Below are 230,686 nucleotides of genomic sequence, written 5' to 3'. Positions count from 1 at the left end.
TACGCGATGATTGAGGCGGCAGCCCAGAACGGCTGGATCGACGGCGAACGCATCATGTTGGAGAGCCTGATGGCCTTCAAACGTGCTGGTTGTGATGGCGTATTGACCTACTACGCCCCGGCCGCTGCACGGCTACTGAATAGCTGATGCCCCGAGCATAGTGAAACCGCCACAGGAATGTCTTTGCTACGAAGAAGCCCACGTGAAATCACGGCAAATTGCAGGCAGGAAGCCGCTGATAGCTGCTGCCAAAGTGATGACAGGCAGCAGCTTTCCGCGTATACCAACATCCAGAGCCAGAGAACTGGCCGCATATAAACAGTGACAGGCCGATATTATAGCCCCTTACGGCTCCGGCCCCAGAAAACAGGCAACCAAGATGAGCAGCTCTTATTCTTCCCGTTTAACCCGGCGCGGTTTTGCGCTTGGTGCTTTGGCCGGTGCAGGCGTAACAGCCGCATGTGGCAATGGCATTGGCAACAGCAATGCACCAAAAATTGATGCCCGCGTCGATGCCACACTGAGCCAGATGTACAGTCAGTATCCCGGCGCCGTTACTCTCGCTGAGAAGTCCACCGGGATGCTGGTGATTCCACTGGTGACAGAAGCCGGCTTCCTTGTCGGTGGCGCATTCGGGCGTGGCGCGTTGCGCATTGATGGCGCAACTGTCGACTATTATTCAACAGTCAAAGGCAACGCTGGCCTGCAAATCGGCGCACAGCAATACGCCCATGTGCTGTTTTTCATGACGCAAGACGCGCTCTCGAACTTCCGCCGCTCCTCTGGCTGGGCCGCAGGTGCCGATCTGGAATATGTGATCCGCGACGAAGGCGACTCGCTGGCCGCCGATACCAACACACTGAATAGTCCGATATTGGCCGCAGTCTTTGGTCAGGCTGGTTTGCGCCTCGGAGCCACGTTGGAGGGCACCAAATATACTCGTATCATTCCCTGATACGCGGTATTTCTACAGCGATGCGCCTCGGCATCTTGTCCGGGCGCATCATATTCTGTTTCCTCTTCCATCACATATCGCTGCTAGACGCATGGCCTTTCCTGATGGAAAGGCCATTTTCGCATCCTCTTAATCAAATGCTTTCAGGCGCTTAAACAAGCTCGAAGTATCCCAGCGCCCCCCGCCCATTTTCTGCACATCTTTGTAGAATTGGTCGACCAACGCGGTGACCGGCAGGCTGGCTCCGGTTTCATCCGCAGCATCAAGGCAAATGCCCAGATCCTTGCGCATCCAGTCAACCGCGAACCCATGCTCAAAGTGATCATCCAGCATTGTCTCATGCCGGTTAGCCATCTGCCAGCTGCCTGCGGCCCCTTGGCTGATCACCTCAACCACTGCGCGCCCGTCCAAACCGGCCTTATCTGCAAAATGCAGTGCTTCGCTCAGGCCCTGAACCAATCCGGCAATCGCAATCTGATTGCACATCTTGGTCATCTGGCCCGCACCGCTATCACCGATCCGGCGGCAAATACGTGCATATGCACCGATGATGGGTTCCGCCTTGTCATAGGCAGCCTGGTCACCTCCACACATCACAGACAGAACCCCATTCTCTGCACCTGCCTGACCACCTGAAATCGGTGCATCTACAAACGACAGTCCCTGCTCAGCAGCAGCGGCGCCCAATTCTCGGGTTACCCTGGCCGACACGGTGGTATGGTCCACAAAGATCGCGCCCACGTCCATGCCGCCGAACGCACCGCCGTCGCCAAGGCAGACCGAGCGCAAATCATCATCATTTCCAACGCAAGCCATAACAAACTCTGCGCCTGCTGCCGCCTCGCGCGGAGTGATGGCCGCACTGCCACCATGTTCTTTCGCCCAGGCCTCCGCCTTGGCCGCAGTTCGGTTATATACTGTGACCTCATGTCCAGCGGCCGCCAAATGGCCCGCCATCGGATAGCCCATCACTCCCAAACCCAAGAATGCAATCTTTGCCATCTGCTTTCCCCCAGATACGTCTTGTCCTATGTTGGCGCCACCCTAGCAGCCGCGCCGCCCGGCGCAATCTACAAGGGCAAGAAACAGCGCCATATCCGGGCCAATAACGTCAAAAACTGAGGAAACGCACCGCCGATGGGACTTCTCTTTCGCTGGCTTCTGCGCATCGCCGCCGCTTTGATTCTGCTTCTGGTTATGGGGCTTGGTCTGATCTATTTCCTCGCTGCGCAATCGCTGCCCGACTACAACAAGGAAATCACCTTACCCGGTCTCCTCGCTCCGGTTGAGATCGTGCGCGACAATGCCAATGTTCCGCATATTTTTGGCAGCTACGGCGCAAGTGATGAAGATGTTTATTTTGGCCTTGGATATGCCCATGCGCAGGACCGTCTGTGGCAGATGACCACGATGCGCCGCGCCGCCATGGGACGCCTGTCCGAGGTTTTTGGCAGCCGCACCGTACAGGTCGACACGCTGATCCGGCGGCTTGATATCTATCGTTTGGCACAACAGTCTGTCTCATCTCAAACACCGGATACCTTGACCGCTCTGCGCGCATATTCTGCTGGTGTGAATGCCCGTTTGCAAGAGATCAACGAAGACGCTCTGGGGCGCGGTGCTCCTGAAATGTTCTTGTTCAACGTGCCTATGGCCCCGTGGCAGCCCGCTGACAGCATCGCCGTGATGAAGTTGATGGGCTTGAAACTTTCGAGCCACATGAAGGAAGAAATCCTGCGGGCCCGTACATCACTTGCCCTGCCAGATCCCGACCGTTTGCAGGACATTTTACCCGACGCCCCCGGCAAAGCCATCACAGCCCTCCCAGAATATGCAACGCTTTTTCCGCAGTTACCACGCCATGCCAGCGCCAGCACAGACACCAGCCAGAACACGCTGTTCATGCCCGTGGCTGCGCGTGGTTTGGCAGGAGCATCCAACGCCTGGGCCGCGGCGCCCAGCCGTTCGGCAGCGGGCGGCACACTACTGGCGAATGATCCCCATCTGGAGCTGACCGCGCCGGGTGTTTGGTATCTGGCACGTCTGGAATTAGGCACAGGCGGCGTGATCGGTGCTACCATTCCGGGCATTCCTGCCGTTATCTCGGGCCGCTCTGACATGTTGGGGTGGGGTGTGACCTCCTCCTATATGGACGATCAGGACCTGTTTATAGAACAGCTGAACCCCACCAACCCTGAGGAATACAAGACAGCAGATGGCTACAAGCGGTTTACCAGCAGGCCGTCGATCATCAACATCAAGGATGAAACTCCGGTTACCCTAACCCTGCGCTGGACTGAGAACGGCCCGGTACTGCCACACACCATGTTTGATCTCGCCTCAGTGACGCCTGCAGGCCATGTTGTGAGTCTCGGCTGGACCGGCCTAAGCGCCGAGGACACATCGATTAGTGCTGCACTTGAAATGATGCGTGCCACAACCGTCGAAGATGCGATTGCGATCAGCGAAGACTATATCGCACCTTCCCAGAACCTTACCCTTGCCGACAAAGCCACCGTGGCGCTGAAAACTGTTGGTGCAATGCCAAAGCGTGACGCCCGGCACCAGAGTCAGGGCCGCATGCCAAGTCAGGGCTGGCGCCGCGAAAACCAATGGCAAGGTCGCGTGCCCTTTGCTGCCAACCCGGAATTCGTCTCCCCTATCGGTGGCATTCTGGGCAACACCAATAACAAGCTGCTAGACCGGCCGTTCCCCAACCACGTCTCATATTCCTGGGGAGATACCCAGCGGATCAATCGTTGGCGTAAACTGATGCAAGATCGCCAGGTACACACCCGAGACAGCTTTATCGAGGCGCAGCAGGACACCGTGTCCTACACGGCCCGCACATTGCTGCCATTGATTGGGGCGGACCTTTGGTTCACCGGTGAAGCCGCACCGGAAGGCACGCGCGAAAGGCAACGCCAGATCGCTCTCTCGCTGTTGTCCGGGTGGAATGGTGAGATGAACGAACATCTTCCGGAGCCGTTGATTTATGCGGCTTGGGTTAGAGCTTTGCAAAAACGCTTGATCGAAGACGATTTGGGGCCGCTCGCCACTGAGTTTCAGCAGGTCGATCCCTTGTTCCTTGAGCGTGTATTCCGCGATATCGAAGGCGCATCAGTTTGGTGCGACATCCGTCAAAGTGCGCCCTCCGAAACCTGCACAGAACTGGCGCGCCTAGCATTGGATGATGCCCTGATCTGGATCGAAGAGACTTATGGTACAGCCTTGGAATCCTTACGCTGGGGCGATGCACATCAGGCCACTCAGAACCATGAGGTGCTGGGCGACGTGCCATTGCTGCGCGTTTTTGTGAACATTCGCCAATCTACCAGTGGCGGTGATGATACACTGCAGCGCGGGCGCACGTCAGGAAGAGGTGAACACCCGTTCCGTAATGTCCATGCCGCCGGCTATCGCGGGGTTTATGATTTCGCAGATCCTGACAGTTCAGTCTTCATTATCGCCACTGGCCAATCGGGACATTTCCTGTCGCGTTACTACGACGACATGTCTCAGCTTTGGCGGCGCGGCGAATATATACCCATGTCGCTGGACGAGGACCTCGCCCGCGCTGCGGCTGTCGGCGTTACGCGACTGATCCCATCAGCGACCGCAGAATGACAACATTCATCGCCGCAAGATAAGCGGCTAACAACAAAAAAAAACCCGCGACCAGATTGGCAGCGGGGTCTTTCTTACTCAGTATCTAGCAAATATCACAATGCGCGGAAGCGGTTCTTCTGCGTTTCAGTCCAAAGAACAGTCAGCTCAAACCCGGTTTCAGTCTGGGCCTCGCTTTGCACAACATCCTGCTCAAACAGCCAAGCCCGTTGCTTGCCTTGCGCAAATGTCAGAGTGATTTCGTCCTCATGACGGATAAGTCGCAGCTGCCCCGTGATATCGGCAAGAAGACCTTCTAGCCCCTCACCGCTGATCGCAGAGATGGCATGTATGCCCTCTTCGCGTTCTGAGCGTTGGCGGCGCGCTTCGGCCTCTTCCTCATCCAGAAGATCAAGCTTGTTCCAAACCTCCAGCCTTGCCCGGCTGTCATCCACCCCCAATGAGGTCAGAATACTCTCGACGTCCGCAGCTTGATTTTGGGTTTCGTCGTGGCTGATGTCACGCACATGCACGACCACATCCGCAGCCAGAACCTCTTCCAGCGTGGCGCGGAAGGATGCGACCAATTCAGTCGGCAAGTCAGAGATGAAACCAACGGTGTCCGATAGAATAATCTCCGGACCGTCCGGTAATTGCACCCGCCGCATGGTCGGATCCAAGGTTGCAAACAGCATGTCCTTGGCCATAACCTCGGCACCGGTCAACCGATTGAATAATGTGGACTTTCCAGCGTTCGTATAGCCCACAAGTGCCACAATAGGATATGGAATCTTGGCCCGAGCAGCCCGATGCAACGTCCGGGTCTTCACCACCTTGTCCAACTGGCGGCGCAGCCGTACCAATTGCTCATCGATCGCACGCCGGTCAGCCTCGATCTGGGTTTCACCGGGACCGCCAACAAAACCGAGCCCGCCACGCTGACGTTCCAAGTGGGTCCAGGCTCGTACAAGGCGGGTACGCTGATAGCTCAACGCAGCCATTTCAACCTGCAACACGCCCTCACGGGTACGCGCTCGGTCCGAGAAGATCTCAAGGATCAGCCCGGTCCGGTCAAGTATCTTAACTTTCCAGGCCTTTTCCAGATTTCGCTGCTGAACCGGCGATACCGGGCCGTCGATCAGAACCAACTCCACCTCATTGTTGTGAAATTGGGTCTTCAACTCTTCGATTTTACCCGATCCAAACAACATTCCCGCATGCGCCTTAGGCAGGCGCACCACATCGGAACCGATTACGTCAATATCGGGCAAAGCACGCGCCAGTGATACGCCTTCAGCGAGGGCGGACACAGGATCGCGGCGGTCGCGGTCAGATTTGATATCGGGATGCACCACCCATGCGCGGGTGGGCGTCCGGTCATGCTCCATCAAGAGGCGTCTTCACCTTCATAGAGGCTGATCGGCTGAGCAGGCATAATTGTAGAAATAGCGTGTTTATAGACCAGCTGCGACTGCCCGTCCCGACGCAGCAGGACACAGAAATTGTCAAACCAAGTAATCACGCCCTGCAACTTAACACCGTTGATCAAAAAGATGGTGACCGGAACCTTGGTTTTACGAACGTGGTTCAGGAAGGCATCCTGAAGATTCTGTCTGTCCGAAGCCATTATTATTTTCTCGCCTTTGTTCTTGTCGCGCTGCGGACCAGCGCCCTGTTAATGAATACTATGAACGCAGATAATCGGAGTTTCCACCCGAAAATTACTCACACAGCGTTCAGGGTAACCATGATTGATCAACTGCGCCAGAGGTTTGGTGTCATCAAGGCAATGATCGCCAATGTTTCCAGCCGTCCCAAAACCATGGCAAAGCATAGGATCAGTTTTGCGGTGGCTGTCAGATGGATCAGCGCAATTGGCTCCGCGCCCGCAATTTCTGTCAGAGGGCCTGTTGTAGAGAGGGTCGCGATGGTCAGAATCAACGCCTGTTCAAAATCAGATCCGACCGCAGCCAGGCTGATGCTGATCACCGCCAAAGACAGCGCAAACAGCATAAAGAACACCCAAGCGACGAAGGCGCCATTGCGTTGCAGGCGCCTGTTACCCTTGCCTTCGTTGCTGACGGATGAGGGATGAACCAAGCGCTCCATCTCTCGCAAGCCATTGAGGTAAAGCGCATAAACACGCAGCAACTTGACACCACCGGCGGTCGTCGCCACCCCGCCGCCAATCACCGCCAACCCCAACAGGATCATACCGGGGGTGTCTAGTCCGGACCACTGCCGCGCGGTCTCCCAGTCGGCACTTTCAAATCCGGTCGTCGACAAAAACGACAACACAGTAAAGGTCGCGCCCCACCACGATTGCAGCCCCTGCATCAGGTCACTGGTGGTCGCGACTTCAAAGCTGGCGATCCAATGACGCACGAACAGCAGCAAAGGGATGCCAAAAACGATCAACAGGCCAATACGAAACTCCGGGTCACGGTCCAGTCGGCTATGCCCACTGGTCACCGTATCAGTGGAAAAGGTCAGTCGTGACAGGGCAAAAAACATGAAAAGGAACATCACCATTTCCCCCGCAATACCACTGCTGCCATTCTCAATGCCCCCAACCGCCGAGATCCCGGAGGTTGCCAAAACAGACATGGCATGCCCAAGGGCGACCAAAGCGGACTCACCTGTGACGATCAGTAGGATCCACAACACCAGCGTCAGCCCGGCATAAAGCGGCGCAAGCGTCTGGGTTACCACCACCAGTTTGCGACGCGGATCAGCGCGCTGCATATGAAGCGGTGTCTCGGTGCCGCGCCCCGGCTCGCCCCGCGCTGTGACTTCAAAACCGCCCAGTGACAGTGGTGCCAAAATGGCCGAGGCTGCAACCCACATTAGCAGCCCTCCCAACCAGCCCACAATGGCACGCCAAAGATGCACACTGGGTGGCAGGCGGCTCGGATCAGAGAAAACATCCGCACCCGTTGTGGTAATGGCGCCGACCATGTCGAAATAGGCATTGAGATAGCTGGTATTGCCCAAAGTGTCGTGCATCGGCATTGCGAGAAACACTGGCAGGACCGCAAAGCTCGCCAGAAGCGAGGTTAGCTGGCCCGGCATGCTGTAGCGCGGCACCCGGTTGCCCATCGACAACCCCACCAGCACAACGACCATCAGGCCGACCACACCAGAATAGAAGAAACTGCGCGAGGTTTGGTGATCATCGAGCATCAGCGCATGTATCGCGGGCACCCACATCGCCAGCGCCGCCACCGTAAGTATCAGCAGAAACAACGGCAAACGCAGAATGCCACGCGCCTTTTCCTGCCTCTGGCGGCGTTGGCGCGGCATCTTAGAAGAAGTCAATCGAGACCTGCATCAGGCGCTCGACTTCGGGGACATCTGCCGCCATGGCAAACAGTGCAATGACGTCGCCTTCCTCAATGCGCATGCCGCCTGTCGGGCGCATGACAACGCCGCTCTTGCTGACGGCCCCAACCAGCACGCCTTCGGGAAAATCAATGTCTCTGATCATGTGCCCTGCCATGGGAGATGTGGACATGACTTCGGCCTCGATTACTTCGGCCTCGGCATCTCCGATGGAATAAACCTGTCGTACCCGGCCATAGCGGATGTGGCGCAAGATCGAGCTAACGGTGGTAGCGCGCGGATTGATATAGGCGTCGATCCCAAGTGGCGCCATCAACGGCACCAACGTCGGATCATTGATCAATGCAATTGCGAGCGGACATCCTTCGGCTTTTGCCCGCACCGCAGCCAGCATATTGACTTTGTCGTCGTCGGTAACCGCAAGCATTGCATCAGCACGATCAATACCGGCTTCAATCATCAGGCTGCGATCAAGGCCATCGCCATTCAAAACAATCGTCCGCTCTAAGGTCTCAGCAGCGCGTTCGGCGCATTGCCGGTTGCGTTCAATCATCTTAGCACGGGTTCGCCCGGTTCGGGTCTCCAATGCCTTGGCGACTTCCAGACCAACATTTCCGCCGCCAACGATAACAACGCGATCTTGCCTTTTCTGTTGCTTACCAAAGACTTCTATGGTTCGGCTCACGTCGTCAACATGGGCAAATACATACGCGCTGTCGCCTACGAACAGCTGATCACCCGGCTCCGGAGCAAACAGGCTGCCATCGCGGCGAATGCCAACGACAATCGCCCGTAAGGTGGAAAACAGATCAGTCAGTTGGCGCAGCGGCGTGTTAACGACCGGGCAGTCCTCGTCAATATGCACCCCGAGGAGCTGCGCTCCGCCGTCCATAAACATCTCAGTATCAAAAGCAGCTGGCGCTGAAAGGCGTTGCATCGCCGCCGCTGCGACCTCGCGCTCAGGGCTGATCACAACATCAATCGGCAGGTGATCACGACGGTAGAGATCGGAATAGATCGCTTCAAGATAGCTCTTGGAACGCAGTCGCGCGATCTTGCGCTGGATCGAGAACACCGAATGCGCCACCTGACAGGTGACCATATTCACCTCGTCCGAATGGGTGGCGGCAATGATCATATCGGCGTCGCGTGCACCGGCTCTTGTCAGCACATCGGGATATGAAGCAAAACCCGCAATCCCTTGAACATCAAGCGTATCCGTCGCTCGCCGCACCAGATCGGGGTTGTTATCGACCACTGTTACGTCATTGTGCTCACCCGACAAGTGGCGGGCAATTTGCCAGCCGACCTGACCTGCGCCACAGATAATAACCTTCATGTGTATGTCCCTCAGGGCGCTGATGCGCGAAATCGCGCGTTTTGAATGACAGAAGCCGTTGGAACGGTCAATTCAATTGTCTCAACACGAATTCTCCGCCACTATCGAAGGATGTCCACAAAAAATCATATGCTTGCTGCGCTGCTACTGACATCCGGACTTGCTGCATGTGGCCCGGTTCCAGTCTATTACCGTGCCGGTGCCGATGTGGCCCAGCGGGACGCTGACCTGCTAACCTGTGAGGTTAATGCCTTACGTGACGCACCTGTGGCCAATCAAATCCGCCAGAACCCACCAATCTACCGTCCGGGTCGCGAAATTTGCCGCAATGGACGCTGTTATCACCAGTCTGGCTATTGGGAGGACGGCAACATCTACACGGTGGATGTAAATGCAGATCTGCGTAAACGAGTGGAACAAACCTGCATGGCCCAAAAAGGCTATCAAAGCGTCGCGGTCAACCGATGCCCGCAGTCTGTCGCAAATACAGTCGGCGCGCCGCGTGCTACAGCGCTGCCGGTGCTTGATGAAAACAGCTGTGCAATCACACGACGTGGTCAGTCACCACAGATCGTGGCAACCACACCCTGATTGCCCAAGCTGCATCAACGATCTCGCTCAAGCATCTGATTTCAAATAATATACTTATTTCATATGGCTCATTCAGGCCATATCATCTTCGGTCTCTTTCTCTACATGTGCAATCCGTGCGCCTGCTTTGTTTGAGGTCACAACCCCCAGCGATTTCAGTTTACGGTGCAAAGCCGAGCGCTCCATGCCGACAAAAGACGCAGTGCGGCTGATATTGCCACCAAATCGGTTGATTTGGGTCAACAGATATTCGCGCTCAAACGCCTCGCGTGCCTCGCGCAGCGGCAACGTCGCCAACGCGCCAGACAGCACGACACGGCTCTGATCCTCAATCGGTTCTTCTTCGCGCGGCAGATCTTTGGGCTCTATCGGGCCCGTGCTTTCACCAAGGATTAGAACACGTTCCACCATGTTCTTCAGCTGGCGCACATTCCCCGGCCATAGCATCGTTTGCATCAAAGCCACGGCATCCTCACTCAGCTTACGCATGGGCAGGCCCTGGCTCTCGTTGAAATGAGCAATGAAATAATCTGCGAGCAGCGGAATATCTTCGCGACGATCTGCCAGCGACGGCACCGGGATCGGTACCACGTTCAAGCGGTGATATAGCTCCTGACGAAACCGGTCTGCCTCAATCTCGCGCTCCAAGTCTCTGTTCGTCGCGGATATTACCCGCAGATCGACACGCACCATGTCAGCGCCACCAACCCGTTGGAACTGCTGGTCAACCAGAACTCGCAGGATTTTGGACTGGGTGCCCAGCGGCATATCTGCAACTTCATCAAAGAAGACAACGCCACCGTGTGCCTGTTCCAGCAATCCAGGTTCGACTCCGCGCTCGGCACTTTCTCGACCAAACAGCACCTCTTCCATCCGGTCCGGCTCGATACTGGCGCAGTTCACGGTGACAAAGGGGGCCGCGGCCCGGTTCGACTCCGTGTGGATATAGCGCGCTGCGATTTCTTTGCCGCTGCCTGCCGGCCCCGTCAGCATCACCCGTCCGTTGGATTTGGTTACTTTGTCCAGCTGTCCAACCAATGCGCGATACGCAGCTGACGCACCGATCATCTCGCTTACGCCGGAGTCTTTTCGCTTCAGATCCGTGTTCTCACGGCGCAGTTTCGAAGTCTCCATCGCACGTCGAATAACGACCAGCAACTGATCGATATTAAAAGGCTTTTCGATAAAGTCATAGGCGCCCTGTTTGATCGCAGCGACGGCAATTTCAATATTGCCATGACCAGAAATGATCACCACAGGGATCTCCGGGTTGTCCCGTTTCACCACCTTAAGGATATCGATTCCATCCATCTGGCTGTCTTTCAACCAGATATCGAGGATTAGAAGCGCGGGGGCTTCCTGATTGAGCGCTGCCATACATTCCTCGGAGCTGCCGGCTTTGCGCGTGGCATAGCCTTCGTCTTCAAGGATATCGGAAACCAGCTCACGGATGTCGCGTTCGTCGTCAACAATCAGAATGTCACTCATGTCAGACCTGCTTTCACTGTACTCTTTTGGGGTTCCGCCGCTTCATTTGCGGCAGGCAGGCGGATAACGGCCATAGCCCCATAATGGGACTGACCGTCAAACACAGGTGCATCTTCCAGCACCAGTGTTCCGCCATGTTCTTCGATGATTTTCTTGACGATTGGCAGGCCAAGACCAGTGCCTTCGTCGCGGGTGGTTACATAGGGTTCAAACAGACGAGCCCGGTCTTCTGGCAGACCGATTCCGTTGTCGGCAATGGTAACCTCATAGCCGGATTTTATTGCCCTGACATCAATACGGATTTCCGGATCCAGGCCCGGCACTCCACCTTTTTGCTTCAGGGTTTCAACCGCTTCTCCTGCGTTCTTGATCAGATTTGTGAGCGCCTGACCGATCATGGTGGCGTCCAGATCCGCTAACATCGGTTCTTTCGGCAGGTCGGCAACAATGCGCAGATCAGGCTGCCCCGCCTTCTGCAAGGTCACCGCTTCGCGCATCAGTGTGACAAGATCTTCTTCACGCCGCTCGGGTTCTGGCATGCGGGCGAACTTTGAGAACTCATCCACAATGCGGCGCAAGTCATTGGTTTGGCGAATAATCACATCCGTCATGGATTGCAGCAGATCGCTGTTTTCTTCGCCCAGTTTGGGAGCGAACTTACGCTTGATACGCTCCGCGCTCAGCTGAATTGGCGTCAGCGGGTTCTTGATCTCATGAGCGATTCGACGGGCGACATCCCCCCAGGCTGCCATCCGCTGCGCACTCACCAGATCAGTCACATCATCAAAAGCAACCACATAGCCTTCGAGCCGTCCCTCATCGGTACGACGCGGCGACATCCGCACCAGAAGGTTTTCCAATTGCCCCTGGCGGGTCACTTTGATTTCGCCCTGAACAACATCAGCGCCTGTTTCCGTCAGTTCCTGAAACAAGGGTCCAAATTCCGGCACCGCGACGGCCAAGGCTAGCAAATGGCGGTCGCCGCTCCACCCCAACAGGCTTTCAGCCGAGCGGTTCACAAAGGTGACACGGCCAGACGGGTCCAGCCCTACGACGCCAGATGTCACTGACATCAGAACAGAATCAAACAATCGACGGCGGCGTTCAATTTGATGAGTGTTTTCCAGCAAGGTATCGCGCTGCTCACGAAGCTCGAGCGTCATCTGATTGAAGTAGCGGCCCAATTGGGAAATCTCGTCATCGCCGTCTTCTTCTGGCACCTGCACATTCAAATTGCCCGCCCCGACACGGCGCGCAGCGATCGTCAGTCGACCAACCGGACGCGACAACCGCTCGGCAAACCACATCCCCAGCCACATCGCAGCAAGGATAAGGATCACCGCAAACCCAAGATAAAGAAGAACAAAGTCAAACAGCACGCGCCCGCGTTCGCTCTCCAACTGTTGGTAAAGATGCGCGGTCTCTTGCGTGTCATCCAACAAACTCAGTAACTCTCCATCCACATCGCGACTGACATAGAGGAAGCGATCAACAAATGCATCAAGCCGCACCAACGCACGCAGTTCGCTATTGTCCCAGTCCTGAACAAGGGTCACACCATCAAACGTCGCCGTGTTGATGTCGGCACTTTTGGGCTCTTCGAAATCAAACTCATACGACCGTTCGCCGCGGGCACGGATGCTCCCAGATCCATCAACGACATAGGCTTCCTGCAACCCGCGTTGGATCTGCAACTGGCCTTGTGTCAGGACTTGGCGCAGCTGTCCGTCACTGATGAAGAAATTGCGGCTGCGGCTGTTGTCGATATAGCGTGCAAGAGCAATTGCATCCTCAGAGAGATCACGCTGTTGCTGGCTCTGATAGGCCTCTGCTGCGGCCAGCGAACTGCCAACAACCTGGCGCACCCGGTCAGAGAACCAGCCCTCAAGCCCGACGTTCACGGTTAGCCCTGCGAACAAAGCCACAATCACCGTCGGGGTCAGCGCCAGAAAAGCGAACGCCCCGATCAGGCGCAGGTGCAACCGCGACCCTGCAGATTTGGCCCTCCGTGCCGCAATCAGCCGCCCAACCTGCGTCAGCACCAAGGCAGCAACTGCCAGCACGTAGATCAGATCAGCGAGTAGAATCAGCCGCAGAGACAGCGATGCGACCCCTTGCGAAAACGGGCCGATAATCAAAAATGTCGATAGTGCCAGCACAGGGCCAAGCACAACCAGCCCAAGCGCGCCGACATTGCGTGCTCTGCGGGTTCTGCGCCATCGGTCAAGAGCCGCAAAAGGCCCATATGCCGAGCGAAGATGTGACCTCTGCGCCACGTACTGCCCTCATTCTGATGTGCGACCATTCTGGTCGACCGCCATATATCGTGTTCATCACCAGCCGGAACGCTGATCTGTCACGGTTCTGTGGCGATATTACATCAGTTTGCGACGGCGTGTCACCTCTATATCAAGGTCTGTAATCTTCTTACGCAGGGTATTGCGGTTAATTCCTAGTAAATCAGCACATTTGGCCTGATTTCCACCAGTCATCGCGAGCGAAATTTCGATCAACGGCGTCTCGACCTCACGCATCAGGCGGGCATACAACCCGGGTGGCGGCAACATATCGCCATGCAGATCGAAGTATCGCTGCAAATGTCGCGCAACTGATTCCGAAAGCTTTTCGGAACTAAGCGCACCGCCGCCTGTGGCCACCGGTTCTCCGCCAGATTGCGCGCCCAGCGCGGCCCTGACTTCGTCAACCGTGATGTCTTCACTTCGGGCGGTCAACGCCAGACGCCGGACAACATTTTCCAGCTGTCGCACGTTGCCGGGCCAATTGAACTGCCGGAGCGGTTCTCGTGCGGCTTCCCCCAATTGGCGGTGTGGTGCACCTTCATTTTCGGCACGCATCAGGAAATGGGCGCAAAGGAGCGGGATGTCATCAACCCGCGCCCGCAACGCCGGTACCGGCAATTCCGTGCCACTGATCCGGTAGTAAAGATCCTGCCGCAGTTTCCCCGCCTCCATCGCAGCAGCAAGGTCTTGCTGGCTGGTAGCAATAAACCGGGGTAGCCGATCACCCGGCGCATCCATCATCCTCACAAGGCGGGCCTGAGCGTCCTCCGAGATATCCCCCAGTTCATCCAGCAACAATGTACCTCCACGCGCTTGGGACAGCAGCTGAGATGGCCCATCCAGAGAGGCAAGCTCTGCGGCTTCAGCGCGTACAAACGGCAATGTGCGGCGGTCTGACAGATCATGTATGGAGCGCGCTATCAGTGATTTCCCAGTGCCACTCTCGCCGGTGATCAGCAATGGAATATCCGTGTTCATCACCCGTGCGATCAACCGGTAAAGCGTCTGCATCACCTCTGTACGGCCCACCAGAGGCAGATCTTCGTGGCTTTCACCCTGCCTATCGTCAAGCCCACTTGCCCCGGCAGCCAGTGCACTGCTGCGCGCATGGCCCAGCGCCGTGCGTTTTTCTGCCAATGCCTTGGCCGTGCGTTTCATCAATTCAGGCAGATCAAAGGGTTTGGGTAGATAATCGTAGGCTTCAGCCTCTGCCGCCTTGATCGCAGTCATGATTGTGTTCTGCGCCGAGATCACAATCACTGGCAAGCCAGGCCGGTCATCCGCGATCTTCGGAAGCATTTCCAGCCCATTCCCGTCTGGCATCATCACATCGGAGATGACAACGTCGCCCTTGCCCTCGCCCACCCAGCGCATCAGCGTGGTGAGAGACGACGTCGCATGGACCTTGCACCCTGCGCGTGTCAGGGCCTGGGTCAAGACCGTGCGAATTGTACGATCGTCATCTGCGACCAAAACAGTACCGTCCATGATGTGCTACTCCTGCAATGAGGCGTTTGGAATTGGTGAGGGTCGCGGCGCAGAAGGCACACGCGATAGTGACAGGCGGAAAACGGTCTGGCCGGGCTCGGACGTGACCGAGATCCAGCCCTGATGATCGGCAATGATTTTGCTGACCAAAGCCAGTCCCAGCCCGGTGCCGTTCTCACGGCCCGATACAAAGGGGTCAAAGATATCGTCGCGGATCGCCTCAGGCAGGCCCGGGCCGTTATCAGAAATTTCTATCTGCAACGGCAACAGCTTGCCTGAGCCATCGCTGCGTCGCAGGCGGAAAGAATGCTCATAGAATGTGCGGATGCGAATGGTGCCGCCACCGGGATCAGCCGCTTCTGCCGCGTTCTTCAGCAGGTTCAGGACCACTTGCAACAGTTGGTCCCCATCGCCCCATGCCATCGGCAGCGAAGGGTCATAGTCTTCGAGAATGGTCATATGCGCGCCAAACCCCAACAGGGCCGACCTGCGCGCACGATCAAGAACGTCGTGTATGTTGACCTCCTGAAAGGCCGGGGTGGAGAGGTTACCGAATTGCTCGACCTGCTCCAGCAGTTTAACGATACGTCGGCTTTCACTAACGATCAGATCGGTTAGTTCCAGGTCATCGCCTGACAGCCCCATAGACACCAGCTGCGCCGCACCGGTAATCCCCGCCAATGGGTTCTTGATCTCATGGGCCAGCATCTCGGCCATACCGATGGCGGATTGTGCGGCAGATTTGGCCGAGTGGTTCTGCGTCAGCCGACCGGCCAGCTCACGCGGGGAAAGCAGGATGAGCATCTTGCCGTCAAACCCCTGTACCCGCGCCACCTGCACATTGCATTGCAGCGGCGCCCGCCCTGGTGCGCCTACATCAATATCATTCACGAACAGTGGCGTCCCGTTATCGCGCGCGCGCTCAACGGCCTCGTCAATCAGTGGTGCGATGATCACATGTTTCCAGATCGCCTTTCCCAAGAGCGCCTTGCGTGACGTATTTAGAAACCCCTCTCCAGCGGAGTTCACATCCGCGATCTTCGCCTCATGGTCGATGATAAAGGCCGGCACCGGTAACGATGCCCAGAGCGCACTATCGGTGCCGCTCCAGTCTTTTGGTGTTTCTGGCTCGGCGACATCCCGCGTCATGCTGCCTGCCCGCCCAGTTTTTCGGATGTGTCCAGAGCGCCTGATTTCCGATCCTCTGGTCCGGTGCTATCTGTCAGCGCATCTGGCAACAGGCACAGAACCGCCTTGGGAGCCTTGGCGGTCAGCACCTCACGGCGCAGGGCCGCCGGTGTGCCTGCTTCATCCATATACCAGCCCAGATGCTTTCGGGCGACCCGCAGCCCAAGATCCACGCCATAAAACGCTATCATCGCCTCGTAGTGGGCACTCACCATCTGAAGCAGATCATCGCCTTTGGGAATATTAGGCGCATTGCTGCCCCAGATGTCATGCGCCACCTCAGCCAGCAGCCAGGGTTTACCCTGTGCGCCACGGCCGATCATCACGCCGTCCGCTCGGGACTGGGCGAGCGCAGTTCTTGCCGTTGCCGTATCGGTGATATCCCCATTGGCAAGCAACGGAACGGTCAATGCGGATTTCACCGACGCTATGGCCTGCCAATCGGCACTGCCCTTGTAGAACTGGCAGCGGGTACGCCCATGGATCGTCACCATCTGAACCCCGGCCTCCTGGGCGCGATAGGCGACACTGGCCGCATTGAGACTGCCGTCATCCCAGCCAAGCCTCGTTTTCAACGTGACCGGAACCGAAACCGCAGCCACCACCGCTTCTATCAGAGACAACGCATGATCCGGCGTTTTCAACAAGGCGGAACCGGAATACCCATTGGTCACCTTCTTGGCCGGGCACCCCATATTGATATCAATCAGCTTGGCACCGCGGTCTGCAACCTGTCGTGCAGCCTCTGCCATCCAATAGGCATCCCGTCCGGCGATCTGAACGGCAGTGTTTTCCACATCAGCGCTCAACTCGGCGCGCTCCCGTACGCCGGGCTTGGCCTGCACCATTTCCTGACTGGCGACCATCTCGCTCACCATGAGCCCGACGCCAAAGCTACGCACCAGATCGCGGAATGGCCGATCGGTGATTCCGGCCATCGGCGCCAGCGCGATAGGTGGGGTCAGAGATGTAGATCCGAGAGTGAAGGACAACTGCCTAATCCTTGTGCATATGTAGCGTTTCTAGCCGAAGCAGCCTCTATGCGACAATCAAACCCCGGTAGACAAGGATGCATTCTTTGGCACTTGCCTAATTTTTAGGCATTTTAACTAGGGTGGCGACATGCCATTGCCTCGCCTTGCATCACCTCCTAAACAATTAGCACCCAATAAAGAGCCGCTCATGCCATCCGATCAGCAGCCACCGGCGCGCGCGCCCACCCCGACAGACCAGCCAGCACCCGCGCACCACGCGCATCATCAGACTGCCGCCTTGATTGTTGCTGCGGGCAGAGGCACCCGTGCGGGCGGCGGGCTGCCAAAACAATGGCGTCCTTTGGCGGGTCGCCGTGTCATCGACTGGACGCTCGATGCATTTCAGAACGCAGGGATTCATCGAATAGCGTTGGTTCTCTCGCCTGATGATACCGAAATCTGGCAGGAATTTACGACACGCGATGATCTGCTGCTGACCCATGGCGGGACCACGCGCGCGCAATCCGTGGCCAATGGGTTGGAGCTACTGGCCAATTGCGAGGTTAACCATGTCCTGATCCATGATGCCGCACGCCCCTGCGTCTCTTCGCGTGTGATACAGGATGTCGTGGCCGCGCTGGACACCCATTTGGCGGCTGCTCCCGCACTGGCCGTGACTGATGCGCTATGGCGTGGCAGCGATACCTTTGTCACGGGAACTGAGGATCGCACCGGTCTCTTCGCCGCTCAGACACCGCAGGGCTTTCACCTCGCGGAGATCCGTGCTGCACATCTACACCTAGCAAAAACGGGCGGTGACGCCGCCGATGATGTCGAGGTTGCGCGCGGTGCAGGGATTGACGTTGCCATCATTCCGGGCGACCCAGACAATATCAAAATCACCCGCCCGGAAGATTTCGACCGGGCAGCGCGCAATTTAGGGGGCGACATGGATGTAAGGCTTGGCAATGGCTACGATGTTCACCGGTTTGGACCGGGGAATGAGGTCGTGCTTTGTGGTGTGCCAGTGGCCCATGATCGCGGCCTTCAAGGGCACTCAGACGCCGACGTCGGCCTACACGCCATAACAGACGCGCTCTATGGCGCGCTGGCAGAAGGCGACATTGGCCGCCATTTCCCCCCATCTGACGATCAATGGAAGGGCGCTGCCAGCGACATCTTCCTGCGCCATGCGGCTGAGCTGGCGCGTTCCGAAGGCTATCAAATCTCAAATGTTGACTGCACACTGGTGTGCGAGTTTCCAAAGATTACCCCACACGCTGCCGCCATGCGCGCCGCCGTAGCTGATATCCTGTCGATTGATATTTCGCGTGTCTCCATAAAGGCGACCACATCTGAACGCCTCGGCTTTACTGGCCGCAGCGAAGGCATTGCAGCTATAGCTACAGCTTGTGTGGTGAAACCATGAAACAGCCACGCCTCGCCCTTCTTATCGGTACAGTCGGCGGTGTCGGTTATCTGCGTCCGGCGCCCGGCACCTGGGGCTCACTTGTAGCCCTTCCGCTGGCATTTGCATTGCATCAGCTTGGCGGCTTTCTTTTGTTGGCGCTTGCCACCGTTGTCTGCATGGTCGTGGGCGTCTGGGCTGCCGAGGCAATGACCCGCAACCGCGAGGACATGGATCCATCCGAGTTTGTATTGGATGAGGTCGCAGGCCAGTTCATAGCTCTCTGGGCTATTTCTTATCCAGCTTGGGCGCATGACATAGCCATTACTGCCCTCTGGCCCGGTTGGATCGCGGCCTTTGTGCTGTTTCGACTGTTCGACATCTGGAAACCCGGCCCCGTAGGCTGGGCCGACCGCCAGAAAGGCGCGACCGGTGTGATGATGGACGACATAATAGCGGGCATCCTTGCCGCAATCGGCGTTGCAGCCCTTGCCGGGTTCTCGCACGGTGTATTGGGTATGTGATCATGGATGTGGCAGAACTCATAGACGCGGCGCGTGCCCGAGGCGTGACCATTGCCACCGCAGAAAGCTGCACCGCCGGAATGATCGCGGCCGCTCTTACCGATATTCCGGGATCCTCAGCAGTTTTAGATCGGGGCTATGTTACCTACTCAAACCGCGCCAAACAGGAGATGCTCGGCGTACAAGAGGCCACTCTCGTCGCTGAAGGGGCTGTCAGCGAACACGTCGCAGTCGAGATGGCGGAGGGCGCACAAAGGCGCGCTCAAGTGGATATTGCCATCGCGGTCACAGGCATTGCTGGTCCCGGCGGATCCGAGCACAAACCCGAAGGCCGCGTTTGCTTTGCCGTCGCGCAGAAGTCCCGGCCCATCCAGGTCGAAACGATCGAATTCGGCCCATTGGGCAGAGACGGCATACGTTGTGCCACGCGCGACCATGCGTTGACACTGATCCGCAAGGCTATCGGCTCGGCCAAGGTCTGATCCACCCCTCTGACGCAAATGGCGAGCCATCTGCCGCTATTTCACATACCGTCCGAGAATTGAGCAGCGCGCCGCAATATGCGCCTACTTTTTCAGCACTTTAACAAAAGCCCACTTTTCTTGCGATAATATCAAACCTGCCGCTTTTTTAAACGACACACTTCCGCTTTGTGAGGCTGGAAACACAAAACCAGCCTGAGACGCGGAAGGAACGGCGGATGAACGCAGCCGATACAGCTTGGATCATTGTGGCTACGGCCCTGGTCCTTTTTATGACTTTGCCGGGGCTCGCCCTGTTCTATGGCGGGCTTGTCCGTGCCCGAAATGTGCTCAGCGTCTTTATGCAATGCTACGCAATTGCCTGTTTGATGAGCGTTCTATGGTTGGCTTTCGGCTATTCCATTGCATTTGGTGGGGGCACCAGCGGTTTCTGGGGCGGGCTGGATAAGATGTTCCTCTCTGGTGTGACAGCTGACAGCCTGTCAGGCACCCTCCCCGAGGTTCTCTTCTTTGCCTTCCAGATGACCTTTGCCATTATCACGCCTGCACTGATTGTGGGCGCCTATGTCGAACGCGTGGGATTTGGCTTTGTTCTCACGTTCTCCGGCCTCTGGATGCTGCTGTGCTACGCGCCAGTGGTGCACTGGATCTGGGGTGGCGGCATGATGGCCGACGGCGGTATTTTTGGCGAGATCGGCGTTCGGGATTTTGCAGGTGGCATCGTCGTGCATGAAACAGCGGGTATCGCAGCATTGATAATCGCGGTTTGCCTTGGCCCTCGTAAAAACCGCACCACTCCCCCTCATAACCCCGGCTACGTCTTTATCGGTGCAGCCATGCTCTGGGTTGGTTGGTTCGGCTTTAACGGTGGCTCGCAGTTGGCCGCTGACGGTGGCGCTGCTATGGCGCTGACAGTCACCCATATTTCTGCGGCGACTGCCTCACTTACATGGGCGCTGTGGGAGAAGATCAAATACGGCAAAGCTTCCATGGTTGGCTTGGTGACAGGGACCATTGCAGGTCTCGCCTCGATTACACCCGCTTCGGGCTTTGTTGGTCCAGTCGAAGCGATGGTGATTGGCGCTGTGGCAGGTATCCTATGCCAGGAAGCCGTCAACCTTGTGCGCAACATGCTAAAGATCGACGATACGCTTGATGTCTTTGCCGTTCACGGTGTTGGCGGCATCTTTGGCACCATCATGATCGCCATCTTCGGTGCTGGCAGCTGGTTCGCACAACTCGGTGGACTGGCCGTCGTGGGCATCTTTACCATCGTGGTCACTTTTGCGCTGGTGAAGCTGGTTGCAGCCATCACGCCTCTGCGTGTTGATCTTGAGACCGAAACCAACGGTCTTGATATCTCTGTGCATGGCGAACGCGCCTATGACATGAGCAGTTAACGGCACAGCGCCATTCATGCAGAAAATTACAGACGGGCTCCCTGGCGGGGCTCGTTTTGTTTTTAAAAACCGATTAAAGCAGGGATTTGGCTAGTCGTACAGCTCTGCCGCACGCCGCTCAAAGGCACGAACAATGCGCTGCATCGCCTCGTTGAACACAATTCCAATGATGCCCTGCAAGACTGCATTCTTGAACTCAAAATCCACAAAGAACGACACATCACACCCGCCATCAGCACGATCGGCAAAAGCCCAATTGGACTTCATATAGCGAAATGGCCCATCCAGATATTCGGTATCGATCTTCTTATCGTCAGGAAACAGCGTGACCCGGCTACCAAAGCGTTCGCGAAACACTTTGAAGGAAATCACCAGATCGGCCTCGACCAGATCAGCGGCACCCTGCGGCACCCGGCTGCGGATCCGCGCCGCCGCACACCACGGCAGAAACTTCGGATACTCCGCCACATCTGCCACCAGATCATACATCTGCTGTGCGGTATAAGGCATTGGCCGGGTTTCTGAATGGGTAGGCATAGGTCGCGTATTTCCTGCTATGATCGTCGGGCGTCATGTCATATGAACGCGCGGGAATTTCAAGGGGGCACCCATGACACAGCGGCCATATGTCATCGATGTGATGATCTCAGCCAAGGCCATCGCGGCCCGGATCGAAGCGCTTTGCGCCGAGATCCAGAACGAATTCGAAGGCACCGACAAACTGGTGGTGGTGGGACTGTTGCGCGGCAGCTTTGTCTTTATCGCCGATCTCGTACGTGAACTCGACTTGCCGATTGAGGTCGATTTTCTGGAGGCGTCCTCCTATGGGGATGCAATGGAAAGCAGCCGGGAAGTTCGCATTCTCAAAGACTTGCGTGGCGCAATTGAGGGGCGTGACGTGTTGGTTGTTGAGGATATCGTCGACACCGGCCATACGCTAAACCACGTGACGAACCTGTTGCGGAGCCGTCAGCCTGCGCGTCTGAAATCCATCGCGCTGCTCGACAAGCCGTCACGGCGCGAGGTGGATTTCCGTTCTGACTGGATCGGTTTTGAGATCCCAGACGAATTTGTTGTGGGGTATGGAATCGATTATGCTCAGCGCAACCGCAACCTGCCGTTTATTGGAAATGTCCGCTTTACCGGAGAGGACTAAAACTCGGTATGCTGGCTTCGGCCTGCGAGTATTCAGCCTGATCTATCATCTTCGGGCGCGATCAACCGCGCCCGGCTTAGGTTCGTGAAATGGCCAGCGAACAACAGTATCAATTAAGACCCATAGCTATTTGTATAAATAGATTTATTTTCCCACGATGGCGTCGATCACTTGCGTGAACACCGACACTCCGACCGGGATCGCTGCATCCGGAAAATCATAGTCGGGATTGTGCAGCTGAGGTTGGTCAACGCCCGATCCCAGCCAGAACATTGCCGATCTAGCCGTCTTGCCAAATTGGCCAAAATCCTCGGACCAGCGTTGTGGTAGCTCCCTCATCTGAATCGGAAGCCCGGCAGATGCACAGGCAGTTTTCAGGATCACCGATGCCTCCGCGTCATTGGAGCACGCCTCAAAGACATCATCAAAGCTGATCTCACAGCCCAAGCCACTGTCGTCACATGTCTGCTGGACCAGATCCATGGCCTCCGAAATCAATGTCTCCATGCCGGTGTCATTGACTGTTCGGAGGGTCGCCCAGACCTCTCCCTCGCCCGGGGCAATACCAAAGGTTGCCTCTCCCAAACGCGCATGCGTCAAGGTGACAAGCGCATAGTCCGGCCCCAGATCCTCACCACCGCCAAGAGCTACAAGCCCCGGAAGCAATTTCGCCATGGCAGTGGCTGGTGACACGCCGTCCTGAGGCGCTGCGGCGTGCGACGTCTTGCCGGCCAGCCGGATGCGCATCCCTCGGGACGCACAGTTCGCCGCACCGGAACACAGCGCTACATCGCCCACTGGCAGTCCAGGCAGATTATGCAGTGAGAACGCGTAGTCAGGCGCGATGTTCTGAAACGCAGGATCAGATATCACCGCACGCGCGCCCTTGCCGGTTTCCTCTGCCGGCTGGAACATCAGCACAACGCGCCCTCGTGCGGGCCGCTTGTTCGACAGATCCTCAGCAAGGGCAGCGACCATGACCATGTGTCCATCATGACCACACAGATGCCCCCGCCCTGGATGTTTTGAGCGGTAGGGCAGATTGGAGAGTTCCGCGATCGGTAGACCATCCAGCTCACAACGGATCATAACAGTAGGTCCGTTTGCTGCACCGTCATAGACGGCAGCAAGCCCATGACCACCCAAACCGGTCAGAATCTCATCCGGTTTATACCGGCGCAGATAGTCCGCTACAGCTGCTGCCGTTTTTTCTTCATCACCCGAAACCTCGGGGATTTGGTGCAGGCTCTGGCGCAGCATCTGCAGCCGCGACAGACGCTCGGGCGTCATGCCAGACCAAGTTTGGTGTTCCGCGCTGCGCGCAATTGGGCAAAATCATCACCGGCATGGTAGGAAGAGCGCGTGAGCGGTGTCGCAGACACCATAAGAAAACCCTTCCCATAGGCGGCTTTCTCGTAGGTCTTAAACTCTTCCGGTGTAACGAACCGGTCCACCGCATGGTGCTTGGGCGTGGGCTGCAGATACTGGCCAATGGTCAGGAAATCGATATCCGCAGCGCGCATATCATCCATAACCTGCTTCACCTCCTGCGCATTCTCTCCAAGCCCAACCATGATGCCGGATTTGGTGAACATAGAAGGATCCAGCTCCTTCACCCGCTGCAACAAGCGCAGAGAATGAAAATAACGGGCGCCTGCGCGCACTTCCGGATATAGGCCCGGCACAGTCTCCAGATTGTGGTTAAACACATCAGGCCGCGCCTCGACCACCTTTTCCAATACCGATGGATCGCATTTCAGGAAATCCGGTGTGAGAATTTCAATGGTGGTTTTTGGCGAGCGATGCCGCACAGCCCGTATCGTCTGAGCAAAATGATCTGCGCCGCCGTCTGCGATGTCATCGCGATCCACGGACGTAATAACAACGTGGTTCAATCCCAGTTTCTGCACCGCATCTGCGACCCGGCCAGGTTCGAACACATCAAGCGCCTCTGGCGGCTTGCCTGTGGCAATGTTGCAGAAGGAACAGGCGCGTGTGCAAACCTCACCCATGATCATCATGGTGGCGTGGCCCTGGCTCCAGCACTCGCCTACGTTCGGGCAGCCAGCTTCTTCGCAGACTGTGACGAGTTTGTTTTCACGCATGATCTTATGCGTTTCTGCGTAGCCCTTGCCCCCTGGCGCTTTAACCCGGATCCAGCTTGGCTTCTTCGGCTGAGCATTGTCAGGACGATGCGCCTTTTCCGGGTGGCGTTGCTCGGGGATTTTCAGATCTCGCACGTCGATGTTCCCTTGCGGCAATGGTCTTTTGGTCTTCGTAACATAGTTGCAATCGCTTGGCACGACCAGTTCCGCGCCACATGCAATCACCTTCGCACCTTATGCTTGCGCTTCAATAGGCTGATAAAATTAAAAATTTCATGCAAGATGCAGAAATTGCAACCCAGTCACCCGATTTCTACCTAAGCTGGGAATACATGCCGCACACATGTCCGAGTCGCGCGAAATGCGACGCATGATCAATGTAGTACTGAGCGACTGTGCGGTCATTCCTGCCTGAATTTTCATCACCCTTCGGGCTGCGGCAAAGCTGCTGCGAATAGCCCATTGCGAGAGTTTTAGAACTATTATAGTCCACCGCCTGACGACAAATTGATCAACTAGGAACCGACGATGAAAGCTGGCGTAAAACTGCCCGACGTGACCTTCCGCACCCGAGTTCGTGACGACTCTCTAGACGGGCCAAACCCGTTCCGCTGGGAAGACAAAACCACTGCAGATTACTTTGCGGACAAACGTGTTGTCCTGTTCTCGCTACCCGGCGCCTTTACGCCAACATGCTCCACCTATCAGCTTCCCGGCTTCGAAAACGGCTTTGCCGATTTCAAAGCTGAAGGCATCGACGCCATCTACTGCATGTCGGTGAATGATAGCTTTGTCATGAACAAATGGGCCGAAGCGCAGAAGCTTGAAAACGTAAGCGTCATCCCTGATGGTTCCGGTGAGTTCACCCGCAAGATGGGTATGCTGGTCGCCAAGGATAACCTGGGTTTTGGTAACCGTTCCTGGCGTTATGCTGCCATTGTGACCAATGGTGTGGTCGAGGCATGGTTCGAAGAGCCAGGTCTTTGTGACAACCATGGCGAAGATCCCTATGGGGTCTCCTCCCCTGAGACCGTGCTGAAGCACCTGAAGACCGCCAAGGTCGAGGTCGCTGCCTAATCCACCGGATTGGCTACGCAGCATAGTCTACAACAGAGAATAGAACCCGGCGCCTGAATGCGCCGGGTTTTTTCATTGCCAGATCAGGTAATTCACCCGATCAGCTCATCCTGTTTTTGCTGAGTGTCGTAGTGAAGTTTCAGCTGTTGCAATGCGATGCGCAAAACAACCTTGCCCGACCGTGCAGACCAGCCCAACTGTCGTTCTGCAACCTCCAACCCCTCAAGATGGCAACAGCAACGCATTACAATATCGCTCAGCCCTGCCCCGAGTGCATTGAGCGCCGCAGCGGCGCGGCGCTTTGCAGCAGCGGCTGCCTGCCCGGGCCTGCGACGGCGGCTTGAATTTCGAGCATTATCGCCTTCTGAGAACTGAGCCTTCGATTGCCTCAGATGATCACCAACCTGTGCCAGCTCAAAATCCTCTCGCAGGCGCTCACCCGCGCGCACCAGATCCGTCGTCAGAAACGGGGTTCCATCGCGATTGTTGAGCCGCGCCAACATGTTTAGCGGCGTCTCACCCAGCCCATAGCGGGCGCGCCGTGGCCGTCTCTGGCTGCGATTAGATTTGCGTGTGGCGAGGCTTGCGTTTTCCAAGCGCGTTCGGGCCTGATTCTCACGGCTGGCAACAAAATGGCTGAGTGCACTGCGCCCCTCCGGCGTGATGTGATAGCGGCTCAACCGCCCCGGGGTCAAACAGGCGATCCAGTCCCTCAGTGCCATTGCCTCCGCCAAGGTACGGTCCACCACGATTTTTTTGTCGCCGACCGCGGCCTCACGTACAACAACGGCCTTCTCCATCCCGTCAGCAACCGCCAGCACGGCTCCTTGTGGGTTGAGACAGGTCAGAATTTCAACCGCCTCGCTCTCAAACGCTTCGGCGCAGGCTGGCACCGTTCCAAGTGCCAAGGCACGCGCAGACATCGGCCGTGGCCCCGGCACATCTTCGGCATAGTGGTTCGCAGCTAGGGACGCCAAAGCACCATCGATCAACGGATCATCACGGCGGGTTTCGACCCGTCGGACCTGTCGTAGCACCGTGGACGGATGGCACCCCGCCTGTTTTGCAAGATTGCGGATCGATCGGCCCGCTTCGGTATGTTCAAGATATCGGCACGCCTCCTCAGGCACCCATTCCGGCAATTCGAATACAGCCATAGTTTGCATTATATCACCCCACATGTGATCGGTGAAACTATCCTCCTGGTGGCCGCCTACGTGTTATCCACAAAAACTTCTCACCGTACTGGCCTGTTTTTTCTGAATAGTCTCAATCAGAACATCATTGGTTTCAAATTTTCATCAATCAATATCGAATAGACCGTTCGCCGAACCGCCCGCCCCCGCAACACCCGTATTGGTTGTGTTACACAGCGCTATCACAAGAGCTGGAAAGGACATCACGATGCAGGATATCTTTGGTCATCTCGCCGGGCTACGCCGCCCTCGGTTATTGGTGCGGACCGCACGGATCGGCGCACGAGACTACAGCCGCCGCCGCGACCTGAAACGCATCTTGGGCTATGGTAGCCTCCCCAAACCTGCAGCTGCGGTAATGCGCCTTCTGGATCTGGAATACGACCACAATCGCCAACGCGAAACCGGCGATGCAGGCTACTCCCTGACCCGCCATGTGGATGTATTGATTGCCCTGATGGGCGAGGCAGACGGGCTACGCCGCCCCAAACTGCAAGTGGCCTAAGACCGGCAAGAAACCGGTTCAAAGCAAAACGGCGGCCCCAAAGGACCGCCGCATGCCAGCCGAAACGAGCCGACTTTCATAGTTCTCGGATCATTGCGTTTACATGAACGCGTCAGGCATTGAGGCCTTCTTGTCAGCAACGTAGGCTTCCAACTTGCTCAGAATTTCTGGATCAAGCGGCGGTGCCTCATAGGCATTAATCAAGGTTTCCACACGGCTGCTGGCAAGCGCGATCGTATCACGGGCGCCCTCTTCTTCCCATGTTTCAAAGGGTTTGTAGTCCAGCAGCTCTGACTTCCAGAAGGCCGTTTTGAAATTCGCCTGAGTATGCTCACACCCGAGATAGTGGCCGCCCGGACCCACTTCACGAATTGCTCCTAGGGCCATTGTATCATCATCAACTGCCACACCTTTGGCCAGACCGTGCAATACGCCCAGCTGGTCTGCATCCATCACGAATTTCTCGAAATCGGCAACCAGACCACCTTCAAGCCAACCACAGGAGTGCAGCTGGAAGTTCACGCCGGCAAGCAAACCCATGTTAAGCGAATTCGCGGTCTCGTAGGCAGCCTGAGCGTCCGGCAGCTTTGAGCCGCAGAACGACCCCGCAGACCGGAACGGCAAGCCCAGACGACGGGCCAGCTGTCCTGCGCCATAGGTGATATGCGACGCTTCGGGTGTGCCAAAGGTCGGCGCGCCGGAATTCATGTCGATCGAGGTCACCATGGCACCAAAGATCACTGGCGCACCGGGTCGTACCAACTGGCTATAGGCGACACCGGCCAGAACTTCTGCCAGAACCTGAACCAGCGTGCCGGCAACCGATACAGGTGCCATTGCGCCACCCACGATAAAGGGCGAAATGATGCAGGCCTGATTATGTGCCGCGTAGACCTCCAATGCGCCCATCATCACGTCGTCAAATGTCATTGGCGAGTTGATGTTGATCAGCGAGGTCATGACAGTGTTGTCGCGCACGAAGTCCTTACCGAACAGGATCTCGCACATTTCAATAGAATCCTGCGCACGGCTTGGCTCAGTCACCGACCCCATGAAAGGTTTATCACTGAGAGTCATATGTGCCATCAGCATGTCGAGGTGGCGTTTGTTCACTGGCACATCGGTCGGCTCGCAAACGGTCCCACCGGAATGGTGCAGCCATTTGGACATATAGCCCAGTTTTACGAACTTCTGGAAATCATCAAGCGTGGCGTAGCGGCGTCCGCCTTTCGCGTCTCGCACGAAGGGAGGCCCATAAACCGGTGCCAAGACCAGGTTTTTACCACCAACAACCACCGATTTTTCTGGATTGCGGGCATGTTGGGTAAATTCAGAGGGTGCCGTTTTGCACAACTCCCGCGCCAGGCCCCGTGGGATGCGTACACGCTCACCGTCGATGCTGGCACCTGCCTCACGCCAGCGGTCTAGCGCAGCCGGATTGTTCACAAAATTAACACCGACCTCTTCAAGGATGATCTCGGCATTGGTTTCGATCAATTGCAGAGCTTCTTCGCTCAGCACCTCAAAATTCGGGATGTTCCGCTCGATGTATTTCGCGGTGTCGATCTTTACGCCGGTACGTTCTGCACGACGGGCGGCACCGCCGCCTCCACGGGCGCGACGGCGCGGTGCTGCTGGAGCTGCTTCTGTCATGGTTTTTCCTCACCACAGGCATTTCGTTGCATGTGTGATTATATCGCTCAGGTGAACGGCCGCCGCAGGATTGCGGCCATTGAAGTTGAAAAGCGACATTCCCGGTCGGTTTCTCGGAAAATAGGAGCGAATTTCGGGCAACTCAGCTCTCATCGGCCAACTCAGGCAATGATAACGCAAACGCGGCCAGAAGCGCGAAAATCCCTTGCGAATTCCGCGCCGCTGGCCTATGGCGCGTACATGACAGAGACATCCCACGACAGCCTTCTCATCATCGACTTTGGCAGCCAGGTGACGCAGCTGATCGCGCGCCGCCTTCGCGAGCTGAATGTCTATTGCGAAATTCACCCCTACCAGAATGTCACCATGGATTTTGTGCGCGATATGGCGCCCAAGGCGGTGATCTTCTCCGGGGGCCCGGACAGTGTAACCCGCGACGGATCGCCCCGTGCGCCTCAAGAGATCTTTGATCTTGGCGTCCCGATCTTGGGCATCTGCTATGGTCAACAGGTTATGATGCACCAGTTGGGTGGCAAAGTTCAGACCGGACACGGCACAGCCGAATTTGGTCGCGCCTATGTGACACCATCGGTGGCCTCCCTGCCCTTGCTCGACGGCTGGTTTACCGATGACAGCGATCGTGAACAGGTCTGGATGAGCCACGGCGATCATGTCAGCGAAATCGCCCCCGGGTTTGAAGTCTACGGCACATCGCCCAACGCGCCCTTTGCCATCACCGCCGATGTTTCGCGCAATTTCTACGCTGTGCAATTTCACCCGGAAGTCCACCACACGCCCAATGGTGCGAAACTCTATGAGAACTTTGTGCGTCTTGCCGGGTTCAGCGGTGACTGGACGATGGGCGCGTATCGTGAGCAGGCCGTACAGGCGATCCGCGATCAGGTCGGCGACAAGCAGGTGATCTGTGGATTGTCTGGTGGCGTGGATAGCTCGGTCGCGGCCATCCTGCTGCACGAGGCAATTGGCGACCAGCTGACCTGCGTGTTTGTTGACCATGGACTGTTACGTAAGAACGAGGCTGAAGAGGTCGTCACGATGTTCCGTGACAACTACAATATCCAGCTGATCCACGCTGATGAAAGCGATCTGTTCCTAGGCGAGCTGGAAGGCCAGTCCGACCCAGAAACCAAGCGCAAGATCATTGGCAAGCTGTTCATCGACGTGTTCCAGAAACATGCGGATACCATCGACGGTGCTGAGTTCCTGGCACAGGGTACTCTCTACCCTGATGTCATTGAATCTGTTAGCTTTTCCGGCGGCCCGTCGGTTACAATCAAGAGCCACCACAATGTCGGTGGCCTGCCCGAGAAGATGGGTCTTAAGCTGGTTGAACCGCTGCGCGAACTATTCAAGGATGAGGTCCGTGCATTGGGCCGAGAGCTAGGCCTGCCGCAAAGCTTTATCGGCCGTCATCCGTTCCCCGGGCCTGGTCTTGCGATCCGCTGCCCCGGCGAGATTACCCGCGAAAAGCTAGAGATCCTGCGTGAAGCCGATGCGATCTATATCGACCAGATCCGCAAGCATGGTCTGTATGACGAGATCTGGCAGGCTTTCGTGGCAATCCTCCCAGTCCGCACCGTTGGCGTAATGGGCGATGGGCGTACCTATGATTTTGCATGCGCCCTACGCGCGGTCACCTCGGTCGATGGTATGACTGCAGATTACTACCCGTTCACCCATGATTTCCTCGGTGAGACAGCAACCCGCATCATCAACGAGGTCAAGGGCATCAACCGCTGTACATACGACATCACGTCGAAGCCGCCCGGTACCATCGAGTGGGAGTAAGTAAGATACCAAACCCCGGCCTTCAGGTCGGGGTTTTTTAGTTACGGTAACATTCGAATTTTGTGACATTTCCATTCGAGATTTAACGAATTTAATAGCAGTTGCTGCAAAGGGCCCGGTAGGTAAAATACCGGAGCCAAATAATTGATAATCTGCCACCGGCTCAAACTGATCTTCATCAAGACAAAGAACGCAGACGGAACATCCTTCGAGATAGCATTGTCCAGCTTTTGCGATGACAATAGTGCAGCACCCCGATTACCCCAAATGACGAGCTAACGCGGCGCGATCTAGCCTATCGGGGCCCCCAAAACCACGATCACCAGAATTGGCCAGATGGATACACAAGCGATAGTCGGCTCTTCAACTCAACCACATGACCGCTGGTCGGATCCGCGCCGCCGTTCCTGTAGACACCAGGCAAAGCTATACCAAAGTTACTATATGGCGCGATCCTTATGACGCCATCATTTCTCGCTACTATTGGGAAAAGATAGATCAGCATAGCGTGCCCATTGACCAGTTTATCCAGCGATATCGCACTACAACAAGCGAAAACCGCCATATCGCACCGATGGACGGACCCAATGCTTCGAATGTATTTCTACGATATGAGCATCTGGTGGAGGAAGCAGAGCCTTTGGTATCGAAGACCTCTGGGCACGCTTCAGCAGCCTGAAAACCAAGAGCGGGATCCGCCCTCCAAACGCTACTGACCCAAAAACGATCTTCGCGAATTACCCGCACACTGTTGATATGGTCGTGAGAGAAGCCGCCGATGAAATTGCACGTTTCGGCTATCCCCGCCCCTGTCCAAAACCTGCCAATTCGGATCAAGCAATCTCCCTGGTTCGGGCGCATAGAGCTGTAAAAAATACAGCAATCCTTCGGCAAGCACGCGACCTGATTTCATCTTTACGCTCTCTGAGGGGCGAAACGGAACAGCTTGGCTTGCCCGGTTTCTTGGCGAAAACCTAAACATTCCTTCTGTTCACTGTTCACGAGCCATTGGGCGTTGATGACTATGGTACGCGCCTGCCGAGCATAGGCCACATGAGGTAGTTCAATACCTACGGCATGAATGGCTCTGTTTGTGCGTTCTGGGAAGGTAAATTGGGCGAAATGCCAGCACCTTACGCGAAAAGCAATCTACGTTAGGCAAATGCGATCTGATCGAAGCCGTGGTTGACCATGGCCTTGCACCAAGGACGTGCGTCATCGTCCTGCGGCGCAATCTCGCGAAGCAATGGTCAGCTATGTCAATCGCAATGATTTCTTTAACATAACAATTCCTTGGTAATGGTACCTGCATCAGAAGTACCCCTCGAAAATTGTCGACCCAACCCCGCAGATACCGCTGCGAGAGATCGGCATCGCCCTTTGGTATTCGTTGGAGATGGAGACAAGATACGGCTACTATAAACTCGGTTTCGGTGATCAAATTCGTTTTGTCGAAACCACACTATTAGAGGCATCTACACCCAAGAGTGGCGAAGCTCTGCTACAGGAGCTGAGACATTCAAGATCGGTCCAGCTACCTCCAAAAACAAACGCAAGCCCACAGAATGTAGCAACCGCAGATGCTCTCATCGGTGAAATAGAAACGTTGATCTCTCGGGTGAACTTTGATGAAGACCAAATCGCCAAAGATTTTCTGCGGCAGGGCAAACGTTTGGACCCCCCATCAATTCAGCTTGCTGTAGCCTCGCCGCGAACCCTCGCAGAAGTATAATTACAACGCCACGCTAGGTCCGGACCTCGAACGAAGAATGGCTCGCCATTCGGACCAACGTCTCGCGCATGCCCATCCCTTGACCTACTGCCAAAATTGCCCCCTTGTGCATCAAAGGATGGGATACGGCGACTATGACACAGGGCGAAACACAAATTGGGACTGCCGCTCTGTGGATGATCGGTGCAATTGTATCGTTTTCCTCGATGGCGATTGCCGGTCGAGAGGCAGGGACGACCCTCGATACTTTCGAGATCATGACCTATCGCAGTGCGGTCGGGCTGATCATAGTGAGTGCGGTTCTGACCGTCACTGGCAATTGGCGGCAAGTTCGGCGTGACCGATTGGGCTTGCACCTAGTCCGCAATGCCGCCCATTTCACTGGACAGAACCTCTGGTTCTTTGCCGTAACAATGGTTCCGTTGGCACAGGTTTTTGCGCTGGAATTCACCTCGCCACTCTGGGTGCTGATGCTCTCGCCTCTTTTGCTGGGGGAGCGTCTGACAAAACCGCGGACCCTAGCTGCGGTGCTGGGTTTCATCGGGATCCTGATTGTCGCGCGCCCGAGCCCCGAGACATTAAACGCCGGCGTGCTCGCGGCGGCGGCTTCGGCGATCTTCTTTGCGCTGACCATCATGTTCACAAAACGGCTGACGCGCCACGAGCCTATTGCCTCCATCCTGCTGTGGCTCACATTGCTACAACTGGGGATGGGGCTCGCTATATCTGGATGGGATGGGGCCGTTGCAATACCAAGTGCCGCAACGACACTTTGGCTGCTGATCATCGGATGTGCAGGGTTGGCTGCGCATTTTTGCATGACCAAAGCGCTATCGATTGCTCCTGCAACGGTAGTAGTGCCCATCGATTTTGCGAGGCTCCCCGCCATTGCCGTAGCCGGAATGTTGATTTATGGTGAGTTGCTTAACGTATGGATCTTGCTTGGCGCAGTGGTGATATTCTGCGCGAACTACATCAATATCCTTGATGCTGCGGGACGCCTGCGTGCACATTGAGAACACAGCAAATCTGCATAGTCTTCTTGCCCTTACTTGCCTTTGCGTCAACGTTGACCGAAAAATACCGCCTTGCTAGCGTTTCTCAATGTTTAAAACCAGGCGCTAAGCACCTGGACAGGGAGGAACAATGAAACGCTATCTTGCAACGTCAGCGGTCTTGGCGCTGGCTTCCGGCTCGGCAATGGCCAGCGGTCTTGACCGCACAGGCCAGCCTATCGGCATTATCTTTGAAGAAGGCACCTATGCCGAGTTTTCAATCGCAACAACCTCGGCTGACGTGTCTGGCAATGATCGAACGGCTCTGAATCCGTTTGGCTCTGCAACCGGTGACGTCGGTGACCGGTTCAATATGTTTAGCGCAGGCTACAAGCGCGATATCAACGATCAGCTGTCTTTTGCCGTGATTTTTGATCAGCCATGGGGCGTAGATATTGCTTACCCCGTCGGCAATTCGCTTCTGCTAGGTGGAACGACCGCCGAGGCAAACTCCAACGCGATTACAGCGTTGCTGCGCTATAAGTTCAATGATCGCTTTAGCATTCACGGCGGCTTGCGCTATCAGGAAATCGACGGCGAAATCAATCTAGCCGGCGGGGCCTACGCCGCCATTCCCGGCGGCACCTACAATGTGCGTGTAAACAAAGACGGCGCATTTGGTTGGGTTGCTGGTATTGCTTATGAGATCCCCGACATCGCTCTGCGTGCCGCACTGACATACAGCTCAGAGATCACCCATAACTTCGATACCAATGAAAACCTCAGCCCCGGTGTTACCACCTCCGCTGAGACAAAGACCCCTCAGTCGGTGAACTTTGACTTCCAGACCGGTATCGCGACCGACACTCTGCTGTTTGCCAATGTCCGCTGGGCAGAGCACAGTGTGACTGATCTCATCCCGACGACCTTAGGTCGTGACCTGATTGATCTGGATGATTCCGTCACCTACACCATTGGTGTTGGCCGTAAGTTCAATGAGAACTGGTCTGGCTCTCTTGCATTCATCTACGAAGACGTCGACGGCGACGATCGCGTTTCCCCTCTTGCACCGACGCAAGGCATGGAAGCAATCCGCCTTGGTGTCCAGTATCAGCAAGACAAGATGAAGATTTCTGCCGGCATCCGTTACACAAAACTGGGTGACGCAGTGGCCTCCCCCGGCGGTGTCCCGGTTGCAAACTTCCGGGACAACGACGCCGTCAGCTTTGGCCTGAAAGTCGGCTACAGCTTCTGATCCTGATACTTAGCCTGCGTGCGCCCACAGGCGGTGCTGACACACAGACAGGCATCGGACCAGTTACCCCCCGCATCTACGGTGCGGGGGGTTCCTTATTTGGCCACACAGGTGCTGCCGATTGACCCGCAGGCTCCAGACGATTAGCAAGGCAGAGAACCAACAGGGACCGGATTTCACATGCTTTATTCGTCTGCCGATGAGTGGCGCAATACTGCGCACAAGCGGGTTTTGTTCTTTGGCATGTCAGGTCTGGGCAAGACCTATATCAGCAATATTCTGCGCGGCGCAGGCAGCTGGTTCCACTACTCAATCGACTACCGCATCGGCACCCGCTATATGGGTGAATACATCACCGACAATGCCAAGGCAGAGGCGATGAAGGTTCCGTTTCTACGCGATCTGTTGTTGTCGGATTCAATCTATATTGGCTCAAACATCAGCTTTGAGAACCTCACCCCTGTAGCCTCCTATTTGGGTAAACCTGGTGCTCCGTCCAAGAGTGGGCTGGAAATGGCTGAATACACCCGCCGTCAGGACCAATTCCGAACCGCCGAATTGAACGCGCTGCGCGATACCAATTATTTTATTGATCGCGCTCAACGGCTTTATGACTATCCAAATTTCATCTGTGACACTGGCGGCAGCATTTGCGAATGGGTTGATGCCAATGACCCGAATGACCCGCTGCTAAAGCAATTGTCTGACGAGACACTGATGGTCTGGATAAAGGGTGACGAGGCCCACACACAGGAGCTGATCCGCCGTTTTGACCGCGCCCCGAAGCCAATGGCCTATGAACCCGCGTTTCTGGCCCGTGTCTGGCAAGAGTATCTAAAGGAAAACAATCTATCAGAGACGGATGTGGATCCCGACAGTTTCATCCGCTGGACCTACGCCGAAGCACTGGCCCATCGCCAGCCGCGCTATGCAGCCATGGCGGAGCACTGGGGGGTTACAGTGACGGCGGATCAGATTTCAGGCATCCGCAGCGAGGCTGATTTCACAGACGTGATTGCCGATGCCCTTGAGGCCCGCGGCTAGGGCTTCTACATCACAAGGCCAAGACCCCGATCAAACAGGCCGGGGCGCAAAACATCAAAGGACAAGACATGCCGATCAAGATCCCTTCTGACCTGCCCGCCTACGACGTTCTTACGAACGAAGGCGTGATGGTCATGTCGCCGGATCAGGCGGCCCGTCAAGATATCCGGCCGCTGCGCATCGGCTTGTTGAATCTGATGCCCAAGAAGATCCAGACCGAGAACCAGTTTGCCCGCCTGATCGGCGCAACCCCTCTGCAGATTGATCTGTCGCTGCTCCGTATGACGGAACACCAGACCCGCAATACGGCCGCCGAACATATGGCCGAATTTTATCGCCCGTTCCAAGAGATCAAGGACCAGTACTTTGACGGGCTGATCATCACCGGCGCGCCAATTGAACATCTTGAGTTCGAGGACGTCACCTATTGGGATGAACTGTGCGAAGTTTTTGACTGGACCCAGACCAACGTTCACTCCACCTTCGGTGTCTGCTGGGGTGGCATGGCGATGATCAACTACTTCCATGGGGTGAAAAAGCACCTGTTGGATCAGAAGATCTTTGGCTGCTACCGGCATCAGAATCTTGATGAGGCCTCGCGGTACCTGCGTGGATTTTCAGACGATTGCATCATCCCGGTGTCGCGCTGGACGGAAATTCGCCAATCCGAAGTCGATGCCCGTCCCGGCCTGCGCAGCCTGCTTGGCAGCCAAGACGCCGGCCCCTGCCTGATTGAAGATCCCGGCCACCGCGCGCTCTATATCTTCAATCATTTTGAGTATGACAGCGACACGCTGAAACAGGAATATGATCGTGACGTGGCTAGCGGGACCGAAATCAACGTGCCAATGAATTACTACCCGGATGATGATCCCAGCCGCAAGCCACAGAACAGATGGCGCAGCCATGCGCATCTTCTTTATGGAAATTGGATCAATGACATCTATCAATCCACGCCTTTTGATATGACAGAGATTGGTCGCTAAGACTGTGATAGGTGCCGGACTTGTTCTAGCACTTTGGGCCGGGCTGACATTGTGGCGCGCACATGCCCGCGAAACGGCAGCCATGCAGGCCTATCCGCCGCTTGGTCAGTTTCTCAGTGTTGATGGGCGGCAGATTCATATTCTGGACTTGGGGCAACCTACATCTCTGCCGCCGGGCGAACCGGCGCCGGATCTGGTGCTGATCCACGGTGCCAGTGGTCACATCCGTGACATGACGTTCCGGCTCGCCCCTGCGCTGAGAGATCACTATCGGGTGATCATCGTAGACCGCCCCGGGCTTGGCTACAGTGAGAGTATCCCCCATGCAGAGTCTTTGCTCAGCCAGCAGGCCGCGTTGATCCGGGGCGCGGTAGCGCAGCTGGGTGCCGCACGGCCGATCGTTCTGGGCCAAAGCTACGGTGGTGGTGTCGCTCTCGCCTGGGCACTCGATGCACCAGACAGCCTGTCTGCTTTGGTCCTGGTTGGTGCTGTTTCACATCCCTGGCCGACACCGCTCAGTACGTTCTACAAGGTCACATCCTCGCCACTTGGATGGCATCTGGTGATACCTCTGATAACTGCATATGTTCCGGAACTCACAATTCGCGGCGCGCTGACAGAGGTTTTTGCCCCGCAGGATGTTCCAGATGGCTATTTCGAACATTTCGGCCCTGGACTGACCCTGCGCCGCGCCGCATTGCGTGCCAATGCGCGCCAGCGCGCGGATCTGCTGACCGAAATCAAATCCATGGCACCCTGCTATGCTGCAATCACTCTGCCAATTGAGGCTGTGCACGGTAGCGCTGACACCACTGTCGGGCTGGATCTGCACGCGCGCCAACTCGCCCGTGATGTGCCATCAGTGAACTTAACTGTCTTAGACGGTATCGGCCACATGCCACATCAAGTTGCCACAGATGCGGTTGTCGCAGCCGTGGATCGCGCTGCCACGCGGGCTACAACGCCCATCAATTTGCGTTAAAACGATTCACATTTCGCCACGAAGCCCCATATAAGGGACAGAAGACAGAAGGAATTTTCTTATGCCCCTGCCCTTTGACGGCGCGATCAGCGCGTTTTACGAAACCGAAGCCCCAGATGGAATCCGTACCGCGATTAAGGGCTCGGACAAGGATGACGTGCTGGATCCGGGCTTCCCATACAAAACGAGGATGAGCCGCAAGCAGTATGAAAAAGATATGGCACGGCTGCAAATTGAGCTTGTCAAGATGCAATCATGGGCCCGCGAAAACGGGGCACGGATTGCCATCCTGTTTGAGGGGCGTGATGCCGCGGGCAAAGGCGGCACGATCAAGCGGTTTCGCGAGAACCTAAACCCCCGCGCCGCGCGGATTGTTGCGTTGTCCAAACCAAGCGAACGGGAGCAGACCCAGTGGTATTTCCAACGCTATATCAATCATCTGCCTGCAGCCGGCGAAATCGTCTTCTTTGATCGCAGCTGGTACAATCGTGGCGTGGTGGAGCCCGTCTTTGGCTTTTGCACCGACACGCAACGCGAACGGTTCTTTGATCAGGTCAATAGTTTTGAGGAAGCGCTGGTCGAGGACGGCATCCAGCTGTTCAAAATCTGGCTCAATGTCGGGCGCGCAGAACAGCTGCGCCGGTTTCTATCCCGTGAGACAGATCCTCTCAAGCACTGGAAGCTTAGCCCGATCGACGTAAAAGGGCTGAGCCTCTGGCAGGAATACTCCACCGCAATTGCAGATACGTTCAAACGCAGCAATTCGGATCACGCCCCTTGGAGCATCGTCCGCTCGGACGATAAGCGACGGGCCCGGTTGGCGGCTATCCGGCGGGTTCTGCACGCCGTGGATTACTCCAACAAGGACACCAAAGCGCTCGGTGATCTTGATCATAGTATTTGTGGTGGACCGGATATCTGGGATGCCTAAACGCGGATATCACCACGGCAACCTGCGGCAAGCGCTGGTTGAGGCCGCATTGCACCTGATCGAGGCAAAAGGCCCAACCGGATTTACCTTGTCGGAAGCGGCCAAACAGGCGGGCGTAACCCCTGCAGCTGTCTACCGCCACTTCAACGGTCGTGAAGATCTGATCGCTGAGGCAGGCAGGCAGGGCTATGTCATGTTCGCCGACCTGATGCAGCATGCCTATGACAAATATCAACCCTCTGCGCTAGCGGCGTTCGAGGCAACAGGGCGGGCCTATCTGGCCTTTGCGCGCAAACATCCCGGCCACTACATCGCCATGTTTGAAAGCGGTATTTCCGTGAACCGCACACCGGAGCTGGCAGACGCTGCCAACCGCGCCCGCGCCATCCTTGAACGCGCTGCCGCAGATCTGAGCCAGCACATCCCGGTTGAAAAACGCCCGCCTGCGTCAATGTTCTCGGCCCATATTTTGGCCATGAGCCACGGCGTCGTAGAGCTATATGCCCGGAACTCCCCCGGCGCAGTCTCACCCTTTCCGCCTGAGGATCTGTTGGAAAGTGGCATTGGTATCTATCTGCGCGGGCTTGGTCTGATCGAACCCGATAGCTAGGCCTGCTATGCATTTTGCAGTGGTCTGGTCACTAACCTGATCAGCGGTTTGGGCCGCGAGTCAGAAACGGATCCATCGCAGGGCAAAATCGCAAAAAGTCGCAGATTTCCCTACGGCCTTTTCCAACCCATGTGATCCAGTGATCAACGATTAGCTACTCGACATCTTAATTTATTTGTTGATATCTGGATACTGAATGCAGAATGGCATGCCTGCTAGCATTCTGTTCATATCTTACACTCTGCACTACCGTACTTTTGGTAGCACTTTTGTTGTGTATAGGCTGATATTTGACTATCACGCCTGCTTTCGTTCCGATCTACAGTACGAACTGCTGGTGTTGTATCGTGCGCAGTTCTCATAATTTGAGTACAGTTAGTAATTCCTGAGAACCCATCATCCATCGTAGTACAATTTGTATGCCCTGTTGGAACCTGGCGCATATGACTTTGATTGTACAATTCCTGCTCAAAGCGCGGCGGGATTTTGTTCATCCAAGTAGCGTACAAATGCCTTCCTCTTCAATAAACTCAGTCGTAGCACAACTTACTAAAAGCAAGCCTGCCCCCCATCAACGCAGCCTTTCTCAGCATTTACTTGCACTCCTTGTTACCCAAGCCAATCGATGCCACTCACCCAAAGCAGCACTTAACCTAGCCCAACACTTAATACCTGCTGTTTTTCAGAAAAACGTACACACAGCGCTCTCACAACGTTTTCCGGTGTAAGCTGCTACTTGGGCGCTATGGGTGCTTGCAACTGTTTGGGTTGCAGGTCTTGCTGTGACGCTTGTTGTGTTGGCGGATTTGGAATAGGCATGTTGGCCACATTGCGCCGTTTTGGTCCTCACGCGCTCAATGTCACGCGCTTCATAGGCAATCCTGTTCGCCAATAGCCGCGCATCTCTATACGCATAGCTGCTTGTTCTTTGTTCGTTATGTCTCGTATCGTATCCAACGCATGTTGCAGATCAGCCAAAGCACTCACTGCACCACCCACATAAGTGCAAAATCGCCTAACCATAGCATCGACACACACTGCATCTGCTGCAATTCTACTGCGCATAAAAAAGGGCTGCGAAATACGCAGCCCTTTTACAATATGATAGATTATGGTGTTCGCTGTTAACGCTTGGAGAACTGGAACGAACGACGCGCTTTGCGGCGACCGAATTTCTTACGTTCAACAACACGGCTATCACGTGTAAGGAAGCCAGCAGCTTTCAACGCGCCACGCAGGGACGGGTTGTATAGCTGAAGTGCCTTAGAGATACCGTGCTTTACCGCACCGGCCTGACCCGAGAGGCCACCGCCCTTGACGGTTGCGTAGACGTCAAATTCGCCTTCGACACCGGCAACCTGGAACGGCTGGCGCAGGATCATCTGCAGCACGGGGCGTGCAAAATATGTGTTCAGCTCTTTACCGTTTACGGAGACCTTGCCGGAACCCGGCTTGATCCAAACGCGGGCAACCGCGTCTTTCCGTTTGCCGGTTGCATAGGCACGACCCAGTTCGTCACGAACGGGTTCGCGCGAAATGGTTTCTTCGGCTACGGTTTCTACGCCTGCAACGGCGCCGAGCTCTTCGAGAGTGTTGATCTGATCAGCCATCGGTCTCAGCTCCGCGTGTTTTTCTTGTTCATGGATTTAACATCCAGAACCTCGGGTGACTGGGCTTCATGCGGGTGCTCGGCACTTGCATAGATGCGCAGGTTGGTCATCTGCTGACGCGACAGACGGTTGCCGGGAAGCATCCGCTTGACGGCCTGGAAGACAACGCGCTCGGGGTGGGCACCATCCAGGATTTCCTGTTTGGTCCGCGATTTGATGCCACCGGGGTGACCGGTGTGCCAGTAGAAGTGCTCTTCGCGCTTCTTACCGGTCATTTGGATCTTGTCAGCGTTGATCACGATGACATTGTCGCCCATATCCATATGAGGCGTGAACGACGCTTTGTGCTTACCACGCAGGCGCATGGCAATGATCGAGGCAAGACGGCCCAGAACAACGCCCTCGGCGTCGATCAGGATCCACTTCTTCTCGATGTCTGCCGGTGTAGCAGAAAAGGTTTTCATGGCAGGTCAATCCTGTTTGACGTGAAGGACACACCCAGAACGGTGCGCCCGAATTCGATGGACGGGGTTTACGGCAGCTAATTGCGCAGGTCAACACCCGGAAATCAGATTAAATGCTGCAATTTCATACACTTAAAAAATAGGTATTATAATACCCCAAAAATCCACACTCAGAGATGGTGCATGCCGCCATGGAAACACATCCCAGCCAGAGATCCGCAACCACACACATTACTTCAGCAGTGTAGTTCAACCTACGGACACTAGAGCCACGTCATAGTAAAACAGATAGATACGCAGGACTACAACGCCGCGCATTCTGGGCTTCAAGGAATTGCCGTTCTGTAGCCACGCCATCCTGGACAAAGAGAAAGTGAAAAAAACGGGATGGCAGACCGGCACCAACAACATGCGTGAAGCCGTTGGTGCCAAATGCACGATTGAGAGCGCTGAATTCAAAGCAAAATTCATCACACCTGCAAAAGTCAGTGTTCCAGTACTGAAGCCAACGCTTATGTAACGTGAAAGACAGGAGAGTTGAACGTCAGCGCAATCTTGGTCCCGGAGATAGACGGAACAGTTACCAGTGGCGCGTTATCTGCAGGCCTCCTTGCCGCCGCAGTCACCGTCGGCATCGCCGCGGGTTGCGATACATGGTCATTCGGCCCCAATCATGTCTCATGCGTTTCGACCCAGTTCGACTAACGCCGAAACTGAGAGTGGTGCATGCGATGCGCCACTCTCTCATCCTAAATTGCGGCCCGCAGTCAGACGCTGATTTGTTCTGGTGGGTTGTCCAACAGGGCACGCAAACGCAGCATTGCCTCCTCAAAACGCTTAGGCGAGACATGTCCATTCACAGCGATGCGTACGGCATTAGGCGCGCGGCCATCGCGCAAGGCGAATTCATCAGCCGAGCGGATCTGGACACCATGCGCCTCTGCAGCGCGGGTAAAGGCAGCCGCCCGCCAGCCCGATGGCATTTTCAGCCACAGGAACGGCACGCTGCTGGACCAGACCAGCTCAAAACCGCCCAGAGTATTGACCGCGATGCGCACATAGTTATCCATTTCACGGCGCACATTGGCGACCAAAGTTTTGGTGCGCGGATCAGTCAGCAAAATATGCGTCAGTTCCGCCAAGGGCTGCGAAAGACCAAAATAGCTGTATTCCGCAATCCGGCGCAAATCAGGGCCACGACCCTTGGGTGCGAGTGCAAAACCAACCCGCAATGCTGGTGTCAGCGTCTTGGAAATGGACGAGACATGCCAGGATAGATCCGGCGCCAGGGCACGATAGCTAGGCGCACGCGCTTCCCCCATTCGATAACAGTCATCCTCGATAATCTGCACGTCGTGTCGGCGCAGGATCTCCAGGTTCTGTTTGCGCCGTTCCAAAGGTGTGTAGAGCCCAGTGGGGTTATGCACCTCCGGGCTGGTGCATAATACCGTTGCCCCGGTTTTGCGGATCGCTAGCTCCAGCGAGTCTGGCAGGATGCCATGTTCATCCATGGCCACGCCGACGACCCGCGCCCGTACCAACTCCGCTGCCCGGCGAAACCCGGCATAGGACAGATCCTCGACCAATACGGTAGGCTGCGCGCCAGCTAGAATTGCCTGCATCACCGTTAAGATGCCATTTTGCCCGCCATGAGTCAGTACGAGATCACTTTCGTGCACAGGCCCAAGCGGATCCTGCGAAAGCCAGCTCACAACCGCTTCACGCAGGGGCCGATAGGCATCACGGGTTGGGTAGTTCAGAAACTGTAGTGGATCCCCCTGCGAGACTTTAACCAATGCCTCGCGGATGGCAGCCACCTGCCCGACGTCAACCAGACGCGGACTAAATAAGCTGACATGGCCGGGGTCCTCTGCCTCTTGCAAATGCAACTGACGTGCCCAAACGTCATCTGGCACAACCGTCTGGCGCTCGGCAACAAACGTTCCGCGTCCCACCTCGGCCTGTAGCAGGCCATCATCGGTCAGCAAAGAATAGGCCCGCGCGACCGTGCCCGGAGTGATTTTCAGCTGATATGCCAGCTCACGCACAGGCGGCAGCTTTGTACCAATACAAAGTGTGCCATTTTCCACCGCGCTCCGGATTGTGTCAGCAACGCGCTGATACTTTGGGCCAGAACGACCAGAAAGATCTGTTGGCAGCTCTTCTGACCAAATTGTACCCATTACAATCCTTTCTTAGACATAGTGACGTACTAATTGTACCCATTGATTGTGATATTAACACAGGATTGTATCAATACAATAGGAAAATGCCATGACACAGAACGCGACAACACCATCTCCGAGCATGCTCTATCTCTCCAGCCGCCCCGCTCTGCCGGTGCTGGCGGAGGTCGCAGTCTCCTTTGCGGTTCTGGTCACGAAATGGACAGTGCGCCAACGCACGCGACAAGCACTGCGCCAGCTGCCGCCTGATCTGCTCAAGGACGTTGGGCTGACCCCAGACGAAGCACAGCATCAAGGGACTCTTCCGTTCTGGCGCCCATGATCCCCGGGTACCAGAACCACCTTGTGGCCGGGGCATGCCCCGGCCTTTTTTAAATCGCAACACCGCTATTTCAAATTCAACCTCATGATCGCCACGGCACGCACAATAGCTGGCGCATCGGCGGCGCTTGTGATCCCAATTCAAGGGGTCATATCTGGGGCGATATGGTACGTGATTTGGCAGACCCCGGACGAACAAAGCAACGGAGCACAGCATGGCGCATATCAACACCGTCATCCGGTCGATCAATCTTGACGGTGTGTTGATATTTTCAAGCGACCTGATGGTACGTTTGGTTTTGATGAATTTCGTCGCGACCCAGAAGATGGACGCGGCTGGTATAGTATCGGCCACTATGGCGGCCAGGTGTTCCCCATCGAAGACGCTGCGGTGGAACAGGCCAAAGAACATATTCACTGGCTTCGGGACAAGCTGAGCTGAAATCTCAGACCCCCTCCTTGATGCATGCGCCGTGAGGCACGCCCAAATTCCCTCTTGGCCAGACGCCTATGCTTTGCTACCCGCTACGGATCAAATCCAAAGGCGGCTCTTTCATGCAGCACAACCCCATCATTGTTGTTGATCGCGCCTCCGGCGAAACCTTTGAAGAGGCGATCTTAGGCGAGGCCTGGATCCGCTGGGCCTATCAGAATACAAGTGCAAAGCCGGTGGAAAAATTCCTGTTCCGATCAAACCTGATCAGCCGCGTCATGGGTGCTTGGTTCGATTCGCGGTTTTCCAAAGGCAAGATCAAAGACGTGATCAACGAACTGGCAATCGATATGAGCGAAGCTGTCGCAAGCACCGATAGCTTTACCTGCTTCAACGATTTCTTCGTGCGTCATTTGCGGCCCGAGGCACGGCCATTCAGCAACGATCCTCGCGAGATCGTCAGCCCCGCTGATGGCCGGGTTTTGGTTTTTCCAGAACTGGCCGAGGATGTGTTTGTGCCTGTGAAAGGCCACCCGATGTCTATTCGCACCATGCTACCCGGGATTGCAGACCGGTTCATCGGTGGCGCTTTGGCGATCGTGCGGCTCTGTCCCGCCGATTATCACAGGTATCATTTCCCCGCGGGCGGTCGTATCGCGGGCGCGCAGGACCTTGCGGGCGCGCTGCATTCGGTAAACCCCATCGCGCTCGGGGCTGGACCAGATGTATTCGGTGAGAACAAACGCAGCTGGACCCTGATTGAGACCGACACCATCGGCAGCTACTGCTTTGTCGAAGTTGGCGCATTTGGGGTCGGCAGCATCGTGAACACACACACGACAGGTGCAGTTCAAAAGATGGATGAAAAGGGCTATTTCAAATTCGGCGGGTCGACGGTGGTGGTTGTGTTCGAACCAGGGCGCGTGGATTTCAGCGAGGATCTGGTCGCCAACAGTGCCGCTGGGCGCGAAACACTGGTCAAGGTTGGCCAGCCGCTCGCCACTGCAGTCTGAGCTAGGTACCCTGCCCCTACCGCTCAGGCGGAATTGCATAGGTCATGGTGGAACGCGCCACGGGACGCGGATCGCCTTCGGAGAACAAGAGCACATCACCCACCGCCAACTGACGGCCGAGTTTCAGCAGCTTACCCTCGGCAATCAACGGCGACCCACCTATTGGTTTGCGCATAAAATCAAAGGACGCATTTGTGGTTACCGCCAGCGCCTTGCGTCCCAGTCGCGACAGTACCAACGCATAAACGGTAACATCGGCAAGGCCAAACATAGACGGCCCCGAAATCGTCCCGCCGGGCCTCAGATGTCTGTCATCCACCAAGAGCCGCATGGTGATGCCATCCTCGTCCAGCCGGTCAATCACAAAATCATTGGCCACCTCTGCAAAAACCTCCTGCAGATACGCGCTCAGCCCTTCGGCATCAAAAGCCAATCCCATTCCTGTTCCTTCCCATGGCACAGCCTGATCTCTGCGACGCAAAACCGGCTCCCCCCTTTGCGCAACATGCTCTAACGTTGGCCTTAATCCGAGGAGGGACACAAGATGACAATTTTAGAACGTCACGACAGGAACGGTATCGCCACATTATATCTGAATGCACCGGAGCGGTTGAACGCGCTGTCAGATGCAATGCTGGCCGCGCTTCAGGCGCAGATTGATGCGCTGCGCGAGGACACCGAAACACGTGTTGTGACTCTGGCGGGCCGTGGCAAAGCGTTTTGCGCAGGCCACGATTTGCGCGAAATGACAGCCGGACGACAGGCAGAGGATGGCGGGAAGGCCTATTTCGCCGATCTCTTTGCCCGCTGCACCAACGTGATGCTGGGTCTGCAACAGATTCCGCAGCCGGTGATTGCACAGGTGCATGGCATTGCCACGGCGGCTGGCTGCCAGCTGGTGGCCTCCTGCGACATGGCGGTTGCTGCAGAGGACACAAAATTTGGCGTCAATGGCGTCAATATCGGATTGTTCTGCTCAACCCCCATGGTGGCTTTAACCCGCAATATACCGCGCAAACACGCCTTTGAGATGCTGACAACCGGCCAGTTCATCGACACTGCGCGCGCCAAGGAGTTGGGTTTGATCAACCGCAGCGCTGCTCCAAAGGAACTGGAACGCGCAACTCGCGATCTGGCTGAAACCGTCGCCGAAAAGCTGGGCGCCGCCGTCAAAATTGGAAAACGTGCATTTTACGAGCAGTTACAGCTGCCCACGGCAGAGGCATATGCCCATACAGGTGCGGTCATGGTCGAAAACCTGATGATGCGCGACACGGTAGAAGGCATTGATGCGTTTCTAGAAAAACGCGATCCGGACTGGAAAACTGCTGGCCCATCTCCAAAAAATCTAAAAGACACCTAAAATTTTAGCCTTTGTTTACGATTGGCGATTTATTGTTTCCATGTCAGGTCTTTCAAACAAGGCAAGATCATGGCAAAGGTTGGGCAGGGTTGGTGATACATGGTCACAAACCCAGGCACAATTAGGGTCGCTGATGCGGACCGTCCCTCCACCGGGTCTCTCCCCCGGCCAGACAGTTCCCCAGCGACCCCAATACCCTTCCCCATAGCTAAATCAGCCAGAGAACGGGTAGCCAGCGTTTCAACAGGCACAAAACCTCTGGTTTTTCACCGTCTTTTGCACAAGCTACCCAAGGTAATATTGCGCCACGGGCCGACCTGCCCTATGTCGCGAGCATGACACAGACATTGCATATCGTGGGCGGCGGCATGGCCGGGTCCGAAGCGGCCTGGCAGGCCGCACACATGGGCGTTGACGTGGTGCTGCATGAAATGCGGCCCAAGGTGGAAACCTTCGCCCATCAAACCGGCAATCTGGGCGAAATGGTGTGTTCCAACTCCTTTCGCTCCGATGATGATGAACAGAACGCTGTCGGCCTGCTGCATTGGGAAATGCGCGCAGCCAACGGCCTGATCATGTCAACCGCCGAACGGCATCGCCTGCCGGCCGGTGGAGCGCTGGCTGTGGATCGCGAACCTTTTGCCGAAACCGTCACTGCACGCCTGAAGGCACTGCCAAATGTGACTGTATCCTATGACGAAGTGACAGCACTGCCTGAGGATGGTCATTGGATTTTTGCCACCGGACCGCTGACATCTGCCAGCCTTGGGCAGGCCATACAGGCCGAAACCGGAGCTGAGGCACTCGCCTTCTTTGATGCCATCGCGCCCATACTCTATGCCGATAGCATCGACATGTCACAGGCCTGGATGCAATCGCGCTATGACAAGGGGGAGACCGAGGCAGAGCGCACTGCATATCTCAATTGCCCCATGGATAAAGACCAGTATGAAGCGTTTATCGATGCGCTGCTGGCCGCTGACAAAACCGAGTTCCACGAAGGCGAAACTGCCGGGTATTTCGATGGCTGCCTTCCGATCGAGGTGATGGCGGAACGCGGTCGTGAAACCCTGCGCCATGGCCCGATGAAACCTGTGGGTCTGACAAACCCGCACCAGCCTGATGTCAAAGCACATGCCGTGGTTCAGCTGCGCCGTGACAATGCGCTGGGAACGCTGTTCAATATCGTCGGGTTCCAGACCAAGATGAAATATGGCGCGCAAACAGAGGTGCTGCGCATGATACCCGGACTTGAAAATGCCAGCTTTGCGCGTCTTGGCGGTATTCACCGCAATACATTCCTCAACTCACCCACGCTGCTCGACAGTCAGATGCGCCTGACATCCAAACCGCACCTGCGCTTTGCCGGTCAGATCACCGGTGTCGAAGGCTATGTTGAAAGCGCAGCCATGGGTCTGCTTGCGGGCCGTCTTGCCGCCGCCGAAATTCTGGGCAAGGAGCTACCGGTAGTGCCGCAGGATAGCGCTATGGGCGCACTGATCCATCACATCACTGGCGGAGCCGAGGCCAAGACGTTTCAGCCGATGAATGTAAACTTTGGTCTGTTCCGTCCGGTCGAGGGATTGAAAGGCGGGCGCCGCGGGCGCAAGGATCGCTACAAAGCCTATACCGACCGCGCCAAAGACGCCTGGCAAAACTGGCTCGGAAACTTTTCCTAGACGCTTTGCACACGTGGCGCCTAAGTTGTCTTTATGAGTAATAAGTTTCTCGACAAGGCCTATGACCTCGAAACACCGGAAGCGACCCTGAAACATTACAATCAATGGGCCGCTTCCTATGATGCTGAAATCGCCGAAAACGGCTACGCTACGCCGGGGCGCATAGCCGACGCTTTAGCGCAAGTTCAGTCCGATCTGCGGGAGCCGATTTTGGATTTCGGCTGCGGTACCGGACTTTCTGGCCTCGCCTTGCGTCGTCAGGGGTTTGAGATCATTGACGGTATGGAACCCTCAGATGAAATGCTGTCGCAAGCTCGCAGCAAAGAGGCCTATCGTAGCCTGATCCGGATTGATGTGACTGACAGTGCGCCGATCCCCAACGGCAGCTACCGCCTGATCACCGGCTGCGGCGTGTTGGGAACCGGCGCCGCACCTCCAAGCGTATTTGATCTGATCCTTCACGCCCTGCCGCGCGGTGGGTTGTTTGTATTTTCCTACAATGATCACACGCTGTCAGACCCTGACTACACCCAGAAGGTCAATGAATGGCTGGACTGTTCTGCGGCTCGGCTGTTATTTCGCGAACATGGCGATCACCTTCCCGGAATCGGCCTTAAGTCTACCGTCTACGTGATTGAGAAAATTTGACATTCATCACACGCTTTGCGCCTTCTCCGACCGGACCACTGCACCTTGGCCATGCCTATTCCGCGCTTCTTGCACAGGATATGGCTGCAACGCAGGACGGCGTGTTTCTGTTGCGGATCGAAGACATCGATATGGCCCGATCCCGCCTGGAATGGGAACAGCAGATCTATGACGATCTGTCTTGGCTAGGTCTCTCTTGGCCAAAGCCCGTGATGCGTCAATCACAGCGCCTGCCACGATACCGCGCGGCTCTGTCCCATCTCTCCGAGATGGGGCTGACCTACCCGTGCCGATGCAATCGACGCGATATCGAGGCCGCCGCTGGGGCACCCCAAGAAGGCGTTCCACAGTTTGGCCCTGACGGGCGCATCTACCCCGGCAGCTGCCGCTCCCGCAGCATGGCCGAGGCTGGCACAGATGATGTGATCAGGCTTGATATGGCCAAGGCCGTTGCAGCGGCCGAGTTGCGTCATTTCACAGAAACGGGATCTCGTCATGCAGGCGATTGGATGTTAGATCCCGTTCAACTGCTCTCTGCGGTCGGTGATATCATTCTGGTCCGGCGCGGCATGGGCAGCGCCTACCACCTGTCCGTTGTCGTGGACGATGCTGATCAGGGCATAACCCAGGCTCTGCGCGGCGAAGACCTGTTTGAAGCGACACAAATCCATGTGCTGCTACAAGCCCTACTTGGCCTGCCCACGCCGATATATCATCACCACCAATTAATCCGCGACGAGCAGGGCAAACGACTGGCCAAACGCGACGATGCACGCGCCATCGCCAAATATCGCGCGGATGGGATTAGCCCGCAGGATATCCGTGCCATGGTTGGCCTGCCCTAACCTGTACTGGCCTATTCTGGCAGAGCCGCTTTGATGGCGAATTTATCTCGGAATATCTCCGGCCTGCTGGCTCAGGTCTCACACACCATCCAGATCAGACCATCGGTTGCATCAGTTCGACTTCCTCGCCGTCCCGAATGCCAGTGTAGAAGCAGCTGCGCCGGTTTGTGTGGCAAGCAGGCCCGGTCTGACGCACCATCGCAAGCAGACAGTCACGATCACAGTCGACGCGCAGATCCACCAAAGCCTGAACATGGCCGGAGCTTTCGCCTTTGACCCAGAATGACTGCCGCGAGCGCGACCAATAGGTTACCTTGCCTGTCTCAAGTGTTTTCATCACCGCATCGGCATTCATCCAGGCCATCATCAGCAGTTCGCCGTTCTCATCATCCTGCGCGATACAGGGGATCAAGCCGGCCTCGTTATACTTTAGGCTAAGAGGATCAAACGACATGGCAAAAACCTTTTGCATCTTGGAATAGGCTCCCTATGTATTGAGAATAGCGCGTAAGGGAAAGCCCGAGGTACCCCATGTCTGGCGATACTGATCTAATAAAACTTTATTCCGCACGGATCCTGGCGCTGGCCGCCGATATCCCGCATCTGGACCGGCTAGACAGCCCCGATGTTAGCGTCAAAAAACGCTCACCGCTGTGTGGCTCAACCGTGACTGTGGACCTTCAGGTTCGCGACGGCGCGATCGTCGCCTTTGGGCAAGACGTCAAAGCCTGCGCGCTAGGTCAAGCCTCTGCAGCAGTGGTAGGAGAGGTGATTATCGGCCGCACTCTGTCAGAGGTCGAGGCCGCACGCCAACAACTGAAATCTATGTTGACGGAGGATGGTCCGGTGCCGGATGCGCCGTTTGACGGGTTTGAGGTCCTGATCCCTGCGCGGGAGTTTAAGAACCGCCATGCGTCTATACTTCTGGCACTTGATGCAACCCTTGAGGGGATACAGACCTATCAGGAACAGACCTGCGCCTGAGAGGACCCTTTGATGGGATACTCACATCTGGGTACCTGATCTGCTCTCAATCGGGAATGGGCGCGCGGACATATGACCCGCACTGCGCTCGCCTAATACGCACCGAAACGATGTCCCGGACAATTCTCCAATGAAAAAACCGCCGCACACCCGGCAAGGGTGGCGGCGGCAGTATGCTCTCTCATGCGGGACCCGAACGGGGCCTGTAGACCTAAGGCAGGTCCGTCAGACCGGCAGGCAAACCGGGCTGACTTGGGACAGGCGGCCCCGTTCGGCATAAAGAGTGCGTTCGGGAAAAATGAAACTTTAGAGCGGGAATGGCTGACGTCAGGATGGCGCTACAGTAGCCCGGGCAGATGCAACCCTGCCACTAACATCACAACCAAAGCAGCGGCGCCGAGCGCATCCTGCAGCAGTGTCGATTGGGCATTCTGAACAGTCGTCTTGATTTGGGTTATCACGGTACGGCCTCCTGTCTGTCTTGCTATCGCTCTCTGGCGCTGTTGTTGCCTATTTGTTCTCACACGTAGATCCGCATGTAAAGAACTTTATGAGAACATTTGAGAACAAATAGGAACAGGACAGGGAAACATATCCGCAAAATAGCGTGGGCATAGCCCCTGTTCAGGCGGAAATAAGCGCAAGAATTGGTATTAACCTACGGAAATCAAACGGATTGCCTGATCCTGCTTCATCAGCCAAAGCAGAACCCGTGCCGCCTGACCGCGCGGACTGGACAGATCCGGATCAGACGTCAGCAAGGCACGCGCGTCGCTTTGTGCGACTGCCATTAACCCCGCCTGACGTTCCAGATCCGCGATACGGAATCGTGGCAGACCCGACTGAGCGGTGCCAATAACGTCGCCAGCGCCACGCATCTCCAAGTCAGTTTCGGAGATCCGAAAGCCATCTTCGGTCTCGCGCAAGATTTCCAAGCGTTTCTGCCCGCCTTTGCTGAGAGGGGCTTGATATAGCAGCAAACAGGTCGATGCGGCATCGCCCCGCCCTACGCGCCCGCGCAGCTGGTGCAACTGCGCCAGACCAAAGATCTCTGCCCGCTCGATCACCATGATTGAAGCATTAGGCACGTTCACCCCAACCTCGATCACTGTGGTGGCAACCAGCACTTTGGTCTCTCCGGCCTGAAACGCAGCCATGGCCGCATCTTTTTCCGACGCCGGCATCTGGCCATGGACCAGCCCGACAACACTGTCCCCCAGCGCCGCCCGCAGATGTTTGAACCGTTCCTCCGCAGCGGTCAGATCCATCACCTCGGATTCTTCGACCAATGGGCAGACCCAGTAGCATTGCCGCCCTTCGTCAATCGCGCCGCGTAGATGGCTGACCACCTCCTGCATCCTTTCGGTGCTGATAACAGCGGTTTTCACCGGTTTACGCCCAGGTGGTTTTTCGTCCAGAATCGAAACTTCCATGTCGCCATATTGCGTCAGCGCCAGAGAGCGTGGGATCGGTGTGGCAGTCATCACCAGCACATCAGCGCCTTTGCCCTTTTCCGCCAGCTCCATGCGCTGTCTGACACCGAAACGGTGCTGCTCATCCACAATCGCCAAACGCAGGTCGTGAAACACCACATCAGCCTGAAATACCGCATGTGTTCCGACCAAAATCTGAATATCTCCACGCGCAAGGGCGGCACATTTCGCCACTCGTTCCCGCCCTTTATCACGGCCGGTCAGGATCTCCATCACCACGCCGGCGGTCTCGGCCAATGGGCGCAATGCTTCCATATGCTGACGCGCCAAAATCTCGGTCGGCGCCATCATGACACCCTGACCGCCCGCCTCAACAGCGACCAGTAAGGCCATGAAAGCAACAAGAGTTTTCCCTGCGCCGACATCGCCTTGCAGCAATCTGTTCATCCGCGAGTCCCGCCCCATATCGGCAGTGATCTCATCAATCGCCCGCGCCTGAGCCCCGGTTGGGCGATAGGGTAAAGCCGCAAGTACGCGCGACTGTAACGCGCCATCTGCAACACTGCTGCGACCCGGTAGATCACGGTCTCGCAAGCGCGCCAGTGCAAGAGTCAACTGGTGTGAAAACAGCTCATCATAGGCCAGTCGCGCCCGTGCAGAAGACTCCGCAGACAACGCCTCCAATCCATCCGGGTTATGCGCAGAAACCAGTGCCTCCTGCCATGTAGGCCAACCCTCTTTGCGAATTTGTGATGGATCAGCCCACTCCGCCAGCTCCGGCAACCGCGTCAGGGCATTTTGCGCGGCCTTAAACATGGTCTTTTGCGTCACACCATGGGTGAGATGATAAACAGGCTCAAAATCCGGGATCTCTGCGGCCTCAGACACTGGAACCATATGATCAGGGTGCACCATTTGGGCAACCCCATCAAAGAGTTCCAGTTTACCCGACACCACACGGCGTGCGCCTTCAGGCACCTGCGCCTCCAGATACCGGCTTCGACCGTGAAAGAACACCAGCTGGAACTCCTCCTCAGCGTCCGTCACTGTGATCCGATAAGCACCGCCCTTGTTCCGTGCAGGCCGGTGGGCATCAATGGTGACCTCGACCGTTGCAACAGAGGGAAAATCAAGCCCCTGAATACTATCACGCCGCCGCCTATCCACCATGGAATATGGAAGCGAAAACAATAAGTCACGTGGTGTTTCTATATTGATTTGCGCGAAATTCTGCGCCGTCTTCGGGCCAATACCCGAAAGCGTTTCCAACCCGGAAAATAGTGGGAACAGGATTTCTGGTCTGCTGCTCATACTGCTGCAATCAACTCCAACCAGCCATCCTCATCCAGTATCCGAACCCCCAGATCACGCGCCTTTTGCTCCTTTGATCCAGCGCCGGGTCCGGCCACCAGAATATCGGTTTTCTTTGATACTGAGCCAGCCACCTTTGCACCCAGGCTTTCGGCGCGGGCCTTGGCCTCGGCCCGGGTCATCTTCTCAAGTGTTCCGGTGAAAACCACGGTTAGCCCGGTGACCGGGCTGTCATTGGTCGGCGCCTCGGGCGGCAGTACTGTCAGTTTCTCCAGCAACCGGTCAAACGCCGCCCGCTCTTCGCTATTGCCAAAGGCGTCGCAGAGCGACAGCCCCAATACTGCGCCAATGCCATCGACACCGATCAAGTCCTCCCAGGCTGCGGCAGCCTCCTCAGGAACCTCACGCTCCGCTACTGCTGCAGTACGGGTTTCCGAGATACGCGCACGCCTGCTCTCACGGGCAGCCGCCTGTCGCTCACGGTCTTCAGCCTGATCAGCGGCACGATGGGCTGCTGCGGCAAGCTGTGCAAGATCCAGCGCTGCGGCCATCGTAGACCAATCGCCATAGTGAAGCGCCAGATCACGCGCACCAACCTCGCCCACATGGCGGATACCAAGGGCAAAGATCAATTTGGCCAGCGGGATCCGGCGTTTGTCCTCAATCGCCGCAAAGAGATTGTCCGCCGATTTCCCACCCCAGCCTTCGCGATTCTTTAGCTGCTGCAGACCAGACCCATAATTCTCTTGTAAATCAAAGATATCTACTGGTTCTTTGACCCATCCGTCAGCATGAAACTGCTCCACCTGCTTCGCGCCTAAACCATCGATATCAAAGGCTGCACGCGAGACGAAATGTTTTAACTTTTCAGAAGTTTGCGCAGGACAGATCATGCCACCGGTACAGCGGTGCACCGCGTCACCGTCTTCACGCACCGCGTCGCTTCCGCATTCGGGACAAACGGTTGGAAAGACAAAGGGCACAGCATCGTCAGGCCTTTTGGTAAGATCAACATCGGCAATCTTGGGGATCACATCACCCGCACGATAAATCTGTACCCAATCACCTACGCGGATGTCCTTTCCGCCGCGAATCTCTTCGCCCTTGGAATCACGGCCGGTGATGTAATCCTCATTGTGCAGTGTCGCGTTAGAGACAACAACGCCACCCACGGTGACAGACTGTAAACGCGCGACTGGACTGAGCGCACCGGTACGCCCCACCTGAATGTCTATTCCTTCCAGCCTGGTCCAGGCCAATTCGGCAGGGAATTTATGCGCAATAGCCCATCGCGGCGTAGTGGATCGGAACCCCAAACGCGCCTGCAATGCCAAAGTGTCGACCTTATAGACCACACCATCGATGTCATATCCCAGCGTTGCCCGCTGTTTTTCGATCTTGCGATAATGCGTGATCAGGTCGGTTATGCTCTCGCAATGTTTGATCAGCGGGTTGGTTTGGAATCCCATGACCCGCAAACGCTCCAACGCATAGAATTGTGTTGGGGCGAGAGGCTCTGACAGCTCACCCCAGCTATAGGCAAAGAATCGCAAAGGGCGCGCACGCGTGATTTCCGCATTCAACTGGCGTAGAGATCCGGCCGCAGCGTTGCGCGGATTGGCAAATGTCTTTCCGCCCTGCGCCGTGTGGCGTTCATTTAACGCGGAGAAGTCCTCGTGGCTCATGTAAACTTCACCGCGCACCTCAAGCACCGCCGGGGCGTCATCTATTTTTTGCGGTATATCGGCAATGGTCCGGGCATTTTCAGTGACATTTTCACCGACAGTTCCATCTCCCCGCGTGGCTGCATGAACCAAGGCACCGTTTTCATAACGAAGAGAAAGCGACAAACCATCGATTTTCGGCTCAGCCGTATAGGCAAGCGAATCTGCAGACTCGAGACCCAGATATTTACGCAAGCCTCGATCAAAATCCCGCACATCGTCATCATCAAAGGCATTGCCCAGCGACATCATACGTTGTGCATGCGTGATTTTACCAAAGCCCGATGAGACTGGAGCGCCGACCGTCTCAAGTTCGGTTGCGATCTCGCTCAGTTCCGGGAACTGCTCTGCCAGAGCCCGGTATCGATTCTTTTTCGCGTCATAGTCGGCATCGCTGATCTGTGGATCATCCGCCTGATGATAGGCAAGATCCGCCGCGCGTAGTTGCTCTTGCAGTTCGAGAAACTGACGACGTGCCTCGTCACTGGTCCTACTGTTAAGATCTGTATCGCCTGACTGTATCACGTTTCTCGCCTCGCTCTGTCTTAGCTAGGTGATAGGACGGTGGCGCCACTACGTCCAGCCACACCCGAAGCGCCCAACGTGAAAAATCCCGCCGTAGCGGGATCATTCGAGAGGAATATTGAATTGTTTGAGGAGCCTGATCAGGCTCCTACAGCCATTCGGTGTCCACCGGTCATCTGATCATCCTGCGGGTCACGCAGCACATAGCCTCGTCCCCAGACAGTTTCGATGTAGTTGTCGCCACCCGTCGCAGTACTGAGTTTTTTGCGAAGTTTGCAGATGAAGACGTCGATAATCTTCAACTCGGGCTCGTCCATACCGCCATAAAGATGGTTAAGGAACATTTCCTTAGTCAGCGTTGTGCCCTTACGTAGGCTCAGAAGCTCCAGCATCTGGTATTCTTTGCCAGTCAAATGCACGGCCTTGCCACCAACCTCGACAGTCTTCGCGTCTAGGTTAACAGAAATCTTGCCAGTGTTAATAATCGACTGTGAATGCCCTTTGGAGCGTCGAATGATGGCGTGAATACGGGCCACCAGTTCCTCGCGATGGAAGGGTTTGGTCAGATAATCGTCGGCACCAAAGCCGAAACCCTTAATCTTATTCTCGGTGTCATCTGCGCCGGACAAGATCAAAATGGGTGTTTCGATACGGGCCATGCGCAGCTGTCGCAGCACTTCGTGGCCATTCATATCAGGTAGGTTAAGATCCAGCAAAATCAGATCGTAGTCATATAGCTTTGCAAGATCGATCCCCTCTTCGCCGAGATCGGTCGAATAAACGTTGAGGTTAGCATGAGTCAGCATCAACTCAATGCTCTTCGCCGTTGTTGGATCATCCTCAACAAGAAGAATGCGCATATTATTTTCTCCGCCTGTACACTGTTTCCCTCAGGTCGTATTAACCTTGGTGGAAAAAAGTTAATGGCCCGTTACCATGATGGTTAATTAGCGCGATCATCTCAAGAGTGAAGGATATTTTTACGTCAGGATTTACGATAGTCTTTGAGACGGGTCGCTTTTAATGCGTCCTCGCCGAAGTCGGCAACAGCTGAAACCCAGCTTCGGAACTCTTCCTCGCTCAGGCCATACCGACGCAACGCCTCACTTTGAGGGATCAACCCATAGAGCACGCCGCGCACAACTGCGGCCTTGCGTGAAGCAACCCAGCGTCGTGTGGTCTTTGGCGGCAGATCCGCGCGCGTCATCACCGTACCATCCGGCAGGGTCACAGCGCGAGGGCCATCGACTTTCTTCAAGAACATCTTCTTTTCCTTCGTGTGGAGCATAGACATTGATCCACCACCACATTTCACGCAAACGCCTTAAGGAGGGATGAACCTGCCCCCTTGAGGATCGTTAGGATTTTCCTATATTCTGCGATGTCTTTCCTACATATCCGAGGAGTCGCCTGATGGCGCAGGATGCAAAAACCCAATTGAATTCGCTTGGCTTTGCCAAACCTCCGTCCGAGACGAGGGTGGTGGTGGCCATGTCGGGTGGCGTCGACAGCTCTGTTGTTGCTGCACATTTAGCTGACGAAGGCTATGATGTGGTGGGTGTAACCCTGCAGCTATATGATCATGGCGCGGCCTTGGCCAAAAAGGGCGCTTGCTGCGCGGGCATCGATATTCATGATGCACGCCGAGTCGCCGAAGAGCGCGGATTTCCGCACTATGTTCTGGATTATGAGAACATTTTTAAAGATGCGGTCATTGATGAGTTCGCCGACAGCTATCTGGCTGGCGCAACTCCGGTACCCTGCATTCGCTGCAATGAGCGGGTAAAATTCAAGGATTTGCTGGAAACGGCCCGCGATCTGGAGGCTGACTGCATGGCCACAGGACACTACATCCAGCGCAAATATGGTCAGAATGGCGCTGAGCTGCATTCTGCAGAAGATGCCAACCGCGATCAGAGCTATTTCCTGTTCTCAACAACACCCGAACAGCTGGACTACCTGCGCTTCCCGCTGGGTCACCTCCCCTCCAAGGACGCCACTCGCGAAATGGCGTCCCAATACGGTTTGGCCGTGGCGGATAAACCTGACAGTCAGGACATCTGTTTTGTGCCCAACGGCGATTATGCCAGCGTAATTGAAAAACTGCGTCCGGGCGCCGCGGAACCCGGAGAAATTGTCCATTCTGATGGGCGTGTTCTTGGCACGCATAACGGCGTGATACACTATACAATCGGCCAACGCCGTGGTCTGGGCATCGGCGGGTTGAGTGAACCGCTTTATGTGGTCAAGCTGGACGTGTATGCCAAACAAGTCGTTGTTGGCCCCAAGGAGCTGCTGGCGACCCGAACCATTCCCGTACGCGAGATCAACTGGCTGGGTGATGAGCCATTCACCAGCCGCGAAGAGTGGCATCTGAAAGTCAAAGTGCGTTCCACACGCCCCCCACGGGAGGCCATTGTGCGGCCAATTTCCGAGACTGAGGCAGAGGTTGAGCTTCTGACGCCAGAGGAAGGCATTTCTCCCGGTCAGGCCTGTGTGTTCTATGCCGGTGAGGGCAGCCGCATCTTTGGTGGTGGTTGGATCTGGCGCGGGTACTGATCGTTCGCACCAGCAGGCCGTAGTACAAGACGGTAATTTTGATATCTTACGCGCTAAGAGGTTTCAGGACAGATGTAAGCCTCAGGGAAGCCGGTCAAGCACCGCTCGGGCCGCCCTTAGGCCCGGGTTCTCGCCGCCCTCGCCCAGACGGTCCATTGTGAGAGCCATGGCGGTTGATTGCGCGGCTGGGTCTTCCTTGACCTTCTTCAGCGCCTTGGCAATGTTGTCTGGCGTGCACTCGGGACCAAGGCATTCCGGCACCACCCGCGTATCACTGACCAGATTGACCAGCGTCACGGTATCAATCAACGCCATACGACGCATGATATGCCAAGTCAGCCATTGGAACTTATAGGCAATCACCATCCGCGTACGGGCCGCTGCCAGTTCCAGTGAAACTGTGCCCGATGCCGCCAGCGCCAGCTCTGCAGTGGCAAAGGCCGCACGCTTGTGGGTTTTGGCAGTGTTCGCCTCCAGCGCGTTGGGATCAATCACCACGGCAGTATCGGACCATTCGGCCAGATGCGTACGGACCAGATCTGCCACAGGCGCCGCTGCTGGAACCACAATGCGATACTCCGGATAGCTGTCCTGAAACTGCTTAAGTGCGGCACCAAACACCGGCGCCAAGCGCGTGACCTCTGAACGCCGTGATCCCGGCAGCGCCAATACGCAAGGGGTATCATCCAGCTGATAGTAAGCGCGAAATGCGGCGATCTCCTCGGGCAGGGCTTGCGGTTCGCCGACCACCGGATGACCCACAAAATCGCAATCCATTCCGGCCGCCTGCATATAAGGTGGCTCAAACGGTAAAAGCGCCAGAACATGGTCGATAACCTTGGCCATTTTATCGGCACGCTTGGGTCGCCAAGCCCAGACCGACGGAGCCACATAGTGCACCGTTCGGATATCACTGGCGTCTTTTACCCGTGCAGCCACCCGTAATGAAAAATCCGGGCTGTCGATGGTGATCACCACATCCGGTTTTGTCTCGAGTACTGCATCGGCTGTCTCACGTATCCGACGTTTCAGGTGGCGATACTTTGGCAGCACCTCAGCCAACCCCATCACCGACAACTCTGACATGTCGAACCGGGAGGTCAGCCCCTGCTCGCGCATCAGGTCACCCCCGACACCGTCAAAGCTGACGTCGGGGCGCAACTGCCGCAGACCATCCATCAGAGCACCACCAAGCCGGTCCCCCGAAGGCTCCCCCGCGAGGATGAAGACCCGAAAGCTCATGCGCTGCGCAGCCAGAGAAACAGGCCGAGGCGGTTACAACTTGCGATCACGTCTTCCTGGTTCAGAACGATAACACCGCCTGCCTCCAATACGATCCCAGACAGCCCAGCCTGAGCTGCCAGCTCTACCGTTTGCACACCGATGGTTGGAAGATCAGCGCGCCGATCCTGTCCAGATTTAGGTGCCTTGAAGAGCAGACCGCCGGTCCCGTCGGGCCGGTTTTGCAAGGCCTGCAACATCCAATCCGTACCAAACAAATTCTCAACCGCAATCGCCTGCCCACGGCGCACGGCACAGGACTGGCCGACGTCGGCGTGACTCATTGCTGTAACGACCTCGGCACCGCGTATAGCATCAGGTTTGTCCAGCTCACCGGGCTGCACATTGGTTGGGATACCCTCGGCCATAAGCAGATCCGGCGCAACTTGATGAGCGGCACGCACTGTCATGCCTGCCTGCTCAAAAATCCCGATGATCGCGCGCAATGCACCATCGTCGCCGGCCGCCAAAGCCCCTTGCAGAACCGGCACCATTGGCAAGGTTTCTGCGTCGATCTCCGCCGGTTCAATGGACGGGCGGCGGACAGATCCGGCAAGGCAGATCTCGGTCACGCCGGTCGCGGCCAAACGCTCGATGAAGCTGCCGAGTTGTTCCAGCCGGAATGTCAGTTCAGGTTCGATATGATCGGGCTCAGAGCCGCGCATCGCACAAACCAAGGGCCGCTCGGACAGGCGCGCGGCCAATTCGGCAGGCAATGCACCCTGCCCCGCAATCAATGCCAGCATCGTATCAGCCTCCTGGTGTCAGGAAAGAGCGGTCGCTCTCACCAGTGATGAAATCAACGATTTCCTGCACATATTCACTGTCACTCTCTGCGCCAAGACGACGCGCACGCTCCTGAAAGGTGCCTTCGCCCTGCGCGAGCATCTGGAATGCCGCCCGGAGCGCGGTAATATCTGAACGCTGCACGCCGCGCCGTTTGAGACCAACCAAATTCAGCCCATCCAACTCACCGCGCGGTGCCTGCACCAGACCGTAAGGAATGACATCATTGGTGACCATGGTAACCGCGCCGATGATAGCCCCGTGACCAATACGCACCCATTGATGGATACCCGAGAGACCACCTATGATGACATCGTCTTCCAGCACGCAATGGCCTGCTACCGCCGCGGAGTTCACAACAATCACACGGTCGCCGATCTGCGCATCGTGAGCAATATGGCAACCTGCCATAAACAGACCGTCATCGCCGATACGGGTCACTCCGCCACCGCCCTCGGTTCCAGCGTTAACCGTCACATGTTCACGGATGCGATTGCGCTTGCCAATCACCGTTTTACAGCGCTCGCCCTTGAACTTCAGATCCTGTGGGATCTCTCCCAGAACCGCGAAGGAGAACACCGTTGTATCCTCTCCAATCTCGGTATCACCAGCGATCACAACATGGGATTTCAGCTCTACCCGGTCGCCAAGCACGGCGTCAGGGCCAATAAGGCAGAAAGGGCCAATGACGCAATCCACGCCAATTCGGGCTCCCTCTTCGACCACCGCGCTCGGATGGATCCGGGTCATTTGCGTCAATCCTTTTGTACGTCGATCATCGCCGAAAACTCGGCTTCGGCGGCGGTTTCGCCATCGACGGTCGCAACGCCCTTGAATTTGAAGATTTTGCCGCCCGGTTTGCCACGGGTGGTTTCCACATGCATTTTCAGCACATCACCGGGGATCACCTTGCGACGGAATTTACACTTATCGATATTCATGAAGTAGATCAGCAGCTCAGTGTCGATCATATCCATGCCAACACCCAGCATCACACCTGCGGTTTGCGCCATGGCCTCGACGATGGTGACGCCGGGCATGATAGGTGTGCCCGGAAAATGGCCCTGAAAATGGGGCTCGTTCATGGTCACATTTTTGATGCCACACGCCGACGAATATCCATCGATGTCGACCACCTTGTCCACCAACAAAAACGGGTAGCGATGTGGCAGGATGCGCTGGATCAGATGAATGTCGGCGCTTTTCAGCTCGGTTGTCATTGCGGTTTTCCCGTTTTCTGAATGTTATCTATGTCCTAGCAACTGGCCACAGGTTCGGCAAGCCAGAGGCCAGCTCATGGGTGGATTGCCACCTCTTCGAAATATGTTGTGATCTGGTGACCGACGCAGCGTTATACGATTACTCGCCGTCCGTATCAAACGGGGTGTCGCGATTGTCCCCCAGAACTTCATTGATGCGCGCAATGGCTAAATCGGTGATATCGGCGGCATCAGCACTGAGAAAGACACTCGAATGCTCCAGAATAGCCCCAGCACCCGCCTCCGTCATGATCTGTTGCAATATGGGCAGTGATGCGGTGAAGAAATCACGCCGCGCATTATCACCCATCTTGTTGATATCACGCAGCTTTTGATCTTGATTGCGGCGGGTCTCCTGCACCTTCTTATCGAAGGCATCCGCAAGCGTTCGAAATGCTTCAGGATCCATGCTGCCGCGGCGATTGGTCAGATCCAATTCTTCGGCGCGCAGCTCAGCTTCAATCCGGCGGTTCTCAGCGGTCAGAACGGCCCCCTCCGCATCCAGTTCCTGCGTGATCCGCATACCAAACGCGCTCTCGGCAAAGAGACGATCGGACTGAATAGTCAGCAATCCAGTTTGTGGCGCACCCAATTGCAAAGTCTCTCCAACGGAAAACCCTCTGGTTGGAACCTCGGTCTCTTGTGCCGCTACGGGCTGGCACATTAGTGCGACCACCACAAGGCTGCGCGCAAAAGGCGCTGGCCAACCAGCCAGCGCCCTTTTGTGCCGTGCGTCCACAGCGCGCGTCATTGCGATCAGAACCGCGCCTGAAGCGTCAGGTCAAAGCTCTGCTCCTGGTCGAAGTCTTCCTTCTTGAGAGCCTTGGAGAAATTGAACCGCAAGGGACCAAACCCGGTTGTCCACAACAGCGAGAAACCGATGACATGACGATAGGAGCCGCCGCGACCAACGATGTTACCACCAGCAGCACCGGTGTCCGCGTTGTTCAGGCCCCAAAGGTTACCGACGTCATAGAACAGGCCACCACGCAAGCCGATTTCCTCAGGCAAACCCAGCGGGAATTCTGCGTCAAAGCGCGCCGCTGCATAATAGTTGCCGCCAAGGAAGTCGTTATACGCACCTCCACCACCGTTCGGTGATTGGTCCCGTGGTCCAATACCACCGGGCTCAAAGCCACGCAGGATACTGGGCGATAGAACAAAACGGTCGATGGAGCGGCTAAAGCCATCTCCCTGCCAAGAGAACGCGCCAGCCTCAATCGTAGCTCGCAATGTTACTTCTTCATTAAATACCCGGCGCTGAGCCACAAACTTCGCCGTGCTTCGCAGGTACTCAGAATCCCCACCAAGGCCTGCGTAGTCGGCACCAACCTGAATCATGTAGCCCGAATTGGGGTCCAGACCGTTGATACGGCTATCCACTGTATAGGTGAATCCGATAGCACTGGCGTTGATCGCCCCTTGATTGATCTCACTGCTCACTACGGGGCCCGCCAGCGGAATACCTGCTGAATCGTTGCCGCGGGTGATCATCTCATCTTCATCCCAGGTATACCGGACCTGAAGATTGCTGTTTTCCGAGGTCTGGAAGGTCAAGGCTGGCGAGAAGAAAGCGCGTTTGGTATCATAGAGCGCAAAACTAGAGTCTGTCTCAGACAATCCTAGATCCAAATCAAAGCGCAGATCGCGCCCCAGAAGATATGGTTCAGTAAAGCCAAGGGTATATTCTTCAGCGTCCTGCGCGGTGGAAACATTGAACGACAGGCGTTGACCGCGACCAAGGAAGTTGTTTTCGGATAAGCCGAGACTGATACCGAAACCATCGTTTACAGAATAAGCACCACCAAGACTGATAGAGCCGGTTGGCTGTTCCTCGACGTCGACGTCGACAACGACTTCTCCCGTACTGCTGCCTTCCCGGACATCGACATCCGCATTTGCAAAGAACCCGAGTGCCCGGATACGCTCGGCGCTTTCACGGATCTCGCGAGGATTGAACGGATCACCTTCAACTGTTCGGAACTGTTGGCGGATGACACGGTCCAGTGTGGTTGTATTGCCTTCGATATCAATCCGTTCAACAAACACGCGCGGGCCACGGGTCAGAATAAACTCAACATCCAACGTCAGATCACGATCATTGCGACTAATCCGCGGCTCAGCCCGCAAGAAGTCGATCCCCTTACGGATGGCTAATGTCTCCAGGCGGCGGATCGCGTTTTCGACATTGGTCGGCGAATAGGTCACGCCGGGGCGAATTTTAAGAACCTTGCGGAATTCATCGGCGTCGGCCTCCGACATCTCGCTGGTGACCGAAATATCGCCAAATTCGAACTTCTGGCCTTCGGTAATATCAACCACCAAAAAAGCCGCATCGCGCTCTTCGGTCACTTCGGCATTAGTGCTGTTGATGCGCACATCAACATAGCCACGTGACAGATAGAAATCGCGCAGGACCTGTTTGTCGAATTCCAGACGATCTTCGATCAGAGTATCTGCGCGAATAAAGGTCCGTAGCAGACCTGCCTGTTTGGTCTCAAGTACCCGGCGCAGACGACGGTCTGAATAGACGCGGTTGCCAATAAAGGACACGCGCTCAACCTCGATGGTGTCGCCTTCGGAGATTTCGAACACCAAATCTACTCGGTTGTCGCTGCGTCGAATGATGCGCGGCGTCACAGTTGAGGCAAGCCGCCCCTGGGCGCCATAAGCCTCTGCAAGGTTGGAGGCATCGCGCTCCGCGACGGTCGGGTTAAAGACCCGACGCGGCGCCGATTCGATCAACGCCAGCATCGCTTCGTCCTTGATGCGGCGGTTGCCCTCAAAGCTGATTTTGTTGATGGTTGGGAACTCTGTGACCTTGATCACCAGAGTATTGCCCTTCGGGACGATTTCAACGCTTTCAAACACACCGCTGTCCAGAATGCGCTGGTAGGCGTCATTGAGCTGCCCACCGCTAACACGTTGGCCACGTTCAATGCCCGTATAGGCCACAATTGTTGAGGTCTGGATGCGTTGATTACCCTCGACCTGAACATTTGAGAAACTGTAGCTCTGCGCCGAAGCCGTTTCTGGCGTCAGGACAAATCCCAAGGCAACAGCCAATGCAGCAGCAGATACGTTTCTATACAAAATGTTGACGCCAAATTTGCGTCCTCCACAGGATGTACCTGTGTGCTTCCCCCGAACCATCAGTCAAAACCCGATCTTTTTAACAGCTAATCCGTGCGTATCGGGTTTATCAGCGCTTGTCAAAAACAACAAAAAGGCGCGCGGGTATGACCCGCGCGCCTGATAGCTTGCAACAGCTTGAAAACTCAGAGACTGCCGATCCAAGCGCCCGCTATCAGTGCTCCCAAAATCGTCGCCACCGACACGGCACGGTCCCAGTTCAGGCGCACAAGTAGGCCAAGTCCATTATTGGTAATGCGCAGGCTGCTCATAGCGTCCACTCTCCCGTTATCAAAAATGATCCCACATCCGCCACAGCCGCGCCGCGATCTGCGACGCCACTGCCCACCGGCGGCTTACCAAAGGATTAACAAGGGAATGTGGCGACAGTTGGGCGCACAGGTCGCGCCACCATCAAAAGGAACCGACCGAGACAATCCCGGTCGGAGAAATCGCCTGACTAAATTAGCAGAAGATGTCGTTGAAGAGCGCAAACATCATCAGGCTTAGGATCGCAGCAATACCAACAGTCATAAGGATCCGCATGACCGCATCATTGGGTGGCTTACCCGTGACTGCTTCGTAGGCGTAAAATACCAGATGACCACCATCCAGTGCCGGGATCGGGAACAAGTTCAACAGCCCGACTGCCGTCGAAAGCACCGCAATAAATTGGATAAAACTCGCCAACCCCTGGCTAGCCATCGCGCCTGAGGTTTCCGCAATGCCTATCGGGCCGGACAGATTGCAAGTGCTGATTGCTCCGGTGATCATATGCATCAAACCGGAGATCGACATCTCGACAACGCCCCAGACTTGCGCGGTCCCTGCGCCAAATGCCTCACCAACACCGACGGTTTCCGTCGCAGGATAAAACGCGAGCCCGCCTGCGATACCCATGCGCCAGCGTGTGGCAAAACCGCCGTCAGGGAGAGGCTCATCAACACGGCGCGGTGCCAGAGCCATTTCAAACTCTTCACCGGCACGCCACACGTTCAGCAACAGAACCTTACCCTCTGCGCTCTCTACCGCGCGTTTCAGTTGGTCGAAGGCAAAAATCGGCGTGCCATCCACACCCGTAATCACGTCACCCGGTTGCAGATCAATGTCGGAAGCAGCACTGCGTGGTGCAATACCACGCACATGGGGTGGCCATGGATAGGGGCCCATCACCTCTTCCGGCTGACCATTACGCAACACGGTATAGGTCAGCGGCTGCTGTTCCGGAACAGAATCGCGGAACGTTGCAAATGCAGTTCTATTCTCTAGCGACGGCACGTCTACGCCGTCGATTTGCAACAGCGAATCGCCTTCGCGCAGCTCTGTTTGCAAACCAGGCAGCGGTACCAGACGATCCACGGTGAGCGGATCACGCGTGGTGCCCTGCATCAAGAATACGCCGGTAAAAATCAACGCCGACATGATGAAATTGAACACCGGCCCTGCGGCAACAGTTGCTGAACGCGCCCAAAGCGGTGCCCCATGCATAGTGCGCCGTAGTGCCACCGGATCCGCGGCCACATCCGCCATCGCATCAACATCTTTACCTGAGGCCGCGTCAGCGTCACCGAGGAATTTCACGTAGCCACCGAAGGGCAACAATGCCACCTGCCAGCGAGTGCCATGTTTGTCGACGCGGCTGAAAAGAACCGGCCCGAACCCCAGCGAGAACACCTCGGCATGAATGCCAGACCAGCGTCCGACGATGTAGTGGCCATATTCATGCACCGCAACGATCACCGAAAGGGCGATCACAAAGCTGGCAATCACATAGAGATACCCGCCAAGCTGCGGAAAAAAGGAGACGAGATCCAAAGGCTTACCTTACGTATTCTAGAATTGTGTTGTCGACTTCTATACGGGCCAGATGGTCTGTGCGACGCACAGTATCAAGGGTCACCCCCTCATCTAGTCCACGATCCGTACTGTCAAAGTTATCAAGCACCTGGGATACAACGCTTGCCATATCCAGAAACCCAATGCGCCCGGCGATGAAGTGATCCAGCGCACGCTCCTTGGAGGCGTTAAAGACGGCACCCATCAGCCCACCCCGGGCCATCACATCATAGGCCAGTTGCAGCGCCGGATAACGGTTCAGGTCAGGCGCACGAAACGTCAGCTGTGCCAGCCGTGCCAGATCCAAACGGTCCACCGGCAGATCCCGCCGTTCCGGCCAGTGCAGCGCGTAACCAATGGCATGGCGCATATCCGGCGCTCCCAGATGTGCCATCAAGGCCCCGTCGCAAAAACCGACCAACGCATGAACGATGGACTCGGGGTGAACCACAACCTCAATCTGCTTCGGCTCAACACCAAAGAACTCTCTTGTTTCAATGACTTCCAAAGCCTTGTTGAACATAGATGCGCTGTCGATGGTGATCCGCTGCCCCATGTCCCAATTCGGGTGAGACGACGCCTGTGCCACCGTTGCCGTCTTCAGCTGTTCCATCGGCCAATCGCGAAAGGCCCCGCCCGAAGCGGTGATGACAACACGCTCTACGGCAGAGATATCTTCACCGACCAACCCCTGAAACACAGCTGAATGCTCACTATCTACGGGCAAGAGCCGCGCGTTATGGGACTTGGCTGTCTCCAACAACAGTGCTCCGGCGCAGACCAGCGACTCCTTATTGGCCAGCGCCAAGGTAGCGCCCTGTTTCAGAGCCTCCAGTCCGGGTGCCAGACCAGCGGCCCCTACGATGGCTGACATAACCCAATCAGCGGGGCGTGTCGCAGCCTCTGCCAAAGCTGCCTGCCCTGCGGCAGCCGCGACCCCCGATCCGGCAAGAGCGGCCTGTAGCGCTGGCAGGTGATCATCATAGGCGGTAACGGCAATATCGGCGCGTAGCTCAATGGCATCCTGCGCCAACTGAGCGATATTCGCACCGCCCGTCAAAGCAACCACATCATAGTCACCCGGAGCCCGCCGGATCAGGTCAATTGTATTCTGACCAATGGATCCGGTAGCCCCGAAAATCGAGAGCTTTCGCATTACGTCGCACCGCCAGGCAGACCCCAAAGACTAAGCACCATCAGCACCATCGCTGCAGCACCCAACATACCGTCAAATCGGTCAAACAAGCCGCCGTGCCCAGGGATAAGCCCGCTGGAATCCTTGACGCCCATCTTCCGCTTAAGCGCGCTTTCAGCAACATCGCCGGCCTGGCTTGCCATAGAGACCAGCACTGACAGCATGATCACACCAAATCCAAGCGAAGCCTGCGCGGCAAAAACAGCTCCAACAACCGCTGCCGCTGCCCAGCCAGCGGATGTTCCGGACCAGGTCTTTTTTGGACTGACACGTGGCCAGAATTTCGGCCCGCCAAAGATTTTACCCGCGAAATAGCCCGCGATATCCGTGGCAACCACCACCGAGATAAGCCAGATCATCCAATCCAGCCCCAATGCACTGCGCATCCAGATGAAAGCATAGGCCGCAAACAAGGCCCAAAGCGCGAAACCCAGATAGATGGCCCGGCGAGCGGATAGCGCTGCCGCACCAACAATCGCAGGTACAAACAGCAGACATACTGCCCAATTGCCCGCCATCAATGCCGCCGCCAGAACCGCACCCATTGACAGAACACCCAACGGCAGCGCCAGACCCTGACGATCTGGTGCAACCATACGCATCAATTCCCAGATCATACCGCCGCATGATGCGGCTATCAGCAGATCGAAAACCACGCCACCGCGCCAGACAGCCCAGCCCCCGAGAAGGACCATCACTATGGCAGAAATCAGTCGGGGCATCAGATCGGCCCACCGCCCTGCGCTGCTCATATCTTCACCGCTCCAAAACGCCGATCACGTTGGCCGTAGCTGCGGCACAGCCGGTCCATATCCTCTGCGGTAAAATCCGGCCAGAGCGTGTCGATGAACTCATATTCGGCATAGGCCGACTGCCACAGCAGAAAATTGGAAATCCGGGCTTCTCCGCTTGTGCGAATGACCAGATCAGGGTCAGGCAACACGTGGGTATCCAGATACCGCGGCAGAGTTTCCTCATCCACGTCAGCTGGATTAAGCCTGCCTGCGGCGACATCCTCAGCCAAACGCTTGGTGGCGCGTGCCACCTCGTCGCGGCTGCCGTAATTCAGAGCGATAGTCAGATGGGTACCATCATTGCACGCTGTCTCCCGCTCAAGCTGGTCCATCAGGGTGACCAGCTTGCTATCAAGCCGCACTCGGTCTCCAATAAAGCGCACCCGCACATTGCGTTGCGCCAGCGCTTTCATCTCCTTAGAGATATAGCGGCGGAACAGGCTCATAAGCCCTGCAACCTCAACCTGCGTACGCTTCCAGTTTTCAGTCGAGAAGGCGTATATGGTGAGGTACTTCACCCCTAAAGCAGGGCAGCACTCCACCACTTCGCGCACACGCTTGGCACCAGCATGATGGCCGAAAAGACGGGGGCGGCCCCGTGCCTGAGCCCAACGACCATTGCCATCCATGATGATAGCCACATGCTTTGGCCCTCGCTCAGGGGCGGAATCGCCTACATCCTGTGCCAGTGCGGTGTCTGTACTCTGTGACATATGCAGGTGTCAGACCTGCATAATTTCGGCTTGTTTCGTTTCCAGCGCTGAATCGACGACTTTGATCATCTTGTCGGTCAGTTCCTGAACTTCACCTTCCCACAACTTCTGATCGTCCTCGGACATCCCGTCAGCCTTGGCTTTTTTGATCTGATCCATCCCGTCGCGACGCACATTGCGCACTGAGACGCGAGCGTGTTCGGCGTATTGACCCGCCACTTTTGTCAAATCGCGGCGACGTTCTTCATTAAGCTCAGGGATCGGCAGCATGATAATGGTGCCGTTAAGTTGCGGATTAATGCCAAGACCAGATTCGCGGATGGCTTTTTCGACTTTACCAACCAGACCTTTGTCCCAGACATTGATGGTGACCATGCGCGGCTCGGGTACATTGACGGTGCCAACCTGATTGATGGGCGTCATTGAACCGTAGGCATCAACCATGACTGGCTCCAGCATCGTTGCCGAGGCACGACCGGTGCGCAGCGAGGCAAATTCGGTCTTGAGATTGGCCATGGCGCCATCCATCCGGCGCTGTAGATCATCGGTATCGAGAATAAATTCGTCAGACATTCTGCTCTCCCCTGACTTGAGGCGGTGTTTGCAACGCTCATAAGACATTGACGGGGCGTTGTATAGCGATCTTGCCGCAGATTTGCAGTGGTCATTGGGCAGATGCCGCAGCTAATCGGTCATCAACACGCCCAGATATTGATGGAATGCCTGCCCCAAAAACCACTCCTAAATCGTCATCTAAGAACGGAAAAACCGCGCGTCAGACATGAATCCGGACGCGCGGCTACACTATTCATAGGGATGTGAGACCGGCGATTAAGGCCACCTGTGCAAATTTATCCATGTACCTTGGTATAGGTGCCTTGACCCGCCAAAATACCTCGGAAACCGCCCGGCTCATCCAAGGGAAAGACCATCAGTGGCAGATTATTGTCCCGCGCCAGCGCAATCGCCGACGCATCCATCACCTTTAGACGCTTGGCCAAAACCTCATCATATGTGATGTCATCATAACGCACCGCGTCATCATGCTCTGCCGGATCCTTGTCATAGACGCCGTCGACGCCGTTCTTTCCCATAAAGATCGCTTCGCAGGCCATCTCATTGGCGCGCAGTGTGGCCGCCGTATCGGTGGTGAAATAGGGGTTTCCTGTGCCAGCCGCAAAAATGCAGACCCGTTTCTTTTCAAGGTGGCGCACTGCGCGGCGGCGGATATAGGGCTCTGCAACCTCATCCATGCGAATGGCAGAGATCACGCGCGTGAACACGCCGATCTCTTCGAGCGCCGACTGCATGGCCAGTGCGTTCATTACAGTCGCCAGCATCCCCATATAGTCCGCCGTGGTCCGTTCCATCCCCTGGGCAGACCCAGACAGGCCGCGGAAGATATTCCCGCCACCAATAACCATGCAGATCTCGACGCCCATATCACGCACGGTTTTCACCTCCTGCGCAATGCGCTGGACGGTCGGCGGGTGCAAACCAAACCCCTGGTCCCCCATCAGCGCTTCGCCTGAAATTTTCAGCATCACACGTTTATAGGTTGCCGCAGGCGTGGCCTCCGGCTGATCGTTGGTAAGGGGCATGTTGCGCTCCGGAATATGACGGGGTTACTTTGCGCGCAAAATGAAGCAAATCGGCGGCAGTATCAATGCGGCCTGACATGTTTTTCGGTAGTGTTTTGTGGCTATGCGCGACGTATCGAAGAACATCCTAAGAACAGGACACCGCTATGATGCCTCAAACCCCGTTGCCGGACATTCCGCCCCACCAGCCTGTTCTGATCGCCGGACCTACCGCGTCAGGCAAATCGGCGCTGGCATTGCGGATTGCCCAAGGCCAAGGCGGGGTGATCGTCAACGCGGATGCCAGCCAAGTCTATGATTGCTGGCGCGTGATCACCGCACGCCCCTCCGCGCAGGAAGAGGCGCTGGCCCCGCATTTGCTCTATGGGCATCAGCCCTACGATGCAGACTATTCCGTCGGCCATTGGCTGCGAGAGGTGCTGCCGCTGTTGGAGCAAGGCCCACGCCCCATCATCGTTGGCGGAACAGGCTTATACTTCACCGCTCTGACACAGGGATTGGCTGAGATCCCACCGACCCCAACAGAGGTCCGAAAGCAAGCAGATACCCTGTCGCTCGAAGAGATGCGTGCCGCATTGGACCATACCACCGCTGACCGGATCGACCTGCAGAACCGCGCCAGAGTGCAACGTGCCTATGAGGTGCTGACCACTACCGGCCGGGGGCTGGCAGACTGGCAGGCGGCCACGCCACCACCGCCGTTACCTATCGAAGATTGCACCCCGATCGTTTTTGACAGCGACAAAGATTGGCTCGAAGACCGCATTCGCCGCCGCTTTGACGCGATGATGGACGCAGGTGCGCTGGGAGAAATCGCAGCCATGCAAGAACGCTATGATCCCGCCCTTCCCTCTTGCCGGGCGATTGGCGTGCCAGAACTCATGGCGCACTACCAGGGGCAGATGGATGAGGATGAGGCCCGCGAACGCGCCTCAGTAGCGACCCGTCAGTTCGCCAAGCGCCAACGCACCTGGTTCCGCGCCCGGATGAAGGGATGGATTCCATATCGACCTGCTTAAGCACGATCTCAATGGTATCTCAGGTGGAGGAAAATCGACAAGACCACCGTGCTGATGCCGCCTGAAAATGTGTCTCTGTTGAATAAACTTAAAACACCTCAGCGTTTGTGCGATTTGCGCACCAATTAACCAAATATCAGGTAAATTACCTGCAATTCTATTAAATCATTAGGCATTTTTCGGCAAAAACTTGCCAGAATCGTTTTTTCATGGCCATTTGCGCCAACTGGAAATACGAGCAGCACATATCATACCATCCTATGCCTTTTGACCCCACCCATATCGGCGAGATCACTGTCGCACCGCTGTCACAGCTAACCCCCGATGGGTCCTGGCAAGTCGAGCTGGCACATGATCTGACCGAGAATCTCTTGATATGGATCACACGCGGTCAGGGACGGGTGTTTCTGAATGGTCAGCAACGTGGGTTTGGCCCCAACAGTGCAATCTTCGTTCCAGCCGGCACATTGTGGTCATTGGAATTGGGGCGACAGTGCATCGGGCAGGTGATGTCCGTTCCGGCCTCAACATCGATGGATTTCCCGGAAGTCGCCGATACTTTGCGCATTCCCGATGCGCAGGATCAAGCGGTTATCAACAGTATGTTTCAGGCCATGCAGGCGGAACAAAACGACCGACCGACGCTCTGGTACCGGGCAATGCAAGCCCATGGCACGTTGATCGCAATTCATATCCGTCGCCTTACGGCGGGCCGAAACAGTACAATCTCCAAGCCAACCGCAGCGCAGCGACTGGCACAAGGGTATTGCAGCCGGATCGTGGAGTGCTACGCGCAACATGCGAGCATGGCCGATCACGCTGCCGCGTTGAATGTAACTCCGACCCACCTGACACGTGTTTGCAAGTCAGAGACCGGAAAAACGGCAGGTGCTTTGCTGACGGAGCGTCTGCTCCATGCAGCGCGCAGCCTGCTGATCACTTCAGAATTACCCATGCGCGATATTGCTGCGAGCCTTGGTTTTGGCAGTGCAGCTTATTTCACTCGATTCATTACCCAGCACACCGGCGAAACGCCCAGCCGTCTGCGTAAGCAAGCCCGCGACAAGCTGAAACGAACCGGCTGATCTAAAGGCTGGGTTCGCCTCCCTGCCCTTGTACAAAATCGGGTTCGACCTATTGCCTCACGGCGACGTAATTCGACATATTGCAATCGCCCTGTATACTGAGCTTAGTTGCCCTTCCGCAGTGTAGAACATTGGCTGCGAGTCACCCCGAAACATGGTGGTCAGCAAAGACATAAGACTAGGCACATATGCCCAGTACTAAGCCTTTCGGATAGATACCTCGGCCCAAAAACGCAAAACCGACACCAAAAATGTCGCAAATTCCACATGAAGCGTCGATATCTTCCGTTGACCTCATCTCCGATCTGGGGCCGAATAGCCAGACGGGGAAACAATCGTTGAACACAGCACCACAAACGGCTTCGCCACATCTGATTGGCCGGCCGTCCCAAAACAAAAGACCTTGCGGTGCAACAGGGAGAGCCACATGACAAAAGACACCATCACCGGGACTGATATCCACCCGGCGGCAAAGATGTATGCGACAGAAACCCTTGCTGGGAAAATGGACCGACGCGAATTCATGGCCCGCGCCACCGCGCTCGGCGTCAGTGCCTCCGCCGCTTACGGGCTGATCGGTCTCGACAGCCCGGTCCAGGCCGCAGGTCACATGAAAGAAGGCGGTACCATTCGCTGCCAGATGGAAGTCCGCCCACTGAAAGATCCGCGCACCTATGACTGGTCGCAGATGGGCAACCTGACCCGTGGCACCATGGAGTATTTGGTCGAATACAACAACGATGGCTCCATGCGGGGCATGCTGCTTGACAGCTGGGAAATCAACGATGATGCCACCGTCTACACCCTCAATGTCCGCAAGGGCGTGAAGTGGAACAACGGCGATGACTTCACCGCCGAAGATGTCGCGCGCAATATCGCAGGCTGGTGTGACAAAGGCATGGAAGGCAACTCCATGGCCGGCCGTTTCGGCACACTTGTGGACGGGAACACCAACAAGGCCATTGAGGGCGCAGTCGAAGTCGTCGATAGCCACACCGTGCGCCTGAACCTGCCGACCTCCGATATTTCACTGATCCCCGGCATGGCGGACTACCCGGCGGCGATTGTCCACTCCAGCTTCCAAACCGATGACTTCACCGCCAATGTGGGCACCGGTCCCTATGTTCTGAGCGAACTTGAGGTTGGCGTTAAGGCCGCTTTGGATCGCAATCCCGATCACACCTGGTGGGGCGAAGAGGTCTTTGGCCGCCCTGCCCTGGATCGAATCGAATACACCGACTTTGGCACAGATTCTTCCTCCTGGCTGGCCGCGCTGGAATCGGATGAAGTCGACATGCTGTATGAATCCGTTGGTGAATTCATCGACGTGATGGACGGCCTTGGCTATGTGAAGTCCGAAGTGGTCACCATGTCCACCATCGTGGTTCGCCCCAACCAGCTGGCGGAAGTGGACGGCAAAAAGCCCTATGCCGACAAGCGCGTGCGCCAGGCCATCGCTATGGCGGTCGACAACAACGTCTGTCTGGAGCTCGGCTATGGCGGTCGCGGCCAGCCTGCGGAAAACCACCACGTCGGCCCGATCCATCCCGAATATGCCGAACTGCCAGCCCGCAAGGTCGATCCCGCAGCAGCAAAGGCGTTGATGGAAGAAGCCGGCATGATGGATTTCGAGCATGAAATCATCTCCATCGATGATGACTGGCGCAAGAACACCACCGACGCCGTGGCCGCACAGCTGCGCGATGCTGGTTTCAAGGTCAAACGCACCGTGCTGCCCGGCTCAACCTTCTGGAACGATTGGGTGAAATACCCGTTCAGCTCCACCAACTGGAACCATCGCCCACTCGGCGTACAAATTCACGCGCTGGCCTATCGCACCGGTGAGGCCTGGAACGAATTCGGCTGGTCCAACGAGGAATTCGACGGGCTGCTGGCCGAAGCACTGTCCATTGCCGATGCCGACAAACGGCGCGAGGTCATGAGCAAGATGGAAGCCATCATCCAGGATGAAGGTGTCACCATCCAGCCCTACTGGCGCTCGCTCTATCGCCACATGCGCGAAGGTGTCGGCGGTGCGGAAATGCACATCTCCTTTGAGCATCACCACTACAAATGGGGTTGGTCCGCCTGATCTGTCCGGGTCAAATCAGCCACCGGCCTGCCCCCTTCGGGGCAGGCTGTCAGCCCAAACGCACAGCTGGCCGATAGGGCCAAATCGGCCAAGCAGGCGCAGTATATCTGACTCTCCGCGGCCTTCGCTCTGCGTGACAGACCAACAGGACATTTCATGGGACTCTTCATTCTGCGCCGCACGGGCGTGATGATCCTGACGGCGCTCTGCCTCACCTTCATCGTGTTCACTCTGACCAATCTCTATCCGAACCTCGAAAAACTGGCGAAGACGGAAGGCAACTTCCGTATGTCGGACGAAGCCGTCGCCAGCTGGCTCGACAAAAACGGCTACTTGCAACCGATGCCGGTCAAATATGGCCAGTGGCTGGGTGTGTTGCCAGGCTGGACGGCCGACAGCGATGACGGTGTAACCGGGCGCTGCATTGCAGGCACCGCAACCCCGGAAGAGGCTGCCGCTGCCCCGACATTCTGTGGTGTCTTGCAGGGCGACTGGGGCTATTCCACGAGGTTTAAGGACGAGGTCTGGAATATTATCGAAACCCGCCTCGGCAACACTGCCGTTCTCATGATGTGGGTACTTATCCTGATGGTGCCATCCGCACTACTCATCGGGGTTCTTGCTGGCATGCGTGAAGGTTCGGTTACGGACCGGTCACTTTCCACCGCATCGATCCTGACCACTGCGACCCCTGAATATGTTTCAGGCGTGATCTTCATAGCGGTGTTCACCTCCTCGGCAGTTGGTCTCAAATGGTTCAAGGGCACTGCGACCTCGGCGATGAAAGAGCCGACCTTTGAAAACTTCTTTTTGCCGGTGGCAACCATTGCGCTTTATGGGATCGGCTATATCGCCCGCATGACCCGCGCATCCATGACCGAAGTGATGACGGCGCAATATATCCGCACAGCCCGGCTCAAGGGGGTGAGCTTTCCCAAAATCGTCATGCGCCATGCCTTACGAAACGCGCTGATTGCGCCCTTCACAGTAATCATGCTTCAATTCCCGTGGCTTCTTAACGGCGTGGTGATTGTTGAGACCCTGTTCAACTACAAGGGATTTGGCTGGGCGCTGGTCGAGGCCGCAGGCAACAATGACATCGAACTTCTACTCGGTGTTTCCGTCGTCTCGGTCGTCGTGGTCCTGCTCACGCAGCTGATCTCCGACATTGGCTATGTCTACCTTAACCCACGCATCCGGATTTCCTGAAGGAGGAACACTACATGGACCCTCTCAGCTGGACCGGGAGTCTCTCATTTCTAAACCCAGTGCTGATCCTTGGATTGGCCGCACTGGCACTGTCCATCGTTGGCTGGCTCGCACTCAGCATGGTGGCAACCGCCCAAACCTCAATGGTGAATGCCCACGGTATCGCAGGCCTAGCCGCCACCCCTGATATCCTGGCCGGACGGGCAGTGCGCTACAGTTTTCTAACCGTCACTGGCGTGGTACTGGTTTATATCGTCTTCGGGATCCTGTTTGGAGCCACAGGCGGTATCATCGGCGCAATGGTGCGGCTGCTTTTGCCGGTTTGGATTGCCCTTGTGGTGACCTTTGCCCTATCGATCACATTCAAGCGGCGTCTCGGACTATACGGTAAGCTGTTTGACAGCCCCATTGGCATGATCGGCTTTGGCTTGGTGATGTTCTGGGTCTTCACCGGCATCTTGGGTGCCATGGACCTGATTGCGCCGCATGATGCGCTGGCGCAGGTCTCCGGTCTCAAAAACAAGATTCCGGGCACGCCACTGCCGGGAGCAGAGGCCGACAGTGGTATAGCCGCATGGTATCTGCTTGGTGGTGACAACCTTGCGCGCGATGTCTTCAGCCGCCTAATCGATGGCGCATGGGTGGTGGTGCAGATCGCACCACTCGCGACATTGTTTGCCTTTATGGTTGGCATCACGCTGGGGTTGCCTGCAGGCTACTATGGCGGCATGTGGGATACGGTATTGTCCTTTATGGCGAACCTGATCCTGGCCTTTCCAGTGATCCTGTTGTTCTACCTGCTTGTAACACCCGAAATCATCGCAACTGGCCTGCCGCAATATATCGCTGTGGTTCTGTTTGCCTTTCCGTTGATCTTTGTCGGAGTGTTGATCCACTCAAGGTTCCGCACCCGGCCGCAGCACAATGCCAAATGGCTCGCTGTCGTGCTGATCCCCGGCTTGTTGGCCTATCTGTCTTTGATCAATGAATCCGGTTCTAAAATCGACTTCTGGCCGATTGATCTGTTTGACGTGCCCGGCGGCATTCTGGTGGTTTTTGTCTCCGTGGTCTTTGTGAACTCCCCTACCGTGTTCCGTATCGTTCGGGGCCTAACCATGGACATCAAGACACGCGATTACGTCGCTGCCGCCCAGACGCGTGGTGAGCGCCCATGGTACATCATGCTGTGGGAAATCCTGCCAAATGCACGTGGCCCGCTGATCGTCGATTTCTGCCTGCGCATCGGCTACACCACCATCCTTCTGGGAACTTTGGGATTTTTCGGGCTGGGCTTGCCGCCGGAAAGCCCAGACTGGGGCAGCACTATCAATGACGGTCGCAAGCTGTTGTCGATTTACCTGCACCCGCCTCTGCCGCCTGCGTTGGCGCTGCTGAGCCTCGTTCTCGGCCTCAACCTTCTGGCCGATGGCCTGCGTGAAGAAAGCCTGCGCGACTAATCAAAGCCTGCCGGGGGCGATGCCCCCGGCCCCCGAGATATTCTGGGCAAGCCGAGACCGATAAAGGCCTCAGCCAGCCCACCAGGGAGACCAAGATGAACAAACTGGCAGATTATGACGGCCCGATCCTGGAAATCGACAAGCTGTCGATCTCCTTCTTTACCCGCCTGCGGGAAATCCCGGCGGTAATGGATTTTTCTGTTGCCGTGCAACCCGGCGAAGCCGTGGGTCTGGTTGGTGAATCCGGATGCGGTAAATCCACTGTGGCGCTTGGCGTCATGCAGGACCTCGGCAAGAACGGACGCATCGTCGGCGGCAGTATCAAATTCAAGGGCCGCGATCTGGCCACACTGAGCCCGGATGAGCTGCGCGATATTCGCGGCAATGAGATTGCGATGATCTATCAGGAGCCGATGGCATCGCTGAACCCGGCTATGAAAATCGGCAAACAGCTGATGGAAGTGCCGATGATCCACGAAGGTGTCAGCAAGGATGAGGCCTACAATCGTGCGCTGGAGGTGGTAACCGATGTGCGCCTGCCGGACCCGGAGCGGATGCTCAACTCATTTCCACATCAGCTATCAGGTGGCCAGCAACAACGCATTGTGATCGCCATGGCGTTGATGTCAAAACCATCGCTCCTGATCCTTGATGAACCCACAACCGCACTGGACGTGACCGTCGAAGCCGCCGTGGTCGAATTGGTCAAGGATCTGGGCAAGAAATACGGCACATCGATGCTGTTCATCTCGCACAATCTGGGGCTAGTTCTGGAAACCTGCGACCGTCTTTGCGTGATGTATTCCGGCGAAGCCGTCGAACGTGGCTCCATTCACGATGTATTCGACGAGATGCAGCACCCCTATACTCAGGCGTTGTTCCGGTCGATTCCACTGCCCGGCGCGGATAAGAACGCGCGGCCGCTTGTGGCCATTCCCGGTAATTTCCCCCTGCCCCATGAACGGCCTCCCGGCTGTAACTTCGGGCCGCGCTGCGATTATTTCGAAGCCGGGCGATGTGATGCACAAGACATCATGATGGCGCCGGTGCATGGGAATGACCGACATCATACCCGGTGCCTGCGCCATGACGAAATCGATTGGAATGCCCCAATAACCATTGGTGAGCAAAAGGAAAAACCGGACGTCGGTGATATCGTCCTCAAAATCGACGATCTGCGCAAATACTATGAAGTCTCGGCAAACGCGCTGTTTGACAGCGGTGCGCACAAAGTGGTGAAGGCCAATGAAACGCTAAGCTTTGAGGCCCGCGAAAGTGAGACTCTGGCCATCGTCGGTGAGAGTGGCTGCGGCAAATCCACCTTTGCCAAAGTGCTGATGGGTCTGGAGACCGCGACAGATGGCACAATCCAACTTGATGGCCAGAACATTGAATCCACGCCAATAGAACAGCGCGACACCCGCACCGTGTCCGATGTTCAGATGGTGTTCCAAAATCCCTTTGATACGCTGAACCCCTCGATGACTGTGGGCCGCCAAATCATGCGAGCGCTTGAAATCTTTGGCATTGGCGACAGCACAGCAGCCCGCAAAGAACGTATGCTGGAGCTGCTGGATCTGGTCAAACTCCCCCGCGCCTTTGCCGACCGGATGCCGCGTCAGCTCTCAGGCGGACAGAAACAGCGCGTTGGCATCGCCCGCGCCTTTGCAGGCGGTGCGCGGATTGTGGTCGCGGATGAACCCGTCTCCGCGTTGGACGTATCGGTTCAGGCGGCTGTCACCGATCTGCTGATGGAAATCCAGCGCAAGGAGAAAACCACACTGCTGTTCATCTCCCACGATCTCAGCATTGTGCGCTATCTCTCGGACCGTGTCATGGTCATGTATCTGGGCCATGTGGTGGAACTGGGCACGACCGATCAGGTCTTTGCCCCGCCCTATCACCCCTATACCGAGGCCCTGCTCAGTGCCGTACCGATTGCGGACACCAAGGTGGAGAAACGACATATCGTGCTTGAAGGGGATATCCCGTCAGCCATGAACCCGCCACCTGGCTGCCCCTTCCAGACCCGTTGCCGCTGGAAGTCCAAGGTTGAAGGCGGACTTTGCGAGCGCGAGGTGCCACCGGTTCGCATGCTGGAGGGCGGTCATCAGGTGAAGTGCCACCTCGGCGACGCCGAACTGAATGAAATGGAACCGGTCATAAAAGTCGCCGCCGAATAATCGGCGGCACGGCAGGTTTTATTTCATATGATTTTCGCAACGCCTGCCTGCGAACGGCAGGCGTTGGGCATGAAGATCACATCGGATTTCAACCCAATAACAGCATGACAATGATCAGCAGATTCATAGATGCAAATTGCATCAGACGCGGCATATCATGGCGACGCAGCACAGCATAGACCGCCAGCACAAGCGACCCAACGGCCCCCGCCATCGAGGCTCCACCAATCAGCAGTCCCATCAAACCGGTATTGGGTCCCCAAGGTGCACTCGGCGTATAGATGCCTTTCAGGCCGACGCCGATCAAAATACCAAGGATCGCCCCCGCCAGCGTGAACTCGACCCCACGTACCGCAAGCGGTGAACGATCTGCCATTACGCTGTCAACGATCTGTGGCGATGGGCCGGACTGCGGCTGCCATTGCATCTGGGTAAGACGTTCGTCAAAGCGTTTAAAAGACACCGGATATTCCTCTTCTGAAGCTTCCAAATAGTTGCCAAGAAATTAAGGCAACTTTCTGGCGGCTTGGCGGAGTTAACGCGGCATTAAGGAAGATTATCAGCGTATTAACGCCGATTGCCCAGGCAACAAGCAATGACTTGCCGAAACCCGACCCAATTTAGGCAACTACCAAGTGTCTCAGATGTGGATGGCAAGAAGAACAGATGCTGAAACGAGCTGGACTCGTCTGGGCAAGCGTATGAAGATTGCGAGTTAGCCAAACACGGTATCAGGCGCTCAATCAGCTGCCCCAGATCTTCTTCACGTAGTTCTGGGTCTCGCGATAAGGCGGGACACCGCCATGCTTGCGTACGGCTTCAGGACCCGCGTTATAAGCGGCAAGCGCTAGGCGCCAGGAGCCGAATTTGCGGTATTGCCGGGCCAAATAGCGCGCGCCACCTTCGAGGTTCTGTTTTGGATCTGAGGGATCCACCCCCAACGACTTTGCGGTGGCTGGCATCAGCTGCGCCAGTCCAAGAGCGCCTTTGTGAGATTTCGCCGTCGCGTTCCAGCCGCTCTCCTGCTGCACCAGTCGCAGAAACAGATCCTCCGGCACGCCATGTTTCTGTGCTGCTGCACGAGCCACATTCAGATATTTGCCTCGGTACTTACCGCTATAGGGCAAACTACCGTACTTCGAAGGCGTATGGATGGTCGGAGGTTGCAGACGGACAGAATTTTTGTATTGGCCAGCCGCACGTTGATCCAGCACACGCGCTTGCGATGCAAACAGCTTTCGCTGGCTTTTTGTGCTGAACATATCTGCTGTCGCAACCTGGCCCGATGTTACACCGGCCAGCGCGACCCCCACCAACAGCTTACGCATTTAAAAGGCCTTGCCCTGTACTTTACAGCGCAAAACTATAGCCAAGTTAACCAAAAAGAAAAGCGCCTTTACAAATCCCTACGCAACCGTTGACTGCCCCCTCCTATCTACCGGCGCAAAATCCATAGGCTTAAGCAGACATATCCCCATCTAGCTGGTTTTCAGCCCAAGCCCGGAACGATACTGTGCCCCCCAACCCGCTGCGACAAGATTCGTGGTGGCCAGTCTTCATGCCCCTCGGGTCATGGCTACGGCAGGGATATTCAGGCCAAGCCTGCCCCAGCCCGAGCCACGCGATCCGACAGACCAGAACAAAGGACAGACCCATGGCAGGCTCAGTCAACAAAGTCATCTTGATCGGCAACCTTGGCCGCGACCCCGAAGTACGCAGCTTCCAGAACGGGGGCAAAGTCTGCAACCTGCGGATCGCGACCTCGGAAACCTGGAAAGACCGCAACACCGGCGAGCGACGTGAGAAAACCGAATGGCATTCGGTGGCAATCTTCTCCGAAGGTCTGGTCCGCGTGGCAGAACAGTATCTGCGCAAAGGATCCAAGGTCTATATTGAAGGCCAATTGCAGACCCGCAAATGGCAGGATCAAAGCGGTCAGGATCGCTACTCAACCGAGGTCGTTCTGCAGGGCATCGGCAGCACGCTGACCATGTTAGACGGTCGCAATGACGGCGGTCAGGGCGGCGGTGGCGGCGGGTTCGGCGGCGGCGGCGGTAATTATGGCGGCGGTGGCGGTGGTGGCTACGACAGCGGTCAAGGTGGTGGGGGCCAGGGCGGCGGCGGCTTTGGCGGCGGCAATCAGGGCGGCGCCTCCCACAATATCGACGACGATGAGATCCCATTCTAGTATCGGGTTAAAATCTCGCAAACAGGGCTCGCAAACTCCCCAAAGCGATATTTCGTACAAATGGACTGGCCTCTGCCAGTCCATTTTTTTTGCTGACAGATGATGCCTCACACTATCCGGCCGGAACATCAGTTTTGAAGCTGATAGATTTAGAAGCCAGATAAAAAAGCATGCCACCGGCAGAAACACTCGGTCTAGGCTGGCAGATGCAGTCAGTTCAAAGCCAACACCGCGATTAATTTCGCATCAACGTCGCCTGTGCTGACTAGAGTGCGCGTAACCGATTGTTGCGAGCGTTATGTTCAAGCTCAACAAGCCCCAATAGCTCCATTGTCGGTGCCACATAGTTAGCAAACCGCCCTCTGTATCCCTTACGCAACCCGTAGTAACCGCCTACAGGATTGCTCGCGGATCGTGCCCAATGTTCTAGCGTACCCTCCTTGACAGGTTTGCCCTCGTCGGCGTTCCCCAGCAGCATCCAGTCGCCATATGAGATGAGCATTGCATGAGCGTCCTCAAGGCAACGCAATTGATATGAAAGTTGGGTCTTTCCAACCTGCACAACGAGCGCTGTTGGGCTTTTTGTTTCATCTTTCCAGACTTGGAAATCCGATGAAAGTGGTGGCGTCTTGAGTATCCAAGGGTCGTCTGCGGTCCCGGATCCATAGGTAATATCGGTCATAGTTGTTCTGCCTCTTTCTTGAGTGCCTCTGCGAATTTGGTGAAACTTGGGGTGAGGTCTGGCATGGACTTGGTAATCGGCCCGGCCAAAGGACCTGAAAACTCTTCGCGCATATGAAACTTGCTGCCATTGCCTGCTGCAGAAATAGAAAAAGTTCTGGTGCCGACAAATAATCCCAATGGCATTCCGCCACGCCACACCATTACATGTGGCGCATCAAATTTTATCACCTTCAGCGCAAAAGCGCGATTGGGGGCGACCTCCGACCACAATTTAATCTGCGCATCACCGGAAATGGCACCGTCTAAACGCAGGATACCATAGCTCATCGGTGCACGAGGCATCTCTTCGGTCAGTGTTTGCCAAACGCGCGCAATCGATGACGCGATTACAATCTGGGTTTCGTAAAATTTCACAGCTTTCCCTCATATTGACACCACGCGGCTTAGCACCCCTAATATGACATCTTATGTCATATTAGGAATGACGGATGCGCGCCTCTCGCCTTTTGCAAATTCTTCTGCTGCTTCAAAATCGCGGACGTCAAACATCGGCACAACTGGCCGCCGAACTTGAGGTCACACCACGTACGATCCTACGCGACGTTGACGCGATGACCGAAGCAGGACTGCCAATCATCGTTTTTCAGGGCAACCAAGGCGGCATTGAATTGGGGTTCAACTATCGCACCCGTTTGACCGGGTTAGCGAAAGATGAGGCACGAGCACTGGCATTACTTCTCTCTGCATATAACCCTCTGATCGGAGTCTTAGGCCTTGAGAAAGCGGCGAAGCAAGCCCGTGCGAAACTGATCGAAAGCCTGCCAGATACCACACGGCAAAGCTGCCTAGAAACGATGGCAGGATTTACGTTTGAGTTTGATCCGCCTGCGCAAAACCAGCAGGTGGGTGCCATCGCCAAGGCGGTTGAAGCGCAAACAATTGTCCGCATCAGATTTGCAACCAAATCCGAACAAACACTTCATCCAGATGGGATCAAAACCACCGAGGAAACCTGGTGGGTGCACGACGCTTTGACACAGGCTTGGATACCCAACACCGCGTGGGGCCGCATAAACATATCCGGGCTTAGATTTGAGCGCAGCGCCGCCTAACCCGTCATGACCCGACATCGCCACCGACCACGGTTATCAGCTCATTGGTTACTTTGCTGCGCCGAAGGCGCTCATACCCAGCGATCAACAGGCTCATAGTGGTATCGCATATCTTCTTCAAAGCAGCCTCGCAAAGACGAGTATGCTCCGACGCTCCTGAACAACGGGCTGGTTCTGCGGGAAAGCAAACGTCAAACGGCACGGTTTCAACCGCCCGTTGATATGTTTTAGAACCCCTCGAGAACCAGCTTCCCTCTGGCTTTATTGGTCTCAATAATCTCATGCGCGCGCTTCAGTGAAGCGGCATTGATTTTGCCAACGGTCTCGGTTGCGGTGGACTTGATTTTACCCTCATCCAAAAGCTCTGCGACCTCGTTCAGGATGTCATGTTGGCGTTGAATATCTGGTGTCCCAAAGAGAGAACGCGTGAACATCAGCTCCCAATGAGTTGATATCGCCTTGGTTTTAAATGGCATGATGTTCAACTTCTCAGGGTCATCGATCAGGCCAAAATGCCCTTGCGGTGCAATAAACTCTGCAATCTGATCAATGTAGTGATGGGTATGCGTGGTCGAGAAGACCCATCCCGGCTGCCCGATGCCAAGAACCTCGATTTGTGGTGTAAGCGGCTTGGTATGATCAATTGCATGATGAGCGCCCAGATCTTTCACCCATGCTTGGGTTTCCGGGCGTGACGCGGTTGCTATCACAGTGAGGTCCGTCTTAGCGCGCAAAAGCTGGATTGCAATGGACCCAACTCCGCCTGCTCCTCCGATGATAACTACAGCGGGTGCTGCGCCCGGAACTGGTTCAATCACGCGCAGCCGATCAAACAGCATCTCATAAGCCGTAAGAGCGGTCAGCGGAAGCGCTGCAGCCGCCGCGGGGCTGACTGACGAAGGTTTCCGCCCGACAATACGCTCATCAACCAAATGGTACTCCGCGTTGGTTCCGGTGCGATTGATAGCGCCTGCATACCAGACAGCGTCACCGACCTTGAACAGAGACGCATCACCGCCCGTGCCGACAACTTCTCCGACGGCATCCCACCCCAATATCGCAAGTTCTGATCCTTCAGGTGGTCGGTTTTGACGTATTTTCACATCAACCGGGTTCACCGAAACCGCTTGCACGCGGACCAATAGATCGCGGCCCGTCGGTGTCGGTTTATCGATTTCAACGTCGATCAACGCGTCTGCACGCGCAAGAGATCCCGACTCTTTGTATCCAACAGCTTTCATGTTCTGTCTCTCCGGATGGTCTCAGCCAATCTTCGACATTTCATGCAAGACGAGTGTTTTCACCGCCCCGTCGGTTGCCTCCATATAATCTTTCAGATGCTGCGCACTCATATGAGTCTGCCAATGCGTGCGGCTTTCCCAGTTTTCATAGAAAACAAAAAAGCCGGGGTTCTCATTGTCCACATGCAGATCATACTGGATGCAACCAGATTCAAAACGGGTGATGGGAACGAGCTTTTCCAACTCCGCACGAACAAGCTCAGCTTTGCCGTCCGCGGCCGTAATTTGGGCAAGGATCGTGAGTGACATGTCGGTCGTCCTTTTGACAATTTGGTTGGTTCATGAGACATGCATTTGCAGTTGAAGATATGCAAGTACGCACAATTCCTGCTTATAGGTACCAAATGGATACTGTAGGGACGAACACCACACACCGGTTCGCGGAATATAATTGTAGCGAAGGCTGCCCGGTCGAAGCGGCACTGGAACAGATCGCGGGTAAGTGGAAAGGCCTGATCCTGTACCACCTGCTCGACGAGACATTGCGCTTCAATGAGCTGTCTCGGCGCGTCGGCAGTGTCACTCAGCGCAGCCTGACAAAACAGCTGCGCGAATTGGAGGCTGATGGGATCGTCCACCGCAAGGTTCACGCCGTCGTCCCGCCAAGGGTTGACTACAGCCTGACCGAAAAAGGCCAACAGCTAAGCGACGTCATCGAGGCGCTGCACACATGGGGCCAAAAGAACCGCCGCTCGACCACCGTCTAATCGACCAACGTCTAAAACCCTCGCGCAGTTAGCAGACCGGAATGTTTCTGAACAGACCACTGGAGTCCCATGAGGCCACTACGTGGAAAGTGACGTTGAACTGAATTGGCTGGCGACAATGATGAGGCGGCAATTTGGGTAGCGGAGAAGATATCACCGCTACCCAATGCGTCGCCGTCTCATCCACTTGTGGTCTGTCTCAGGTCCGAAGCCTCAAAGAGGCTGCAGGGATCAGTGCGAAGCGGGTGTTTCCAACAATACCGGCACATCACCGGATGTATCGATCCAGACATTGCCACCGACCAGAGCGGAGTTGGCAATATTGTCATTCTCAAAATGGATATCAAACTGATCAGGACCATGAGCGTAGGCAACGACAAGGCCAAAGTCGGGATCCAGGAACCCTCCGTGTGGACGAATGCCGGGATAGCTCACTCTCCAGGCCTCTCCGTCCAGACCAACGTAGCCAAGGGTCAGCTTTCCTGTGATCTCGCCCGGCAGCTCAAAGAACCATATCCAAGGACCACCAGAAACGATGGTCATGACCTCATCAATACCGATGCCGTTTTCGGAGTGGTTGATGTGGAGCGGACCAAATCGGTTCTGCACCCAGGCGCGGGATCCAGCGTCCATTTTCATCATGTCGTAAACCTTGGGATAAGGCGCGACATCAGGCTCGGAGGTCACCAGATTGCCGCCGTTTTCAACAGTTGGCTTACGGCCCGCCGCTTTGATCTCGGCGAGCAACTCCTCACGTGTCAGTGCAAAAGCAGAAATCAACTGGGCATCTTCGTCTTCTGTGGTCGCACGGCTATGTGATGCTTCCAGAATTGGCAGAGCTTGCTCAGGGAGAGCGACCGTGCTGACACGAACGCCAACGCTGCTCAGGATCTGGTTCACATCCTCGATCCCAACCGTCTCCTCACGGCCATCGGAGTACCCAAGTTTCAATAGCCCTGCGGTCTCCAAGCGCTCTGCGTTGCCTTGGGCGGGCAGCAATAGGGCTGCCGTCACAGCCACAGGTTTAGTGAGCGTATTCATAACTGTATTTCCATTTCCTAACGTTTAAATGTGACGTGCGGAGGTGTTCAGGCGTGACGTTAAACTGCACGCAATGGGAACACCGTGTCGCGGTGATGTGGCAGATCAAGATCAACCTCAGGACCGACGGACATGATGCCGTGCGGGTTGATATGCCTGTGGCTCTGGAAGTAATGCTGACGGACTGGCCCCATGTCGATCGTATCAGACACCCCCGGCACCTGATAAAGTTCGCGCAGATATGGGGCTAAATTTGGATAGTCAGCGATCCGTTTACGGTCGGTTTTGAAATGGGTCACATAGACCGGATCAAACCGGATCAGAGTCGTGAACAATCTCCAGTCGGCCTCAGTGATCTGATCTCCGACAAGATACCGTTGCTTGCCCAAAAGATGATCCAGGGCGTCAAGTTTGGCGAACAAACCCGCGACCGCTTCGTCATATGCCGCTTGTGAGGTGGCAAATCCCGCGCGGTAGACGCCGTTGTTGACAGGGCCGTAGAGGTCTTCGCTGATCCGGTCGATCTCACCCTGCAAAGCCTGCGGATAATAGTCTTCGCTGGGCTCGGCGACATCGTCGAAAGCGGTGTTCAGAAACCGCATAATATCAGCCGAGTCATTGCTCACGATCCGGTGGGTTTTCTTATCGAGCAGCACAGGTACGGTGATCGGCCCAGTGTAGTTTGAATCAGACCGGACATAGACCTGATAGAGAAAATCATCATTGTGAACCCCGGCACCAGGATCAAACGCTGACGTATCAATTCTCCAGCTTTTTTCGCCGACGAGCGGAACCATCTGTGTCAATGTGATGATGCCCTGCAACCCTTTCAGGCTACGCATGATCGTGGTGCGATGGCTCCAGGGACAAGCCATGGAGACATACAGGTGGTAGCGACCTGCTTCTGCGGGGAATTCTGCACCAGGGTCAGGGCTGATCTGCCCACGAAACCCGCTGCCCATACGCACAAATTTACCATCACCTGCGGTTGGTTTATCCGCGAGTACGCCATCGATTAACATCTTTGCCATGAATCGGCTCCTTGTTGCTGCGATTAACGTAAGTCGGTTCCAATTCGATAATAATGGCCATACTTTGAAACTGATTGATGAGAATAATTCACCCACGAAGAGGATCTGCAATGGAGGGTATGGGCGACATTCCCGTTGTCTTGGCAGTAGCGGAAACCCATGGGTTTGCAGCCGCCGCACATCGGTTAGGCGTTTCAAAATCGGCCGTCAGCAAACGGATCTCAGCAATAGAAAGCAAGCTGGGGGCGCAGCTCTTTCACAGGTCCACGCGAAACGTCAGCCTGACTGAGGCTGGGGAGCATTTCTACAGGCACGCCGTTCGGGCGTTTGAAGCCGCACAGGAGGCCGAGGACAGCGTTCTAGCACTTCAGGGGGCACCAAAGGGGCGTCTGAAGGTCAATATCCCGATGGCATTCGGACGGCTGCATGTTGCGCCACTTGTACCAAAGTTTCTTGAAACCTACCCCGGAATAGAGCTGGACATGGTTATGGATGATCGCTTGATCGATCTGATTGATGACGGGTTTGATCTGGCTATCAGGGGCGGCACGCTGGAGGATTCATCACTCGTTGCGCGCAAGATCGTTCCCTTGGTCAATGTCCTTGTAGCAGCACCAGAGTACATAGATCGCCATGGCGCACCGGGTGCCATCAACGATTTATCGAGCCACAATTGCCTGCAATACTCCTACACTAGAGATTTCCAGGAGTGGAAATTCCGTGTGAGCCAGAAAACGGTCAATATACGCGCAACTGGGAATTTCAGGGTCAACAACGGCGAAGCCCTGAGAGACGCAATCCTTGGAGGGTTGGGAATTGGGCGGCTTCCGTCCTTTATTGCCGGTCCCGATATTGCATCGGGACGCTTGATAAGGGTGTTACCCGACTATGATATGCCGTCTCAGACACTTTATGCGATCTATCCCAAACGCCTGCACCTGCCAACAAAAGTGAGGGCGTTCATCGATTTCATCGTTGAGCATATAGGAGGCGATCTCGCTCCCTGGGACAGAGATGCCGGTCTTGCACTGCCTGCATCATGAGCAGGGCAACATTTTCGCCTGTCTCGGAGCGATTGGGGACTGGCCAGCGAAGTGGAATAGCGGTGCAAATGATACAGAACCCACTCGCCTCATGGCCAGTTTTCTACACAACCTTCGCTGTCCTTTTTGATCAATGCGGTTCAGTGCACCTGTAGTCTCCAGCCCGGCATGTGGAACAATGTATGCACCCCAGACATCAATCTGGGCCTTTCACCACCTGCCTGCCGTTTTCCCCGTGCCAGGCGTCGACATCAAAGGATACGTGATCACCAAAGCTATCGACCCGGATCTCCTGCGGCAGGGTCACCGGGCAATAGCGGTTTTGGGCAGTTTGCAAATGTTGCACGTTGGCTTGCCTCGCCAGCCATTTCTCGGCGGAAAACAGGGTGCTTTGGCGTAACACCAAATTCCAGATGAAGTAGTGATGCGGGATAACGACTCGTGGCGCGATCCGGTGGATAACCTCTTCGACCATTGGATACCCAAGTACGTGCTCTGAATCGTCCACAGGTAGCATCACAATATCGATGTGGCCTAGCCGCTCCCAGATTTGTTTCGGGGGATTTTGACGATTGTCGCCCCAATGAAGAATACGCAGCCCGCCAGTTTCCACCAAGAGCATGCAATTGTCCCAACTGCGGGCGTTGTTCGGCGGCAGCACAGGGTTGCCGCCGAAATAAGCGTTGATTTTTTGGAACTGATACGGCGCGAACGTTTCATCAGTGGCGTGTTTGTCAGCGAGTCCAGTGATTTTAAGATCGCCGAATTCATAGGTGCCGATCAGCCTGTCCAGTAAGACGCTCGCATCTAACCGATGCAGCGCGTCATGGTCGAAATGGGCATGGGTCGATGCTCCAATATCAACGCTGGTTTCAGGAAAATCATGAAAGAACCAATCCGCCTTGCCCGTCGGCAGGTTTCGCCAGGGGTCAATCATGATGGTAATACCCGCAGGCGTCGTAATCCGAAAAGCCGACCCACCGAAATAGGCGATCTCCACGCCATCCCGCACAGGACCGCACTCTTGTTGCCACTTCAACATACGGTTGTGATTTCTCGCTGAACGCCAGGCAGAAAGTCCCCTGTCAATTGTCATAACACCTCGCCTGCCCTGTTACTCGGCCAGATGGCAAGCCACCCGACTGCCATTAATGTTGCGCATATCCGGGCGTACCTGAGCACACCGCGCAGTTGCAATCGGACAGCGCGGGTGAAAGGCACAACCAGAGGGCGGATTAATCGGGTCGGGAATTTCGCCTTGAGGTGGTTCCACTTCACGACCAAACGCATCCATTTTAGGTGCGGCCGCCAATAGCATCTGAGTATAGGGATGTTTGGGCGCCTCGAACAAATCGTCAGGGGCCGCCTCTTCGACCAGACGACCCAGATAAAGCACGCCAATTCTATCGGAGATATGACGCACCACCGTCAAGTCATGGCTGATGAACAGATAGGTGAGGCCAAGGTCGTCTTTCAGATCGCTCATCAGATTCAACACCTGCGCCTGCACCGAAACATCCAGCGCCGAGGTTGGTTCATCACAGACAATCAAGCGAGGCTGGGATGCCAGCGCGCGGGCGATACAAATCCTTTGACGCTGCCCGCCAGAGAATTCATGCGGGAATTTGTCTGCGTCCTCAGCCGAGAGGCCAACCTGCTCCAACAGACGCTCTGCGAGATTTTCGGAGTCACCGCCCTTGGCCGCTACAGGCTCCGCAATAATGTCGCGCACCCTCCAACGCGGATTCATCGATGCATAGGGATCCTGAAAAATCATCTGGATCGCATCGCGCGCCTTGGCAATCGCAGTAGAGTCCGTTTCCCGGTTCAGGTCCACGCCAGATACTTTGACAGCGCCACCCGAGTTTTCCAAAAGACCCACCACCATTTTACCGATGGTGGATTTACCGGATCCGCTTTCGCCCACCAGCGAATAGACCGTCTTTTCCTTGATGTCGAAACTGACATCCGAGACAGCCGTCAAATGCGATTTTGGCAACCTCTCCAGAACGCGGTTCAACCATGGTTTTGAAACGTCGAAAATCCGGGTCAGCTGATTGACGGAAACGATGGCGTTCATGCTGCGCCCTCCAGTTTGATTGCATGCCAGCAGGCGGAACGGCCGTTGTCGGCCTCGAGCGTCGGTGGCGGGCTGTTACGGCAACGGTCAGTCGCCCGGTCGCAGCGCGGTGAGAAGGCACACCCCTGCGGCAGGCTGTGCAGCCGGGGCATCGCGCCTGGGATCTGGCGCAAGCGGTGCTGACCGGCAGATGCCGAAGGTGTCGACGCCATCAATCCGTCTGTGTAGGGGTGGCACGGCCGGGTAACCACGTCACGCACGTCGCCTATCTCGGCCATGCGCCCGGCATACATAACAGCAACGCGGTCAGCGGCTTCGGCAATTACCCCCATGTCATGAGTGATCAGCATTACGGCTGTGCCGCGTTCACGGCACAGCCGTTTGAGCAGCGCGATAATCTGTGCCTGCACCGAGACATCAAGCGCGGTAGTAGGCTCGTCAGCGATGATCAGAGAGGGTTCTGCACATAGGGCAAGTGCAATCACCACCCGCTGACGCATACCGCCGGAGAATTCATGCGGATAGCTATCAATACGCTCCGAGGCCGCCGGGATGCCAACTTCTTCCAGCGCGGCAATTGCACGCTTGCGGGCTTCAGCTTTGGTCAGTTCCAGATGCTCCATCATGGTTTCCATGAGTTGATCACCGATCCGCAACAGCGGGTTAAGCGACGTCAGAGGATCCTGGAATATCATCCCGATCTCTTTGCCGCGCAACCGCCGCATGGCGTCGCGTGGCAGATTGTCGATACGCTGCCCGTTCAACCAGATCTCACCTCCGGTGATGCGTGCCGGCGGGCTCAGCAGGCCTATGACTGCATTGCCGGCCATGGATTTTCCTGCGCCGCTCTCGCCGACTACACCAAGGATCTCGCCAGCGGCAATGTCATAGCTGACCTTGTCAGTGGCACAGAGGCGCGCATGGCGGGTTGGGATTTCGACCACAAGGTCACGAATGGAAAGGACAGATTTGGTCATTAGCGCAACTTTGGATTAAGGGCATCGCGCAGCCAGTCACCCAGCATGTTCACGCTCAGCGCAAGTGTCAGTAGGGTCAGGGCGGGGAACAGAAGGATCCACCACTCACCGGAGAACAGGAAGCCTTGGCCGATCCGGATCAATGTGCCCAGCGAAGGCTGCGTAGGCGGCGCACCGACACCCAGAAAACTGAGCGTTGCTTCGGCGATAATGGCCAGCGCCAGGGAGATCGTCGCAATGACCAGAACCGGTGACAGGACGTTAGGGAGGAGATGGCGGACCATAATGACCCACTTGGACCGCCCGATCAGCCGCGCCGCCTGCACATACTCCCGGTTTTTCTCGACAAGTGTCGCACCGCGAACCACACGGGCAAACTGAACCCATTCGCCCAGACCAATGGCCAGGACAAGGACCCAGATCGCCATCTGGTCGCGGTATTCAACCGGGGTAACCCCTTTCACGATGCCAAAAATCAGCATCGCAACCAAGATTGAGGGGAACGTGAGCTGCACATCGGCAACCCGCATAATGATGGTCTCCGTCCAGCCGCCGACATAGCCGGCAAGCAAGCCGAGGATAATGCCCAGAACCATCGCAAAAGTAACTGATAGTACGCCGACCATCAGCGAAATGCGCATGCCGTATAGGATCGTGGAAAACACGTCCCGCCCCTGATCATCGGTTCCCAGAAAGAAGACGTCTCCCGTGAACTCATTCGGGTGCATCGGCTTTGAGAAACCGTTCATCAGGTTCAGGGTTGCCGGATCAAACGGATTGTGCGGTGCGATAAGCGGGGCGAAAACTACCGCCAGTGCCAAGACCAGCACAATCAGTGCAGAAATCACTGCTACGGGCGAGTTTCGGAAGTTCCAGGCAAGGTCAGAGTGCCAGATATTGTTGAGTTTTTGCATTAGTGTGCTCCTGCCTTACTGGTCCGCAGGCGCGGGTCGATAAGGAAGTAAAGAAGGTCAACAGTCAGGTTGATCCCGACAAAAAGAACCGAAATCAGCATCAGATACGCAGCCATAACGGGGATATCGACGAACTGGACCGCGTTGATGAACAGGAGCCCGACGCCCGGCCACTGAAAGACGGTCTCGGTAATAATGGCAAAGGCGATGATGCTGCCAAGTTGCAGCCCGATAATCGTGATGACAGGCACCATCGTATTGACAAGCGCATGGCGAAAGTAGACCGCCCGTTCGCGCAGGCCCCGTGCTCGGGCAAACCGGATGTAATCGGTGCGCAGAACTTCCAGCATTTCTGAGCGGACAAGCCGCATGATCAGGGTCATCTGGTAAAGGCCAAGTGTGATACTTGGTAGTACAAGTGACATCAGGCCGCTTTTGGTCAGAAAACCGGTGGACCATTGTCCAAGCATCACCGTCTCACCTCGTCCAAAGGACGGCAGCCACCCCAATTCAACCGAGAAGACATAAATCAACAGGATGCCGATCAGAAACGTTGGCAGGGAGACGCCGATCAGAGAGGCGGTCATGATGAAATTTGCCAGCCAGCCATCACGCCGGATGGCCGTGAAAACCCCCAGTCCGACACCAAGCACCATCGCGAGTGTGCCCGAGACCAGCGCCAGTTCAAGTGTCGCGGGAGCGCGCTCAATCAGGATATCAGAAACTGGCCGTCCCTGACGGTAGCTGAGCCCGAAATTTCCCTGAGCGGCGTTTTCGAGAAACCGCCAGTACTGCACTGGAAACGGCTGATCCAGTCCAAGATCGGCGCGCAGACGCACCACGTCTTCCGCGGTCCTCTCCTGCCCCAACATGCTCTCAATCGGGTCACCGACAAAGCGAAACATCGAGAAGGCGACAAGGCCGACAACAAATAACACCAATACAGACTGCATGATGCGGCGGATGATATAGGCTAACATTGCGAGTGATCTCCCTGACCGGAAACGGTGATGCAGCGGGAGGGATCCCCCCCGAGGTCGCAAGCACGGTATCCGGCACGGGTACTCCCATCAGTGGGAATACCCGTTGGTGGTTATTTGAAGGCAAAATACTTGAACTTCGGGCTGTCTTCGGGATCGACGTTGGTGTCGACACGCGCTTTCATGCCCCAGTTCAGCACCTGATGGTGGATCGGCAGGTAAAGAACATCCTCTTTGACCTGTTGCCAGATCGCACTGATGGTTTCATCCCGGGCTGCCAGATTGGTCTCGCTGGCCAGTTCCTCTATCCCCTTGTCGAGATGGGCATTCGAATAGCGAGTATTGTTCCAGGACCCATAAGCGTCGCCCTTGGTGTGTACCAAGAAATTGAAGATATATTCGGAATCGTAGGTCGGAACGCCCCAGCCCAGCATGTAGAAATCGGATTCCAGGTTGTTGATCAGCGGGAAGTGCTGCGCCTTCGGCTTTGCGTCGAGATTCACGTCAATACCAATTTGTGCAAACATGCCGACAGCTGCCTGGCAGATTGCCTCATCGTTGATATAGCGATCGTTCGGGCAATCCAGTTTGATCGAGAACCCGTCTTCAAACCCGGCTTCCTTCATCAAATCCTTGGCCAATTCAATATCTGTCGAAGGGACACGATCCAGTTCAGCAGTCCAACCATGGACGAAAGGTGGGATGATAACCCCCGCAGGCTCCGACTGGCCGCGCATGACGATTTTCTGAATGGCCTCACGATTGATCGCGACATTCATCGCCTGGCGTACACGTACATCCGCAAGCGGATTACGCCCCTCAACATTGTCGTTGGCCAGATCCGCGTCACCTTGGTTCATCCCAAAGAAAATCACCCGGTTCTGCGGAGCTTTACGTACGTCCAGGCTTTCGGTTCCATTCACACGCGACAGATCCTGCACGGGAACATCTTGAATGAAGTCGACTTCGCCAGACAACAGGGCCGCCACGCGGGTCGCAGGGTTTTGGATTGGCAAGGCTTCGATCCGGGACACCTCCATAGGGAACTGGCCGATACCCCAATACCCGTCGAACCGCTCCAAAACGGTTTTCACGTCCGGTTCGCGGCTGACCACTTTGTAAGGGCCTGTGCCATTGGCGTTCTTGGCCGCATAGGTGCTTTCGCCACCCTCATAGTCCTGCACATCAACGGCGCCGTTGGCCTCCGCCCAACCTTTGTCCATGATCAGAAGGTTGGTAAGGTTGTTCGGCATAATCGGGTTCGGACCCTTGGTCACGATCTCAACCGTGTAAGGGCCGGTGGCGCGAACTTCAGCAACCGAAGCAAGAACCTCGCGGTAGTTGCTTTTCTCGGTCATCGCCCTGTTCATCGAGAACACGACGTCTTCGCTGTCAAAATCTGAACCATCGTGAAATTTCACGCCTTCACGCAATGTAAAGGTCCAGACATTGGGATCGCTTTCCGAAGGTCCCCACTCAATCGCCAGCCCGGGAACCAGCCCGCCCTTCATGTCCCGATCTACCAGCGGCTCCATGATCTGGCGACCAAGTGTGATCGTCGGACCCTCGTTCTGGGCATGCGGATCCAGTGTCAGCGCATCACCTGCCCGTGCCCATTTCAGGGTTTCAGCCTCAGCCGAAAGCGCGGCTCCAACGCAAAACACGCTTGTAAGCAGCAGCGATTTGAGTTTCATAGTTTTCCTCCTTGTTGCTCCCGCGGAACAAGGCGCTACCGTTCGGCAAAATCATCAGATTTGCCGTTAAGCGCCTTCAGGGGTGCTAATTTTTGGGACGTCGCCTTGCGTTCCTCCGCGATACGCTAGGCAACTTCATTTGAACGCTACGACCTGCAGCGCAGAACGGCGTGTAGAAAGGTTACCTAACGATTCAAAATTGATTGAACGAATTTACAGCTAATTTCTGAATAATAGCGATCAAATGACACAACAAAGCGATAATATACGGGTCATAAATCTAAGGTAAATTTAGCGGCCATAGCTCGAATGAGACCAACATCGGGTGGAATTTTCCGACAGATGTCATTTCCCAGATCAAAATGGAACGTAGTAGACAGTTGTCTTGTGTTCGCGGGCCCTAAGACGAACAACACAACAGCTGGCTTACAATCACTCGCTGCTTTTGATGATGCGGTTGGCGAACGTGCCCCCCAGAACAAAGGTAGACCGGGGGCCACTCAGCATGATGCGGTAAATCACACAAAAGCCCGCTACGCACACTCCCCTCATCGCAGCCCAGCATGAGAGCGCCGCCCAGAACAGGAGATCTGGGCGGCAGCGATATTGCAAGACAGCGGTAAGGAAGAGCGCTCAGTCTGCGCCAGCAGCCCAGATGGCTCCACGAAGGATAATCTCGGTCACTTGAGGAGTTTTAAGGTCGTTCAGCTCATGACCGATTGAGCAATAGAACACCCGGCCCTTGTCCCAGCGCCGCTTCCAAACCACCGGAATGACTGTCCCTTCGATCCACCACAAATGATCGCCTGTGAAGGTCGTTGTTGCCAACACCTCATTCGATGGATCGACCAGCATATAGTACTGTTCTGACGTGAGCCTGAAGCTTTTGATGCCCCGGACAATCGGATCGTCGGGTTTGCAGATCGTCACCTCGTAATTGATGTAGTCCTCCACAGGCTGCAAATTGTCCGGCCAACCCGGGGGGTGCGCCACGAATTGGCCCCCAATCAGAAAGTGATAGGTCGGCCGGTCCCGGAAAGCATCGCCCATATGACCATGCCACCCCGCCAGCCCACACCCATTGCCAATCAGCTGCAAAAGCCCGTCTTCTTGCGCTTTGTTCATATTGCCGAACTCTTCGCGATGCCCCGACCGGGCGGAGGACCAGATCGGAGTAATCAGATCAAGATCGGCAAGTTCATCCGGTTGTTCCAACGGCTCAAGGCTGTCAAAAACGGCAACTTCAAAACCGTTGGCTTCGAGAAGACCCCGATACCAATCTGCAAAGTCCATTGGCGCATGGCCTTCCCATCCGCCGACAAAAAGCGCAGCTTTCATAGGGTTTCCTTTCGCATAAAGGCAAGCATGGAAGCCATATCGCGCGCGGCATAGCCAGCCGTCTCAGCTTGTATGAGTTTTTCGAGCGTGGCCTGCCCCTGTGGCATGGCTGTGCCAAGCGCTTGCGCCAACGCAGCTGTCACTTCCATGTCTTTACGCGCAAGTGCGATGGTGAATGTCACCGGATGCGCCGCCTCATCAAGATAGATCGGGCGGCGATATTTGAGCATCGGCGCACAGGCCGCGCTGGCTTCGATCACATCAAAAGCTGCTTGGCTGTCGATCCCTGCAGCTTCTGCAAGGGTCATTGCCTCCGCCAATGTCTGATTAATTCCGTGGATCAACGAATTTACAGCCAGTTTCATCACCGCACCGCGCCCCCTCTGCCCAAGGCAGAGCGTCTGTTTGCCCATGGCATCAAATAGAGGCATCACAGGACCGGCTTCATCAGACGTGCAGCCCGCCATAATCAGGAGCTGTGCCTCTCTCGCGGCCTGTGTCGCGCCGGAGACCGGCGCATCAATCAAGCGGGCGTTTTTCGGGGCATTTGCCGCCAGCCAATTGATATGATCCGGGCTCATTGTTCCCATTTCAATGAACATTCTTGCAGATCCTGCAAAGAGCCCTTCTGCCCCGCCATGAACCGCCTCTGACGCCGGATCATCAGCCAGCATAGTCATCACCACGTCCACAGAATCCGAAAGCGCACGCGGTGTTTGTACGACAGCGCAGCCGAGCTCATTTGCCAGCGCCACAGCCTTGTCGCCTGAGCGGTTCCAAATCGTCAGCGCATCAGCGGCCCCGGCGATGTTGCGCGCCATATGCGCCCCCATCCGACCTAACCCGACAAATCCAACTCGCATTATGCCACCCGGTCGGTACGAAGCCCCGAAATAGCCTGGATGAGATTATCCTCTGTCACTTCCTCAGAGGTAAAGGTGCGCATAATGCGCCCTGAATACATCGCCACTATGCGATCCGACACATGCAACACCTCTGGCATTTCAGAGCTGATCACGATGACCGCATAGCCCTGCGCCGCCAACTCCCGGATCAGGTTGTGGATCTCAGCTTTGGAGCCGACATCAATTCCACGGGTCGGCTCGTCAACGATCAGCACGTTGGGGTGCATCGAAAGCCACTTACCGATCACAATTTTCTGCTGGTTACCGCCCGATAGATTGCCGACGATCTGTTTCCAGCTCGGTGTACGGATGTCGAGCCGGTCGCGGTATTGATCAAAAATCGCAATTTCTGAACCTTCTGCCAGGAACGGACCTGCGGTGAGGTCTCCGATCTGCGGCAAGGTCATATTATCGCGGCAGTTCATTCCCAGAACAAGCCCCTGCCCCTTGCGATCCTCAGGCACAAGCGAGATGCCGCGTTCAATTGCATCATAGGGCGAGTTGATACTGACGCGCTGCCCGTCCAACAGGATCGTGCCAGCGGATGGGTCCCTCAGACCAAACAGCGTTTCGGCAATCTCGGTCCGGCCCGCGCCGACGAGGCCGTAAAAGCCGACCACCTCACCGCTGCGCACCTGAAAGCTGACATCAGTGTAGAGATCGCCACAGCTGAGCCCCCGCACTTCAAGCGCGACATCCCCAAGTTGATGGTGGCTTTCGTTGCGACTCAGATCAAGCTTGCGCCCGATCATCATCTGGGTCACGCCTTCCTCATCAGTATCGGTGGTATCGACGGTACCCTGATACTGGCCGTCCCGCAAAACACTGATCCGATCCGTGATTTTGAAAATCTCCTCCATCCGATGGGAGATATAGGCGATACCAACGCCCTGCGCCTGCAGGTCAGAGATCACTTCGAAGAGCACAACTTTTTCCGCATCTGTCAGCGACGCTGTTGGCTCATCAAAGATCACGGCTTTGGCTTCGACGGTCAGCGCCCGCGCAATCTCAACCATCTGCTGGTTGGCAATCGACAAGTCGCCGACGCGGGATTTGGCGCCAAATCCGACCTTCAGCTTTTCAAGGATCGCGTTGGTCTTAGCTTCCAGCTCAGCCCAATCCACCAGACCGAAACGTTTGCGCGGCAATTCCCCAAGATAGATATTCTCCGCCACGCTAAGCTCTTCAGCGAGGCTAAGCTCTTGATGAATAAAGACGATGCCCTTGGCTTTGGCATCCAAAGGGCCAGACATTACGGTCGGTTGTTCGTCAACAATAATCTGACCATTGTCTGGCTGATAGATACCTCCAAGCACCTTCATCAATGTGGACTTTCCTGCACCGTTTTCCCCCATCAGGGCATGGACTTCACCGGGCAGCACAGACAGTGAAACACCGTCAAGAGCCCGCACGCCCGGAAACGTTTTGACGATGTTTTCCAATCGCAGAACAGGGGTTTGTGCGGTCATGCCTTCAACTCCTCTTTGCCTTTGATATTCAGCTGCCGATCAACGAACAGCACCGCAATCAGTATCAGGCCAATCACAAGATTCACGGTGGAGGTGTCGGCACCGACATGCGCCAGACCTTTGCGCAGCAGCTGGATGGCCAACACCCCGCCAAAGGTTGAAATGATCGATCCCGCCCCGCCTGTTAGCTTTGTGCCACCCAGCACGACTGCGGTGATGACCCAAAGCTCGTACAGCTCGCCATCATTGGGATTGACCGAACCGCTTTCGGAATAGAACACAACCGCTGAAAGTGCCGCCAGGAAGCCGATAAGCATGAAGTTGACGAGCATGTGCGGGCCAACGCGTATACCTGCGTTTATTGCCGCTGTGCGATTGTCTCCGATGGCGTAGGCGTTGCGGCCATGCACCGTTTTGCTCATCAAGAACCAGATTGCAGCTGTCACAACGACCAAGAACCATGTCGCAGTGTGCAGCCCAAGGAACTGTGCTTCGGCAAAATCTACAAGCGTCCAGTTAAGATGGCTGGTGGGCTGCTCGCCATTGTACATAAAGACAAGGCCACGATATCCAAGCATCGATCCCAAAGTGACGATGAAGGCATCCACGCCCGTCTTCCAAACAATCAACCCATTGAGTGCGCCCAGAGCTGTCCCGGTCAACAAGGCCAGCCCCCAGCTGATAAAGATCGCACCATCACCCATTCCTGCGAATATCGGCCAGCTCATGCTGTCGAGTAGGATGACCGCGCTGATCGCATACGTAGCACCAACTGACAGGTCAATATTCCCGTTGATCATGATAATACTCATGCCCATGGCAATGATGCCAATCGGTGCGGACTGCTTGAACAGCAAAAGCATGTTGTCGACATCCAGGAACGCCTTGTCACTCACCGACAAGAATTCACCGGCGATTGAGAAGAAGATCAGCTCAAAAACGATAAAGCCCCAGATGGCACCGCGTTTAAGCAGCTTCGAAAGAGATCCAGCTCTCATTGTTACGTCTCCTTCACGCGATCGGGGACCAAAGCTTGCCGCGCTTGGCTGCGATATCGAGCCAGACAGCAAGGATGATGATGACCCAGGTCACGACGAACTGGACATAGAACTGCAGCCCGACAAGCAGCAGGCCATTCTGGATAAAACCAAGGATCAGCACGCCAATCACCGTTTTGAAGATCGTGCCCGACCCTCCAAGAAGCGATGCCCCCCCCAGAATGACGGCAGCAAGAACCTCAAGCTCAAGCCCCTGGCCAACAGTGTTCTGAGACCCGAGCGAACGGCTGGCCTGAATGAGACCAGCCGTTGCCACGCAAAAGGCGCTGATCACATAGCAACTGAAAACAACCCGCGCGCGGCGGATGCCGGAGAATATTGCGGCCGTCCCGTTGCCACCGACAGCATAGACTTTGCGTCCAAAAGGCGTCTTGGAAAGCACCGCACCCAGCGTGATTGCCAGAAGCGCAAAAAGCAGTATAGGCACAGGTATCCCAAGAGCATCACCCTGCCCGAAGACCGAAAACCATGTGCCCTCCTTGTCAGCGATATCCATGTTCTTGCCACCAGAGTAGGTTAGCGTCAGCCCATGGATGGCCGAGAGCATTCCCAGTGTCACGATCAGAGAGTTAAGCCTCAGATAACCAACAAGAAATCCGATGAAGGCGCCAAGAAAAACCGTCATCACAAACATTGCAGGGATCGCAAGCGCGGGTCCGATCTTATCGTGCAGATCAAGCACGACAATGGTTGAAAAGGACATCATGGACCCAACAGATAGATCGAGATTGCCGCTGATCACCACGAAGGTAACGCCAAGCGCCATGACCCCCAGAATGGCGGAAGACCGAACAACCCCCATGATATTGTCAGGATCAAGAAACCGCGTATTTGCCAGCGTGAACCCGATCATGAAAACCACAAAGGCAACCAATATACCCTGCCGGGCCAAAAAACCGCCGATATCTTTCTTGGTCAGCGCGACCATAGGACTTCCCCCTTCTACCGCCGAAACGGCCCTAAACCAGCGTCATGCCACCGTCGATCATAACGATTTGCCCTGTCATGTAATCGCTTTCGGCAGATGCCAGAAAAGTCGTGGTGCCAGTAATATCTTGCGGTACAGCAACGCGGCCCCGGAGGATCTCAGATGAAAAATCTTCCATCGCCTGCCCAGGCCGTTCAGCCGCGCCGATCTCCATCAGGTCCTGATCAACCTGCTCCCACATCTCGGTCGCAACGACACCAGGGGCAAACCCGGTAACAGTCACATCATGTTTGGCCAGATCACGCGCGCCCGACTGAGTAAGCGAGATAACCCCGAATTTTGATGCGCAATATGGCGCAACATTATCAAAGCCTTGGCGGCTTGCAATTGAAGCGGTGTTGATGATCTTGCCAAAAGTCCCTTGGCGAATGAACTGCTTTGCCGCTTCCTGCATCCCGATGAGACAGCCCAGACCGTTTACATCCATGATCAGGCGCCAGTTTTCCTCGGTCACATCAAGGAAATTCATCGGCTTGTTAATGCCCGCATTGTTGAATTTGACGTCCAGCTTGCCGAACTCTGCAACCGTATGATCAATCATCTCCCGAACCTGCGCGCGGTTGGTCACATCAACTGCGGCATAGGTGACTTTCCCCCCACCCTCAGTGGCGCGCGACACATTGTCTCTGGCGACTTCGGCGACCTTCTCGCTGTTAATATCAGCAAAACAAACATCCGCACCTTCATCAAGAAGCGCCTCGCCAATAGCGCGTCCAATCCCTTGAGCTGCACCAGTCACGATGCATGAACGACCGGAAACACGGGCCATAATGCTCTCCCAGATAGATATCCGAAATGTCGGGTAAAAAAAGGACGCGACCGAAGCCGCGTCCGTAATTGCAGGTGCCTTAGAAAACAGGTTTGGTGTAATCGCCCATATTGTCCTGGGTAATCTTCGGCGTGTCGAAATAGTTGAGGAACGGCAGGTCCTTACCTTCCAGCGTTTCGATCGCCGTTTTCAGTGCCGCTTTGGCGTCATCAACCGGTGATTGGTAGATCGAGCCCCAGTATTCGCCACGTTCCATAGCTTCGTAGCCAACAGCAAAGTTTGTAGCCCCGACAAAGATAATGCCATCACGTCCGGCGGCTTTTGCTGCGTTCAATGCGCCGACACCCATGTTGTCATCGCCTGAATATACGCCGTCGATATCGTCATATTTGACAAGAAACGCTTCCATGACCTTTTGCGACTTCTCGCGGTTCCAGTCGCCGGGTTGTGTTTCGACAAGCGTCACGTTTGGGCAGACTTCCGGCAGGCGATCATCAAAGCCTTTTTGACGCTCAATCGCCGTGGTGTAGCCCGGCTGGCCCGAAATCTGGACAACGCGCGCCTCGTTTTCGATACCCATGCTCTTGAACTTGTCACACATGATCTCGGCCGAGCGTGATCCCTGCGTGATGTTGTCCGGACCAGAGAAGGATGCAACAAAATCAAACCCTTGCTCGGCGATGTTGGAATTGGTGACGACCACAGGAATGCCCGCTTTATGCGCCTTGCGCACGGCAGGGATCACAGCCTCTCCATTGGTTGGCCAGATAATAATCGCATCAACTTCCTGCTGGATCAGGTCTTCCATCTGGGCGATCTGGCGTGCAACGTCGCCCCCGGCGTCAAGTACGACAGCCTCGACATTTTCGTTCGCCTCAGAGGCTGCGATGAAGGCTTTTTCGTATGTTGTCTGATAACTATCGACCCCCACGTTATTTTGCGTGATGCCAATGGTCATTGTTTCGGCGGCAGCGACGCTCGCGACGGACAGAGCGGCAGCAGCAGCGGCAGTTGCCGCCAGAGCTTTGCAATAGTTCATTAGGGTCTCCTCCCGGAACATTCTTGGTTTTGTTCACATCCTCGTCTCCACCCGAGGAAGTATCATTCGATAGCTCGAACGATTGCACACAGCGTGACGTTTCCAATGCACATAAGATGCAGCAATAATATCCATTATGGATAATTTTTTTATCAAAGTGAATATTTTTGCGATACGATCCAATTGTCATTTTGAGCATTTTGATTGGGAGAGACGTCATGCCGAAGTTCGATTCGTCCAAATTGGATAATCTTAGCGGCTTAAACACACAGAAAAATCCAAACAGGCGGCCAAAGCCAATGAATGCAATGAGAGGACATATCGAAAGCTATCTGGTTTCGCCAAAGGCGAAAACCAAGATGCTTCATACTCTGTCCTTTCTGGAAAATTTTGGCGTCGAGCTGGAGTCTTCGGTCGAGCTTTTTGTACCTAATCCCCTTTTCCGTATGACGTTACATCTGATCCGCGGGCATCTGGAAGCCAAGACAGTGACGCCGACCTCTTTGATCGGCGCCAGTCAGGTCCCATATGCGACTGCCAACAGGCGGCTCAAAGAGATGGTGTCATCCGGCCTGATCGAACAGCGCCCCCGCACCCAAAGCGGAAAGAGTTTCTCACTGCACCCCAGCGAAAGATTGCTTGAGCAATGGATGCAGTTCTCCGGGCGTGTCGAGCGTTTGGCAGAAGCCGAATTTGGCGGTCGCGAACGCGCCTCTGACACAAAAGACTACTACTACGGTGGCTCGTATCTGTCTGCGCAGTCAATTCCGCCGCTCAAGGTCCTGCCCGAACCGCTCAAGGTATCTGGAGGCATCCGCGTCTTGGTACACGGCGACCCGACCTTCATGGTCATGGACAATCTTAAGCGCCAGTTCGAACAGGTGATCGGAGCTGAAATTCATCAGCGTGCCTTTTCAATCGATCGCCTGCGTGAAGAAGCGATACGCAACGCCGAGCGCAAGATAAGCCGCTACGATATTATCGCGCTCGATTTACCCTGGGTCGGTGGCTATGCCGAAAGCGGCATGTTGATGCCCCTTGATGAGGCGATGGATGTCGCACGCATCGACCCGGCTGATTTTCATACAGCAGGTTGGCAAGCGGTGCACTGGGGCGGACGTCCATATGGCGTTCCCGGGCAGACGACACCGGAATTGCTGTTCTACCGTAAAGATCTCTTTGCTGAGGCCGGCCTGGAGCCCCCAGCGACAACCGATATGCTTCTTGAGGCCGCCAAAACGCTGCACGATCCCGCTCGCAACCGCTACGGCATCGCCTGGAATGCCGCGCGAGGAACCGCTCTTGGGCATACGGTTTTGATGGCCATGGCAGATTTTGGGGAACCGGTCCTTGACCTCCCTGCCATAGCAGGCGGGTTTAAGATGGATGATCTTGCCAACCGCGACTATCGCCCGACGATCGATACCGAGGCAGGTCTAAAAGCCGCCGAATACCTATTGGAGATGTTCAAATATTCTCCGCCCGACATCTTATCGATGTCTTGGTATGAACGTATTCGCCCCTATGCGGCAGGCAGTATCTCTATGGCCTACGGATACACGCTGCTCGCACCTTACTTCGAACTGGACGACAGCTCGCCAGCTTATGGGCAAACCGGCTATCTTCCACATCCTGCAGGCTCCAGCGCGGGGCCCATCGCCCCGGTGGGGGGATATGTGATGGGAATTCCGGCTAATCTGCCACCCGAGCGGGTCAAGGCCGCGGTTGAGGCACTTTTGGTGTTCACCTCACCCGAAGCGCAGAAGCTGTATGTGCAAAATGGCAGCCGGACCAATCCGCGCTATTCGGTCGGTGCCGACCCAGAAGTGCGCCGCACATCACCAATCTTCGAAGCCGTCGACGGCATGTCATGGCGTGATGAGCTTCAGTTCTGGCCGCGTCCGCCGGTGCCGGAGATCTGCGATATCATCCAGATTTGCGGTGAAGAATTTCACGACATGCTGCGCGGTATTACGTCCCCGCGTGAGGCTCTGAAAACCGCGCAAGCCCGAGCTGATGCGTTGATAAAACCAGACTGACGAAATCTGAGGAGGAGAGACCATGGATTCCAATCGCCTGAAAGGTAAAAATGTTCTGATCACTGGAGCCGCCCGCGGCATGGGTCAGGCCAATGCCGAAAGCTTTGCAGCACAAGGCGCAAATGTTTGCCTTGGCGATCTGGATAGAGGTGAGGCCCAGAAAGTCGCAGATGCCATCAACGCGGCAGGAAACGGACAGGCCATTGCAGTCAAGATGGATGTCACCAAGCGCGCAGATAACGCAGCCGCCGTCGCCGCAACGGTCGATGCGTTTGGATCCATCAACGTCGGCCTTTTCAACGCTGGCTTGAACAAGCCCCGGTTCTTCATGGATATCGATGAAGACAACTGGGACATGATCATGAACGTGAACACAAAGGCGATGTGGCTGGGCATGCAGGAAACCGCACGCCAGATGATCAACCAAGGACCGATGGAGGGGCATCCCTACAAGTTGATCAACGTCGGATCCATCGCATCACGCAAACCTCTGGTCGATGTCACCGTGTACTGCACCTCAAAATACGGCTGCCTTGCACTGACGCATTGCGGAGCGATCGGGCTTGCCGAGCATAATATTACAGTCAACGGCTATGCGCCCGGCGTCGTGGTGACCCCGCTTTGGGAGCAGCTCGACAAGGACCTGGTGGACATCGGTTTCAAGGAAAAAGAGGGCCAGGCCTACGATGATATCGTACGCGATGCTTTGCAGATCAAACGCATCAGCTACCCAAATGACATCGTTGGAACTGCATCGTTCCTCGCATCGGACGATAGCGACTACATGACCGGCCAGATGATCCACATCGATGGGGGTTGGTGCATCCAGTAACCCAACAAACAGCTGAATTCTATCACAAATGAGCACGCATCGCGGTGCTCAAAGGAGTATCCTATGTCTCGCGCACTGACGCCGAATGTTCTGACACCGCAAGACCTTGAACCAAATTGGCAATGGGAAGGTCGTCTTCCGGCATGGGGGCACACCTCAGTTGATTTCGAGCGCCGCATCGATCATGACAGGCTGCGCCGCTATCGCCTTAGCAGAACACGGCAGGCGCTCAAGAACAGTGATGCGGGCTCGCTTCTGCTCTTTGATGTCAACAACATCCGCTACACCACTGCCACCAAGATCGGCGAATGGGAACGCGACAAGATGTGCCGCTTTGCTCTGCTCACCGGGGATGACGCGCCCCATGTGTGGGATTTCGGCTCCGCAGCGGTGCACCACCGAAAATATTCCGACTGGCTGGTTCCTGAGAATTGCCACGCCGGCGTAGTCGGGATGCGCGGCACCATACCACCCAGTTTTGGTCTGATGAAGAAATACGCCGAAGACATCGCCGGTCTCATCGAAGACGCAGGGATGAAGGGCATGCCCGTTGGCGTGGACTATGCCGAAACCGCAATGTTCGAAGCCCTAAAGGAGGCAGGGCTGAACATTGTGGACGGCCAGCAAATCATGCTCAGCGCCCGTGAGATCAAGAACTGGGATGAAATCCAGCTGCTGACCCAGGCCGCCAGCATGGTCGACGGTGTCTATCACATGATCTACGAAGAGCTGAAGCCAGGCGTCCGTGAAAACGAGATTGTCGCCATGTCGAACAAGCTGCTCTACGAGTGGGGATCCGACGATGTGGAAGCCATCAATGCGATCTCGGGCGAGCGCTGCAATCCGCACCCGCACAATTTTACCGACCGGCAATTCCGACCCGGCGATCAGGCCTTCTTCGACATTCTGCAAAGCTATCAAGGATACCGCACCTGCTATTACCGGACCTTCAACATCGGCATGTCGACCCCGTCTCAACGCGATGCCTACGTCAAGGCGCGAGACTGGATCGACGCATCCATCGCGGCAATCAAACCCGGCGTAACAACCGATCAGGTCGCCAAGCTGTGGCCAAAGGCCGAAGATTTCGGCTTCCCTGACGAACTGTCGGCGTTTGGTCTCCAGTTCGGCCACGGTCTTGGCCTTGCGCTACACGAGCGCCCAATTATCAGCCGCGCCGTATCGCTCGACAATCCGATGGAGATCAAAACTGGCATGGTTTTCGCACTCGAAACCTATTGCCCTGCATCGGACGGCTATTCGGCCGCGCGCATCGAGGAGGAAGTCGTTGTGACCGATACAGGTTGCGAAGTCATCTCGCTGTTCCCAGCCCAAGAATTGCCGATCGCCAATCGCTATTGATCGGCCGTCGGCCCCCGCCCTGCGTGCGCTCCCGCGCAGGGTGGGCGTGATCCAAATGCCCAAGAGGACGTCATGGCCAAGACAAAAACCAACACCGAAGATTACCTGCGCATGTACCGCCAAATGGTGCGCATCCGCAGTTTTGAGGACAACGCCAACCAGCTTTATCTTTCTGCCAAGATGCCGGGACTGACGCATATGTACTCGGGCGAAGAAGCGGTCGCCGTGGGCATCTGCGAAGCGTTGACCAAGGATGACAAGATCACATCGACCCACCGTGGTCACGGGCATTGCGTCGCAAAGGGGGCCGAGTTCAAGGAAATGTTCTGCGAACTTCTGGGTAAGGAAGAGGGCTATTGTCGCGGCAAGGGCGGCTCTATGCACATAGCCGATCAATCAAATGGTAACCTTGGGGCAAATGCCATTGTTGGCGGCTCGATGGGCATCGCCACGGGTTCGGCCTTCACTGCCAAACTTCTGGGCCGCGATGATGTAACCGTCTGTTTCTTTGGGGATGGCGCCACCGCTCAGGGCCTGATGTATGAGGTTATGAACATGGCTTCGTTATGGAACCTGCCTGTCATCTATGCCTGCGAAAACAACGGCTATTCCGAATACACCAAGACCGAAGAAATCGCCGCCGGATCCATCACCGCCCGCGCCGAAGCTTTCGGGATCGAGGCACATCAGGTCGATGGTCAGGATGTCCTTGCGGTACATGCTCTGACGGAAAAATTAGTCGCACGCGCCCGCAAAGGCGAGGGCCCGTTCTTTATGGAACTCTTGACCTATCGCTACCACGGCCACCACGTCGGCGACATCAATCGCGAATACTACCGCTCAAAACAAGAAGAAGCTGATTGGAAAGAGAACCGCGATCCGATCATCAAATTTCGTGGATGGCTGATCGAGCAAGGCATAGCCACCGAGGACGAAATTGACACCATGAACGCCGAAATCAAGGCAGATGCCGCCAACGCAGTCGAATATGCGCTGGACGCCCCCTACCCCGACCAAAATGAAGTCGACATGCATGTCTACACCGATGTGCAACACGTTCTGGCCTGAGGAGAACATAATGCGAGAAATAACCCTGTCCCAGGCGGTGAACGAAGCGCTGGCCGAAGAAATGCGTCGTGATGAAACCGTGTTCATTATCGGCGAAGACGTCGCCGAGGCAGGGACACCTTTCAAAGTTCTGAGCGGGCTGGTTGAAGAATTCGGCACCGCGCGCGTGGTGGACACGCCGATCGCTGAGCCGGGGTTCATGGGCCTTGCGGTGGGGGCCGCAATGACGGGCACCCGCCCTGTGGTCGATCTGATGTTTGGCGATTTCATCTTTCTGGTCATGGACCAGCTCTGCAATCAGGCGGCCAAGACACATTATATGTCCGGTGGAAAAATGAGTGCGCCGCTGGTGCTGCGCACCAATCTGGGGGCAACGCGGCGATCGGCGGCGCAACACAGCCAGTCGCTTCATGCGCTGGTGGCCCATATTCCGGGTTTAAAGGTTGCAATGCCCTCTTCAGCCTATGAGGCCAAAGGCCTGATGAAGACAGCAATCCGCGACAACAACCCGGTAGTGATCTTCGAAGATAAGCTGATGTACAACGACAAGGCGCCAGTCCCCGAAGACGAGTTTCTGATCCCCTTCGGCACAGCCAATATCAAACGAGAAGGCACTGACATCACTCTGATCGGGACCTCATCTATGGTGCAGGTCTGTGAAAAGGCTGCCGAAATTCTTGCTGCAGAAGGCATCAGCGCCGAAGTCATCGATCCGCGCACCATCGTCCCACTCGACGAGGCGGCGTTGTTGAAGTCCGCCAGAAAAACCAGCCGCGTGATCGTGGTGGATGAAGGCCATCAAAGCTATGGCGTCACCGGCGAAATCGCCGGCCGGATCAACGAAAAAGCCTTCTACCATCTCGACGCTCCTGTCTTGCGCATGGGGGCGATGGACGTGCCTGTCCCGTTCAGCCCCGCGCTTGAGGATATCACCGTCCCGACAGCCGAAGGTGTGGCCGCGAATGCGCGAAAACTGATGTCAGGGGAGATGATCAATGCCGCTTGACGTCATTATGCCGGCACTTGGTATGGCCCAGGATACCGGCCTGATCGTCGTTTGGCATAAAAACCCCGGTGATGCGGTCAGCGAGGGCGACATACTGTTCGAGGTCGAGACCGACAAGGCAACGATGGAGGTCGAGGCACAAGGTACAGGCTTTCTGAGCGATGTTGCATTCCAAGCGGGCGAAGACGTACCGGTGGGTCAGACCATTGCGGTCATTTCGGACACGTCCCCGGCCAAACCTGCAACGGTCAGCGCGCCCCCGCCACCACAGCCGACAGCCCGGCAATCGGCGCCTCTCCCACCCCCAGCACCTCAGGCAAAAACTGACAAACCCGCAACCGAACTAAGACCCGTATCACAAACCAGCGGGCGCATTCTGGCCTCGCCCAAACTGCGCCGTCTGGCGCTTGAACAAGGTCTGGATCTGGGCCGGCTGGTCGAGTTGGGCCATCCGCAACCTTACCACGTCAAGGATCTGGAGACTCTGAAGGCGCTTCCAATCACTGGGGCACAGTCCGACGCCACAACAGCAAGCCGACTAACCGCTGAGCTTGCGACAGACGGGTTCGCCGAGTTTGCCAACTGGGCCGCACAAGCCGTTGATCAGACGGACAGCTCCGCATTGCTGGCCGGATTTGGCGCTGCCAGTTTTGGCAACAGCGCCGTGGTCACAGTCGCGGCATTCGGCATGGTCAAGACCTACACCGCCACGCGGCAGCTTGGTCTTGCCACCCTTACAGAGGATGCTGCGGATCTGTGTATCCGTGATCTGCGTTTTGCATCGATCACATCCGTTCACCTCGGGGCCGAGGATATTCCCACACTCACCCTGACACGCTCAGGCGATGGCCTGAGCATCACGCTAGAATACGGCACGGGGCAGCTAACAGCACCCGCCGCCATTGAGCTTCTTTCCAATTTCGCAGGCCGGATGGAGCAACCGCTTCGCCACTTGCTCTGACATCCGGAGACGACAGATGGACTATACCGATCTCTATATCAACGGCACATGGCGCAAAACATCCGAACGCTTCGACGTTATCAATCCCGCGACAGAAGAGGTTCTGACCTCGGTTGCTTCGGCCGACATAGCTGATGCCGATGCTGCACTTGATGCAGCCCAAGAAGCGATGATCGACTGGGCCGCGCGCACGCCGCGCCAACGCTCAGAAGTGCTGCGGAATGCGTGGGAGTTGATGACAGCCCAGCTCGAAGACTTCGCCCATCTCATCACGCTCGAAAACGGGAAGGCCCGTGCAGATGCCATGGGAGAGGCCGCATATGCTGCCGAGTTTTTCCGTTGGTTTGCAGAAGAGGCCGTGCGCGCTGACGGGATGATCACACATGCCCCGGCTTCTGGCGCGCGGATTGTTGTGCAGCATAAACCGGCCGGGTTGGCGGTACTTGTAACACCTTGGAATTACCCCGCTGCTATGGGCACACGAAAGATCGCACCTGCGCTTGCAGCAGGATGTGCCGTGATTATCAAACCCGCCTCGGAAACTCCGCTGACCATGCTGGCGCTGATGCCTCTACTGACAGAGGCCGGTGTGCCTCCGGGCCTTGTCAACGTGCTACCGTCGCGGCGCACCGGTGCTTTAGTTGATCACATGCTGCACGATCCTCGGGTGCGCGTTGTCTCGTTCACTGGGTCAACGGGCGTTGGGCGCAAGCTCCTCAAAGGGGCTGCCGATCAGGTTCTGAAACCCGCGATGGAACTGGGCGGCAATGCACCGGTGGTGGTTTTTGAAGACGCAGATATGGACGTCGCTATCGATGGTACGATGCTAGCCAAAATGCGCAATCTGGGTGAGGCCTGCACGGCAGCCAATCGCATCTATGTGCACGAAAGCATCGCCGAAGAGTTCACCCGAAACCTGAGCACGGCGATGTCGGCGCTCAAGATGGGCGACGGCACTGATGCTTCGGTTGATGTCGGTCCATTGGTCAACGCCGAGACACGCGACAAGGTCGCCGAGTTTGTCGCCGATGCCGTAACCAAAGGAGCGAAGATCGAATGTGGCGGAACACTGCCGACTGGCAAAGGTTTCTACTATCCGCCCACTGTGCTTTCAAACGTACCCGAGACCGCCGATTGCGTGCATGACGAAATTTTTGGCCCTGTAGCAGCCATCCAGACCTTCCGCGATCAGGAAGAGGTGATCGCGCGTGCCAATGACACTGAATACGGGCTTGTAGCTTATGTTTTCTCCAGCGATTTCAAACGAGCGTTACAAGTGTGCGAGCGCCTTGATTACGGCATGGTCGGGCTGAACCGTGGCCTTGTAAGCGACCCGGCTGCACCTTTTGGTGGTGTCAAACAATCAGGTCTTGGGCGTGAAGGCGGACATGAAGGCATGCTCGAATTCATGGAAACACAGTATATTTCTGCCAATTGGTAGGGGGCGACGATGACTGACGTAATAGCAGCACCCTCGGTTCGGGCACTGGCCCGTGAAAAGGGCATAGATTTGCAGGAACGCGCACGCGCATTGGGCCGAACCACCCTGTCGCGTGAAGATCTGGAGGGCAGTGCAACCACCACACCAGCACCGCCGACAGGCGCATCTTACTGGGATGTCGATCATGCCGCCTATGGCCCGGTGAGCGAGGAGCCAATGAGCCGTTTCGCACAGGTTGCCTCGGCCAATTTGTCAGCAGCCAATCTGCATATCCCGCAGGTGACGCACCATGACCGCGCCGATGTCTCGACCATCGAAGCCCTACGCGGCGCGTGGAAGCCCGAAGCACAGGCACGAGGCATAAAGCTCACGACCATAGCCTTTCACACAATGGCTCTGGCCCGCGCGTTACGTGCCTTTCCCCGGTTTAACGCCGCGCTCAGCCCTGATGGTAAATCCCTCATTCTCAAAGGCTATGTTCACATAGGGATTGCCATTGATACCCCCCACGGCCTCATGGTCCCCGTTGTGCGCGACGCCGACCGCAAAGGCCTGTGGCAAATCGCGACCGAGGTCGGCGATCTGGCAACGCGGGCGCAAAATCGCAAGATCAGCCCCGAAGAAATGGGCGGCGCGTCAATGACGATCACCAATCTCGGCGGCATCGGCGGCACGGCCTTCACACCAATCGTGAACCCGCCTGAGATAGCCATTCTCGGCATCACCCGCACAGAAACCGTAACGGTCTGGGAGGAGGACACCCCCCGCCCCGTCCCGATGGCGCCACTGGATTTGAGCTATGATCACCGTGCTATCAACGGTGCTGATGCCGCACGCTTCATGAACCATCTGACAGGTCTCCTGGCCGATCCACGCCAGATGATGATCTGACGGCGCGGTACAGCCCTTAATTAGGGCGTTCAACACTGAATTGCCGCCGAACAGACGCTGGCCAGCATCGTCGGACCTATCAACCGTATGTGCTGCCAGAAACCTCACCGGGCGCATTTCTCGCTGGGCGCATTTACGGTGCTGTATTTCCGTCTAGGCGGATAAATTTCGCGGGACCATTTAGCACCGACCGTTTCAGCCTGTCCGGTCAACGGGATGGGTAACCTGCGAGCGTATTGTCAAGAGATCTCGCCGCAACGCGTCAGCGCAACACATCGGCATCAGAAACGCGCCATTATACAGCAAGTGAACAGGCGGGCAGATCAGCAATGTCACTGCGAGCGACCATGCCTGGAAAATGCCCCAAGGTCAGCAGTCTACACATTTTAATCGAGAATCATTGCCTGTAATCGCCGCGAAGTCCAACGCCGAAATACAACCCAAGGCGTAACGCCCTCTCCGGCTTGCTCATTATTTGTTCAAAACTCTGTGCGTATATGCGGCTAAACGGAAAAATCTTGCTTCGCAATGGCTATATAAAAAAGGGATTTAAAATGCATCTTCTATTTAAAATGCCCCCCGCGGCCTTAGATACACACTCCTTTAACCCCAAACGACATATTTTTTTACGATCACATAACGTCACGGCGGAGCGCTGCGTATGATTACTCGACTGTTAAAATACTTCTCAATCAGGGCGAAAATCCTATTCCTCATCGGACTTCCCCTTCTGCTTATCATCGGAATGTCAGGCGTTGCGCTATATACGCTGAACAAAAAAGCAAGCTTTAACACCAATCTGACACGTGATGTCATGCAGACGACCGGCACGCTGGTCGCGAACCTGCAATTGGAACGGGGCATGGCGGCGGTCTACCTCGCTCACGTCGAAGCCCGTGTGTCGGCAGAGATGCAAGAGCAGCAGGAGAAAGTTCTTGAGGCGCGGACCCACATGATTGAGATCATCGAGACCGCAGACCTTTCCATCCTCCATGAAAACACCAAGATCTTCGTGGAACACGCCTATAAAGAATTGAAGGCGCTGGACGGCATCCGCGAACAAGTCGCCGCACATGCGATCACAACCGAAGAGGCGCTGGAATTCTATTCCTCGCTGAATCTGCACCTGCTCGAAACGGCACTGGCTTTTGAAGTTTTGGTTCATGACACCGAGCTGGCAGAACGTGCCATGGCGCTTACATACTTTCAGATGGCCAAGGATGCTTACGGTATTCAAAGTGCTATCGGCGCCGTGGGTTTTGACATCGGTTGGACTGATGACCTGTACGCTCGCATGAACGTGGCTAATATCCAGTCCAAAGAAAGAATGCGCGTTTTTCACGAGCTGTCTGACAGCAAAAGCGTGCATCAATATGACGTCGCTGTCGAAGGTGATACCTATTTGGCGTTCGACGAGGTCAGAGCTGCAATCCTTGAAAAACGTGCACCTGAGAACGTTACCATGGAAGCGTGGAACAAATTGGCGGCCAATGGCATCGAGATCGTTAAAGCCGTCGAAAAAGACATCGTCAAAAGTCTGATGGCAGATTTCGAAGCTTTCGATACCAAGAATAAAAATGCCTTCTACCAAACGCTCATTGGCCTATCGGTTGTGCTAGGTCTGATTTGCCTCGGCGCGATAGCCATTGCTCGTGATATTTCGGGCGGCGTTCGGATTGTTACCACCGCTCTGGAGCAGATCAGCTCGGGAGAGCTGGATGCCGATGTTGCTGGTCAGTCCCGCCGAGACGAAATCGGCAAGATCGCAAGAGAGGCGGAAACCCTGCGGGGCCATGCCCTTGAAAAGCGCGCAGCTGACGCACAGCTTGAACGGTCCATGGGTGAACAGAAACAGGTCTCCGATTCTATTGCCGAAGCTCTGAACCAGCTCAGCAACAAGGTTCTGGTCTATCGACTGGATGACAGTTTCCCGGAAGAGTTCAAAGCACTGCAAAAGGATTTCAATGCGCTGGCCGGATCGTTGCAGGATGCCATGGGCACCGTACGCAGCACCGCTCTTTCGGTCGGTGACGACAGCCAGACCATCGCTGCAAATATGGATGATCTGTCCAGACGCACGGAATCGCAAGCGGCAGCCCTGGAGCGTTCCACCCACGCGATGAATGAAATCACCACCAGTGTTGGTGAATCTGCCCGCAATGCCAAAGACGCCGAGAGCATTGCAGGCACCACCCAGGACAAGGTGAATGATTGCGAAAGCATCGTGCAGCAGACCGTCACCGCGATGGAAGAAATCCGCGCGTCTTCGGATGAGATCACCCAGATCACCAAAGTGATCGAGGACATCGCCTTCCAAACCAACCTGCTTGCGCTGAATGCCGGGGTTGAGGCCGCCCGTGCCGGGGAAGCTGGTCGCGGCTTTGCCGTGGTCGCCAGTGAGGTCCAGCGTCTGGCACAGCGTTGCTCTGATGCGGTATCTCAGATCGATGAGATCACTGCCCGCAGCTCGACCCAGGTCAATACTGGTTCCAGCCTTGTCAGCTCCGCCGGTACCGCGATGTCCGACGTCAGCTCACAGGTCAGCGAAATCTCCGAACTGATCGTTTCCATCGCCAAAGCGCTGGAATCGCAGTCGTCACAGCTGACCGAGGTAAACCATGCGGTTGGTGAGATGGAGCAGATGACCCAGACCAACGCCGCAATGACCGAAGAGACCACCGCCTCTGCGACGCAATTGTTCCAGCAGGCCCGTGAGCTCAACACGATGATCGGCGCGTTCCAACTGGATGGTCCCGCTGCGTCCAACAGCACGGGCGAAGCTGAGAGCGACGCAGACTTCGCCCCACGGATGGATGCTGACTCCTGGGATGACACATCAGGCTTTGATGATGACACCCAAGAGGACTCCTGGGTCGCCTGACCCCGGATCTCTCAACCAGCGCTCACCACACATGAAAACAGCCCCCGCCAATCGGCAGGGGCTGTTTTCAAATTCAGAGTTACCCGCACCAGATAAAGACGAGCCGTAAGCTGGACGCCTTAGCTTTGTGCTAATGCAACGCGCAGAACGCTCAGCACAGCATCCTGAGGCACGTCAGCAGTGACAAAAGCTTGGCCGATGCCGCGCGCCAAAATGAACCGCAGTTGGCCATCCACGACCTTCTTGTCCTGTCCCATCAACGCCAGTAGCGCCTCAGCATCCGGCAAATCACCCGGAATGTCAGCAAGGTCGGTTTTCATACCCATCGCTTTCAGGTGTGCCCGCACCCGGCTCGGGTCTTCCTGACTGCACAAGCCCAGCCGCGCGGACAGCTCAAACGCCAGCGCGCACCCAATCGCAACGCCTTCGCCATGTAGCAGACGATCACCGTAGCCAGTCGCGGCCTCAAGCGCATGACAGAAGGTATGACCAAGGTTCAGCAACGCCCGGTCACCCTGCTCGGTCTCATCCCGCTCTACGATATCAGCTTTCATCTGAACCGAACGCGTCACCGCCTCAACACGCGCGGCCATATCACCTTGCGCCAATGCCGGGCCGTTGTCTTCAAGCCAGGTAAAAAAGGCGGCATCCCCCAGCAACCCGTATTTCACAACCTCGCCATAACCAGACAGAAAATCACGTGACTGCAAGCTGCCCAGAACAGCAGTGTCCGCCAGCACCAGAGACGGTTGGTGAAAAGCTCCGATCAGGTTCTTACCCTGTGGCGCATTGATACCAGTCTTGCCCCCGACGGAACTGTCGACCTGCGCCAGCAGCGAGGTCGGGATCTGCACAAACCGCACGCCCCGGCGCAAGACGGCTGCCGCAAACCCCGCCAGATCACCGATCACACCACCACCAAAGGCGATGACCATGTCATTGCGTTCAATCTTCTGGTCCAGAAGCCACTCTACAGCGCGGCTGAATTGCGGCCAGGCCTTGGTGCCTTCGCCGGGAGGCAACGCCAGCGCCGACATCTTTATCCCCGCGGCGGCCAGACCTGAACGCAATGTCTCCAGATGATGAGATGCAACGGTCTCATCCGTCAGCACAGCGACTTTTGGACGGTGCAACAGCGGGTGCAGGCGCGCGCCGACATCTGCCAGCAAATCCGGCCCGATTACGACGTCATAGGCGCGCTCGCCCAGCGGCACATGCACCACGCGTTCCAAATCTGCACGCTCCATTACACCCACTCCAACACATCCGGACGGGCGCGCAGCGCCTCGACAACCCGGTTCACCATTTCGTCAATCGACGCCTCCCCATCCGACTTAACAGCCAGATCAGCCTCGGCGTAATAAGGCACCCGATCATTATAAAGCGCCGACAGCGTGGCATGGGGATCTCCGGTGCGCAGCAAGGGCCGTGTATCGCGGTGTTTCACCCGCGTCCACAACACCTCAAGATCCGCATCCAACCAGATCGCAATGCCGCGCTCAGAGATAATTCTGCGGTTTTCCTCAGCCAGGAACGCCCCGCCCCCGGTGGATAGCACGCCGCGTTCCTCATCCAGCAGCCGCCGGATCACTTTGCGTTCTTTTTCTCGAAAAAACGGCTCGCCATCACGGGCAAAGATTTCGGGAATTGTGCGGTTAGCCGCGGCCTCGATCTCGTGATCGCTGTCCAGAAACGGAGCCTTCAGACGTGCCGCCAAGGCACGTCCGACGGCTGTCTTGCCCGCGCCCATCATTCCCACCATCACGATGGTTTTTTTCAGCTGTCCTGGCACCCGTCGGTCACCCGCACCACTGAGTGTTTGCTCTTTTTCGCTCATTCTTCAGTGAATGACGTGATATTGCCGAAAAGGCCATATATAACTTGCACAAAAGCCAAAGAAGCAGTCAGCGGGACACCCATGGTGCGATTGATCAAATACTTACTTTATTTAATTGTGATGGCAGCGATCGGTTTGGTGGTCTATGCCTATGTCGGACCGTGGTTTGGAGCTGATTTCAACGCCCCAACCGCCGAGGTCCGCAAACCAGTGGTGCTAGATGCCAACTAGAAAGCGGCACAGTGAGTCGCCTGATGTCCTGTTGCCACTTAAATTGCACACCTCGGATGTCGGCAACGCATTTTGTGGACGCGTGACGCAGACATTCACACAGTCACTGAGCCTAACGCTCAGCATGACGCTTGGCCTGGGACTGGCTACCGGCACATTTTTGTCAGCCCCTGCTCAGGCCCAGCCAACAACATCGCCAGCATCGACCAAGGTGGTCGCTCCTGCCGCGCGGAGGACCGCCGCCAAAGATACAGCACGCGACTCAACTGTGGCTGGCGACACGGCTGCTAAACAAACAGACGGCAAGGATCCCCTTGCCGCCATCGACTGGCTTGCCACACCGGCACCAGATGCCGACCTGCCCGGCACGGTCTTATTGGAACCGCCCGTTGCAGGATCGGCTCGCCGCCCGGAAGTAACGGTGACACCCCTTGCCAGTCTGGTGGCTCCGATCGGGCTGGTCAAACCGGCCTCAACCGGCCTGCCTGTCGATCTATGGCGGGGCAGCAACACCGAGGAGCTCGCAGCTCTTCTTGCCGCAGTTCAGGTACGCAAATCACCTGCCATGCAGTCGCTTATGTTTACGCTGTTGCTGTCTGAAACCCGCCCGCCTACAGAATCCAGCGAAACGCTGCTATTGGCCCGTATCGACCGATTGATGGATTTGGGGGCACCGGATCCGGCACAAGCGCTGGCAGAGCAAGCCGGACCAACCCGCAGCAAGGGACGGTTCGAGCGCTGGTTTGATGCCACCCTGCTCACCGGCGATGAACAGATCGCCTGTCGCGCAGTTCAGGATAGACCCGATCTCGCGCCTGACTATGCGGCCCGGATCTTCTGTGCAGCCAGACTTGGCGACTGGCCGACTGCCGCGCTCTTACTGGAAACAGCCCATGCGCTGGATCTGGTGGACAATCGCCAGCTTGACTTGCTGGATCGCTTCCTCAACCCGGATGTGTTTGAGGATGCGCCGCCGCTGCGCGCACCTAAATCACCTGACCCGCTGACATACCGTCTGTATGAAACCATCGGCGAGCGTCGCCCAACGGCCAATCTGCCCCGTGCCTTTGCAGCAGCAGATCTGCGCGATGTTGCAGGCTGGAAAGCCCAGCTCGAGGCCGCAGAGCGACTGACCCGCATCGGTGCTCTGAACCCCAACCAGCTACTTGGGCTTTACTCCGAACGATCTCCAGCAGCGTCCGGAGGCATCTGGGATCGCGTCGCCGCCTTGCAACGTTTTGAAACCGCGCTGGAAACAAGAAGCCCTGAGGCCGTCAGCAAAACCCTGCCCACGGTCTGGCGCGCGATGAAGACCGCCCGGATCGAGACCGCGTTTGCCGATCTCTTTGCCGATCAATTGGCCCGCATTCCTCTGGATGGCACGGCTGCAGATCTGGCATGGCGCATCCGCCTGCTTGCCCCAACTTATGAAACCGCATCACATAGCCCTCCCCAAACGCGAGGCCGGGCTGCATTTCTGGCCGCTGTTGCACAGGGCGCACCTACCGCAGAACTGGCCCATAGCGGCGTTGAACAGGCCATTGCAGCCGCCTTTGTCGCTGACAGCAACGTGCCGCACAAATTGCAACGCCTGCTGGACAATGGCCAATTGGGAGAGTCGATCCTGCGCTCCATGCAGCTCTTTGCACGGGGCGCTGATGGCAACCTCGGCGATCTGACGGATGCACTCGCAACCTTCCGTGCGGTCGGGCTGGAGGATACTGCCCGCCGCGCTGCACTGCAGCTCTTGCTGCTTGATCGGCGATAGGGGGCGGACAATGGACCTGCACCCCAAATGACCGCCTCCCCTCCTCCCAACGCCCCTCGGGACGATCTGCAATGGATATCGACGTTTCTTGACGCGCAGGCTGCGGATCTTGGGGCGGCACGAAACACGCTTCTTGCATATGGGCGTGATCTGAAAGATCTGGTCAGTTGGCTCACCCATAAGAAGCTCAGCTTTGGGACGGCCTCCCGCGAGGATGTCGAGAATTATCTGATTTCCTGCGACGTCGAAGGCCTCGCACGCGCCACCCGCGCCCGCCGTCTCTCCGCGATCAAACAAATTTACCGATTTGCCTTCGACGAAGGCTGGCGTGCCGACAATCCGGCGATCCAAATCAAAGGACCGGGGCGTCAAAAAGCGCTGCCCAAAACGTTGGAAGTGATTGAAGTCGACCGCTTGCTGGATGCGGCGCGGCAATCCGGACGCAGCCAATCGGACCGGTTGCGCAACACCTGCATGATGGAATTGCTCTACGCCACGGGTATGCGGGTGAGCGAGCTGGTCGGCCTGCCTGTCGCAGCGGCAAGGGGTGATCCGCGTATGCTGCTTGTCATGGGCAAAGGCGGCAAGGAACGCATGGTGCCACTGTCTCCACCTGCCCGCGATGCACTGGCTGTCTGGTTATCGGTGCGCGACAAAGCAGATGAGATCGCGGTCGCCAAAGGAGCTGCTCCCTCCCGTTTCTTGTTTCCGTCGCGTGGCAAGTCCGGCCATTTGACCCGGCACCGATTCTATCTGCTGATCAAGGAATTCGCGGTGAGTGGCGGCATCCCACCCGAGGCCGTCTCACCGCATACTTTGCGCCACGCCTTTGCCACCCATTTGTTGGCCAATGGCGCGGACCTGCGTGCCATTCAGGCGCTGCTGGGCCACGCTGACATCGCCACGACCGAGATTTATACACATGTCTTGGACGCAAGGCTAAGCGAGCTGGTGTTGGAACATCACCCACTGGCCCGTAGCGCTCCAGACACTGAAGAGACCTCAAAACCGGACCCAAACGACGACCACGCCGGATAATTGCACCCCGGCCTGCGTCACCGCAGCACCTCCCCCCTTGCGACAGCGCGGTTGGCACCCCATAACCATGGTGATCTCAACACTTCTTTCGGGACTATGATGGATAGCACCACGACCTTTGCCGATTCCACCTTTTGGACCACCGCAGGCGCGATTGTCTTTCTGCTGGTGCTCTCAGGCTGTTTCTCCGGTTCAGAAACCGCACTGACGGCCGCCTCACGCGGCAAGCTGCGCAGCCAGGCCGACAAAGGCAACTCCCGCGCCAAACGCGCCCTGGCTATCACCGAGGACAGCGAGCGCCTGATCGGTTCCATCCTGCTCGGCAATAACCTCGTGAACATTCTGGCAACCTCGCTTGCGACTGCCTTGTTCACCCGCGCCCTGGGCGAAAGCGGCGTCGCGTTGGCAACGCTTGTGATGACGTTTCTGGTGCTAATCTTTGCCGAGGTTCTGCCCAAAACCTATGCCATCTCCAACGCTGAAAAAGCCGCCGCCGCCGTCGCCCCACCAATTGGCGTGCTGGTCACCGTATTGGCCCCCGTCGTGGGCGCGGTCCGCCTGCTGGTGCGTGGTGTCCTGCGCATCTTTGGCGTGCGGATCGACCCGGACAGCCACATCATGGCCGTCCGCGAAGAGATTGCAGGCGCCCTGCATCTTGGTCACTCCGAAGGTGTGGTCGAGAAAGAAGACCGTGACCGGATCCTTGGCGCACTTGATCTCTCCGACCGTTTTGTCGAAGAAATCATGCTGCATCGCTCCAATATTGAAATGGTCGACGCCAGTCTCGACCCACAGAAGATCCTTGAGCAATGTCTTACCTCGCCCCACACGCGCCTACCCGTATATAAGGACGAGCCCGAGAATATCGTGGGTGTACTGCACGCCAAGGACCTATTGCGTGAGATGTATGCCCAGATTGGCGGGCCGGATGGGGATGCATCCTCTCTGCGGAACTTCAACATCACCAGCGTGACAAAGCCACCGTATTTTGTTCCGGAAACCACCACTTTGGACGAGCAGATGCGTCAGTTCCTGCGCGCGCGCACCCATTTTGCGCTGGTTGTTGATGAATATGGCACCCTACAAGGCCTCATCACGCTGGAGGACATCCTTGAAGAAATCGTCGGAGAGATCACCGATGAATTCGATCCGGACGAAGAAACAGTGGTCAAGAAAACCAGCGACGGCAACTACCTGATTGATGGCGCAACCACCATTCGCGACCTGAATCGCGCAACCGAATGGTCCCTGCCGGATGAGGAGGCCAATACCATTGCCGGTCTGGTCATCCACGAGGCACAGACAATTCCCATCGTGGGACAGGTATTTTCCTTCCATAACTTCCGCTTTGAAGTCACTGCGCGCGAGGGCAACCGCGTCACCGAGCTGAAGATCCGGCCGCTTCACTAGGCAAGCGCACGGTACATCACAAACAAAGGCCAAGGCCGCAGCCACGTTGCTGCGGCCTTGCTCGTTTTGCGAACCATATATCGTCGAGGCCGCGCTATATTTCCTGCGACAGCCTCTCCTGCGACATTCCATGTCGCGTTTTTGCTGGACTACTAAACACATCTGTACAGAATAAGATCAAACAGCCAGGGAGAGGCGTAAGATGAAGACGACAACACGGGTAGCAGTGATCGGTGGCGGCGTTGTGGGCTGCTCAGTGCTTTATCATCTGACAAAGCTGGGCTGGTCCGACGTCATGCTGCTGGAACGCTCCGAGCTGACCTCAGGCTCCACCTGGCACGCAGCAGGCGGCTTTCACACGCTCAATGGCGACACCAATATGGCCGCCCTTCAGGGCTATACCATCCGTCTGTATAAAGAGCTGGAAGAAATCACCGGCATGTCCTGCGGCCTTCACCATGTCGGCGGCGTTACTTTGGCCGAGGACAAAGACCGCTTTGATATGTTGAAGGCGGAGCGCGCCAAACACCGGTTCATGGGACTCGAAACCGAAATCGTCTCTCCTGAAGAGATCCGGAACATCGCACCCGTGACCAATATCGATGGTATTGTCGGCGGACTCTATGACCCTCTTGATGGCCACCTTGATCCTTCTGGCACCACTCACGCCTATGCCAAAGCTGCGCGTATGGGCGGCGCCACGATCGAAACCCACTGCAAGGTGACCGAGACCAACCAGCGCCCCGATGGCACATGGGATGTGGTCACCGACAAAGGCACAATACATGCCGAACATATCGTTAATGCAGGTGGTCTCTGGGCACGCGAGGTTGGTGCCATGGCGGGTATCTACTTCCCGCTGCACCCAATGGAACACCAATATATCGTCACCGATGAAGTGCCCGAAATCGCCCAGATCATCGACGGCGGCGGTGAACACCCGCATGTGATGGATCCGGCCGGAGAAAGCTATCTCAGACAAGAGGGTCGCGGCCTGTGTATTGGCTTCTATGAACAACCTTGCAAACCCTGGGCCGTTGACGGCACGCCATGGAATTTTGGGCATGAGCTATTGCCGGATGATTTCGACAAGATCGAAGACAGCATCGCCTTTGCCTACAAACGCTTCCCCGCACTGGAACGCGCTGGCGTAAAATCGGTAATCCACGGCCCCTTCACCTTTGCCCCCGACGGCAACCCGCTGGTCGGTCCCGTACCTGGCATGCGCAACTATTGGTCCGCCTGTGCCGTTATGGCCGGCTTCAGCCAGGGCGGCGGTGTCGGCCTGATGCTGGCGCAATGGATGGTCGAGGGCGAATGCGAGCGTGACACCTTTGCAATGGACACCGCCCGATTTGGCGATTGGATCACCCCCGGCTACACAAGGCCCAAGGTGATTGAGAACTACCAGCGCCGCTTCTCGGTCTCATATCCCAACGAAGAACTTCCTGCCGCCCGCCCGTTCCGCACCACACCGATGTACGACGTCTTTGACGGGATGGGCGCGGTTTGGGGCCAACAGTATGGGCTGGAGGTGCCCAACTACTTCGCCACCGGCGATGAGCCGAGATATGAGACACCGTCCTTCCGCCGCTCCAACGCGTTTGAGGCCACCGCACGCGAAGTCAAAGCCGTGCGTGAAGCAGTCGGCATCAACGAAGTGCATAATTTCGGAAAGTACCGCATCACCGGAGCCGGCTCCCGTGCATGGCTTGACCGCATCATGGCGGGCCGCGTGCCGCAGCAGGGCCGCCTGTCACTGACTCCAATGTTGTCACCCAAAGGCCGTCTGATCGGTGATTTCACCATCTCCTGCCTTGGTGAAGAAGATTTCCAGCTCACCGCCTCCTATGGCTCACAAGCCTATCACATGCGTTGGTTCCTTCAGAACCAAAGCGATGGGGTGCGGATCCAGAATATCTCCGACACCACCAACGGCTTTCAGATCGCAGGCCCGAATGCACGGGAGGTTTTGCAGGCCTGCACACGGGTCGACATCTCAGACATGCGGTTTCTGGATGTCCGTCGCCTGACAGTGGGCATGGCCAGCTGCATCGTCCAGCGGGTCAGCTATACCGGTGATCTCGGCTATGAGATCTACTGTGACCTGCCTTCACAACGCGCGCTTTGGAATACCCTATGGGCCGCAGGACAGCCGCATGGGATGAAACCCTTTGGCATGCGGGCGATGATGTCGCTCCGGCTGGATAAGTTCTTTGGTTCTTGGCTGTCGGAATTTTCACCCGACTATACAGCCGCTGAAACCGGGTTGGACCGCTTTATCTCTTTCAAGAAAAACGTTGATTTCATTGGGCGTTCCGCGGCCGAAGCAGAACGCACTGCAGGTGCGGCCCGCACCCTCTGCGCCTTTGTTGTGGAGGCTGAAGACACGGATGTCACCGCCTATGAACCGATCTGGCACGATGGTTCAGTCGTTGGTTTCTGCACCTCCGGCGGCTACTCGCATCATGCACAGGTCTCTGTCGCCCTTGGCCTGATCCCAAGGACCTTGGCGCAGGATGGCCTGGAGGTTGAAATCGAAATCCTTGGAAAAATGCGCCCTGCGCGATTGATCACGACACCACTGTTTGACGCCGACGGCGCTCGGATGCGTGGCTAATCAAACAAGACGGGTCAGCACCTCTGACCCGTTTCTCCCACTGTTGCCAGCTCTGCGCACGCAGACGGTCGCTTCTCGTGCAACAGATGGGTCAAACTCCGGTCACATTGTTTCGCAGGCGAAACATCCCGTCAGTATAACTGACCTTTCTGCGTGTCTTTCGCTGGACCCGCCTCCTTTTCTGGCTAAAAATACCACAGCCGCAGGTGTTCGTAAGCCCGGCCTGGCGCCGGGGAGGCACCTATATGACTGCCATCGCCACTCTTATCCTTGCCGCAGGCGGTTCGACCCGGATGCGCGGGCGCGATAAGCTGCTAGAAGAGATAGACAATATCCCCCTGCTCGCTAGGATTTGCGGGACCGCATTATCCACAGGTCAGGATTGCTACGTCACTCTACCCAACCCGGAGCATCCACGTTCTGAGTTGCTTCGCACGCATTGTCCAAAGGTTACCCCCGTCTATGTCGCAAATGCCAAAGACGGTATGGGCATGTCCATTCGAGGCGGTGTCATGGGCTTATCGCGAGACTTCGATGCGGTGATGATCGTCCCGGCTGATATGCCCGAGCTGTCAGCCGCCGATCTGGCACAAGTCATTGCGGCGGCCAGCGACAAGCCCGACAAGATTATCCGCGCTACCGCCGCGGATGGCCGCTTTGGCCATCCGGTGGTTTTTCCAAATCGCTATTTCGCAGATCTGATCCAGCTGCGCTGGGATCAAGGCGCGCGCGCCATTCTGCAACGAGCTCAGAAACAGGGCGAGCACATCATACCAGTGCCACTGCCCAATGAGCATGCGCTTACCGATCTGGACACACCAGAAGCATGGGCCGCGTGGCGCGCCAGTCAGACGAGCACCGAGATAGATTGACCACCCCTATTGTCAGTGGATAAACCACTGCGCATCTGCCTTTGTGCTGCCCTCACGTTTTCGGGGCGTAAAATCCGTCACCGGCTGCTGGGCCGACAGGTCGGGGAACAGCGCCAGCACCTCGTTTCGCTGGGCGCGGTCCAATCCGCGCTCGGATTGATCTGCAGGCTGGAAACACTCGATCCACGCGCCACCAGCGGATACCACCTCATGATTGTCGCAAACAAAATGGATATACTCAATAAACGTCGTCTCAACCGCATCCACGCCGGACAATCCGGTCAGGTGTTTTGCAGCCACCAGAATTTCGCGATCTTCGAAGTAAAACGCTGTTTTGTCATTGCTGATCAGCACACGATGGTTGGGGCTTAGCAACAGATCACGCTCCGGCATGCCATTGCCGAGCGCGCCTTCGGCGATCAGCACAGGCTGCAAATGCGCAGCGGTCTGCAATGCGTTGCTATCCAATTGCCGGTGACCGATCCAGCGAATGGTCTGCAACCCATTGTCACGGGTTACCACGCGGTCTCCCACGTTCAGGTCTTCGACGGCGCAAGCGCCAAAGGGGGTTGCTAGTGTGGTCCCGGGCGTAAAACAGGGCAACTCAAATCTCCGTCGATATAGTCCAACCACCCCGGTCACAGAGGTCCTGCAACCGGCCGATGGCCTGTTCTTTTTTTGTTTATTGGTGCCACACCGCGAAGCGCAGCAATGAAGAGAGCGCCGACAATTATTCGGCAGCGTTGTCATCACCATAGTCACGGAGATATGCCTAAAAAAGAACAAAATCTTAATCACTCGAGAGCAACCACCAAGGCAAACGCCCAGTTCGCGCGTGGTTGAAAGGTGTTTTCCGGCGATTGTTTCCAGTTTCGGCGCGAGCCAGCGGCCAAACCTGCGCATTCCTGCAGAGGCTGTTCGCAGAATGGGAACAATCAACACATGCGCGATATCTCGCCAGCGCTGCACATCTCGCAAACGATCAAGCTGCTATAGCAGCGTGTTGTCCTATCACACGCAACAATGTGACGAATTTGAGGCAACTTGTTGTGGGATCATCCTGCGGCAGCGATTCGGCCGCCCCCTATCGCGTGATGTGCAACCGCGCGCTGACGTCAGGTCAATCCGGCCACCTGTGTACGAAAGTCTGCATATCCTGCTTTGAACCCGTTTCGAAGAGATGGATCAGGATAAACAGTTCCCGCAATCTCTGGGGCGCGAATGACGTCAACCGGATTTTCTCCGGTTACCGCCAGACGCGCCAAGCGTGCAGCACCAAGGGCCGCGCCGAACTCACCCCCGTGCGGCAGTTTCAACGGCAGATCCAGAATAGTGGCGAGCAGTTTGACCCAATAGTCTGACTTGCTGCCACCCCCAATCACCAGACAGCTGTTAAGTTCAGCACCGGTACTGCGCAACGCCTCAAGGCAATCGCGGAGCCCGTAACAGACGCCCTCCATCACTGCGATGGCCATGTCTTCAGCCGTGGTCAAGACGGACAACCCCTGAAACCCACCCCGCAACGCCGCAGAATTATGTGGCGTCCGCTCACCGGATAGGTAGGGCAGAAACTTAACCTCTCCCGGTGCGCTCAGCTTATCGCCCAGCCCCGCTGTCAGATCAGCAGGACTGCGGCCGGTGATGCGCCCCAGCCAATTCATGCAATCAGTGGCAGAGAGCATCACGCCCATCTGATACCACCGGTCAGGGATCGCATGGCAGAAGGTATGGACCGCAGTTTCCGGATTCGGGTGAAACCCATCGCGCGCCGTCAGCACCACCCCCGAGGTGCCAAGCGACACAAACCCCTGCCCCGGCGCCATGACCCCGGTGCCACAAGCAGCAGCCGCATTGTCGCCCGCACCACCAGCAACCGTAACCGCCCCGGAAAGCCCCCAGCGTGTGGCCAGATCGGCGCGTAATTCCCCGGCACGTGCGCTCCCCTCGACCAGATCAGGCATCTGATCGCGGCGCATATGCCCCGCCTCTAGTAACTTCTCTGACCATTCCCGCGCACCAACATCCAGCCAGGATGTGCCGGCGCTGTCTGACATATCGGCGACGTGACGACCGGTTAGGTGTAGGTTCATATAAGCTGCGGGCAGTAGAACCTTGGCCGTCTTTGCAATAATCTCTGGCTCATTGCGTTGCACCCACAGAAGTTTCGGTGCGGTGAACCCCGGAAAGACAATATTGCCGCTTACATCTCGCACGCCCGAGGCGGCATCCAGAGTGGTCGCCTCTGCCGCCGAACGCGTGTCATTCCACAGGATACAGGGACGCAGCACCTGATCCATCGCATCCAACAGCACCGCACCGTGCATGTGTCCGGCGACTGCAATGCCGCGTATCTGGTTATAGCCGACGGTATCCCGTAACGCCTCCATCGCACTATCCAACGCCGCAAGCCACTGTGCCGGATCCTGTTCTGACCAGCCTGGATGCGGATTCTGCACGGTATAACTGGCCTCTGCTGAGGCCACCGGCACGCCTGTGTCATCAGTCAACAAGGCACGCAGTCCCGATGTGCCAAGATCAATGCCCAGGTACATATCTTTCCCCTCCCAACCGCACGCGGCGGATGAATGGACAGGCCTCCCTATAGGCCTGCCCCAGTATATATGCCCGCGGTCAGATCAGACGAAGCGATTAACCAGTGCTTCCAACTGTTCCTGACGGCCGGACACGGGCTGCGGGTCCAGCGCCGCTGCCTCGGCCTGATCAGCGATGCTCTCCAGCGTTGCCCCTTCGGCCAAATAGGCTTTGGCAGTCTCCGCCTCCCAACCAGCATAGCGCGCACGACGCTTGGCTTCCAAGGCGTCGCTCTCCAGCATCTCTGCAGCAGCCCGCAGGCCACGGGCGCAGACATCCATAGCCCCAACATGGGCCGCAATCAGATCTTCGGCATCGAGCGATTGGCGACGCAGCTTGGCGTCAAAATTGGTCCCTCCGCCGGAAAGGCCACCGCCGCGCAGGATTTCATAATAAGCCAGCGCCACCTCCGGCACATTATTTGGGAATTGATCAGTGTCCCAACCCGACTGGTAATCATTGCGGTTCATGTCGATGGAGCCAAAAATCCCCAACGCGTTGGCCAAGGCGATTTCATGTTCAAAGCTGTGGCCGGCCAGGATCGCGTGGCCCTGTTCAATATTGACCTTCACCTCGTCCTCTAGCCCAAAGCGTTTGAGAAAGCCATAAACGGTGGCAACGTCGTAATCATACTGGTGCTTGGCCGGCTCCTGTGGCTTGGGCTCAATTAGGATCGCGCCTTTGAAGCCGATCTTATGCTTGTACTCTACCACCATCGACAGGAAGCGACCCATCTGTTCCAGCTCACGCGACAGATCCGTGTTGAGCAGGGTCTCATACCCCTCGCGACCGCCCCAGAGCACATAATTCTCGCCGTTCAGGCGGTGCGTAAGATCCAAGCAAGCCCGCACTGTCGAGGCGCAATACGCAAAGACATCCGGATCCGGGTTAGTGCTAGCACCGGACATATAGCGGCGATTGGAGAACATATTGGCTGTCCCCCATAGGAGCTTTGGCCCGCCGTTTTCCATTTTCTCCGCAAAGACATCGCCCATCTGGTTCAGGCGCTTGTGGCTCTCGGCAAGGCTTGCGCCTTCGGGGCGGATGTCGTGATCGTGGAAGCTGTAATACGGCACACCAAGAATGCGGAACATGTCAAAGGCCGCATCCGCCTTAGCGCGCGCCAGATCCATGGTATCGGCAGGGAACCAAGGGCGATCAAAAGTCTGGCCGCCAAAAGGGTCGTTCCCCTCCCAAACAAAATTATGCCAATAGCAGACGGCGAACCGCAGGTGATCCTCCATCCGTTTGCCCATCACAACCTCATCCGGGTTGTACTGGCGATAGGCCAGGCCTTCGCTATTCGGGTTGTAGGTGATTGGTGCGATGTCGTCGAAATAGCCAGCCATGGTCAGGCCCCCTCTTCTGGCCCGTCCGCAGGCTGCGGGGGCATATTATGCTTGAAATGTACGGCAGGAATAATCTGCCCTGCCGAAGCGTCGATGGGCAGCCCGTCGCTGAGTGCAACCAACGTGGTCAGCGCGCCGGAGATTTCCTGTGCGGGCTTTTGATCAATCACCGCATCGATGAGGCCCTGCTCAACCGCGGCGCGCGTCGCGGCACAGAGCTCATGGCTGATAACCACCGGGCGGTTTACCTCGGCACGGCTCTGCATATTGGAGGTCGCGAGCGCGGCAACCAGCCCAGGAATTCCGGCGCCCAGATTATAGATCCCGGTAATGTCAGGGTTGTCGATCAATACGCGGCGCAGTTCCTGCTCCAGAAAGACAGGATCATCGCCGGTTTCCAATGACGGCAACACCTGCAGGTTGCCCGAGACGACATCGCAAAATCCGGCATAACGATCCGCATGATCTCGGGCGCTTAAGCTCCCGGTGATTGTTAGTATTTGTCCCTGCAAATTCGCCAGACCACCGCGATGGGCAAGAACCATCAAATCCCCAGCCGTGCGCCCTGCTGTGTGATTGTCGATGCCCACATAGGCGTCGCGCGTGGTAGGCGCGCTGTCGGCGACCAATGTGACTATGGCGACACCCTGCGCCCGCAAGCGGATTAAGGCGCTCTCAACTGCCCGATCCTCGACCGCGACGAGGCAGACGCCATCGTATTTCCCTAAGGCACATTGATCGAGGGCGCGGACCAGCGCTGACGGATCAAAGGCTGGTAGATCGATAATAGTAATCTGTTGGCGAGCTTGGGTTCGGGCGGTCAGATCACGGGTCAACACATCCCGTAGCGCGGAAAAGAACCCCTCACCTGCAACGGGCAACAAGAAGGCGAATTTGTACTGACGTCGGCGTGACAGATTGGCGGCGGTTATATCGCGCTGATAGCCCAGTTCAGCGATGGCTGTCCTGACGCGATCCTTCGATTTTTGCGCGACGCCGCCACGACTGTTCAGCACCCTGTCTGCGGTGGCATAGCTGACGCCAGCGGCAGCGGCGACATCGTGTAAAGTAGGTTTTCTCATCCGTCAGCCTTATGCTGATTGGCGGTGTTCGCGTTCAATTGATAGACGTATATCATTTCCTGATAGACGTCTATCAAAATCTCGTAGAGATCGCGATTTCACACGTCCCAAGCATTGGATCTATAAGCTATTAGGCGGGAATGATCGCTGTGGTTTTATGACAGCGACCAGGAGCTTTGCAGCAGGTTAAACACAGCGGAAAGGACTGGGTTTTCCTTGCGGCGCTGCAAGGCGATAAAACAAAGACACGCTGGTACAGAAACCGAATTGCAGACGGCAAGGCCGTAGGTTTGTTTCTGATGTAGCGCAATGGATTCGCGGCACAGGCTCAGGCCGATACCAGACCGGACCATCTCCAGCATCGAAGCTTCCTGATCAACCAAGGCAACAACGCTCAAGCGACTACTCAGATCGTCGTAAACCTTGGATAGCAGCCGATAGTGAACCGAGGTTTCAGGCGTTCCAATCCAAGGGAGAGTCGCCAGCTGCGACCAGCTGAGATCTTCGATCTTCTTCTGCCATCCGGTTGGCCCAATGACGCGGTAATGGAAGTCAGCAAGGCGTATTGCGTGGATGGGATCCTCGCTCTCTGCCCCCATCTGTTGCAGATCGTCAGGACCGCATAGATAGAAACCGGCGTCGATCCGGCCGCGCTTGAGCCCTGTCAGAATGTCACCACTGACCCCATGCACCAGCTCGGTTTCGATACCGGGGTGTTCGGATCGCAACTGCGCCAGCATGCGCCCCAAGCGGATAAACTCCGGATCCACGATGGTACCGATGGTCAGTTTACCGCTTATTTGTCCAGAACGTTGGCGGGCACTGCGATGAAAATCAGCCACCGCGTCCAGCACCTGCTCAGCCTTGGACAACACCGCCGCCCCATCGTGACTGATTTGCAATCCGGTCGCCGTCCGGGTGAATAGCGTAATGCCTGTTTCCATGCTCAGCCGTTTGATCTGATGACTGATCGCGGGCTGTGTCAGATTCAGCACCTCAGCAGCACGTGAGACACTGCCCTCCCGTGCGACGGTTACGAAGGCCAAGATACTGTTAATGTTAGAATAGCGGTCCATATAAATTTTTTTAATAATACTATGTGGGATTTGTCATTAGTTTTCTTGCGCGTTGTCCGTCAGAGATCTTTGAAATCGCGTTCTGGGAGGCGACGTGACGTGAACACCCTGTTTTCTGCCGCAGGCCAACTGGGCGCCTGAAACCGAGTTGTTCTTCACTTCTCTCAGCACACGACCGACAATGAAACGGCTGATGGGTGGATGACAACAATGTCTGATGGTTCGAACGAGTTTGACTATATTGTGGTCGGCGGAGGCTCCGCCGGGTGTTTGATGGCCAATCGGCTCAGTACAGATCCCAGCAATCGCGTGCTTTTGCTGGAAGCTGGCAAACCTGACACCTACCCCTGGATCCACATTCCTGTTGGCTATCTTTATTGCATCGGGAACCCCCGCGCTGACTGGATGTATAAGACCCAGCCGGACAAGGGCCTGAACGGACGCAGCCTGCTTTATCCGCGCGGCAAAACGCTGGGCGGGTGTTCTTCCATCAACGGCATGATCTACATGCGCGGTCAGGCACGTGACTATGACAACTGGGCACAGTTGACCGGTGAAGACGCCTGGAACTGGGAAAACTCGCTGGCTGATTTCAAAGTTCATGAAAACCACTACAAACTGGATGATGGCGCAGATCCGGTCACCGGGGACAATAGCCGCTTTTCAGACATGCACGGGCACGGCGGTGAATGGCGGATCGAAAAGCAGCGGCTGCGCTGGGATGTTCTGGACAGCTTTGCCGACGCAGCGGTCGAGACCGGAGTTCAGAAAACCGATGATTTCAATAGCGGCGATAATGCAGGCGTTGGCTATTTCGACGTCAATCAGCGTTCCGGTTGGCGCTGGAACACATCAAAGGCGTTCCTGCGCCCTGCAAAGCAGCGCAGGAACCTGACCATCTGGACCGAAGCACAGGTCGAAAAGCTGACTTTCGAAAAAGACGGCAACGGTGCGCTGCGCTGTGTTGGTGCAAAACTCCACCGTGAGGGCCAGCCAGTTACAGTGCGTGCAAAACGCGAAGTGGTGCTGTCTGCAGGGGCCGTAAACTCGCCCCAGATTCTACAGCTGTCGGGTATCGGCCCAGCGAATCTGCTCAAAAAACACGGCATCGACGTGGTAATGGATCAGCCGTTTGTTGGTGAGAACCTGCAAGATCACCTGCAAATCCGCGCCGTGTTCAAGGTGAAAGGCACCAGCACGATGAATACGCTGGCCAATTCCATGATCGGTAAGGCCAAGATCGGGCTGGAATATCTATTCAAACGCTCCGGCCCGATGAGCATGTCGCCCAGCCAGCTTGGCGCGTTTACACGCTCTGATCCAAGCCGGACACATGCCAATCTCGAATACCATGTTCAGCCCCTGAGCCTTGAGGCATTTGGTGATGATCTGCATGACTTCCCGGCTATGACGGTCAGCGTTTGCAACCTGAACCCAACCAGCCGTGGCCATGTTCGTATTGCCTCATCTAACTTCCGCGATGCGCCGTTGATTTCTCCGAACTACCTGGACACCGATGACGATCGCAAAGTGGCGGCAGACAGCCTGCGTCAGGTTCGCGAAATCATGACCCAATCTGCGATGAAGCCCTATTCGCCCGAAGAGTACAAACCCGGCGTGCAATATCAGAGCGACGAAGATCTAGCCCGGCTTGCTGGTGATATCGCGAGCACTATTTTCCACCCGGTGGGCACTGTCAAAATGGGCCATGATGGCGACACCACCGCGGTTCTTGATCCCCATCTGCGGGTTAAGGGCGTCAAAGGCCTGCGTGTGGTCGATGCCTCGGTGATGCCGGAAATCACCAGTGGCAACACCAACTCACCTACAATTATGATTGCGGAAAAAGCCTCAAGCTGGATCCTAGCCGGTCAGTAACGCCGCAGATCACCAACTAAGAAGTCTTTCTGGAGGTTTCATGCGAAACTCTTTTTCCAAGCTGCCACTTACCGGCGTAAAAGTCGTTGATTTCGGGCAATTTATCGCGGGCCCCGCTGTCGCAATGCTGCTGGGTGACCTGGGCGCGACCGTGGTTCATATCGACCCAATTGAAGGGGCCATGTGGGATAACCCGGCCAATGCCACGCTCAATCGTAACAAGGTGATCGTGAACCTCGATCTGAAGTCCGAGGAAGGGCTGGAGAAGGCGCGTGCGCTTTGTGCGGAGGCTGACATCATCGTTGAGAACTTCCGTCCCGGGAAGTTCGCCAAGCTTGGGTTTGATTTTGCTGCCATGTGTGAGGAACGTCCCGAGCTGATCACGATCTCGATCCCGGGCTTTGCGTCAAACGATGAAGAGCGGCGCGAACTGCGGGCCTATGAAAGCATCGTTGCCGCAAGTTCCGGCGTCTTTACCGATATGGGTCTGAACCGTGTTTTGATGGGCCTTAATCCCTCCTTCTCCCCCCTGCCCCTCGCCTCTGCCTACGCTTCACAGATCGCGGCCTCTGCCACGGTATTGGCACTGCAATCCCGGCAGGTGACGGGCCTTGGCGATCAGATCGAGGTTCCGCTGGCGGCTGCTGTCATGGAAGGCCTGTGCTACAACTCGATCAAAGTTGATGGCATGCCGGAGCGGTATCTGACGCAGCGTGAAGTTGAGATTGAGCGTCGGCGCGTCGAAGGTCTGCCGATGAATGTCAGCTACGAAGACCTGCAAGAGCTGATGGATCCGTTCTTTCGCAGCTATATGTGCAAGGACGGGCGGATGTTCTATGTTGTCTGCCCGAGCCACAAAAACCACGCGCGTCGCTGTCTCGAAGTCCTCGGCATATACGATGAGTTGATCGAAGATGGTCTGACCTCCGAGGAAAACACCTATAAACCATGGTCAGAATGGGAGCATGAAACCTCCCTTGGTGTTTATCCGATGCCAAAGGACTGGGCCGACAAGATCTCTGCACGGATGAAAGAGGTCTTTATGACCCGCACCTCGCATGAGTGGAAAAAGATGTTTGGTCGCGGGCTGATCCCCGGTGCGCCACAACGTTGGTTGCAGGAATGGCTCCATGATGAATACGCGGAGACATCGGGCCTGATGATCGATGTCTGGGATCCGATCTATGGCGAGATGACCCAGCCCGGACCCGTGGTCTGGATGGAAGAGAGCGGCGAAGAGGCCTTGCAGCCGGATCCGCGCCGTTGGGTCGAGTTTGACGAAGCTTTAAAGATCCTCAAAAAGATCCGGACTGAGATTCCTGACCCCTCGGAACAGTCTGCTCAAGAGGGCTGGCTGTCTGGTGTGCGGGTGCTTGACCTGTGCAACGTAATCGCCGGGCCGCATTCCGCCAGCTATCTTGCGCGATTTGGAGCCGAGGTCATCAAACTGGAACCAGCTGAGCCGATGTACGACAGTTGGAATACCGTCATCTATGGCATGTCTCAGATGCGCGGAAAGCGCTCTATTCTGGCAGACATCACCTCGCGTCACGGCCGTCAGGTGTTTGAGGATTTGATCAAATCGGTTGACATCATTGTCTGGAATGCACCTGACAACCAGATCAAAAAGGTTGGTCTGGACGCGGATAGCCTGCGCAAACTCAATCCCGACGCGCTGTTCTGCAAGTTAGACTGTTTCAGTGGCGTGCGTCGCGGCACCAGAACCGACTACATCGGTTATGATGACCTCGTGCAGGCAACAACGGGTATTATGCTGCGCTTCGGCGGCGCAATGGATCGCCCCGAAGAGCATGCGCATGTTGGCACAATTGATGTCATGTGCGGATTTGGCGGCGCCTTGGGCGTAGCTGCAGCCCTCTATCAAAAGCACCGCTTTGGTCGCATTGGTCGGGGCAGAACATCGCTGGCTGCCAACAGCGGATTGCTGCAAGCGCCGTTTGCCTTTGATTACAGAGGGCGTGGCCTGTTTGAAGAGCCATCTGGACCTGAGGCTAGCGGATACGACTCTCTCACGCGTTTCTACAGCACAGCGTCGCGCCACATTCTGCTCAGCGCCTATGAATCTGATCTGCCACTATTCCGCAATGTTGAAGGTCTCGAGGCCCTGCCTGATCTTCCAGAAGAAGAGCGCGCGGCCTTTTTGGCATATACCTTTGTTTCTCAGCCTGCATCTGAGTGGATTTCGCGATTGCAAGCGGCCGACATCGGTGCGGTGATTTGTGAAAACCTAGACTCATTGAGGGCGGTGAATTTGCGCGATGCCGACGGCGAGCCGGGAACCGCCAATGGCAGTTATTCGTTCTCAAATTATCCAGATCACCCAAGCGGGCATGAGGTCATTCAGCTCGACCCCTACGCGGTACGTTCCACCCGAGGAAAGATCACCGCCGTTACACCCGCCGAGAAATTCGGCACCTCAACGCGTGCGGTTCTCAAGGACCTGGGCTACGCAGACAGTGCCATCGAGGCTATGATAAAGTCCGGGAACCTTCGTGAATCCTGGAGTGAAGAGTATCTCCCCAGCTAACCAGACTGGCCACCTAACCCAAAAATGGGATAGGTGGTTTTTTTAACTAGCTCACGGTTTGACAATCAAGATTAAACCACCACTACCAGACGCCGTAAGAAGAAGGGACACGTGATACTGCACCGCGTGGGAGGACCTTTGGCGTCCAGCATCTAGCAGCCATTCAGGAGGAAACATGGCCAATAAACCACCATTGATGGACCTAACCATCGAAACCGCCGATCACGGATTTTATGCTGGTTTCAGCAAAAACGTCGCGATTACATCTAAAATTCTGGTCGCCACGCTAATCGTCTGGGCCATCGCTGTTCCAGAAACAGCCGCAACTATTCTGGGCGATTTGAACAACACTCTGCTGGGCACATTCTCCAGCTGGTACATTTATGTTGCCGCCCTTTTCCTAATCCTGTGTGTGGCGCTGGCGCTGATCCCCAGCACGGGTCGTCTCAAACTCGGTCAGGAAGGTGACACGCCAGAGTTTTCAAACTTCTCTTGGTTCTCAATGATGTTCGGTGCTGGTATCGGCATCGGCATGCTCACCTTCGCGACTGCCGAGCCGATGTATCACTTTGCGACCAATCCAAATGTGATCATGGGCGAGGCGACGGGGTCTTCAGCGGACAATGTCACAAATGCTTACGTCTGGTCGTTCCTGCATTGGGGTTTCGCGGCCTGGGCGTGCTATGCGGTCGTCGGTCTGTCGCTGGCCTATTTCTCCTACCGCCGCAATCTGCCGCTGACCATCCGCTCGGCGCTGACACCACTGTTTGGAGAAAGCCTGTCTGGCCTACTTGGTCATATTGTTGATGTTGTTGCGGTTGTTGCGACCATCCTTGGCGTGGCACAGACGCTTGGGTTTGGTGTTCAGCAATTTGTATCCGGCCTGCACCGGATCGGCTTTGGGGACTGGCTCATTGTTGCAGAGTCAGGTGATCCCTCCACTGCTGGTGTCATCACAGCATTGTTGATCATCATGGGTGCCTCGACGCTGTCTGCGCTTTCCGGCGTTGGCAAGGGCATCAAATGGCTCTCCAACATCAACATGGGGCTAAGCTTCTTTTTGCTGGCGTTCTTCCTGCTTTTCGGCTCGACGTTCTTCGGCCTTGGCGCTTTGGTTGAGGGATTTGTATCCTACATCATTCAGCTTCCTAAACTGCTCTTTACTGTCTGGACTACGGATGGCGTCGACGGCAGCGAAGCGGCTCAGCTGGCAAGCTGGCAAGGTGGTTGGTCCGTCTTCTATTGGGCTTGGTGGATCGCATTCGCCCCCTTTGTTGGCGTCTTTCTGGCACGTATTTCCCGCGGCCGTTCTCTGCGGGAGTACATCCTTGGGGCCATTATCATTCCGTCTCTGATGTGCTTTTTCTGGTTCACCGTTGTTGGCGGGACCGCCATTGATCTCACGCTGAACGGTGGCGCAGGCGATGCAATCTCCGGTGCCGGGCAGCAAAACCAGCTGTTCGCGATGCTCGACTTTATCCTTGGCACATCCGCGGCCTGGATCATGGCGGTCATCGTTGTTGTTCTGTTGCTCACCTATCTGGTGACAACCGCTGACTCCGCGATCCTGATTGTGAACACCATCAACGCAGCCGGTGCGGAAAAGCCTTCTGGCCGTCCGCATATCATCTTCTGGGGCGCTGCCTTGTCTCTGGTTGTTGGTGGTCTGCTGATTGCAGGTGGTGTTGGCGCGATCCAATCCGCGATGGTGATTGGTGCCCTGCCGTTCTCGCTTGTGATGGTTTTGATGTGTGTTTCACTGGTCAAAGCAATCGTGAAAGACAGCGTACGCGAGAAAAACGGTATCCAAACCGTGCACACAGGCGACTAAGACACCACCGACTAAAATACAGTCGACGAAAACAAAGTGGTGGGGGGCCTCAGCTTCCCACCATTTCTTTTGCCCGGGTCAGACAAAAGAACACACAGCGCCGGTCCCAGATGTTTTATGAGTTTGGTCTGAGCAGCAGTAGACTTCGCCAATGCGCAAGATGATAGCGTTGGGTTGCTACAGATACCCCTCCAGCATTTTAGATTGTCCCCAAAGCCCTGAAGAAAGCCGTGTCGCAAAACCGCAATACAAACCCTTTATCAAAAAGGGAAAAGCGACACTTATGTTGGATGGTTATGGCGGAGAGACAGGGATTCGAACCCTGGAGACGGTCTCCCGCCTACACACTTTCCAGGCGTGCGCCTTCGACCACTCGGCCACCTCTCCGTTGGGCGGACTTTTGACGGATCGTGAGGGCAATTGCAAGAGCGAAAAGAGCAAAAAATTGCTCTTGCAGAAACTTATTTTGAGCCTGTCTTCAGGCGTTCAGATGCAGGTAGACGCGGCGATTCTGTTTGCCCTTTTTCTCAACCTTTCCAAGGCGGATACGGCCAATTTCTCCGGTGCTGCGAACATGGGTGCCGCCGCAGGGTTGCAGATCAATCTGCTCCTCATCAGAACCGATCCGGACCAGGCGAATACGGCCATTGCCACGTGGCGGGGCCACAGACATAGTTTTCACCAGTTCGGGGTTGGCATCCAATTCTTCCTCGGAAATCCAGCGCTCGCTGACCGGCAGATCGCGGGTGATCAAATCGTTCAACGCGTCTTCCAGCGCCTGTTTGTCCGCGGGTGCCTCAGGCATATTGAAATCAAGTCTGCCTTTCTCGGCTCCGATGGAGCCTCCTGAGACTGGCAGCGGGATCACCACCGAAAGAAGATGCAGCGCAGTATGGACACGCATATGGCCAAAGCGTCGATCCCAGTCGAGGGTCTGCGTCACCTCCTGGTCAACTGCAGGCCATGGCTGCTCGACATTCTGCTGGTCTAAGAGCGGCTGGCCCGAGAGCGGCTGATCAGCGGCTGGCAGCAGGACAATCCTGCCCTCTGGCCCCTTTACAGTGTTGGCAATGCGCAGGCAGTGCTGCCCTGCCCCGTCCTGCCAGCTAAGGCTGCCGGTATCACCCGGTTGCCCACCCCCAGTTGCGTAAAAGACGGACTGGTTCAAAACCAGCCCGCCTTCTTCGGTGTGTTCGGTGATCTGTGCAGGCGCCTCCAGTGCATAGGCGTCTCGTAAAAACAACTGATCAGTCATCGATCGCCATCTCCATCGGTACCGGCATTGTCCGTGTCGTCATCTCTGGAGAGATCGCGCAGATCCGGGGTGTCGGGCTGTCTCTTCTGCGCCACGTTCTGCGCCGCATAAGCTGCCCCTCCGGCGGCTTCATCCGTCTCGCTTGCTGCCTCCGCCTCAGAGCTGGCGCTTTTGGCTAATGCCTCAGGGTTGCGGATCCAGATGTCACGTTGCGCGAAGGGAATTTCGATGCCTTCCTCTTCAAACCGTCGGGCGATCTCGTAGTTCATGTCGGATTTGACCGACAGAACCCAATTCACATCGCGCAATATGGCGCGGATTTCAAAGTCCAGACTGTCAGCGCCAAACCCCTGAAACACCACAGATGGCGACGGGACCATCAGCACCATCGGATGGGCTTTTGCAACCTCCATCAAGATGGCCTCCACCTTGCGCGGATCGGTACCATAGGCGGCCCCCACGGGCACGATCACGCGACCCACGGTATTGCCACGGGTATAGTTGGTGACAGTGCCGGTGATCAGGTCTGAGTTGGGGACGATCACATCAGTCCGGTCAAAGGTCTCAATCCGGGTAGAGCGCACAGAGATGTTGCGCACGTATCCCATAAGGCCCCCCACCTCGATCCAGTCGCCCTTGGACACTGGGCGTTCAACCAAGAGGATGATACCGGAGACAAAGTTCGAAACTATAGTTTGCAGGCCAAAACCGATCCCCACTGAGAGTGCACCAGCGACGATGGCCAGTGATGACAGGTCAAGACCCGCCATCGAAATCGCCACAATCGCCGCGAGGAAGACCCCGATATAGCCCATCCCCGAGACGATGGCGTTCTGTCCACCGACGTCGATACTGGTCTTGGGCAGTAGCGCATTGCGCAAGCTGCCCTGAACCAATCGGGTAAGACCATAGCCAATCGCAAAAACTGTCGCAAAGGTGAGAAATGCTGTGGGAGAAATGCGGGTATCCCCGACCTGGAAACCTTCCAGAAAATTGGACCACAACTCAGTCAGGTCAGCGACCCGCGCGCCCCAGACCAACGCCAACAGTGGCAGCGACATAAGCGCCAGTGCGAAACCGATAAGCGCTGCAAAAAGCGAGTCGCGCGCGGCCGCACCTTTGCGGGTAACAAAGCCATAGATATCAGCAAAGAAACGCTGCAATACGAACAAGGCCGCCAGAACCGCCAGTGTTATCATTGAGGGGTAGACTACGGCCTCCGCCGCGTTGAGATAGCCAAGAGCGGCCAATACCGGGCCGGCAAAACCAAGCAGATAGATCACCCGCCGCACCACTGAGATGACGCGGTTGGTTCCGGCTGCTATCGCGCCTTCTTCGCCATTTTCGGCGGCCTGGGCGCGTCTTTGCTTGGCACCTATGCGATGCAGGCGCAGCAGAATAAGTGCCGCGCAAACAATCAGCGGGAACGCGTAGACAGCAGCACTGCTGTCCGGGATATTCTCAAACTGCAGAATGATGTCGATGGCATCCTGCAGCACCAGGATGACCGCCATCATATCTATCAGAAAGCGGGTTTCGGCTTGGTTCCCCTCCTGCACTGGCAGCAGATCGTTTTCGATCTGGCCGGCATATAGCCGCTCGCCCAACCAATGAAACCACAGCATGATAAATGCCCAGTCGAGCACCGAATCCATCAGGATGCTGCCGCGCACACCGAGTATGCCGGTAACCTCAACGGCAGCAATAAGAAATATCATCCCAAGCAGTGGCAGAAGCACCTGCAGAAGCGACACAACAAAGGTCCAGACCCCAGATCCCCGCGCGCCGTAGCGGCGTAAGAAATTACCCGCACGATGAGCCAATGGACGGCCACATAGGATCAGCAGCAGCCCAATAAGTATCAGGACAAGAACGCCCGCCCAGGCATCGCCCATGCGTTCGAGCGTTGTGTCATTGCGCAGTTGTGACAGGGTTTCATTGATAATCGCACTGCCAGCATGGGTCAGATCCCCTAGTGCATCGGGCCAGTGTTCAGGATTGAGCGGTGAGGCTCCACGTTCAAACAGCTCCTTGGTCAGCCGTTCACGCACGATATTGTCGACCTCATTGATGAGACCATCGGCACGGCTGTAGGCTTCTTCAGCGACAATGCGCGGCACCCGCAACAGATTAAGCTGCTGTGTCAGTGCTTGGCGCAATAGGGCAATGTCTTCTGGTTCCTCTTCCCCCTCGGTGGGAGACGGACCAAGAGCCTCAAGCTGCCCTTCTAGCGTGAGGATACGCTCGCCGTTCTCGCTACGCTTGGTCTGAAACGTCTGACGAAAGTCAGCAAGCTCATTGCGCAGCTGCTCCAATGCGATATTGGACGCACGGCTGGCATCAATGACGCTTTCGGCCCGGCCCGCAGTCCGCAGCCAATCCTCATAGTAAGTTTTGGCGCGCTCATCGAGCTGGGCCAGAGCGGGAAAAGCCAGGCTGATCAGAAGAACCAGCCCGGCCAGAAAGTTTAGTACACCACGCATAACAGCGATCATACGTCCTCAAATACGCCTGGGATAGAGGCAGGTGTATGAGACATCCAATCGGGCACCGGCAGGTCTTTTTCCCGCAGGAATTCCGGGTTGAACAGCTTCGACTGGTAGCGCGTGCCATAGTCACAAAGCACTGTGACAATGGTCTTGCCTGGCCCCATATCCTTGGCCATGCGAACCGCGCCTGCGATATTGATCGCCGACGAACCGCCCAACACCAGACCTTCGTCGTGCAAGAGATCAAACACATACGGCACCGCGTCGCGGTCCTGGATCTGATAGCAGAAGTCGGGTTTGAAACCTTCGAGGTTCTTGGTGATGCGCACCTGACCGATGCCTTCGGCTATCGAGCCGCCTTCGGTTGCGATTTCACCAGTGGTGTAGAAGGAATAGAGCCCAGCACCCATAGGATCGGCGAGGCCGATTTTCACGCCTTTGGGCTGGAGTACATCCGCAACACCGGCAACCGTACCGCCGGAGCCGGCCGCACAGATAAAGCCGTCAACCTTGCCCTCGGTCTGATCCCAGATTTCGGGTGCCGTGGTTTCGACATGGGACCGACGGTTGGCCACATTGTCAAACTGGTTGGCCCAGATCGCGCCATTGGGTTCGGTCTTGGCCAGTTCCTTAGCCAGACGTTCCGAATAGCGGACGAAGTTATTAGGGTTGCGATAGGGTGCTGCGGGCACCTGCACCAGCTGGGCACCAGCCAGACGCAACATGTCCTTTTTCTCTTCGGACTGGGTTTCGGGGATGACGATCACCGTCTTGAACCCCATTGAGGCCCCCACCAAGGCCAAGCCAATGCCGGTATTCCCGGCAGTGCCTTCGACGATGGTGCCCCCCGGCTTCAGATCACCCCGGGCAATAGCATCCTTGATGATGTAGAGCGCGGCACGGTCTTTTACCGACTGGCCGGGGTTCATGAACTCGGCCTTTCCCAGAATCTCACATCCGGTTTCATCGCTAACGCGGTTGAGGCGGATCAGAGGCGTGTGGCCGATCGCTTCGGCCAAGTCATGTGCAATGCGCATGGTATCCCTTTCGATCATACCTGTTGAGGTGTAGCCAAGGGATTGAACAACCACAAGCCGAGATAATCACGACCTGTCAGGTCGCAGTGATCAGGTCTTCCGTAACCGCTCACGATGCCGTGAAAGCCACAGCGATGCCGTAACAAGTGGCATATCCTGATAGGAGTGATCATCGATACCCCGCATCAGGTGATCATAGGAGATGATCTGGCTGCGAATATCTTCATCTTCGCTTTCCAGACCGCCGCCACCGGTGATGTCGTCAAAGTCGCAAATGCCTACATACACATGCAAAAACTCACCCGAAGCCCCGCTGGATGGGTAGACCTGCGCCACGGTTTCCAAGTGCGTAACCTTTAGCCCCGCCTCCTCCATCGCTTCGCGCCGGGCGGCCTGTTCTGCAGTTTCACCGGGGTCAACTAGCCCCGCTGGTGGCTCCCACATCCACGGGCGCTGATTGCCCGCGATATAGGTGGCGGCGCGAAATTGTTCGATAAGCAGCACGGCATCCCGGCGCGGATCATAGGGCAAGACAACAGCCGCGCGCCCCACCAATGCAACGCCCCTGTTCACCACCGGGCTCAGGCTGCCATCGTAGCGGCGGAACTGCAGGTCCATCTCTTCCATCGCGAAGAAGTTCAGGTAGGCACGTTTGTGATTATGGACCACGACATCGCGGTCAAGATCATGATCCGGATCTCCGGTCTGGCTCCGTGCTGCCAGCCACGCCGCGGCGCGAACCCGGATCGGGCGAAACCGCTCGGCAACCTCAGCCGCAGTCAGACGCCCGCGATAGGCCATAACCTCTTCTGCGGCGCGCAGTGACAATGCGCCCCACTGATGCACCCATTCGGTCAAGTCCCAGGGGTCGCCAGTTTCCCAGAGCCCGGGTTCCGGGAAATAGACATCCGCCGCGGCATGGCCGCCTGCATCTAGCTGCACCTCAACCCTCTGCAGGGCGTAGTCAAAACCACCTTCGTAGAAATTCAGCGCATCCATATCGTCCTGTGTCAGGCCACGCAGCAAAAGCCCCTGAGCGCTATGACCGCTACGTGCTTCAATTGCTGGAAAAGGCTGGTTCACCACCGTAAAGGCGCCGTGATCCGGAAGGTGCGCAGGTATTACGTCCAACGCTGCGCCTTGCGCTCCCAACACAAGTTCAAGCAACGGTACATGGCGTAGCGTGCCATAGACAAAAAGATCAACCAAGGTCGGTATCCTATTGGAAATATGTCGTTTCAGCGCCAGCGTTTGGCAGCGTTCTCGGTCATAAGGCCGGAGAAAATGCCGCCAATGATCAGCGCCAGAAATACATGTGGCACCGCCATCACGAAAAAGAAATCCAATCCAATCACAAAAATCGCTGAAAGCGCTTCAAACGGGTCATCGTAGCGGTTGCGCATGGCAAGGCGGAACATCTCCCATGCTCCCTGGAGAAAGAGCCCCCAAAGTACGAGAAGTGCTGCGCCCGTCAGGCCATTGTTGACGGCGTTGACTAAGCCGCGACCGACATGGCGGCCCACCCAGACCCAGCCGACGGCCGCGCCAAGCCCTGCATTTACATAAACAAAGTAGCCAAAGGCAGTGCCTTCGGGCATCAACGGCATGATTAGAAACGATACGGCCAGACCAACAAAGCTCATGCTGAGGGCGGCAATCAAACGGGCGGCTGTGGGCATAATCCGGACTTCCGATCAACGATGAGCAAGCGTGATTTGGGTCACGTCACAGGTTTCAGCTTTGAACGCGGCGGCGCAGGAGGTGAGATAAAAGTTCCACATCTTCCTGAACCGATCATCAAACCCCATAGCTGAAATCTCATCCCAGCGATTGTTGAATGTAGCATGCCAGCGTCGCAATGTCTGATCATAGCTATCACCGAATTCGAGCGATTTCATGACCTGTAGCCCGGCGTCTTCCACCTGGGCCTGCAATACCATTGGCGCAGGTAGCATTCCGCCCGGAAAGATATGTTTCTGGATAAAGTCGACGCCGCGTTTATAGACCGTCCAGCGCCTGTCAGCGACAGTAATAATCTGCAGCGTGGCCTGCCCACCGGGGCGCAGCCGGTCGTGGATCATCTTGAAATAGGCAGGCCAATATTTTTCACCCACCGCCTCAAACATCTCGATGGAGGCGATCCCATCAAAAGTTCCATCGCAGTCGCGGTAGTCCTGCATCCGCAGCTCAACCTGATCTGAAATGCCTGCTTTTTCAATACGTTTGCGAGCATACTTCAACTGCTCATCACTGATGGTAAGACCAGTGACCCGCAATCCCCGTTCACGCGCCGCATATTCCGCGAAGCCGCCCCAGCCGCAGCCGACTTCGAGCACGTGATCACCGGGCCTCACGCCCATCTGATCCACCATGGACGCGTATTTCGCGGTCTGCGCGGTTTCCAGGCTTTCCTGACCTGTGTCGAACAAAGCGCTGGAATAGGTCATCGTATCGTCCAGCCATAGCCCATAGAAGGCATTTCCAAGGTCATAGTGATAGGAAATGTTTGCCTTGGCCTGGGCACGATGATTACGCTGTAACCAGAAACGGAATTGTTCGTAGGCGCGGATCAGCCCGCGTCCCGGAAAGCCGTCATACACAGTTTCCGACCCCATATGCACCAGATCCATAAAGGCCTGCAGATCCGACGTGCTCCACCAGCCATCGAGATAGGCGTCGGAAAACCCCAGATCGCCCTCGCGGATCAATCGCGCAAAGCAATCAGGATTGTGTATGCGCAGATCCGCCACGGGACCCGGCACACCACTTTCAATGCGAAACACCCGCCCGTCGGGCAAATGGATATCAAGCTGCCCGACTTCAAGCGCCTGCAACTGGTCAAAAATCGCCGCGAAATACCTCGGCAGATCGGCCTGTCCTTTGGTCTGTGTGAGCGCCATTCACCCCTCCCCACGACGTTCCCGCCCAAAAGGCTAGGCCAAAGCAGACGTTTCTGGCAAGGGATCTGTCAGCCGTCCGCCAGTTCACGCTGACCATAGGCCTCCAGCGCGCGGGCGCGGCCGCCCTTCAGATCAAGGAAAGGCACAGCCCTGGCATTGCCTGCCAACAGCTCCCAGGATTCAGGAATAGCCGCGTAGAAATCTAACGCTGTCTGTGGTGGGTTTGGCTGACCCTCGGCAATCCATGCGGATTGATAACTGCCTTTGGCATCGAATTTATCCAGCTGCCCGTCGGGATTAAAAATCCGGAAGAAGGGCGACGCATCAGGGCCTGAGCCCGCGACCCATTGCCAGCCCATTGCGTTGGAGGCCGGATCCCAATCCACCAGACATTGTTCAAACCATTTCTGGCCTACACGCCAGTGTGTTAGCATGTGTTTGGTCAGAAAACTGGCGACAATCATCCGGGCGCGGTTGTGCATTTTTCCGGTCACATACATCTCGCGCATGGCAGCATCGACGAAGTTATAGCCAGTCTGGCCCCTCCGCCACGCGTCGACGGCCTCATCGTCGCGCTCCGACCAGTTGAAGCTTTCCCACTCTGGTCGCCAGTTTTGGGTCAAAATATGTGGAGTGTGGAACATCAGATGATAGGCAAATTCGCGCCAGACAACCTCCTTAAGGAAGGTTTCAGCGCCGGGTTTGCCCGCACGCTGTGCCTCAAGCCCATGATGCCACATACGGCGCGGGCTGATTTCACCCCAGGCGAGGTTTTCTGACAGGCCAGACGTGGCATCGATGGCAGGAAAATCACGTGCTACCTTGTAGTCAGCCACTCGGTTATGGAGAAATTCGTCCAGCCGAGCCTGCGCAGCTTCCTCTCCAACCCGGCAGTATTGCGCCACTATATCGGCGCCACGTCGCATGGCCGACGCCAACTGCCAGCTGTCCAGATCATCGGAGACAGGCCACTGCCGCGGCTTCGGGACCTTGGCCGGTGGGGCAATCTGGTCTTCGACATCTCGGTCGCGTACCGCTTTCCAGTACGGCGAATAGACCCGGTACATACCACCGGTCTTGGTCTCGACGGTCCAGGGTTCAAACAACAGGTTGCCGCCAAAGGATCTGGCCGTGATCCCCTGCTCTTTCAACGAGTTTTTTATGCCGATGTCGCGGACGATGGCGTCCGGGTCATAGGCGCGGGTCCAATGCACGGCTTGTGCGTTGCACTCGGTGATCAGGTTTGCCAGCACATCCTGTGCCGGACCACGCCGCAGGATAAGACGAGACCCCATCTGCTCTAGCCGCCTGGCCAGATGCGCAAGCCCCAGACCCAGCCGGAACCTTGGTGCCGCGCCCAGGCCCTCGTCCAGGGTATCGAATATAAAAACCGGGATCACCGGGTCACCAGTCGCAACGGCTGCCGCCAAGGCAGGGTTATCGACAAGACGCAAATCGCGCCGTAGCCACCAGATGATTGGAGCCTGCGACGGGGTGTGTTCAGTCATGGATGATCAAAACCCTTGTTTCACATGTATTTTCACAACACGTGATCTAGGGCCTCCATCAACTGTGTCATCTCCTTTTTCGATGTGTAGTGGGTAAAACTCAGCCGCAGCACCCCATCACTCGTCGATACACCCATCGCATTCAGCGCGCGTAGAGCGTAGAAATCACCGCCACCGGCCATGACACCATGTTCTGCCAACTCAGCGGCAACGCCTTCACCTGGGCGGTTCAGCGCCACGGCCACTGTTGGTGCGCGATTGCCGGCATCCGAGGGCCCGATCAACCGCAGATCATTGCGATCCTTCACCATATCCAGAAGCGGTTGCAACAGCTCGACCTCATGAGCGCGCATCAAATCATGGACGAAGGCACCCTGCGCGGCTCCTTCCGTCAGCGGGCCACCATGATGGTGCGCCAGTGCGGCGATGTAGTCAGCCATACCTGCACAGGCCGCAACCTGCGCGTGATCCGGCCCTGCCGGAGTGAAGCGTTTATAGAGGCTATCACCGTTGAAGAAATGCCCCTGATTGGGCAAGAGTTCTCCCAACGCGCGACGCATTACCATCAGACCCTGATGCGGGCCGTAGGTCTTATAGGCTGAGAACAGATAGATATCGGGGCCCAACTCACCCACATTGGGCAGCCCGTGCGGGGCGTAGGATACGCCATCGACACAAACAAAAGCACCCGCTGCATGGGCAAGTGCGGTGATTTCGATCACCGGGTTCAACTCCCCCACCACATTGGAACAATGAGGAAAACAGACCAGCCGGACCGTTTCATCCAATAGGTTCTCCAGATCGGCAGGATCCAGATGGCCGGTTTGCGAGTTGATCTGCCATTCACGAACATCAATCCCGGCATCCGCAAGACGCCGCCAGGGGCCGGTGTTGGCCTCGTGGTCCTGATTTGTGACAATTATCGCCTCGCCCGGCGACAGGAATTGGCCGAAGGCCTGCGCCAGCACATAGGTGTTCTGAGTTGTGGACGGCCCAAAGCTCAGCTCATCTTGGTCAACACCAAGGATCTTGGAGAGCCGGTGCCGAGCCTCGTCCATTTCGGCCCCAGCCAGAATTGACGCCTCATAAGGCGCATAAGGCTGAACCTTGCGCTCAGTGTAGAACCGGGTGAGCCGGTCGATGACAGGCTGACAGGTGTAAGAGCCACCTGCATTCTCGAAAAATGCCTGACCTTGCAAATTCGCTGCTGCAAATGCCGGGAACTGGCTGCGGACAAAGTCGATATCGAGGGCCATGGTCTCTCCTTTTTCTGTCTCAAAAGAAGTGCCGAGGATGGCGGGCAAGGTCAAGCGCTGTAAGCGCAGCTGCCTGATGACACATTCTGTCATTAGAGGCCGGTAGCTAGGCCTTACATCAGCATGAAAGGAAGCAAATGATGGCGTATACTCCCAAGGATTTTCTGGTCTGGGGTGAAATCCCGGTCACCGATATGGATGGCGCAACCAAATTTTATCAGCAGGTTACAGGCGCCGATCTGGAATTGGTCACGGATGGGCCAAATCCGATGCTGGTGTTTCACCCCCTGGATCGCGCAAATGGTATTGCGCTGAGCATCTATCCCGGAACCCCTGCTCCCGACGGCGTTGGCCCCACCCTGCATCTAGCCGCCGAAGGCACGCTTGAGGTAACTATGGAGCGGGTGACGGCTGCGGGCGGCCAAGTGGTGTCTGAGCCGGTGCCACTGCCAGCTGGACGTTTCTTCTACGCCAAGGATCCCGATGGAAATTCAGTTGGTTTTTATGAGGCCGCTTCATAAAACGGAAAACGCCCCGAACACTCATCGGGGCGTTTCTCTTGGCTTTTCAATACGAACCCGTCCGCGCGTGTTACGTATCAATCAGATATCCCGAGGGCCCTATAAGGCCGCGCAAGATCAGGCGTTTACGTCTACAACAACGCGGCCTTGCACCTGCCCCTTCAGGATATCGGCCCCGAGCTGCGGCAGGTCGGAAAGGGTGGCAGGTTTGACCATCGCTTCCAGCTTGTCCATCGGCAGATCTGTGGCCACCCGCTGCCAAGCCCGCAAGCGATTTTCATATGGCTGCATCACACTATCGATGCCAAGGAGGTTCACGCCGCGCAACAGGAAGGGGATCACAGTGGCGGGCAGACCCGCACCGCCTGCAAGACCAACTGCTGCTACTGAAGCGCCGTATTTCATCTGGCCAAGGACACGCGCAAGCATATCGCCACCGACGGCATCAATACAGCCAGCCCAGTTCTCACTTTCCAGCGGACGCTTCACGGTCTCGTTCAGATCTTCGCGCGGAACAATCTGGGTCGCGCCCAATCCGGTCAGATAGTCGGCTGTTTCCGGCCGCCCGGTCACTGCCGCAACCTCGTAGCCCATGTTTGACAGGATGGCGGTTGCAACGGATCCGACACCGCCCGCCGCACCTGTCACGAGCACCGGGCCCTGATCTGGTTTTAGACCATGATCTTCCAACGCCATCACCGCCAGCATGGCCGTGAAGCCGGCCGTACCAACTGCCATGGATTGCGCAGGCGTCAATGCTTCCGGCAAGGGAACCAGCCAATCGGCTTTGACTCGAGCCTTTTGCGCGTAGCCGCCCCAATAGGTTTCGCCGACGCGCCAACCCGTCAACACCACCTTGTCCCCCGCCTTATAGCGGTCGTCATTCGAGCTCTCGACGGTGCCCGCAAAATCGATACCCCCGACATGGGGATAATTGCGCACCAGGCCACCGCCCTTCGGGCTGAGGCACAGGCCATCTTTGTAGTTCACTGTCGAGTATTCCACGGCCACAGTAACATCGCCTGCAGGCAGCTGATCATCATCCAGCTCGGTGATGGCAGCAGAGGCCAGCCCCGTTTCTTCGTCTTTGGTTAGCAGTAAAGCCTTGAACATTTTCGTCTTTCCCTCAGATCCAGAATTTGTCTTTCACCAACGCCGGGCGCATGCCATCCGGTGTCTCTACCTCCAGCTTAGTGCCCGCGTCCCAATGGGTCATACGCACCATGCCAATCGCAACGTTGGTCTTGAACTCCGGCGACCATGCCGCCGATGTTAGATGGCCGACCCGTTTGCCGCCTGCAAACACGGGCCAGACCCGATCACATCCGGGCACCGCATCACCGCCAATTTCGATCGCGCGGATCTGCTTCACCGGCCCTTCATTGGCCACCCGTAGCAATGCGTCACGGCCAATACAGCCAATGGCGGTGTGGGTATTGCAGAACCGACCCAGCCCACATTCATGTGGCGTATTGTCGTCGGTCATATCATTACCGTAGCTCAGCAAGCCACCTTCGATCCTTTCAATCAGATTGGGACAGCCTGCCCGCACATTCAGGTCTTCACCTGCCTCAAAAAGACGGTTCCACAGCGGCATACAAATGTCGCTGCCCTCGACGTAGATCTCGAACCCGCCCTGTTTTGAGTAACCAGACCGCGCAACGACCAGATCACGGCCTTCAAATTGATACACACCGTAGCGGAAGAACTTGATATTGCGGATGGATTCCCCAAATACCCGCTCGACAAGATCGTCGGCTTTTGGTCCCTGAATTGCCAATGGCGACACATCGGGTTCGTCAACGAGGACATCCAGTCGCCAGCCATTGGCAACACCTTTGACCCAATACAACAAGTCGCTGTCAGCAATGGATATCCACCAACGGTCCTCAGCCAGTTTCACAGCGACCGGATCATTCAGCATGCCGCCTGTCTCGTCGACAATCGGCACATAATAACATTGCCCCACCATCATGGCACGCAGATCGCGGGGCGTCAGCATTTGCATCAGCTTGGCGGCATCCGGCCCCCTCAGCTCGACCTGACGTTCACAGGATACATCCCAGATCTGCACATTGTTTTTCAGGTGATGATAATCCGCTTCAATGCTTTCAAATACGGTCGGCAATAGCATCCGATTATAGACCGTGTAGGCCTTAACGCCCTGTGCTTCGACGCCTTCCGAGAAGGCAGTACGACGCAAACGCCGCGAAGGTGAGATCAATGCCATGGCTATTTTTCCTCTCTTTGACTCAAGACCTGTAGCCACAGGCCTTGCTCCTCCCAAAAAACCGGCTGGTGCAACGCGCCTCCGAACAGTGCCGCAGATCCCATCGGCCTTCCTCGACTCGCCCGTTTCCGGTTTCAATTGTCATGGATTTAAATGTCAGACCTTTAAATGTAAGACAAATGATTTTTGCTTTCCTCGCAAGAATGCTCTAAACCGCCGATGCCAAAGACCAAGGACTGCTTATGAAGATCGACCCAAACAGCCCGGCCAACCTCTCGGCCCAGATCGCAAACGCAATTCGCGACGGCATTGTTGAAGGCAGATTGATCGTCAATGAACGCTTGCCATCCGAAGCCGAACTGGCAGAACAATTTGAAGTTTCCCGCCCCACCGTCCGCGAAGCGCTCAAGCGTCTGGCAGCACAATCCCTGATCCGCACCCAGCGCGGGGCGACCGGTGGCGCCTTTGTCAACAAGCTGAGCTATCAGGACGCTTATGCTCAACAGGTGACCACCTCGACCCTCCTGCTGAGCATGAATGCGGTGAGTTTTGATACTGCCTGCGAGGCCCGCTACGCGCTCGAACGGGCCTGTGCGCCCCTTGCTGCAGAACGCCGAAGCGCCGATCAGCTGGCCGTCATGCGCTCCGAGGTCTTTCGCCAGAACCAGTCCGGCCTGACGGATGAGGCGTTTTGTGACTCGGACGTAATGTTTCACCGCGCATTGGTCGATGCCGCGGGTAATCCGGTCTTGTCCTATCAACTGGCCGGTGCCGTGGAGGCAATGCAGCCCTTGATGAATATGATCACCTTTACCGCAAGGGATCGTGCCCGGATGGTGAACCTGCACAAGGCCATTGCCGACGCAACCGAAGCACGCGACGCACCGGCCATCAGCCTGGGCCTGACTGAGCTGGAGGAGGAAACCCGGACATTGGCCTCTGCGGTCTTTGCGCGTCGTACGCCACATGCACTACGCGCGGCAAAAGACTGAGCTATCTGAGCTTTTGCAAAATCCGAGCCTACGCCGCACCTATAGAAATACCCGGCAACAATGGGCCATTTCCCCTTTAACTCCGCCGCGCCTGCCCCTATATTGTACATGTTCCTTCGGGAAATATGGACATAAACGCGCTCGTAATAAGCGGATCGGACCCGGGGGCGGTACCCGGCGACTCCACCAAACATCCTTCATTTGGGGATCATGGGGTCGAAACAGGATCGACGAACGTCTAAAGGGGTTAGCTTTGTCTCGGCTGTCTGCCACCGTTACCGGCGAAACTTGTACAATTGCAAATGACAATCGTGCTCCGGCAATGGCAGTAGCAGCGTAAGCTGTTAATGTCGCCGAAACTTAAGTCCTTGCGCCTAGCCGTGTAAGGCGGGGTTCGCAGGTACCTGGCAACAGAAACCTGCACTTCCTCCCTCCCCTGCCAAACCATCTGGAACAAGCACCGCTGCTGTATCGGCCTTTAAGTATGAAACGTATTTAGGCAGAGAGACCGTAACGCTCCGCATCACGTCTGAAGTGCCCCCTTTCAAGTACTGAGGCACTTCTTGGGGTACGCCCTCTTCCTACGACGCGTGGCTGGGCATTGTGGTGGGCTGCCCCTCGACGCAATCCTGCGTGTATTTGCTGCGCCACGCTTGTGGAGTCATGCCTGTGACGCGTCTGAACTCCCGATTGAAATTGGACTTTGTCTGAAAACCGACGTCGAACATAATGTCCGTTACCGAGCGGCGGGTCTCTTGCAGCAGATCGCAGGCCTCAGCGATGCGATATCCATTGACATATTGCGACACGTTCATTCCGGCCGAGCGGTTGATTGCCTGCGAGATCTGACGGGATGGGATCAGCGCCTTCCGCGCCAGTCGTTCCAGATTTAGATTGGCGTCACGATAGACGTTGTCATCGTTCATCAGCTCCTCAATCCGTTGGATGGTTGCGGACCCGCTCAGCTCTTCTTCGTCTATACGGCGCGGTTGAGCCGATTCCGGCGGGCTCTTGCTGTTGCTGGCAAGGGTCGCCGCGAGCCCCAACATTACAAGCGCCGCGAAGTTGGCAAACAGGATAACAGACGGGACGTGCTCAACATGTTCCCAGAGAAAGCTCAGGAACAAAATAGTGTCGATGAGAGCAAAGGACAGCAACGACAAGGCGGCGAAGAATATCGCCCGATAGGTGGAATCTGCGCCGTCCAGCGGCGTAACCCGCAAGGCATCTGTACCGGGTAACAGCAGACGCAAAATAACGACAGCATAGGACAGGAAGGTAATGACCACTACGATATCAACGGCCTCGCGCCAGAATAACGTAAGCCCGACCACCAATACGGTCGGGAAATAATACACTGCCAACCTCTGGGCCATCGGCCAGCGATCACGCTCAACAACGTTCAATACCCCAGCGTAAACCAAGGCGGGTACTAGCGTTGCAAGGATCGGCACGAGGTAGGATGTGGCCTCGACATCATATCCCCAGCGCAGTCCAAGAAGAAAAGATTGAACAGAGCTCAGTAGGATCAGCAACAGAAACGGTTTATTCTTATTCGTCGTGTCATCATTTCTAACGACATAGATAAACAGAAACATCATCTGCGCCGCGAACATGAATTCGATCGGTATGAAAATCATTAGTTAAGTGCCCTACTTACTACAGCCGAATTGCATCATTCCGAGGCATCCGCCGCCAGCTGCGTCTTCCTTCCCCACCATATCATGCCGCCGTCAGATGAAATGACTGTGTCATTACCATATACGGCGTCTGGGATGTTTGAATGTGACATCGAAGCGCGTGCAAACGGTCGTCGTTGGGGATCAAAGCCATCTGTGAAGACCTCAGACCTGCAAGCCTCACTCTGGTTGATGTCTGCCGCGACGGCAGCAGGCTCGTGCGGATTTTCTTGCATCTCGACACGATGGAATTGGGGAACCTCGTGGCAGCCCCAGTTTTTCTGCGCCTTAGTCGCACTATCTTCATACCCTACGTCAGTGTATTTCACTCATGAGCGGCAAAACCACCCACAAGTGTATTCAATTTATCAAACACCTATAACAGGTTGTGATCCCGCTGCACAATTCCGTTTCTCAGTTTTAGGTGTTCCGGTTTGGATGTCCCCACGTTGTATGCTGTCCAAGCCCTCAGAGCCTGAACAGCATGCTGCGCGCAGAAACGTTATGCAGGCGTATTACTCGGTGCGGAAGGATACATGCGACAGGTTCAACGGCACTTTAACATCAACGTTCTCACGTTTCGTAGCCGGCCCGAACTCTAGGCGAGAAATCGCCTTTGCACCGGTCAATTTGAAATGTTCCGCATCGCCGGTAAAATTCACAACCGAGTTCTCCGAGGCGATATCAACAGCGCCAAAGGCCCCGTTAATGTCCGCTACCAGTTTGGTCACCTCAACCTTGAGGCCCAGTTCCGGTGGCATCGCGATATGAAGCTCCGGTTCGCACCACCAGCTGCTTTCAAGCCCGGAGCGCGTCAGATGGATTTCCAGGATATCGCCGCGATGCTCCACTCTGGCATCCAGACCACATCCGACACTGGTTCCGGTAGAAATTTCCAAAGCCTGAGCCGCGCCTTTGCCATTGCTCAGTTTCAGAGTGGTTTCTTCACCAATCAGCCAGACCGCGGTGATCGGGGATGCAAACTCCGGGATCGGGACATTTTTAGCGGCGACGGGGCCACTGCCAAAACTCAATGCAGCCAACGCAATGGCAACAAGGCGCGTGAGATGTGACAGAAACGGGGGGCGAAAACGATGGACGGTCATGGGATACCTCTTGGTTCTCCTGACGGGTCGCGGGGGTTCATGCCGCGACCGATTGATGCGAGCTATCTCTCTGGGTCTGAAACGCGGCATGAAATCACCGGATGTCACCAGAGGACGAGATCAATCTGCCTTAGGGTTCAATCGCGCGCGTCCTGAATGGGGATTAAGGACGGACAGAATGCGGTTTTCAGGAAAGAGAACCTGCAGAACAAAGGATATTTGCTTCTGAAAGATCAAACTGGTGGATCTGAGCACCGCGACGTTGAACAGCAACGGCGGCCCGATATCCCGATACAGGTGTCCAAGCGGCCAATGTCCAATCATCCAGGTTGCCAGTCTCGGTGCGGATTAACTCGGCTTTTTCTCCGGCGTATCGGAGTGCAAACGAACGCAATGGTAGCGCAAGCCCCCGGCCTGTAGCCTTGATATAGGCCTCTTTCAGTGCCCAAATCTGGGCGAAGTGCTGTGACTTCAGAGAAACCGGACACTGCGCCAATCCGGCATATTCTTCGGGCGCGAAGAAACGTCGGGCAACCGCCTCGGACCTGCGGCTGTAGCGGGTCCGTTCAATGTCGACGCCGACCTCGCCACTACGAGTTACAGCGATCAGCAGCATCTGCCCAGAATGCGAGAGATTAAACGAAAGACCATGCCCGCCAACAAGATATGGCTTGCCTCCCTCCGCAGATTTGAAGCGCAGAGACGCCGATGGGCGACCATGATAGGCCGCTAGAACATGGCGAAGCGCCACATGAGATGCAGCGTACAGAGCACGCGCATCCGGATTGGAGATGCTCTTCAGGCGATCATGCTCACCCTGTGACAAAACCGTCAGATCCGGGTCAGGCATTTGGCCAGAACCAATGGTCCCGCGCCAAACGTGAACATGATCCGGGTGCAATACCGGAACCCGGAAATCACGGCTATCCGCAGCCATGGCGAGCCTCACAGGACGTTCGCGAGGCTGCTTCCGACCACATTAAGCATGACTTCGCTACTGCCACCCCAGATGGTTTGGATTGCACTGTCCAATACATCCTGCGTTGCAGTGTCTTGACCAGCTGCGCAGAAACCACGGGCACCAGAGAGCTGAAGCTTGACCGCTGCCAACGCAGACAGGGTCTCAGTGCTGCGCAGTTTGGCGATACAGGCATTGCGATTGTCCAGTCGTCCGGCCAGATGATCTGTAATGCAGCTGTCGACAAACGATCGATTGGCGATTGCCTCACTGTAGAGATTAGCCAGCCGGAACTGAATTGCCTGATAATCCAGCGTCGATCCCTGTGCAGTTTTTCGCTTGTTACATGACTTGATCGTTTCGTGCAGCAGCGTCTCTGTCATTGCTTGCGCATAGACCGCTAGCACCAGGCGCTCGATACTGAGAAAACTCACCAGATAGAAGAACCCCATGCCGCTGGCACCCAAGAGGTTGTCTTGTGGCACACGGCAGTCGTCAAACTGTAGATGGCTGGTGTCCAGCGCAGGCATTCCGGTTTTATCAATCCGGTTGCGCGTCAGGCCCGGCGTGCCCGCATCCACCAGCACCATGTCAAAGCCGGCTGATTGCGCGTCACCTGCGCCGCCACAGCGCGCAGCCACGATCACGAGATCGGCCTGAGAACCGTTCGATACATGCGTTTTCTCGCCCGTGAGGACGATTTCATCCCCCTCTCGCTTTGCCTGACAGCTCAGCGCATGGAGATCAGAGCCGCCATGTGGTTCAGTCAGGGCGATGGCACCTATACGCCGCCCGGAACACAGGCCCGGCAGATATTCTTGTCGCTGTATCTCGCTCCCCAATCGGTGCAGATAGGGCGCAACGATATCGCTCTGCAGGAAGGTCAGAAGCCCGCAGAGCCGTCGTTTGGCAAGTTCTTCGATAATGACAACAGATCCACGAAAATCGTCGCCATGCCCGCCGTAGTCCTGCGGGATTGTGCGGCACAGCAATCCGGCCTCTCCCGCCTGCTGCCAGATCTGTCGCGGGGCCTGCCGGTCGGCCACCCATTGAGGATGATATGGCACCACCTGCGAGTCGAGAAATTCTGCCACTTGGTGGCCCAGGCTTTCGTGTTCCGGTTCAAATATCTTGCGCTTGAACATGTGGCCTCCGGTCAAATCGCAGGCTGCTGGCAAAGGTCGAAAGCCCGCATCGTGTGGGCCAGATCATCCTGCCCCTGCGGCACATCCAAGATCAATGTTTCAAAGCCCAGTGATATGTAGCTTTGAATGTAATCCGCAACCTCTTCGTAGCTGCCGACCAGATAAGGACAGAAGGTTTTGTAGTTCTTGATCGGGAACAACCAATAGGCTCCGGATCTGGCATCTTCCAATTCTTCGGCCACGGCTGAAATCTGCTGATGCCAGATCGAGTCCGACGTGGCCTGCGCCATGCGGTGAGCCAGCTGGCCGCGTCTGTCTGCCGGGAAGCGCCCGCGCGCTTCGTCCCATGCGTCTTCACTGCGTGGGCGGGCAATCACGCCAAAACGTACGCCAAGATTCTTACCCGCAACGGCTGCCTGATCCAGCTGCTCACGCGGCTTGGTATAGCTCAGTCTTGTGGCACCCAGCGTTGCGGCCGTGGCCTGACAGGCCGGTGACATGCCTGATACAAAGAGATCCGGCATCAGCGCCGGGTCAAGTGCGGGCTCCAACCGCAACCCCTCGACCTGATAATATTCTCCGGCCAGTGTCACAGTTTCACCGTGCAGCAAGGCCATTACGATCTGACTATATTCTGTCAAACGGTCATAGCGCGGATCATGCTCTGCCTGATCGCCAAGTTGTTTGAGATCGCGCACAAATCCGCCTGCAACCATGTTCAGCGCCAGTTTGCGCCCGTAAAGGAACCCAAGAGACGAGATTTTGCGCGCCGCTGCCAGCGGATGCATATAAAGCGGCTGTGTTGCCACCAATGGCACAAAACGAGACGTGCGTTCGATTGTGGCCTGAGCAACGGTCCAGGGATCCATCAGCGAGTTATCTGTGTAGATCAGCATGCCCTCGACCCCTGCATCTTCGTGCCAGCGGGCGATATCGGCTATTTTGCTCAGATAGCTCCCAGCGCTGGAACGGACAGAGGGCGGAGCCGTGGTAAAGAGTTTCATTGGGCAATTCCTTTCATCAATTCAAAGCGGGGGTGATCTGTCGGGTATGCGTCGTCTTCTCATTCGGTTGGTGCAGGCCTGGGCCAACAGGGCGGCTGTCGCGGGTCGTCAAATGCGAGAGGGGTTCCAGCAGGTGCAATACGCGGTCAATGCAGCGCATCCTGTCGGCGCGGCCGATAGAGGTCGCAAAGGCCCGGCGCAGATCCTTGTTGAGGGCGATTGCCGCTGCCGAAGGTTGGCCCCGATAGGCCGGGTATTCCATATCGTTGGCCTGACCGATCAGCCATGCGGCCTCTGCAGGCGCTGCGGCACGAGGCAGATAAGCTGGCGCTAAGGCTGCACGCCAATCGTTCGACGCGCAATTGGTCGTGACCTGCATCAACGCGTCCGCGAGCGCCTGACACTGCAACGCGGCAACAGACATGCCTTGGCCATAAAGCGGGTTAAAGGTGGCTATGCGATCACCGATAGGCAGGTATCCCTGCGGCAGCGGCTGTTTAGCCTGATCAAAGCGATTGAACCGTACTGAGGCGATGCGGTAGCTCTTCAACTCACTGGTCAGTGTTTCCTCTGCAAGCAGACCACTGATCTTGTCGTCCGGCAGCTCATCCAAAAACGATAGAAACTCCGCCAGGGTTGCAGGCGCTTGCGTGTCAAAGCGGCAAGTTGCTGTTGCCATCCAACGCCCGTTTTCAACCGGGGCCAGAACTGCACCACGGGTCATGGGGGCCGTCGCGAAATTGAGCCAGCCAGCGAGATCGTCGCCTGTCTCAACCCTGCGGGAAAACAGACCGGAGACATAGCGCACCTCGGGGTAGCCGATCTCGACCGGCGGTGCGACATACCCGAGTGCTGCAAGCCACCCTGCCCCTTGCTCGGCCCGGCCAGCGGCATCGACCACGAGATCGGCTGCAAGCTCCTGCTCGGCACCGTCTTGCAACAAACGGAGACCGGTAATTGCCCCTGCATCATCTGCCAGCAGCCCCGTCACACGGCCCAAGAGAGGGCGAATGACGGATATGCTTACGACCTGCTGGCGGATCAGGTGATCAAGCGCCGGACGCGTCTGTGACAGGACTTGAACGCCGGTTTCGACCGGTGGCAACCAACGCCCGGCGCTGTAGCTGCGCCAACCGGAGCGGACCTTCAAGGGAAGGCTTCCCTGCGCAATGGCCCGACGTTCAAAGCCGGGGAACAGGTTTTCCAGTACGTTCTGACCCGATTGCAGCAAAGCATGGACATGTGCCGCTTGTGGGATTGTTTTTCGTAAGGCCGGCAGGTCCGGGTGACCTTCACGGTCGATGAGCCACACGGTACCAAAAACGCGCGCCAGAACGGCAGCAGCCACCATGCCCGCAAAACCTGAGCCAATCACCGCAGCAGTCTGGTCCGGCCAACGAGGGCTATGATTTGCGGGGGATACACTCATTTACCCGCCTCCGTGGTCAAAGCTAGCGCAGGTTCGGCATCGGGTTGTTTTGGTATGGCATCGGGCGTGGACGTCATCGGCAGATCAATGCCACCTTCAACCAGGCTGCGTGTGTCCAGTTTGCCATTGCTCGTCACCGGAAAGCGCGAAACGATCCGCAGCTCGCGTGGCAACACCTGCGCCGCAAGATGTTTGCCCATATGGGCAAGCAGCTCATCACGTCCGCAGGTCATCCCAGAAGCAGGCTCAACAAAGAGCTGCAACCCCGTAACACGCCCTGCTCCGTCCTTTTGCGGCAGGCAAACCGCTTTGCGCACAGGCGCGTGACCTTCGGCGATGCGCTCGATTTCGTTCAATTCAATCCGGTTCCCCAACAGCTTGACCTGCCGGTCGATCCTGCCCAGTAAGACCAGATTTCCATCTGCATCAAGACGGGCCAGATCACCGGTGCGGTAGGTATTTACGCCATTGCGCTGGCTGAGCGCCGCATTAGCAGGATGATCTAACGGCAGGTAATGACTGATGACTTGAGGGCCAGAGAGAACCAGCTCCCCCTCCTGTCCGGCGTCGACGTCTTCCCCATCAGGACTAACAATCTGCATCCGGTTTTCGCCAACTGTCGGTCCTATTTTCATCGGGCCATCAGCGTTGGATTCAGCGTGGTTGATCGCATAGAGATGGGTTGCACAGGTGGCCTCGGACGGACCATAGCCATTTAGCACCTGCGCCTCAGGGAAACGTTTTTGCAATTCCTGAACCAAAGGTCCGGGCAACATCTCTCCGCCGACCACGAAAAACCGAAGGTCAGGCAGGTTTTCAGCGGTGAACTGAGGGTCAGTGCACATCAGTTGCAACAGGGAGGGTGTCGACGCCCAAGACACTGGTGAGGTCGCATCACCGCGGGTCAGATGGCGGATGTTGTTCCGGGGCATGATGTTGTTTGCGTGGTTCAGCAAATGCACAGGGCGACCCAATGACAGCGTCGGCCATAGGTCAAACATCCCCATATCGAAGGCCATGCTGGCGTGGTTCACATGCGATCCTTCGGGCCTGACCTCGCCCAGCAACGGCGCATACCAGCGATGCAGGGCCATATAGTTGCCACGGGAAATCGGCACGCCTTTGGGGGTGCCGGTACTGCCAGAGGTGAAAATCACATAGAAAGTGCACTGATCGGACAAGGGCCACGCCATTTTCAACTCAGGTAAGCGTGTTGGCAAATCTTTCAGAGTAAGAACAGGCAAGCCTTGAGGTAGGGTTTCCTGCCCAAAGGCCAGGATGTGGCTGGCACCTGCCGTTGCGGCGATCTGTTCCAGGCGGTCCATTGGCGTGGAACGATCGGCAAAGGCAAAGGCACGCCCCGCAATTGCGCAGGCAATCATCGCAGCGATGCAATCCGGCTCTTTGTGGCCGACAATCAGGCTGAGCCCACCCGGCATCTCGCCCAGCGCATGCAGTGCGCCTTCCACCCGGCCAGCCAGCTGACCAAAACTGATGACTTCTTCGGAGGTAATCAATGCGGGGCAGTCCGGCTGGGTCAGCAGAGTTTCGCGGAGGTCTGCTATAAATGTCTCAAACATCTGCGGTCTTCCTTTTCGTGATTGTTCCATGGCGAAAACGCATCATTGCGAGGCGTCAGCGAGCGCCCTTTCATCTACGGCGGCCTGTGATTGGGCACGCGAGCTAAAGACCGCCGGAACCGCACCACGCGGAATAAGTGCCGAGCGCAGCAATGGGCGGATGTTTCCGCGTGGGCAATCGGGCGACAGGGCCACAGTCCGTGCTGCGCAGATGGCGCGTGATGCCAAGGCCAATTGATGCAGCATGAAGTTGGCGCGTGAGCGAATGCGGGCACCAACCCCAAAAGGAAAGTAATGGGCGCGGTGTTGCGCTTCATCGAGGAAGCGATCCCCCTGAAAGCGTTTTGGATCTGTCCAGAACCGGGGGTCGCGCTGCACCAGCCATGGTGCAAAGACAACCGTCGCGCCCGAGGGGATCACATAGTCGCCAATCGGGACGTCTTCACTGGTTATCCGGTAGATGAACGGCAACTCCGGGAACAACCGCAGTCCTTCCTTGACGGTGGAGAGCGCCAGAGGGCTGTCCGTATCCCGCATCGCTAGCGGGTCCTTCCCTTCACATTCGGCGCTGATATCTGCCGCCAACTGCGGATCCTGAGCCAACTGCACCAGGGTCCACAACAGGCTAAGGCCGCCAATGTTCAGCTTTTCGGTGATCACATGGCCAACGGTGGGCCGCAGAAGATTAAGCCGGTCTGCGTCGGACACATCGTCGGGGATGATCGTTGCAATCTGTGCAATCAAGTTTCGGTCGTTTGGCCCGCTGTTTTTCAGCGCAGCTGTGATGGCCTTGTCCAGAAAGCTGCGTGCGGCCTGAAACTCGGGCAGGTTTTCGTGATCGGCAGTCTCGGAAGCATCCTTAGTGCTCATGGCAAAATAGAAGCCTTCAACATCCGCAACGCCCTGAGCAATCTCTGCAACATCCAGATCGGAACCGAAGATCGCCGGGCATACAGCACGAATTGACCAGTCACGGCAGATGTCGCGCAGATCAGCCGCTGTATCATCTAGCGGCAATTCATTGATCAAGGTGCGGGTTGCGTCCGCCAAAGCCGTTTCAAGCCAGCTATCGAAGTCCTTCGAAATTGCGGACATACGGTTTGCCGTAAGTACCCAGACATCGCTCCAGCGGGGATCCTGAAGCTGATCTCCCAACAACATGCGGGTGATGGCCTGATTGCTGGCAATGTCACCAAGGTCGGTCTGAAAATGCCCCTGATGGCCGCGCCAGTATTGGAAACACTCAGGACTACCGGCAATATACAGATCGCGGGTGTCGCTGACCCGGATGGCCACGATGTCGCCATGCTGCCGGGTTGCGGTTTCTGCCACTTTCAACAAACCAATATTCTGAAACATGGTCGAGTTGGCGTCGAAGATCGGGATCTCCTTGCGGGTCATACTGTTTCCTCCTGTGCGGTTCTGGCAGAACTGGTTGGCATGTGGATGTGTCGCAGACGGGCATCCACCGATGCAGTCGCCAAGCTTGAGCGATCAAATTTGGAATTCTGGTTCAGGCCTGCGGGGAAATCCGCATACCAGTATCGCGGCACCAGATAGGGCGGCAGTTCCGCCGCGAGAGTTGCCGCCAGGTGCTGTAGATCCGCGAGCGCACGCACCCCCAGCACGTATGCCGACAGGGCGTTGGGCACCCCGCGCAAAATCTGAGGTTCGACCACGACGTCCTCGACCCCTGGCAGATTGCGGAGATGGGCCTCGACGTCATTGAGATTGATGCGGTAGCCTTGGATCTTGACTTCGCGGTCGATACGTCCTGCGAAGTACCAAAGCCCGTCCTCGGCCAGTTGCCCGCGATCGCCGGTGCGATACAGCCCAGTTTCAGGAAATGCCGCGCGTGTCTTTTCAGGTAGCCCGACATAGCCTGCACCGACGCTTGCTCCCCGGATGAGCAATTCGCCTCCGGGAAGGTCGTCCGCCAAAGGTGCGCATTCCAATCGGGTTCCCGAACGCTCTGCTCCGATAGGCAGATCCCGGTCTGATTGCACATGCTGCTCTGTGATGTCCACGGATGTGACGGCCACGGTGCATTCCGTCGGGCCATAGGTATTGGTGATCCGGCAGCCCGGGAACCGCTCGAACAGGGCCGTGACAATCTTCTTTGTCAGAACCTCTCCGCAGAACACGAAGTTTCGCAGGTTTGGCAACTGGTCAGCGGCGAACCGGCGGTTTTTCAGAAACAGCCGCGTGATAGAGGGCGTAGAGACCCAAAGGCTCGTACCCTGCTCGGCAAGGCGATTGATATACGCCGTCGAATTGGCGAAATCGGCGTGATCAAGTACCACCAGCGGGGTCCGGCGAGTCCAAGACATCCACAGCTCGAACAGTGACACATCAAAGCAATGGCGGATCACACCGGAGACGGCAGTTATCTCTGTGTCTTCTGGATACAGCACATCTAGCCAGCTGATGAAGTCCACGAGATTGGCGTAAGTGACGCCAATGCCTTTGGGTTGCCCCAAGGTGCCAGAGGAGAACATCAGATAGGCAAGATCTTGATCTGCAGCGACATCCCTGTCTGCGCCCCATGACGCTGTCGGCGAACATGGGGTCAGTGGGTCGGGTACGGAAACAATCACGATAGCAGAGTCGGCCAGATGTGTCGCAATGTCTGGGCTTTCGGGTGCCGCACTTAACAATGTTGTGGCGCCACAGGTTTCGGCGATCTGGCGGATGCGTGCTATGGGGGTTTCCGGCTCAACCGGGATCAAGGTTCGCCCGGCCAAAAGACAGGCCCAATAGGCGACAGGGTAGCGAATATCCTTGTGTCCATGGATCAGGACCGGCTGCCCGCTGCTGTCTCCGGTCTGATCCTGCAACACCCTGCTGAGAGCGCGGGCATGATCATAGAGCGCAGCAAAGCTCAACTCTGCGTCGGCCGTGCAATAGGCCGGTTGAGTGTCCCCCTCGAAGGCGGCAAAGATCTGGCTTAGCCGCCCATGAGCATCCCTGCTGCCTGATGGATCGACAGCAGAGCGGGTCATGCCGGTTCCTCTTCGACCATGCTGTCACGCACCATTTCGACGAAGCTGCCAACCGTTGTGATATCATCAGGCTTCATGACCGCAGGATCCAGAACCGCCTGCGGCAGGCTCTCCTCAACTGCCATGAACAATTCCAGCAACAGGCCACTGTCGACCCCAAGGTCCTCTTGTAGGCGGCTTTTGACCGAAATCTGACTGTTGTCGGGCATATCCAGAAGTTCGATAAGCGCATCGGTGATGATCTGTTCGATATTTTGCATGTTTTTACCTCGGTAAAGGGTCAGGACAGGTCTGGATCAGGACCAGAATGGGGTCAGCTCAGGACTGGCTCTGCGTGTGGGCGACTGGTAGATGCGGAGTGTTTTGCGGGCGGTGTTCCCTCGTCCAACCACTCACGCAACAGATGGCGGTCGATCTTGCCATTGCCGTTGCGCGCCAATGCATCGACAACCAAAATGCGGGCAGGAACGACATGGGCCTCCAATCGGTCGGCGCACCACGCCTTCAGCGCGCGTGCAGTGTCTGGCGAGGCCGCATCCGGGCCGCTCACAACCGCGCAACATTGCTGACCATAGACCGGGTGCTCGACGCCGAGCGCACAGACCTCTTCGACGTCCGGATGTGCAATGAGAGCGGTTTCGACCTCGCTTGGTGCGACCTTCTCGCCAGCGACCTTCAGAATGTCGTCCGAGCGGCTGATGAAATAAACAAACCCGTCTTCGTCTAGACGACAGGTATCGCCGGTATAGAGCACCTGTTCACCCGGCATTGGCCCAGGGCGAAGCTTGTCAGCGGTCTTTTCCGGGTTGTTCAGATAGCCCTTCATAACAGTCGATCCGCGAATGACCAGTTCCCCGGTTGCGTTGCGCCGATGGGTATTGCCCTCGGCATCCACCACCCAGAGTTCGGTGTTCGGTATGGCTTTGCCCACACTGGTTCTGCGCCGTGTCAATTCGGCAGGGTCAAGGTAGGTGCACCGGTGGCATTCGGTGAGGCCGTACATGGAAAACACCGTTGCATTCGGAAATATCGTCTCAAGCTGGTCAATGAACGGCGCATGAAGCGCTGCTGCTGTGCTTGAGATGCTGCGAACCGCAGAAAAATCATAGCGCGCGGCCAAAGGCGCAATGAGCGGTACCATAGTGGGCACGACGGGAAACACTGTTGCGCCGCTTTTGGAGAGCCGTTGCAGAGCAAACAGCGGTCGCGCAAAAGACGGCTCCACCAGCAGGCAAGCCCCGGTGAGCGTCGCCATGGTCAATTGGTGCAACCCATAGTCAAAGGTCATCGGAATGGCGCAGAAGATACGATCAGAGGCCTGATACCCAAGATACTCCGCGACCGACCGGGCGGCGCTCGTCATATTGAGATGCGAGAGCATCACGCCCTTTGGGTTTCCGGTGGATCCGGATGTGTAGATAATGGCAGCCAGGTCCTGATCCAACACCACTGCAGGTGCGCGTTGGTCGATGTCGCCGACCCCATTTAGCGCGGTAGTGAATGTCGTCTCAGCGCCAAAACTGATCGTCGCAGCTTCAGAGCCAGCGTCTTGTAAGGATTGCGTGATCTTTGACGACTGGTCCGCATCGTGGATCACTGCAGTTGCCGCACAATCTGCAAGTACAAAGGCAAGCTTTGCCGCCTTTGTATCAGTGTTGAGCGGAACCGCTACCGCACCTGCGTATAGTGTGCCCCAAAATGCGGCACAGAACCCGACAGAGTTGCTCATACAAAGCACCACGTGATCACCGCGTGCCACGCCCTGCTGTTTCAGCAGGTGCGCAATGCGCTGGGCGCGGTCGTGCATTTCCGCGAATGTAAGCCGAATTGTGCTGTCTTCGACAGCTGTCGATTGCGGATGATTGGACACTGCCTGTTCAAGGAAATCTGTCAGGAGATTATGCTGAGAGAGCATGGTTGCCGCTCCTTTTGAAGGAAATGGAATTGGTGGAAGACGTCGCCGCGCGGGGCGCACTCACCTGGCATCCGGCGGCATAGCCACCCATGCCAACAGAGAGCAGTGTTGCGGCGTTTTCTCGCGCACTGTTGAAACGTGAATTCGGGTCATCCAGTTCCTGCTTCAGCAGCAAAAAGGGATCGACCGTGTAGCAATGTCCGACATCCGGCAGCAGCCCGAGACTGATACGATCTGAGGACACACCTGTTTCGGCACAAAAACTGGCCCAGGCCATCCGATTGACATTGTGAGGGAGAAGAGAGGAACGGCTATTCAAACGAAACCCAAGATCCCGCAGCGTCTTGCTGACGATCTGCCCATGGGCAGCGTAAAACGACCCCATCTGCGCCGTCGTCCCCTTGTAGCCAAAGGAAAACCTTGGATGGCAAGTCAGCGAGATGTCACCGATCTGTAGCCCTTGACCCGAGGGCGCGCCGGGTTCTTCTGTCAGCAGCAACCCACAGAAGGCGTCCCCCATCAATGTGCTGCCGGGTACATAGCGATCAGCCAAAGCCAATCTCTCATGCCCGTCGCCTGCAACCACAGCTACCACGCGTGCGCGACCTGCTTTCAGAAGCGTACGGGCCAGTTCAAGTGCCCAGATCAGCCCGGCGCAATTGGTTTGGTCGAGATCGAATTTCTGCTGAACCTTTGCAAGGAAACCAAATTCCTGACGCAGTCGCGGCAGGACAGCACCAGAAGGGCCATCACGCATTGGTAAGCCGCGGACATGGATAAGCGTATCTGGTAGTGCCGCATCGCCACCCTGCGCCTGCAAATCCTCAAGTATGCGTGCGAATTGGTCGTAACGTGTCTCCTTGGTCGAACACGCCGAGACTTGAGCCAGACCAAACAAACGCTCGAACACGCGCGCCTCCGACTGAGAGCCGCCGGCGTCACGGATAATTTCCTCCGCGTCGATGCGCCCTTCGGGGATATAGGTTGCGAGCGCGGTCAGTCTCATGCTGCCAGTCTCACGTTATCTGCGACTACCATGACGGCTGACACCGCGTTGCGCTCTTGGCTCAGCACCAGATAAGCGCCGTTCGCCCCTTGGGATTGTGCGTCTTGTAACGCTGCAAATGGTGCCGAACACAGCAACCGCGTGGACTGAGCAATCACCTGCCCTGCATGCCCTGCCCTGTTCAACAGATCCGGCGGCGCTATCAGGCAGACAGTTTCCGGCGCATGGCCCATCTCTGAGCAGAGTTCTGCAACGGCTGCCTCCAGATCGTCCTGCTTTGTCAGCGCCAGGCGGCGATACCCTGCATAGCGCATCCCGCTGCGCACATCGCGTTCCAGGACCATGGCGGCAGCGCTATTGATCGGCTGCAAGGATTCAACAACAGGCGAGCGATAGAGCAGATGTTTTTGATCCATCGAGAGCAGCAGTGCCTTGCGACGTCCCGCCTTGAGATAGCGGGATGCACAATGCATCGCAAAAAGCGGCGCCGTACGCCCCCGATCTGAGATCGCAAAGCCGAACCCATCTTTCACGCCAAGATGATGCAGAGCGAAGTTCGTCACGGATGTGCCCAGATGGATATCCGGCAACCAATGAGCCATCAGCACCAGATCAATGTCTGACAGATCCATGCGTGCTGACAGATCATCCAACAGCTCCCGCGTCATGGCCGCATAGGGTGCGCGGTCTTCAGCGGTCAACCAAGTCTGAACATTACTGTCATCAGGCTTGTAGGTTTTGCCATTGGCGCGGAAGAACCGGCTATTGTAGTCCTCCCAATAGTCCACTTCCTTGAGCCAGTTGGGGTCTGCGGCCTCCAAGCCACCGAATTCTCGGCAGATCAGGCTACCCGGCACAATGCGCAAACTCATTGATCTACCCCCGCAGTATAAGCCCGGTAGGCATTCAAAAGGTGGATATTGCTGGTGCCCTCCATGTACTCAAAGGCTTTGACATCGCGGCACCGCCGACGCAGTTCGGCATCCTGCAAAAAGCGCATCGGATCCTGATCCGTGATCCGGCGGACCACCTGATCGACAAAGCTGACGGCCTGCATCTTGATCTTGCTGATGTCTTGAACCTTGGGGCGACGGCTCTCTTGCGCCTGGATCACCTTGACCAGCTGCACCAATAGCGCCGTATGTCTGGCCAGCAGGTCCTGATAGGACGGCAGTCGCGCCGGATCTTCCAGCATTAGCTCAATGAGACCCCGGCCCGATCCAAGCGCCATCGCGGCCACCATTGGGCGGTTGCGCTCAAAGACACCGTTGATGGCCATAAAACCATCACGCAACGATCGCCCGCCAGCGCCGAGGATCATATCCGTCGTCACAGGAAAATCGGTCAGGGTCATCTGGCAAAGATCAGCGCCGCGTAGCCCATTGGTGCCAAGCCGTTCGATCTTTACGCAGTCCGGCGCATCAGAAGGTGCGATCATCACCAGGCCCATGCGCCCGGTCTCTTCAATATGAGCAAAGAACAAGCCTATGTCGGCGCGTGCTATGCCGCCAACCAGTGTTTTGACACCGTTCAGGACCAGCTTGCCGTTCTTTGTGCCCAAGGTACTGCGCCCATTGGATGCATCGGACCCGGCATTTGGTTCCGTAACTGCAAAGAATGTTCCCTGCGGGCCAAACCGGTAGCCTTCAAAGAACCGCGCAATCTGAGCATCAGTGCCCGTTGCAAGCACTGCGCCGCCGGACAATGACGGCCCCGGCAGCGAGAGGATGCAGTTGGCATCAAACCGCGCCAGACGTTCGACCATGGCGACGTGCAGCCCGTAGGGGCAATCTGAGATACCGAGGCCGCTGTCACGCAGAGGAAAGCCGTTGAATTTCTCTGGCACGCCTATAGTGGTCAGCGCGCGGACTGTTGGGTTCTTCCACAATGCAGTCCAGCTCTCGGGGTCGCGATCAAGGCTGGCACCGGTTTCCCGGAACAGCGACTGCAGGTCTGCTAGCCGCTCAAGACAGGGATCTGTAAATGGCGTTCCCTCCAAGCCGTTTCCAGGCGCTGAGGAATAGAGATCAGCCAGCACGGCTGGATTGGGATTTAGCGTGGCACTGACCGTCGAGCGCAAGTCACATGGCTGCTGTAGTGCAAGACGTGCGTCAACCGTATCGCGGGAGCGCACAAGTGTCAGCGCTGTGCCATCGATCATGACTTCTGCCGGTGCGCCAAAACCAAGGAAGCCCACAGGTGAGGCCGTTGGCCCATAGGCCCCGGACTGTCCGATTGAAATCAGGTCGCCTACCTCCGGGCGTGCCATCGGGACGGATTTGCCAATCACATCCTGTGGCGTGCAAAGCGGACCGGTCAGTGTCCATGGGTGTGCGGCGTCATCTTTAATCTCACCCTGACCATCACGCAGGAGTCTGATCGGGAAATTTTTGCGCAGAAAGCCCTGGCCAGCTGCGGCGGTGTGGACGTTTGAGCCACCATCACAGATGGCGAAATGCTCGCCCTTGCTGCTCTTAGTTTGCTGTACGCGGGTTACAAATTGCCCGGACGGGCCCGACAGGTAGCGCCCAAGTTCAATCACAACCCGGGTCTGCGGATGTACGGTTCCAAAAGCTTGCACAAGTGGCGTGACCTCTTGCCCAAGGGCGTCAAGATCCAGTTCCATCTCGCCATCGTAGTAAGGGATACCAAAGCCACCGCCCACATCAACAAAATCCAACGGCGCCGTCAGCGTTGGTATAATTTCGGCGGCCAGGGAAAGAATATTGCGCACATTCGCGACAACAGTTTCATAGGTCAGGATACGGGTGCCCATATAGGCGTGCAGACCACACACCCGCAGATGCGAACACACTTCGGCCTTGGCCAGCACATCAGACAGTTCGGCCTGGTCGATGCCGAATTGCGTTGGCCTCCCGCTCATATTCAGCTTGGCGCCACCTGCGTGGAAGTCAGGATTGACTCTGAGGGCGATGTTCTGAATGCAGCCACGCGCGCTTGCGAGGGTATTGATCTGGGTCAGCTCATGGGCCGATTCCACCACAATGGCCTTGATCCCCAACTCGATGGCCCGTGCCAGCTCCGCCTCGGACTTACCTGGCCCGACCATCAGGATACGCTCGGGTCTGGCGCCTGCCTGAAGGCTCGTTTCCAGTTCCAGCAGCGAGGAAACCTCGCAGCCAGCGCCATGGCTGTGCAATACCCGCGTCACTGAGAGGTTGGGATTGGATTTCAGCGAATAGAAAAAATCAACCTGCGGCAAAGCGGTACGGAGCGCATCCAGCCGCGCTCGCAATACCGCTGCATCATAGAGGTAAAACGGCGTTCCGGCGGTCGCCGCGATCTCATCAATATATCGCAGATCAGTATCGGGGTATAAAGCAGTCATTCTTATACCCCTTCCGGCAGGCACATGCGGGTTTCGAGGAACCCGCACAGAGTTGAGATACCTGAAACCACCGTGTTGATTTCGCTTTCGCCAACCGACAGGAATTCGGTTGGGTCAATCCGGGTCACCTCTCCCAATGCGGTCACGAACTGCACCAGTTCAAGCGAGTTCAACAGGCCTGAAACCCCGTAGATCGGGCTGCCATTTAGTGCGGCCTCAACGCGCTCTGGCCCGAGGCCAATGCCTTGCAGAGCGTCGCGGACAATCAATTGATGATCTGTCATGTTTCTTCTCCAGTACTCTGAATTTAAAGAGGTTTGTTAACCTGAACCAAAGTGCATGTAGCCGTAGCACCTAAGCCGATGCTGAACAGAAGGAGCCGGTCGCTAGCGTCCAGCTTGTCCTCATTGATGAGCTGTCTGAGGTTGATGAAAGGATCGGCACCAAAGCAGTGTCCGAAATGCGCAATCGTCGAGAGGCAGATCTTGTGGCGATCAAACCCAAGGATTTGCGCAACCATGATCCAGGACGCCATGTTGACATTGTGCGGCAGGACGAACCGCACATCATCCATCCCAAGGTCAAACTGCTTCAGCGCGTTGGTCAGCGTGCTACACGCAAAATCGAGATACATGTCCTCGAACCCCTCAAGGTAGGGTTCGTCCAGATGTCCTGTATTCTGCCAGAACCGCGGGTCATGTTGTGTGTAGCTGTCAACAATCTCCAGAGGGCCCGCTTCTCGGCTCACCAAGACAGCGGCGGCGCACTCGCCCATGATCGTGGTGTTCTCGATCAACCGCACATCCGGGTGAAAAGCTTTTTCGGCAATCAGAACAAGACCTGCGTCTGCATCTCCAAGCAGATGATCCATTGACGACAGCATCGACAGCCCGGTCGCGCAATGGTTCATCGTGGCGCTGAACACCTCAAGCCCCTGTTCCGCAAATGGCGCAAGGATCGATGAGCTTTCATTATCGCAATACGTGATCGCAGGTAGGGTATGGCAATGGCTTACATGGCTCAGCGACGCAGCACTTCGCGGGTTACGGGCCAGAAGGCGGTCGACCGCACCGGACGTCATCTGATCAAGAGGCGCTTGCTCGTCATAGTGGAACGCTTCAAAACCAAAGAAACGTGAAAACATACGCCGCTGGTTCCGGCTCAACGACAGGTCTTCGGAAATCTCCTCCAAAAACTCGGTACGCTCAGGGTGGTCCAGTTCAAAATCAACGATGTGCAGCATCTTTTGCTCCTTCGTCCGATGTCTTATGAAGGAAGCACTCCACAAGGCCCAAAAGGTCGGGATGGCGCAACACTGTTCGATGGTTGCAATTACGCAGGTAAATGGGCGCCAGCGTCTCTCGCGCCGCGCAGATGCTCTGCGCCTCAGATGGGGGCACCTGCCAGTCATTCTGTGCGTGGATAACCAGCAACGGCAGATGTGTTTCCCGGCATTCGACCGGCCCGATCTCTGCCAGTGACCTGCCGCAGATCTTCTGGTAGCGGCGCATCACGGCGGTTCCGGTGTTGGCGGGTTGTCCGGTAAAACGCAGATAGAGATCCATCAGGCGGTCGAGAGACGACGGTGCTGAAATGGTCACCATTCGCTGCGTCTTTAGTCCCAGCCCAAGTGCGATCATCGCAATCAGACCGCCAGCGGAATGGCCAATCACTACGTCATATGGTGTGACCGATGAACACTGCTTTGCCAGCCGCGCTGCTACCGCCACAAAACTCCGTACCGGGCCACGCGATTTGCCGGTACCGGGTAAATCCGGGACATCAACATGGAAACCACGGCTGGCCAGATCCTGTGCCAATGGCAGCATCATGCGCCCGTCAGCGTTCCACCCGTGGATCAGCAGGATACGCGGTCCCTGCTTTGAGCCGAGTTGCCTGACATGAAGCCTGTGCTGCCGGATGAACAGGCCCTTGAATAGGCCCGGCCAAGGGCCTTTGCTGATGCGCTCAGCCGGAAGCGGAACTGGAGCTTCAGACTGATTTCGGTGAAACCGGCGCAGCAGCAGTTTTGCCGACAACTCAGGCGACATGCGGTCCAGAATATCGATTTCCAGACGGCGCAGCCGGGCGCGGGCAGTTCGTAGCCGCAGCACTGGTTCCTGTGGCGCTGATTTCCGCGCGGCCCGTAGCCAGCGGTAGCCGCCCTGTGCCAGTAGTCCGGGCAATGCGAGTTCATACAGCATCGCGACGCCCCTGTTGACGCAGGAGGAAAATAAACTGGATCAGGAACAAGCCGAACGTCAGGCCACTGACCACACACAACAGCCAAATCGCCATATTCAGATCATGACCAAGGTATTGAGCGTAGAACACAACTCCGCCGGTGATGATTTCGGTGACGATAGCGATAACGAGGACCTGAGTGGCCCGCCCTAGCTGTTCCATGACCACCTGCAGCATTGCCGCACCTGACACAAAGAAGAACGTCAGTTGCAGTCCCTGCATCACCAGATCCGTCGCGGCGCGCAATTCGCTGCTGTTCTGGCTTGGGGAGACAAGGAGCCTGATCATGTTATCGCCCCAGAATGGCAACAGCGCGGTCAGGAGCCCGTAAAAGCCGAGCATGACTGGCACGCCAATTCCCAGATACTGTACGCGGGCAGCTGGAGTGCTGTTTTCCGCCAACTGGTTGACCAAGATCGCGATAACGGACCCGATGGCGATAGCCGGTATCATGAAGGAGACCCGAAACCGCATCACAACCAGAAAGGCAGAGGCATATTCGCTGCCAAAGTCTGCAAGTACCGGAAAAATAATGGCTGCGCTCAGCGAGCCAACCAAGATCGTCAGCGCAATCGGTGTCCCAACAAACATCAACAACTGCGTCGTGCGGGCTTTGACCTGCTCCTTGATATGAGTGATCGTCTGACCGGCTTCACGCTTTAGCAGCAGGACAATGACCGGCAACATCACGAGCGGCCCGACCATATTGCCAATCAGCACAGCCTCGAAACCCATGTCGTATTCAGTCAACAACACATAGGTTGTCAGCAGGTCGATCCCTGCCAGACCAAGGAACGGCAACAGGCTGCGGGCCAGTTTTCCCTGCCCGCGCATAGCGGCATAGAAGATGTCGAAAACCACAAAGGCGCTAAGAGACAGGATATAGAGTGGCAGATAATCAAGTGTCTGGCGAAACAGCGGATCTTCGACCGGAACATAAAGTGCTGCGACATAGGCAATCGCCGCAAAGACGCCGAGGCCGATTATGGCATAAGCTGACATTCTCCAGGATGCGGGAAAAATCGCAGAGCGCGGCCAGTTGTTCTTTGATCGGGCACTGAAAACTTGATTTGAGATCGCAAGACCTTCCATCAGGGCCAGCACCAAGAGAAAAGCAGGCTGAAGCATAGATTGCAGTTCAAGCGGCTCTGCCTGTGGCGCACGCGCCAGGATCGCCACTTTTCCCAGATGCAGACCAGATACGATAATCGCACCGGCCGCGAACGGGATTGCCATGACAATGATTTCGCAAAGGATCGACCAGACCGAACGACGCGGTGGTTGCAGGACCTCATCCGCGACAGATGGGAAAGTGGCTGGTTGCATAGTGCTAGCTCCGCGCTGAGGGGGAATGGTCGCCAAGATCGGAAAGACGGGCTGATAGAGCGGCCGCATCGGCGTTCTGTTCTGTCAGAGGGGTATCTGTGCAGGGATCTGCTGTGAGGACATAAAAACGGCTGTCCCAAGAGCTGCTGGTCTGCGCGGCATCTTCCAACACAACGATGGAAGAACTTAGCTGAAGCAACGCCTGAACAAAGCCGCGCGCCGATTTAGCTGTCGCTACGCTACTGATCCGTAGCGCATGAACTGGCCCCGCATGTTGCCAGTCATTGAGAATATCGAGCAGCTTGGGCGAACGTTCATCGGCGTGGTAGTCACGATGCAGGTAGACCAACGGCACACGGCTGTTTGGGCCAAGCCCAAACGCACCAGCAGTCGCGGCTTGTCCTGCAGAAATATGGGAGGGCGACATGTTGCGAAACGGGGTTCGAAAGACCCCTCGAGACACAACGAAAAGCCCATCTAAATCAAACAGATAATCACTGGTACACGTCATAATCAGCCCCGTTTCAGATCATCAGATACCGCATGAAATGCTGGCCGGATCAGAGCGAAAAACACCGAATCCAGAAATTCCAACCCGTGACATTGGCCTTCCAGTAACCCGCGCCCGCCCATGAGCTTGGACGCCTTGCTAAACAGAAGACTGGTCTCACGATGCGCAGAAAGCATCATCGCTGCGGTCTGCCCGCCGGGCAGTTGGATCTCTCCCATGAGACGATCGGCGGCCGCGCTGATCTCGGAAATTTGCGCCTTGATGAGTGGCTGGTGCAGAAGCTGGATGCCAAAACTCTCTCGCCCTTCAAGATGTCCAAAAGCGAGATCGAGACATTTCAACAGCCAACCAAGCCGCAGCGCGACAAACGCTGGGTTCGTATCGACCTTGCTCTGCGTTGCGGCTGCATCACATTGCGACAGCTGAAGGTCGAAGGCTTCCAGGCCGATCTCGTCCAGCGATGCGGTAAGTCTTGGCGTTCTGCCCGGATGATTCAAATCAATGATCGCGGCGCTATCTGATGCGCCAAGATCCGATGCATGGAGCGCCATTCCGTTGTAAGCCGGATAGGCTGGTTGGCCGGATAGGATCCGGCCCAGTTCTGCCAAAGCATCTTTTGGCGCGGTCCGACGCGCCAAAGTTGCCAAGGTCGACAAGTTGTCTGACGTGTCGAGATCAAACATGTTCGACCTGCCGCACACCAATGCGGTCTTCGATATGACTGACCAATGATGCCGCGTGATTGAACTCTTGCTGACCAATGGCATCGGGATCGAATTCTAAACCTTCGATCTGATCCTCAAGCGCCAGGAGAAACTGGACAAACATGTAAGAATCCAGATCGAAAGCCTTGTCCAGCTCTGTCTCTGGTGTGAGGCCGCTTACCTGCCGCTCCGTGACCTCGGAAAGGGCAGTTTCGATTGCCTTGAAAATCATCGCTGTCAATTGTCCATACCTCTGTTAGTTGACGTCCGTTCGTTCCAGCAGACAGGTCGCAAAAGTGACGCCTGTCCCAGCAGCCAGCACGAACACCTGGGTGCCGGGGGAAATCTGTTCGGGATGTGAAGTCTCGTGGTCGGTCAGGTTGACAAAGATGTCAGAACAATAACCGTGACCGAGACCTTGAATGTCGCCCTGAAAGCATCGCTGTTCCCAGCCAAAATGGCGCAGCACTGCGCGTGTGACTGGGAGATTGAGATTGTGTGGCACAAAACGGAAATCTGGTTTCAGCACGTCCGCGTAGCAGCTCAGGCAGTCTTCGATGAAGGCGGTCATGCCTTCCAGGTAATCGTCCTGAAGCGCCCGCCTGTCGTCTGCTGCCATGGCATCCGGGTTCTGGAAGTAGCGCGGCATGTGGTGCACGCGCGTGTCCATGAGGTTCCATTTACCCGGGCCAGCATTGAAGAGGGCCGCCGTCGGTAGTTCGCCCAACAGACCAACAGGCAGACGGGCCACATTATAGTGAAAGGCTTTCTCGCCTGTCAGAATGATAACAGGGCGGTCTTCCTCGCTGGCCTGAATGAAGCGCATAGCTGCAAGCGCAGAGGCACAGCTGGTCATTGTCAGCGAGTTGACCTCCCAACCTTTGAGACCGTGCTCATCAGCCAGGCAGCGGAGCCAATCCTGATCTGCAAAGCCGTGGTGGGTTTGTGTGCGACAATAATAGAGCGTACCGTTTTGCCGACGTAGCTGATCATGCTCTGCAAGCACCCCATCAAGCGCTGCGCCCAGCATTCCAGCCAGGTCATTACGATGCAGCCCAACGCTCTCGAGTTCAAAAAAGCGCTGGTACATTTTCACTGCGCCTTTGGTCAAACCATGACTAGGACCAAGATCGCCAAGCGGCACACGCGTGATTTCGTCAGGTGCAAAATGAATATGATTGAGCGGCAGCATGTCGTGTCCTTTTTGCTGAGGCGTCCTGCCGAAAACAGGAATTGATCAGCGATTTCTCGTTGTACTCTGTGGATTTCGCACAACCGAGGAACGACCTTTTTCGCGATAATGTACTCACTGAAACGTATATTCGAACCTCAGCTTGCCGCTGCGGCAGCGAGATGCCTAAGAAAGCTCAGGTCTGGCCACAACACGAGGATCTGCCCGTGTTTGGGGCTTGGAGTGCCAAATCAAAGAGTGATAAAAAATCAACATAAATCAACCTGAGGTTGCCAATAGAAATACCAAATACCGATCACGCCGACTTAACAGATTTTTGAACAATCACAGGATGTGGCTGCTTGGCCAAAAGGAATCACCTACTTTGCACGCAAGGTGCCTGAGCTGGCGTGAAGTTCATTTGAGATCTTCGCCTGGCACTCTGTGTGCTGGGCTCGCCTGCGCAGCTACTGCGATCCGAGAACACGTGGAGGCGCGGGTCGCTTGGTGCCTCGTCATGGCCCATTGCTTGTTCACGTGCTCGCGGCAGCGCTCTATGTCAGATCCCAGGCCGTATACAATCAGCATATGCGGCCCATATTCTTGGTTAGAGTATCGATCTATTCTGCTGGCAAAAAGAAACCGACCCCCAAAATGGGAGCCGGCACAGTTGATCCGTAACGATGTAGAAGGCGGGCTAGCCAGCAGATCGCAGGGCAGATGCAAGTTTGACCCGCGTCGCAGATAAGGCCGGCAATGCGCCACCGACCATACCAATGGCGACCCCCAGCAGCGCTCCATCCCGAAGGACATTGAGTGAGACTTCAAGCTGAAACGCGGTGGTCGTATTATTCGGGCCAACCGTACTTGCCTGCCAGCCATTGAACACCAACCAAGACGCAACGGCCCCGAGCAGCGCTCCGAAAGCAGACAGCACGACGGCTTCGACCCAGGTTCCGGCAAATGCTGACAACCGAGAAAAGCCTAAGGTTCGCACCGTAGCAATCTCCATCGATCTATTGGCCACCGACGTCATCATAGTGTTGATCGCCCCGACTGTAGCGCCGATCGACATCAGGATGGCCAGTGGCCAGCCAAACATACGGATCAACGTTGAGGTGCGCGCCGATTGTGCCGACAGCAACTGCACCTCGGTCACGGCGGTCAAAGGGGTTTGCGACAATGTGGGCAAGGCCGCCTGCAAAACCTCCAGGCCATCAGAACCGGCAAGGCTTGCACGCAGAATTTGTACCTGCCCCATCCGGTCAAAGGCAGATTGAACCGCCTCCAATCCGCCCCAAATTTCGGATTCCATAGCGCCTCCGCCGGCTTCAAAATGCCCGACGACCTGCCAGTCAACCGCCCCCAATCGAACACGCTCCCCGATCCCAAAAACACCTGTGCGCGCTGCAAGATCTCGACCCACGACAATTTCGCGGGTGCCGGGGGTGAAACTACGACCCACGGCAACTGCGGCGCTTTTCCTCAGCTCGATGCCCGTGAAATCCATGCCACGCATCGCCAATGTCAGGAGGGTCCCATTGGCGTCAGATTGGATCTCAACAGGTACAACTATTTCGCGTGAAAATAGCACAGCACCTGTATCATCACGCGTCAGGCCCAGATCCGCAGAGGTCGCTTGCAGACTACGAACAACCCCTGACGGAATGTCAGAGCTGGTTTCTTGATTGGTTCCCCCACCCAAAATCACCGCTATTCGCGCGGATCCATTTCCGGCCAACGCCGTCTCGAAGCCCTTGGCCATCGCCAAGAAACCGGTAAGCACCGCAACAACGAGCGCTACAGACAATACCATGGACAGGGAAATCCACAGTCGCCTCGGCAGGCTGCGTAAGTTGGCGGAGATCATCACTTTTACTTGTTTGATTTGCAAAAACATAAGCTTATCTCGCCTTGAACGCGTTAGAAACTGTGGTGCGCATCGCCAAGGCTGCGGGAAGACATCCGGTCACAACCCCCAGAAGCAATGTAATCCCCACCGATTTGCCAACAACAGAGCCGGTCAACACGAGACCAAGCGCCGGGCCTGCGAACTGTGTTGCGAGTTTGGTCAAACCAATCCCGATCGCCCCGCCAAAGATGAAAATAAGCAGAGTTTCACATAGTATTAGTACGACGATGAACCAGTTGGTGAACCCCAACGTCTTGAGAACGCCGATCTCGAAGGTCCGTTCGCGTACTGCGAACAACATCGTATTGATGACGATCATTAGGATTGTCACAAACGAAGCGCCCACCACTAGAGACACGATCAACTCAACATCGGCAAATTGGCGTAAAAAGGCCTCAAGAAATTGTTTTTCGGATTGGGTTCGTGTCGGAGCGCCAGTATTGGCAAACAACGCGTCAATCCGGGAGGCCAACGCACTCGCAGGCACGTCAGGTAAAGGCTGCACAATGAACCCGTCGACCGTATCCATATCACGGCTGCGCAAGGCGTTCACATAATCATAGTTCGCCAGCATGAAATATGTGTCGGTACTTGAGGTTGCACCTTCAAAGACGCCACCGACTTCGAACCGCCAATTTCGGGTGCCCCCGTCCTGCATGATATTGAACGATGTGACTTCGATCCGTTGCCCTGCACTCCAGCCTTGGGCATTTGCAAGCGCCCGACCGACCAGAACACGGTCCCTGCCCTGCTTTAGCGCAGCCAGAAGATCCGGGGTTAATCCAAGATTCTCGCCGTTGACCCGGGCAAATTCGTCTGCAGCGACGGCGTTGGCGACCACGACGTTACGCTCAACCTCGTTAAAGCCACGCAGGCGCGACATATACGTAACCTCTGCAACACCTTCTACAGTTTCGATCCGTCGAAGATGCGCAATCGGAAGGGTCTGACCCCGGCCCGATTTATTGATCACGCCAAGTATATCGTCATTGGCTCCGGCCGATCCCTGTGTGCCGGAGAGAAAGCTCGCGGTCAGGCCATAAATAAGAAAGGCAACTGCAATGCAGAATATCAGCAACAGCGTCCGCATCGGTTTACGCCAAGCATTGCGCCTGGCCAGTGTCAGAAAAGTCATGCGGCGACCTCTTGTCTCTCCACGAACTGACCCTTGTTCAAATGTAGGGTGCGGCTTGCATGGGTCGCGGCTTCTGGGTCATGAGTGACCATGACGATGGTCTTCTTTAGTTCGCGATTTAGAAACCCCAAAACCTCCAATACCTCGTCTGCCGAAACTCGGTCCAAATCACCAGTAGGCTCGTCGCATAGCAAAAGCGGTGGATCGCTGACGATGGCACGGGCAATGCCGACACGCTGCTGTTGGCCACCGGACATGCTGGATGGCAATTGTTTTCCACGGCCCGAAAGACCGACAAGATCAATGATCTTTTCAACTCGTGCCCGTCGTTCTGCACGGCCAATAGGCTTGAGCAGCAGCGGCAATTCGATATTTTCAGCGACGTTCAGTGTCGGTAGGAGATTGTAGAACTGAAATACAATCCCAACATTATGAGCACGCCAGTTTGATTTCTTCGCTTCGCCCAATTGCTCAAGTTTTGAATTGCCGATGCGAACGCTCCCTTGGTCCGGCGCATCAATCCCGCTCAACAGGTTTAGCATTGTGGATTTACCGGACCCAGAAGGCCCCATCACCGCCACGAATTCACCCGTGTCGATAGATAGGTTCAGATCGGAAAAGATCTGGATCTTCTCTTTGCTGAAGGTGAAACCCTTCGAGACAGCATTCAGCTGAATAAAGGGCATGTTCTGAGATGGGGACATGGAATTACTCCTCTAAAGATAGGGCGGTCAGGCATCACCCAAGGTGATGCGAATACGGGCGGCCATGTTCGGGCGGATACCCTCCGGCGGGCCATCAAGCTCGAGACGCAGCGAAATGGTACCTCTCTCGGCGGAGACGACCGGTGAAATACCTGCAACACGAAATCCGAAAGGCTGGTCTGGGAAACCGTCCAAAACAGCCTCGCCGGTCAAACCGATTTGCAGACGCGACACATTGGTTTCGGCAACTTCGGCATCGAGATAGACCGATGCCGTGTCGGTGATCACCATCAGATTGTCAGTGTCGCGAATGGTATCAACACGGGCCAGAACGGTGTTGCCAATGCGCGCTGACAGCTGAGTAATGATCCCGGACACCGGTGCGCGTATTATCAGCTCGTCCACGTGTTCCTGTGCGATCTGGACCTTCAAATCTGCCATACGCAAATCCTGTTCCGCTTGGCTCAAAGCGGTATTGGCCAAGCTCGAAGCGGTGGCTGCGTCCTGTGTCACCCGTTCTGATACGGTCTCTTTTGCGAACAAGGATGTCAGCCGGTCATAGTCGCGACTGGCTTGCTCGACCTCAATACGGCGAGTTTCCAATTGCAGCTGCGCCAACTCTTGGTCGATCAGCGCCGTTTGAAGCGCAAACTGCGCTCCGGGATCACTGACCTCTGCCAACGCTTGGCCAATTGTTACGTGGTCGCCCAACTCAACGAACAGCCCGGTTATGGTGCCCTCATATTTTGCGAAAACAGCCGCATAGTCCTGCACCATGACATAGCCCGACCCGGTTATCTCGGCCGTTGCTGACCGTATTGGAACCGTGCGGACACCACCGTTTGTACCGGGGTTGCTATCGGAAACTGATGCCGGTGCGGCCCGTGTTTCTTTTGGAATTTGTTCGGTGACGGTCTCGGGCTGACGCCCGCCCCAATCGCGCAGTAGCGCAATGTCAGGTACGTCACCGCGCCAGATAAATAGGCCTCCTGCACCCAAGAGGCTGACAAGCAGCATCCAGAGCTTCCAGGATGAGCGGCGAGATCCCCCGTCCTCAAAACTGGGTTGAACATCCGAGACGGGTCCAGCGGAAAGCGGGGTCAGTGCCTCGGCAAGATTGCGGTGGGTGTCGGTTTGTATGTTCATGACACATTGATCGGCCAATTCCGGCGCACATCGCGACCTAGAAGCCGCCCACGACGTACCAAATCGTCATTTGGCACCGTCTCAGTCCAATATCGAACACCTCTGGCATTCAAACCCTGTCCCGTACCCTGACGGTACAGCCTGCGCGCAAAACACGGTCGTTAATACGGCAGATCACCCTATATGAGCACGAGTTCAAATACGTAGCACAATGCCAGTCGTGAGCATTTGCACCCTACCAGCACTCACTTCAGGTTGCGACGCGCCAAGATGGATCAACAAGACGCTGTAAGTGAACAATAAATCCCGTTGAACTGTTGTTTACATTTGTGCTTCAGGCTTAGGTTCTAAATCACGAGGACACCCGATATCGCAAGCGGTACCAAATACAACGCAGACGAAAATTGACACCTGAGATACGCGGCCATATGGCTGGCGTTCTCCACTAATCAAGACCAAAGGGATTTACCTGACATACATGAAAAACAGCGAACGGGTCTTTCAATGGTTCCATGATGTTTGGGTTGATCACAATCTGGACCGTATTGAGCCTATGTTGCACCCCGATCTGGAGGTAAACGGCCCCCTGCATGGCGCTGTCGCCGTCGCCGAAGACTACCGCGAGGTTGTTGGTACGATTCGCAATATCATTCATGATCTCGATATCACGCTCACCCATGCGCTGGATGACGGTGACTACGCTGCGATACGGATGAGAGTGCTTGGCTACGGTCGCAGCGAGGATCATGCCTTGGACTACTCTGGTCAGCTGATCGTTCGTATGCAGGACGGCAGGATCCGTGAACTCCAGTCAAACTTTGACTATATGACAATGTTTGAGCAACTCGGTCAGTTACCACAAGACTGTCTGCCAATCTGTATGACTGGCGAGCGGTTAAACTGGACGGATGACGGATAGTGCCCTGCCGGTCGCACCATGATGTTTTTGTAATAGTCTCGTTTTCAGCCCTATAGCGCCGGCAGAGCACTGGTACAATGCGGGTAGAGTGGTACAACGTCAGCGTTCAGCCAGTGGTGCACGTATGACCGAGATTTCCACAGATCCCAAAGTCGCGCCTACGAGTGGTGGCAAATCTATGAACGATCTGCTGCGGGTCTTTGGCCGCATTGGTCTATTGTCCTTTGGCGGGCCCGCTGCGCAGATTGCCCTGATGCACAAAGAATTGGTCGAAGATCGTTCCTGGTTAAGTGAAACCGGGTTTCTGCGTGCTTTATCGTTTTGCATGATGCTGCCGGGGCCAGAGGCGATGCAGCTCGCAACCTATGCCGGCTGGCGCTTACGGGGTGGACTTGGCGGGTTGCTGGCGGGGCTATTGTTCGTCCTGCCCGGAGCCTTGGTCACTGGGGTATTGGTCTTTCTATATGTCAGCTTTGGTACGCAACCGATGGTCCAGTCAGCATTTCTAGGGATCAAAGCCGCGGTTGTAGCGATCGTCTTGCAAGCTTTGCAGCGTCTGGGAAAGAAGGCACTGCACGGGACTATTGATCTGGCGTTGGCAGCTTTCGGATTCATTGCGTTGTTCCTGTTTGGATTGCCGTTTCCGCTGGTGATCCTGATTGCCGGTATACTGGGAGCCCTTCGGGCACTGCCAACCGAAACCGGAACCACCGCGACTCCGGCAGTAGCGAAAGGCCGGTTCTGGCCAACGCTGTTGATTTGGGGATCACTGTGGCTGTTACCACTGGGGGCGCTCAGCATGTTCGGCCCACAGTTGTTGGCCGATATTGGCTGGTTCTTTGCCAAACTGGCAGTGGTCACCTTTGGTGGTGCCTATGCCGTGCTGGCCTATATGTCGCAAACTGTGGTTACGCAGTATCAATGGGTCGATACTGGCCAGATGATTGACGCGCTGGGATTGGCAGAGACCACGCCCGGTCCGCTGATCCTGGTGACGCAGTTTGTAGCCATGCTGGCGGGCGCATTTGCCTCGGGCATCTGGATGGCACTGGCAGCCGGGGTGGTTGCGCTCTGGGCGACCTTTCTGCCGTGCTTTCTATGGATCTTTCTGGCCGCTCCGCATGTGGAACGAATTGCCAGTCACCCAAGGCTGGGCGCTGCTCTGCGGGGGATTACTGCCGCGGTCGTTGGGGTGATCCTTAACCTGTCGGTCTGGTTTTTGCTGCATGTCCTCTTTCAGCAGATCTCGATAATGGAATTGCCCGGCATCACCCTGATGATGCCGGACATGGCCAGTCTTGACGTCAGCGCGGCTCTGCTGGTCTTGGCCGCACCGGTTGTGTCCTTGGTTTGCGGCGGTCGATTGGCGATTGTTCTGCCAATGATGGCGGCACTTGGCATGGCCATTTCGCAGGTGATCTGAGCCTAGGATTTACGGGATACAGATCACAACGCCGTCCTGCTAGTGTCAGAAATTATTTATGAATCTCTCACAAGCGGCCCTTTAGTTTCTGGTAAAAATCCGTATTCTAAAATCAAAGAGGCTTAAGGGTATCGGAATGTCCCGCGAAATTGATTATGGAAATCTGATGCATTCGGCCATGCGTGGCTTAATCCGCTCAGTTCTGGATGGGGTTGCGGAGCATGGGCTGCCCGGCAACCACCATTTCTTCATCACGTTTGACACCGCGCACCCGGATGCGGAACTGGCTGACTGGCTGTCAGATCGCTACCCCGGCGAGATGACCGTGGTTATGCAGCACTGGTTCGACAATCTTGATGTAGGAGAGGACGGCTTTGCCATCACTCTGAACTTTGGCGATTCACCAGAACCGCTGTATATTCCCTACGACGCCATCAAGACATTTGTTGATCCGTCCGTCGAATTTGGGCTGCGTTTTGAATCGCCAGAAGAAGACGGTGAAGCCGAAGAGATGATCGTCGAACTGGACGATGACGTCGAGATTGAGGTTGATGAAAACCCGGAAGACAAGAAACCGGCCGACGTTGTGTCGCTAGACAGTTTCCGGAAGTAATAGCTGGATAACACCCGCAATCGATCTATGCTGGATGCGCCGCATAATCTCATGTGGCGCATTTTTCATGCTCGGCGGTATCTATCTTCCAGACACCTTGGGGTCGCGCCACTCTTCTGCCAGAATTCAACCTTGTAATCCAGTTATTCTGGTTCGCAAATTCCACATGAGAAATGCTTCTTAACCTATTACAAATAAAATATTTAAAACGATAAGTCGCTACAATCAGTGACGCTCAAGAAAGGTCTTTAGTTCCTTACGCGGGAAGCCGTTTCGATGAGAGGAATATACTAGATCCAGACCGCCCTCTGCCAACGTCCGGTCGTATTGCTGCATCTCATAGTCACCGTTGGGACCTATGAACATGGAAAATACCGTGAGTGTATCCCCAACGATGCGGCCCCAGACATAGGGTTCCCCCTTCATCGGGTCCAGTTGCACGGTATGGCCAAAGACATTGCGTTTCATCGCCGCTGCAAAAATATCCGAACGTTCAGTTGCCTGAAATTCAACATTGTAAGATTTGGTTTTGCGCCGCCCGTCTTTCTTTAGTGAGGTTGTCGTCCACTGAACAAAGAAACTGTCTTCACTGTCTGAAATCGGGCCAATCTCGACGGTCGCATCTCGGTGTTCTTCGGTACCATCCGGATTTGGCACCACTAACGAACCTTCATAGTCGCCAAAGAAGGGGCGCACATCTGCTGCCATTGCCGGCCCGGTCAAACCCAATGCAACCATCAACATCAGTGCAGCAATACCCCCGATGCACAGGTGCGCGATCTGCGCAGAGTCTAGGCGTGGCAACATGGGGCGGTTGGTGAACACGGCGGATCCTCGATTTGGGGTCTGTCTCGGCTTAATCTAGCGGTCTTCTGGCCCGGCGCAATGGTTCATGCTGCAATGGGCTCTATACCTCGGGTCCGGATTGGCTATGCTGCGCGAAACTGCGCAATTGCCTCGTGGCCCTGCTCGGGGTAGACGGCATGCCGACGCATACAAACAGACATCATTGAGACGGAGAGAGACTTATGTCCGATACCCGCACCGAAACCGACAGCTTCGGTCCGCTTGAAGTCCCCGCCAACAAGTACTGGGGCGCTCAGACCCAGCGTTCGATCATGAACTTCCCCATTGGCTGGGAGAAACAGCCTGTCGCCATAGTGCGAGGGCTTGGCGTGATCAAACAGGCCTGTGCAATGGCAAACAAGGCCTCGGGCAAATTGGACACCAAGCTCGCAGATGCCATCATCCAGGCGGCGGGTGAGGTGATCGACGGCAAGTTTGATGATAATTTTCCGTTGGTGGTCTGGCAGACTGGCTCCGGCACGCAATCCAACATGAACTCTAATGAGGTTATCGCAAACCGTGCGATCGAAATCCTCGGCGGCACGATCGGATCTAAAGATCCGGTACACCCCAATGACCACTGTAATATGGGGCAGTCTTCCAATGACACGTTCCCGACCGCGATGCATATTGCTACCGCGATGTCGGTGCGCGATGTGCTGGTGCCCGGCCTGACCAAACTGGCCGAAGGGCTTGAGGCCAAGACAGAGGCCTTCAAGGATATCATCAAGATTGGCCGCACCCATACCCAAGATGCCACGCCCCTGACTCTCGGCCAGGAATTCGGCGGTTATGCACATCAGATCCGGCAAGGGTTGGCGCGGGTCGACGCAGCGATGCCTGGCATTTATGAACTGGCGCAAGGCGGCACCGCCGTTGGCACAGGCCTCAACACCCAAAACGGCTGGGGCGAAGAAGTGGCTGCCAATATGGCAGAAATCACCGGCCTGCCCTTTGTGACTGCACCGAACAAATTCGAAGCGCTGGCAGCCCATGATGCAATGGTATTCCTGTCAGGCGCGCTCGCAACCATTGCCGGAAGCTGCTACAAAATTGCCAATGACATCCGCTTTCTTGGTTCTGGCCCACGCTCCGGTCTGGGCGAACTGATCTTGCCTGAGAACGAGCCCGGTTCGTCCATTATGCCCGGCAAGGTGAACCCTACTCAGGCCGAGGCGCTGACGCAGGTCGCAGCACATGTGATGGGCAACAATGCAGCCATTACATTTGCAGGCTCCCAGGGGCATTTTGAGTTGAACGTCTACAATCCGATGATGTCGTACAACCTGTTGCAATCGATCCAGCTGCTGGGCGACGCGGCGGACAGCTTTACCGAGCGGATGCTAAAGGGCATCGAGGCCAATGAACCCCGCATTGAGAAGCTGATGAAAGAGTCGCTGATGCTGGTCACAGCGCTTGCGCCGACCATCGGCTATGACAATGCAACCAAGGTCGCCAAGACTGCGCATAAGAATGGCACAACACTGAAGGAAGAGGCCATTGCGCTTGGTTTCGTGGATGAAGCAACTTTTGATGCCGTGGTCCGTCCCGAAGACATGATCGGGCCAAAAGGCTGATGGCGGAGCCGGTCAATCTGAACCGGTACAGAAAAAACAAAGCGCTGGCCGAGAAAAAGGCCCGCGCTGACCAGAACTCTGTAGCCTTCGGCCGAACCAAGGCCGAAAAAGAACTGGACAAGGCCCGTAATGCACAGGATGTGAAACGGTTGGACGATCACAAACGCGACGATGAATAGCCGCCCCGAGAAACATTCTTTGACGCTACGTGGGCACCGCACATCGGTGTCGCTGGAGGACGAATTCTGGCAGGCCTTCCGCGAAATCGCAGCAGAAGATGGGCGTGCGATCAATGATTTGGCTGCTGAAATCGATGAAACACGCGGCGTGGATTGTGGTCTAGCGTCAGCCATCCGCCTGCATGTTTTGCGTCGGCTAAGAGCGCAACTTGTCGAATTGAACGACAAGCAATATTCCACCTAATTATAGGTCGGAATATCGTTAGAGATCGGCTTTCGTTAGAGATCGTTTGGGTCAAAATTCTATTTAAGACACATCAATTAATCAAAAGCGGATCTCATATGAAACCGCTGGCTCTTATTGCAGCACTGGCCTTAGTTTCTGCCTGTTCAGATACAATAAGCTATCCATCTCAGCTTGAGAAACAGGCCAACGCGGCGAACACGGTCTCTGCTACTCCGGTAAATGAAATCAGGCTCATATCGGCGACAACTGTTAACGGAGGAAACTTCACTTCGCTTCCGCCCATCAAGACGGCCGTTGCGAAGGTTACAGCCTTCCACCCTGCTCCTGCCGTTGCACAAGCGCAGCAAAAATTGCGAATTGAAGCCGCCAATGTCGGGGCCTACACTGTCATCGGCATCAACATTACCGGTGTCCAAGTCTGCCCGACGAGCTGGGGCTGCCGTCATGCAACAGGCACGCCGGTGAAATTTACCAACTAACGCTCTCTTTCTGGCTGCGCGTCGCTCTCAAGGGGTGTCAGACGCAGCCAGATACCGTTTTTCGACCGAACGGTGAGATGTGCGACTGGTACGGGTTCTTTGCCAGACACTGGCGTCACCCGATAGCGGCGCAGGATCATAGACAAGATCAGCGGCCCTTCGATCATCGCAAACCCTGCACCGGTACAGACCCGTGGTCCGGCAGAGAACGGAATATAAGCGTCTCTCTGACAGGTCTTGCCGTTCTCCGTTTGCCAGCGCCCCGGATCAAACCCATCGGGATTATCCCAGAGCCGCGTGTGGCGATGCAGATGCCAAGGACTGAGGACAACTTGCGCGCCTTCTGGCAAAATGCGATCCCGAAACTGCTGCGGACAGGTGGTTTCCCGCACCATCATCGGAACCGGTGGATACAGCCTGAGGGCCTCACGGAAAACATCTCGGCTGACCCTCAGCTTACTGACGTTTGCAAAGCTGTCCAAAGACAGCCCAGAGGCCTCTTTGGCGATCTGATCCTGCCAGTTCGGTGCAAGCGCCACCAAATAAAGCGCCCAAGCCAGAGCGGAAGCGCTGGTTTCATGTCCGGCCAGAAAGAAGATCGCCACCTGATCGACCATATCATCGGTCGAAAAAACCTCTCCGGTTTCAGGATCCGTGGTCGTCATAATTTTGGTCGCCAAATCATCGGGTGCCAGCCCCGCATCAATGGCTTGCATACGTCGTTGCGTTAGGTCGGTGATCAGGGCCCGGATCCGGGCCGCGTTTTGGCGTGTGGCAGGCCGATGAAAGCGCGGTACCCATCGCGGTAACGGCACAAAGGCAGCAAGGTTCAGGATTGGCTGGCTTTGCTGATAAGCGCGAAACCGGTCAAAGACCTCCTGTGCCACATGATGCTCTATCGGGATCGAAAACAGCGTACGAAAAATAACATCAGCTGCGGCGTGAGAGGTTTCGGCTTCAATCTCGATTGGTTGATCTGGCATCCCCGCCAACTGCCCGGATAGCCTCGTGATAGCGGCCTCAGCAGCGGCGTACATGGCTGGGTAGACCTGACGTAGCCGGCCGCCCTCAAATGCCGGATCAATAATCCGACGCTGGCGTTTCCAGATCTCGCCGTTGGTAAGGAAAACAGAGTTCCCCAAAAGCGGCCGGAGCCCCTCACTAATGCGGTTGGACTTGGGAAACGCATCCGGTTGCTGCTTAAGTACCGTGTCAACAAGATCAGGTTGGTTCACCAGATACGAGCGAAAGAAGGGCGTGCGAAACTCCGCCATCCAGGCGCGGTAGAGTTTCGCCGGTTGTGCCGACAGCAAATCGGCACGAAACAGCCGCAAGTAACGCCATAGCGAGACTTTTGCGGACCGGGCTGCAGGCTTGGGCGGGATCACCTGCTTAGCAATGGGTCCGGCATCGGTGCCTGTTCGGGCCACCTTAGCTGCCACCGCTTCATTTGAAACGTCTTCCATCAATCACCGACCGAAGTGTATTTGGAAGCCGTCACGTCGATCCGTGAGCGTGACGGTTTACGATTGCGATAGCGACTTTCTAATGTGTGCGGGCCCGCCGTAATCTGAAAGTAATCATACTCCCCCGGCTGATCAAAAGCGCAGAGATATTGGAAATGCAGTCGGAAAAACCGCCAGCGCAGAGCGGCCCATCGGGCAGGGCTGAGGGTCTGTGTGAAAGCAGCTGAGACAACCAGAGGCCAGCGTTTTTCAGACGGAGACACACCGCTAACTGCCACCGGATCGCAAAGCGCAAAGGCGCAACCATCCCCCGGCGCCGTCACATCCACCCAACACAGATCTCCTCGCCCGGCAAGATCGCGTAGATCGCGCCGTAGGCGATGCGCTTCGGGTAAGAAAGAAACCATTGGCACGACTTGTCCAAGGCTTAGAAAACCCAAAGAGGCATGGCGCACGCCCAGCCCGGTTTTCTGGACATCAGCAAGCACGCTGACGCCGACATGCGCACCCGAGGAATGACCAACGACCAACACCTCATCATAGGCAGGATCGCCAAGCACGGTAGCGATCTCACCTGCGAATAGTGCAATGCGTTGTTCCAGCTCAGGCGCATAGGCCCCCCGCAGAGCCGCCGAATGAGCATAGTCATGCATAAGGTAATATGCAAAAAGGCGACCATCCTGCTGCCGGAACCAGCGCATCAGCGCCGCAGCCGCAAAAAGCCCCGCTCCCCAGAACAGGAATGCCGTTGCGGCATCTACCATGTCCGATGTAAAACCAAGCTGGTTAACTCCCGCCTGCCCAATCTGCGCTATCAACAGCGCCACGACAAATGCCAGAACCGCCTGAAGCAAAAGCATGCCGACCGGGTAAAGCGCAGCAATCACCGGGCCTTTGCGCAACCACATCAATCGCCGCAATGTCCCGGTCGAGATATAGATCCATGCCGTGCGGACCATTTGCCAATAGGTCTGGGCAATGGTCGGGGCCATACTGCCCTGCACGATATCGGACCAGACCAACACCTCGACATCGCTCCTGGTCTCATGACCATCAATCTGGGCAGTGACCTGCCAGCCAAAACCTAGTGCGCCATCACTGGTCTTATCCCTACCCGACCGCGGCGAGAGGGCGAGCTCATAACCGGAAATCCTCGCCTGTTCAGCGCCTTCCGTTCGATATAATTCGCGGTAACGACGCGGCGGCATCGGGTCATAGCCCGGAATATAGAACACTTTGCGTCGGCGCACCAAAGGACCCTGCCCGTCGCCTTGTGGCGTTCGGCCTGCGCTCATCCCGCTCTCCGGTGCTGTGGAAGTCTTCTTGATACGCTCTTGCACGGACTGCACGACCCGTTCTGCCTGTTTATATTATGAACAGCTTAGCCGCGCGGTTGCAAAAGCGTAAGCCCCGCCGGAACATATACCGGGCGGGGCTTTAGTGGGTGATTGCGATCTGGCCAGCCACCACGACAGGCGTTGGCCAAACAAACTGATCAGCCAAGAGTGGCCAGCGCCGGGAACGTCTCCAAGAGCCAGAAAGAGAATTCAGAAAACAAGCCGGTGACCAGCATGAAACCGACAAAGATCAGCAGTCCGCCCATAAATTTCTCGATAATTCCCATGTAGGGTTTAATCCGGTTCATCAGCACCATGGAGCGCGTGAGGAAGACTGCGGCCAACAGGAAGGGAACCCCCAGGCCAAGCGCATAGATCCCCAACAAAAGCGTGCCGCGCGCTACCGAAGCCTCGGTTGCTGCCAGCGACAGGATGGCGCCAAGCTGCGGGCCAATGCAGGGTGTCCAGCCAAACGCAAAGGCCAGCCCCAACACATAGGCCCCAATCGCCGAGCCACCAGATTGATCGGTATCCATCCGTGCCTCGCGGTCCAGCAGCGGGATGCGAAACACCGATAAGAAATGCAGGCCAAAGATAATGACAACAACACCTGAAACCTGCGCAAAAAGTTCCTGATTTTGCAGAACAAAAGCGCCGAACGCAGAGGCCGTGAACCCTAGTAGCAGAAACACCGTGGACAGGCCCATTACAAAGAACAGCGCGGCAATAATAGCCTTTCGCCGTGCCTGCGCGGTGTCTTGAATTTCGCCAATGGAAACGCCGCTCATATAGGCCAAATAGGGTGGCACGATGGGCAGCACACAGGGTGACAGAAAGCTGACCAATCCAGCCATCAGTGCCACCAGCATGGCAGGGATCAGCCCTGCGTCGATGATTTCAATACCAAACATGCCTAACCCTTAGACCAGGCTTTTAGAAAGGTCACGGGGGGCATCAGTCACAACCTTGTGGACAGGATGAAACAAGCGGATTATCTGCAAGTCATGAATGACACGAACGAGACACTAGACGCCATCGGGCTGCTCTGCCCACTCCCCGTGCTGAAGGCACGTAAACGACTGAAACCATTGACCTCTGGCATGGTATTGGAAGTACACGCAGATGACCCGGCAGCGGTAGTGGATATCCCGCATTTCTGCCACGAGGCAGGTCATGAACTTCTCGAGATCCAAAACCTACCGATGCATCAGATCTATTTGATCCGCAAGGGTGGTTAGGGGAACCGATAGACAGGTTGTCTATGATCTAGTTCCGGCGCACTTAAGGCAGCGGGTTAGGCAGCCCCTCTGGCAGAGCCTTAGTGTCCTGACTGAAGATATTGATCCAGACACCGTCTTCACGTCGCCAAATTGAGCTGACGTACATTGCTGACTCTTCGCTTACATCCTTGTTCTGATCTGCCTTATTCTGGTCGACCGGTCGACTTATGCGCCGATACGTCGCGCGATAGGCCAGTAACGCGCAGTCGGGTCCCAATGACAGAACCCTTGCCTGCTCAATAGCGAATTGGGCAATTGAAGGTCCCTGCTCCAGCTGATCTGTGTGATCATCACGCCCAGCGAACCCACTAGGATAGACGCCTAGAAAGTCCGTGTGCAGGGCGGCACAATCTGCGGCGACATCTCCCTGTTGCAATGCCCTCCAGACTGCTGTTTCCGCAGCCAGCAACTCTTGTAGTAGTTGGTCTGTTTGGAAACGATCCGACTGCATACCTGCCCTCTGAGGTCCTGTACTGCCACACATGAAAAAGGCGGGCTATGCGCCCGCCTTTTCAAGAATTACCGATCAGCTGCCAACCGACCACCAACCACGCCGCTTAGGCTTTGGCGGGCTCACCGGTTCGGGTTCTGCTACCGCAAGTGCAGGTTCCGGCGTTCTTTCGGCCTCTTCCACGACGACGTCTACTGTCGCTTCATCAGCAGGTTGCTCCGCAGCAGTCTCAGCCGGAGCCTCGACCTGATCAACGGCTATGTCCCTGGCTGTTGCCTCGTCCGCCTTGATCTCCTCAGCCTTAACAGGTTCAGGGTCTTTTACCGGCTCTGCAGGCGCTTCATCAGCAGACACCTGCACGGAAATCTCCGGCTCAAGTTGTTCCTTCTCAGACACGGCTTCTACAACTTTGGCCTCTTCCGGAACGGCTTCGCCATTGAACGGCGTTACCAGATCTGATGCGACCTCGGCTGGTGCCTCTGCGGACGTCTCAGCTGCAACCTCCGTTGCTGGAGTATCGGCCGCAGGCTCTGCATGCGCATCGGGTGTCGCCGATATGGTGTCGGCATCCGCCGCTACGACATCATCCGTCTTCTTCTTGCGACTGCGCGACCGCGAGCGTGTGCGCGTGCGTTTCTTCACCTCGCCTTCGCCCTCCGGAGTGGACTCTTTGCCATCCGCGTCATCCGCTTTGGCGCCTTCAGCTTCGGTAGCCTCGCCTTCAGCCGCGTCAGCGGCCTGCTGATCGTCAGCTGTTGCATCCGCCTGCGCGTCGCCATTTGTGTCTTCACCCTCGCCACCGGAGGACTTCCGCCGCCGCCGACGACGACGTTTACGCTTGGGCTTGTTGTCACCCTCGCCATCCTCAGCTGCCGACTGCGCCTCTGCAGTATCGGCATCGTTGGTGTCAGCCTCAGCCTCATCAAGGTCTTCGTTGGCCTCTTCCGCATCGACCTGGTCCATGATCGAGGTGTCGACAGAAACAACCGGGGCTACAGCGACAGGCACCACACGAGATGCAGTCTTGAATTTTTCAAGCGAGAAGTCAGGGCTCACCAGATGCGGGTCACCCTCGATCCGCACCGAAAGACCATAGCGAGTTTCGATCTGGGCGATATGTTCGCGTTTCTGGTTCATCAGATAGTTCGCAATGCCAACGGGACAGCGAACCAGCACCTCACGGGAGCGACGGCGGGTGCCCTCCTCCTCGATCTGACGCAGAATAGACAGCGCCAGTGAGTCATCCGAACGAATAAGACCTGTACCGTGACAATGCGGGCAAGGCGCTGTTGTCGCCTCAATCATCCCCGGACGCAGGCGCTGTCGCGACATCTCCATCAGGCCGAAACCAGAGATACGGCCCACCTGAATGCGCGCGCGATCGGTCTTCAGCTTGTCCTTCATCCGTTTTTCGACGGCGGCGTTATTCTTGCGCTCGTCCATGTCGATGAAGTCGATGACGATGAGACCGGCAAGGTCACGCAGACGCAACTGGCGCGCCACTTCTTCGGCGGCCTCAAGGTTGGTCTTAAGTGCGGTTTCTTCGATCGAGCCTTCTTTGGTAGCCCGACCAGAGTTCACATCGATAGCGACCAGCGCTTCGGTCACACCAATCACGATGTAACCACCGGATTTCAACTGTACCGTCGGGTTGAACATCGCACCCAGGTAGCTTTCGACCTGGAAGCGAGCAAACAGCGGCAGTTGATCCTGATAGTTTTTCACGTTTTTAGCGTGGGACGGCATGATCATTTTCATGAAGTCCTTGGCGATACGATAACCGCGTTCGCCTTCTACCAGCACCTCATCAATCTCGCGGCTGTAAAGATCGCGGATCGACCGTTTGATCAGATCGCCTTCTTCATAAATCTTCGCAGGCGCGATAGATTTCAGCGTCAGCTCGCGGATTTGTTCCCAGAGGCGCTGCAGGTATTCATAGTCACGCTTGATCTCGGATTTGGTACGTTTGGCCCCAGCCGTACGGACAATCAGGCCCGCGCCGGTTGGCACGTCCAGTTCGACAGCGATGTCCTTAAGTTTTTTACGGTCGGCAGCATTGGTAATTTTGCGGGAGATGCCACCACCACGCGCAGTGTTGGGCATCAGCACACAATAGCGGCCAGCCAGAGACAGATAGGTGGTCAGCGCGGCACCCTTGTTGCCGCGCTCTTCTTTCACGACCTGCACCAGCAGGACCTGACGTACTTTGATAACTTCCTGAATCTTGTAGCGACGTGGGCGCGGTTTGCGCACTGGACGGATATCTTCGCTGTCGTCTTCATCTGCGACAGACTCGATGTTTTCATCCTTAGAAGTTGCATCAGCCCCGGCATCGGCTTCGGCGCTGTCATCATCCGTATCAACTTCGGATGCATCTTCTGCTGTTGCATCTTCGGCTTTTACATCCTGAGCGTCGCCCGCATCCTGTGCTTCAGCAGTATCAGCGGTGGCGTCTTCAGTGGTTTCCGCAGCCTCAACAGGTGCCTGTTCTTCTGGCGCCTCGGGGACGTCGGATACAGCCTCATCAGCCACCGGTTCAGCGCTGGATGTCTGGGCATCTGTTGTCTGGGCATCTTCTGCAACGACTGTCTCGGAAGCGTCAGCCGTATTGGTTTCGACTGCAGGAGTCTCATCCGTCAGGTCGATAGTTTCCATACCAGCGATATCAGCGCCCGTGCCAGTCGCCTCAGGGCTGACGTCCTTTGTTTCGACGACATCAGCAGATTTTACATCCGCAGCCTTGGTACGGCTGCGACGCGAACGTTGTTGGCGCTTAGGCTTGGCATCTTCCTCATCATCGCGTGCGCGCTGTGCTTCAGCATAGGCACGTTCTTCCTCCATCAACGCCTCACGGTCGGCGACAGGGATCTGATAATAGTCGGGGTGGATTTCCGAAAATGCGAGGAAGCCATGGCGATTGCCGCCATAGTCCACAAAAGCTGCCTGCAGCGATGGTTCGACGCGGGTTACTTTTGCGAGATATATATTGCCGGCAAGCTGGCGTTTGTTTTCGGATTCAAAGTCAAATTCCTCAACCTTGTTTCCATCGACCACCACAACGCGGGTCTCTTCCGCGTGGGTGGCATCAATAAGCATCTTCTTAGCCATGTTTCCTTGGTGCACCTACCGCGCACGCGCGCATCTGGCCCGTTACCGGGCGGACGTGAACGATCGGGGTGGTGTCTTGTCTGGGCGATGTCTTGTGGCGTGCGATTGGACCATGCAGTACAGCGGTTAGCCCCGGAACATCTGTCCGGCCCTCCTGCCTGTCTGCTGTTCTCACTCGCGCGCGTCATCGCGTTTCTTCTCCGACAGGTGGGAATATCCGCGCCCTGCCCTGATTATATCCCTGCTGAAATTTGTCAGTCAGGTGTTAAACTGCCTCGAAATACTGCGAGGCAAATCGGTCTGACTTTGCTTTCTCGGATCTTGCCGGACAAAAACAAAGGCAGCGAATCTCATCAAGAGAGGGTAAGATCACTGTGGTCTTATCCCCATCTAGGCAGCATAAGACCTGTGGATAGGTAATGACAATGGTCATTCGTCACACCTGCGATCTATTTACTATCCTGTTGGTTCCTAGGCCAAAAACCATGAACATTCGGTTAGCAAAACAACAAAGGCCGCACCCGTGAGGATGCGACCCTTTCTTGGTTAACCTGCTGGCCTGTTGTCAGGACAAATAGTCGGAACGTTGCAGGCCGTATTTTGCCATCTTTTCATTCAGCGTCCGACGCGGCAGGCATAGCTCATCCATAACGCTGGCGATGGAGCCCTTGTGCCGTCGCATGGTGTTGTCGATCAGCATCCGCTCGAAAGCTTCAACATATTCCTTCAGCGGTTTGCCTTCGGTGGTCATCACCGGCTGCATGTCCTCGTGATCAGACATCAGCAGCGAAGCAATAGTTCCAGAGCCGCGACGCGACTGCAGAACTGCCCGTTCGGCAATGTTGATCAATTGACGAACATTGCCTGGCCATGGAGCCTGAAGCAGCTGAGCTGCCTCCTGCGCGCTGACCTGAGGTGCGGCGCAGCCGTACTCCTCGGAGAACTGCTCGGACAGGCGAGTAAACAGCGTCAGGATGTCCTCACCGCGCTGGCGCAGCGGCGGAACTGTGATGCGCAAAGCAGCCAAACGATAGAACAGATCCGGACGCAACGCATCTTCGCAGGTTTTGCCCGCTTCTTGCAAGTTTGAGATTGCAACAATACGGGTTTCACCGGGAATACCCTGTTCGTTGATGACGCTCAGGAGTTTGGCTTGTAGCGTCTCGCTCAGTGCTTCCACATCTTCCAGCACCAGCGTGCCACCACGCGCCTCTTCGATTGCGGGCAGCGAGCTGTCTTCCGGCTGCATTGGTCCAAAAAGCCGCTTGGTCAGAGTTTCCTCCTCCAGCGCAGCACAGGATACCAAAACGAACTTCTTACCGGCGCGGCTACCTACGGCGTGCAGCGCATGAGCGACCAGCGTCTTACCTGTGCCGGTCTCACCGTCGATCAGCACATGGCCATCGGCCTGCCCGAGGTCAAGAATATCCTCACGTAGGCGTTCCATTACCGGGCTGGAGCCGATGAGTTTCTTCATGATGGTGCTGCCATCGGATAGCTCACGTCGCAAAACCCGATTGTCGAGCGTCAGGCGTCGTGCTCCGGTAGCGCGCTTGGCCAATTCTGACATGCGATCGGGATTGAAGGGTTTTTCCAGAAAGTCGAACGCCCCAACCCGCATCGCTTCAACCGCCATCGGCACATCGCCATGGCCGGTGATCATGATCACCGGTAGCGCGGAATCGCTGCCCATAAGTTTCTTGAGGAACTGCATCCCATCCATGCCCGGCATTTTGATATCCGAGATGACGATGCCGGGATATTCTGCTCCCAACACCTTCAACGCATCTTCTGCGCTGGCAAAGGTTTCCGTGTCATAGCCAGACAGCGCCAGCCATTGGCTGATCGACTGTCGCATATCCTGTTCATCATCGACGATCGCGATTTTCATGGCCTGTGCCATTCGCGTGCCCTCCATCCAGTGATACCGCGCTATTCTGCGGCCTCCATACCGTCCACAAGGATCGGCAATTGCATTTCAAATACGGCGCCACCGCTTTGTCCGTTTCGAGCGGTTAACCGTCCGCCTAGGTCGTTCACGATACCGGAGGAGATGGCAAGACCCAACCCAACGCCGTCTCCCGGCTGCTTGGTGGTGTAAAAGGGTTCAAAGAGGCTGCCGAACTCCTTGATCCCGACACCGTTGTCGCGCACTGACAGGGTCGCCGTTTCTCCTGCTGCCAGCAGGATTTCCACTTCAGGGTCTGCGACCGACTTTGTAGCGTCTAATGCGTTTCGCAACAGGTTCACCATAACCTGTTCAATTCGCATCCGATCCCCCATCACATAGACAGGTTGTTCGGGTAGAATTCGGGCGATCTTCACATGCCGTTGGCGCAGTTGTGGTTCCATCATTGAGAGCGACGAGGCCAGCGCATCGCCCATATTTACCGGGCTGAACGCGTCACCGCCCTTGCGCGCATAAGATTTGAGCTGGCGGGTAATTGCTCCCATGCGTTCGATCAGATCATCGATCCGCCCGAAGGATGCCAACGCCTCCTCAGGACGATTGCGATTAAGCAATAACCGTGCACCGGCGAGGTACGTTTTCATCGCCGCGAGCGGCTGGTTCAACTCGTGACTTACGGCGGCTGACATCTCACCCAGAGCTGCCAGTTTCGAGCTTTGCGCAAGGCTCTGTTCAGCGACGGCAAGGTTCTCCTGCATCCGCTCCCGCTCGGCAATTTCCCGCTGTAGCCTAACGTTCAATACGCGAAGCTCTGCCGACTCACGCTGGAACAACGCCATGCGCAGCGCTGTTCGGCGGCTCAATGCATAGAACGCGAGCGCCAGAAGAATGGCGAATCCCATGATCTCTAACGCCAATACCGTGTTTACCCTCTCCCGGATCGACGCATAGGTGGTGAAGGAGGTCAGCCGCCAGCCCTGGAACGGAATGCGGGATTCCAATCGCATCACCGCCTCGCCCTGAAGATAGGCATCTGCGGGCAGCGCCGTCCAATCGGCCGTGGCGCGGATCGCGCGCTGTATAGCGCCTTCCGGTGTTTGCAATTGCAACGCGTCATCTTCCGACAGGCCGCGCCAGCGGGATTCCGTGGCCAATATAATCGTACCGGTGCTATCGCTGACCATCACAGCATCAGATATGCCAGCCCAAGCGCGCTCAAATTTCTGTAGATCGACCTCGACCACGATCACACCAAGAATACCAGAAGTATCAACGATACGCCGTGAATAGGTGAAACGATAGCTGCCGACCTCTCGCCTCAGGGCGGAAAACACTGTGGTTTTAGACCGCAAGGCATCTACAAAATAGGCCGCATTGCGATGGGTTTCCCCCAGTCTGTTGCGATCCGTGGCCGCGACAGTGCGCCCGTCCTGCGCCATCAACATGATGGAGGCAGCACCGATTTCCTCGACGAAGGATATCAGTCGCTGAGTAGAGAGCGAAAAGTCATTGGATTGCAGCGCTGAAATCAATGCCTGATCCCGCGCCAGCAATTGCGGCACGATGGCGTGGCGTCCAAGCTCGCTCACAAGATTTCCAGAATAGAGTGCCAATCGCAGCTCAGCGCGGTTGCGCGTACTTTCGGTAAAGCGATCAGTTAGGGAGCGGTTGGTCATCCAAACAGTCACCGCCGCGACCGACATCAGCACCAACAACGCAAGGCGCACCCGCCACGACGTTGTGCGGGAACGCGGTCTTTCGGAAACTATGGGTGCGTCACGCGTGGCAGTCATAGGAAAACCTAACGCATGCCGTCACGCCTTCACAAGTCACGCCGCAGTGACAAGCCCGGCAAGTGCGCGAAACACTGCCACACCGTCGGTACCACCATGGCCCGCGTCAGCCGCGCGTTCAGGGTGGGGCATCATGCCCAGAACCCGACGGTTTTCAGACAGGATACCTGCGATATCCGCAACCGAACCATTGGGGTTATCCACATAGCGGAAGGCCACGCGATCCTGATCCTGCAGCGCTGCGACGGTATCAGCATCAGCGTAGTAGTTGCCATCGTGATGCGCGATCGGCACGCCGATCACATCGCCAGCAGTATAGGCCTCGGTAAAGACGCTGTCTGCTGTGGCAACTTGAAGGTCAACAGTGCGGCAGATGTATTTCAGGCCCGCATTGCGTAAAAGCGCACCTGGCAAAACACCGGTTTCCGTCAGGATCTGAAATCCGTTGCATACTCCGATGGCATAACCGCCACGATACGCATGATCCACAACCGCCTGACAGATCGGAGATTGCGCTGCAATTGCGCCGCAACGCAGGTAATCGCCATAGGAAAAGCCACCAGGGACGCCAACAATATCGATGCCGTCAGGCAACGCACTGTCCTTGTGCCAGACCATAGAAACGTCACAGCCCGCTTGCTCGAACGCTACGGCGAGATCTCGGTCACAATTGGAGCCGGGGAAGACTACAACAGCCGCCTTCATCCCTGCATCTCGATGCTGTAGGATTCGATCACAGTGTTGGCCAACAGCTTTTCACACATCGCGGTGACATCGGCTTCGGTCGCATCATTGGCCAGATCGAGATCGATCACCTTGCCCTGACGCACGCCGTCTACCTTGTCAAAACCCATAGCGCCAAGAGCATGGCGCACGGCCTCGCCCTGTGGATCCAGAACCCCGTTCTTCAGCATTACATGCACGCGTGCCTTCATCGCATCTTCCCTCAGGTTTCGATGGCAAAGCCCGGATTAGGGACTTCTTCTTTGAACAATCAAAATCCCGCCCCGATGTGGCCAGGGCGGGACCGGTGGATCAGATCAATTCACCAGCGTTGGCTTGCCGCCGGCTGGTGGATTATTCGGCATGAGGCCCAGACGCCGTGCCACTTCCGTATAGGCATCGGTCAGACTGCCAAGATCGCGGCGGAACACATCTTTATCGAGCTTCTGGCCAGTTTTCATGTCCCAGAGACGGCAGCTGTCAGGGCTGATCTCATCAGCAATCACAAGGCGCTGAAAATCTCCATCATAGACCCGGCCGATTTCGATTTTGAAATCCACCAGTTTAATGCCGACCGCTAGCATAACGCCCGAAAGGAAGTCATTTACGCGCAGAGCCAGGCTCAGAATGTCATCCATATCTTGCTGGGTGGCCCAACCAAAGGCCGCGATATGCTCTTCGGTGACCAAAGGATCCCCGAGTGCATCATCCTTATAGCAATATTCGACGATCGGACGTGGCAGCTGCGTCCCCTCATCAATGCCAAGACGTTTGGAGATCGATCCGGCCGCGTAGTTGCGTACGATAATTTCAAGCGGAATGATCTCGCAGCTGCGAACCAGTTGTTCGCGCATATTGAGCCGTTTGAGAAAGTGCGTCGGTACGCCGATCTGGCCCAAGCCCTGCATAAAGAACTCGCTCAGCAGGTTGTTGAGCACGCCCTTACCTTCGATGATGTCACGCTTTTCGGCGTTAAAGGCGGTGGCGTCATCCTTGAAATACTGAACGATTGTGCCCGGCTCGGGACCTTCATACAGTGTCTTCGCCTTGCCTTCGTAAATCTTCTTGCGACGTGCCATGCGCAGCCTTTCGGGAAAAAAGCGGGAATCTCATGCCCGGGAACTGCCGCCCTCATAAGGCAAGGGGCGCTTTGCCGCAAGCTTGGTCCCTGTCCCGCATGTATCTACACGGCGCAGACGATAATCGGCGAATGAAATTGCCTGCGATCGGATCAGACGCTGCAGTAAGTGATGACTGTTGATCATCAATCAATCGCCCAGCTCACCTCTTGTTGGTGCAGTAAATCGTTCACATATCCTACTGACGTACAACGATTGTAGAGATGAAGGAGGATCCATGTCCACATTCGACGACCGCGAAAATGCCTTTGAGGCTAAATTTGCCCACGATGAAGAGATGCAATTCAAAGCACAGGCGCGCTGCAACAAGATGTTGGGGCTCTGGGCTGCTGGCCTTCTGGGTAAAACAGGAGCTGACGCCGATGCCTATGCGCTCGAAGTGATCAAAGCAGATTTTGAGGAAGCCGGTTTTGAGGATGTTCTACGCAAGGTTAGCGGCGATCTAAAAGGGCGCGCAAGCCCCGACGAGGTACGTGACAAACGTGCTGCCCTGCTACCTGAAGCTAAGGCAGATATCTTGAATGACAAAGCCTGAATTTGCGGCGTTTTGGCGTAAAAATTACTGATATATCAAATGCATTAACCCGGTGACAATTCATCGTGCTTAGGATCCGCAGATGGCGAAACGCCGTAAGCAACAAGGATCCTGATGCCCAAGTACCCGTCCATTGTCAGCCGCGCACCAACGCGGGCTGCCGCGCGCAGCCTGCGTCTGGCAGTGCCTGTGGCCGTTATGATCGGCTGTATCGCGTTGTTGCAGGCACATGTGCCTTTGCCGGATGTGCAGGAGTTGCGCGAGATATTAAGCACCCTGTCGCCCTGGCAATGGGGCGGATCTCTGCTCGCAACTTGCATCAGCTTCGGGGCTCTTGGTCGCTATGACACTGTCGCGCACCGTCATCTCAGAACCGGGTTAGACGGCCCCAAAGCGCGGCGCGCTGGTATCGTCGCGATAGCACTGTCACAGACCTTGGGTTTTGGTCTGGTGACCGGGGCATTCGCACGTTGGCGCATGCTGAAAGGCCTGCGGCCGTTACGCGCTGCACAGCTCACGGGTATGGTCGCCGTTACATTCCTGATTGCTTTGGCCGGAATATGCGGCGCGGCCCTGATGATCAGCCCGGCTCCTGTGTCGAACATCTGGCTTGGTGGTGCTATACTATCAGCGACACTGCTCATGATAGGCACGATGGCTATTGTTCCGCTTGTTCGGATTGGTCGTATGACCCTGCGGTGGCCATCAGTGACAGCAATCACTGCACTCGGATTTTGGGCTCTGATCGATGTGATCGCAGCCGGCACTGCGCTCTGGTTGTTGCTGCCTGAAAGCGTGGACCTATCGTTGGCAGCACTCCTACCTGCCTATTTTCTGGCGCTTGGCGTAGCCATACTCTCTTCAGCCCCCGGCGGCGCCGGCGCGTTTGAGCTTGCTCTTTGTGCAATGCTGCCCGCGCAAATTACCACAGAGGTTATCGCCGCGATCGTGGCCTTCAGACTTGTCTATTACATTCTGCCAGCCATCGTCGCCGGGCTTTGCCTTGCCTGGCCCACTCTCGCTTGGTTGGCAGTTGGCGGCACAGATGCCACCAGCGCCGCGGCCACAGATCCGGAGGCCTTGCAGGGCAGCGCCATGCGACCAGCCTCGCACTTGCCACAGAACCGCCCAACGGCAGAAAGTGCCGTCATCCAACAAAATGGTGGACACATTCACGCCTTTGGCTTGAACCAAGTCGCACTTCTCGACAGTCCTCAGGCATCGATTGCGTTGTTTGGCACCGTCAGTGGCCACTTGACCGAAGCACTTCCAGGGCTGAAATCCCATGCTAGACTGCGCAATGCTGTCGCCTGCCTGTATAAATGCAGCGCCCGAGACGCTGTAGATTGCCGCCGTGCGCGTTGGCGGGTTCTGCGGATCGCGCAAGAGGCTGTGCTGTGCCCTATCTCGTTTAACGAAACAGGTTCCAACCGCCGTCAGCTACGTCGAAAATTAAGGCAGGCTGAGAAGGCCTGCGTTCGCGTCCTCGCGGCAGATCAGTCTGCCGATCAAGATGTCTTGACCGAAAAAATGGCCCAGGTCGATGCCGCCTGGCAATCTGCTCACGGCGGTGCAAAGGGCACGACCATGGGACGATTTCAGCCAGAATATCTGGCTCAGCAACGGGTATTCATTGCGTGGCACGACAATCGTATGGTCGGGTTTGTCAGTTTTCATGCGACCCCCAAGGAATGGTGTCTCGATCTGATCCGACTGCTGTCAGATGCTCCTGATGGTACCAGCCACGCGCTGATCCGCGCTGCATTGTCCGACGCCGCCGAAGCAGCTGTGCCTCGCTTGTCGTTGGCGGCTGTGCCTGATCATCGTTTTGCCAAACGCCTGGATCCCGGACTACGCCGGTTCAAGACCGCGTTCGCACCCAAGTGGGAAGACCGCTATGTCGCCGCCCCGTCGTTCTTGCAGATGGCGATTGCTCTCGCGGAGCTGCTCCGTCTGGTCCACCACCCGGCACCGTTACCGCACTGGCCAACACAGAATGAACAGGCAGATGGTAGCAACAATTTCCCGCGTCAGGGCGAAACACCCGCCGTCCCCGCAGACAACAAGAGCATCCGGCATAAATTAGAACGCCGCAGTGCCTAACTGCGCGAAATCCCGCGTCCCGAATGGGACAACGACGTAACAAGTGATGAGGCCGCTCATAATGAAGATGAAAAAAATGAAATTGCCCTTGTACGTCGCGCATGACAGACCGGGTTACCGTCATATGCCGAAAGGGGTTGATGGCATCCGCCTCCCTTGGCAGACCTCCCCAAACAAGTCCCACAGGAATCGCCCATGACCAACACTTTCATCACGCTGCTGGAGACCAAGGATGCTCTTCTTGCTGATGGGGCCACCGGCACCAATCTATTCAACATGGGCCTGCAATCCGGTGATGCGCCTGAACTGTGGAACGTGGACGAACCAAAGAAGATCACTGCGCTGTATCAGGGATCGGTTGATGCGGGCAGCGATCTATTCCTGACGAATACTTTTGGTGGCACCGCGTCGCGGTTGAAACTGCACGACGCCCAACGCAGGGTTCGCGAGTTAAATATCGCGGGTGCCGAGCTGGGTCGCAACGTCGCCGACCGCTCAGAACGCAAGATCGCCGTCGCTGGATCTGTTGGCCCTACCGGCGACATCATGCAGCCCGTGGGTGACCTGAGCCATTCATTGGCAGTGGAGATGTTCCATGAGCAGGCCGAGGCACTGAAAGAGGGCGGTGTTGATGTGCTTTGGCTTGAGACGATTTCGGCTCCTGAAGAATTCCGTGCCGCTGCCGAGGCGTTTAAGCTGGCCGATATGCCCTGGTGCGGCACTATGAGCTTCGACACCGCGGGCCGCACCATGATGGGTGTTACCTCCGCCGATATGGCTGGATTGGTTGAGGATTTTGATCCGGCGCCGCTCGCGTTTGGTGCCAATTGCGGCACTGGCGCATCGGATATCCTCCGCACTGTCCTGGGTTTTGCAGCACAAGGCACTACCCGACCTATGATTTCAAAAGGCAACGCGGGCATCCCGAAATATGTCGATGGTCATATCCACTACGACGGGACACCCGAACTGATGGGTGAATATGCAGCCATGGCGCGCGATTGCGGCGCTAAGATAGTTGGCGGTTGCTGTGGCACAATGCCGGATCATTTGCGTGCAATGCGCGAGGCGCTGGACACCCGCCCACGCGGTGAGAAACCGACCTTAGACCAAATCGTCTCGGCGCTAGGGCCCTTCACATCGGCCGGCGATGGCACTGGCGAAGATACCGCCCCTGAGCGCCGCAGTCGGCGTGGTCGCCGTCGCGCATAAGCCCAGGCAACCTCGCGCCCACCGATAGAACAAAAGCTTGCCCGAAGTGACATACCATCGCTTCGGGCAAGCTTTAGTTGACGACACGATTGCAGGCTAGAACAGATCCAACTGATCTCCGGGCTGCGCAGGCTTTGCAAAGAGATCACAGCGCAGTTCAGGTGAGCGTTGCGCGAGCCCCAGACGCCTGCACGCAGCCTTAAATCGACTGGCGATCACCTCGGCATAGGGGCCTTCCCCCCGCATACGATGCCCCCAGCGCGGGTCATAGTCCCGACCGCCGTGCATTTCGCGCAGCCTTGCCATGACCTTATCCGCTCGCAGCGGCACATGTTCCGCCAACCATTCCTGCCAAAGCTCCGACACCTCGCGCGGCAATCTCAGCATAATCCAACTGGCCGCATCTGCCCCTGCATCGGATCCAGCCGCCAGCAATGCCTCCAATTCATGATCGGTCAGCCCCGGTACAATGGGCGATGTCATGACCCGCACCGGTACGCCCGCATCCGACAAGCGACGGATCGTTGCAAGACGCCGGGCAGGTGATGGGGCACGGGGCTCCATCCGACGCGACAGATCCGCATCAAGTGTGGTGACCGAAATACCCACCCGCACCAGACCACGCGCAGACATGGCTGACAAAATATCGAGATCCCGCTCAATCAGCGTGCCTTTTGTGACGATGGCAACGGGGTGGGAAAATGCCTCCAGCACCTCAAGACAGGCGCGGGTGAGCCCAAGATCGCGTTCGCAGGGCTGGTAGGGATCGGTATTGGTGCCGATGGCAATGGGCGCCACGCTATAGCGCGGCTTTGATAGCTCACGACGCAGAACCTCTGCCGCGTTGGGTCGCGCAATCAAGCGGGTTTCGAAATCCAAGCCCGGCGACAGACCAAGATAGGCATGGCTGGGTCTGGCAAAACAATAGATGCAACCATGCTCGCAGCCACGATAGGTGTTGATCGACCGGTCGAATGGCAGATCGGGAGATTTACTATATGAAATCAACGACCGCGCCACCTCGTATCGGATGTCGGTATCAATGCGCGGCACACTCCTGCCATCGATATCAACCACCGAATCCTGCAAACCTCCCCAACCGTCATCGACTGCGGCCCGTGTCAGATCAAAGCGACCTGCCGCATTGCTGAGACTGGCGCGCGCTTTGCGACGTTGCGGCGGTGGGGTCAAAATATCAGTCATCTGCGGACATTGCCGCAAAATAAAGAACAAATAAAGAACAAACGCGGGAAACCGAAGATTTCCATGCGAAATCTTCATTATTATTCCGCTATTTTTGGCCCTATAGGTCGGTTCGGACCAAGGCAATGTCGCAAACATTGCAGTCTCCTAGGGGCAATCTGGACCAATACGAATAGAACGAGGCCAATCCGGGGTCACCCCGCCCAGTCAAGGAATACACCCATGTCGGAAGACGCAGATGACATCATCCTGGCAGATCTCAACGACGAAGAACTCGTCCAGCAGATGTTCGATGACCTTTATGATGGCCTCAAGGAAGAGATCGAAGAGAGTGTAAACATTCTGCTGTCTCGTGGCTGGATGCCCTACAAGGTTCTGACCGAAGCACTGGTCGGCGGCATGACAATCGTGGGTGCGGATTTCCGCGACGGTATCCTTTTCGTACCTGAGGTCTTGCTGGCAGCCAACGCAATGAAGGGTGGCATGGCTATCCTGAAACCGCTTCTGGCCGAGACTGGTGCACCGCGCATGGGATCCATGGTGATTGGTACAGTGAAAGGTGACATTCACGATATCGGCAAAAACCTCGTCTCGATGATGATGGAAGGTGCCGGTTTTGAGGTCGTCGATATCGGCATCAACAACCCGGTCGAAAACTATCTGGAAGCACTGGAAGAGCATCAACCTGACATTCTGGGCATGTCTGCGCTGCTGACCACCACCATGCCATACATGAAGGTTGTGATCGACACCTTGGTCGAACAAGGCAAGCGCGACGACTATGTTGTGCTTGTGGGTGGCGCGCCGCTGAATGAAGAGTTCGGCAAGGCTATCGGAGCAGACGGCTACTGCCGTGACGCCGCTGTAGCGGTTGAAATGGCCAAGGATTTTGTCGCGCGTAAGCACAACCAGATGAGCGCCTAATTTGGCACGCAAAGGACGCGCCGCCCGCCTGACTGAGCGAGCGGCGTTCCAACCGCCCACCGGGCGAACGCTTGAGGAAGCCTCGCTGACCGAACAGGGTTTGGCAGCACCGGAGCGTAAAACAGGCCGCATATTGCTTATCGCCTGTGGTGCCCTTGCGCGTGAGATCCTTGACATCAAGGACGCGAACGGGCTTGATCACATAGATCTGACCTGCCTGCCCGCCAAGCTGCATCTGTATCCAGAACAGATCGTTGATGCCGTTGACGGTGCGGTTGCAAAGCACAAAACCGTCTACGACAAAATCTACATCGTTTATGCTGACTGCGGCACCGGCGGACTGCTGGAGCGTAAATGTGCAGAACTCGGTGTTGAGATGATTGCCGGACCACACTGTTATTCCTTTTTTGAAGGAAACAGCCGGTTCGCCGCACATAGCGACGCCGGAGAAATCACCGCCTTTTATCTGACCGATTTTCTGGTGAAACAGTTCGACGCCTTTGTCTGGCGCCCGATGGGTTTAGACAAGAATCCCGAACTCCGCGACATGGTTTTCGGAAACTATACAAAGTTGGTCTATCAATCGCAGTTGAGCGATCCCGCATTGGTTACAAAGGCTCGGGCCTGCGCTGACCGCATGGGGCTAGAATTCGAACATCGCCCTACCGGCTATGGTGACCTCGAAACAGCGCTTTTGCGGTGGGGCGACGCGACGACGCGCGATTAGGCAACGCGCGTCGTAGGGCTATTTAGACTTGGGGCTCATTGACCCCACACAGGCCACTACCCGTCAGCTGAACTGCTCCATCGCCTTCGTTTCATAGGCTAGGATTGCCTCGCTGTCCTGCGCAGCACCGACGCGCTTCACCCAAGCCTGAAGAACAGGATTATCCGGCATCAGATGCGGCGCCCACTGGAACGGCGAAGCCAGCAAGATATCAGCAAGACTAAGATCATCGCCCAACAGATACGGCGCATCACTCAGGGCTGTTTCCAGCGCGTTGCAGACCTCGGTCATACTGCGAAATGTGTTGGTCATGGCAGGATGATCCAACCCCGAGAACGCGGCGACCAAAACAGGTTCCAATACCCCCCCCGCATAAGCCATCCAGCTGAGATAGGCACCGCGCTGTGGCGCGCCGATCTTTGGGCTTAACGGTTGGCCGAATAGCTCATCAAGATACATCATGATTGCCGCGCTTTCGCGCACTCCATGACCCTCATCCGTAAGCAGATATGGCACTTTTCCCTCCGGATGCAGGTTCCGGGGATCAAGGCGCCCACCGCCGTCCTGGCGCGGGATATCGACGAAAACTACCTCAACCTCATCCAGCTTGCCCATGAGTATCAGCTGCGCAATCACACGAGACGAGCGGCTGTTCGGAGAATGGTAAAGGGTTGGCATATCAATGACGTTCCTAGTTAGTGGTGTTGGTGCCCTTGATATACCGTTAGCCTCCTGTCAGTTCCTGTCAGGATGTCCGTGAATACATATCTTCATGCCCAAAACAGACCGTCTCTTTCGATTGCTGCATTTGATCCGGGGGTTGCGCCCACCGGTCACCGCCGCGCGGCTGGCCGCTTCAATGGAGGTTTCGGAGCGCACGATCTACCGTGACATCGACAGCCTGCGTGCTGCCGGTGCTCGAATTGATGGTGAGGCTGGGCTTGGTTATACGATGATCGAAGACCCCGCCCTGCCCCCTCAGACCTTTACCCAAATCGAACTGGAAGCGCTGACTCTCGGGCTAGCGGATATAAACCAGCGCGGTGACGCAGATCTGGCGCAAGCCGCCAAGGATGCACTGGTCAAGATCCTTGCAACCCTTCCGGAGCGCCAACAGCAACAGGCCATGCACGCTGTTAACATGGTGCACCGTTTCAACACGCCCCCCGTACCATCAATCGACATGACACTGCTGCGCGAGGCTATGTGGGCGGAGGAAGCCTTGGACATTGGTTATCGCGATTTGAAAGATATCCTGACCCAACGCCGCATATATCCACTGGCGCTATCCTATCATGACCGGAACGTGATGCTGCTGGCCTGGTGCTGCAAGCGAACGGATTTTCGTATTTTTCATGTGACCCGCATCGAAGGATACAAGAAAACCGGTGAGAGCTTTCGCCCCCGCCGCGTGGCGCTACTTCGTGACCACATGAGTAAACTATATGCTCGAAATTCGACCTGAATAGCTGACCTACGCCGAGGGTCAGCTCGCAGCAGCAGCCGTTTCGCGAATACGCTGCACCATGGCTGTCAGACCATTGGAGCGTTGCGCGGATAGATGATCATTCAGTCCCAGTCTTGACAGTTCAGCCCGTGCATCAACCGCCAGAACCTCGCCTAATGTCAGATCATTGTAAAGCGCACGCAGAACCGCGATCAGCCCGCGCACGATCATTGCATCGCTTTCGCCATCAAAATGGAACACACCGGCCTCGATGGTGGGGTGAAGCCAGACCTGACTGGCGCAGCCGTCAACTTTGGTAGCGGCCACTTTCAGCGCATCGTCCAGCGGATCCATCGCCTTGCCCTGTTCGATGACATGCCGGTAGCGATCTTCCCAATCCTCGAGAAACTCGAAATCTTCGACAATCTCTTCAAAGGCTGTACTGGCCATTTAGGTGTTCCTCATATGCTTTTCCGCCCCAGTTCGCCGCACTGGTTTTTACACAGCTGTGACATCGCAGGACCTAAGCCGCAAACAATGGCTTTTCAACTGCTTTTCAAGTGGCTTGCAATCGGGTAACCACATGCGAGGACATATCGAACGGGTGAACCATCATGCAAAGATCTTTCGCACTCCTCTTAATCGGGGCCGTGGCGCTGTCTGGCTGTGGCTTTCGCGACTCGCGGGTGAACCCATTGAACTGGTTTGGCGGCTCTGGCGAGGTTGAGGTGAAAGAGACCAGCGGAGAGCCGGTTAACCCGCTGATCCCTGTAAAAAATCGTGTCAGCGTTTTTACCCGACCTGATGCAGTGGATAGCTCGGTGCTGGTTCAAAGCGTTAGCGAAATGCGGGTTGAGCGGACCCCTACAGGCGCTATCGTCTATGCCTCCGGGATCGCAGCGCGTCAGGGTGCCTATGGGGTTGAGCTGCGCTTAGACGAAGCGGATATCGACGCACGCACACGTGATGCCACCCTCGACTTCACTTTCCGCGCCATCTACCCCGAGTATCGGACGGCGGTTGGGACCGAACGCACTCGCACATTGCGTGCTGCTGTCAGCCTGACGCAGCAGCAACTTTCTAGCGTGCGCAGCATCAGAGTTGTCGCAGCCCAAAATGCCCGTGAGAGCCGCCGGTAACGGGCGCGACACATCTACTGACTACAAGTAATCTCTGAATTTTAAACGAAAAAGGCGCCCCATTCGGGCGCCTTTTATATTGGACAGGGAGCGGTATCAAACACGCCGCTAACTAACATCAGATAGTGACCACCTTTACGTCCTGACCTTTGGCAGCCAGAGCGATTTCGCCGTTGCAAAGACGCAATGCATCAGCCCCGAAAACCTCATGACGCCAGCCGTTCAGTGCTGGTACATCCCGTTGACCAGCCGCGATAGCATCCAAGTCAGAGCTTGGTGCGATCAGTTTTGCCGCCACACCAGAAGCTTCGGTCTTGGCTTTCAACAAAACTCGCAGAAGATCTGCCAACGCAGGGTTTACCTGCATTTTCTCCCGGCTGCGATCCGGCTGCGGTAGCGACCCGGCCGGGCAGTTCACCCCCTGTGCTACGGCCTTCAGAATGCCATCAGCGATTGCGCCCTTACGAGCCTCGCGCAGCAGCAAACGGGAATTACCTAGGTCCGCGGCATTCTTTGGCTTGGTAGACGCCAGCTCCACCAAGGCATCATCCTTGAATACGCGATTACGTGGCACATTGTTGGTTTTTGCGTAATTCTCACGAAATGAAGCCAATTCGCGCACAACAGCCAGAAACTTACCCGAATTGGTACGGGTTTTAACACGCCGCCAGGCCTCTTGCGGTTCGACATCATAGGTGGCGGGATCGGTCAGCACCTGCAGTTCCTCACCCACCCAATGGGCGCGGTCAGTGCGTTCCAGTTCCGTTGCAAGATATTCGTAGATCTGCCGCAGATGTGTTACGTCCGCCAGCGCATAGGTTTTTTGCGCATCACTCAACGGACGGCGGGACCAATCGGTAAAGCGAGATGTCTTATCAAGCCCCTGCTTTACAATTTTGCGCACCAGCGTTTCGTATCCAACCTGTTCACCAAAACCGCAAACCATCGCAGCAACCTGCGTGTCAAAGAGCGGCTTGGGAAAGACCTGCGCGTCGACCCAGAAGATCTCTAGATCCTGGCGAGCGGCATGGAACACTTTCACGACGCTTTCGTCACGAAAAAGCTCATATAGTGGCTCAAGCGACAGCCCATCAGCCAGCGGGTCGACCAGAACGGCATTTTCATTGTTCTTGCCCGGATAGGCCAGCTGCACCAGACAGAGTTTGGAGTAATAAGTCCGCTCGCGCAGAAACTCGGTATCCACCGTCACATAAGCATGTTGCGCCGCAGCTTCACAAAAGGCCTGCAGTTCTTCGGTAGAGGTCAGAGTTTTCATCAATTACGGCTTTTTTGTTATCTGAATTATTTAGTGGTGATACGCGCTTGTCCCGGTCAATGCAAACATGTGGCCAAATGGCCAGACAATTCCTGCCCAGCAATGATGCGCCTGTCGCACTGCAGTCACTTTCATTCAAGCTTTGTGATGTTAAGGCGATCAAACATTCATTATGAAGATGTGCCGCCGATGCCTAGATTGATGTCGGGCCCTAGAAAGGAGACCACATCATGACCGCCTTAGATGTACACTCGATCAATACAGCAAACTCGCATTCAACAGGTGGGTCAGCGCCCATTTTGGCCGCGGCCGCACTGCTGATCTTACTGGGGGTACCCGCCCTGCTAGCACCTGCATCAAATGCATCGATCCCAGACTGGCATGGCAACAGCGCCACCACTGGGATCCCCCATTAAGGTAGGAAAATTGGAGTCTTATCGCCCATTGCGTAGCGGCGCAGCACCGCAGGGTAGAGCTTATGTTCCTCAACAAGCACCTTTGCAGCAAGGCTTTCGGGCGTATCATCTGTAGCGACATTGACCTGCGCCTGCCCGAGGACCGGCCCATCATCGAGTACAGCAGTCACCTCATGGACTGTACAGCCGTGGTGGATATCCCCTTCGGCCAGCGCCCGCTCATGGGTGTTCAACCCGGTATATTTTGGCAGAAGTGAGGGATGGATGTTCAACATCCGCCCCTGAAATTGCGATACAAACCCGTCAGTCAAAACCCGCATGAAGCCCGCCAAGCAGACGATATCGGCACCGGCCTCCAGTATCGGCTGAATCAGCTCCGCCTCAAATGCAGCGCGGTCCTTGCCATAGGGTTTGTGATCCACAACAGCAGTTCGGATGCCGGCAGCTTCGGCTTTTGCCAACCCGCCTGCCTCAGCCGTATTTGACAGAACCAGACAAGGGCGCGCCGGATGATCGCTGGTCATACTGCGGACCAGTGAGACCATATTGGACCCACCACCCGAAATCAGGATCGCAACGCGTTTGTGGCTCACAACAGGTTGCCTGTATAGCGCATCCCTTCACCTGCCGTGACAGTGCCCAAGCGGATGACAGTTTCGCCCTCGCCTTCCAGAACGTTGGTCAGCGCATCAGCCTCATCTGCGGAAACGGACAAGATCATGCCAATACCGCAGTTGAAGGTCTTGAGCATCTCAATTTCAACGATACCACCAGTCGCCGCCATCCATTTGAACACGCTCGGTAGATCCCAGCTGTTGAGATCTATATCGGCACCAAGGCCTTCTGGCAGAACGCGTGGCAGGTTCTCGGTGAGTCCACCGCCGGTGATATGAGCCAATGCGTGCACGCCGCCAGCGCGAACCGCTGCAAGAGATTGTTTGACGTATAGGCGCGTTGGCGTCAGCAGCGCCTCACCCAGTGTGCCAGTACCGAATGGGCAGTCGGCATCCCAACCAAGGCCGGAGACCTCAACAATTTTACGCACCAAAGAGTAACCGTTGGAATGTACGCCGTCGGAGGCTAACCCGAGTAGAACATCACCCTCAGCTACGCCATCAGGCAGTGCAGTGCCACGTTCCATGGCCCCCACGGCAAACCCAGCGAGATCGAAATCACCCTCGGGATACATGCCCGGCATCTCAGCCGTTTCCCCACCGATCAGGGCACAACCAGAACGGACGCAGCCTTCTGCGATGCCTTCGATAATGCGGGCCGCTGTCTCAGTCTCAAGCTTGCCGGTCGCGAAATAGTCCAAGAAGAACAGCGGCTCGGCACCCTGACACACCAGATCATTGACGCACATCGCTACAAGATCAATGCCAACGCCGTCTACAACCCCGGTGTCAATGGCGATGCGAAGTTTGGTGCCGACACCGTCGGTTGCGCCGACCAGAATAGGATCATTGTAGCCTGCAGCCTTCAGATCGAAGAGAGCACCAAAACCGCCAAGCCCGCTCATGACGCCAGAGCGGTTTGTCCGTTTTGCGGCGGGCTTGATACGGTCCACCAAAGCGTTGCCTGCATCAATATCCACCCCCGCATCCGCGTAGGTCAAACCGTTCTTGCCGCTGGTCATCTCAGTGCTCCTTCAAAGACGTTGCGCAGCCTTTAGCGCAAGGCACGGCAGAAAGAAACAAAGGAATCTGCCGCACCCCGGTGACCAGGGTGCGGCCGCATGGTTTGGCCTCTAAAAGAGGCTGGATGAGAGACGCCTTAGAGCGAGAACTGCCAAGGAGCCTGATCGAAGGCATAGGCGTCGCCATCACGCTCCACGCGGCCCAGGCCCGGGAAATCCAGATGCATCCCAGTGACCAACAAGCCTTCGCTGGCGGCACGGTCCAGCATCCTTGTCCGGCTATTCACTGTCTGCTCAGGATCCATATCAAAAGCCAGCGTCCAATTCGGGCGAGCAAATTGCAGCGCAGTGCTGTGAATCAAGTCGCCCCAGATCAGCAACGGTGCAGCACCAGTCTCCAGCATGAACCCGCAGTGACCCGGTGTGTGACCAGGCAAAGGAACAGAACGCAGACCAGTCATAACATCCGCCTCGCCCTCAAACATCTTCAAACGGTCCGCATACGGCGCAACCGAGGCACGCGCGATGTCAAAAAATCCACGATTTTCCTGCGGGACTCCGGCATAGACGGCATCATCGTGCCAAAAATCATATTCACCCTGTCCCACGATGATCTCAGCATTTGGAAACCGTGCAGTGCCGTCGCCAGCAATCAAACCACCGATGTGGTCCGGATGCAGGTGGGTTACGACAACGGTTGTTATCTCCTCCGGGGTTTTGCCAGCAGCACGCAATGCCGCCTCCAAACCGCCAAGGATCGGGCCGAAGAGATCGGCCGTCCCGGCATCGATCAGGGTAACGGCGCCCCCCTGCTCAACCAGATAACCGTTGACCGGCAATGACATCTCAGAGTCCTTGATGCGATAAAAACTACCCTCCAGCGTTGCGTCAGCTTGGACTTGGTCGAACCCGTTGATCTGGCCGGTATTCAACAGAAAATGCCCGTCCAGCAAAGCAGTGATCTTGGCCGAGCCTATCTGAAAGCTGTGATAGGCAACGGGCAGTGTTGGAGCGGCGGCGGTTTCAGCTGCGCTGTGGCTTGCGGCGCGTAGGATCGTCGGGCTGGCAAGACCAGCTACTGGGACAGCGGCCAGGCCGCTCAGGAGGGATCTGCGGGAAAGTGTCATAAGAAACTCCGATATCCAATTGGATCAATTTGGTGTGTTTCAGTACTTAACGCGGGATATTCACTGGCAACAGCCTTGCCACCGAGATATGAGGTATCAGTCACGCTTATAAGGGCCGCACTAATGGATCGCCTCACGTTACTTGAGACCTTAGCCACAACGCTAGATGAAGGCAGCATAAATCGCGCAGCGCAGCGCCGCGGGTTGACCCAATCAGCGGCGAGCCAACAGATCAAATCACTGGAAACACTGCTGGGGCATGAGCTGCTGCTGCGGACCCCACGCGGCGTGAAAGCCACCCGCGCCGGCGAGCTTGTTTACGCCCATGCACAATCCCTGCTTGGCGGCTATGATCGCCTGACTGCCGAACTGGATGCACAGAGCGACCAAGTTTCAGGCCGTTTCAGCATCAGCACCAGTCGGTTCATGGCGCAAGCTTTGCTCGGACCAATGCTAATGGAACTGGATACACCCTACCCCGACCTCAATATCGTGATGCGAATCGAGGACCGGTTGGTGGATGTCGTGCGCGAAAACTACGACCTTGCCATTCGCACTGGTTCGCTAGGAGATACAGACGGGGTTGGTCGTAAGATTGGGGAGCTGGAAACCGTTCTGTTCGCCACACCTGCCTATCTGGATCAGATCGGTCGCCCAAGCTGTCCCGAGGACATGCAGCGGCTGAAGTACATTCAGCATCACGAAGATCATACGATGGGCTACTTCCCTCTGACCCGTGACGGTGAGACCTATCAAGCTCCGATCCGCGTCGGCTTCACTGCAGATGATACTGATCTTATTATGCGGGCTGTCACCAAAGGGTCCGGTTACAGCCGTGCGCCACGCCTGGTAGTGCAGGATGGCCTGATCGATGGCAGTTTTGAGGAGATCCTCCCGGACCATGCTGCGCCCAACAAGGATATTTTTGCCGTCTACCCGTCGCGGCACGCGTTGGACCGGCGACACAAAGTGGTGATCGATGGCTTTCTCGACCGTCTGCGCAGCAGTGCTACTTCCGAGATATCACCTCCCCTCGTGCAAGATCACGCGATCACCGCTTGACCTCACGCCTGCGATTTCTTAACCAGCCATTGGCGGGCCTGTAGCTCAACGGTTAGAGCAGAGCGCTCATAACGCTTTGGTTGGGGGTTCAAATCCCTCCGGGCCTACCAATCCGCCTGAAAAACGTAGTGTTTTCAACACACACCTGTGTCACAGCCACAAAATCGCCCCCCCATCTTTCAATGGCTTTCGGGTAAACTGTACCGCGGGTCCAATTACGAAAATCTCGGATCGAACAAGCTGCGGACCTTCGGGCGGATCGGTACACAGATGAAGCCATAAACGCTCATAAGACCGGCAGATTCGCTCCTCACTCGAAGACGGAGCAGCGGATTCTATATCCCGCACTCGGTAGCAGTCTTGAGGTAGTGGGTTGGCGAGGTAGAACGCATTTTTTTGCAGGCCACGACCATTGCGGTAGCACCTGGCAAGATCATCGCGATTCCGGCGACCTCCTTAGCCCCCTATTGGCCACTTGGAAGAGCGGCGCCACCTGCCCCCTTTAGGTGCCCAACAAGCGTCTGTTTTCAAAACGTTAAAGCTACCACCCTCACTTCTCACTTCAAATCCTTTGGCCAGATCAGTCACTCACCGAAGGACAGATGGGTTTGATTGTGGTCAGGCAAGGCAAGAAATTTACGTTAGGTAAAGTAGCACCAGCAGCATCTGTAAACCGTTGATCATACGTGCGCTATTCGAACAATTCGACGTTTGGATCTACTCAACGGCAGATTTGGACATATACCGTTTGGCTCTCTGCTTTCACGTTAACCGAGTGTGGCTCCCCCACAGATCAACCGAATCTCCGTGTACCCCCAGAGAAAGCTTTGAACAACATGCTGGACGACGAAAAATCCGCCATCTTGGAAACCTCGGTCATTGCTTATGACGCAATTTTCTCCGACCTCGGACCCGAAGCAAGGGAATCATTCCGCGACACGGTCCAGACCTATCTGGAATCCGATATCGCCATTCCTGAGGTCAAGTCCATCAGTAAGGCGACCAACTACTCCAACTGGAACTTCAATCTGGTCAAAAGCCTCAAGGGCAAAATTGCGGGAAGCGACCTCATTGAAGAGGATGAGAACCAGGCCGCAGAACTAGCCGGGTTCATTGCCAAAGATCTGAAAATTGTCGGCAAGATGGTCGCGGCCGTCGAGCAACAATATGCAGCGGGGCAACTGGCGGACAGTAACGAGCAATATGTCAACTCGATCAAAGGCAACGTCTCCAACGATCTTGGAAAATTGCGAACTGAACTGAACCTGCTGACAGAGCAATTCTCAAGATATAACGACCAGCAACATGCTGACTATGACGCAACGCTTGCGCAAACGGTCAACAGGAAGATCCAAACGACAACTGAGATGATCTTTACCGCTGAGAACCTGCAGACCACTCTGAACGAATTCAATAAAGGCGAAGATATTGGTGGGTTCACCAAGGAACACTCCGACTACCTTCAGCTTCGCATTGATGCCCTTGAGGTGGCCAGGCAGGAAAAACTGAGCGAATACAAACAATATGCAGCCGAGACATACACTGGCAGCGAAGACCTTGCCAATGCCGCCAAGTTCGAGCTGGAGACGATTTCAGAAGAAACGCTTGGCCTGATCAATCAAAAGGAAAAAACGGACGGGTTTGAAGAATACAGCAGCACGGTCCGGACTGCGTCGCTCAAAGCCGGAGTCAGTCTTTTGAGCACCGCACAAGCCTCAGCTGCGTTTGCGACCAAACCGGAAAACACTGTTGACGGCCATATAACCAATGCGGGCTTCCTTGGCGAAGCAATTGGGTCCTCGATGGGCGACATCCTGGATGCAGCCGGGCACCTGAAAGTTGCCAAGGGATTTAAAGGGTTTGCGGCGCTTTCGCTTGTCGGCGGTGCTGCGGGCAGCTTTGTACCGACGGCAAAATTACTGGCAGATCCAAATCTGGACCCTGAAACACGGAAAATTGTTCAGGCCGAAGTAGGCCTGCAAGGCACAGCGCTGGCCTTTGCGGCGGTTGAAAACGTGCTCGGCATTGCAGAACTGGCTGTCAAAGCAGGATCCAAGGCGGCAAACGTCCTCGGCAAAGCTGTTCCAATTATCGGCGCAATCGGATCGGTTGTGGGGGCCATCAACCCCGCGAAATGGTCCGAATTCGACCAAAAACAGGATCGCATTGACGCGATCCAAAAGGCTGACACTTACAGCTCGGGTCTCCTTGGCGACTTGTTGCAGGAGTCAAAAGACGCTGAAGCCGCGTTTTATGGCGTGACAACTGGCTTGGACGTTGTGACAGGCGTGACCTCGGGCGTTCTGGCCGCAACCGGCGTCGGCGCACCAATCGCTGCAGCGGTCGGCTTAATCGGTGGAGCAATTTCGGCAATTGTCGGCGCGTTTGAGCAAGTCGCGCTTGAAGGCATCGCTGACAAATACGCCGAAAAAATCAGAACAGACAAAAACGGTAATGAACAAACGGTCGAAGAGTTCTTTGATGGCAGCTTTGACCAAAAACAGGATAAGATCAAAGCGCACTACACTGACTTCTTCAGCGATCTTGTGGCAGAAGATGACATTGATCAGGTCATCGCACTTGGCGGTCAAGGTCTGGATGCGACTGACGTCGAACTTGCTGCAATTACCAAGACCAGCGGTGAATTGAACAAAACCGCGAAGAACTATGTCGAGACCTTCGCGAACAACGGTTGGCTAGCTGGCGACAGGTCGCTAACGCAAGTGCAGGGGGATGCCGTTAATGTCATCCAACTTCCCAATGCAAATGGTGCAAAGTCGTATCTCACCTTCACAACCCCACTCTTCGCGGCCGGTAATGAGAGCACAAGCCGAGAAGAAACCGGCAAAAACGAATATCAGACAACGCTGAAGATCACCGACCTGTCTGGTTGGAAAATCCGTGATTTTGGTAACAATCAAACCACATTCAACATGAGCAAGGTGGTCACCAGCGCGCAGGACCGGCTCGGCAACTCGATGGAAATCGGTATTGAAATCGATGCGGCTGGAGGTGATGACACGTTGTTCGCCTATGAAAGCGAGATCACTTTTGACGGGGGCAGTGGCAGTGATACCGCTTCCTACGCCAGATTGTCAGGCACTGAACTCTCGCGGGGTATCACAGTTTTCGCTAGTGCAGACACGGTTTCAGTCAGCAAAAATCTGAAAGAAGGATCGAAATACTACCAGGAGACAATCGACTCCCAAACCACCAATCATGGGAAACGAACAGAAGTTGTTGAATTCCGTAAAGTCGGCCTAGAAGATCGGAGTACCCAGCACAGTGTCACGGATCGCCTCAGCAACGTTGAGATCATCCACGGCTCGTCTCTTGGTGACTACATATATCAGGACCTGTCCACCCAGATTGTACAGGTCTTTGGCTTTGGTGGCGATGACAGTATTGATGTCGGAGATGCAATCGAAATCGTTGGCGGCGGAGCCGGTGATGACCTGATCAATCTCAAACACAGCTTGCTTGAGAGTTATTGGAACGGACAAAAGTCCGACCTCTACATAGATGGTGGTGACGGCCACGGCGATACCATCGGGATCACCAAGGAAACGCTCGACCGGTTTCTGGATGAGTTGGAGACAGATCAAATACGTGCACAAACAGCAACGGAGATGGCCGAAGCGCTTATCCCTATCGGTTCCGACAATCGTGAAGAAGAAGTCGCAAAGACAGCAGCATCACTGGCCAATATACTGCGCAACACGGACGATGCAGCACTCAAGAACCTCACTGTTCTGAACACCGAAAAGGTTCACGTCAAACTTGATGCAGAGGGCGCTGACGGGGAAACTATTGTGCACTCTCTGACAACCTACAGGGAGGCGATCAATAATAGCATTACCAACCTGAATTCCGACAACAGCGAGTCAGATTTGGACATTAGTATTGAGGCGTATTATAATAAAAAGGTGGCCATACTGGGGTCAGACCGCGATGACACGATCGAGGGGTCCGGCGAGCATGACTATCTGTTTGGTGGCGCCGGGGATGATCAATTCGTCATTGATGACCTCTATACGGGCAATGATATACTTGTCGGTGCAGAGGGACGGGATGTCTACAACGTAAAAAATTTCCCTGTAAGTTGGACGATTGGAAGCCATGGTCACCATTTGATCACCGGCCCAGAGGCCGAAGACATCAAGGGGGACGTGTTGAACATCCGTGTTCTTGATGACGCTGATATCTGGTTCAATTCATACGGCAATGACCTGGTGATTTCGCTCGGGGAGAATAACTCCTTTACTGTCGAAGACTATTTTACTAGCGGGATTGGTCTGGCAACCAACACCCAAGTTTACGGCGGAGGAGCCTCAGGTTGGACAACCGTAAAAGGATTGGTTCAGTCGGATCTTGACAGCGCGCTTGCGCTAAGTGGTAACAACAGCAAGCTTCTCGTCAACGTTGTCCACGCCGAGGGTGTTAGCGTCAATTTTCACCACGGCCCAGCAGGTACTTTCGGCAGCACATCGGCCGCATCACCAAACAACTATTTCAGCACTATTCGCTCCAACTATCATGCTTTCCGAAACTCGGATGACATTTGGCAAACGCACAAGGACACAGACGACACCAGTGGTTTCGCCGATGCTTTGGGGCAGACATTGGATGCACAGAAAGGCGGCGCTAAACTGGATGCGGATGGGCTGGCCGAGCTGAAGGATATTCTTTCGATCAGAGATACCGCGCGTTCTGAGATAAATGGTACTAATCAGGCAGATGTACTCGTGGGTACAAGTGGATCAGATAATATATACGGCTCCAATGGTGCGGATTCCATCGACGGAAGAGCTGGTAACGATATTATCAATGGCGGTCTTGACGACGATACCATCAATGGCGGTACCGGTTTCGACCTCTACAGCCGCGAGGGCTACGGCATCGGCATCAAGATTGATCTCGATGCGACTAAACTCAAAGAGTATGCACGGTACACAAACTCATCTGGGGACGAAGTGATCGTAGGCGATGCCAAGACCTACTCCAACTTTGAAGGCGTGATTGGAACAGACCACGCAGATCGCATTACAGGTAACATTGACGCCAACTACCTGGAAGGCGGCTTAGGCAGCGACACGATTTCAGGTCTTGCCGGCAATGATGTAATCCATGGCGGTGCCGGTCTTGACGTTCTTGATGGTGGTGCAGGCTTTGACATCGCAAGCTACAGGGGGGCGAGCTGGGCAATTCAGTTCCATCTGGAATCCACTGATCCTGCTCATAGCCAGCTGGAGCAATACTGGAATGGTAGCCAGTGGCTGCAAGGAGACACTGTCAGCAACTTCGAAGGTGTGGTCGGCACAAGTCACGCCGATATTTTGACCGGCAACAGCGGCGCGAACTACTTTGAAGGGGGTGCCGGAAATGACCGGATCGAAGGCAAGGCCGGTGATGATACGATTCATGGCGGTGAAGGGGGCGATACCTTGGATGGCGGTGAGGGTTTTGATGTCCTGAGCTACGAAGGTCAGGCTGCCGCAGTGAAAATCAATCTGGCAAACCAAACATCACAGCGCATGTCTGGAAGCGGCAGCTACGTCACCGATGATACAATCTCAGGCTTCGAGGCTGTTATCGGCACATCGCAAAGCGACGAGCTTTATGGTAACGATGAAGGGAACCGTCTTGAAGGCGGTGGAGGAAGTGACCGGTTGGCCGGAGGTGCAGGGTTTGACACCTTTGTCTTTAGTGCAAACCACGGCCACGATCTAATTGAAGACTTCACTGTCGGCGAAGACAAGCTTCTGTTCAACTTTGGCGGATCAGTGGATGGCTTTGAGATGTCCTTCGTGGAGAACGCTGACAACTCGGTGTACGCAACCCGTATCCACACGAGCGACGGCAACGTCATCGACCTTATCGGGGTTGAGCCCGACGCACTGGTGGCGAACTCTTTTGTGTTTGTCTGATGCCGACGCACTCAAACAGTCCTGCTCGGGACCTGGAGAATAAAATGGATCACGAACAGAACTTCCACACCTATGGAAAGATCGCCTGGCTGTGGTCCAATTCAGTTCTGCACCGGGATTGGACCGTCAACCAGCAGGCAGAGTTCATTCTGCCTGCGATAGCATGCCAGCAATATTACATCGTCGAACGAAACGGTTATCCAGTTGCATATTGCAGCTGGGCCCTGCTGGATGAAGAAACGGAAGCAAGATATATCCTGAATCCTAGCCGCCTTGACCCGGACGGCTGGACCTGTGGCGACAGGCTTTGGTTTGTCGATTGGATTTCACCGTTTTCACCAAAATACACTTGGGCGCTTCGCAGTGCCTTGGTGAAACGTTACCCAGACAAGGTCGCCCGTGCCATGCGTGTTAAGAAAGACAGCGATACGGCACGTATTGCCTCCTTTACAGGTCATGGCCTCAAGAAAGATGAAAGCCGTGTAATCAAGCGTCAGTATTATGAAGACATGGTCGAAAGCCTGGCGAGTAATCCAAAACGCGGGGAGGATTTCTTCCTGTCCGGTATAGGTCCTGAAACCTGATCTGACGGGAACCATCAACGGGGCAATTTGCATGAGAGCGTGGAATACTACGCTCTCATGATCTTTTTGGTATCACCAATCCATTGAACTTACTCTGTCAGAACGGGCTGGTCGAAATTGGTAGCCTGTTTGGGAGAACGGGTCAGATACCGCATCACTTCGTGTTCCCGATCTGGTGCCCAGCCAACTATCGGCGCGCCACCCCGCCACAACCGTGCCAGTATTAAAGCTACGCGGCAGTCGGCCTATACCTGCCTAGAAGTCCGCCGACGACACCGCAGCAGAGAAATCTAGCAGACTTAGAATGGCCGAGGGTATCGCAAGCTGCTATTGAAATTCACTTAAGTCAATGAGAAACAATAAAAATGCCGCTTCTGTCGCCCCTGCCCGGCTTTCCATCCTTTTGCCTTGGGTACGTACTTTATGCTGTGCACGCTTTCCCTCGCAAATATCCTCGTGAATTTGACGCGCGTTAACTTACGTGAGATAGTCCTCGCCCTAGCCCCTCCTTGTTCTGAGAACGAGGGCCGGTTTTAAGACTGTAAGGTCGGCAAGGACCACCACTGACACGTGAGCCCAAAATACTGATGAGTGAGCCCAAAATAAAGAACATGGATGAATTCGCTGCGGTGAGCGGCATCTCGCGTCCAACGCTGTCCAAGTTCTTTAACGACCCGGCCAGTGTGCGCAAATCGACAAGAGAGCGTATTGAGCAAGCGCTGGAGAAATTCGACTACCGCCCCAACCTATACGCCATGAACCAGAACCGGCGGCTGACAAAAACCATCGGCATAGTGGTTCCAAACCTCACCGATCCTTTCTTTGCCAAGATAGCACGCCATATCGAGGATCATGTGATTGCGGCTGGCTATCGTCCGGTTCTTCTGGGCTCGAACGGAACCACAGAACATGAATTGGAAAACCTGAACAATCTGCGTTTGCTCAAGCCAGCAGGCGCATTGCTGGCGCCGTTGGGCCGGGTGTCGGAGACCTCGCAGATCCAGCAATTTTGCGAGGAGGTCCCAACGGTCCTGTTCGATGCAAATCTTGAAGATACCGGAGAGGCGTTCATTGGATCCAACAATCAGCAGAGTATCACCACCATCGTGGACTATCTCTGCCGCACCGGGGATGCGCCTGCGTTCTTTGAAATGAAGTCGCCGACCAACCCCAACGCTGTCAAACGCCGCAATGCCTATATTTCATCGATGGAAGAGCTGGGGCACAAACCCGAGCTGATCCAGGTTCCTGGCGAAGGTTGGGATTTTGAAGAGATCGGATTTCGCGAAGGCACGCGGCTTCTGACTGAATATCGACCAGCAACGAATACCATCCTGTGCAGCAATGACAGGCTTGCGATTGGATTGTTATCAGCGGCCTATCAGCTTGGGCTGCGTGTTGGCTTAGGAGATGGCTGCGCATTGCGAGTCGCAGGCCATGATGACCATCCTTTTTCACGCTACACCTGCCCGACACTCACCACTGTCTCCCAAGACTACACAGCGATTGCTCAAACCAGTGCAGAAACATTGGTTGCACGAATCGAGGGGCGTTCTGAAGCTGATTCCCGTCGCGAAATTCTGTTCTCCGGGCAACTGATTATGCGCGGGTCCGCGTAAGTTGCTTTAGGTTTTAGCTTTTTCACAAACTTTACGCGCGTAAATTTTAATTTGACGCGCGACGCATCACTCCGCTACTCTCTTATGACAACATCCAATCATGGGAGGATAAGGATGTACCTTAAGAGCGCACTACGTGCGGCGACGGCACTGACCGTTTTAGCCAGCACAGCGGCCTTTGCCGACACGATCACCATCGCCACCGTGAACAACGGCGACATGATCCGTATGCAGGGGCTGACAGAGGATTTCACATCAAAAACCGGGCATGAGGTTGAGTGGGTCACTCTGGAGGAAAACGTGCTGCGTCAGCGCGTTACCACAGACATCTCTGCCAAAGGTGGTCAATTCGATATTATGACCATCGGCATGTATGAAACGCCAATCTGGGGTAAGAACGGCTGGCTGGTCCCGCTGAACGATCTGCCTGCGGACTATGACGTCGACGATATTCTGCCGGCAATGCGTGGTGGCCTATCCTATGATGGAACGCTCTATGCGGCTCCATTCTACGGCGAGAGCTCCATGATTATGTATCGCTCTGATCTGATGGAGAAAGCAGGTCTCGAGATGCCTGCCGCACCGGATTGGAATTTCGTAGCCGACGCTGCCCGCAAGATGACCGACAAGGATAATGAGGTCTATGGAATCTGCCTGCGTGGCAAGGCTGGTTGGGGCGAGAACGCGGCCTTTATTACTGCTATGTCCAACTCGTTTGGTGCGCGTTGGTTCGATGAGAGCTGGGCACCACAGTTTGACAGCGAAGCCTGGTCAAACACACTCAACTTCTACATTGATCTGTTGAATGATGCAGGCCCTCCGGGTGCCTCAAACAATGGGTTCAATGAAAACCTGTCATTGTTCCAGCAAGGCAAATGCGGCATGTGGATCGACGCGACAGTTGCCGCGTCGTTCGTGACCAATCCCGATGACTCCACAGTTGCCGACAAAGTCAGCTTTGCACTTGCTCCGGATACTGGACTGGGCAAACGCAGCAACTGGCTCTGGGCTTGGGCTCTAGCTATTCCGGCTGGCACCCAGAAAGAGGCCGCGGCAAAAGAATTTGTCCAATGGGCCACGTCAAAAGCCTATATTGAGTTGGTTGCCGAAAACGAAGGCTGGGCCAATGTCCCTCCGGGCGCTCGTACTTCGCTCTATGAGAATCCAAACTATAAGGATATCCCATTCGCGAAGATGACGCTGGACAGCATCTTGTTAGCAGACCCGAATAGCCCGACCGTTGATCCGGTTCCCTATGTTGGCATCCAGTTCGCCGCAATCCCAGAATTTGCGGGTATCGCGACACAGGTTGGTCAGGAGTTTTCGGCCGCACTCGCCGGACAACAAACCGCTGATGAGGCGCTTGCGAAAGCACAGGCGCTGGCGGCGGATGAAATGGAAGCGGCAGGTTACTGACGCCTCCTCCCTCCCAGAGGGCAGCTCCCTTTTGAGACTGCCCTCTGGCTCCTACTCCCCAAACAAGCCAATATTTGTCACGACGGCATAAGAACCGGCGACAATGGAGATTTGCCATGGCGACCCAACATTCCCGGTCGGCAGCACGCATCATGATGGCCCCGGCAGTTATATTGCTTTTGGGTTGGATGTTGGTTCCGCTGACCATGACGCTCTATTTTTCATTCAAAAAATACCTGCCACTGCGCGGCGGCGATCTTGGCTGGGTTGGCTTCGACAACTACGCCCGCTTTTTATCTTCCAGCGCGTTTTGGCCAAGCGTTCAGGCCACACTGACCATTGTTGGTGGCGTCCTTCTGATTACCGTAATCCTCGGGGTGTTTCTTGCCTTGTTGCTAAACCAGCCAATGTGGGGGCAAGGCATTGTCCGCATTCTGGTGATTGCACCGTTTTTCGTCATGCCGACAGTGTCGGCATTGGTGTGGAAGAACATGTTTATGGATCCCGTAAACGGTCTTTTTGCCCATCTGTGGAAGGCATTCGGCGCTGAACCGGTTTCATGGCTCTCAGAAGCCTCGTTGCAATCCATTGTTCTGATCGTGAGCTGGCAATGGTTACCGTTTGCAACCCTTATTCTGCTGACTGCCATTCAATCCTTGGACCGTGAACAGCTGGAAGCGGCTGAGATGGACGGTGCACCGCCGGTCGCACGGTTTGGCTATATCACGCTGCCGCATCTGAGCCGCGCTATCACCGTGGTGGTTCTGATACAGACGATTTTCCTACTGTCGATCTTCGCTGAGATCTTTGTGACCACCCAAGGGTCATTCGGAACGAAGACGCTCACCTATCTGATCTATCAGCGCGTACTGGAAAGCCAGAACGTTGGATTGGGATCCGCCGGCGGCGTTTACGCCATCATCCTCGCCAATATCGTTGCCATCTTTCTGATGCGCATTGTTGGCAAAAACCTCGACGCATAAGGAGGCCACCATGGCACGTGCCGTTACACCAAGACGCAAAGCCATCAACACCTTGCTGGCCTGGGCTGTCGGGTTACTGATCTTCTTTCCGATCCTCTGGACCATTCTCACCAGTTTCAAGACTGAAGCGCAGGCTATCAGTGATCCGCCGGTGTTCCTGTTCTTTGACTGGACCTTGGAAAACTACAACGTCGTGCAAGAACGATCTAACTATATGCGTTTTCTGTGGAATTCGGTGATCATCGCCGGAGGATCAACAATCCTTGGCATAATCATTGCGGTGCCTGCAGCCTGGTCTATGGCTTTCGTGCCCTCGAAACGCACCAAAGATATCCTGTTGTGGATGCTCTCGACCAAGATGCTGCCAGCGGTCGGCGTGCTATATCCAATTTACATCCTATTCATCAAAATGGGCTTGCTGGACAACCGCTTTGGTTTGGTTGTGGTGCTGATGCTGATCAATCTGCCGATCATCGTCTGGATGCTTTACACATATTTCAAGGAAATCCCCGGCGAGATCCTAGAGGCTGCGCGTATGGATGGCGCGACACTGAAGGAAGAGATCCTCTATGTCCTGACGCCAATGGCGATACCCGGTATTGCGTCGACCCTGCTTTTGAACATCATCCTGGCTTGGAACGAAGCCTTCTGGACATTGAACCTGACCGCAGCCAAGGCCGCGCCTCTCACAGCGTTCATTGCCAGCTATTCAAGCCCTGAAGGCCTATTCTACGCCAAGCTGTCAGCGGCATCGACAATGGCCATCGCGCCGATCCTCATCCTTGGCTGGTTCAGCCAGAAACAACTTGTCAGCGGCCTGACCTTCGGCGCCGTGAAATAAGGAAGACACCCATGGGACAGATCAAACTCGAAAGCGTGACCAAGAATTTTGGCCCCGTTGAGGTCATCCCGCCGCTGGACCTGACCATCGAAGATGGTGAATTCACCGTCTTCGTCGGCCCGTCCGGTTGTGGCAAATCAACGCTGCTGCGCCTGATAGCAGGACTGGAGGACATCACCTCGGGCAGCATCAGCATCGACGGTCAGGACGCAACTGACATCCCCCCAGCCAAACGCGGCTTGGCGATGGTCTTTCAGTCCTACGCGCTCTACCCGCATATGTCAGTGCGCAAAAACATCGCTTTTCCGATGAAAATGGCCGGGATCCCTGCGGATGAGCAACAACGCCGTATTTCCAATGCCGCTGCTGCGCTGAATCTCACCGATTACCTCGATCGTCGTCCGGGTCAGCTGTCGGGCGGCCAGCGCCAGAGGGTTGCCATAGGTCGTGCCATCGTTCGTGAACCGTCAGCATTTTTATTCGACGAGCCTCTGTCAAATTTGGATGCCGCCCTGCGCGTTGGCATGCGGCTGGAAATTTCGGAGCTGCACAAACGACTTGCAACGACAATGGTCTACGTAACCCACGACCAGGTTGAGGCTATGACGATGGCTGACAAGATCGTCGTATTGCATGCTGGTGTTATCGAACAGGTTGGCAGCCCATTGGAGCTATATCGCGCGCCGCGCAACGTATTCGTGGCGGGTTTTATCGGATCGCCCAAGATGAATCTCCTAACCGGACCACAGGCGGCCGAACATGATGCAGCCACCATCGGTATTCGTCCTGAGCATCTGGACATTTCGGAGACCGAAGGTAAATGGGAAGGCACTATCGGCGTGTCCGAGCATCTGGGGTCTGACACCTTCTTTCATGTCATGTGCGACGCCTTTGAGAATCCACTGACTGTCAGGGCCGGTGGTGAACTGGATCTGCGTTACGGTGCCCACGTTTTCCTTACGCCAGATATGGCGCACCTGCATCGTTTCGATGCCAACGGGTTGCGGATGGAATGAAACGGCTGGACGGAAAACGCGCCATGATTACTGGCGCGGCGCGCGGCATCGGCGCGGCCTTCGCCGAGACCTATGCAAGAGAAGGTTCACAAGTTGCAATCGCCGATATCGACTATTCGCGAGCAGAAGCAACGGCTGCGATGATTGGCCCTGCCACCATTGCAATTGACCTAGATGTCACCCAGCAGAGCAGCATTGGCCGTGCCGTCGACCAGACTGTCGATGCCTTCGGTGGTATCGACATCCTGATCAACAACGCCGCGATTTTCACAGCAGCGCCAGTGACCGAAGTGTCACGAGACGACTACCAGCGCACCTTTGACATCAACGTATCCGGCACGCTGTTCATGATGCAGGCCGTTGCACAACAGATGATCGCACAAGGGAACGGTGGAAAGATCATCAATATGGCAAGCCAAGCTGGACGGCGCGGCGAGCCTTTGGTGTCAGTCTACTGTGCAACCAAAGCCGCCATTATCAGCCTGACGCAATCTGCCGGGCTAGGCCTGATCACACATGGCATCAACGTAAACGCGATTTCTCCAGGCGTGGTCGACGGCGAACACTGGGATCAGGTTGATGCGCTTTTTGCAAAATACGAGGGAAAAGCCCCAGGTCAAAAGAAAGCCGAAGTCGCCCGGTCTGTTCCTCATGGCCGGATGGGCACCGCCGCCGATTTGACCGGTATGGCCGTCTTTCTGGCAAGCGATGACGCCAACTACATCGTGGCCCAAACCTACAACGTTGACGGTGGCCAATGGATGAGCTGATGCGTGTTGAGAAAAGGGAGGCAGTGGCCATGAAACTATCAAATGACACCCTGACGCACCTGCCTCAGAAGGTAGGCAGACCCAGTTACGACCGTAGAAAGATCACACCGGGCATCGTGCATGTCGGCCTCGGGAATTTCCACCGAGCGCATCAGGCTTGGTATTTGCACGCGCTCATGCAGCAGGGCAAAGCCATGGATTGGGGAATCATCGGTGCAGGTGTTCGCGCAGCAGATACCGAAATGCGGGATCGTTTGCTTAATCAGGATTGCCTATCCACCCTTATCGAACTGGATCCAGCCGGACCGTCGGCCGAAGTGATTGGCCCCATGATCGATTTCCTTCCCGTAGAGGACGATAACGCCAGCTTGATAAAAGCTATGACCGACCCGGCAATCCGCATTGTTTCTCTGACGGTTACGGAGGGTGGATACTATCAGAGCGCACATCGGGGCGGCCTAGATCTTGATCACGATGACATCCGTCATGATCTTGCCCACCCCCACAAACCGCGCACGGTGTTTGGCGCTATTGTCGAGGCATTGCGGTTGCGCAGAAATCAGGGGCAGCGCCCATTCACCGTCCAAAGCTGTGACAATCTGCAAGGCAACGGCCAAATCACCCGCAACGCAATCGTCACCTTGGCCCAGCAAACAGACCCCAGTTTGGCTATTTGGATTGATCACGACGCCTCATTTCCAAATTCGATGGTAGATTGCATCGTCCCTGCGACGGGCCCGGCAGAGATCGCATTGGCCCGTGACTACGGCGTCGATGACGCCGCCCCTGTGACCCATGAGAACTACCGTCAGTGGGTGATCGAGGATGCATTCTGCGCAGGGCGTCCTGACTGGGATCAAGTTGGCGCGATCTTCACCCATGATGTGCACAGCTATGAGAGTATGAAGATCCGCGTCCTAAACGCGGGCCATCAGATCCTCGCCAACGTCGGTGAACTCTTGTCGATCGCGACCATCGCCGACTGTATGAAGGACCCGCTGGTGGCGGCGTTCTTCCGTAAGGTTCAACAAGACGAAATCCTGCCCTACGTGTCGGCAGTACCAGCGATATCTCCGCCGAGCTACCTAGCGCTGATCGAACGGCGATTTGCCAACCCAGGGATCCACGACACCACCCGACGCGTGGCCTATGACGGTACTGCCCGCCATCCCGGCTTTGTCCTGCCAATCCTGCGCGACGCGCTGCAGCAGAGCGGCACAATCGACGGATTATGTCTGGTTGAGGCGCTATGGGCCCGGATGTGCACCGGTATCCGCGAAGACGGGAGCACAATCGCGCCCAATGATCCGGACTGGGACTTGCGCAAATCCTATGCCGAACAGGCAAAGATATCCCCTTCGGCCTGGCTACAGCAAAACCAGATCTATTCAGATCTCTCGCAGGATAAGCGTGTTGAGGCGCGGTTTTCTGATTGGATAGCGCTGATCAATGATCACGGCAGTCGTGCAGCGATGAAAAAATATCTTGAGCATCCCTGAAACTGGCACTCGATCAAGGGGTTGCCATATCAACGGCCAATCCGCTGGGAACTGAAGTCGGCACATAAGACACCTCTGCGCGGGCGTTGGCACCGGTAAGCCCTGTCAGAAATGCGACCAGCGCTGCGATATCCTGATCCGTCAGATCTTGTCGCAGGTAGATGTCACGCGCCCGCGCCTGTCGCGCCATTTCAAACCTGTCCTGTTGCACAATAAAGTCGGTGGCAGCCAGCCATGGTACATCTGGCAATTGCAGATCACTAGGTGACCATCCCGCACGGCTTTCTACGGGATTAAGATGGTGGCGGATCATCCGGTCCAGCGTCGGGAATGCCCCGTTGTGGCCATAGGGGGCCGTCAGTTCCACATTGCGCAGCATCGGCGTGCGGAACCGGTAGGCATCGGAGAGATTATCACTCTCGCCCATACGCCCAACGTCGCGCGCGTAAGGATCAAACCGACGCCCACGACCCGGCCCAAAGGCTGGTAACCCGAGCGCATAAAATTGCTGATCAGAGAACAACGGCCCAGCATGGCACCCACTACACCCGGCGGAACCAAAAAACAGATCGCCCCCGGCTTTCTGTTGGTCGGTGAGCGCATCAGTATCACCCGCAAGATGGGCATCAAACGGACTATCGTAGGATGTAAAATCCTGCACCATGAACTGCGCAAGTGCTTCGGCAATATCGGTAATCTGCACCTCCTCGGGAGCGGAGATATGGTCGA

Annotated in this window: 205 protein-coding genes, 2 tRNA genes and 1 other RNA gene (2 of these 208 cut by a window edge); 86 read left to right on the top strand and 122 right to left on the bottom strand. The window is 56.0% G+C overall.

What is annotated here, in order from left to right; genetic code table 11:
• Positions 1 to 147: the final stretch of a porphobilinogen synthase gene (hemB, locus tag ACEWZM_RS18330; RefSeq protein WP_414008077.1), read on the top strand. 852 nt of this gene lie to the left of the window's left edge; 147 of the gene's 999 nt are visible here — the last part of the coding sequence; the start codon falls outside the window, past its left edge; its stop codon occupies positions 145 to 147.
• A 232-nt stretch (positions 148 to 379) separates the two neighbouring features.
• Complete coding sequence (locus tag ACEWZM_RS18325) at positions 380 to 955, top strand: lipid-binding SYLF domain-containing protein (RefSeq protein ID WP_414007815.1); 576 nt, start codon at positions 380 to 382, stop codon at positions 953 to 955.
• Between the two features lie 129 nt (positions 956 to 1,084).
• Here the strand turns inward: ACEWZM_RS18325 and ACEWZM_RS18320 are convergent, their stop codons facing one another.
• A complete protein-coding gene (locus ACEWZM_RS18320) occupies positions 1,085 to 1,957 on the bottom strand; it encodes an NAD(P)-dependent oxidoreductase (protein ID WP_414007814.1) in 873 nt (290 codons plus the stop codon).
• 135 nt (positions 1,958 to 2,092) lie between these two features.
• On the opposite strand from ACEWZM_RS18320, the gene ACEWZM_RS18315 reads away from it, so the two are divergent.
• Complete coding sequence (locus tag ACEWZM_RS18315; RefSeq protein ID WP_414007813.1) at positions 2,093 to 4,582, top strand: penicillin acylase family protein; 2,490 nt, start codon at positions 2,093 to 2,095, stop codon at positions 4,580 to 4,582.
• A 95-nt stretch (positions 4,583 to 4,677) separates the two neighbouring features.
• Here the strand turns inward: ACEWZM_RS18315 and hflX are convergent, their stop codons facing one another.
• The 4 genes from hflX to trkA all read right to left on the bottom strand — a co-directional run bounded on the left by hflX (position 4,678) and on the right by trkA (position 9,242).
• A complete protein-coding gene (gene hflX, locus ACEWZM_RS18310) occupies positions 4,678 to 5,949 on the bottom strand; it encodes a GTPase HflX (RefSeq protein ID WP_414007812.1) in 1,272 nt (423 codons plus the stop codon).
• On the bottom strand, positions 5,949 to 6,188 hold the full coding sequence (gene hfq, locus ACEWZM_RS18305; protein WP_008204623.1) for an RNA chaperone Hfq: 240 nt from the start codon (positions 6,186 to 6,188) through the stop codon (positions 5,949 to 5,951). The genes hflX and hfq overlap by 1 nt, the downstream gene beginning before the upstream one ends.
• Positions 6,189 to 6,316: 128 nt before the next feature.
• Positions 6,317 to 7,864: a TrkH family potassium uptake protein gene (locus ACEWZM_RS18300; RefSeq protein ID WP_414007811.1), complete on the bottom strand. Its 1,548-nt coding sequence runs from the start codon at positions 7,862 to 7,864 to the stop codon at positions 6,317 to 6,319.
• Between the two features lies 1 nt (position 7,865).
• The gene (gene trkA, locus ACEWZM_RS18295; RefSeq protein WP_414007810.1) at positions 7,866 to 9,242 is read right to left on the bottom strand and encodes a Trk system potassium transporter TrkA; all 1,377 of its coding nucleotides are present in this window, start codon (positions 9,240 to 9,242) and stop codon (positions 7,866 to 7,868) included.
• Positions 9,243 to 9,353: 111 nt separating this feature from the next.
• Here trkA and ACEWZM_RS18290 point away from each other — a divergent pair, with 111 nt between their 5' ends.
• On the top strand, positions 9,354 to 9,833 hold the full coding sequence (locus tag ACEWZM_RS18290) for a hypothetical protein (RefSeq protein WP_414007809.1): 480 nt from the start codon (positions 9,354 to 9,356) through the stop codon (positions 9,831 to 9,833).
• Between the two features lie 72 nt (positions 9,834 to 9,905).
• Here ACEWZM_RS18290 and ntrX read toward each other — a convergent pair whose 3' ends face one another.
• The 5 genes from ntrX to dusB all read right to left on the bottom strand — a co-directional run bounded on the left by ntrX (position 9,906) and on the right by dusB (position 17,289).
• On the bottom strand, positions 9,906 to 11,321 hold the full coding sequence (gene ntrX, locus ACEWZM_RS18285) for a nitrogen assimilation response regulator NtrX (protein WP_414007808.1): 1,416 nt from the start codon (positions 11,319 to 11,321) through the stop codon (positions 9,906 to 9,908).
• On the bottom strand, positions 11,318 to 13,597 hold the full coding sequence (locus tag ACEWZM_RS18280) for a sensor histidine kinase NtrY-like (protein WP_414007807.1): 2,280 nt from the start codon (positions 13,595 to 13,597) through the stop codon (positions 11,318 to 11,320). Before ACEWZM_RS18280 ends, ntrX begins: the two co-directional genes overlap by 4 nt.
• A gap of 99 nt (positions 13,598 to 13,696) precedes the next feature.
• The gene (locus ACEWZM_RS18275; protein ID WP_414007806.1) at positions 13,697 to 15,109 is read right to left on the bottom strand and encodes a response regulator; all 1,413 of its coding nucleotides are present in this window, start codon (positions 15,107 to 15,109) and stop codon (positions 13,697 to 13,699) included.
• A gap of 6 nt (positions 15,110 to 15,115) precedes the next feature.
• On the bottom strand, positions 15,116 to 16,258 hold the full coding sequence (locus ACEWZM_RS18270) for a two-component system sensor histidine kinase NtrB (RefSeq protein ID WP_414007805.1): 1,143 nt from the start codon (positions 16,256 to 16,258) through the stop codon (positions 15,116 to 15,118).
• Entirely contained in the window at positions 16,255 to 17,289 is a 1,035-nt protein-coding gene (gene dusB, locus ACEWZM_RS18265) for a tRNA dihydrouridine synthase DusB (protein WP_414007804.1), read from the bottom strand. Before dusB ends, ACEWZM_RS18270 begins: the two co-directional genes overlap by 4 nt.
• 190 nt (positions 17,290 to 17,479) lie before the next feature.
• Between dusB and ACEWZM_RS18260 the strand changes: the two genes are divergently transcribed.
• The 4 genes from ACEWZM_RS18260 (at position 17,480) to ACEWZM_RS18245 (ending at position 21,085) form a co-directional block, all read left to right on the top strand.
• Positions 17,480 to 18,700 (top strand): bifunctional 2-C-methyl-D-erythritol 4-phosphate cytidylyltransferase/2-C-methyl-D-erythritol 2,4-cyclodiphosphate synthase, encoded by a 1,221-nt coding sequence (locus ACEWZM_RS18260; RefSeq protein ID WP_414007803.1) that lies wholly within the window; start codon positions 17,480 to 17,482, stop codon positions 18,698 to 18,700.
• Complete coding sequence (locus ACEWZM_RS18255; protein ID WP_414007802.1) at positions 18,697 to 19,203, top strand: phosphatidylglycerophosphatase A family protein; 507 nt, start codon at positions 18,697 to 18,699, stop codon at positions 19,201 to 19,203. Before ACEWZM_RS18260 ends, ACEWZM_RS18255 begins: the two co-directional genes overlap by 4 nt.
• A gap of 2 nt (positions 19,204 to 19,205) precedes the next feature.
• Positions 19,206 to 19,685, top strand: a complete 480-nt coding sequence (locus ACEWZM_RS18250; protein ID WP_414007801.1) for a CinA family protein — start codon at positions 19,206 to 19,208, stop codon at positions 19,683 to 19,685.
• A gap of 218 nt (positions 19,686 to 19,903) precedes the next feature.
• Complete coding sequence (locus ACEWZM_RS18245) at positions 19,904 to 21,085, top strand: ammonium transporter (RefSeq protein WP_414007800.1); 1,182 nt, start codon at positions 19,904 to 19,906, stop codon at positions 21,083 to 21,085.
• 90 nt (positions 21,086 to 21,175) lie between these two features.
• Here ACEWZM_RS18245 and ACEWZM_RS18240 read toward each other — a convergent pair whose 3' ends face one another.
• Positions 21,176 to 21,622, bottom strand: a complete 447-nt coding sequence (locus ACEWZM_RS18240) for a type II toxin-antitoxin system RatA family toxin (protein ID WP_414007799.1) — start codon at positions 21,620 to 21,622, stop codon at positions 21,176 to 21,178.
• A gap of 73 nt (positions 21,623 to 21,695) precedes the next feature.
• Between ACEWZM_RS18240 and hpt the strand changes: the two genes are divergently transcribed.
• Positions 21,696 to 22,241: a hypoxanthine phosphoribosyltransferase gene (gene hpt, locus ACEWZM_RS18235; protein WP_414007798.1), complete on the top strand. Its 546-nt coding sequence runs from the start codon at positions 21,696 to 21,698 to the stop codon at positions 22,239 to 22,241.
• A gap of 144 nt (positions 22,242 to 22,385) precedes the next feature.
• Here hpt and ACEWZM_RS18230 read toward each other — a convergent pair whose 3' ends face one another.
• On the bottom strand, positions 22,386 to 23,531 hold the full coding sequence (locus tag ACEWZM_RS18230) for an amidohydrolase (RefSeq protein WP_414007797.1): 1,146 nt from the start codon (positions 23,529 to 23,531) through the stop codon (positions 22,386 to 22,388).
• Entirely contained in the window at positions 23,528 to 24,481 is a 954-nt protein-coding gene (gene lipA / locus ACEWZM_RS18225) for a lipoyl synthase (protein ID WP_414007796.1), read from the bottom strand. Before lipA ends, ACEWZM_RS18230 begins: the two co-directional genes overlap by 4 nt.
• A 393-nt stretch (positions 24,482 to 24,874) precedes the next feature.
• Here lipA and ACEWZM_RS18220 point away from each other — a divergent pair, with 393 nt between their 5' ends.
• Positions 24,875 to 25,423 (top strand): peroxiredoxin, encoded by a 549-nt coding sequence (locus ACEWZM_RS18220; protein WP_414007795.1) that lies wholly within the window; start codon positions 24,875 to 24,877, stop codon positions 25,421 to 25,423.
• A 92-nt stretch (positions 25,424 to 25,515) separates the two neighbouring features.
• Here the strand turns inward: ACEWZM_RS18220 and ACEWZM_RS18215 are convergent, their stop codons facing one another.
• Positions 25,516 to 26,589, bottom strand: coding sequence for a DUF6456 domain-containing protein (locus tag ACEWZM_RS18215; RefSeq protein WP_414007794.1), 1,074 nt, complete (start codon positions 26,587 to 26,589; stop codon positions 25,516 to 25,518).
• Between the two features lie 238 nt (positions 26,590 to 26,827).
• On the opposite strand from ACEWZM_RS18215, the gene ACEWZM_RS18210 reads away from it, so the two are divergent.
• On the top strand, positions 26,828 to 27,124 hold the full coding sequence (locus tag ACEWZM_RS18210) for a DUF6477 family protein (protein WP_414007793.1): 297 nt from the start codon (positions 26,828 to 26,830) through the stop codon (positions 27,122 to 27,124).
• A 99-nt stretch (positions 27,125 to 27,223) separates the two neighbouring features.
• On the opposite strand, the gene ACEWZM_RS18205 is transcribed toward ACEWZM_RS18210, so the two are convergent.
• Complete coding sequence (locus ACEWZM_RS18205) at positions 27,224 to 28,777, bottom strand: trimethylamine methyltransferase family protein (RefSeq protein WP_414007792.1); 1,554 nt, start codon at positions 28,775 to 28,777, stop codon at positions 27,224 to 27,226.
• Positions 28,778 to 29,017: 240 nt separating this feature from the next.
• On the opposite strand from ACEWZM_RS18205, the gene guaA reads away from it, so the two are divergent.
• The 8 genes from guaA to ACEWZM_RS18165 all read left to right on the top strand — a co-directional run bounded on the left by guaA (position 29,018) and on the right by ACEWZM_RS18165 (position 39,121).
• A complete protein-coding gene (gene guaA, locus ACEWZM_RS18200; protein WP_414007791.1) occupies positions 29,018 to 30,586 on the top strand; it encodes a glutamine-hydrolyzing GMP synthase in 1,569 nt (522 codons plus the stop codon).
• Positions 30,587 to 32,452: 1,866 nt separating this feature from the next.
• Positions 32,453 to 33,334 (top strand): DMT family transporter, encoded by an 882-nt coding sequence (locus tag ACEWZM_RS18195; protein ID WP_414007790.1) that lies wholly within the window; start codon positions 32,453 to 32,455, stop codon positions 33,332 to 33,334.
• 130 nt (positions 33,335 to 33,464) lie between these two features.
• Positions 33,465 to 34,568 (top strand): OmpP1/FadL family transporter, encoded by a 1,104-nt coding sequence (locus ACEWZM_RS18190; RefSeq protein WP_414007789.1) that lies wholly within the window; start codon positions 33,465 to 33,467, stop codon positions 34,566 to 34,568.
• A 180-nt stretch (positions 34,569 to 34,748) separates the two neighbouring features.
• Entirely contained in the window at positions 34,749 to 35,612 is an 864-nt protein-coding gene (locus ACEWZM_RS18185; protein ID WP_414007788.1) for an ATPase, read from the top strand.
• 68 nt (positions 35,613 to 35,680) lie between these two features.
• Positions 35,681 to 36,598 (top strand): homoserine O-acetyltransferase MetA, encoded by a 918-nt coding sequence (gene metA / locus ACEWZM_RS18180; RefSeq protein ID WP_414007787.1) that lies wholly within the window; start codon positions 35,681 to 35,683, stop codon positions 36,596 to 36,598.
• Positions 36,588 to 37,580, top strand: coding sequence for an alpha/beta fold hydrolase (locus ACEWZM_RS18175; protein WP_414007786.1), 993 nt, complete (start codon positions 36,588 to 36,590; stop codon positions 37,578 to 37,580). The genes metA and ACEWZM_RS18175 overlap by 11 nt, the downstream gene beginning before the upstream one ends.
• A gap of 61 nt (positions 37,581 to 37,641) precedes the next feature.
• The gene (gene ppk2 / locus ACEWZM_RS18170; protein ID WP_414007785.1) at positions 37,642 to 38,511 is read left to right on the top strand and encodes a polyphosphate kinase 2; all 870 of its coding nucleotides are present in this window, start codon (positions 37,642 to 37,644) and stop codon (positions 38,509 to 38,511) included.
• Positions 38,504 to 39,121, top strand: coding sequence for a TetR/AcrR family transcriptional regulator (locus tag ACEWZM_RS18165; RefSeq protein ID WP_414007784.1), 618 nt, complete (start codon positions 38,504 to 38,506; stop codon positions 39,119 to 39,121). The genes ppk2 and ACEWZM_RS18165 overlap by 8 nt, the downstream gene beginning before the upstream one ends.
• A gap of 1,124 nt (positions 39,122 to 40,245) precedes the next feature.
• Here ACEWZM_RS18165 and rpsI read toward each other — a convergent pair.
• Both rpsI and rplM read right to left on the bottom strand, forming a co-directional pair.
• Complete coding sequence (gene rpsI / locus ACEWZM_RS18160) at positions 40,246 to 40,731, bottom strand: 30S ribosomal protein S9 (protein ID WP_014874570.1); 486 nt, start codon at positions 40,729 to 40,731, stop codon at positions 40,246 to 40,248.
• A gap of 5 nt (positions 40,732 to 40,736) precedes the next feature.
• Positions 40,737 to 41,195, bottom strand: coding sequence for a 50S ribosomal protein L13 (rplM, locus tag ACEWZM_RS18155; protein ID WP_414007783.1), 459 nt, complete (start codon positions 41,193 to 41,195; stop codon positions 40,737 to 40,739).
• A gap of 373 nt (positions 41,196 to 41,568) precedes the next feature.
• Between rplM and ACEWZM_RS18150 the strand changes: the two genes are divergently transcribed.
• The gene (locus ACEWZM_RS18150; protein WP_414007782.1) at positions 41,569 to 41,715 is read left to right on the top strand and encodes a hypothetical protein; all 147 of its coding nucleotides are present in this window, start codon (positions 41,569 to 41,571) and stop codon (positions 41,713 to 41,715) included.
• Positions 41,716 to 41,962: 247 nt separating this feature from the next.
• Here ACEWZM_RS18150 and ACEWZM_RS18145 read toward each other — a convergent pair whose 3' ends face one another.
• Positions 41,963 to 43,378: an aminotransferase-like domain-containing protein gene (locus ACEWZM_RS18145; protein ID WP_414007781.1), complete on the bottom strand. Its 1,416-nt coding sequence runs from the start codon at positions 43,376 to 43,378 to the stop codon at positions 41,963 to 41,965.
• A 91-nt stretch (positions 43,379 to 43,469) separates the two neighbouring features.
• Between ACEWZM_RS18145 and ACEWZM_RS18140 the strand changes: the two genes are divergently transcribed.
• Together ACEWZM_RS18140 and asd are read left to right on the top strand one after the other, a co-directional pair.
• A complete protein-coding gene (locus ACEWZM_RS18140) occupies positions 43,470 to 43,703 on the top strand; it encodes a DUF1127 domain-containing protein (protein ID WP_414007780.1) in 234 nt (77 codons plus the stop codon).
• 554 nt (positions 43,704 to 44,257) lie between these two features.
• Positions 44,258 to 45,148 (top strand): archaetidylserine decarboxylase, encoded by an 891-nt coding sequence (gene asd, locus ACEWZM_RS18135; protein WP_414007779.1) that lies wholly within the window; start codon positions 44,258 to 44,260, stop codon positions 45,146 to 45,148.
• Between the two features lie 16 nt (positions 45,149 to 45,164).
• Here the strand turns inward: asd and ACEWZM_RS18130 are convergent, their stop codons facing one another.
• On the bottom strand, positions 45,165 to 45,587 hold the full coding sequence (locus ACEWZM_RS18130; RefSeq protein WP_414007778.1) for a PaaI family thioesterase: 423 nt from the start codon (positions 45,585 to 45,587) through the stop codon (positions 45,165 to 45,167).
• 105 nt (positions 45,588 to 45,692) lie between these two features.
• On the opposite strand from ACEWZM_RS18130, the gene ACEWZM_RS18125 reads away from it, so the two are divergent.
• The 4 genes from ACEWZM_RS18125 (at position 45,693) to gluQRS (ending at position 49,683) form a co-directional block, all read left to right on the top strand.
• Positions 45,693 to 46,511, top strand: coding sequence for an enoyl-CoA hydratase (locus ACEWZM_RS18125; RefSeq protein WP_414007777.1), 819 nt, complete (start codon positions 45,693 to 45,695; stop codon positions 46,509 to 46,511).
• Between the two features lie 335 nt (positions 46,512 to 46,846).
• Positions 46,847 to 48,190, top strand: coding sequence for a methylenetetrahydrofolate--tRNA-(uracil(54)-C(5))-methyltransferase (FADH(2)-oxidizing) TrmFO (gene trmFO, locus ACEWZM_RS18120; protein WP_414007776.1), 1,344 nt, complete (start codon positions 46,847 to 46,849; stop codon positions 48,188 to 48,190).
• A 33-nt stretch (positions 48,191 to 48,223) separates the two neighbouring features.
• The gene (locus ACEWZM_RS18115; protein WP_414007775.1) at positions 48,224 to 48,838 is read left to right on the top strand and encodes a class I SAM-dependent DNA methyltransferase; all 615 of its coding nucleotides are present in this window, start codon (positions 48,224 to 48,226) and stop codon (positions 48,836 to 48,838) included.
• On the top strand, positions 48,835 to 49,683 hold the full coding sequence (gene gluQRS / locus ACEWZM_RS18110; RefSeq protein ID WP_414007774.1) for a tRNA glutamyl-Q(34) synthetase GluQRS: 849 nt from the start codon (positions 48,835 to 48,837) through the stop codon (positions 49,681 to 49,683). Before ACEWZM_RS18115 ends, gluQRS begins: the two co-directional genes overlap by 4 nt.
• 94 nt (positions 49,684 to 49,777) lie before the next feature.
• Here the strand turns inward: gluQRS and hisI are convergent, their stop codons facing one another.
• Entirely contained in the window at positions 49,778 to 50,155 is a 378-nt protein-coding gene (gene hisI, locus ACEWZM_RS18105; RefSeq protein WP_414007773.1) for a phosphoribosyl-AMP cyclohydrolase, read from the bottom strand.
• A 59-nt stretch (positions 50,156 to 50,214) separates the two neighbouring features.
• Between hisI and ACEWZM_RS18100 the strand changes: the two genes are divergently transcribed.
• The gene (locus tag ACEWZM_RS18100; RefSeq protein ID WP_414007772.1) at positions 50,215 to 50,667 is read left to right on the top strand and encodes an iron-sulfur cluster assembly scaffold protein; all 453 of its coding nucleotides are present in this window, start codon (positions 50,215 to 50,217) and stop codon (positions 50,665 to 50,667) included.
• A 338-nt stretch (positions 50,668 to 51,005) separates the two neighbouring features.
• Here the strand turns inward: ACEWZM_RS18100 and ACEWZM_RS18095 are convergent, their stop codons facing one another.
• The 5 genes from ACEWZM_RS18095 to sciP all read right to left on the bottom strand — a co-directional run bounded on the left by ACEWZM_RS18095 (position 51,006) and on the right by sciP (position 56,924).
• Complete coding sequence (locus tag ACEWZM_RS18095) at positions 51,006 to 51,128, bottom strand: hypothetical protein (RefSeq protein ID WP_414007771.1); 123 nt, start codon at positions 51,126 to 51,128, stop codon at positions 51,006 to 51,008.
• Between the two features lie 192 nt (positions 51,129 to 51,320).
• Entirely contained in the window at positions 51,321 to 53,411 is a 2,091-nt protein-coding gene (recG, locus tag ACEWZM_RS18090; RefSeq protein ID WP_414007770.1) for an ATP-dependent DNA helicase RecG, read from the bottom strand.
• Positions 53,408 to 55,660 carry an NAD-dependent DNA ligase LigA gene (gene ligA / locus ACEWZM_RS18085; RefSeq protein ID WP_414007769.1) on the bottom strand — a complete coding sequence of 751 codons (2,253 nt, stop codon included), beginning with the start codon at positions 55,658 to 55,660 and terminating at the stop codon, positions 53,408 to 53,410. Before ligA ends, recG begins: the two co-directional genes overlap by 4 nt.
• A gap of 140 nt (positions 55,661 to 55,800) precedes the next feature.
• Complete coding sequence (gene ctrA / locus ACEWZM_RS18080; RefSeq protein WP_414007768.1) at positions 55,801 to 56,520, bottom strand: response regulator transcription factor CtrA; 720 nt, start codon at positions 56,518 to 56,520, stop codon at positions 55,801 to 55,803.
• 125 nt (positions 56,521 to 56,645) lie between these two features.
• On the bottom strand, positions 56,646 to 56,924 hold the full coding sequence (gene sciP / locus ACEWZM_RS18075; protein WP_014879908.1) for a CtrA inhibitor SciP: 279 nt from the start codon (positions 56,922 to 56,924) through the stop codon (positions 56,646 to 56,648).
• 149 nt (positions 56,925 to 57,073) lie between these two features.
• On the opposite strand from sciP, the gene mnmA reads away from it, so the two are divergent.
• Positions 57,074 to 58,219, top strand: a complete 1,146-nt coding sequence (mnmA, locus tag ACEWZM_RS18070) for a tRNA 2-thiouridine(34) synthase MnmA (protein ID WP_414007767.1) — start codon at positions 57,074 to 57,076, stop codon at positions 58,217 to 58,219.
• Between the two features lie 81 nt (positions 58,220 to 58,300).
• On the opposite strand, the gene lpxB is transcribed toward mnmA, so the two are convergent.
• From lpxB to pyrH, 13 genes are all read right to left on the bottom strand, one after another.
• The gene (gene lpxB, locus ACEWZM_RS18065) at positions 58,301 to 59,461 is read right to left on the bottom strand and encodes a lipid-A-disaccharide synthase (protein ID WP_414007766.1); all 1,161 of its coding nucleotides are present in this window, start codon (positions 59,459 to 59,461) and stop codon (positions 58,301 to 58,303) included.
• On the bottom strand, positions 59,458 to 60,246 hold the full coding sequence (locus ACEWZM_RS18060) for an LpxI family protein (protein WP_414007765.1): 789 nt from the start codon (positions 60,244 to 60,246) through the stop codon (positions 59,458 to 59,460). Before ACEWZM_RS18060 ends, lpxB begins: the two co-directional genes overlap by 4 nt.
• 4 nt (positions 60,247 to 60,250) lie before the next feature.
• Positions 60,251 to 61,036: an acyl-ACP--UDP-N-acetylglucosamine O-acyltransferase gene (gene lpxA / locus ACEWZM_RS18055; RefSeq protein WP_414007764.1), complete on the bottom strand. Its 786-nt coding sequence runs from the start codon at positions 61,034 to 61,036 to the stop codon at positions 60,251 to 60,253.
• Between the two features lie 5 nt (positions 61,037 to 61,041).
• Positions 61,042 to 61,506 (bottom strand): 3-hydroxyacyl-ACP dehydratase FabZ, encoded by a 465-nt coding sequence (fabZ, locus tag ACEWZM_RS18050; protein ID WP_414007763.1) that lies wholly within the window; start codon positions 61,504 to 61,506, stop codon positions 61,042 to 61,044.
• A gap of 139 nt (positions 61,507 to 61,645) precedes the next feature.
• Entirely contained in the window at positions 61,646 to 62,296 is a 651-nt protein-coding gene (locus ACEWZM_RS18045) for an OmpH/Skp family outer membrane protein (RefSeq protein WP_414007762.1), read from the bottom strand.
• A gap of 5 nt (positions 62,297 to 62,301) precedes the next feature.
• Positions 62,302 to 64,698 (bottom strand): outer membrane protein assembly factor BamA, encoded by a 2,397-nt coding sequence (bamA, locus tag ACEWZM_RS18040; protein ID WP_414007761.1) that lies wholly within the window; start codon positions 64,696 to 64,698, stop codon positions 62,302 to 62,304.
• A 125-nt stretch (positions 64,699 to 64,823) separates the two neighbouring features.
• Positions 64,824 to 64,949 (bottom strand): hypothetical protein, encoded by a 126-nt coding sequence (locus ACEWZM_RS18035; protein WP_414007760.1) that lies wholly within the window; start codon positions 64,947 to 64,949, stop codon positions 64,824 to 64,826.
• A gap of 193 nt (positions 64,950 to 65,142) precedes the next feature.
• Positions 65,143 to 66,492: an RIP metalloprotease RseP gene (rseP, locus tag ACEWZM_RS18030; RefSeq protein WP_414007759.1), complete on the bottom strand. Its 1,350-nt coding sequence runs from the start codon at positions 66,490 to 66,492 to the stop codon at positions 65,143 to 65,145.
• A 4-nt stretch (positions 66,493 to 66,496) separates the two neighbouring features.
• Entirely contained in the window at positions 66,497 to 67,669 is a 1,173-nt protein-coding gene (dxr, locus tag ACEWZM_RS18025; protein ID WP_414007758.1) for a 1-deoxy-D-xylulose-5-phosphate reductoisomerase, read from the bottom strand.
• Positions 67,669 to 68,460, bottom strand: a complete 792-nt coding sequence (locus tag ACEWZM_RS18020) for a phosphatidate cytidylyltransferase (RefSeq protein WP_414007757.1) — start codon at positions 68,458 to 68,460, stop codon at positions 67,669 to 67,671. Before ACEWZM_RS18020 ends, dxr begins: the two co-directional genes overlap by 1 nt.
• Entirely contained in the window at positions 68,457 to 69,215 is a 759-nt protein-coding gene (locus ACEWZM_RS18015; protein WP_414007756.1) for an isoprenyl transferase, read from the bottom strand. The genes ACEWZM_RS18020 and ACEWZM_RS18015 overlap by 4 nt, the downstream gene beginning before the upstream one ends.
• 9 nt (positions 69,216 to 69,224) lie before the next feature.
• Entirely contained in the window at positions 69,225 to 69,788 is a 564-nt protein-coding gene (frr, locus tag ACEWZM_RS18010; protein WP_414007755.1) for a ribosome recycling factor, read from the bottom strand.
• Positions 69,789 to 70,066: 278 nt separating this feature from the next.
• The gene (gene pyrH, locus ACEWZM_RS18005; RefSeq protein WP_414007754.1) at positions 70,067 to 70,816 is read right to left on the bottom strand and encodes a UMP kinase; all 750 of its coding nucleotides are present in this window, start codon (positions 70,814 to 70,816) and stop codon (positions 70,067 to 70,069) included.
• A gap of 146 nt (positions 70,817 to 70,962) precedes the next feature.
• Here pyrH and miaA point away from each other — a divergent pair, with 146 nt between their 5' ends.
• From miaA to ACEWZM_RS17975, 6 genes are all read left to right on the top strand, one after another.
• Complete coding sequence (miaA, locus tag ACEWZM_RS18000; protein WP_414007753.1) at positions 70,963 to 71,835, top strand: tRNA (adenosine(37)-N6)-dimethylallyltransferase MiaA; 873 nt, start codon at positions 70,963 to 70,965, stop codon at positions 71,833 to 71,835.
• Between the two features lie 260 nt (positions 71,836 to 72,095).
• Complete coding sequence (locus tag ACEWZM_RS17995) at positions 72,096 to 72,920, top strand: AraC family transcriptional regulator (RefSeq protein ID WP_414007752.1); 825 nt, start codon at positions 72,096 to 72,098, stop codon at positions 72,918 to 72,920.
• A 427-nt stretch (positions 72,921 to 73,347) separates the two neighbouring features.
• Entirely contained in the window at positions 73,348 to 75,012 is a 1,665-nt protein-coding gene (locus tag ACEWZM_RS17990) for an ABC transporter substrate-binding protein (RefSeq protein ID WP_414007751.1), read from the top strand.
• Between the two features lie 156 nt (positions 75,013 to 75,168).
• A complete protein-coding gene (locus ACEWZM_RS17985; RefSeq protein ID WP_414007750.1) occupies positions 75,169 to 76,221 on the top strand; it encodes an ABC transporter permease in 1,053 nt (350 codons plus the stop codon).
• A gap of 14 nt (positions 76,222 to 76,235) precedes the next feature.
• Positions 76,236 to 77,678 (top strand): ABC transporter permease, encoded by a 1,443-nt coding sequence (locus ACEWZM_RS17980; protein ID WP_414007749.1) that lies wholly within the window; start codon positions 76,236 to 76,238, stop codon positions 77,676 to 77,678.
• 95 nt (positions 77,679 to 77,773) lie between these two features.
• Positions 77,774 to 79,861: a dipeptide ABC transporter ATP-binding protein gene (locus ACEWZM_RS17975; RefSeq protein ID WP_414007748.1), complete on the top strand. Its 2,088-nt coding sequence runs from the start codon at positions 77,774 to 77,776 to the stop codon at positions 79,859 to 79,861.
• A gap of 88 nt (positions 79,862 to 79,949) precedes the next feature.
• Here the strand turns inward: ACEWZM_RS17975 and ACEWZM_RS17970 are convergent, their stop codons facing one another.
• The gene (locus tag ACEWZM_RS17970) at positions 79,950 to 80,324 is read right to left on the bottom strand and encodes a hypothetical protein (RefSeq protein WP_414007747.1); all 375 of its coding nucleotides are present in this window, start codon (positions 80,322 to 80,324) and stop codon (positions 79,950 to 79,952) included.
• 280 nt (positions 80,325 to 80,604) lie between these two features.
• On the bottom strand, positions 80,605 to 81,189 hold the full coding sequence (locus tag ACEWZM_RS17965) for a lytic transglycosylase domain-containing protein (RefSeq protein ID WP_414007746.1): 585 nt from the start codon (positions 81,187 to 81,189) through the stop codon (positions 80,605 to 80,607).
• A 326-nt stretch (positions 81,190 to 81,515) separates the two neighbouring features.
• On the opposite strand from ACEWZM_RS17965, the gene ssb reads away from it, so the two are divergent.
• Complete coding sequence (gene ssb, locus ACEWZM_RS17960) at positions 81,516 to 82,049, top strand: single-stranded DNA-binding protein (RefSeq protein ID WP_414007745.1); 534 nt, start codon at positions 81,516 to 81,518, stop codon at positions 82,047 to 82,049.
• A gap of 265 nt (positions 82,050 to 82,314) precedes the next feature.
• Here the strand turns inward: ssb and ACEWZM_RS17955 are convergent, their stop codons facing one another.
• Together ACEWZM_RS17955 and ACEWZM_RS17950 are read right to left on the bottom strand one after the other, a co-directional pair.
• Complete coding sequence (locus ACEWZM_RS17955) at positions 82,315 to 82,731, bottom strand: DUF6855 family protein (RefSeq protein WP_414007744.1); 417 nt, start codon at positions 82,729 to 82,731, stop codon at positions 82,315 to 82,317.
• Positions 82,728 to 83,147 carry an SRPBCC family protein gene (locus ACEWZM_RS17950; RefSeq protein WP_414007743.1) on the bottom strand — a complete coding sequence of 140 codons (420 nt, stop codon included), beginning with the start codon at positions 83,145 to 83,147 and terminating at the stop codon, positions 82,728 to 82,730. Before ACEWZM_RS17950 ends, ACEWZM_RS17955 begins: the two co-directional genes overlap by 4 nt.
• A 74-nt stretch (positions 83,148 to 83,221) precedes the next feature.
• Between ACEWZM_RS17950 and ACEWZM_RS17945 the strand changes: the two genes are divergently transcribed.
• Positions 83,222 to 83,845 (top strand): helix-turn-helix transcriptional regulator, encoded by a 624-nt coding sequence (locus tag ACEWZM_RS17945; protein WP_414007742.1) that lies wholly within the window; start codon positions 83,222 to 83,224, stop codon positions 83,843 to 83,845.
• A 227-nt stretch (positions 83,846 to 84,072) separates the two neighbouring features.
• Here the strand turns inward: ACEWZM_RS17945 and ACEWZM_RS17940 are convergent, their stop codons facing one another.
• Positions 84,073 to 85,086, bottom strand: a complete 1,014-nt coding sequence (locus tag ACEWZM_RS17940; protein WP_414007741.1) for a zinc-binding alcohol dehydrogenase family protein — start codon at positions 85,084 to 85,086, stop codon at positions 84,073 to 84,075.
• 21 nt (positions 85,087 to 85,107) lie between these two features.
• Complete coding sequence (locus tag ACEWZM_RS17935; protein ID WP_414007740.1) at positions 85,108 to 85,395, bottom strand: putative quinol monooxygenase; 288 nt, start codon at positions 85,393 to 85,395, stop codon at positions 85,108 to 85,110.
• A 95-nt stretch (positions 85,396 to 85,490) separates the two neighbouring features.
• On the opposite strand from ACEWZM_RS17935, the gene ACEWZM_RS17930 reads away from it, so the two are divergent.
• Complete coding sequence (locus ACEWZM_RS17930) at positions 85,491 to 85,853, top strand: winged helix-turn-helix transcriptional regulator (RefSeq protein ID WP_414007739.1); 363 nt, start codon at positions 85,491 to 85,493, stop codon at positions 85,851 to 85,853.
• A 231-nt stretch (positions 85,854 to 86,084) separates the two neighbouring features.
• On the opposite strand, the gene ACEWZM_RS17925 is transcribed toward ACEWZM_RS17930, so the two are convergent.
• A complete protein-coding gene (locus tag ACEWZM_RS17925) occupies positions 86,085 to 86,894 on the bottom strand; it encodes a hypothetical protein (protein WP_414007738.1) in 810 nt (269 codons plus the stop codon).
• A 59-nt stretch (positions 86,895 to 86,953) separates the two neighbouring features.
• Positions 86,954 to 87,925, bottom strand: a complete 972-nt coding sequence (locus ACEWZM_RS17920; protein WP_414007737.1) for a glutathione S-transferase family protein — start codon at positions 87,923 to 87,925, stop codon at positions 86,954 to 86,956.
• Between the two features lie 110 nt (positions 87,926 to 88,035).
• On the opposite strand from ACEWZM_RS17920, the gene ACEWZM_RS17915 reads away from it, so the two are divergent.
• Positions 88,036 to 88,968 (top strand): LysR family transcriptional regulator, encoded by a 933-nt coding sequence (locus ACEWZM_RS17915; RefSeq protein ID WP_414007736.1) that lies wholly within the window; start codon positions 88,036 to 88,038, stop codon positions 88,966 to 88,968.
• Positions 88,969 to 89,164: 196 nt separating this feature from the next.
• Here ACEWZM_RS17915 and ACEWZM_RS17910 read toward each other — a convergent pair whose 3' ends face one another.
• The 13 genes from ACEWZM_RS17910 to ACEWZM_RS17850 form a co-directional block, all read right to left on the bottom strand.
• A complete protein-coding gene (locus tag ACEWZM_RS17910; RefSeq protein WP_414007735.1) occupies positions 89,165 to 90,064 on the bottom strand; it encodes an MBL fold metallo-hydrolase in 900 nt (299 codons plus the stop codon).
• Between the two features lie 18 nt (positions 90,065 to 90,082).
• Entirely contained in the window at positions 90,083 to 91,048 is a 966-nt protein-coding gene (locus tag ACEWZM_RS17905; RefSeq protein ID WP_414007734.1) for an ABC transporter ATP-binding protein, read from the bottom strand.
• Positions 91,045 to 92,025 (bottom strand): ABC transporter ATP-binding protein, encoded by a 981-nt coding sequence (locus ACEWZM_RS17900; RefSeq protein ID WP_414007733.1) that lies wholly within the window; start codon positions 92,023 to 92,025, stop codon positions 91,045 to 91,047. The genes ACEWZM_RS17905 and ACEWZM_RS17900 overlap by 4 nt, the downstream gene beginning before the upstream one ends.
• On the bottom strand, positions 92,025 to 92,939 hold the full coding sequence (locus tag ACEWZM_RS17895) for an ABC transporter permease (RefSeq protein WP_414007732.1): 915 nt from the start codon (positions 92,937 to 92,939) through the stop codon (positions 92,025 to 92,027). The genes ACEWZM_RS17900 and ACEWZM_RS17895 overlap by 1 nt, the downstream gene beginning before the upstream one ends.
• Entirely contained in the window at positions 92,939 to 93,919 is a 981-nt protein-coding gene (locus ACEWZM_RS17890; protein WP_414007731.1) for an ABC transporter permease, read from the bottom strand. The genes ACEWZM_RS17895 and ACEWZM_RS17890 overlap by 1 nt, the downstream gene beginning before the upstream one ends.
• A 113-nt stretch (positions 93,920 to 94,032) precedes the next feature.
• Complete coding sequence (locus ACEWZM_RS17885) at positions 94,033 to 95,613, bottom strand: ABC transporter substrate-binding protein (RefSeq protein ID WP_414007730.1); 1,581 nt, start codon at positions 95,611 to 95,613, stop codon at positions 94,033 to 94,035.
• Between the two features lie 633 nt (positions 95,614 to 96,246).
• Entirely contained in the window at positions 96,247 to 96,951 is a 705-nt protein-coding gene (locus ACEWZM_RS17880; protein WP_414007729.1) for a ThuA domain-containing protein, read from the bottom strand.
• Positions 96,948 to 97,814, bottom strand: a complete 867-nt coding sequence (locus tag ACEWZM_RS17875) for an NAD(P)-dependent oxidoreductase (RefSeq protein ID WP_414007728.1) — start codon at positions 97,812 to 97,814, stop codon at positions 96,948 to 96,950. Before ACEWZM_RS17875 ends, ACEWZM_RS17880 begins: the two co-directional genes overlap by 4 nt.
• Entirely contained in the window at positions 97,814 to 99,325 is a 1,512-nt protein-coding gene (locus ACEWZM_RS17870) for a sugar ABC transporter ATP-binding protein (protein WP_414007727.1), read from the bottom strand. The genes ACEWZM_RS17875 and ACEWZM_RS17870 overlap by 1 nt, the downstream gene beginning before the upstream one ends.
• Positions 99,322 to 100,323, bottom strand: coding sequence for an ABC transporter permease (locus ACEWZM_RS17865; RefSeq protein WP_414007726.1), 1,002 nt, complete (start codon positions 100,321 to 100,323; stop codon positions 99,322 to 99,324). The genes ACEWZM_RS17870 and ACEWZM_RS17865 overlap by 4 nt, the downstream gene beginning before the upstream one ends.
• 13 nt (positions 100,324 to 100,336) lie before the next feature.
• The gene (locus ACEWZM_RS17860; RefSeq protein ID WP_414007725.1) at positions 100,337 to 101,311 is read right to left on the bottom strand and encodes an ABC transporter permease; all 975 of its coding nucleotides are present in this window, start codon (positions 101,309 to 101,311) and stop codon (positions 100,337 to 100,339) included.
• 31 nt (positions 101,312 to 101,342) lie between these two features.
• Entirely contained in the window at positions 101,343 to 102,140 is a 798-nt protein-coding gene (locus ACEWZM_RS17855) for an SDR family oxidoreductase (RefSeq protein ID WP_414007724.1), read from the bottom strand.
• A 79-nt stretch (positions 102,141 to 102,219) separates the two neighbouring features.
• A complete protein-coding gene (locus ACEWZM_RS17850) occupies positions 102,220 to 103,179 on the bottom strand; it encodes a sugar ABC transporter substrate-binding protein (protein WP_414007723.1) in 960 nt (319 codons plus the stop codon).
• A 299-nt stretch (positions 103,180 to 103,478) separates the two neighbouring features.
• On the opposite strand from ACEWZM_RS17850, the gene ACEWZM_RS17845 reads away from it, so the two are divergent.
• The 9 genes from ACEWZM_RS17845 to ACEWZM_RS17805 all read left to right on the top strand — a co-directional run bounded on the left by ACEWZM_RS17845 (position 103,479) and on the right by ACEWZM_RS17805 (position 115,660).
• On the top strand, positions 103,479 to 105,218 hold the full coding sequence (locus ACEWZM_RS17845; RefSeq protein ID WP_414007722.1) for an ABC transporter substrate-binding protein: 1,740 nt from the start codon (positions 103,479 to 103,481) through the stop codon (positions 105,216 to 105,218).
• 22 nt (positions 105,219 to 105,240) lie between these two features.
• Positions 105,241 to 106,050 carry an SDR family NAD(P)-dependent oxidoreductase gene (locus ACEWZM_RS17840; protein ID WP_414007721.1) on the top strand — a complete coding sequence of 270 codons (810 nt, stop codon included), beginning with the start codon at positions 105,241 to 105,243 and terminating at the stop codon, positions 106,048 to 106,050.
• A gap of 63 nt (positions 106,051 to 106,113) precedes the next feature.
• Positions 106,114 to 107,412 (top strand): M24 family metallopeptidase, encoded by a 1,299-nt coding sequence (locus ACEWZM_RS17835; RefSeq protein ID WP_414007720.1) that lies wholly within the window; start codon positions 106,114 to 106,116, stop codon positions 107,410 to 107,412.
• A gap of 72 nt (positions 107,413 to 107,484) precedes the next feature.
• Complete coding sequence (locus tag ACEWZM_RS17830; protein WP_414007719.1) at positions 107,485 to 108,480, top strand: thiamine pyrophosphate-dependent dehydrogenase E1 component subunit alpha; 996 nt, start codon at positions 107,485 to 107,487, stop codon at positions 108,478 to 108,480.
• Positions 108,481 to 108,490: 10 nt separating this feature from the next.
• On the top strand, positions 108,491 to 109,486 hold the full coding sequence (locus ACEWZM_RS17825; RefSeq protein ID WP_414007718.1) for an alpha-ketoacid dehydrogenase subunit beta: 996 nt from the start codon (positions 108,491 to 108,493) through the stop codon (positions 109,484 to 109,486).
• Positions 109,476 to 110,447 (top strand): biotin/lipoyl-containing protein, encoded by a 972-nt coding sequence (locus ACEWZM_RS17820; protein WP_414007717.1) that lies wholly within the window; start codon positions 109,476 to 109,478, stop codon positions 110,445 to 110,447. The genes ACEWZM_RS17825 and ACEWZM_RS17820 overlap by 11 nt, the downstream gene beginning before the upstream one ends.
• Before the next feature lie 16 nt (positions 110,448 to 110,463).
• Positions 110,464 to 111,888, top strand: a complete 1,425-nt coding sequence (locus ACEWZM_RS17815; RefSeq protein ID WP_414007716.1) for an NAD-dependent succinate-semialdehyde dehydrogenase — start codon at positions 110,464 to 110,466, stop codon at positions 111,886 to 111,888.
• Positions 111,889 to 111,897: 9 nt separating this feature from the next.
• Positions 111,898 to 112,779 (top strand): 2-oxo acid dehydrogenase subunit E2, encoded by an 882-nt coding sequence (locus tag ACEWZM_RS17810; RefSeq protein ID WP_414007715.1) that lies wholly within the window; start codon positions 111,898 to 111,900, stop codon positions 112,777 to 112,779.
• 661 nt (positions 112,780 to 113,440) lie between these two features.
• Positions 113,441 to 115,660 (top strand): methyl-accepting chemotaxis protein, encoded by a 2,220-nt coding sequence (locus ACEWZM_RS17805; protein WP_414007714.1) that lies wholly within the window; start codon positions 113,441 to 113,443, stop codon positions 115,658 to 115,660.
• A 119-nt stretch (positions 115,661 to 115,779) separates the two neighbouring features.
• Here ACEWZM_RS17805 and aroB read toward each other — a convergent pair whose 3' ends face one another.
• A complete protein-coding gene (gene aroB / locus ACEWZM_RS17800; RefSeq protein ID WP_414007713.1) occupies positions 115,780 to 116,907 on the bottom strand; it encodes a 3-dehydroquinate synthase in 1,128 nt (375 codons plus the stop codon).
• Positions 116,907 to 117,497: a shikimate kinase gene (locus tag ACEWZM_RS17795; RefSeq protein WP_414007712.1), complete on the bottom strand. Its 591-nt coding sequence runs from the start codon at positions 117,495 to 117,497 to the stop codon at positions 116,907 to 116,909. Before ACEWZM_RS17795 ends, aroB begins: the two co-directional genes overlap by 1 nt.
• Before the next feature lie 81 nt (positions 117,498 to 117,578).
• Between ACEWZM_RS17795 and ACEWZM_RS17790 the strand changes: the two genes are divergently transcribed.
• The 6 genes from ACEWZM_RS17790 to ACEWZM_RS17765 all read left to right on the top strand — a co-directional run bounded on the left by ACEWZM_RS17790 (position 117,579) and on the right by ACEWZM_RS17765 (position 125,436).
• Positions 117,579 to 117,728, top strand: a complete 150-nt coding sequence (locus ACEWZM_RS17790; RefSeq protein WP_414007711.1) for a hypothetical protein — start codon at positions 117,579 to 117,581, stop codon at positions 117,726 to 117,728.
• Between the two features lie 124 nt (positions 117,729 to 117,852).
• Positions 117,853 to 119,496 carry a hypothetical protein gene (locus ACEWZM_RS17785; RefSeq protein ID WP_414008076.1) on the top strand — a complete coding sequence of 548 codons (1,644 nt, stop codon included), beginning with the start codon at positions 117,853 to 117,855 and terminating at the stop codon, positions 119,494 to 119,496.
• A gap of 27 nt (positions 119,497 to 119,523) precedes the next feature.
• Positions 119,524 to 120,534: a site-specific tyrosine recombinase XerD gene (locus ACEWZM_RS17780; protein WP_414007710.1), complete on the top strand. Its 1,011-nt coding sequence runs from the start codon at positions 119,524 to 119,526 to the stop codon at positions 120,532 to 120,534.
• Positions 120,535 to 120,633: 99 nt separating this feature from the next.
• Positions 120,634 to 121,944, top strand: coding sequence for an HlyC/CorC family transporter (locus ACEWZM_RS17775; protein WP_414008075.1), 1,311 nt, complete (start codon positions 120,634 to 120,636; stop codon positions 121,942 to 121,944).
• A 202-nt stretch (positions 121,945 to 122,146) separates the two neighbouring features.
• A complete protein-coding gene (locus tag ACEWZM_RS17770; protein ID WP_414007709.1) occupies positions 122,147 to 124,564 on the top strand; it encodes a GcvT family protein in 2,418 nt (805 codons plus the stop codon).
• Between the two features lie 245 nt (positions 124,565 to 124,809).
• Positions 124,810 to 125,436 carry a nucleotidyltransferase family protein gene (locus ACEWZM_RS17765; RefSeq protein ID WP_414007708.1) on the top strand — a complete coding sequence of 209 codons (627 nt, stop codon included), beginning with the start codon at positions 124,810 to 124,812 and terminating at the stop codon, positions 125,434 to 125,436.
• A gap of 12 nt (positions 125,437 to 125,448) precedes the next feature.
• Here the strand turns inward: ACEWZM_RS17765 and ACEWZM_RS17760 are convergent, their stop codons facing one another.
• From ACEWZM_RS17760 to ACEWZM_RS17740, 5 genes are all read right to left on the bottom strand, one after another.
• A complete protein-coding gene (locus ACEWZM_RS17760) occupies positions 125,449 to 126,039 on the bottom strand; it encodes a Hint domain-containing protein (protein ID WP_414007707.1) in 591 nt (196 codons plus the stop codon).
• Between the two features lie 512 nt (positions 126,040 to 126,551).
• The gene (xylB, locus tag ACEWZM_RS17755; RefSeq protein ID WP_414007706.1) at positions 126,552 to 127,988 is read right to left on the bottom strand and encodes a xylulokinase; all 1,437 of its coding nucleotides are present in this window, start codon (positions 127,986 to 127,988) and stop codon (positions 126,552 to 126,554) included.
• Between the two features lie 84 nt (positions 127,989 to 128,072).
• Positions 128,073 to 129,377, bottom strand: a complete 1,305-nt coding sequence (gene xylA / locus ACEWZM_RS17750) for a xylose isomerase (protein WP_414007705.1) — start codon at positions 129,375 to 129,377, stop codon at positions 128,073 to 128,075.
• A gap of 2 nt (positions 129,378 to 129,379) precedes the next feature.
• Positions 129,380 to 130,459: a LacI family DNA-binding transcriptional regulator gene (locus ACEWZM_RS17745; protein WP_414007704.1), complete on the bottom strand. Its 1,080-nt coding sequence runs from the start codon at positions 130,457 to 130,459 to the stop codon at positions 129,380 to 129,382.
• Positions 130,460 to 130,614: 155 nt separating this feature from the next.
• On the bottom strand, positions 130,615 to 131,535 hold the full coding sequence (locus tag ACEWZM_RS17740; protein WP_414007703.1) for a LysR family transcriptional regulator: 921 nt from the start codon (positions 131,533 to 131,535) through the stop codon (positions 130,615 to 130,617).
• A gap of 210 nt (positions 131,536 to 131,745) precedes the next feature.
• Here ACEWZM_RS17740 and ACEWZM_RS17735 point away from each other — a divergent pair, with 210 nt between their 5' ends.
• From ACEWZM_RS17735 to ACEWZM_RS17725, 3 genes are all read left to right on the top strand, one after another.
• Entirely contained in the window at positions 131,746 to 133,413 is a 1,668-nt protein-coding gene (locus tag ACEWZM_RS17735) for a GMC family oxidoreductase (protein ID WP_414007702.1), read from the top strand.
• A 40-nt stretch (positions 133,414 to 133,453) separates the two neighbouring features.
• Entirely contained in the window at positions 133,454 to 135,961 is a 2,508-nt protein-coding gene (locus ACEWZM_RS17730) for a CoA transferase (protein ID WP_414007701.1), read from the top strand.
• Between the two features lie 175 nt (positions 135,962 to 136,136).
• Entirely contained in the window at positions 136,137 to 137,792 is a 1,656-nt protein-coding gene (locus ACEWZM_RS17725; protein WP_414007700.1) for a BCCT family transporter, read from the top strand.
• Positions 137,793 to 138,089: 297 nt separating this feature from the next.
• Here the strand turns inward: ACEWZM_RS17725 and ACEWZM_RS17720 are convergent.
• The 9 genes from ACEWZM_RS17720 to ACEWZM_RS17680 all read right to left on the bottom strand — a co-directional run bounded on the left by ACEWZM_RS17720 (position 138,090) and on the right by ACEWZM_RS17680 (position 148,237).
• Positions 138,090 to 138,179, bottom strand: a tRNA-Ser gene (locus tag ACEWZM_RS17720).
• Positions 138,180 to 138,270: 91 nt separating this feature from the next.
• The gene (locus ACEWZM_RS17715) at positions 138,271 to 139,047 is read right to left on the bottom strand and encodes an alanyl-tRNA editing protein (RefSeq protein ID WP_414007699.1); all 777 of its coding nucleotides are present in this window, start codon (positions 139,045 to 139,047) and stop codon (positions 138,271 to 138,273) included.
• The gene (locus ACEWZM_RS17710; protein ID WP_414007698.1) at positions 139,044 to 141,542 is read right to left on the bottom strand and encodes a DUF3772 domain-containing protein; all 2,499 of its coding nucleotides are present in this window, start codon (positions 141,540 to 141,542) and stop codon (positions 139,044 to 139,046) included. The genes ACEWZM_RS17715 and ACEWZM_RS17710 overlap by 4 nt, the downstream gene beginning before the upstream one ends.
• Positions 141,539 to 142,573, bottom strand: a complete 1,035-nt coding sequence (locus ACEWZM_RS17705; protein ID WP_414007697.1) for a cysteine synthase A — start codon at positions 142,571 to 142,573, stop codon at positions 141,539 to 141,541. Before ACEWZM_RS17705 ends, ACEWZM_RS17710 begins: the two co-directional genes overlap by 4 nt.
• 90 nt (positions 142,574 to 142,663) lie before the next feature.
• Positions 142,664 to 143,782, bottom strand: a complete 1,119-nt coding sequence (locus tag ACEWZM_RS17700; protein WP_414007696.1) for an NUDIX domain-containing protein — start codon at positions 143,780 to 143,782, stop codon at positions 142,664 to 142,666.
• A gap of 29 nt (positions 143,783 to 143,811) precedes the next feature.
• Positions 143,812 to 144,252, bottom strand: coding sequence for a TrgA family protein (locus tag ACEWZM_RS17695; RefSeq protein ID WP_414007695.1), 441 nt, complete (start codon positions 144,250 to 144,252; stop codon positions 143,812 to 143,814).
• A 15-nt stretch (positions 144,253 to 144,267) separates the two neighbouring features.
• Positions 144,268 to 145,473, bottom strand: coding sequence for a class I SAM-dependent methyltransferase (locus tag ACEWZM_RS17690; protein WP_414007694.1), 1,206 nt, complete (start codon positions 145,471 to 145,473; stop codon positions 144,268 to 144,270).
• Between the two features lie 68 nt (positions 145,474 to 145,541).
• The gene (locus tag ACEWZM_RS17685; RefSeq protein ID WP_414007693.1) at positions 145,542 to 146,981 is read right to left on the bottom strand and encodes a cryptochrome/photolyase family protein; all 1,440 of its coding nucleotides are present in this window, start codon (positions 146,979 to 146,981) and stop codon (positions 145,542 to 145,544) included.
• A 32-nt stretch (positions 146,982 to 147,013) separates the two neighbouring features.
• Positions 147,014 to 148,237 (bottom strand): aminotransferase class V-fold PLP-dependent enzyme, encoded by a 1,224-nt coding sequence (locus tag ACEWZM_RS17680; RefSeq protein WP_414007692.1) that lies wholly within the window; start codon positions 148,235 to 148,237, stop codon positions 147,014 to 147,016.
• Between the two features lie 137 nt (positions 148,238 to 148,374).
• Here ACEWZM_RS17680 and ACEWZM_RS17675 point away from each other — a divergent pair, with 137 nt between their 5' ends.
• Positions 148,375 to 148,758: a VOC family protein gene (locus ACEWZM_RS17675; protein ID WP_414007691.1), complete on the top strand. Its 384-nt coding sequence runs from the start codon at positions 148,375 to 148,377 to the stop codon at positions 148,756 to 148,758.
• A 117-nt stretch (positions 148,759 to 148,875) separates the two neighbouring features.
• Here ACEWZM_RS17675 and acuI read toward each other — a convergent pair whose 3' ends face one another.
• Both acuI and ACEWZM_RS17665 read right to left on the bottom strand, forming a co-directional pair.
• Positions 148,876 to 149,871 (bottom strand): acryloyl-CoA reductase, encoded by a 996-nt coding sequence (gene acuI, locus ACEWZM_RS17670; protein WP_414007690.1) that lies wholly within the window; start codon positions 149,869 to 149,871, stop codon positions 148,876 to 148,878.
• Positions 149,872 to 149,884: 13 nt separating this feature from the next.
• On the bottom strand, positions 149,885 to 150,988 hold the full coding sequence (locus tag ACEWZM_RS17665) for a dimethylsulfoniopropionate demethylase (RefSeq protein WP_414007689.1): 1,104 nt from the start codon (positions 150,986 to 150,988) through the stop codon (positions 149,885 to 149,887).
• Positions 150,989 to 151,230: 242 nt separating this feature from the next.
• Between ACEWZM_RS17665 and ACEWZM_RS17660 the strand changes: the two genes are divergently transcribed.
• A complete protein-coding gene (locus tag ACEWZM_RS17660; RefSeq protein ID WP_414007688.1) occupies positions 151,231 to 151,980 on the top strand; it encodes a FadR/GntR family transcriptional regulator in 750 nt (249 codons plus the stop codon).
• A gap of 71 nt (positions 151,981 to 152,051) precedes the next feature.
• Positions 152,052 to 152,405, top strand: a transfer-messenger RNA (tmRNA) gene (ssrA, locus tag ACEWZM_RS17655).
• A gap of 156 nt (positions 152,406 to 152,561) precedes the next feature.
• On the opposite strand, the gene ACEWZM_RS17650 is transcribed toward ssrA, so the two are convergent.
• The 26 genes from ACEWZM_RS17650 to ACEWZM_RS17525 form a co-directional block, all read right to left on the bottom strand.
• Positions 152,562 to 153,620: a helix-turn-helix domain-containing protein gene (locus ACEWZM_RS17650; RefSeq protein WP_414007687.1), complete on the bottom strand. Its 1,059-nt coding sequence runs from the start codon at positions 153,618 to 153,620 to the stop codon at positions 152,562 to 152,564.
• A gap of 554 nt (positions 153,621 to 154,174) precedes the next feature.
• Positions 154,175 to 154,765, bottom strand: a complete 591-nt coding sequence (locus tag ACEWZM_RS17645; protein ID WP_414007686.1) for a hypothetical protein — start codon at positions 154,763 to 154,765, stop codon at positions 154,175 to 154,177.
• A gap of 187 nt (positions 154,766 to 154,952) precedes the next feature.
• Complete coding sequence (locus ACEWZM_RS17640) at positions 154,953 to 155,702, bottom strand: 4'-phosphopantetheinyl transferase family protein (RefSeq protein ID WP_414007685.1); 750 nt, start codon at positions 155,700 to 155,702, stop codon at positions 154,953 to 154,955.
• A gap of 8 nt (positions 155,703 to 155,710) precedes the next feature.
• Positions 155,711 to 156,868, bottom strand: coding sequence for an acyl-CoA dehydrogenase family protein (locus ACEWZM_RS17635; RefSeq protein WP_414007684.1), 1,158 nt, complete (start codon positions 156,866 to 156,868; stop codon positions 155,711 to 155,713).
• An 11-nt stretch (positions 156,869 to 156,879) separates the two neighbouring features.
• The gene (locus tag ACEWZM_RS17630; RefSeq protein ID WP_414007683.1) at positions 156,880 to 157,872 is read right to left on the bottom strand and encodes an LLM class flavin-dependent oxidoreductase; all 993 of its coding nucleotides are present in this window, start codon (positions 157,870 to 157,872) and stop codon (positions 156,880 to 156,882) included.
• Positions 157,873 to 157,888: 16 nt separating this feature from the next.
• Positions 157,889 to 159,301 (bottom strand): FAD-dependent monooxygenase family protein, encoded by a 1,413-nt coding sequence (locus tag ACEWZM_RS17625; RefSeq protein ID WP_414007682.1) that lies wholly within the window; start codon positions 159,299 to 159,301, stop codon positions 157,889 to 157,891.
• On the bottom strand, positions 159,298 to 160,881 hold the full coding sequence (locus ACEWZM_RS17620; RefSeq protein WP_414007681.1) for an AMP-binding protein: 1,584 nt from the start codon (positions 160,879 to 160,881) through the stop codon (positions 159,298 to 159,300). The genes ACEWZM_RS17625 and ACEWZM_RS17620 overlap by 4 nt, the downstream gene beginning before the upstream one ends.
• A gap of 42 nt (positions 160,882 to 160,923) precedes the next feature.
• Positions 160,924 to 162,282: a cytochrome P450 gene (locus ACEWZM_RS17615; protein ID WP_414007680.1), complete on the bottom strand. Its 1,359-nt coding sequence runs from the start codon at positions 162,280 to 162,282 to the stop codon at positions 160,924 to 160,926.
• Entirely contained in the window at positions 162,279 to 163,883 is a 1,605-nt protein-coding gene (locus tag ACEWZM_RS17610; protein ID WP_414007679.1) for an AMP-binding protein, read from the bottom strand. The genes ACEWZM_RS17615 and ACEWZM_RS17610 overlap by 4 nt, the downstream gene beginning before the upstream one ends.
• Positions 163,880 to 164,143 carry an acyl carrier protein gene (locus ACEWZM_RS17605; RefSeq protein WP_414007678.1) on the bottom strand — a complete coding sequence of 88 codons (264 nt, stop codon included), beginning with the start codon at positions 164,141 to 164,143 and terminating at the stop codon, positions 163,880 to 163,882. Before ACEWZM_RS17605 ends, ACEWZM_RS17610 begins: the two co-directional genes overlap by 4 nt.
• Before the next feature lie 53 nt (positions 164,144 to 164,196).
• A complete protein-coding gene (locus ACEWZM_RS17600; protein ID WP_414007677.1) occupies positions 164,197 to 165,798 on the bottom strand; it encodes a class I adenylate-forming enzyme family protein in 1,602 nt (533 codons plus the stop codon).
• Positions 165,782 to 166,804, bottom strand: a complete 1,023-nt coding sequence (locus ACEWZM_RS17595; protein ID WP_414007676.1) for a beta-ketoacyl-[acyl-carrier-protein] synthase family protein — start codon at positions 166,802 to 166,804, stop codon at positions 165,782 to 165,784. The genes ACEWZM_RS17600 and ACEWZM_RS17595 overlap by 17 nt, the downstream gene beginning before the upstream one ends.
• A complete protein-coding gene (locus ACEWZM_RS17590) occupies positions 166,801 to 167,676 on the bottom strand; it encodes a hypothetical protein (protein WP_414007675.1) in 876 nt (291 codons plus the stop codon). Before ACEWZM_RS17590 ends, ACEWZM_RS17595 begins: the two co-directional genes overlap by 4 nt.
• On the bottom strand, positions 167,673 to 170,153 hold the full coding sequence (locus ACEWZM_RS17585) for an acyl-CoA dehydrogenase family protein (protein WP_414007674.1): 2,481 nt from the start codon (positions 170,151 to 170,153) through the stop codon (positions 167,673 to 167,675). Before ACEWZM_RS17585 ends, ACEWZM_RS17590 begins: the two co-directional genes overlap by 4 nt.
• 2 nt (positions 170,154 to 170,155) lie before the next feature.
• The gene (locus ACEWZM_RS17580) at positions 170,156 to 170,437 is read right to left on the bottom strand and encodes a hypothetical protein (protein WP_414007673.1); all 282 of its coding nucleotides are present in this window, start codon (positions 170,435 to 170,437) and stop codon (positions 170,156 to 170,158) included.
• 23 nt (positions 170,438 to 170,460) lie between these two features.
• Positions 170,461 to 171,396 carry a 3-oxoacyl-[acyl-carrier-protein] synthase III C-terminal domain-containing protein gene (locus tag ACEWZM_RS17575; RefSeq protein ID WP_414007672.1) on the bottom strand — a complete coding sequence of 312 codons (936 nt, stop codon included), beginning with the start codon at positions 171,394 to 171,396 and terminating at the stop codon, positions 170,461 to 170,463.
• The gene (locus ACEWZM_RS17570; protein ID WP_414007671.1) at positions 171,380 to 172,357 is read right to left on the bottom strand and encodes an alpha/beta fold hydrolase; all 978 of its coding nucleotides are present in this window, start codon (positions 172,355 to 172,357) and stop codon (positions 171,380 to 171,382) included. Before ACEWZM_RS17570 ends, ACEWZM_RS17575 begins: the two co-directional genes overlap by 17 nt.
• Positions 172,347 to 173,723 carry an MATE family efflux transporter gene (locus ACEWZM_RS17565; protein ID WP_414007670.1) on the bottom strand — a complete coding sequence of 459 codons (1,377 nt, stop codon included), beginning with the start codon at positions 173,721 to 173,723 and terminating at the stop codon, positions 172,347 to 172,349. Before ACEWZM_RS17565 ends, ACEWZM_RS17570 begins: the two co-directional genes overlap by 11 nt.
• A gap of 4 nt (positions 173,724 to 173,727) precedes the next feature.
• Positions 173,728 to 174,234 carry a hypothetical protein gene (locus ACEWZM_RS17560; RefSeq protein WP_414007669.1) on the bottom strand — a complete coding sequence of 169 codons (507 nt, stop codon included), beginning with the start codon at positions 174,232 to 174,234 and terminating at the stop codon, positions 173,728 to 173,730.
• Positions 174,235 to 174,236: 2 nt separating this feature from the next.
• Complete coding sequence (locus ACEWZM_RS17555; RefSeq protein ID WP_414007668.1) at positions 174,237 to 174,917, bottom strand: hypothetical protein; 681 nt, start codon at positions 174,915 to 174,917, stop codon at positions 174,237 to 174,239.
• The gene (locus ACEWZM_RS17550) at positions 174,910 to 175,170 is read right to left on the bottom strand and encodes a phosphopantetheine-binding protein (RefSeq protein ID WP_414007667.1); all 261 of its coding nucleotides are present in this window, start codon (positions 175,168 to 175,170) and stop codon (positions 174,910 to 174,912) included. The genes ACEWZM_RS17555 and ACEWZM_RS17550 overlap by 8 nt, the downstream gene beginning before the upstream one ends.
• A gap of 24 nt (positions 175,171 to 175,194) precedes the next feature.
• Positions 175,195 to 176,130 (bottom strand): 3-oxoacyl-[acyl-carrier-protein] synthase III C-terminal domain-containing protein, encoded by a 936-nt coding sequence (locus tag ACEWZM_RS17545; protein WP_414007666.1) that lies wholly within the window; start codon positions 176,128 to 176,130, stop codon positions 175,195 to 175,197.
• Positions 176,131 to 176,806: 676 nt separating this feature from the next.
• A complete protein-coding gene (locus tag ACEWZM_RS17540) occupies positions 176,807 to 178,009 on the bottom strand; it encodes an ABC transporter permease (protein WP_414007665.1) in 1,203 nt (400 codons plus the stop codon).
• A 4-nt stretch (positions 178,010 to 178,013) separates the two neighbouring features.
• A complete protein-coding gene (locus tag ACEWZM_RS17535) occupies positions 178,014 to 179,156 on the bottom strand; it encodes an ABC transporter permease (RefSeq protein WP_414007664.1) in 1,143 nt (380 codons plus the stop codon).
• Positions 179,153 to 179,860 (bottom strand): ABC transporter ATP-binding protein, encoded by a 708-nt coding sequence (locus tag ACEWZM_RS17530; RefSeq protein WP_414007663.1) that lies wholly within the window; start codon positions 179,858 to 179,860, stop codon positions 179,153 to 179,155. The genes ACEWZM_RS17535 and ACEWZM_RS17530 overlap by 4 nt, the downstream gene beginning before the upstream one ends.
• Positions 179,861 to 179,887: 27 nt before the next feature.
• On the bottom strand, positions 179,888 to 181,006 hold the full coding sequence (locus ACEWZM_RS17525) for an efflux RND transporter periplasmic adaptor subunit (RefSeq protein WP_414007662.1): 1,119 nt from the start codon (positions 181,004 to 181,006) through the stop codon (positions 179,888 to 179,890).
• Positions 181,007 to 181,484: 478 nt separating this feature from the next.
• On the opposite strand from ACEWZM_RS17525, the gene ACEWZM_RS17520 reads away from it, so the two are divergent.
• From ACEWZM_RS17520 to ACEWZM_RS17510, 3 genes are all read left to right on the top strand, one after another.
• A complete protein-coding gene (locus ACEWZM_RS17520; RefSeq protein WP_414007661.1) occupies positions 181,485 to 181,925 on the top strand; it encodes an ester cyclase in 441 nt (146 codons plus the stop codon).
• A 124-nt stretch (positions 181,926 to 182,049) separates the two neighbouring features.
• A complete protein-coding gene (gene chrA / locus ACEWZM_RS17515) occupies positions 182,050 to 183,348 on the top strand; it encodes a chromate efflux transporter (RefSeq protein ID WP_414007660.1) in 1,299 nt (432 codons plus the stop codon).
• Between the two features lie 136 nt (positions 183,349 to 183,484).
• Complete coding sequence (locus ACEWZM_RS17510) at positions 183,485 to 183,961, top strand: SspB family protein (RefSeq protein WP_414007659.1); 477 nt, start codon at positions 183,485 to 183,487, stop codon at positions 183,959 to 183,961.
• Positions 183,962 to 184,186: 225 nt separating this feature from the next.
• Here the strand turns inward: ACEWZM_RS17510 and ACEWZM_RS17505 are convergent, their stop codons facing one another.
• Positions 184,187 to 184,768, bottom strand: coding sequence for a hypothetical protein (locus ACEWZM_RS17505; protein ID WP_414008074.1), 582 nt, complete (start codon positions 184,766 to 184,768; stop codon positions 184,187 to 184,189).
• A gap of 221 nt (positions 184,769 to 184,989) precedes the next feature.
• Here ACEWZM_RS17505 and fumC point away from each other — a divergent pair, with 221 nt between their 5' ends.
• The 4 genes from fumC (at position 184,990) to ACEWZM_RS17485 (ending at position 187,289) form a co-directional block, all read left to right on the top strand.
• Complete coding sequence (gene fumC / locus ACEWZM_RS17500) at positions 184,990 to 186,384, top strand: class II fumarate hydratase (protein WP_414007658.1); 1,395 nt, start codon at positions 184,990 to 184,992, stop codon at positions 186,382 to 186,384.
• A complete protein-coding gene (locus tag ACEWZM_RS17495; RefSeq protein WP_414007657.1) occupies positions 186,384 to 186,563 on the top strand; it encodes a DUF4169 family protein in 180 nt (59 codons plus the stop codon). Before fumC ends, ACEWZM_RS17495 begins: the two co-directional genes overlap by 1 nt.
• The gene (locus ACEWZM_RS17490; RefSeq protein ID WP_414007656.1) at positions 186,556 to 186,807 is read left to right on the top strand and encodes a ribbon-helix-helix domain-containing protein; all 252 of its coding nucleotides are present in this window, start codon (positions 186,556 to 186,558) and stop codon (positions 186,805 to 186,807) included. The genes ACEWZM_RS17495 and ACEWZM_RS17490 overlap by 8 nt, the downstream gene beginning before the upstream one ends.
• A 98-nt stretch (positions 186,808 to 186,905) precedes the next feature.
• Positions 186,906 to 187,289, top strand: coding sequence for a hypothetical protein (locus ACEWZM_RS17485; protein WP_414007655.1), 384 nt, complete (start codon positions 186,906 to 186,908; stop codon positions 187,287 to 187,289).
• Here the strand turns inward: ACEWZM_RS17485 and ACEWZM_RS17480 are convergent.
• The 3 genes from ACEWZM_RS17480 to ACEWZM_RS17470 form a co-directional block, all read right to left on the bottom strand.
• Positions 187,286 to 188,755, bottom strand: a complete 1,470-nt coding sequence (locus tag ACEWZM_RS17480) for a cytochrome P450 (protein WP_414007654.1) — start codon at positions 188,753 to 188,755, stop codon at positions 187,286 to 187,288. The genes ACEWZM_RS17485 and ACEWZM_RS17480 overlap by 4 nt on opposite strands.
• Entirely contained in the window at positions 188,755 to 190,050 is a 1,296-nt protein-coding gene (locus ACEWZM_RS17475; protein ID WP_414007653.1) for a hypothetical protein, read from the bottom strand. Before ACEWZM_RS17475 ends, ACEWZM_RS17480 begins: the two co-directional genes overlap by 1 nt.
• A gap of 200 nt (positions 190,051 to 190,250) precedes the next feature.
• Positions 190,251 to 191,003 (bottom strand): cytochrome c biogenesis CcdA family protein, encoded by a 753-nt coding sequence (locus ACEWZM_RS17470; protein WP_414007652.1) that lies wholly within the window; start codon positions 191,001 to 191,003, stop codon positions 190,251 to 190,253.
• A gap of 93 nt (positions 191,004 to 191,096) precedes the next feature.
• Between ACEWZM_RS17470 and ACEWZM_RS17465 the strand changes: the two genes are divergently transcribed.
• On the top strand, positions 191,097 to 191,330 hold the full coding sequence (locus ACEWZM_RS17465; protein ID WP_414007651.1) for a sulfurtransferase TusA family protein: 234 nt from the start codon (positions 191,097 to 191,099) through the stop codon (positions 191,328 to 191,330).
• A 43-nt stretch (positions 191,331 to 191,373) separates the two neighbouring features.
• On the opposite strand, the gene ACEWZM_RS17460 is transcribed toward ACEWZM_RS17465, so the two are convergent.
• The 7 genes from ACEWZM_RS17460 to purC form a co-directional block, all read right to left on the bottom strand.
• Entirely contained in the window at positions 191,374 to 191,823 is a 450-nt protein-coding gene (locus tag ACEWZM_RS17460; protein WP_414007650.1) for a DUF4440 domain-containing protein, read from the bottom strand.
• A 75-nt stretch (positions 191,824 to 191,898) separates the two neighbouring features.
• The gene (locus ACEWZM_RS17455) at positions 191,899 to 194,931 is read right to left on the bottom strand and encodes an Rne/Rng family ribonuclease (RefSeq protein WP_414007649.1); all 3,033 of its coding nucleotides are present in this window, start codon (positions 194,929 to 194,931) and stop codon (positions 191,899 to 191,901) included.
• 565 nt (positions 194,932 to 195,496) lie between these two features.
• On the bottom strand, positions 195,497 to 196,834 hold the full coding sequence (locus tag ACEWZM_RS17450) for a sigma-54-dependent transcriptional regulator (protein ID WP_414007648.1): 1,338 nt from the start codon (positions 196,832 to 196,834) through the stop codon (positions 195,497 to 195,499).
• A 29-nt stretch (positions 196,835 to 196,863) separates the two neighbouring features.
• Positions 196,864 to 198,633, bottom strand: a complete 1,770-nt coding sequence (locus ACEWZM_RS17445; protein WP_414007647.1) for an ATP-binding protein — start codon at positions 198,631 to 198,633, stop codon at positions 196,864 to 196,866.
• A gap of 36 nt (positions 198,634 to 198,669) precedes the next feature.
• Positions 198,670 to 199,338, bottom strand: a complete 669-nt coding sequence (gene purQ, locus ACEWZM_RS17440; RefSeq protein ID WP_414007646.1) for a phosphoribosylformylglycinamidine synthase subunit PurQ — start codon at positions 199,336 to 199,338, stop codon at positions 198,670 to 198,672.
• Positions 199,335 to 199,568, bottom strand: coding sequence for a phosphoribosylformylglycinamidine synthase subunit PurS (purS, locus tag ACEWZM_RS17435; RefSeq protein WP_414007645.1), 234 nt, complete (start codon positions 199,566 to 199,568; stop codon positions 199,335 to 199,337). Before purS ends, purQ begins: the two co-directional genes overlap by 4 nt.
• 105 nt (positions 199,569 to 199,673) lie before the next feature.
• Entirely contained in the window at positions 199,674 to 200,435 is a 762-nt protein-coding gene (purC, locus tag ACEWZM_RS17430) for a phosphoribosylaminoimidazolesuccinocarboxamide synthase (protein WP_414007644.1), read from the bottom strand.
• A gap of 277 nt (positions 200,436 to 200,712) precedes the next feature.
• Between purC and ACEWZM_RS17425 the strand changes: the two genes are divergently transcribed.
• The 3 genes from ACEWZM_RS17425 to bmt all read left to right on the top strand — a co-directional run bounded on the left by ACEWZM_RS17425 (position 200,713) and on the right by bmt (position 204,345).
• Positions 200,713 to 201,030, top strand: a complete 318-nt coding sequence (locus ACEWZM_RS17425; RefSeq protein ID WP_414007643.1) for a DUF1476 domain-containing protein — start codon at positions 200,713 to 200,715, stop codon at positions 201,028 to 201,030.
• A 114-nt stretch (positions 201,031 to 201,144) separates the two neighbouring features.
• The gene (locus tag ACEWZM_RS17420) at positions 201,145 to 203,133 is read left to right on the top strand and encodes a phosphatidylglycerol lysyltransferase domain-containing protein (RefSeq protein WP_414007642.1); all 1,989 of its coding nucleotides are present in this window, start codon (positions 201,145 to 201,147) and stop codon (positions 203,131 to 203,133) included.
• Positions 203,134 to 203,328: 195 nt separating this feature from the next.
• Entirely contained in the window at positions 203,329 to 204,345 is a 1,017-nt protein-coding gene (bmt, locus tag ACEWZM_RS17415; RefSeq protein WP_414007641.1) for a betaine--homocysteine S-methyltransferase, read from the top strand.
• A 96-nt stretch (positions 204,346 to 204,441) separates the two neighbouring features.
• Here bmt and ACEWZM_RS17410 read toward each other — a convergent pair whose 3' ends face one another.
• Entirely contained in the window at positions 204,442 to 205,548 is a 1,107-nt protein-coding gene (locus ACEWZM_RS17410) for a PA0069 family radical SAM protein (RefSeq protein WP_414007640.1), read from the bottom strand.
• Positions 205,549 to 205,770: 222 nt separating this feature from the next.
• On the opposite strand from ACEWZM_RS17410, the gene ACEWZM_RS17405 reads away from it, so the two are divergent.
• Entirely contained in the window at positions 205,771 to 206,472 is a 702-nt protein-coding gene (locus tag ACEWZM_RS17405) for a corrinoid protein (protein ID WP_414007639.1), read from the top strand.
• Position 206,473: 1 nt separating this feature from the next.
• A complete protein-coding gene (locus ACEWZM_RS17400; RefSeq protein WP_414007638.1) occupies positions 206,474 to 207,199 on the top strand; it encodes a DUF1638 domain-containing protein in 726 nt (241 codons plus the stop codon).
• A gap of 63 nt (positions 207,200 to 207,262) precedes the next feature.
• Here ACEWZM_RS17400 and ACEWZM_RS17395 read toward each other — a convergent pair whose 3' ends face one another.
• Positions 207,263 to 207,877 carry a glutathione S-transferase family protein gene (locus ACEWZM_RS17395; RefSeq protein ID WP_414007637.1) on the bottom strand — a complete coding sequence of 205 codons (615 nt, stop codon included), beginning with the start codon at positions 207,875 to 207,877 and terminating at the stop codon, positions 207,263 to 207,265.
• A gap of 94 nt (positions 207,878 to 207,971) precedes the next feature.
• Between ACEWZM_RS17395 and ACEWZM_RS17390 the strand changes: the two genes are divergently transcribed.
• The gene (locus ACEWZM_RS17390; RefSeq protein ID WP_414007636.1) at positions 207,972 to 208,664 is read left to right on the top strand and encodes a helix-turn-helix transcriptional regulator; all 693 of its coding nucleotides are present in this window, start codon (positions 207,972 to 207,974) and stop codon (positions 208,662 to 208,664) included.
• 21 nt (positions 208,665 to 208,685) lie between these two features.
• Here the strand turns inward: ACEWZM_RS17390 and ACEWZM_RS17385 are convergent, their stop codons facing one another.
• Positions 208,686 to 209,096, bottom strand: coding sequence for a SufE family protein (locus ACEWZM_RS17385; RefSeq protein WP_414007635.1), 411 nt, complete (start codon positions 209,094 to 209,096; stop codon positions 208,686 to 208,688).
• A gap of 164 nt (positions 209,097 to 209,260) precedes the next feature.
• Here ACEWZM_RS17385 and ACEWZM_RS17380 point away from each other — a divergent pair, with 164 nt between their 5' ends.
• Positions 209,261 to 209,785 (top strand): hypothetical protein, encoded by a 525-nt coding sequence (locus tag ACEWZM_RS17380; RefSeq protein WP_414007634.1) that lies wholly within the window; start codon positions 209,261 to 209,263, stop codon positions 209,783 to 209,785.
• Between the two features lie 118 nt (positions 209,786 to 209,903).
• On the opposite strand, the gene rnd is transcribed toward ACEWZM_RS17380, so the two are convergent.
• Positions 209,904 to 211,061: a ribonuclease D gene (rnd, locus tag ACEWZM_RS17375; RefSeq protein WP_414007633.1), complete on the bottom strand. Its 1,158-nt coding sequence runs from the start codon at positions 211,059 to 211,061 to the stop codon at positions 209,904 to 209,906.
• Between the two features lie 230 nt (positions 211,062 to 211,291).
• On the opposite strand from rnd, the gene ACEWZM_RS17370 reads away from it, so the two are divergent.
• A complete protein-coding gene (locus ACEWZM_RS17370; protein WP_414007632.1) occupies positions 211,292 to 211,477 on the top strand; it encodes a hypothetical protein in 186 nt (61 codons plus the stop codon).
• On the opposite strand, the gene purN is transcribed toward ACEWZM_RS17370, so the two are convergent.
• From purN to ACEWZM_RS17355, 3 genes are all read right to left on the bottom strand, one after another.
• Entirely contained in the window at positions 211,474 to 212,070 is a 597-nt protein-coding gene (gene purN / locus ACEWZM_RS17365) for a phosphoribosylglycinamide formyltransferase (protein WP_414007631.1), read from the bottom strand. The genes ACEWZM_RS17370 and purN overlap by 4 nt on opposite strands.
• On the bottom strand, positions 212,067 to 213,113 hold the full coding sequence (gene purM, locus ACEWZM_RS17360; RefSeq protein ID WP_414007630.1) for a phosphoribosylformylglycinamidine cyclo-ligase: 1,047 nt from the start codon (positions 213,111 to 213,113) through the stop codon (positions 212,067 to 212,069). Before purM ends, purN begins: the two co-directional genes overlap by 4 nt.
• 137 nt (positions 213,114 to 213,250) lie before the next feature.
• On the bottom strand, positions 213,251 to 214,240 hold the full coding sequence (locus tag ACEWZM_RS17355; protein ID WP_414007629.1) for an MBL fold metallo-hydrolase: 990 nt from the start codon (positions 214,238 to 214,240) through the stop codon (positions 213,251 to 213,253).
• Between the two features lie 123 nt (positions 214,241 to 214,363).
• Between ACEWZM_RS17355 and ACEWZM_RS17350 the strand changes: the two genes are divergently transcribed.
• The 11 genes from ACEWZM_RS17350 to ACEWZM_RS17300 all read left to right on the top strand — a co-directional run bounded on the left by ACEWZM_RS17350 (position 214,364) and on the right by ACEWZM_RS17300 (position 229,957).
• Entirely contained in the window at positions 214,364 to 215,302 is a 939-nt protein-coding gene (locus tag ACEWZM_RS17350; protein ID WP_414007628.1) for a LysR family transcriptional regulator, read from the top strand.
• Between the two features lie 34 nt (positions 215,303 to 215,336).
• Positions 215,337 to 215,412, top strand: a tRNA-Ile gene (locus ACEWZM_RS17345).
• Positions 215,413 to 216,138: 726 nt separating this feature from the next.
• Entirely contained in the window at positions 216,139 to 221,229 is a 5,091-nt protein-coding gene (locus tag ACEWZM_RS17340; RefSeq protein ID WP_414007627.1) for a hypothetical protein, read from the top strand.
• Positions 221,230 to 221,273: 44 nt separating this feature from the next.
• The gene (locus tag ACEWZM_RS17335) at positions 221,274 to 221,813 is read left to right on the top strand and encodes a toxin-activating lysine-acyltransferase (protein WP_414007626.1); all 540 of its coding nucleotides are present in this window, start codon (positions 221,274 to 221,276) and stop codon (positions 221,811 to 221,813) included.
• Positions 221,814 to 222,400: 587 nt separating this feature from the next.
• On the top strand, positions 222,401 to 223,432 hold the full coding sequence (locus ACEWZM_RS17330) for a LacI family DNA-binding transcriptional regulator (RefSeq protein ID WP_414007625.1): 1,032 nt from the start codon (positions 222,401 to 222,403) through the stop codon (positions 223,430 to 223,432).
• 114 nt (positions 223,433 to 223,546) lie between these two features.
• Positions 223,547 to 224,848: an ABC transporter substrate-binding protein gene (locus tag ACEWZM_RS17325; protein ID WP_414007624.1), complete on the top strand. Its 1,302-nt coding sequence runs from the start codon at positions 223,547 to 223,549 to the stop codon at positions 224,846 to 224,848.
• Between the two features lie 116 nt (positions 224,849 to 224,964).
• Positions 224,965 to 225,831 (top strand): carbohydrate ABC transporter permease, encoded by an 867-nt coding sequence (locus ACEWZM_RS17320; RefSeq protein ID WP_414007623.1) that lies wholly within the window; start codon positions 224,965 to 224,967, stop codon positions 225,829 to 225,831.
• 10 nt (positions 225,832 to 225,841) lie between these two features.
• A complete protein-coding gene (locus ACEWZM_RS17315) occupies positions 225,842 to 226,672 on the top strand; it encodes a carbohydrate ABC transporter permease (protein WP_414007622.1) in 831 nt (276 codons plus the stop codon).
• Between the two features lie 11 nt (positions 226,673 to 226,683).
• Positions 226,684 to 227,688, top strand: a complete 1,005-nt coding sequence (locus ACEWZM_RS17310; RefSeq protein ID WP_414007621.1) for an ABC transporter ATP-binding protein — start codon at positions 226,684 to 226,686, stop codon at positions 227,686 to 227,688.
• Positions 227,685 to 228,458: an L-iditol 2-dehydrogenase gene (locus ACEWZM_RS17305; protein WP_414007620.1), complete on the top strand. Its 774-nt coding sequence runs from the start codon at positions 227,685 to 227,687 to the stop codon at positions 228,456 to 228,458. Before ACEWZM_RS17310 ends, ACEWZM_RS17305 begins: the two co-directional genes overlap by 4 nt.
• A gap of 29 nt (positions 228,459 to 228,487) precedes the next feature.
• Positions 228,488 to 229,957: a mannitol dehydrogenase family protein gene (locus ACEWZM_RS17300; protein ID WP_414007619.1), complete on the top strand. Its 1,470-nt coding sequence runs from the start codon at positions 228,488 to 228,490 to the stop codon at positions 229,955 to 229,957.
• 13 nt (positions 229,958 to 229,970) lie between these two features.
• Here the strand turns inward: ACEWZM_RS17300 and ACEWZM_RS17295 are convergent, their stop codons facing one another.
• Positions 229,971 to 230,686, bottom strand: partial view of a cytochrome-c peroxidase gene (locus tag ACEWZM_RS17295; protein ID WP_414007618.1) — the 3' portion only. Its footprint extends 526 nt past the window's final position; the window shows 716 of its 1,242 coding nt (coding positions 527-1,242); its start codon lies off the right edge, out of view — the gene reads right to left on this strand; the stop codon is at positions 229,971 to 229,973.

It is taken from the genome of Phaeobacter cretensis, from assembly GCF_047372505.1.
GTDB lineage: Bacteria > Pseudomonadota > Alphaproteobacteria > Rhodobacterales > Rhodobacteraceae > Phaeobacter > Phaeobacter cretensis.
This window is presented reverse-complemented; position numbering and strand designations above follow the sequence as displayed.

Excerpts from the sequence above, each read along its gene's own strand:
- ACEWZM_RS18325 (WP_414007815.1), top strand. The coding sequence starts at position 380 with ATGAGCAGCTCTTATTCTTCCCGTTTAACCCGGCGCGGTTTTGCGCTT.
- ACEWZM_RS18320 (WP_414007814.1), bottom strand. The coding sequence starts at position 1,957 with ATGGCAAAGATTGCATTCTTGGGTTTGGGAGTGATGGGCTATCCGATG.
- ACEWZM_RS18315 (WP_414007813.1), top strand. The coding sequence starts at position 2,093 with ATGGGACTTCTCTTTCGCTGGCTTCTGCGCATCGCCGCCGCTTTGATT.
- hflX (WP_414007812.1), bottom strand. The coding sequence starts at position 5,949 with ATGGAGCATGACCGGACGCCCACCCGCGCATGGGTGGTGCATCCCGAT.
- hfq (WP_008204623.1), bottom strand. The coding sequence starts at position 6,188 with ATGGCTTCGGACAGACAGAATCTTCAGGATGCCTTCCTGAACCACGTT.
- ACEWZM_RS18300 (WP_414007811.1), bottom strand. The coding sequence starts at position 7,864 with ATGCCGCGCCAACGCCGCCAGAGGCAGGAAAAGGCGCGTGGCATTCTG.
- trkA (WP_414007810.1), bottom strand. The coding sequence starts at position 9,242 with ATGAAGGTTATTATCTGTGGCGCAGGTCAGGTCGGCTGGCAAATTGCC.
- ACEWZM_RS18290 (WP_414007809.1), top strand. The coding sequence starts at position 9,354 with ATGTCCACAAAAAATCATATGCTTGCTGCGCTGCTACTGACATCCGGA.
- ntrX (WP_414007808.1), bottom strand. The coding sequence starts at position 11,321 with ATGAGTGACATTCTGATTGTTGACGACGAACGCGACATCCGTGAGCTG.
- ACEWZM_RS18275 (WP_414007806.1), bottom strand. The coding sequence starts at position 15,109 with ATGGACGGTACTGTTTTGGTCGCAGATGACGATCGTACAATTCGCACG.
- ACEWZM_RS18270 (WP_414007805.1), bottom strand. The coding sequence starts at position 16,258 with ATGACGCGGGATGTCGCCGAGCCAGAAACACCAAAAGACTGGAGCGGC.
- ACEWZM_RS18260 (WP_414007803.1), top strand. The coding sequence starts at position 17,480 with ATGCCATCCGATCAGCAGCCACCGGCGCGCGCGCCCACCCCGACAGAC.
- ACEWZM_RS18255 (WP_414007802.1), top strand. The coding sequence starts at position 18,697 with ATGAAACAGCCACGCCTCGCCCTTCTTATCGGTACAGTCGGCGGTGTC.
- ACEWZM_RS18250 (WP_414007801.1), top strand. The coding sequence starts at position 19,206 with ATGGATGTGGCAGAACTCATAGACGCGGCGCGTGCCCGAGGCGTGACC.
- ACEWZM_RS18245 (WP_414007800.1), top strand. The coding sequence starts at position 19,904 with ATGAACGCAGCCGATACAGCTTGGATCATTGTGGCTACGGCCCTGGTC.
- ACEWZM_RS18240 (WP_414007799.1), bottom strand. The coding sequence starts at position 21,622 with ATGCCTACCCATTCAGAAACCCGGCCAATGCCTTATACCGCACAGCAG.
- hpt (WP_414007798.1), top strand. The coding sequence starts at position 21,696 with ATGACACAGCGGCCATATGTCATCGATGTGATGATCTCAGCCAAGGCC.
- ACEWZM_RS18230 (WP_414007797.1), bottom strand. The coding sequence starts at position 23,531 with ATGACGCCCGAGCGTCTGTCGCGGCTGCAGATGCTGCGCCAGAGCCTG.
- ACEWZM_RS18220 (WP_414007795.1), top strand. The coding sequence starts at position 24,875 with ATGAAAGCTGGCGTAAAACTGCCCGACGTGACCTTCCGCACCCGAGTT.
- ACEWZM_RS18215 (WP_414007794.1), bottom strand. The coding sequence starts at position 26,589 with ATGCAAACTATGGCTGTATTCGAATTGCCGGAATGGGTGCCTGAGGAG.
- ACEWZM_RS18210 (WP_414007793.1), top strand. The coding sequence starts at position 26,828 with ATGCAGGATATCTTTGGTCATCTCGCCGGGCTACGCCGCCCTCGGTTA.
- ACEWZM_RS18205 (WP_414007792.1), bottom strand. The coding sequence starts at position 28,777 with ATGACAGAAGCAGCTCCAGCAGCACCGCGCCGTCGCGCCCGTGGAGGC.
- guaA (WP_414007791.1), top strand. The coding sequence starts at position 29,018 with ATGACAGAGACATCCCACGACAGCCTTCTCATCATCGACTTTGGCAGC.
- ACEWZM_RS18195 (WP_414007790.1), top strand. The coding sequence starts at position 32,453 with ATGACACAGGGCGAAACACAAATTGGGACTGCCGCTCTGTGGATGATC.
- ACEWZM_RS18190 (WP_414007789.1), top strand. The coding sequence starts at position 33,465 with ATGAAACGCTATCTTGCAACGTCAGCGGTCTTGGCGCTGGCTTCCGGC.
- ACEWZM_RS18185 (WP_414007788.1), top strand. The coding sequence starts at position 34,749 with ATGCTTTATTCGTCTGCCGATGAGTGGCGCAATACTGCGCACAAGCGG.
- metA (WP_414007787.1), top strand. The coding sequence starts at position 35,681 with ATGCCGATCAAGATCCCTTCTGACCTGCCCGCCTACGACGTTCTTACG.
- ppk2 (WP_414007785.1), top strand. The coding sequence starts at position 37,642 with ATGCCCCTGCCCTTTGACGGCGCGATCAGCGCGTTTTACGAAACCGAA.
- ACEWZM_RS18165 (WP_414007784.1), top strand. The coding sequence starts at position 38,504 with ATGCCTAAACGCGGATATCACCACGGCAACCTGCGGCAAGCGCTGGTT.
- rpsI (WP_014874570.1), bottom strand. The coding sequence starts at position 40,731 with ATGGCTGATCAGATCAACACTCTCGAAGAGCTCGGCGCCGTTGCAGGC.
- rplM (WP_414007783.1), bottom strand. The coding sequence starts at position 41,195 with ATGAAAACCTTTTCTGCTACACCGGCAGACATCGAGAAGAAGTGGATC.
- ACEWZM_RS18145 (WP_414007781.1), bottom strand. The coding sequence starts at position 43,378 with ATGGGTACAATTTGGTCAGAAGAGCTGCCAACAGATCTTTCTGGTCGT.
- ACEWZM_RS18140 (WP_414007780.1), top strand. The coding sequence starts at position 43,470 with ATGACACAGAACGCGACAACACCATCTCCGAGCATGCTCTATCTCTCC.
- asd (WP_414007779.1), top strand. The coding sequence starts at position 44,258 with ATGCAGCACAACCCCATCATTGTTGTTGATCGCGCCTCCGGCGAAACC.
- ACEWZM_RS18130 (WP_414007778.1), bottom strand. The coding sequence starts at position 45,587 with ATGGGATTGGCTTTTGATGCCGAAGGGCTGAGCGCGTATCTGCAGGAG.
- ACEWZM_RS18125 (WP_414007777.1), top strand. The coding sequence starts at position 45,693 with ATGACAATTTTAGAACGTCACGACAGGAACGGTATCGCCACATTATAT.
- trmFO (WP_414007776.1), top strand. The coding sequence starts at position 46,847 with ATGACACAGACATTGCATATCGTGGGCGGCGGCATGGCCGGGTCCGAA.
- ACEWZM_RS18115 (WP_414007775.1), top strand. The coding sequence starts at position 48,224 with ATGAGTAATAAGTTTCTCGACAAGGCCTATGACCTCGAAACACCGGAA.
- hisI (WP_414007773.1), bottom strand. The coding sequence starts at position 50,155 with ATGCAAAAGGTTTTTGCCATGTCGTTTGATCCTCTTAGCCTAAAGTAT.
- ACEWZM_RS18100 (WP_414007772.1), top strand. The coding sequence starts at position 50,215 with ATGTCTGGCGATACTGATCTAATAAAACTTTATTCCGCACGGATCCTG.
- recG (WP_414007770.1), bottom strand. The coding sequence starts at position 53,411 with ATGAGCAGCAGACCAGAAATCCTGTTCCCACTATTTTCCGGGTTGGAA.
- ctrA (WP_414007768.1), bottom strand. The coding sequence starts at position 56,520 with ATGCGCATTCTTCTTGTTGAGGATGATCCAACAACGGCGAAGAGCATT.
- sciP (WP_014879908.1), bottom strand. The coding sequence starts at position 56,924 with ATGTTCTTGAAGAAAGTCGATGGCCCTCGCGCTGTGACCCTGCCGGAT.
- mnmA (WP_414007767.1), top strand. The coding sequence starts at position 57,074 with ATGGCGCAGGATGCAAAAACCCAATTGAATTCGCTTGGCTTTGCCAAA.
- lpxB (WP_414007766.1), bottom strand. The coding sequence starts at position 59,461 with ATGAGCTTTCGGGTCTTCATCCTCGCGGGGGAGCCTTCGGGGGACCGG.
- ACEWZM_RS18060 (WP_414007765.1), bottom strand. The coding sequence starts at position 60,246 with ATGCTGGCATTGATTGCGGGGCAGGGTGCATTGCCTGCCGAATTGGCC.
- lpxA (WP_414007764.1), bottom strand. The coding sequence starts at position 61,036 with ATGACCCGGATCCATCCGAGCGCGGTGGTCGAAGAGGGAGCCCGAATT.
- fabZ (WP_414007763.1), bottom strand. The coding sequence starts at position 61,506 with ATGACAACCGAGCTGAAAAGCGCCGACATTCATCTGATCCAGCGCATC.
- ACEWZM_RS18045 (WP_414007762.1), bottom strand. The coding sequence starts at position 62,296 with ATGACGCGCGCTGTGGACGCACGGCACAAAAGGGCGCTGGCTGGTTGG.
- bamA (WP_414007761.1), bottom strand. The coding sequence starts at position 64,698 with ATGGTTCGGGGGAAGCACACAGGTACATCCTGTGGAGGACGCAAATTT.
- ACEWZM_RS18035 (WP_414007760.1), bottom strand. The coding sequence starts at position 64,949 with ATGAGCAGCCTGCGCATTACCAATAATGGACTTGGCCTACTTGTGCGC.
- dxr (WP_414007758.1), bottom strand. The coding sequence starts at position 67,669 with ATGCGAAAGCTCTCGATTTTCGGGGCTACCGGATCCATTGGTCAGAAT.
- ACEWZM_RS18020 (WP_414007757.1), bottom strand. The coding sequence starts at position 68,460 with ATGAGCAGCGCAGGGCGGTGGGCCGATCTGATGCCCCGACTGATTTCT.
- ACEWZM_RS18015 (WP_414007756.1), bottom strand. The coding sequence starts at position 69,215 with ATGTCACAGAGTACAGACACCGCACTGGCACAGGATGTAGGCGATTCC.
- frr (WP_414007755.1), bottom strand. The coding sequence starts at position 69,788 with ATGTCTGACGAATTTATTCTCGATACCGATGATCTACAGCGCCGGATG.
- pyrH (WP_414007754.1), bottom strand. The coding sequence starts at position 70,816 with ATGCCCCTTACCAACGATCAGCCGGAGGCCACGCCTGCGGCAACCTAT.
- miaA (WP_414007753.1), top strand. The coding sequence starts at position 70,963 with ATGATGCCTCAAACCCCGTTGCCGGACATTCCGCCCCACCAGCCTGTT.
- ACEWZM_RS17995 (WP_414007752.1), top strand. The coding sequence starts at position 72,096 with ATGCCTTTTGACCCCACCCATATCGGCGAGATCACTGTCGCACCGCTG.
- ACEWZM_RS17990 (WP_414007751.1), top strand. The coding sequence starts at position 73,348 with ATGACAAAAGACACCATCACCGGGACTGATATCCACCCGGCGGCAAAG.
- ACEWZM_RS17985 (WP_414007750.1), top strand. The coding sequence starts at position 75,169 with ATGGGACTCTTCATTCTGCGCCGCACGGGCGTGATGATCCTGACGGCG.
- ACEWZM_RS17980 (WP_414007749.1), top strand. The coding sequence starts at position 76,236 with ATGGACCCTCTCAGCTGGACCGGGAGTCTCTCATTTCTAAACCCAGTG.
- ACEWZM_RS17975 (WP_414007748.1), top strand. The coding sequence starts at position 77,774 with ATGAACAAACTGGCAGATTATGACGGCCCGATCCTGGAAATCGACAAG.
- ACEWZM_RS17965 (WP_414007746.1), bottom strand. The coding sequence starts at position 81,189 with ATGCGTAAGCTGTTGGTGGGGGTCGCGCTGGCCGGTGTAACATCGGGC.
- ssb (WP_414007745.1), top strand. The coding sequence starts at position 81,516 with ATGGCAGGCTCAGTCAACAAAGTCATCTTGATCGGCAACCTTGGCCGC.
- ACEWZM_RS17955 (WP_414007744.1), bottom strand. The coding sequence starts at position 82,731 with ATGACCGATATTACCTATGGATCCGGGACCGCAGACGACCCTTGGATA.
- ACEWZM_RS17945 (WP_414007742.1), top strand. The coding sequence starts at position 83,222 with ATGCGCGCCTCTCGCCTTTTGCAAATTCTTCTGCTGCTTCAAAATCGC.
- ACEWZM_RS17940 (WP_414007741.1), bottom strand. The coding sequence starts at position 85,086 with ATGAAAGCTGTTGGATACAAAGAGTCGGGATCTCTTGCGCGTGCAGAC.
- ACEWZM_RS17935 (WP_414007740.1), bottom strand. The coding sequence starts at position 85,395 with ATGTCACTCACGATCCTTGCCCAAATTACGGCCGCGGACGGCAAAGCT.
- ACEWZM_RS17930 (WP_414007739.1), top strand. The coding sequence starts at position 85,491 with ATGGATACTGTAGGGACGAACACCACACACCGGTTCGCGGAATATAAT.
- ACEWZM_RS17925 (WP_414007738.1), bottom strand. The coding sequence starts at position 86,894 with ATGAATACGCTCACTAAACCTGTGGCTGTGACGGCAGCCCTATTGCTG.
- ACEWZM_RS17920 (WP_414007737.1), bottom strand. The coding sequence starts at position 87,925 with ATGGCAAAGATGTTAATCGATGGCGTACTCGCGGATAAACCAACCGCA.
- ACEWZM_RS17915 (WP_414007736.1), top strand. The coding sequence starts at position 88,036 with ATGGAGGGTATGGGCGACATTCCCGTTGTCTTGGCAGTAGCGGAAACC.
- ACEWZM_RS17910 (WP_414007735.1), bottom strand. The coding sequence starts at position 90,064 with ATGACAATTGACAGGGGACTTTCTGCCTGGCGTTCAGCGAGAAATCAC.
- ACEWZM_RS17905 (WP_414007734.1), bottom strand. The coding sequence starts at position 91,048 with ATGAACGCCATCGTTTCCGTCAATCAGCTGACCCGGATTTTCGACGTT.
- ACEWZM_RS17900 (WP_414007733.1), bottom strand. The coding sequence starts at position 92,025 with ATGACCAAATCTGTCCTTTCCATTCGTGACCTTGTGGTCGAAATCCCA.
- ACEWZM_RS17895 (WP_414007732.1), bottom strand. The coding sequence starts at position 92,939 with ATGCAAAAACTCAACAATATCTGGCACTCTGACCTTGCCTGGAACTTC.
- ACEWZM_RS17890 (WP_414007731.1), bottom strand. The coding sequence starts at position 93,919 with ATGTTAGCCTATATCATCCGCCGCATCATGCAGTCTGTATTGGTGTTA.
- ACEWZM_RS17885 (WP_414007730.1), bottom strand. The coding sequence starts at position 95,613 with ATGAAACTCAAATCGCTGCTGCTTACAAGCGTGTTTTGCGTTGGAGCC.
- ACEWZM_RS17880 (WP_414007729.1), bottom strand. The coding sequence starts at position 96,951 with ATGAAAGCTGCGCTTTTTGTCGGCGGATGGGAAGGCCATGCGCCAATG.
- ACEWZM_RS17875 (WP_414007728.1), bottom strand. The coding sequence starts at position 97,814 with ATGCGAGTTGGATTTGTCGGGTTAGGTCGGATGGGGGCGCATATGGCG.
- ACEWZM_RS17870 (WP_414007727.1), bottom strand. The coding sequence starts at position 99,325 with ATGACCGCACAAACCCCTGTTCTGCGATTGGAAAACATCGTCAAAACG.
- ACEWZM_RS17865 (WP_414007726.1), bottom strand. The coding sequence starts at position 100,323 with ATGAGAGCTGGATCTCTTTCGAAGCTGCTTAAACGCGGTGCCATCTGG.
- ACEWZM_RS17860 (WP_414007725.1), bottom strand. The coding sequence starts at position 101,311 with ATGGTCGCGCTGACCAAGAAAGATATCGGCGGTTTTTTGGCCCGGCAG.
- ACEWZM_RS17855 (WP_414007724.1), bottom strand. The coding sequence starts at position 102,140 with ATGGCCCGTGTTTCCGGTCGTTCATGCATCGTGACTGGTGCAGCTCAA.
- ACEWZM_RS17850 (WP_414007723.1), bottom strand. The coding sequence starts at position 103,179 with ATGAACTATTGCAAAGCTCTGGCGGCAACTGCCGCTGCTGCTGCCGCT.
- ACEWZM_RS17845 (WP_414007722.1), top strand. The coding sequence starts at position 103,479 with ATGAATGCAATGAGAGGACATATCGAAAGCTATCTGGTTTCGCCAAAG.
- ACEWZM_RS17840 (WP_414007721.1), top strand. The coding sequence starts at position 105,241 with ATGGATTCCAATCGCCTGAAAGGTAAAAATGTTCTGATCACTGGAGCC.
- ACEWZM_RS17835 (WP_414007720.1), top strand. The coding sequence starts at position 106,114 with ATGTCTCGCGCACTGACGCCGAATGTTCTGACACCGCAAGACCTTGAA.
- ACEWZM_RS17830 (WP_414007719.1), top strand. The coding sequence starts at position 107,485 with ATGGCCAAGACAAAAACCAACACCGAAGATTACCTGCGCATGTACCGC.
- ACEWZM_RS17825 (WP_414007718.1), top strand. The coding sequence starts at position 108,491 with ATGCGAGAAATAACCCTGTCCCAGGCGGTGAACGAAGCGCTGGCCGAA.
- ACEWZM_RS17820 (WP_414007717.1), top strand. The coding sequence starts at position 109,476 with ATGCCGCTTGACGTCATTATGCCGGCACTTGGTATGGCCCAGGATACC.
- ACEWZM_RS17815 (WP_414007716.1), top strand. The coding sequence starts at position 110,464 with ATGGACTATACCGATCTCTATATCAACGGCACATGGCGCAAAACATCC.
- ACEWZM_RS17810 (WP_414007715.1), top strand. The coding sequence starts at position 111,898 with ATGACTGACGTAATAGCAGCACCCTCGGTTCGGGCACTGGCCCGTGAA.
- ACEWZM_RS17805 (WP_414007714.1), top strand. The coding sequence starts at position 113,441 with ATGATTACTCGACTGTTAAAATACTTCTCAATCAGGGCGAAAATCCTA.
- aroB (WP_414007713.1), bottom strand. The coding sequence starts at position 116,907 with ATGGAGCGTGCAGATTTGGAACGCGTGGTGCATGTGCCGCTGGGCGAG.
- ACEWZM_RS17795 (WP_414007712.1), bottom strand. The coding sequence starts at position 117,497 with ATGAGCGAAAAAGAGCAAACACTCAGTGGTGCGGGTGACCGACGGGTG.
- ACEWZM_RS17790 (WP_414007711.1), top strand. The coding sequence starts at position 117,579 with ATGGTGCGATTGATCAAATACTTACTTTATTTAATTGTGATGGCAGCG.
- ACEWZM_RS17785 (WP_414008076.1), top strand. The coding sequence starts at position 117,853 with ATGACGCTTGGCCTGGGACTGGCTACCGGCACATTTTTGTCAGCCCCT.
- ACEWZM_RS17780 (WP_414007710.1), top strand. The coding sequence starts at position 119,524 with ATGACCGCCTCCCCTCCTCCCAACGCCCCTCGGGACGATCTGCAATGG.
- ACEWZM_RS17775 (WP_414008075.1), top strand. The coding sequence starts at position 120,634 with ATGGATAGCACCACGACCTTTGCCGATTCCACCTTTTGGACCACCGCA.
- ACEWZM_RS17770 (WP_414007709.1), top strand. The coding sequence starts at position 122,147 with ATGAAGACGACAACACGGGTAGCAGTGATCGGTGGCGGCGTTGTGGGC.
- ACEWZM_RS17765 (WP_414007708.1), top strand. The coding sequence starts at position 124,810 with ATGACTGCCATCGCCACTCTTATCCTTGCCGCAGGCGGTTCGACCCGG.
- xylB (WP_414007706.1), bottom strand. The coding sequence starts at position 127,988 with ATGTACCTGGGCATTGATCTTGGCACATCGGGACTGCGTGCCTTGTTG.
- xylA (WP_414007705.1), bottom strand. The coding sequence starts at position 129,377 with ATGGCTGGCTATTTCGACGACATCGCACCAATCACCTACAACCCGAAT.
- ACEWZM_RS17745 (WP_414007704.1), bottom strand. The coding sequence starts at position 130,459 with ATGAGAAAACCTACTTTACACGATGTCGCCGCTGCCGCTGGCGTCAGC.
- ACEWZM_RS17740 (WP_414007703.1), bottom strand. The coding sequence starts at position 131,535 with ATGGACCGCTATTCTAACATTAACAGTATCTTGGCCTTCGTAACCGTC.
- ACEWZM_RS17735 (WP_414007702.1), top strand. The coding sequence starts at position 131,746 with ATGTCTGATGGTTCGAACGAGTTTGACTATATTGTGGTCGGCGGAGGC.
- ACEWZM_RS17730 (WP_414007701.1), top strand. The coding sequence starts at position 133,454 with ATGCGAAACTCTTTTTCCAAGCTGCCACTTACCGGCGTAAAAGTCGTT.
- ACEWZM_RS17725 (WP_414007700.1), top strand. The coding sequence starts at position 136,137 with ATGGCCAATAAACCACCATTGATGGACCTAACCATCGAAACCGCCGAT.
- ACEWZM_RS17715 (WP_414007699.1), bottom strand. The coding sequence starts at position 139,047 with ATGACTGATCAGTTGTTTTTACGAGACGCCTATGCACTGGAGGCGCCT.
- ACEWZM_RS17710 (WP_414007698.1), bottom strand. The coding sequence starts at position 141,542 with ATGATCGCTGTTATGCGTGGTGTACTAAACTTTCTGGCCGGGCTGGTT.
- ACEWZM_RS17705 (WP_414007697.1), bottom strand. The coding sequence starts at position 142,573 with ATGCGCATTGCACATGACTTGGCCGAAGCGATCGGCCACACGCCTCTG.
- ACEWZM_RS17695 (WP_414007695.1), bottom strand. The coding sequence starts at position 144,252 with ATGCCCACAGCCGCCCGTTTGATTGCCGCCCTCAGCATGAGCTTTGTT.
- ACEWZM_RS17690 (WP_414007694.1), bottom strand. The coding sequence starts at position 145,473 with ATGGCGCTCACACAGACCAAAGGACAGGCCGATCTGCCGAGGTATTTC.
- ACEWZM_RS17685 (WP_414007693.1), bottom strand. The coding sequence starts at position 146,981 with ATGACTGAACACACCCCGTCGCAGGCTCCAATCATCTGGTGGCTACGG.
- ACEWZM_RS17680 (WP_414007692.1), bottom strand. The coding sequence starts at position 148,237 with ATGGCCCTCGATATCGACTTTGTCCGCAGCCAGTTCCCGGCATTTGCA.
- ACEWZM_RS17675 (WP_414007691.1), top strand. The coding sequence starts at position 148,375 with ATGATGGCGTATACTCCCAAGGATTTTCTGGTCTGGGGTGAAATCCCG.
- acuI (WP_414007690.1), bottom strand. The coding sequence starts at position 149,871 with ATGTTCAAGGCTTTACTGCTAACCAAAGACGAAGAAACGGGGCTGGCC.
- ACEWZM_RS17665 (WP_414007689.1), bottom strand. The coding sequence starts at position 150,988 with ATGGCATTGATCTCACCTTCGCGGCGTTTGCGTCGTACTGCCTTCTCG.
- ACEWZM_RS17660 (WP_414007688.1), top strand. The coding sequence starts at position 151,231 with ATGAAGATCGACCCAAACAGCCCGGCCAACCTCTCGGCCCAGATCGCA.
- ACEWZM_RS17650 (WP_414007687.1), bottom strand. The coding sequence starts at position 153,620 with ATGATTTTCATACCGATCGAATTCATGTTCGCGGCGCAGATGATGTTT.
- ACEWZM_RS17645 (WP_414007686.1), bottom strand. The coding sequence starts at position 154,765 with ATGACCGTCCATCGTTTTCGCCCCCCGTTTCTGTCACATCTCACGCGC.
- ACEWZM_RS17640 (WP_414007685.1), bottom strand. The coding sequence starts at position 155,702 with ATGGCTGCGGATAGCCGTGATTTCCGGGTTCCGGTATTGCACCCGGAT.
- ACEWZM_RS17635 (WP_414007684.1), bottom strand. The coding sequence starts at position 156,868 with ATGTTCAAGCGCAAGATATTTGAACCGGAACACGAAAGCCTGGGCCAC.
- ACEWZM_RS17630 (WP_414007683.1), bottom strand. The coding sequence starts at position 157,872 with ATGAAACTCTTTACCACGGCTCCGCCCTCTGTCCGTTCCAGCGCTGGG.
- ACEWZM_RS17625 (WP_414007682.1), bottom strand. The coding sequence starts at position 159,301 with ATGAGTGTATCCCCCGCAAATCATAGCCCTCGTTGGCCGGACCAGACT.
- ACEWZM_RS17620 (WP_414007681.1), bottom strand. The coding sequence starts at position 160,881 with ATGTTTGAGACATTTATAGCAGACCTCCGCGAAACTCTGCTGACCCAG.
- ACEWZM_RS17615 (WP_414007680.1), bottom strand. The coding sequence starts at position 162,282 with ATGACCCGCAAGGAGATCCCGATCTTCGACGCCAACTCGACCATGTTT.
- ACEWZM_RS17610 (WP_414007679.1), bottom strand. The coding sequence starts at position 163,883 with ATGACCCGCTCTGCTGTCGATCCATCAGGCAGCAGGGATGCTCATGGG.
- ACEWZM_RS17605 (WP_414007678.1), bottom strand. The coding sequence starts at position 164,143 with ATGCAAAATATCGAACAGATCATCACCGATGCGCTTATCGAACTTCTG.
- ACEWZM_RS17600 (WP_414007677.1), bottom strand. The coding sequence starts at position 165,798 with ATGCTCTCTCAGCATAATCTCCTGACAGATTTCCTTGAACAGGCAGTG.
- ACEWZM_RS17595 (WP_414007676.1), bottom strand. The coding sequence starts at position 166,804 with ATGAGACTGACCGCGCTCGCAACCTATATCCCCGAAGGGCGCATCGAC.
- ACEWZM_RS17590 (WP_414007675.1), bottom strand. The coding sequence starts at position 167,676 with ATGAGTTTGCGCATTGTGCCGGGTAGCCTGATCTGCCGAGAATTCGGT.
- ACEWZM_RS17585 (WP_414007674.1), bottom strand. The coding sequence starts at position 170,153 with ATGACTGCTTTATACCCCGATACTGATCTGCGATATATTGATGAGATC.
- ACEWZM_RS17580 (WP_414007673.1), bottom strand. The coding sequence starts at position 170,437 with ATGACAGATCATCAATTGATTGTCCGCGACGCTCTGCAAGGCATTGGC.
- ACEWZM_RS17575 (WP_414007672.1), bottom strand. The coding sequence starts at position 171,396 with ATGCTGCACATCGTTGATTTTGAACTGGACCACCCTGAGCGTACCGAG.
- ACEWZM_RS17570 (WP_414007671.1), bottom strand. The coding sequence starts at position 172,357 with ATGCTGTATGAACTCGCATTGCCCGGACTACTGGCACAGGGCGGCTAC.
- ACEWZM_RS17565 (WP_414007670.1), bottom strand. The coding sequence starts at position 173,723 with ATGCAACCAGCCACTTTCCCATCTGTCGCGGATGAGGTCCTGCAACCA.
- ACEWZM_RS17560 (WP_414007669.1), bottom strand. The coding sequence starts at position 174,234 with ATGACGTGTACCAGTGATTATCTGTTTGATTTAGATGGGCTTTTCGTT.
- ACEWZM_RS17555 (WP_414007668.1), bottom strand. The coding sequence starts at position 174,917 with ATGTTTGATCTCGACACGTCAGACAACTTGTCGACCTTGGCAACTTTG.
- ACEWZM_RS17550 (WP_414007667.1), bottom strand. The coding sequence starts at position 175,170 with ATGATTTTCAAGGCAATCGAAACTGCCCTTTCCGAGGTCACGGAGCGG.
- ACEWZM_RS17545 (WP_414007666.1), bottom strand. The coding sequence starts at position 176,130 with ATGCTGCCGCTCAATCATATTCATTTTGCACCTGACGAAATCACGCGT.
- ACEWZM_RS17540 (WP_414007665.1), bottom strand. The coding sequence starts at position 178,009 with ATGTTTTTGCAAATCAAACAAGTAAAAGTGATGATCTCCGCCAACTTA.
- ACEWZM_RS17535 (WP_414007664.1), bottom strand. The coding sequence starts at position 179,156 with ATGACTTTTCTGACACTGGCCAGGCGCAATGCTTGGCGTAAACCGATG.
- ACEWZM_RS17530 (WP_414007663.1), bottom strand. The coding sequence starts at position 179,860 with ATGTCCCCATCTCAGAACATGCCCTTTATTCAGCTGAATGCTGTCTCG.
- ACEWZM_RS17525 (WP_414007662.1), bottom strand. The coding sequence starts at position 181,006 with ATGAACATACAAACCGACACCCACCGCAATCTTGCCGAGGCACTGACC.
- ACEWZM_RS17520 (WP_414007661.1), top strand. The coding sequence starts at position 181,485 with ATGAAAAACAGCGAACGGGTCTTTCAATGGTTCCATGATGTTTGGGTT.
- chrA (WP_414007660.1), top strand. The coding sequence starts at position 182,050 with ATGACCGAGATTTCCACAGATCCCAAAGTCGCGCCTACGAGTGGTGGC.
- ACEWZM_RS17510 (WP_414007659.1), top strand. The coding sequence starts at position 183,485 with ATGTCCCGCGAAATTGATTATGGAAATCTGATGCATTCGGCCATGCGT.
- ACEWZM_RS17505 (WP_414008074.1), bottom strand. The coding sequence starts at position 184,768 with ATGTTGCCACGCCTAGACTCTGCGCAGATCGCGCACCTGTGCATCGGG.
- fumC (WP_414007658.1), top strand. The coding sequence starts at position 184,990 with ATGTCCGATACCCGCACCGAAACCGACAGCTTCGGTCCGCTTGAAGTC.
- ACEWZM_RS17495 (WP_414007657.1), top strand. The coding sequence starts at position 186,384 with ATGGCGGAGCCGGTCAATCTGAACCGGTACAGAAAAAACAAAGCGCTG.
- ACEWZM_RS17490 (WP_414007656.1), top strand. The coding sequence starts at position 186,556 with ATGAATAGCCGCCCCGAGAAACATTCTTTGACGCTACGTGGGCACCGC.
- ACEWZM_RS17485 (WP_414007655.1), top strand. The coding sequence starts at position 186,906 with ATGAAACCGCTGGCTCTTATTGCAGCACTGGCCTTAGTTTCTGCCTGT.
- ACEWZM_RS17480 (WP_414007654.1), bottom strand. The coding sequence starts at position 188,755 with ATGGAAGACGTTTCAAATGAAGCGGTGGCAGCTAAGGTGGCCCGAACA.
- ACEWZM_RS17475 (WP_414007653.1), bottom strand. The coding sequence starts at position 190,050 with ATGAGCGCAGGCCGAACGCCACAAGGCGACGGGCAGGGTCCTTTGGTG.
- ACEWZM_RS17470 (WP_414007652.1), bottom strand. The coding sequence starts at position 191,003 with ATGTTTGGTATTGAAATCATCGACGCAGGGCTGATCCCTGCCATGCTG.
- ACEWZM_RS17465 (WP_414007651.1), top strand. The coding sequence starts at position 191,097 with ATGAATGACACGAACGAGACACTAGACGCCATCGGGCTGCTCTGCCCA.
- ACEWZM_RS17460 (WP_414007650.1), bottom strand. The coding sequence starts at position 191,823 with ATGCAGTCGGATCGTTTCCAAACAGACCAACTACTACAAGAGTTGCTG.
- ACEWZM_RS17455 (WP_414007649.1), bottom strand. The coding sequence starts at position 194,931 with ATGGCTAAGAAGATGCTTATTGATGCCACCCACGCGGAAGAGACCCGC.
- ACEWZM_RS17450 (WP_414007648.1), bottom strand. The coding sequence starts at position 196,834 with ATGGCACAGGCCATGAAAATCGCGATCGTCGATGATGAACAGGATATG.
- ACEWZM_RS17445 (WP_414007647.1), bottom strand. The coding sequence starts at position 198,633 with ATGACTGCCACGCGTGACGCACCCATAGTTTCCGAAAGACCGCGTTCC.
- purQ (WP_414007646.1), bottom strand. The coding sequence starts at position 199,338 with ATGAAGGCGGCTGTTGTAGTCTTCCCCGGCTCCAATTGTGACCGAGAT.
- purS (WP_414007645.1), bottom strand. The coding sequence starts at position 199,568 with ATGAAGGCACGCGTGCATGTAATGCTGAAGAACGGGGTTCTGGATCCA.
- purC (WP_414007644.1), bottom strand. The coding sequence starts at position 200,435 with ATGGCACGTCGCAAGAAGATTTACGAAGGCAAGGCGAAGACACTGTAT.
- ACEWZM_RS17425 (WP_414007643.1), top strand. The coding sequence starts at position 200,713 with ATGTCCACATTCGACGACCGCGAAAATGCCTTTGAGGCTAAATTTGCC.
- ACEWZM_RS17420 (WP_414007642.1), top strand. The coding sequence starts at position 201,145 with ATGCCCAAGTACCCGTCCATTGTCAGCCGCGCACCAACGCGGGCTGCC.
- bmt (WP_414007641.1), top strand. The coding sequence starts at position 203,329 with ATGACCAACACTTTCATCACGCTGCTGGAGACCAAGGATGCTCTTCTT.
- ACEWZM_RS17410 (WP_414007640.1), bottom strand. The coding sequence starts at position 205,548 with ATGACTGATATTTTGACCCCACCGCCGCAACGTCGCAAAGCGCGCGCC.
- ACEWZM_RS17405 (WP_414007639.1), top strand. The coding sequence starts at position 205,771 with ATGTCGGAAGACGCAGATGACATCATCCTGGCAGATCTCAACGACGAA.
- ACEWZM_RS17395 (WP_414007637.1), bottom strand. The coding sequence starts at position 207,877 with ATGCCAACCCTTTACCATTCTCCGAACAGCCGCTCGTCTCGTGTGATT.
- ACEWZM_RS17390 (WP_414007636.1), top strand. The coding sequence starts at position 207,972 with ATGCCCAAAACAGACCGTCTCTTTCGATTGCTGCATTTGATCCGGGGG.
- ACEWZM_RS17385 (WP_414007635.1), bottom strand. The coding sequence starts at position 209,096 with ATGGCCAGTACAGCCTTTGAAGAGATTGTCGAAGATTTCGAGTTTCTC.
- ACEWZM_RS17380 (WP_414007634.1), top strand. The coding sequence starts at position 209,261 with ATGCAAAGATCTTTCGCACTCCTCTTAATCGGGGCCGTGGCGCTGTCT.
- rnd (WP_414007633.1), bottom strand. The coding sequence starts at position 211,061 with ATGAAAACTCTGACCTCTACCGAAGAACTGCAGGCCTTTTGTGAAGCT.
- ACEWZM_RS17370 (WP_414007632.1), top strand. The coding sequence starts at position 211,292 with ATGACCGCCTTAGATGTACACTCGATCAATACAGCAAACTCGCATTCA.
- purM (WP_414007630.1), bottom strand. The coding sequence starts at position 213,113 with ATGACCAGCGGCAAGAACGGTTTGACCTACGCGGATGCGGGGGTGGAT.
- ACEWZM_RS17355 (WP_414007629.1), bottom strand. The coding sequence starts at position 214,240 with ATGACACTTTCCCGCAGATCCCTCCTGAGCGGCCTGGCCGCTGTCCCA.
- ACEWZM_RS17350 (WP_414007628.1), top strand. The coding sequence starts at position 214,364 with ATGGATCGCCTCACGTTACTTGAGACCTTAGCCACAACGCTAGATGAA.
- ACEWZM_RS17340 (WP_414007627.1), top strand. The coding sequence starts at position 216,139 with ATGCTGGACGACGAAAAATCCGCCATCTTGGAAACCTCGGTCATTGCT.
- ACEWZM_RS17335 (WP_414007626.1), top strand. The coding sequence starts at position 221,274 with ATGGATCACGAACAGAACTTCCACACCTATGGAAAGATCGCCTGGCTG.
- ACEWZM_RS17330 (WP_414007625.1), top strand. The coding sequence starts at position 222,401 with ATGAGTGAGCCCAAAATAAAGAACATGGATGAATTCGCTGCGGTGAGC.
- ACEWZM_RS17325 (WP_414007624.1), top strand. The coding sequence starts at position 223,547 with ATGTACCTTAAGAGCGCACTACGTGCGGCGACGGCACTGACCGTTTTA.
- ACEWZM_RS17320 (WP_414007623.1), top strand. The coding sequence starts at position 224,965 with ATGGCGACCCAACATTCCCGGTCGGCAGCACGCATCATGATGGCCCCG.
- ACEWZM_RS17315 (WP_414007622.1), top strand. The coding sequence starts at position 225,842 with ATGGCACGTGCCGTTACACCAAGACGCAAAGCCATCAACACCTTGCTG.
- ACEWZM_RS17310 (WP_414007621.1), top strand. The coding sequence starts at position 226,684 with ATGGGACAGATCAAACTCGAAAGCGTGACCAAGAATTTTGGCCCCGTT.
- ACEWZM_RS17305 (WP_414007620.1), top strand. The coding sequence starts at position 227,685 with ATGAAACGGCTGGACGGAAAACGCGCCATGATTACTGGCGCGGCGCGC.
- ACEWZM_RS17300 (WP_414007619.1), top strand. The coding sequence starts at position 228,488 with ATGAAACTATCAAATGACACCCTGACGCACCTGCCTCAGAAGGTAGGC.